The sequence below is a fragment of the Algisphaera agarilytica genome, assembly GCF_014207595.1.
In the GTDB taxonomy this organism is placed as follows: Bacteria; Planctomycetota; Phycisphaerae; order Phycisphaerales; family Phycisphaeraceae; genus Algisphaera; species Algisphaera agarilytica.
On record NZ_JACHGY010000001.1, the window covers coordinates 1,440,688 to 1,671,373 of the forward strand.

The window sequence follows — 230,686 nt, forward strand, 5'->3', positions numbered from 1 at the left end:
AGGGTGTTGAACACACCCGCGGACGCGGCGGTTTCGACGATGTCGCCGCTGGGCCCGGCAGGCTTTTCCTTCTTGGCCGAGCAGCCGCAGCCGCCGCACGCCATGGCGGCGGGTGCCGTCATCACCGCTGCGACCACTGCGAGTGCGGCGATAGAAAACAAACGAGTAAAGGGTTGGAGTTTCATATCAGAGTCTTTCGCTTGGGTTTCAGAATCAGTTACGTGTTGTGCGTTGCAATCGGACGATAGGTGGCGAATTGGGGTTTGACTCGCCGCTTCAGAAAAAAACGGCGATGAAGTCAACCCGGCAACTACTCAACCGCCGCCACAACCAGCAGGGCGTTGTTGGATTTAACAACGCCGCCGGGCTGTTCGAGGGTGATCGCAAACGCGGCGGGCTGATCGACGCGGAGCTTGGCGTCGATGGGCACGTAGGCCTTGCCGTCTTGCGCAACGTGGTCCGCCACGCTGAAGACGCCGCCGTCGACGGGGAATGCGTCGCGGGTGGGGTCGACGATCCAGAGCTGGTACTGCGCGGTGGCGGGGTCGTTGGCGGGGAGTTGGTCGAGCACCATGTAACCGCCCTGGGTGGTTCCGCTCCAAGCGACCTGGCCGGTGACCTGTTCGTAGCCGGGCTCGGTGATCGTCCAGGGATACTCGGCGACGTCGGCGGTTGCTTGCATGAATTCCAAGTACTGCTCGTCGGCGGCGAGCGGCGTGACCTCGACCGGTGCCTCGGGGGCCGTCGTGAGGATCAACGCCACCAGGATCGACGCCGCCACGGCTCCGATCACCGCCCCGCCGATGAACGCCAACACGCCGCGGTTGTTCTGCGTGTTCAACGTGTCGGGGAGAGTGGGTTCGGGTTGGGCGGCAGGAGCGGGTTGAATAAATCGCTCGGCATCCGCGGCGAGTTTGTCGGACAAGCCCGCAGGCAACTCCGCTTGGCCCGACGAAGGCACCGCCTCGGCAACCAACAGCAACGCCGCGGCTTCTTCGAGCGCGTCGTCCTGCAGTTCGGGATGGTCTTCGAGCAAACGGGTCATCTCGTGATTCACGTCGGGCGTCAGCAGCCCCAGCGTATGGTCGGCCAACAGGTCGAGCAGACGCTCCGATTCTGGGTTCGCAGGCGGGGTGGGGTTGGATTCGCTCACGGCGTCACCCCCTCGTGTTCTCGCTCGGCCAGAGCCTCACGCAGCCGGATCAAACCCCGGCGGACGTGCGATTTTACCGTGCCCAGCGGCATTTCGAGCCGTTCCGCCACCTCCTGGTGGGTCAGCCCGTCACACACGGCCAAACGAAGCACCTCGGGCTGAGGCGGCTTGAGCTCGGCCATCGCGGCGTGGATGCAGCGAACCTCGTCGGAGAGCTCCAACGCCGCGGTCGGCCCTTGGTCGTACGACGCGGCGGTAGACGCCTCGGAGAGTTCGGCGGGCTGGCCGTCGGGCCGGGCTTGGGTCCGCCGCAGCCGGTCGATCAGACGCCGACGGGTGAGCACCGCGATGAAGGTGGCTTCTTTGCCTTTGCTCGGGTCGAACCGGTCGGCCTTCTGCCACAACTCGATGAACACCTCTTGGACCGCGTCTTCGGCCTCGGGCCGATTGCCCAACACCCGTCGGGCCAGGCTCCACACCAGGCCACGATACTTTTCGAGGCAGGCGTTGATCGCTTCACGATCACCCCGGGCGACCTGCGGGAGCAGGGGTGGCTCGGCGGTGATCGGGTTGGGGGCGGTCTGATCCATGGTCTGGAGCGGTCGGCCCGGTTGCGGCACGACTTCCAAGTCTAGGCCGTCGGGGCGGGATGGGCTCAGCGTTAGATTCATGGCCGTCGTCTGGCCCGCGTTTGGAAAAGCAGGCAACTTCTGCGAAGCAAAAACAGCCTGCCGCCTGGAGGGACGGACAGGCTGTGGATGGGGTCGATACTCAATTACTCAGCGCTTTCGGGCAGCAGCACCTGGTCAATGACGTGGATGATGCCGTTGCTGGTCTTGATGTCGGTGGCGACGATGTTGATGCCGTTGACCTGGGCTTGGCCATCAACCACGGCGAAGCCGAGGGTTCCGCCCTGGACGGTGGGCGCTTCACCCATCTTCAGTGCGTCCTCGGCCTTGGCCTTGGCAGGGATCACGTGGTAGGTCAGGATCGCAACGAGTTGGTCCTTGTTTTCCGGCTTGAGTAGGGTCTCGACGGTGCCTTCGGGCAGCTTGGCGAAGGCTTCATCGGTCGGAGCCATGACGGTGAACGGGCCTTCGCTCTTGAGCGTGTCCACGAGGTCGGCGGCCTGCACCGCGGCGACGAGCGTGTTGAACGTGCCCGCCGAGACGGCGGTGTCGACGATGTCGGCCTTGGCGGCCTTGTTGCCGTATTCACATCCGCTGTCGCCGGCGAGGACGGTGTTGGCGGTCAGGCCGAAGGTGGCGGCGAGGGCGAGAGCGATTCCGGAGAGGCTAAGAGCTTTCATGGGTCGGGTTCCTTGGGATCAGGGGAGGGTTTCGGTTCATTCCACAGCGGGTTGCAACGCCGAGGGTGGTTTCGCGGGCCGAGGGCGTGCGGATGCACGAACCGGAAAAAATTTTCCGGCTTTGTCCGACGACGCCAACGCGACAAGCGATGCCCTAAAATGCCCCGATGAGTACGGCTCAAGTCCCTGTGTCTTCCCCCCCGATGTCCAGCCCCACGCCCGCCGACACCCCCGGCGACGCGGGGCGCGACGTGACCTGGCCCGCGGTGGCCGCGCTGTGGAAACGCGAAGTCAAGCGGTTCTTCCGGCAGCGCAACCGCGTCATCGGCGCGGTCGCCACCCCCGTGGTCTTCTGGCTGCTGCTGGGCCTGGGGCTCAACGAGACCTTCCGCGTCTCCCCCGGAAGCACCCCCGGCGAAACGGGCACCGAAGCAGCGGACGGCATCGGCTACCTCGAATTCTTCTTCCCCGGCATGGTCGTGATGATGGTGCTGTTCACCGCGATCTTCTCGACGATCTCCGTCATCGAAGACCGCAAGGAAGGTTTTCTGCAGGGCGTGCTCGCGTCGCCCGCCAAGCGGTGGGCGATCGTGCTGGGCAAGGTGCTGGGCGGGGCGAGCATCGCGACAGTGCAGGGCGTGGTGCTGCTGGCGATCTGGTGCGTGTTCTTCGCCTGGCCGGGCGTGGTGAACCTCGTCGCCGCCGTCGGCGTGATGTTTGTCATCGCGGTCGGGCTGACGGGTCTGGGATTGCTGATCGCCTGGCCGATGGACTCGACCGCCGGGTTCCACGCGATCATGAACCTGCTGCTGATGCCGATGTGGTTTTTATGCGGTGCGGTATTCCCCGTCGAGACCGCGGGGCCGATGAAGTGGGTGATGTACGCCAACCCGCTGACCTATGGCAACACGACGTTTGCCTGGGCGCTGCAGGGTGACGACGCGGTGGGCATCGGCATGTCCAACTGGATCGCGGCCGTGCTCATGGTGATCGCGACGATCGCCGCCGTGGCGGGGGCGACGAAGCTGGCGTCGAAAGCGGGGAAGGCGTGAACCGAGCAATACGAAAACTACTACTTTCCACAGGGATTTCTCTACTTCTTGCAGCGTTACTTCTGGCGTTCATACTCCCGCCGATTATGGACCGGGCATATGAAAAACACCGAGCCCAAATGATTTCGCTGGAAGCGGAGGCCCTCCCCGAACTCTGGCCCGCCCCCGACTTCACCCTCACCAACCAAGCGGGCGAAACCGTCACCCGCGACGACCTGCTCGGCCAGGTCTGGGCGGCCGACTTCTTCTTCACCAGCTGCCCCGGCATCTGCCCGATGTTGTCCGCCAACATGCAGGGCCTCAATGCCGATCTCGCCGACCACCCCAAGCGTAGTGACCTGCGGCTGGTGAGTTTCAGCCTCGACCCCGAGCACGACACCGTCGAAGTGCTCGCCGAGTATTCCGAGGCGATCGAAGCCCCGCCGTCCGACTGGCTGTTCCTCACCGGGCAGCGCCAGGCGATCTGGGACCTGTCGATCAATGGCTTCAAGCTCGAAGTCCAGGACACGCCCGACGACCCGGCCAACCCGATCCTGCACTCGGGCAAAGTCGTCCTGGTCGATCGCCAGGGCATGGTCCGCGGCTACTACGACGGCCTGCTCCCCGAGGGCATCAAACAACTGCAAGCCGACCTCGAACTCCTGCTGGCCGAATGAACCCCGCAACTCCCCCCGCACCCGATGCCGCGCCGCCGGCCTGGCGTGCCCCCACGCCCGAAGCGCTCGAAGCGCACCTGCAACGCCACGCCGCGATCGCCCCCTCGCCCTGGGCCCGGCGGGCGCCACTGTTTGTGTTGGGCGGCGTGGTCCTGCTGGCCGTGGTGCTGCAAGGCCCCGCCGCGTGGCTGCTGCCGTGGCTCGCGCTCGTGGGGATACTGCTCTTCGGCCGACAAAAACTCTTGGCACGGCGCAGCTTCGAACGACGCCTGTCCCGCGCCCAGGAACTCGCCACCCTCCGCCACCACCGCCCCGCGCTGCGCAGCGCCTGGCGGCTTATCCCCGAGCTGGTGCACCTGCCCGCCCAGCAGCACCGGGCCGTGGCGGTGTTAGCCCATGCGCTCGACAACGTCGGGGCCTACGAAACCGCGATCGTCGCCTACGACCGCCTGCTCAACGACCTGCCCAAGGATCACCCCGGCGCGATCCACCTAAAGGTGCAGCGGGCCATCGCGTCGCTGTTCACCCACCAGCTCAGCGACGCGGACGACGCGCTGCGTCGGCTGCGCGGGCCGGTCGAGCCCTTGGCCAAGACGCCCATCGGCGCGTCCTACCGCTTCGCGTTGCTCTTCCAGTCGGTGCAGACCGCCCACTACGCCGAGGCGATCGACGAATCGGACGGCCTGGTTGAAGCGCTGCGCCCCCTGGGCGTCGAAGCGGGCTATGGCCACGCGCTGCTCGCGTGGTGCCACGCCCAACGCAACGACCCCGAACGAAACGACGCCAGCCTCGCCCAGACCTGGTGGCAACGCGCCACCACGCTGCTGCCCGCGTCCGCCTTGCGGGCACGCTTCCCCGAAATCCGGGACGAGATCGTGGGGGTGCCCCGTGATTGACGCCGACCCCACGCCCACCGAACAAGCGCCGACGCCCAGCGGTTCGCCGTCTGCCCCGGCGCGTCGGCTGCCGCCCTTCTCGCCGTCACGCCTGCAGCGCGAGCTGGCGATTGATGCGGCGCTGCGTACCGCGGCGCTGGCCGGGCTGTTCTTCGCGTTCTTCTTGCTGCTCTCGTTCGGCCCGGGCAGCTCGGCCATGAAGGCGGTGCTGATCGTCTTCATGATCTTGGCCTGGCTCGCGCTGAACGTCACCGGGGCGAAGGTCGCCCAAACCCTGCCGAGCCTGTCGGCCGTGCTGGAGAGCAACCCCCCGGCGGGCGAGACCGCGCTGGCGAACCTCATGAACAAGCGGGCGCTGCCGCGCTGGGTCCGGCTGATGCTCACCCACCGCCAGGCGGTGCTGCGCCACCGCCAGCAGAACTTCACCGAGTCGTCCGCGATCGCCCAGACCCTGCTCACCACCCCCCGCCCCGGCCCCGCCGCGGCCCACCGGGGACAACTCCTGCTGCTGCTCACCGAAGCCCGCCTCGAACTCCGCGACGCGACCGGTGCCTGGCTCGCTCTGGTCGAACTCGCCCACACCCCGCTGGGCCTGACCGAAGCGCTCCAACGCATGGCCCTGCGCACCCGCTACGAACTGCTGGTCGGCCAGAACGAGGAAACCCTCAAAGGCCTGGAGCACAAGACCCAGCTCGCCGAGTTGATGCCCGCCCCGCAGTGCGGCGCGCTCCACGCCATGCTCGCCACCGCCGCCAAGCACGCCGGCCGCGACGACCTGCACACCCAACTCCGCTCACGCGTCGAGCTGATGTGCAGCGAAGACGAGATCGTGCAGATGCTCGAAGGCGGGCTGCTCGTTTAGTGATTTGGTGATTTGGTGATTTGGTGATTTTCTTCGATCGTTTAGTGGGCGATCCAAGATCGCCGTGTCGGTTGACCGAAACCCACAACCCCGCCGCGGCCACCCCGAACGCGGATCTGCGATCCGCCGCTAAACCTTGCGCACCTCCACGAACCCCCGTCCCAACTTCGCGGTTTTTCAATCGCCAAATCGCCAAATCACGCAATCGCAAAATCCCCAAATGATCTATCATCCGGCCCATGCCTAACACGCTCACCCCCATCGCCGCCTCGCTGATGCCCGCCGGGATTGAACACTGGCTGCAGGAGCAGTCAGTGGTGGTGCTGCTGGTCCTCGCCGCGTTCGCGATGGCGGTCGTGATCAAGGGGGCCGACTGGCTGGTCGAAGGGGCCGCGGGCATCGCCAAGAAGCTGGGCATGCCCGAGGTGGTCGTCGGCGCAACGATCGTTTCGCTGGGCACCACCTCCCCCGAAGCCGCAGTCAGCGTGCTCGCGGCGTTCAACGGCGACGCGGGTTTGGCGATCGGCAACGGCGTGGGCTCGATCATCGCCGACACCGGCCTGATCTTCGGCCTGGGCTGCCTCATGACCCGCCTCCCCGCCGACAAGTTCGTCCTCTCCCGCCAAGGCTGGGTGCAGGTCGGCAGTGCTGTCATCCTCGCCGGGCTCTGCTACTTCCTCTGGGCCATCCAGGGCAACGACGCCACCATCCCCCGCATCGCGGGTATCGGCTTCGTCGTGCTGCTCGTCGGGTACCTGGCCATCTCCATCAAATGGGCCCGCGCCCACCCCAGCGGCGAGCCGCACGTCGTCGAAGAAACCGACGGCACCGTCCACACCGACCACGAGATCCACGCCGAGCGCGGCCTGGGCCTGCTCTTCGGCATGGGGCTGGCCGGCCTCGCCCTGGTCATCGCCTCGGGCGACCTGCTCGTCGGTTCGGTCACGATCGTCGCTGAACGCTGGAACGTCCCCGACGCCGTGATCGCCTCGACCATCGTCGCCCTGGGCACCAGCCTCCCCGAACTCGTCACGGGCCTGACCGCCATCCGCAAGGGCCACCCCGAATTGCTCGTGGGCAACGTCATCGGGGCCGACATCCTCAACGTCCTGTTCGTCATCGGCGTCTCGGCCTGTGCCGCCCCGCTCCCGCTGATCGACCTGAGCGCGGAGATGCCCGCGATCATCCTGCTGGTCATGTTGCCGACCATGCTCATCATGCTCTTCTACTTCCGCGGCTGCATCGCGCTCGCCTCGTCCAAGGGTTCGTTCTCCAAGTGGATGGGCGTCCCACTCGTGGCGATGTACTTCGCATATCTAATCGTGTCGTACGCGGTCTCCGTGTGACGGAGACCGAGTGATGAGTGAACAGTGACGAGTGATGAGTAAAGGCACTCATCACTGTTCACTCGTCACTCATCACTCACGTTCGACGCGCGGAACGCGCCAAAACGGCTTGCCCACACCCTCGGCGGTGAGATAGATCGACTCGCCCTTGGCGTCGAACGCGATAGCTTCGCTCTGGCCGCGGGGACCCAGGGCGATCTGCTCGGGGGCTTGTTGGAAGGCGTCGACCCAGGATTGGTTTTCGTTGCGGGTGTACAGCCAGGCGTCGCCGTAGGTGGCGACGATGGCGCGTCGGCTGTCGGGGGCGATGTCCATGCCCACGGTGATGCGTAGCGAGAGGTTCGCGGCGCGTTCCACCACGATGGGTTCGTCCAGGCCACTCGAACTCTCGGCAGGCAGCGGCAGGAAGTACACCCCCGCATAGCCCACCGGCAGGCGACGCGGGTCGACCTTGGTGACGATGACGATGTTGTTGCTCGCCGGGTCGAACGCGATCGACTCGCAGTCCTTCGGGCCGTCGGCGTAGGTGAAATCGATACGGCGCAGCGGCTCCATCTTCAGCGGAAACGCGGACTGCCGATCGGGATCGAACGACGGCTCGGGGATGAGCCAAAGCGTGACGCGTTGGCGTTTGTGGGCGTTGTCCCCCACATCGCCCACCAAGAGGTACGGCTCGCCGTTGAGCTCGAACGAGGCGATGTCTTCCCAGTCGGTCGCGAACGGGGCATCGACCTGGTACTCGGCCTGGAGTTCGCCGGTGCCGTCGATGAGGAACAGCCGAGGCTTGTCGCCCGAGTCGTTGTGGGTCCAGAAGAGCCCTTCATTGCCGGGAGCGCGGGCCGCGGCGAGGCCGCTGCTCTCGTTGATGGCGGGGGCTTCGATCTGGCCGACGACTTGCATCGGGCCGAAGGCCGTGGACTGGGCGCACACCGAGCCTGCGACGCCGAGCATTGCGGCAAACGCCAGGCACGCCGAGGCGTGTGACGGGTTGGGGCTCTTTCGCCACTTCACAAGATTCATACGTCGGCCCCGGCTCAGGGTTCGGCGATCGGCTGTGGCTCGACGACCGTGCCGTCGACAAGCGTGGCCTTCACGTCGGTGAAGAACAGGCGGAACTCGCGGTTGCCGCTGTAGTGGTCCAGCGACACGATGATGGGGCCGAGCTGCTTGTGCTCTTCCCACGTGGTCGCAAAGCCGCCGTCGGTCTTGCCGCCCTTGCGGAAGACCCACTGCTGGATGAGGCCGTCCTCGCCGAGGTACAGGTCGTACGCGTCGCCGGGGGTGTAGCCGCCCACCTCGGGCCACTGGGTGATCAACTTGGTGGCTTGCCCTTCACCGATCCGTAGCGCGGCAGTTCCCTCATCGGTCACCGTCGGATCCGACCACACGAGTTGGAAGGGGAAGAGGAACCAGTAGGAATCGTTGATGAACTGGCGATGGGCCTGCTTGGTGGCTTGAACTTCAAGGTCTTGAGTGTCTTGCAAGTTGAATGTGAAAACCTCGATATCCCCTTCGCCCTTCTCAATGACGCGCTCGACCTCACCTAGATGAGGTCTCCAAACCCAGCCACGCGCGGTGGTGTCGCCGTTGGGGCGTTTGACGTTGAAGGTGAACTCGATCGAAGCGATCTGATCCCATTGGTCGATCCCGTAGCGCTGCGCGACCTTTTCACCGGGGTCGGCCCATGCGGGGGTGATCAGGCCGAGGGCAAGCACGAGGGTGGCGAGGGATCGGAGCGTGGTGTTCATATTGAGATTCCAGGGCTGAACGTTAGCCCCCGGCGAGTCGCCGGGGGTGCCGCGGGTCACGGCGTTACACAAGACGTGGGGTTACAAAGATCGACCTATCGTAGGCAGCGGCTACCCGGCATCACGGACTTCGGAACAATTTTCAGAACAGCCCGTCGCCGCCATCCGCCGACGCATCCTCCGCCGGGCGGAACTTCACGCCCACGTGCTCGGCCCCGGCCTTTGTCAACATCCGGCCCTTGCGCGTCCGCGCCAAAAACCCGATCTGCAGTAGGTACGGCTCGACCATCGATTCCAGCGTCCCCGAATCCTCGCCCAGTGTTGCCGCCACCGCTTCGAGCCCGACGGGGCCGCCCTCGTAGGTCGTGCCGATGACGGTGAGGTACTTGCGGTCGATCTCGTCGAGGCCGAGGTGATCGACACCTTCGAGTTTGAGCGCATCGTTCACGAGTTCGGGCGTGAGGTTGCCATCGGCCTTCACCTGCGCAAAGTCGCGCACCCGGCGGAGCAAACGGTTGGCGATCCGCGGCGTGCCGCGCGAGCGGTCGGCGATCGTCGCCAAAGCTTCGATCACTTCCCCCTTAGCCCCCGGCTCTGCCGGGGGGTTCGCTTCAACACCCCGAGGCCCCCCGGCAGAGCCGGGGGCTAAGGGGGTCAGGCCCAATAGATTCGCGCTGCGTTGCAAAATGCTCAGCAGGTCGTCGTGGTTGTAGAACTCGAGGTTGTGCGTGATCCCGAAGCGCGACCGCATCGGCCCGGACAGCAGGCCCGCCCGCGTCGTCGCGCCGATCAACGTGAACGGCTTGAGCGTGATCGGGATGGTCTTGGCGTGCATGCCGGTGTCGATGGTGAAGTCGATCTTGAAGTCTTCCATCGCCGGGTAGATGAACTCTTCGACCGCCGCGGGCAAGCGGTGGATCTCGTCGATGAACAGGACGTCGCCACGCTGGAGCTTGGTCAGCGTGCCGACCAGGTCGCCACCCTTGGTGAGCGCCGGCCCGGCCGTCACCGTGACGTGGGTGCCCATCTCGTTGGCGATGATGTGGGAGAGCGTGGTCTTGCCCAGGCCGGGCGGTCCGTGGAGGAGGACATGCTCCATCGGCTCGCTGCGCTGCTTGACCGCTTCGAGGGTGATCTTGAGCTTCTCGACGAGGGCGGGCTGGCCGACGTAGTCGTCGAGGGTCTGCGGGCGCAGCGACAGGTTGAACGTCTCTTCGTTCAGGTCGGTCGAGGCGGCAGTAACGATGCGTTCGGTGGCCATAGAGGTAATTTAGCGATTTGACGATTGCGTGATTGTGCGATTGATAATCCAAGCCCCACGACGCCAACGCTTGCGTCCGGCAATCACCCAATCGCGAAATCGCCAAATCGCTAAATTACTTGCGTGACAAACGATCAATCACCCGAATCTTCCACGCCCCACCACCCCGGGCCCACCGAACTCTACATCCTGGCGGCCGGCCTCCTGCTGGGCATCCTGCTCGGGCCCGCGGTGCTCGGGCGTGTCGCCCCCAAAGCACAAGCGTCGCTCTTCGGCGGCGGGCCGGCCACCCAGCAGATCATCGAATTCGAAGAAGAGACCGCCTCGATGCTCGCGGCGCTGCAAGCCACGGGCGTCACCCCCGACGCGGTGGACGAACAACTGGAGATGCGCGACCTGCAAGGCCAAGCGCTCTACCAGGCCCGCGCCGCGCTGATGGACCGCACCGCGTTGATGCGCGTACTCTGCGTGTTCGTATTGCTGGGCGGGTTGATGGCGTTGGAAGCGGCGCTGGGCCGAGGCGGACGCGGTTGGCGGTTGGCGCGTTACGCCGTGGCGGGCTTGGGGCTGGCGTTGATCATCGCCCGGCCGAGCCTGATCGCGTCTATCCCCAGCGCCTTCGGCGTCTGATTCAGTCCAACGCCGCCAACACCGGATCCAGCGCCTCACAGATCGTGTGGTACAGCATCAGGTGCATCTCCTGCACGCGGGCGGTCACGTCGCTCGGCACGAGTAGTTCGACATCCGCCAAGCCCTTGCACACCCCGCCGCCCTTGCCGAGGAAAGCGATCGTTTTCAAACCCTCCGCTTTTGCCGCGTCGAGGGCGAGTTTGACGTTCTGCGAGTTGCCCGAGGTGGTGAAGCCGACGAAGACGTCGCCCGCGGTGCCCTGGGCGATGACCTGCTTGGCGAACACCTGCTCGGGGGGGTAGTCGTTGATGAGCGCGGTGAGGATCGAGTGGTCGGCCGTGAGGTCGATCGCGGGGAAGCCTTTGCGCTCGATCTTGTAGCGCCCCGCGATCTCGGCGGTGAAGTGGGCCGAGTCGCAGGCGCTGCCGCCGTTGCCGCAGCACAGCAGCTTGCCGCCGGTTGTGAGCGAGGCCTCGAGCAACGCGGTCGCATCGAGCAGCGCCGGGCCGAGCGCGGGCATCGCCTGGGTCAGCTCGGCCAAGGCACCGAGGTTGTCGCTCAAGAGTTTTTCTACGTCCATCACGGTCCTTTCGTCGGCTCGGCATCACCCGAACGCTGCGCCGCGCTCGCGGCCTTGGCGGTCTTCTTCTCGTAGCCCCGGCGCAGCGCCCACGCGGTGAACCCCGGGAACGCGGTCGCGACCGCCGCGGCAAAACGCGCAGTCCGCATCGGCCAGACCTCGGCCTTGGGCCGCTTCAGCGATCCAACGATCCGCTTCGCCACGTGCTCGGGCGTCTGCATCAGGAAGCTCGGCGTCTCGATTCGGTCGGCGTGCTCGTCCGGCGTCTGCCGTTTGGCCTGCTCGAAGAACTCGGTCTTCGTGCCCACGGGGTGGACCGACGTCACGCTGAACCCCTCGCCCGCCAGCTCGGCCCGCATCGACTGGGCGAGCATGTCCTGCGCCGCCTTGGTCGCGGCGTACACCCCCGACCCCGGCGGGCCGACCTCGCTCAGGCACGAAGAGCACACGAGCATGTGCTTCAGCCCGTCCTCGGTGTTCGCTAGGTAGGGCATCGCTTGCCGCAAGAGGTGCACGGTGCCGAAGTAGTTGACCTCGAACATCGCGCGGTGTTCGGTGAGGGTCATGTCCATGACCGGGGTGATGAAGCCGTAGCCCGCGTTGGCGTAGACCGCGTCGACCCGGCCGAAGGTGTCATACGCCTCGCTGACCCAGGCCTTGACGTCCTCGGGGTTGGCGATGTTGCCGGTGAAGAAGTGGGCCCGCTGGTTGAGGTCCGAGACCTGCTTGGCGACGCCCTGGAGCTTGCTGGCCCGGCGGGCGAAGATCGAAACATTCATCCCCTCCCACGCGCAGGCGAGGGCCGTGGCCTTGCCAATGCCAGCACTGGCACCGGAGATGAGGATGACTTTGTCGCGGAGGTTGCGGGGCATGGCCCCTTAATTTAGCGACTTGGCGATTGAATGATCGAATATTTCACGTTTAGCCGCGGATCGTAGATCCGCGCTCGAGGGATCCTATTGCCGCCACGCCCCACGGCGATCTGCGATCGCCCGCTAAACGGTTCACGTCCCATCACGAAATCACCAAATCGCTAAATTACCCCCATGACCCACGACCAACTCATCGAACGCATCCGCGACACCGCCCTGCTGCACGGCGACTTCACCCTCCGCTCGGGCCGGAAGAGCAAGTACTACCTCGACAAGTACCTCTTCGAGACCCAGCCGGACATCCTCGCGGCCCTGGGCGAGAAGTTCGCCGAGGTGATCAAGGCCGACGACAAAGGCATCGACCGCCTCGCGGGCCCCGAGCTCGGCGGCATCCCGCTGGTCACCGCCGCCGCCATGGCCACCGGCCTGCCCATGGTGCTCATCCGCAACGCCAAGAAAGACTACGGCACCGCCAAGCAGTTCGAAGGCAAACTCAACGAAGGCGACCGCGTCCTCATCACCGAAGACATCGCCACCTCCGGCGGCCAGTCCATCGAAGCCGCCAAGCTCCTCCGCGACGAGATGAAAGTCGACGTCGCCAAGATCGTCGTCGTCATCGACCGGCAGGAGGGTGCCCGCGAGAACATCGAGGCCGAAGGGTTTGCGTTTGAGGCGTTGTTTACGAAGAGTGATTTGGGGATTGACGAGTAATCTCGCCGGGGGGCTCGATGACAAACCCGAGACGCACGGAAACCCTGAGACTACCCCACACGATTGAGGCCAGTCGCCCCGTTTTCGTCTACGAAAATGAAGCCGGGCCGACGATCACCGACCGTTCCATTAAACGGCGATGCATTAGTGGGCTGATCTTTGGTTTGATTGGCGTCCCGGGTCTTGCCGTTTGCGCGCACGGCGTGTGGGCAGTCATCCGAGCGTTTTTGGATCATGCTCCCGGAAGCTACGCCCGAGCTGACGAGACCACCTTGGGCATCTCGATCGTTGCCGGAGGCCTTTTCCTCGTTACGGTTTCCCTGGCACTTCTCGTCGCACTACGCATGCACCGAAGCTTCAGTGTGCAGGTTGATCGTTTTGATCAGCGGTGTGTATGCCGTTCTCGCTTGCTTGGGATTACCCTCAGGCGGATCCAATTCGATCTCAAACACCTGACCTGCGAACCTTTGTCCGCCCACCGCATGGCTGAATACAAGGAAAAGGTTACGTTCCTCGGGGCGTTGGTAACTCTAATCGCGGTATTCGCGGGCCCACTCGGTTGGATCATTTTGCTGGTCAGCCAAAGCGTGCGCAGTCGGGGGCAGGCGGCGCGTTCAAGGCCACTGACACAGGAATGGATCAAGCTTCGCTTCGGTGATCCAGATCGAAGTGAATCTGTAGAGGTCTATCTGCTGGAGGAGGATTTGGCCGAGCAATTCGTGCTGGCTTTGGACCGAACCGGCGACGGCTATATCCGATCAACAACGTAACTTAGCCCGGGATCATTGACCCTGGGCTAACGTTGAATCCTCGTGCGGGATCCCGGCGTGTTCGCGGAGGATGCGTTTGATCTCGGCAATCGCATCCGGGTGGTCGTGGGCGTTGTGACCGGCGGGAACGAGTTTTTCGCTGGCGGTGCCGTCGAGGTGGGACGACCAGTATTCGACGATGCCGTCGGAGGTGTCGTCGAGCTCGGCGTAGTCGTCGACGCGGGTGCCGATGATGCTGTGGAAGATCACGCCGTCGCGGATCGGGCTTTCGTCGACCGCGCGGGAGCCGGGGTAGCTCGGCTCGAGGGTACGGATGGACGACGGCGGGCCGTTGACCAGCAGCGGGCCGTAGCCGGGGGTGAGCTTGTCGAGGTTGAGCCGGGCGACGGTGCGGGTGTTGTCGACGCACTCCTGGGGCAGCCGGACCAACGATTCGCCGAACCGGCCGATGAGGTTGGTGGCGAACTCCGAGCCGCGGTGCGGCGTCGCAACGAACACGACCCGGTTCACATAGGGCAGGTGGTCGTAGACGTAGATGTCGCGGATGAACTGGATGACCTCGGGGTCGCCCTCGAGTTCTTCGGGCGGCGCGGTGAAGGCGAAGGACCAGTTTTTCTCGGTGCCGTCGGACACGAGGGTGCGGGTGAGGATGCCGCCCATGGAGTGGCCGATGACGACGATGTCCTGCGTGGCGAAGTCGTCGAGTTCGGGGTCGAGCTCAAGGCGGATCTCGTCGAGCTTGGTGCGGAGCATGAAGGCCGAGTAGTACGGGCAGGGCGCGGTCGGGTAGAGGAAGTGCCAGACCTGGTAGCGTTCGCGGAGCTCGGGGTCGCTGTAGAAATCGTTGGTCGCCTGGATCCAGGTGAGGGGCGTGGACATCAGGCCGTGGACCATCAGGAGCGGGGTCTTGTCGGGGTCGTAGGGTTCGAGCAGGTAGATGCCCAGGCGGTCCTCGCTGGCCGAGGGATCGAGCATCCCGGCGAACCCGAGGGAGGCGAGCTCCTGCGTGCGCGAGAGCAGCTCGGCGTACGGCGCGGAATAGTCCGCGGCCAACGTCAAACGCATGGCCTCGGCGGAGTCGCTCTCGCCGACCGGGAGGGCGACCTCGGCAACCCGGCGCGGGTCGTAGATCGCCAGGCGGGGTTGGCCGGGCTTGTCAAAGTGCAGCACCGCGGTGAGCGGACGGACGATGCCCTCGGGCGGGTAGTGCGCTTCGATCGGTTGATCGCGTTCGTTGGGGCGTGAGGCGATCAGCGCGGCGCCGAAACCGTGGTGCACGTGGTGTTCGCGCAGGCCTTCTATGCGCACATCCGCGGCGGGCGTGTACGACGCGAAGTAGTCCGGGGCGGTCCAGTCCTGCGGGTCGGTGCCCGCGAAGGCCTGGGCATCAAACTCGACGCGGCTGTCTGCCTTGTTCGGCGGGGCGTTGCGGATGTAGCCCGCCACCGCGCGGTTATAGAACTCGGCGATGATGAGTTCCCGGTCGTCTTCGGGCGTCTGGGGATCGGTGATCAGGCCGTAGGCCATCTCCGCGGCATCGAGGTAGCGCTGCGAAGCCAACGAGGGCAGCAGCCCATCGACACGTTTGGCCCGACGCAGCGTGTCGATCAGCTCGGGCGCGTCGATCTCGTCGGCGAGGTCGGCGGGGACGTGGTTGTAGTGCGGGGTGAGCCCCGGCTGGCCGTAGGAATCCAGGGCCGAGACCTGGACCGGCGCGGTACACCCCGCGGCCAGCAGGAGCGGGGCGAGGACCAACAGCACAGCAAGACATTTGGCGGGGGGCAGCGGTTGCATGTTGCAACAATGATAGACGCGGTTGCGGTGAAATCGACGTTTGGGTTTGACGAAATTGGTGGCGGTCGTCGAACGTTGCCAGCCGGGGTGCGCTCGCTGACGCTTCACGCTCTGATTCAATCCACCGATCCGAGCCCGAAGCGTGAGCGAGGGACTCTGCCCACCCTCCGTCACAGCAGGGCCTCGGGTGGCAGGGTCTGACGCTCGGGGAAGCCCCGGAAACGTACTCAACACGCTAGGGTTTTAGAGGATGGTTCCGGGGCATCGCGGACTCTGCCCCGGCCACCCGGTCAAGCAAGAGGGGCGGATCGCCGCTCGCCTCAGCCGATCAGCTGGGTGCCGGGGATCGCGCCGCCGGACTCGTTTTCCTCGCCCTGGATCACGACGGGGTCGGTGATGGCCTCGATCAGCACGCGGCCGTCGCCCTGCACGACGCAGACCGGGATCTTGCCCGCCTGCCAGTCGGCCAGCGGCAGGAGCGGCCAGCGCTGCGGGGTGTGGCGGTCGGGGTCAACGGTGATGTAGGTGCCCACCGCGCCGGGGGCGAGGCGGTCGATCATCAGGCGGGGCGTGGCGAGGTAGTAGCCCATGGTGACCACGCCGCGGGGGTAGTTGTGCAGGCGGTTGTGGATGTAGGTGTCGGTGTAGCCCAGGCTCTGGGAGTGGGTGTTGCTCATGACCTGCAGGTCCCAGTACTGCTGGGCGGAAGACTCGCCGCCGAGGCGCAGGTAGCGGGCCAGGAGGTCGCGCCAGATGTTCTGGGAGATGCGGGGGTTGTTGGGCTCGAGCGAGGAGTGACCGTCGCCGTAGCGGCCGTTGCACTCGCGGTTGCTGCGGTAGACATCGCGGGTGAGGCGGTCGCGGTCGAGCAGCGGGGGCTGGCCGATGAGTTCGGGCAGCAGCAAGCCGTTGGCGGTGTAGATGGAGTAGGCGTCCCAGCCGGGCAGCTCGTCGATCTCCAACGGCTCTCCGGTGACGGGGTCGGTGAGTTCAACGGCGCTCTTGTCCACGGCCACGGCGTAGTGATCGCCCAGCCAGGCGGCTTCTTCGATCTTGCGGGTGTCACGCTCGACCAGCTGCTCGCACTCCCGGGCCTTGTCGAGCTCGAGGCTGCGGCGGAACATGCCCGCGGCGGCCCGCAGCGCCGCGACCCGCTTCACCGCGAGGTAGGTCTGCTTGCGGGCGTATTGCATCGCCGCGGCGGCGTCGACCATAGCGTTGGCCACGCCCTCGGTCGGGAAGCCCGAGGCGTCGCGGTCGGTCCAGATCAGATAGCGGGCGAGTTCCCAGGCCACGTCGAGGTAGGCCGAGGCGGTCTGCTTGTCGCCGGTCCAGCGGACGAGCGTCTCCAACAGCAGCAGGAAGTTGGCGTTCTCCTCCACGGGCATGCGGTGGTCGTAGGCGCTGTCGGTCGCGGTCATCCCCACGCCCAGGTCGTGGCGCATCACCCGGCCGCCCGACGGTTCGTGGGGCTCGGACCGCTCGACCCATTGACGCAATTGCACCTTCAGCAGCCGCGGCCATACCGCGAGGTAGAACAGCGAGTTGTTGTATTCCACATCCAACGCCGAGTGATACGTCGGCGAGCCGTCCCACACGCTGAACCATTCCAGCGGCTCGGACAACAACCCCTCGGTCGCCTCGGGCGACGGGATCGTGTCGCACCAGAAGGTGTTGCACAGGAAGTTCTGAAACGACTGGTTATTCAGGTGCCGCTGCGAAGCGTCGAGCGGGGCCTGCTCGAGCAGCTTTTCAAACCGGCGGGACAACGCCAAACGCTCGTCGCGGGTCTTGATCGCTTCCTGGGCGACCGCGTCCACGTCCGGCCAGTGCTGGTTGTAGCGCAGCTTGGCTTGGTGGATCTCACCCTCTCGCTTCACCGTCAGCACGGGCTCGGCCACGTGCGACGCCCACACCAGCCGCCACTTGGTCCCCGAACCCGAACGCGTCACCGGCAGGTCCAGCGTCAAGCCCTGGCCACACGGCGTCACCTCGCAGCCCGGGTTCAACGACACGATCCGGTCCTCGGCGTGAACCGTCGGCACCTCCTTGGCGAGCTCGCTCACCGGGCGCGGCCGCTCCCACGGGTCGGCGGGCTTCAGCGGGATGTCGTACGCCATACGGATCGTGTTGTCCGAAGCGCTCAGCTCCGTCTCGGGGCGGCGCAGCCGGATGAACAACTTCACCTTGCCCGGCGCCTCGCCGACCCGCTTGACCAACCGGAACCGGCGGAGCGGGTTGACGCGCATCTCCAGGTAGAACGCGGGCATGACGCAGAGCCGCTCGTTCTGCGGGTAAAAGACGCTGTGGATGTTCATCTCGAACCGCAGGCCGTAGCGTTCGCTGTAGCCGCGGAAGGTGGTGGAATTGATGCGGTCGAACTGCTCGCAGTTGGCGAACTGGTCGACGCCGTCGTTGTCGTTGTCTTTGGTGAACGGCAGGACGCGCTGACGCCCGTCCGGCTCGATCAGGCCGACCGCCAAGTCCAACGGCTGATCCAGAAACCGACCCAACGCCGAGTGCATCACCCGTCGCTCGTACGGCTCAAACATCAGGCCGAAGCGGCTCCCCAGCCGACCAATCATCCAAGACATCAACTGCATCGAACAAGACCCTCACCGAAGAGTATCCCCTTGCATTGTGCGCCCCCAAACACGCCGATACAAGCCAAGCGTCCGAAATTGGTTTTCATACGCGTTAATTCCTGATTTCGTCGCCAAGGGTTTACCCAAACTCGCCGCACGATCATCCACCACCCATCGGCATCACGCGCGACAACCGCCCCACCACCTCGACCACCACCGACACCGCGCTTTCGATTTCTTCTTCGCTGGTGAATCGGCTCAACGAAAAACGCACCGACCCGTGCGCCACCGCTTCGTCCACCCCCATCGCCCGTAACACCGGCGAAGGCTCCAGGCTGCCGCTGGAGCACGCCGCGCCAGCCGACGCGCACACACCCCGCTCGCTCAAACCCAGCAGGATCGCCTCGGCCTCGAGACCGCGGAACCCCAGATTCGTCGTGTTCCAAAGCCGCAGACTCCCTCCACTGTTCACAACCACCCCCGGCGTGCCGGCTTCAGCCCGCATGCCCCCCAACCCGTCGATGACCTGCGATTCAAACCGATCGCGCAGCGCTCGCACCCGGCCCACCGCGTCGGCGTCCGGCACAAACGCCGCCGCCGCCTCGGCCGCCACGCCCAAACCCAATAAGCCCGGCACGTTCTCCGTGCCGCCCCGCCGTTCGGTTTCCTGCGGCCCGCCCAACTGCTGCGGACGGACCCGCACCCCGCGACGCATCCACAACGCCCCCGCGCCTTTGGGCCCGTGAAACTTGTGCCCCGCCAGCGTCAACAGATCCACGCCCGCCTCGGCCACATCCACCGGCAGCTTCCCGACCGCTTGCGTCGCGTCGGTGTGAAACACCACCCGCACCGGGTTGCCCGCCTGCCGCGCCGCGTCGCGCACCCGGGCCACCGCCTCGGCGATCTCCCGGATCGGCTGAATCACCCCCGTCTCGTTGTTCGCCCACATCACGCTGAGCAACACAACCCCAACCCCCGATCCCCCTTCCGGCGTGCGGGCTTCAGCCCGCATGCCCACCGCTTCCTCCAACAACTCCCCCAACGCCCGCACATCCACCACCCCGCCCTCGAGCATGGGCAACCAGCGCACCTCGCCCCCACGCTTCTCCACCGCCTCGGCCACCTCGCGCACCGCCGCGTGCTCCGCCTTGTCGGTGATCAACACCGCCCCGCCGAGGTCTTCGCCCAGCGTGCCCCCGATCGCCAGGTTGTTCGCCTCGGTCCCCCCGGACGTGAACACCAGCTCGCGCGGCCGTCCGCCGATCAGCTTCGCCACCGAGGCCCGCGCCAGCTCCATCCGCTGCCGCACCGTCTGCCCGAAGCGGTGCACGCTCGACGGGTTGGCCCACAGCGATTCGTGCGCCTCCGCAACCGCCGCCGCGACCTCGGGCAGGGGTTTGGTCGTAGCATTGTTGTCCAGGTAGATAGCGTCCACGCTGATAGTCTAGACACTGTGGGCCGAGTGTCTCGGCAGGCAATACGCAATCGGCCCATGCGTTGAATCTGAATCAGCCCTTCCCCCGGAGCCGAACCATGTCCGATGCACCCTCCCGCCGGATGTTCCTGAAAAACGCCGCCCTCGGCCTCGGTGTCGCCACCGCCGCGGGCCTCCGCCTCCGCGCCGACGCCCAGCCCACCGAAGCCTCCGGCGACGCGGGCGACTTCGGCACCTTCCTCACCAAGCAAGGCGAGTCCCTCGACGACCCACCCGCCAACCCCGCCGCGATCAAACCCGTCACCGAGCCCAACGTCCTGGGCCCCTACCACCGAGAGAACGCGCCCTACCGCGCGAAGATCACCCCCCCACTCGAGCCCGGCCCGACCCTGCTCATCACCGGCACCGCCTGGGGGCACGACACCCAGAAGCCCCTGCCCGGCGTCACGATCGATATCTGGCAGGCCAACGCCGCCGGGCGATACGACAACGACGACCCCCGCAACCCGCCTCAGCCCGACGTCTTCGTCAACCGCGCCCGCGTCCTCACCGACGAGCTCGGCCGATACGAATACGAAACCATCCACCCCGGCGCCTACCGCGTCGGCCGAGGCTTCCGCCCGCCCCACATCCACTACCTCGTCCGTGCCGCGGGCTACCAAACCCTCATCACCCAGCTCTACTTCCGTGGCGACGCCCACCAGGACACCGACGGCCTGATCCGCGATTCGCTGATCATCGACCTCGACACCCACGAAACCGAACACGGCCGCTACCGCAGCGGCGTCTTCGACGTCGTCCTCGCCGCGAAGTGAATCCAAGCTGTAGGGTGGGCAATGCCCACCGCGTGTTTTCATAGCCGATCGTTGGGCCATGCCCACCCTACCTTTCTCTCGCCAACATGTAGGTCAGGCATGCCTGCCTGACACCGAGTGGGAGAAACCCTGCGTCAGGCAGGCATGCCTGACCTACGACTACGACCAAGCCACGGTGGCGAATCAAGGTGATGCTTCCAATTCGTTCACCGCGCGATCGATGCGCTCCTGCGCCTCGGACTCCAGCGCCGCGATGCCTTCGAGCCACCCGATCTCCGCCGCGCGGACCTCGGCCGTCCAGCTCGTCACGGGCTTCTGCTTAACGAAGCCGAATTGGTCGTCGGTCGGGTCCCACTTGCCCAAGTATTGGGCCAAGCGCTCGTACACCCCGGCCGCATCCGACGCGTGCGCTTGCGCCGCCTCGGGCAGGTGGCGCGATTGTTCGCGGATGTATTGTGCCGCGTGGTCACGCCGGGTCATGTGCAGCGAGCTGTAGTTCCAGCCGTTGAGGAAGTATAGGTTGCCGCGCTGCTCGTCCGTCAGCGTGTCGGCCCGGTGGAGGTCGGCCAGCCACTCCGCGTAAGCCTGCGGGCCGTAGTAGTAACGCATGGGGGGAGCGTACGGCGTATCTTCCGTGCCTTGGGCCCAACGCCGACTCGTCAGCCTAACCCCCTCGGCCACCGCCTCGCCGCGCGGCAGCGGCTCGACCACGTTCGTCAGCCACGCGGTCACGCCCTTGATCTCGGCGGTGGGCATCACCACCGGTTTACCCTCCGACCAATAGTCGCTGAGCACGACGGTTTGGCCAGCGTCTTCGTAGCCGTAGATCACGCCGAGGTCGTGCTTCTTGCCGTAGGCAAGGATCGGCCGACCCGCGTCGACCTCGGCGACGATGCGCTCGATCGGCTTGTCCGCGTTCTCACCGGGAAACGACCAATCGAATGCGTAGCCCGTTGCTCGGCCCAGCGTCTCACGCTCGTCCGGCCACTCGCCCACCGGGCACGACCCGCACCACGTGTCGGCGTCCACGCCGCGCGCCCAGCGGATACGGTAAGCCAACCCCGAGTCGCCCATCATCGTGTTGAGGTCCAGCGGCCGGTCGCTGCCGCAGAACGCCGCCTCCATCGCGCCCAGGTACGTCGGCTCGGGGCTCGGGCCCCACTGCAGCGACGACACGCCGTCGATCCACACCCGCCCCGCCTCCCGGCGGACCCGGCCTGTGGGGGCATTGTCCCGGAAATGGGCCACGAGCCTGGGCCAACTCGCAAAGCCCACGCCGCGTGCGATCTCGTGCTGGGCCGCGCTGAGCGTGAACCGAGGCGGGAGCAGTTGGCCCTCCACCGCTTGGCGCTGGCGCTTCAACAGCGACTTCGCTTGTTTGCGAAGGTTCTCCAGCGAGGCGTTGGCGGGCAGAGACGGGGACTGAGACAGAGACGACGACGATTCGGATGCGGTCATAGCGCACCTTCCTTCCGGCAGGGCCCGTCGTCCGCTTCGATCGGGCAGGAATGAAGGTGAAAATTGGTAATCAACCGATTGGTGGGCTTGGCCCTTCCCGCGGACGTGGAGGCGTCCCTGACACCTGACCACAACCTACCCCGCCCGGCGGGGCCACGCAATGAAAATTCTTCCCGCCCGCCCGGTGGCGGGCCCGGCGGATGGCCGATAGATTGCTTACGTCTATGCCCGTACTCGAACTCATTTCTCCGCACCGCACCCACCGCGTTTCCTTCAACGGCGCCAGGTTTGTCTTTGGCCGGGACGACGCGTGCGACGCTACGCTCGACGGCGACAAGCTCATCAGCCGCAAGCACTGCGAGGTCGTGCTGTACAAGGGCCACTACCTCGTCCACGACCTGCAGTCGCGCAACGGCACGCTGGTCAACGGCAAGCCGATCGAGGCGGTGAAGCTAGCCGACAAGGGCGTGTTCCAGGTCGGGCAGACCTACGTGCGATTCTTCCTCACCCCCGAGTCGGCCAAGGCCACCCCGCTGGCGGCCTACCCCGAGAACACCACGTCTTCGTCCCAGGCACCGCCCAAAGCCGCGCCCAAGCCGCGCGACCCCGACGACCTGCAGCTCGCCGATGACGACGACGAACCCGTCTACGACGTCGCGGTGCTGGTCGAAGACGACTCGGCCGTCGTAGAAACCACACCCACCCACAACCCCCCGCCGCCGTCGATCCCCGGCGAAGCGCCCGACTCCGCGACGCCCCAGCCCGGCGACGTGCTCAAGACCATCGTCGACATGGCCCGCATGGGACGCGACCCCGGCTTCGGCATCGAGTCGCTCTCGCTGCTCAACGCCCGCGGTCAGGTCGTCCACGAAGCGGGCGCCGCCCTCTCCGACGCCACCGAATCCCTCGCCCACCTGCAGCTGCTCACCCTCGGCGCTCTGCGCTCGGGCGCCAGCGATATCCACCTCGAGCCCAAGCAGTACGACGCGCTGATCCGCGTCCGGGTGGACGGCGCGATGCTCGACGTCTGCCGCCTGACCGCCGAGCAAACCAAGCGTCTGATGTCGCTGATCAAGATCCTCTGCGACATCGACATCAGCCGTAAGTCGATCATCCAGGAAGGCCACTTCTCGTTGGCCGTGCCCGGCCGAACGATCGACTACCGCGTCAGCTTCGCCCCGGCGATGTACGGGCAGAAGATGGTCATCCGAGTCCTCGACCCCACCCAGGCGCCGCAGCAGCTCGCCGACCTGGACATGCCCCAGTTCATCCAGGACAAGCTCGCGTCCACCAGCCAGCAGTCCACCGGCACCGTGCTCGTCTGCGGCCCCACCGGCAGCGGTAAAACGACCACGCTCTACGCGGTGCTGCGTCAGATCGACGCCCACGTCCGCAACGTCCTGACGATCGAAGACCCGATCGAGTACGAGATCGAGCACGTCACGCAGATCCCCGTTGACACCCAGGAAGGCCACACCTTCGGCAATTTGCTTCGGACCTGCCTCCGCCAGGACCCGGATGTGATCGTTCTCGGCGAGATCCGTGACCAGGACACCGCCGTCACCTCGATGCAGGCCGCGACCACGGGGCACCTGGTGCTGTCGACCGTCCACTCCAACGACACGGTCAGCACCGTGCTGCGTCTGCTGGACCTGGGCGTCGAGCCGTACCTGATCGCCTCGACGCTCAACATCGTGCTCGCCCAACGTCTGGTGCGTCGGCTGTGTGAGTCCTGCAAGAAACCAGTAACGCCGACCGAACAGGACCGCCTGCGTTTGGGCCTGGCCGAGTCGGAAGACGTGACGATCTACTCCCCGGTCGGCTGCGACGCCTGCTTCGGCACGGGCTACGCGGGCCGTGTGGGCGTGTTCGAACTGCTCGACGCCACCGACGCCATCCGCGACGTGATCCTGAGCAACCCCAACCTCGTCGATCTGCGTCAGGCCCTGGCCGGCACCGGCTTCCGCAGCCTCAAAGACCACGCCATCGAACGCGTGCTCTCGGGCGTCACCTCCATCGACGACGCCCACCGCACCGTCGGGCTGGGTTGATCCATGTCTAAAGACGAGTGGGAATTCGTCGGCACATCTCTGCAGCCCGAAACATTCGGCTGGATAGGCGTAGTCGATTTCAGCCAATCTCGCTGGAACCGCATCGAAGGCGGTATCGCGCATGTGACCGAACCCCTCTATGGACAATCATACAAGGCGCCGATTTACGAACTTCTTGTGTCAAATTCCTTAAGGCACACCGTTATTCGATTTGCCAGCATCGAGATGAGCCCTGGAGTGCATGGGTTCTGGGTGCCAGCCATAATCTCAGACAAGTAAGACTCACCCACACATCAACGGCGGGACCGGGACGTTGTGCCAGTCCGAGTGAGACACCGCACGGCGATGCACCGCGCGGTGCACCCGCATCGACATCTCAAACAACTCCCGGGTCTCCTCGCGGACCTCGGCATCAAACACCGGGTCGCCCGCGTCCTCCACGAAGGTGTGTTCATCGATAAACCGGCGCAGCGACACCGCGAACTCCTGCGGCGAACTGTCGTGGGCGCTGGCGATAAGCGTGGCCAACTCGGGCAGCATCCACTCCATGCGCCCGGTATACGGGCTGGTAGCGCCTTGGGGCGAAAGTTTCATCGACTCCCGGAGCGCACGATGACGCAGGGTCTGCTGGCAGAGCCTTAGAACGGTGAAACGTAGCGGGAGAAGCGGGTCCATGTGACACCTCCGTGTGCAAGGACGGCAGAAACGTTTCCCTCCGATGATCGGTGACCCTCAAGGCAAGAACGGCCGAGGGTGATGAATTCGAGTGATGCGGAACCTTTTATTAAGGTACCAAAGCATCCCGCAATCGATGTCACAAATCCCGGAAAGTAATGGAAAACCCCTGAGTCAGGGCACCAGGAAGCTGTCGCGGTGGGCGTCTTGGGGGGCTTCGGTACCGGTGTAGCCGCCGTCGTGGCCGCTGATCTGCCAGACGTTGTCGCCGCCGATGTGGGGGGTGGTCGACCAGCTCACACGTCCGTCGAGCATAAGGATGTTCTGGCCCTTGCCGCCGTGGAGGAGGCTGGCGGCGTCACGCTTGGCCTCGCGGTCGTAGACGACCTTGCCGTCCTTCACGATGAACAGCGGGTTCTTGTCCGCCAGCACGGCCAGACGGGGCGAGCTGCGGTCGACGCGGATCGGGGCCACGCCGTGCTGGTTCTGGTAGCTGTAGGAGATCGCTTGGTGCGAGGCCCAGTCGAGCTGACCGCTGCCGGGCATCGAGACGGTGGCCCGGTCGTTGGAGGCACACGCCAGGCGGGACGGCGCCACGTAGGCGTCGCGGATGAGGATGTACAGGTGGGCGGAGTTGGATTGGTAACGGCCGGCGTCGTCGATGGCGTCGGGCTGGCCGGTCTTGATCCACGAGTCGCCAACGGGCCCACGCGGGAGCATGCCGGCGTGATCCATCGAATACTGCCCGATCTGCTGACCCGCCACGCCGAGGTTGTAGCTGCACGCCGCGATCTGCTGGGCCTGACGCTGGTGGTCGAGGGCGGGCATCAGCAACGAAATGCCCAGAAGCAGCACCGCGGCGGCCGTGAAGACCTGCCGCAGGCTCACACCAAATGTCCGGCGGGGCTCGGCAAACATCTCGATCTGCTGGGCAAACCGCTCGCGCTGGCGTGCGTCGGCCGCGGCGGCGAGGGTGCGTTGAATCAAGTCTTCATCGCCGCCGGCCGCGTCTTCGCGGGGCATCTGATCCAGGAGCGACAAGACCCCCGCGACCCGCTGGGTGCGATCACCCAGCCCCGCAGGGACCGGGCCGGGCTGGCCGGCGTTGGCGACGACCGCGTCGAGCGCCCGGCCGTCGTCTTCACACAACGGCGTCACTTCGATCGGTTTCTCGGCTTCACGTTGAGCCGCGACCCGCGCCAGGGTGGACTGGATGACCGATTCACCCGCGTGGGCTTGCGGCGCATCCGCGGCGGCCACCTGATCCAGCAAGGCGAGCACACCACGCACCTTCTCGACCCGCTCTTTCGAGCCTGCGGGCATCGGCCCGGCTTCGCTGCCCATCGCCCGGGCACCCATCACCGCATCCAACGCCGCGGCATCCTCGGGCGAGAGCTCGACAAAGGCTTCGGGTTGTTCGGGGATGTTCGAGTCAGGCATGGTCTAAAGGTGGTGGTCTGGTCTGGTGGTCTGTTCGTAGACCAGTGGAACTGGTCTGGTTACGGTCTAGTTTTGGTCTGCCCTCGGTTCCAAGAGGTCCGGGGCGGGGGTTATCGGGTCACTCCGACGGGTTCGGGCTGGGGTAGCGGGCCTTCCAGAGCTGGGCGAAGGTGCCCACCGCCGCGTGCAGGCGGCTCTTGACGGTGCCCAGCGGGATGCTGAGCATCTCGGCGATTTCCTTGTAGGCAAACTGGTTGAAGTAAGCCAGCAGCAAAACCTCTCTCAAGTGGTCGGGCAACGACTCGACCACCTCCTTGACCAGATCCGCGGTCTCCCCGTCCTGCACCAGGTCATCGGGCAGGGGCAGGTCGGCCTCCATCAGGTCGATAAACGACGGGCCGTCTTCCTGCTTCTTGTCGACCAGGGCCGACAGCGGAACCGTCTTCTGTCGTTTGTTCTTACGCAAGTAGTCCCGGGCTTTGTTCGCGCCAATCGTAAAAAGCCAGGGTTTAAATCGCTTGGACACATCAAAAGTGTCGGCCGAGATGTGAACCTGGAGAAAGGTCTCTTGGAACAGGTCCTCGCCCGCCGCCCGGTTGCTGGCAAAACGGATCAGAAAATGCAGCAGTTCCGGCCGATACCGCCGCACCAGGGCCTCAAACGCCTCCAAACGACCGTTGCGATACTCGCCGAGCAACTGCTCGTCGGTCAGGTCTTTCAGGGCGGTGGGGGTGGGTGTTTCGCCGGACATCACGGGCGATTGTACCGCTTCGCGGGTCGCTAACGTGGCAAGCTGGGGGAAGTTAAGTGTGGTCATGGGGATAGATGCCCCACTGGTACGCCACGGGTGCGGGGCAGGATCGCGCGGATCCGACAATTTTCGACCCCGTTGGGTTGATTCCGAGCACGAAGCGTCAGCGAGTGACGTTTGCACCGATCGTTCGGCCACTCGCTGACGCTTCGTGCTCGGAATCGGGCTTGTTGTAGGTCAGGTCTTCGACCTGACACGAGTTGAGGTGAATTGCGTCAGGTCGAAGACCTGACCTACGAATCCCACCCGCGCTCAATCCAACGGATTAATCACCAGCCCCGTCGCGAGCTTGGGGTAGAAGTACGTGCTCTTGGGCGGCATCACCTCGTTGGCCCGCGAGACGGCCATCACACTTTCGAGCGGCGTGCCCCGCATCACCACGCCGAGGCGGGCGCCCGCGGGATCCTCTTCCGCCGCGAGTTGTTTCATCTCGTCGAGGTCTGCGGTGTATTTGAACGTCACCCCCCCGGCCTCGCCCTCCCCGCCGAAACTCGGCCGCAACACACGCTGGATCAGCCACTCGTGCAGCACCGCCACGTCCAGCGTCCGCCACACCTCGGGCTTGTCGGGGAACGCCTCGGCCAACACGTCGCCGTGCGTCTCCAAACCCACCGTGTCGCCGCTGACCGGGTCGAACAACGCGAACCGCGTCTGCGCGGGGTCGCCGCCGAGCGTGCAGCGGTCGTCCGCCCCGAGGATCGCTTCGAGCTCCGACCACATGAACTCCTGCAGCCCGCACACCACCCGGTGCGTCGGCAGCACGATCATGCCCGGGTCCTCCGCCGCGACGAGCACGAATAAGCAGCTGCCCGCCCCCGGAAGATCGGGATGGTCTTTCGCAAACTGCAGCGCGGTCGTGTAGCGGTGGTGGCCGTCGGCGATGAAGACATCGGTTTCGCGGAAAAACGCGGACAGCGTGTCGAGCGTGGCGGGGTCGTGGACCAGCCAGCAGCGGTGGGCGACGCCGTCGTTGGCGGTGGTGCCGTGGTAGTCGGGGTCGCTTGACTCGCAGATGTCGTTGAGCAGTTGGACCGCCACCTTCTTCGGGTCGGGGAAGATGCCGAAGATCGGCGAGAGCTGGGCGGAGGTCGCTTCCATCAGCTTCGTGCGGTCGCCGATGCCGCCCGCGATAGTCATCTCGTGGCGGAAGATGCCGTGGGGCTGGTTGAATTCCTCGACGCCCACCCCCGCGAACAAACCCCGACGCCGGACGGTTTGGCCATTGAGTTCGTAGGCCTGTTCGTACACCACCACGCCCGGCTGATCGTCGCGCGTCAGCACCCCGTCGCTGAGCAACTGCCGATACAGCGCGCCCGCCTCGGCGTACGCGGCGTCCGGCCCCACGGTCTTGGGCGGCGTCACCGGCAGGTCCACCGCGACGATGTTGTGCGCATCCTTCGCCAACAACTCCGCCTTCGGCCCGGCGTCCAGCACGTCGTACGGCGGAGCGATCTTCGAAGAAAGATCGGCCGACCCCGCATCCGCGTTGCCGTCGGCTGCGTATCGAACCACATGAAGCGGACTGAGTTTGGGCATGGAAGAAACTCCTCAGGCAAAAGCAAGAAAGGACGCCTGAGCGTAACCCCCTGCAGGTTCCGGAGCGAATCGGTGATAAGCCGCGACCCGTAGGTCAGGCATGCTTGCCTGACGCAGGTTCTCAGTCACTCGACGTCAGGCAGGCATGCCTGACCTACAAAGCCCCCTCTCCCGAGGGGAGAGAAGACCAAGGCACACCACCCCGCTTCGTGACGAAAAACCCGCGTGTTTTGCACCACGCCTGCGAGACCCGTGTTCATTAATCCCAAGACGGAGGATTTGCTGAAATTTCATAATCCCGGCGGCGTCCACCGGCATAGTATCGAGCAAGAGAGACCATCCGTAACCATCACCCCGTGGGGGAACCAAGCCTTGAACACGACCGAACTACCCAAGCAAACCACGCCGCAACGACTCCGCGCCCTGATCGGCCGACTCCGTGCCAAGCAGCTCGATCTCGCCCAACGCGGCAAGACCCGGACGTCCGCCCTCTACGCCCAGCGTGCCCAACGTGCTCGCCAAGCGTTGGCGTTGGCGGCCTGAATCCAAGACGCCAAACCCGTGACCAAAGTGCAAGCGTTGGCGATGCCTTGAACTCCTCCCCCTTGAGGGGGAGGCCGGGTGGGGGTGCCGAGCATTCTCAAACGCCCCAGCCCTTTGAACACACGGCACCCTCCCCTCACCCCTCCCTCAAGGGAGGGGAATCCATCCATCAAACATGTTGAGGAGATGGCCACCGCGGCCACCCGCTATCCTGTGTCGCGATGACCCGCCTCACCGTCCCGATCACTGTCCACGACCGCCCTTCCGCCCTGGCCGACGCCGCCCGCGCCGCCGAGATGGGGGCCGACCTGGTGGAATACCGCGTCGATACGTTCTGCCCGCCGGAGGTGGACGTGGTGGAGGTGCAGAAACTGGTCGCCGAGTCGCCGCTGCCCTGCATCGTGACCTGTCGGCCGACCTGGGAAGGCGGGGCCTACGACGGCGACGATATGCATCGGCTGGACCTCATCGAGGCCGTCGGGAACGGGTTGGACGGCGTCACGCCCGCTTACCTCGACGTCGAACTCAAAGCCTACGAGTCCTCGGCCGAGCTCCGCGAGAAACTCGGGCTCGTGGTCGACCACAACAATCAGTCTCGGCCGGACGTGTCGACGGGGTTGATCCTGTCCTCGCACGACTTTGTCACCCAGCCCGCGGACCTGGACCGCAAGCTCATGGCCATGGCCGAGGCCGAGGCGTGCCGGGTGATCAAGCTCGCCTGGCGGGCGCGCTCGCTGCGTGACAACCTCGAAGCGTTTGAGATCGTCCGCCGAAAGCTCAAGCCGACGATCGCGCTGTGCATGGGCGACGAAGGCTTGGCGTCCCGCGTGCTGGCGAAGAAGTTCGGGGCATTGCTGACGTTCGCGGCGCTCGATCCCGCGCAAGGCACCGCGCCGGGGCAGCCGACGGTGCGCGATCTCAAGGAACTCTACCGCTGGGACGCGATCCGCGAGGACACCGCGGTCTACGGCGTGATCGGCTACCCCGTGGGGCACTCAATGTCGCCCGCCTTCCACAACGCCGGGTTCGACGAGACGGGGTACAACGGCGTGTACCTGCCCATGCCCATCCCGCCGGAGTACGATCACTTCAAGGCGACCGTTTTGTCGTGGCTCGAGTACGAACCGCTGCACTTCCGCGGCGCTTCGGTGACGATCCCGCACAAAGCGAACCTCTTGCGCTTCGTCGAAGAGCAAGGCGGCGAGATCGAGCCGCTCGCCGCAACAATCGGCGCGGCCAACACGCTGACCAAGCGCGACGACGGCAGCTTGTACGCCAGCAACACCGACTACGCCGCCCTGCTCGACGCGGTGTGCGACGCGTTGTCGATCGGGCGGGACCAGCTTGCGGGTAAGACGCTTGGCGTCCTCGGCGCGGGTGGCGCCGCGCGGGCCGCGGTCGCGGCGTTTGCGCAGTACGGCTGCAAAGTCACGGTCTACAACCGCACCCTCGACAAAGCCCAAGCGCTGGCCGAGCAGTTCGACGCGACCGCCAAGCCGATGGACGAGCTTGGCGAAACGTCCTACGACATCCTGATCAACTGCACGCCGCTGGGCATGTTCCCCCAGACCGACGCCACCCCCCTGCCCCCGGAGAAACAAAGCATCCTCGGCCCGGGCGTCGTCGTGTTCGACACGATCTACAACCCACTCGAAACCATCCTGCTGCGCGACGCCAAAGCCACGGGCTGCCTGACAATCAATGGCGCGGAGATGTTCGTGCGACAAGGCGCAGCCCAGTTCGAACTGTGGACAAAGCAGACCCCGCCGCTGGAGGTGTTCCGACAAGTTCTGCTGGAAAAACTTTCTGCCGGCGAGGAATAGAGCCAAGGCAGCGCTTCGCTTATCACGGAGCGCGCGGAGGCGCAAAGGCGCGGAGAAGAAAACCGGAAATTAGTTTTCAATCCTACCCCTAGATCGCAATCATTTTTATTTTTTCGTTTCATGGTATTCATGCCTTCCTCCACGTCTCCGTGCCTCCGCGCTCTCCGTGATAAGCGAAGCGCTGCATTAAACATCCCCAGAAACCAACCATGAAAACCACCACCCTCGGCCGAACGGGCCTTGAAGTTTCGATCGCCGGGCTGGGATGCGGCGGGCACTCGCGCCTCGGCATCTCCTACGGCAAAGACTTTGACCACGCGGTCGGCGTCCTCCGCCGCGCGATCGAGCTGGGCGTCAACTTCATCGACACCGCGACCAACTACCAGACCGAGCCCCACGTCGCCCGCGCTATCGCCGAGGTGCCGCGCGACTCGGTCGTGATCTCTTCCAAGTGCGGCGTCGCCGACGAGCAGGGCCTACTCACCGGCGACGCCTACGTCGCCAAACTCGAAGCCAGCCTCCAACGACTCGAAACCGACTACGTCGACATCTACCACCTCCACGGCCTGCAGCCCACGCACTGCGACCACGCGCTGCAAGAGATCGTCCCCGCCCTGCAACGCGCGAAGGAACAGGGCAAGCTGCGCCACCTCGCCGTGAGCGAAGCGTTCGAGACCGACCGCGGGCACAAGACCCTGAAGCGCGTGCTGGACGCCGACGTGTTCGACGTGATGATGGTGGGGTTCAACCCGCTCAACCCCTCGGCCCGCCGCGACGTGTTTCCCGCCACCCTAAAGCAAGGCGTGGGCACGCTCGGCATGTTTGCCGTCCGCCAAGCACTCACGCGACCTGAACGCCTGCGCGAAGTGGTCGCCGAGCTGATCGAAGCGGGGAAGATCGACCCGCAGACCGTCGACCACGACGACCCGCTGGGCTTCCTCGGCGATGTCACCGACGCGGGCTACCGCTTCTCCGCCCACGAACCCGGGCTCGACGTCGTGCTCTTCGGCACAGGCAACCCCGAGCACCTCGAAACCAATCTCCAGTCCATCAACGCCGACCCGCTTCCGGCCGAGCAGCACGCGAAATTGACCGAGTTGTTTGGGCAGCTCGACACGCACTCGGGGAATTGAACCTGCCGAGCACACGGCGATCTGCGATCGCCCGCTAAACGACGCGGGGTTACGGCCGGGCGATAACGCGCTGCCGCAGCAGCGAACACGTCGCGGCTTCGCGCAGCGGCAGGTCGTTTTTCATCAGCGCCGCTTCGATCCCCGCGGTGTTGTGCAGGCGCTGGTCGTAAGCGACGACGATCGAGTCGTCGCCGGGCTGGAGGAAGGTGGTTTCGCCGAGCTCGGTGTAGCGGGTGGCGCCGATGCTGATGACCGCGCGGTGGGGGTGGCCCGCCACGGCGAGCCATTGCGCGAGGTCTTCGAGCGGGCCTTCGTCTTGCTGGGTGTTGAAGCGTTCGATGAGCCAGTCGAGCAGCTGCTGATACATGTAGCCGTAGCCGTCGGGCCCGGCGACGGGTGAGTCTTCGCCGTAGGTGTGCAGCTCGCCGTCGCGGAGCAGGTAACACGCCACGCGGAAGTGCTGGAGGATGCCGGCCTCGTCGAAGGAATCGAGAAGCAGCCATTGGTCGGACGCGAGGCCCTTGGTGTTGGGGCCCCAGTTCTTCTTCTGGCTGATCTTGGTCGCATCCGGGCGGCGGGTGGAGCAGTCGTTGTAGGCGGCGCAGTGGGTTGGGCGGATGGCGGTGACTTGCTGGGCGTCGTCGTAGCTCAGTTCGCAGAGCAACGCGAGCTCGGGTTCGATCTGGAGGTTGGCGGCCTGGCCCTGGATATCGCCGGGGTGTTCGATGGTGTCGGGGGAGAGGGGGAAGGTGTGGAGGAAGTGGGATCCGGGGCTTTGTCGCTGCGCTCCGCAGCCCTCGGCTTGGGGGGTAGGGTTGTCCTGGGCTTGGGGGACGTAGAAGGGGAAGACGCCTTTGGGGGCGCCGGCGGCGGCTTGGATGTTGACGAAGTCCGAGGCTTCGCCGGCCTGTTCGAGGTGGCCGGTGAAGTTGCCCGCGACGCCGAAGCCGATGAGGGTCTGCAGATCGATCATTCAGGGAAGATAGCGGGTTTGATTGCGCGGTGTGGACATGGCGATCTGCGATCGCCCGCAAAACGAAACACAAAACGTCATGGCCGCGCTTCTGCGTCTCTGCGCCCTCCGCGATCAATGAAGCGCCGCCTTGGTCACACCCGCGACGCAAACGCGCCGACGTGGTGACGGATCACCGGGTCGCCCTGCTCGGGGAACTCCACGGCGATGACATCGAAACGGAACGGCCGATCGGTCAATCGATAGCGACGCGCGAGCTGCGCGGTCAGCGCCACGATCTTGCGTTGCTTGGCGGGCGTGACGTGCAGCTCGGGCGGGAAGCGTTCGTTGGCGGAGCCGGCTTTCACTTCAACCACCACTACCGTTCGGCCGTCGGGCGCGAGCGCCAGCAGGTCGATCTCGCCAAATCGGTTTCGCAGGTTGCGCGCAAGCACGCGGTAGCCGTGTTTCTTGAGGTGTTGGGCCGCGAGATGTTCGCCGGCTCGGCCACGTCGGCGGTGGGCACCGCGCATCGGGGCGACGAACAGGTGCGCGAATCTTTGAAACATGGAGTACCCCAGAAGATGTGCCGACGCGGGAAACGTGTTGTCACTGAGAGGCGTAGCGTGCCACCGCGATTTCCAATACCGCTTCGGTCATGCGCTGCTCGTCGGTGAAGCTGGCACCGCGGCGCAGCTTTTCGCCGAGCTCGAGTTGGAGTTGGCGTTCTTGCTGGGTGCGCAGGGCACGTTCGATGTCGACCTGTGCTTCAAAGAGCGTGCGGGTCTCGGGCCGATCGAGCGAGGCGATGTAGATGAACCAGTCCTGGCCGCGGTTGGGCAGCGGGCCGACCCACTCCCCCGCTTCAAGGGGTTGGATCGCCTCGTTGATATTGGCCTCGAACATGTCGTCGCCTTCGAGCGCGAGTTTCATGTCGCCGCCGCGGAAGGCGTTGCGGTCGTCGAGGGCGAGTTCGCTGAACGGCACGCCCGCTTCGAGTTGTTCGGTGAACCACTCGCTGTCGGGCGGGCTGGCGGAGTAGATCAAGTTGACTTCGCGTTTGGGCGGCGGGTTGAACGTTTCGTAGTTGTCGCGGTAGAAGCGTTCGATGTCGCGGCGGGTGACGTTAATCAACGGCCGGAGGTTGCGCTCGAGGTAGGTGCTGATGGTGATCTGGGTACGGATGTCGCGGAGGTTTTCCTGGAGCGTCTTGCCGGTCTGCTCGAGGATCTGCCGTTCGGCCAGTGCGAGCGAGCCCTGGCCGTAGCGGCGCATCAGTTCTTCGCGTCGGCTGGCGACGAAGAGTTCCAGGCCCCCGCGCTGGGCGGGGCTGAGGCTGCGGTTGGCTTCGTCTTGGATCAGTGCGTCCTGAACCAGACCCCGCACCTGCTCGAAGATCAGTGCCGTCGCTTGATCGCGGAACGACCGCGCGGGCAGGCGACGGCCGAGGCTGGCGAGTTGTTCTTCCATGCCCGAGAGCACGTGGTGGGCGTAGATGGGTTGGCCGGCGATCTGGCCGACCATCGCCTCGACCGGCGGGATGGGTTCTTCGTCGGCTTGCGGTTCATCCACCTCGGTGAGCGATTCACGAGCCGCCGGGGCCGGCTCGGTGCGCACGATGTCGGGGACGCGCGGAGTCTCGGGGTTCTTGCTCTGGCAGCCGAGCACGATGCTGCAAACGCCCGCCAGGACCGCCCAGCGCCAAGCTCTAGGATTTAAAGCGATGCTCAACATGGGGATAGCATACCGGGCTGAGGGGCGGGAGGCGGCCCGGGCCGAGGCTGGCCCGAGACTAGGGTGAACACCCGAGGTGGGGGCACAAAAAAAGCGACGAGTGGGCCGAAGCCCAACTCGCCGCCTTCCGGGGGCAATGTTGATATGCGGAGTATAGCTCAGGCATAGGAGCCCTGTAGATCGGGAATACCCGCATTTCTCCTTTTCGTCTGACGGGCGCTCACATCTTTAATATTAACGTGAGGGGCCCGCCCCACCCGCATTTTGGCTAAAAGCGGCCCCTAGCGGGAATCCCGAGGGCCGATACACTATGCATCACCCCTAAACGCTGGCCCTTTCGCCCTTTGGATCGCGTTCAAAACACCAACCAGGCAGGACATTATGAACGAATCAACCACAAGCTCTCCACATTGTGCGATTTCCCGTCGGGCCTGGATGCGTTGGGGGCTGTTGACCGGGATCAGCGCGGTGAGCATGGCGGTGCTGCTTCCGCTCGCTGAATCGACACAAATGAATGACACAACTTGGTTTATTGCACCAGTACTCTGGCTGCTGCTCGCCGTTCCCGCCACGGTTGGGGTGTACGGGCACAGCTTCCGCAACCCCTCGGGCCTGGGCGAGGACGCGGACCGCCACGCGGCGGAAGAGTATCTGCGGGGCTCGACCTCGGTTTGGTCGGTGCTGACCGCGGGCGTGATGCTGTCGCTGGTCGCTTGCCTGCTGGCCGGTGCCGCGTCGCCGGGGGTTTGGCCGGGGGCGTTGATGTTGATGCTTCTGATGTTGGCCCGGCCGACCTCATCAGCCAGCGCTTCCTGATTACGGAGTGTTCTGCCGACACCGCGATCAGCTCATTTCACCGACTCACCACCCGCTGCAAGAGACGATCGAACGCCTCGTCTTTCTGCGACTTGGTATCAAAAAGACTCTACATATTCGGACTCATTTTTCGGCTTTGTCATGGCCGATGAATGTCGTTAACCTGACGCGTGTTGCAGGGGGTCAGCACAGCTCGAGGGAGGACCGGTCGTCGGTAAAGACGTCGACGTTCATGGTTCCATCATCCTTGTGCCCGCCTGATTCCCTTACCCGACCGACCTATTGGCCAGGCAATCTCACGTGACTGATCAAGAACAATCCAACGCTAAATTCGTTTTCCCTCGCTGGGCAAACTACCTGCTCCCGCTCATTCTGCTGGGGGCCATGGGTGGTGCGGTGTATGTCCCGGCGGTTGTCGGGCTGGGGCTCAACCCCAACACCCTCAACCAGAACTACCAGCCCAAGCAGCCGATCCCGTACAGCCACGAGCTGCACGTCGGTCAGCTCGGCCTGGACTGTACGTACTGCCACACCTCGGTGAACCAGGCCGGCTTCGCGGCGATCCCGCCGGTCGAAACCTGCATCACCTGCCACAACCCCGGCGCGGGCTCGGGCGTGAAGAAGCTCAGCCCCAAACTCGAACCCCTCCACCGCGCTTACCTGCCCTACCTCGACCGCGACACCGGCTACCCCACCACCGAAGCCGGCCCCGAAGACCGCCCCAACCTCACCAACCCCGACCAGGGCAAGCCGATCGAATGGATCAAGGTCCACGACATCGCCGACTACGCCTACTTCAACCACTCGGCCCACGTGACCAAGGGTGTGTCCTGCGTGTCCTGTCACGGCCGGGTCGACCGCATGGGTGAAGAAGGCGTGTACCAAGTCGAAAACCTCTCGATGGGCTGGTGCCTCGAATGCCACCGCGCTCCCGAGAAACACCTGCGTCCGCCCAGCGAAGTGACCAACCTGTCGTGGACCCCGCTCGACGACCCCGAAGTCATCGAAGCGATCAAGGCGGGCGAGATCAAAGAAGGCGACGTCGACGCCGCCCAATTGCTCGTCGGCCTCCGCGTCAAAGAACAGTACAACGTCCACAACGCTGCTTACATGCAGTCCTGCTCCACGTGCCACCGATGATTGAACCCAACCTCACCGCAAGCGAAGACCTGCAGGGCCAGCGTTACTGGCGCAGCCTCGACGAGTACTCCAACAGCCCCGAGCTCCTGGAGAAGATCGCGCAGGAGTTCCCCGAGTACGACCCCGACGAACTGTTGGGGATGTCGCGCCGCAAGTTCATGAAGCTCGCCGGCGCCTCGATGGCCCTGGCCGGCCTGACCCTCACCGGTTGCCGCCGTTGGCCCAAGGAAAAAGTCGTTGCCCACAACGCGCGTCCCGAGGGCACCCTGCCCGGCGTGCCCGAGACCTACGCCTCGATGCTGCAACGCGGCGGCGTGGCGAACGGCCTGTTTGTCACCAGCTTCGACGGCCGGCCGATCAACGTCGCCGGCAGCCCGCTGCACCCGATCGTGGGCGACGCCGAGCGTTACGCCGCGGGCGACCTGCAGTACGGCTCGGCGGATGTGTTCACCCTCGCCAGCCTCCTGGATATGTACGATCCCGACCGCAGCCGGTCGGTGAAGAAGTACAGCGAAGGCGAAGGCAAGGGCAAGCGTTCGTCGTGGGAAGAGTTTGCCGGCGCGGTTTCGGGGCTCAAGGCCGACAGCAAGATCGCCGTGCTCAGCGAAGCCCAATCGGGCCCCGCGTTCGCCGACGTCAAGAAGCGTTTCCTCAAGCACTTCCCGCAGGCGACCTGGACCACCTGGGAGCCGCTGCACCGCGACAGCGAAATCGAGGGCTCGGGTCTGGCTTTCGGCCAAGCGCTACGTGCTCAGTACGACGCCTCCAAGGCGATGGTGCTCGCCACGTTCGACAGCGACTTCCTCAGCGACCACCCCGCCTCGGCGAAGCACGCCCGCGGCTGGGCGAAGCTGCGTAAGAGCTGCGACGAAGGCAAGATGAGCCGGGTGTATGCCGTGGCGCCGGCGCTGAGCGTCACCTCGTCAAACGCCGACGTGCACCTGCAGGTCAAGCCCTCGACGATCGCCGCGATGCTCGAAGCGCTGGCGGTTGAGATCGGCGTCAGCGGCCTGAACTCGACCATCAGCCTCGGCGAAGCCGAGTCGCTCTTCGTCAAGAAGCTCGCCAAGGACCTCAAGGAACACAAGGGCGAATCGCTGGTCGTCGTCGGCCCCAGCCAACCCGCCGCGGTCCACGCCCTGGCGTGGTCGATCAACGAAACGCTGGGCAACCTGCACAAGACCGTGATGCTCACCCAAGAGCCCGCGGGCGACAAGCTCTGCGTAGACGAGATTGCCGAGCTCACCGACAAGCTCAACGCCGGTGAAGTCGACACGCTGCTCATCCTCGGCGGCAACCCGGTCTTCGACGCCCCGGCCGACCTCGGCTTCGCCGAAGCCCTGGCCAAGGCCGAAACCTCGATCCACCTGGGTCTCTACGAAAACGAAACCTCGGTCTCCTGCGGTTGGCACCTGCCCGAAGCGCACTATCTCGAGTGCTGGGGCGACGGCCGGGCGTGGGACGGCACGATCTGCCTGCAGCAACCGATCATCGAGCCGTTGTTCGGAGGCAAGTCGCCGATCGAAGTCCTGGCCATGATCGGCCACGACGACGCGACCGAAGGCTACGACCTGGTGCGTCGCGCCTGGTCGGCCGCGATCAAGGCGGGTCAATACGACGTGGCGACCTCGGCCTGGCCGGGCGGCCCCGTCGACAACTCGGCGGAAAACGCCTGGCGTGTCGCGGTCCACGACGGCCTGCTGGCCGGCACCGCGTTCCCGCTGGTCAACGCCAAGACCGTCGGCGCGAGCGGCACCAGCGTCGTCGCCACGACCGAAGCCATGCAGATCGCTTTCCGTCAGGACCCCAAGGTCTACGACGGCCGCTACGCCAACAACGGCTGGCTGCAAGAGCTGCCCGAAACCATCACCAAGATCACCTGGGACAACCCCGCCTGGGTCAGCGTGCAAGACGCGCTGGACCACGACCTCAAGAACGGCGACGTGATCAACATCAAGATCGACGACCGCGAGCTCGACTGTGCGGTCATGATCACCCCCGGCCAAGCGCCCGGCGTGGTCGTGCTGACCGTCGGCCAAGGCCGTAGCTGGGGCGGACGCATCGCCACCGGCGTAGGCTTCAACACCTACACCCTCCGCGGCACCACCACCCAGGGCTGTGCCTACTCGGCCCAGATCAAGAAGACCGGCCAGACCCACCCGCTGGCCACCACCGAGATCCACCACCTCATCGACACCGGCAAGCTCGGCCCCGACGCCCTGAGCGGCGGCAAGGACCGCGATGGCAGCGGCGCGATGGCCGCATGGGCCCTCGACAAACGGGTCGGCAAAAAGCCCGGCGACGAAGGCTACATCGTCAAGCAAACCAGCTTCGCCGACTACAAGAAATACCTCCAGAAGCTCGACAAGGACCCCAAGGCCCTGTCGTTCGCCAACGACGACGCCCACGGCGACCTGTCGCTGCAGCTCTACGACGCTCCGCTGGCTGAAGAGTTTGCCGAGCGTGCCAAGGAGCTGATGGAGAAGTACCCCGAGGAAGTCGCCGACGGCTGGACCCCCAAGCAGCAGTTCAACGACAAGCACGCCTGGGGCATGACCATCGACATGACCGCGTGCACGGGCTGCAACGCCTGCGTGATCGCGTGTCAGTCGGAGAACAACGTGCCGATCGTCGGCAAAGACCAGGTAATGATGTCGCGCGAGATGCAGTGGATCCGCATCGACAGCTACTACCGCGGCAAGCCGCAGGCGACCAAGAACTTCAAGGTCAGCAAGGACGACAAAGAAGTCGTCGACGCGGTGCACATGCCCGTGACCTGCGTGCACTGCGAGAACGCCCCGTGCGAACAGGTCTGCCCCGTGGCGGCGACGGTGCACGACACCGAGGGCCTGAACACCATGGTGTACAACCGCTGCATCGGCACGCGGTACTGCTCCAACAACTGCCCGTACAAGGTCCGCCGGTTCAACTACTTCGACTACCACTCGAAGCTCGACTCGGCCAGCTTCCGCAACACCGGCAAGGACGGCGGCCTGAGCAACAGCCCCTGGCTGAAGATGCCCGACCAGCAGCCCGGCGACGTGATCGACCAGATCCGCCGCATGGTGTTCAACCCCGACGTGACCGTGCGGATGCGCGGCGTGATGGAGAAGTGCACCTACTGCACCCAACGCATCCAACGCGCCAAGATCGAAGCCAAGGCCCGCTGGGCGGAGGCCAAGACCGCCGGCCAAGAGGTCGACGACTACCCCTACGTCGACGACGGCAAGCTCACGACCGCCTGCCAGGGCGCCTGCCCGACCGAGGCGATCACCTTCGGCAACCTCAACGACCCCAAGGCGAAGGTCGCGCAGATTCAAAGCAAGAACAAGCGTGCCTACAAGCTGCTCTCCGAACTGAACTCACGACCCCGGACCCAGCACATGGGCTTGGTCCGCAACCCGGTGAAGGCCTGATCCGACTATGGCAACCCTGACCCCCGGCTCCATCATTACCCAGCGCGTGGACAACACCCACGACGACCCGACGCACCGCGCCCCGCTGGTGCTCGGCGGCAAAGACTTCATGGGCGTCACCGACGCCGTGGCCGTCAACGCCGAACGCAAAGCCCACCTGATCTGGCTGATCTGCTTCCTGATCTCCGCATCGGGGGCCGGCCTGTTCTTCGGGCTCATCGGCTACCTCTTCGCCACCGGCGTCGGGGTCTGGGGCAACAACCAGCCCATCGCCTGGGGCTTCCCCATCATCAACTTCGTGTTCTGGGTCGGCATCGGCCACGCCGGTACGCTGATCTCCGCGGTCCTGTTCCTCTTCCGCCAGAACTGGCGGACCTCCATCAACCGCTTCGCCGAGGCGATGACCATCTTCGCGGTCATCTGCGCCGGCATCTTCCCCGGCATCCACGTTGGCCGACCCTGGCTCGCCTACTGGCTGTTCCCCATCCCCAACCAGATGGCGATGTGGCCGCAGTTCCGATCGCCCCTGCTGTGGGACGTCTTCGCGGTGTCGACCTACGCCTCGGTGTCGCTGCTGTTCTGGTACACCGGCATGGTGCCCGACCTCGCCACCCTGCGTGACCGGGCCAAGGGCAAGATCAGCCAGATCGCCTACGGCATCGCGTCGCTGGGCTGGAACGGCTCGTCCCGCCACTGGCACCGCTTCGAGCGGGCCTACATCCTGCTCGCCGCCCTCTGTACGCCGCTGGTGCTCTCGGTGCACTCGGTCGTTTCGTTCGACTTCGCCGTGGCTCAGCTCCCCGGCTGGCACACCACCGTGTTCCCGCCCTACTTCGTCGCGGGTGCGATCTACGGCGGCTTCGCCATGGTGCTCACCCTCGCGGTGCCCTGCCGCGTGTGGTTCGGCCTTAAGGACATCATCACCGAGCGCCACATCGACAACTGCTGCAAGGTCATGCTCGGCGTCGGGATGATCTGTACCTACGCCTACGTCCTGGAATTCTTTGTCGCGTGGTACTCGGGCCACCACTACGAGCAGTTCATCTTCGCCAACCGCGCCGCGGGCAGCTCCGCCCCGGGCTTCTGGTCGCTGATCATCCTCAACTGTGTGATCCCGCAGATCCTGTGGTACCGGCCGTTCCGCCGCCACTGGCTGCCGATCATGATCGCCGCGATGGCGGTGAACATCGGCATGTGGTTCGAACGCTACGTCATCGTGGTGTCCTCGCTCTCGCGTGACTTCATGCCCGGCAGCTGGGCCGACTTCAAGCCCACCTGGGTCGATATCTGGATGTTCGTCGGCAGCTTCGGCTTGTTCCTGACCAACTTCCTCTTGTTCCTGAAGTTCCTGCCAATCGTCGCCATCGCTGAAGTCAAGACCGTGATGCCCGAGGCCCACCACCACCCGCACCACGACGACGATCACGGCGACCACGCCGAAGAAGAAACCCACTCGAATGGAGAGGCTCACTAATGTCAGTCATTGACGCCCCCATCACCGAATCCCTGCCCCAGGAAGCCGCCGTCGGCGACGACGTGAAGGTCTACGGCATCATCGCCGAGTACGACAACGTCGGCGACGTGATCGAAGCGACCCAGGCCGCCTACGACGCGGGCTACCGCAAGATGGACGTGCACTCGCCGTTCCCGATCCACGGCATCGACGAGGCGCTGGGCGTGAAGCCCACCATCCTGCCCTGGCTCGTGCTGGGCATGGGCCTGACGGGCATGACCACCGGCATCCTGCTGACCACGTTCACGATGACCGACTTCATGCCGGTGCCCGACGCGGTGCCGACGAACTTCGAGGGCTACCGCTACCTGATCTCGGGCAAGCCGTTCAACAGCTTCGCGGCGTTCATCCCGGTGATCTTCGAGCTGACGATCATGTTCAGCGCCTACACAGCGGTGTTCGCGATGTTCCTGCTCAACAAGCTGCCGCTGCTGTACCACCCGCTGTTCAACAGCAAGCACTTCCGCCGGGCGACGCAAGACCGCTTCTTCCTGGCGATCGAGAGCCAGGACCGCAACTTCGACGCCGACCAGACCGCGGCGTTCCTGAAAGAACACAAGGCACTGTCTACCGAACTGATCAACGAATGAAAAAGGGTTGAGGCATGAGAGGTGAGGCTTGAGCGAGCCGATCCCCACGACCACGACTCAAGCCTCGGACCTCAAACCTCAAGAACCGACACCATGTTTGACCCCCGCCTCTTTTTGCCCAAGCCCCCCATGTGGATGATCGCCATCGCGATCCTCTTCGTGGTCGGTTCGTGGATCCCGCTGACCGCGATCTTCAAGTACACGCAGTCGAAGCACGAGAAGCCCCGCATCCACCTGTTCCAGGACATGGACAACCAGCCCAAGCTCAAGGCCCAGGCCGCCTCGCCGATCTTCGCCGACGGCCGGGCGATGCGTCCCGAGGTGCCCGGCACCATCCGCCGCGGCGAGCTCCGCGACGATACCGAGTTCGAGCTGGGCTACACCGTCAAGAAAGACGGCGACAGCTACGCCCCGGTGTTCATCTCCGGCATGCCCGACGCGGCCGAAGTCGACCAGTTCTTCCTGGCCCGCGGCCAAAAGAAGTTCGACACCTTCTGCTACCCCTGCCACGGCAAAGCCGGCTACGGCGACGGCCCGGTCAACCAACGCGCCACCGAACTGGTCAGCGGCGACCAAACCCTGTCCTACGGCACCCAGTGGGTCCCCTCGGCCAACCTCAACAACGTGCAAGACGGCAAGCTCCAATTCGGCGCTGATGTCTACCCCAACGGCCAGCTGTTCAACGTGATCACTCACGGCAAGGCCAACATGGCCGGCTACGGCCACGCGATCCCGGTCGAAGACCGCTGGGCGATCGTCGCCTACGTCCGGGCGTTGCAACTGTCCCAGAACGCCGGCGCCGCCAAGGTCGCGATGGACCTCGCCGCCAACTCGAACACGCAAACCGCTGAAGCTAACGAGCTCGGCGTCACCTCGGAGTAAGCCCCTAGTGTCCGCTCATCCGCCTAAACAACTCTCTGAACAAGACAAGGCTGTGCTCGGCGACAAGGCCTGGCCGCTGCGTCGCAACCTCCTGCTGCTCGGCGGCATCGCGCTGCTGGTCGCGGTCATCGGCGCCGCCCTGCCCAAGACCGTGCTCACCGGCGGCTGGGAACGCCTGGGCTTCGCCTACCTGATCGGCTACGCCTTCGCGCTGGCCATCACCCTCGGCAGCCTCTTCTTTGTCCTGGTCACCACGGTGTTCCGCGCCGGTTGGTGCGTGGCCTTCCGCCGTGTGCCGGAGAACATCGCCGCGAACATGCCCACGATGGGCCTGCTGGCGATTCCGATCCTGATCACCGTGCTGATCAACAACGGCGCCCTGTATCCCTGGGCCAAATCCGGCGTCCACGAGGCGGGTAAAAAGATCGCGTACCCCGCGGCCTACGCCGAAGACGGCAAGCACGCCGACGAAGCCCACAGCCTGGACAACAACATCTTCCTCCGCCGCGCCGCCGCCGGTGCCCCCGCCGAGGAAGACGGCCACGCCGGCGACGATCACGGCAAGCACGACGGCGAAAAAGCCCACGATGACCACGGCCACGATGCGCACCACGGCGACCACAAAACCTTTGCCCACACCGCGGCCACCCACCCCGATCACGACCACGCGCTTCCCTACTTCGTCTACAAGAAGGGCGCCTGGTACACCCCGCCGTTCTGGGTGGTCCGCTGGGTGTTCTACATCGCGGTGTGGTCGTTCCTCGGCTGGTTCTACTGGAAGCGCAGTGTGATGCAGGACGCCGACGGCGACGTGCAGCACACCCATAAGCGTGAATGGTGGGCCCCGCTGTCGTTGGTGGCTTTCGCGGTCACGCTGACGCTGGGTGCGTTCGACCTGCTGATGTCGCTCGACCCGGTGTGGTACTCGACGATGTTCGGCGTGTACTTCTTCGCCGGCTGCTTCACCGCCGCGCTGTGCACCATGATCATCACGCTGATGCTCGGCCAGAAGGCCGGCTACTTCTCGGCGGTCACCACCGACCACTTCCACGACCTGGGCAAACTGCTGTTCGCCTTCGTGTTCTTCTGGGGCTACGTCGGCTTCAGCCAGTTCATGCTGATCTGGTACGCCTCGCTGCCGGAAACCACCTACTGGTGGGAGATCCGCGGCGTGACTTCGGTGTCGGGCACTTCGCTGGAACCCGGCCCGGAGACCTTCGGCAGCACGTGGACGGTCGTCGCCTGGACGCTGCTGTTCGCCCACCTGCTCTTCCCATTTGCCATCCTGCTTTCTAAGCACGTGAAGCGTAACCGCGTGGCCCTGTTCAGCATGGCCTGCTGGATGCTGACGCTCTGCTACATCGACATCTTCTGGGTCGCCATGCCCGCCCTGGTCAGCCCGGACTTCGTGTTCGGCCTGCCGGAGATCGGCTGCGTGGTGTTCTGCGTGTCGATCATGCTCGCCGAGGCCCTGCGTCGTGCGTCGGGCGTGAGCCTGACCGCTCACCGCGACCCGCGGATGCACGAGTCGCTGCAGCTCGACACCACCGCCTGGGCCCCGATCTACTCGCCGCCCGGCAAGCACTGAACCCCCGACGGGCGCGAACCCGCCCGCTGTACCGAACTTTGAACCGACCGATTTTGACCCTGGACCCCGACCATGCCCGCAACGACCCGTGAACTCAACGTCAAAGTGATCTTCGTCGTGACGATCGTCTCGACGCTGCTGCTGATCGCGATCGTCCTGGCGGCACAGGCGGGCTTCTTCTTCTTCAAGAACCAGCAGGAAGCCACGCAGTACAGCCGCGGGGCCGAACGCACCTACGAAGAGACCGGCCTGCGGATGGACAACATCGACCTCGCCCGGTCGACCCAGGAACAGGCCGCCGAGCTCCAGCGTGAAGGCTCTGTTGAGCTGACCGACGCCGACGGCGAGCCGATCGGCACCGTCGAGATGATGCCGATCGAAAAAGCGATGAACGAGGTCGCCGAGCGGTATTGAATTTCGCCCGGCGTGAGCCGTGGCCGAGTGATTTGAGGGGGCGTAGAGTCCCATTGGCTCCGAGCTGAAGGCTCCGGGCCCCGAACGAACCCGAACCATGCAAGTCAAACGACTGCACAACCCGACACCACGGCACGGCCGACCCCGCTGGGGATCGGCCCGCGGTGTCGCGTGCGGCCTCGCCTTGCTGGCCGGGGCCTTCGCGTCGCCGGCGCTGGGCCAGTCACGGGTCGGGCCCAACCCCCTGGGCAACACCAAAGCCCCGATGCCCCCCGCCGCGGCCGAGTTCGCCGAAAGCATCAACGACGGCGCCGTCGAGCAGAAGATCGGCAACCTGCTGCCGATGGACCTGCCCTTCATCGATGAGAACGGCAAGCCCGTGAAGCTCGGGGACTACTTCAACAACGACAAGCCGGTCATCATCGACTTCGCCTACTTCGAGTGCCCGCTGACCTGCCCGATGGTCATCAGCGGCATCATCGATGCGACCCAGACGGTCGGCGAAGACTGGGTGCCCGGCAAAAACTTCGAGATCCTGACCATCAGCATCAACCCGAACGACAGCCCCGTGGCCGCCCTCGGGCAGCAAAACGCGGTGGTCGAACGCTTCGGCGGGATGGAGAGCGAGCTCGGGGCCGGGGCCCGCGAAGGCTGGCACTTCCTGACGGGCCGCGAAGTCGATATCCAACGGCTGACCCACGAGGCGGGCTTCGGTTTCACGCCCGTGCCCGAGACGAACGACTTCGCCCACGCGGCGGTGCTCATCTTCGTCTCGCCCGAGGGTGAGGTGACCCGCTACCTGCCGAACCACGTCTACGCCGAGCGCGACTTCCGCATGGCGCTCACCGAGGCGTCCCAGGGCAAGCAGGGCTCGTTCTTCGACATGGTCCTGCAGCTCTGCTACAGCTACGACCACACGCTCGGCACGTACACCGCCGACGCGCTGGCCCTGATGAAACTCGCCGGGGGGGTCACGCTGATCACCCTGGCTTCGGTCATCGGCGGCCTGTTCTACTTCGAACACCGCCGACGCGATCGGCTCGACGACGGCCCGCCGGACTCGACGCCCACCCCCGCATAACCCTGTAGGGCCCCGGCCCGGAAACCCGCGGCACCGCCGCAGAACACTGAACACCCAGACCAACCCGAGGGGAAACGCCGAACGCCGGCGTGAACAACACCAAGGTTCAACACCATGACACTCGCTTTCATCGCTGACTTCTTCCGCTGGATCAACGGCCCGTGGATGCCCGACGACGCCGGGGGCTTCTCCGACAACGTCGACGCGCTCAACGGCTTCGTGATGTTCGTCTCGTACTTCTTCACGGTGCTGATCGGCGGGCTGATGATCTTCTTCGCGATCAAGTTCCGTCAGAAGGATAAAAACGAGGTCGCCAAGGGCATCACCCACTCCACGCCGCTGGAGATCGCCTGGACCCTGCCGCCGATGCTGATCGTGCTGGTGATTTTCGCCGTGGGTTTCCGCGGCTACATGGACATGTCCACGCCGCCGCGGGCGGGCAACGCGTATGAAATCCGTGCGGTGGCCAACAAGTGGGACTGGAACTTCCACTACCCCAACGGCGCGGTCACCAAGAAGCTGTTCGTGCCCTCGGACCGCCCGACCAAGCTGACGCTCGAGTCGGTGGACGTGCTGCACAGCCTGTTCGTCCCGGCGATGCGGGCGAAGAAGGACGTCGTGCCCGGCCGGTTCAACGTGATGTGGTTCGAGCCCGATCCATCGGTCGTCAGCTCGGACGACCCCGAAAAATACGAAGCGGCGTATCCCCTGCACTGCACCGAGTACTGCGGCCAGGGCCACTCACAGATGAACACCGAGCTCGTCGTCGTGGACGGCAGCCAATGGGAAGCTAAGCTCGAAGAGATCAACATCTGGAACCCCGATCGCCTGCCCCCGGCCGAGCTGGGCGCCATCGTCTACGCCAACAACTGTGCCTCCTGCCACTCCGTGGACGGCGCCGCCAACACCGGCCCGACCTGGAAGGACCTCTACGGCAAGCAGAACTACGCCATGGCCGTCGGTGAAACCGTCGCGGTGGTCGACGACAACTACATCCTGAACTCCATCCGCCAGCCCAACCTGCAGAAGGCGGTGGGCTTCGAAGGCGCCAACATGAGCGCCTACGGCGAAGGCGTCATCAAGTCTGGTGATGTACGTGCTCTGATCGAGTACATGAAGACCCTCTCGGTCCACCACCCCAACGGTGCGGACCTCGATGCCTTCCCGGATGACTACGAAGGCGATACCGCGATCGACGCCACCGGAGCGACGAGCGAGTAAACCCGCTTCCACAACCGGGCCTATTCGGCCCCTGACCCCGAACCCCCCGCCGACGGCATGATTCGATCGGCTTAGTTGAGACCAAGGACACACGTATGTCTGTCATCCCGAACCCCGCACCCGGCGACGTCGCCGCTGAAAAGACTCCCACCGAGCCGCCCCACGGCGATAACTACATCACCCACGGCAAGGGCTTCCTTTCGTGGGCGCTGACCATCGACCACAAACGCATCGGCATCATGTACATGGTCGGTGTGCTCGCGGCGTTCTTCATCGGCGGGATCATGGCCATCGCGCTGCGGACCGAGCTCATCGCCCCCGGCGCCACGCTCATGTTCTGGGCCAACGACGACGCGGCGCTCAACTCCAACTGGCGGCTCTACAACCAGCTGTTCACCGTCCACGGCGCGGTGATGGTGTTCATGTTCATCATCCCCGCGATCCCGGCGATCCTGGGCAACATGGTCCTGCCCATCATGCTCGGGGCCAAGGACGTGGCCTTCCCCAAACTCAACCTGCTGAGCCTCTACTGCTGGATCGGCGGATCGATCTTCTTCACCTGGATCCTCTTCGGCGGCGTCATCGGCACGCTCTTCGGCATCCAGGACATGCCCTGGTACTTCCCCAAGGGCCTGGACACCGGCTGGACGTTCTACACCCCCTACTCCACCGAGACCAACACCGGCGTGCTCCTGGGCACCATCGGCGTGTTCATCCTCGGCTTCTCGTCGATCCTCACCGGCGTGAACTTCATCGCCACCATCCACATGCTCCGCCCCAAGGGCATGGGCTGGGGCAAGCTCCCGCTGTTCCTCTGGGCCCTCTACGCCACCGCGATCATCCAGATCCTGGCCACCCCCGTCCTGGCGATCACCGTCCTGCTGCTCATGGCGGAAAAGGTCCTGGGTATCGGCATCTTCGACCCGGCCCTCGGCGGCGACCCGGTGCTGTACCAGCACTTCTTCTGGTTCTACAGCCACCCGGCGGTGTACATCATGATCCTCCCGGGTCTGGGCGTGATCTCCGAGATCATCTCGATCCACAGCCGGAAGCACATCTTCGGCTACAAGTTCATCGCCGCCTCGTCGCTGGCGATCGCCCTGTTTGGCTTCATCGTCTGGGGCCACCACATGTTCACCTCGGGTCAGTCGGCCCTCTTGAACTCGGTGTTCTCGCTGCTGACCATGTCCGTGGCGATCCCCTCGGCGGTCAAGGTATTCAACTACCTGGCCACGCTGTACAACGGCCGGATCCGCCTGGACTCGCCCATGCTCTACGCCCTGGGCTTCATCTGGCTGTTCACCATCGGCGGCCTGACCGGCCTGCCCCTGGCGGCCCTGTCCACAGACATCCACTACCACGACACCTACTTCGTCGTCGCCCACTTCCACTACGTGATGGTCGGCTCGACGCTGTTCGCCTTCCTCGCGGGCATGAACCACTGGTGGCCGAAGATGTTCGGCAAGATGCTCGACGAGAAGTGGGCCCGCATCGGCGCGATCATGACCTTCGTCGGCTTCAACGCCACGTTCTTCATCCAGTTCATCGCCGGCTCGCAGGGCATGCCCCGCCGTTACGCCGACTACGACCAGCAGTACTTCTGGTACCACCTGTTCTCGACGCTCGGCTCGTACGTGCTGACGATCGGGCTGTTCATCGTCCTGTTCAACTGGATCCACTCGCTGCGTAAAGGCAAGCCCGCCCCGGCCAACCCCTGGGGCGCGAACAGCCTCGAGTGGCACACCCCCTCGCCGCCGCCGCACGCCAACTTCGAAGACGGCGTCGAGCCCGAGGGCGTGGACCCCTACGACTACCACGGCTGGGACTACGACGAATCCATTGACGGCTACGTCAAGAAGGAAGGCTACGTCCCCAAGGAACACCACTAAACGCAAGCAAACCGTCGGACGCCCGACACCCGGAACCCGTTCCGACTTGCCAGATTGTTTCACTTTCGTATTGCAAACCTCGAACTGAACACCATGAGCGATCACGCCCACGACCACGACCACCCGCCACACCTGGCGCACCACTTCGAGACCTCCGAGCAGCAGATGGAATCGGGCAAGCTCGGCATGTGGGTCTTCCTCGCCACCGAGATCCTGATGTTCGGCGGCCTGTTCTGCGCCTACTCGGTCTACCGGGCCAACCACCCCGAGGTCTTCCTCTTCGCCCACCAGTACCTCGACACCATGTGGGGCGCGATCAACACCGCCGTCCTGCTCGCCTCGTCGTTCACCATGGCCTGGGGCGTCCGGGCGGCGCAGCTCGGGCAGAAGAGCATCCTCATCATCATGCTCAGCCTCACCCTGCTCGGCGGGTTCGGCTTCATGGTCATTAAGACCATCGAATACTCGGGCAAATACTCCCACGACATCTGGGTCGGCGGCCTCAACGGCTTCTACCAAAAGGACGGCCTGCTGCTGAACCCCGAGGGCAACTACGAAGCCCTGCACTACCTCGACGAAAAGAAGGCCAAGAAGTACGGCAAAGACGCTCACGGCGATGACCACGGCGACCACGCACACGGCGACAGCCACGCGGCCCACCACGGCGAAGACACCCACGCCGAGGCCACGCCCGTCGTCGAAGTCTCCGGCATCGGCCGTCCCGCCGCCGCCGAGGCCGGCCTGATCCCCAGCCTTACCGAGTACAAGGCCGCCATCCCCACCGGCGGCGAAGCCTTCGTCACCGGCGTCGGGGCCGAGCAGATCGCCTACCACGGCAGCCACTACCCCGAGTTCGACGAACTCGCGCCGATGGACCACAACTCGACCCACATCTTCTTCCAGATCTACTTCATGATGACCGGCCTGCACGGCATCCACGTGCTCATCGGCATGGGCCTGATCACCTGGATCCTCGTCAAGTCCATCGCCGGAGCCTTCAGCCCGGCCTACTACACCCCCGTCGACCTCGTCGGGCTGTACTGGCACTTGGTCGACCTCATCTGGATCTTCCTCTTCCCCCTGCTGTACCTGATCCACTGATTTTGGAAATTAGGGGCTTGGGAGTTGGGGGCTTAGAAAAAGCCTCCCCCGCTCTGCCTAAGCCCCCAACATCTAAGCCCCCAACTCCTAACACCAAACACCCAACCCCCAACCCCCCAAACACCATGTCCGACACCACTGCCCACGACGCTGAACACCACGACGATCACGGCGACCACGGCCACCACGTCGTGCCGCTGAGCCTGCTCTTCGGCGTGTTCCTGATCCTGATGTTCCTGACCGTCATCACCGTTGCCGTGACGAAGTTCGACTTCGGCTACGAGCTCAACCTCGTCGTCGCGATGGCCATCGCCCTGGTCAAGGCCGTGTTCGTCGGGCTGTACTTCATGCACCTGCGGTGGGACGCCCCGCTCAACGGGTTCATCCTCGTGACCTCGCTGCTGTTCGTGACTCTGTTCATCGCGTTCACGCTGATCGACACCGGCCAGTACGCCACCTTCCAGGAAGCCGCCGCCATCCGCGGCTCGGCCCCGTAAATCGGGCCAACCCCCAACCCCATTTTCTCGACTTCTCCACCCGCTCCGGCGGGTTTTTTCTTGGCCCGAGCCGCTTCGAATGGCCTTGGCGTTTCGATCCTCCTAAAGTGAAGGCTGTGAACGAAACCGCCCCCCCTGCCCCCGCCAGCCCGCCTCCGCCCACGATCTTTTCCGGCCACGGGCAACGCACGCCCCGCGGCACCGGCGAACTGGGCATGTACCTGTTCCTCGCGGCGCTGGTGATGCTGTTCGTCTCGTCGATGATCGGCTACGTCCTGGTCCGGTTCACCAAGGCACGTACGATCTACGAGCCCGGCTCCACCACCGAGATCGCGTACCATCCCACCGCGCCGCCTTTCGGCACGATGGACTTTCCCATTCTGGGCCTGCTTCTTTCGACCGTCGTGATCCTCGCCTCGAGCGTCACGATGCACCTGGCGATCAAGAACGTCCGGCTGGAGCGTCAAGGCAAGTTCCGCGCTTCGCTGATCGCGACGCTGGTGCTCTCGATCCTGTTCTGCGTGGTCCAAACCCCCTGCATGTGGAGCCTGCTGTCCGCCCACGACGCGGAGAACATCAGCAACACGATGTACGGCATTGTGTTCTTCCTGGTCCTCGTCCACGCCCTGCACGTCGTCGGCGGCATCATCCCCCTAGCCGTGACCACCTACCGCGCCGGGCAAGGCCGATACGACCACGAGCACTACACCCCGGTGAAACTCGTCGGGATGTACTGGCACTTCCTCGACGGCGTCTGGCTGTTCATGTTTGCGGTGCTGCTCATCGCGCGGTGAGCACGGGACGCTGCGCGTCACCCGCTAAACATCCTCCCCATTAGCTGCTTTGTCTCGATAACACCAAAGCGATCGATCCCCGTGAAACGGATTGGCTCACCACGGCTCATCTCGGATGAGCACGGGCTCGATCAGCGGGCCCCAGTACTGGGGGTAAGTCAGGTAGAAATCCTGAAGCCTTTCCGCGAGCGGGTTGCCGTTGCTCAGCGGGTCGAGACGGCGGTCGTAGTCGCTGTAGAAGATTTCACGTACCGCGGTGGACGGCGACTGGCTGGGGATCGTCACGAAGCTGCCGCCGGACGTGTTGCGGGAGCTGTCCCGGATCGGGCGGTACTCCCCGCTGCGGTCGTCGTACCACTCTTCATCCTCGATGACGAAGTTCATGAACCGCCAGTCGGTGTCCATCACGGTGTGCCGGTGCCGGATCGACCCGGGGAACAGGCGTTCCCACATCGCGGGCCCGTCCGGCGAGCTCACAAAGAAACGCATCGATCGGCCGCGCGGATACTCCTGGAAAAACTGGTTCGCCAACTCGCCCGCTCCCGTGGACCGCCCCGACGCGGCGATCTGCAGGTCATCGCTCGGCTCGATCGGGAAGTAGTCCGAAGGCTCAAACCGCAGCGATGGATTGTCGCCGGGGAAGAACGTGTCGCGCAATTGCTCGGTGCTGGCGCTGGCGGTCAGCCCCGTGGCGGGCCCGGGCGCTTTGGCCGACCCGCGCCAGGCCTCGTAGCGGTCGATCATCATGCCCCGCTGCATCCGCTCCATCGCGAAGCCGAAGTAGATCACCAGGCTCAACACGAACAGGATCAACGGCAACACCAGGACCGCTTCCATCATCGCGGCGCCGCGAGCGCGGCGGGGATTTAGGATTTGGGGATTGGGGGTTCGCGTAGCCGCTTGCGGCTTAGCGGTCGACGACTTATGCATTGCGCTAAGCCGCAAGCGGCTGCGCCACGTCCGATCCGAAATCCGAAATCTGAAATCCGAAATCACTACTCGTCCTCCAGCATGAGGTCCATGAGCGGCTTGGTCGCCTGGAGATACGCGGTGATGGCGTTGAGATCGGTTTCTTCGATCCACGGCATCTGCTCGAGCGCTTGAGGTTCTTCGAGCGCTTCCATCCAGCCATCGATATCGTCGATGGGGGTGAGCTGGGCGTGCCACATCGCGGTCCACAGGTCCCACGAGTGGTTGTTGAACACCTGGGCCTGGGCCAGCGCCACCATCTTCGAATCGGGTCGTTCGCCGTCGAATTTTTCCGGCCAGAACCGTGCCGCTTTGGGTTGGTGGGCGATGCCGAAGATTTTCAAGGCGTCGTACGAGTCCGAGGATTCGGGGCTAAATTCATCGACGGTGAAGTTCAACGGGCCGGGCATGCCGCCGCGCTCTTCCGCATCGAAGTTGTAGGGGTTGCGGATCTCGACCTCTTCGCCGACGTTGATGCCCAACCAGACCAGGTAGTTCAGGAACTGGGTGTCGCCTTCGCCGAGCTCGGGGTCGTCGGATTGGGGAAGCTCTTCTCGCCAGACCTGGTCCTCGATCTCCAGCAGCGAGGACGTGCCTTGCGTAGGCGGGGATAGCGCACGGCTCCCGGAACGACGGGCCAGGCCCCAGCGGGTAAGGATGGGTTCGCTGAAGGTGAAGCCGGTGGAGGTTTTGGTCCGCTCGAATTCGAGCGCGAGGTAGAGGCCATACACGATCGAGTCGGGGTCCGATTCGAAGATCGCCTCGGCGGCGTTGCGGTCGGTGATCCATTCGGGGTCGTAGACGAGTTGGTTGTTGCTGGCGGTCCCGGGGAACGCGCGGTTGATCTTCTGGTTGGCGGCGAAGCTGACGCGTTCGCTCCATTGGCTGGGCGACAGGGGCGTGGCGTCCGAGGTGATTGTGGGCGGGGTCGGGGCCTCGGAGAAGTTCCGGCCCGATGGTCCACCCAGCGACGTCAGCAGGGCGAGCTGCTGCTGGTAGGTTCCGGTGGTATAGTAGGTCTCGATATCCGCCCGCTCGAACTGCCGGGTACTGGGCGGGGAAATCCATCCAAGCGCGTTGGCGCCGTGCCGTGCGTCGCGGGGGAGTTGGCTGTAGATCGCGTTGCTGACACGCCCGGGCCGACGCTGTCCGAACAACACGTCGAACGGCCCGCGGTTGTAGAGCGGGTCGTTCTGACCGTCGGGTAGCTGTCCTTCCTGCACCGCCGACTCGAAGTCGTCGAACGCCCCTTCGGTCCACGGCACCTCCGGCACCCAGGGCAGCAGCAACCCCCCGGCATCCTTGCCGCCTTCACGCTGCGCGATCTGGGCGCCGCGGAATCCGCTCTGCTGTGTGAGCACGGCCAGGTTGTCCATCGTCGCGCGGTTCACATCCGCCAACGCTTCGATCGCCTGCCAGATTTCTCCGCGTTGACCGGAACTGGATTTGTAAAACGTGGTGCGGGCGATGTCGTAGTCACCGCCGTTAAACAGTTCGTCGAGCGGCTCGAGGTAGTTGATCTGCGTGACCAGGTTGGGCTGAACGATGTCGCGGACGACCTGATCGACCCAGTAGTCGTCCGCGTAGCCGATGCGGTTTTGCCGGTCGATCGCGGTGAGTATCGCGTTCTGGTCTTCGAGCGTGTGGGCCACCGCGAGGGGGACCGCGTCGAGCACGCCGGACAGCGCGATGAGCCGAGACATCTCGACGTTGTTCATGGCGACGGTGTTGAACGACCGCGCCATCCACCGCCCGCCGGAGATCGCGGCGTTGTCGGCGGCGTTCTGCGTTTCGACCCGCTTGGAGACGTGGTTGCCGACGTTGAAGATGTAGAACACCATCGCCGCGAGCAGGATCAACGAGAGCAACGCCACGACCATGATCGCGCCGCGCGGCTCGCGGCGGATACCGAGGCGGGGGCGAGTTGATCGGGGGTGGAAGTACTGGCGCGTCGTCATTGCTCACGCTCCACTTCGGGCAGCTCGGGCAGGTTCACGTCGTAGCCTTCGAGCGACATCGTGCTGGTGGCGGTGACGACCGAGTAGGCCGTCTCGCCGCCGACGGTCTGGTGCGTGCCGTCGGCGAACAGGGCCGAGGCGTAAGGGATCGACAGGTGCAGGCGGTGGCTGACGCCGACGGTGACCGGGTCTTTGGGGCCGAAGTCCACGCGGTTGTCGCCGAAGGGCTGGGTCTGTTTGTCGAGGATGACCTCGCCGTTTTCACCCACGCGGGTTTCGTAGAGGTCGAGTGTCGTGTGAGTCAGGGCGTAGGACAAGCGTTCTGCGGCGAGGCGATCGACCCAAGCCGGGGCGTCTTCGCCGTAGGCAGTGAAGTAGGCCTGGAGCCCGGCCTCGAAGGCGACCGCGTCCCCGCCGCCGCCCGAGTTCTCCCTGCCGGAGACGGGGGCCAGCGCGAACGCCGCGGCACGCCGGGCCCGGTTGTAGGCCGGGTCGTTGTCGTCGGCGAGGTAGCCGCCCCCACCGAGTGCGCCGCGTGGAGCCTCGACGATCGCCGAGCGTGTCGCGACAAACGCCCCGTAGTGCACGAACAGGTTGCCCGAGAACATCAGCACGGTCTGCAGCAGGATCAGGCTGATCCCCAGCGCCGGCACGAAGACCAATACAAACTCCACCGTCGCCGTCCCGCTCTCGCCCGCCAGGCGTTGTCGGAGGGTCGAACGCCTCACCGCCACCGGCCGGGTCCGCCAAAGCATCCACCCCGCCCGCAACGCTACCGCCAGCAGCAGCGCCCCCACGCCCGCGATCACCGCGCACCGCACCCCCAGGTCGCTGCTCAACGCAGACGACCACCACGGGGCCAGGCCCAAAACGCTGGATTCGATTGGTGGGAAACACATCATCGGCGGGACGGCCATTTTACCCCGCCAACCCGCATTCACCCAGCCTCATTCGGGCTGTTTTCCGCCCCCGGCCGACCCCGGCGCAGGCATTTTGAGCCAATCGCGTAACCCCCCTGCAACCACCCCGCGCCCCCGGCAGGATCACCCGGCATGAAGCTGCTCATCCCCCCACGCCAGTTCACCGCCCCGCTCGCCGCCACCGTGGCCGTGCTCGCGGGCCTGCTGATGCTGACGCTGTATGCGGGGTGAGCCTCTCCCACAACGGTGCTGGGGACGCTGGGCTTCAACTCATTCACCCCTCTCCCGCCGGGGGAGGTGGCCCGCGAAGCGGGTCGGAGGGGGCACTCCCGAGGGCCTCGTGGCAAAGTACTCACATTCGCCCTCAGTCGCCTTTGGCGACAGCTCCCCCGCAGGGAGAGCAGTTAACCGAACATCAGGAAGTCAGCGTTCCGAGTTCAACCACCTCGGCCTCGATCAACCGCCCCCCCGACGGGACCATGACCTTCGTGCCCGGCTGGTGACGACCCCAGCGCACCACCGCCATGCCGATGCCCGCCTGACCCCGCAAAGGCGAGGCGGTCGAACTGGTGACGCCACCGATGATCTTTTCCTTCTCGCCGGGCTCGAGCACCTGGGCCCCCGCGATGCCCGGCAGCTCGAGCGCCGCTTCGGGATCGCGGTCGGTCACCTTCAGCCCCACGAGCATCTTCTTGGGGTGGCCCAGACTTTTCATCCGCGCGACGACTTCCTGCCCGAGGTAGCAGCCCTTGGTGAAGCTCACCGCCCCGTCGATGCCCCAGTCGCCGGGCACCTCGGCGGGCAGCGAGTTGCGCCCGAAATCGATGTGGTACCGCGGCACACCCTCTTCGATCCGCACCGTGTTGAACGCCGACCAACCCACCGGCCGGCCCCGCATCGAGTCCCGCCGACGCTGCGCGAACGATTCGTCCACCTCCACGCCGATCTCGTAGCCCGCCTTCACCAGCAGCGCCCCGTAGGCTTCGAGCGCGTGTTCGCTCGGCACCGCGACGCGCACACCCAGCACCCCGCCCAGGTCCCAGCGATACGCCGTGCATCGCGCAACCGCCCCGCCGTTCATCGGCAAGTCGATCACGTGGTGCGTGCCGGGGGCTGCGCCCATGCGGGTGACGTTTTCTTCGTGGTCGTCCGCCGCGACCGCCGCCAGCAGACGGACGGCCGACGGCCCGAGCAGCCAGAGCACGGTGCGCTGGGCGGTCCAGTCTTCGATGGTCACGTCCTCGGCAAACAGCCGGGCCTCAAGCAGGTCACTCACCCAGGGCAGGTCGAAGACGTCAATCTCCAGCCAGGTGGATTCGTCGCCGTGATGCACGACGAGGTCCGCCGCGATCTGGCCCTTCTCGTCGAGTTGAAATGCCCGCGTGGTCTGTCCGCCCTCGAGCTTGTTGATCTCCTGGGTGCACAGCCGGTGCAGATAGTCTTTTACGTCCGCGCCGGTGAGCTGAAGGATCGCCCGCTGGGGCAGGTGCAGCACACCGACCCGCTGGCGGATCGCCGCGTATTCCGCCTCGAACCCGCCGCCCGCCGCAATCGATTGCCCGTTGTCATCCACCCCCGCAAAAGACTCCGCCACCTCGATCACGCTCCCGTCCGGCAGCGGCGGCCCCCAGGGCATCATCTCCGCGCCGAGGCGGGTGTACAGGTCGTTCATAGTGGGCGAGGGCGTGTCGGACATGCCACCAGTGTAGGCCCGTTCCTCGCCGGGGATTCCCAGCGGTCCCGATCAGGCTTGGCCGTGGGCACGGGGGAAATGACTCGATCGGCTGCGGCCCGTGGCGAGCGACCGCCGTTGGCGCACCGCTGCACGGCGTTGACCGCGAGCCCGCTGGATCAACCGCATGGCGACCAACGACGCAGCGACCACACCCAACCAGTTCATCGCCAGGTCGAGCCAGCTGAACGTACGGCTCTCCAGCCAGATCTGCGTCACCTCTTCGCAGGAAAACAACACGCCGACCACCAACGAACCCGCCATGAACGACACGGCCCCGACCGACACCGTGTGGCGGTGCCAGGCCAGGTTGGCGAGCAACGCCAGCCCGCCCATCAGCAGGAAGTGCATCAGCTTGTCGCCCGCGGGGATGTAGTCCTGGATCGGCGGGATCAGCGCAAAGTTCGCCGCGGCGATCAACGCGATCAGTAACACCCCGGCCAGCAACGTGGCTAAGCCAAAACGCAAACTCACAATTCATCTCCTCGCCCCCGCGTGCCGGATAATCAAGCACAGGCAGCCAAACAACATATCGGATAACGCCGAATTGTCTAGGTCATTGCCGCCAATATCGCCGAATTTACGGGTTTTTCATGACAATCGGCATCCGCTCTGCCGAGCGCCGATCAGCCGAACGATTTGGGTTTATAGTTTGGGTATGAGTGATTCCCCTATCCGCCTGGCCGTGATCATCGGCGATCACCCGTTCGATGTCCCCGCGTTCTACGACATGTTGCGGTCGATGCCGGACGTGGATCCGTATGTGCAGAACCTCGAAGACTTCACCGCCGACTTCGGCAAGGTCGCCGAGACCTACGACGTGGTGCTGTTCTACAACTTCCACCAGAACGACCCGGCTAAGGAATTGCCTTGGTTCAAGCGCGACATCTTCGAAGGGCTCGAAAAACTCGGCCGACCCGGGCAAGGGGTTTTCCTGTTGCACCACGGCTGCGTCGCCTTCAAACAATGGCAAGTCTGGACCGAGCTCTCGGGTTGGCCCCAGCGTGGCTTGATTCCGCACCACGACGAGACGGTCAACACCTTCGTCGCCGACCGCGACCACCCCGTGACGGCGGGCGTGGACGACTGGACCATGACCGACGAGACCTACGAGATGCCGGACGTGAAGGAAGCCGACGGCAACCACATCCTGCTCACCACCGACCACCCCAAGAGCTGCAAGCCGTTGGCGTGGACGCGGACGTTCGGCGAGTCGGACGTGCTGTGCTACCTCGCCGGCCACGACGGCGAAGCCCTGGGGCATACGAATGTGCGGCGGATCATCCACCAGGGCATCAAATGGTTGGCCGGGCGGAGCGGATAAAGGCGCCAAGACCCTAGGGATTCAGCAACTTCAGCCGGTTCACGCAACGCCAAACGGTGGTGGAAGTGACCCCGCCGACGGGCGTCCACCGCAAGATTTACACGTCTTGAGATTGACGAAAATATTTTCGTTCAATCCGAAATAGAACCCATCGCCACGCGGTTGGTCAGGGGCGTGCACGCCATCACCACAACCCTTACCTCCCGACTCAACCCTCAAACCAACCGGAAAACCCGATGTCCCGACCCCTCCCTGCTTCGTTGATGCTGGCTGCCCTCGCCTTGCTGGTGGCCCCCTTGTCCCTCGCGGGTGACAACCCGCAAGCCCCGCAGCACACCACCGCCCTCGGCCTCGCGGGCTACTCGCCCGTGTCGTACTTCCACCAAGACGGCCCGCACTTCGGCTCGCCCGAATTCGCCGCCGAGCACGCGGGCGTGACCTACTTCTTCGCCAACGCGCAAGAACTCAGCACCTTCTCGGCCGACCCCGAACGCTACGCCCCCGCCTACGGCGGCTGGTGCGCGACCGGGATGTCCAAGGGCAAGTACTTCGACGTCGATCCGACCGTCTTCAAGCTCGTCGATGGCCAACTCTTCCTCTACAAGAAGAACGCCCAGGTCAATGCCCTGGACGTGTGGAACGCCGGCAACGAAGCCCAGCTGACCAAGAAAGCCAACGAGTTCTGGAAGAGCGAAAACAGCATGTAATTTCGCCTCGACTTACCTAACCACTCACCCCGACCCGGTACGCATAACGCTTACCGGGTTTTTCGTGCGTGCTGCATTCAAAGACGTCCGTCAGTTCCCCCGAGACAATCGTTCGCAACCAACCTGCATCAACGAAGAATGCAGGTTCAGCGACACCGCTGTGAAAACGCATAGACCGTAAACGTGATTACGCCTTCGCCTGATCCAACATCGCCAACGCTGCGGCGATGGCGTGCTCGATCATCGAGCCGGGCATCCCGCCTCGGCCGACCACCGCGACACCAAAAGCAGACGTCAACAACGAATCGGCCAGCACGGCCGGGTCGGTGTCGGGTTTGAGTTGACCCGCCTCAATCGCTCGTCGCAGGGTGGTGGTTAGCGTCCGGCGGAGTCGGCCGGTGTAGGCACGGGCCACGGCGTCGGGGGCCTCGGGCTCGGACCGGTCCGAGCGGGACAGCGCCTGGGTGAACAGGCAGCCATCCTCACGCGACGCGCCGATGTGCCGTTTCCATTGCCGAACGAAGGCCTCAACGCCCGCCAACGCGTCGTCGCTTTCTTCCAAGGCCTGGATCTGCGGGTCGTTGGCGGTCTTGCCGAAACGTTCGAGCGCCTCGCGGTACAGCCCCGCCTTGTCGCCGAAGCGGTGGTAGAGGCTCTGCATCGCCATGCCGGTCTCTTTGCAGAGCTCGGCCACGCCAACCCCGTCGTAGCCGTCACGCTTGAACAGCGCCGCGGCGGTGTCCAGCACCTGTTCTTCGTCGAATTTGGGGGGGCGTCCACGTGGCATACCACAATTTTAGATTATTTACTCAAAAAATCAAACCCCGGCCTTGATTTATTGAGTGATCATTCTATTATTCCCCCGACAGGCCCGAGACGCCTGCACGCAAGCGACTTTTCACCCCCTACTTCAGAGGAGCATCGATATGAACATTCAAGGAACCACCGCTTTCGTCACCGGCGCCAACCGCGGCATCGGCCGCGCCCTGGTCGAGGCCCTGCTGCAACGCGGGGCGAGCAAGGTCTACGCCGCCGCCCGGCAACTCGGCTCGCTCGACGGCGTGGTCGCCCTCGACCCGCAACGGGTCGTCGCGGTCGAGCTGGACGTCACCAACGCCGATCAGGTCGCCGCCGCGGCCCAGCAGGCGGGTGATGTCGACCTGCTGATCAACAACGCCGGCAAGCTCGACTTCGGCGGCGTGCTCGAGGCGGACCTCGACAGCCTCGCCGGCCAACTCGACGTGAACCTCTACGGCCTGCTCCGCGTGACCCGGGCCTTCCAGCCCGCGCTCACCCAGGCCACGGGCGGCGTGGTGAACCTGCTGTCGGTCGTGTCGCTCGCCCCGATGCCGGGCATCGGGCACTACTCGGCGTCGAAGGCGATCGCCCACTCGGTCACCGAGTCGATGCGGGCCGACTTCACCGAGAGCGGCGTCTCGGTCTTCGGCGTGTTCCCCGGCCCGGTCGATACCGATATGGCCAAGGACGTGCCGATGGACAAAACCGCCCCGGAGGACGTGGCCCGCGACATCCTCAGCGGCATCGAGGCCGACCAGCACGACATCTTCCCCGACCCGTTTGCCGAGCAGGTCCAGGCCGGCTGGGCGGCCGACCCCAAGGCCGTCGCCGCCCAGTTCGCGGGGGCATGATCCACACCCGAGCCGTGGCGGGGGTCTCCAGCCGGAGGCCCCCGCTGTTTCATGCGCGGCGGACGCCGAACCGTTAGAATCCCCGCTCGGAACCCCCCGCAACACACCCCCATCCCCCACGAAACGGAGCCCACCCGTGGCCAAGAAAACGATCGCTGACCTCGACCTCGCCGGCAAAAAAGTCCTCATGCGCTGCGACTTCAACGTGCCGCTGGACGACGCCAAGAACGTCACCGACGACCGCCGCGTCCGCATGGCCCTGCCCACGATCCAGCACGTCCTGGACAACGGCGGCAGCGTGATCGTGATGTCCCACCTGGGTCGGCCCAAGGGTGCCCCCAACCCCGAGTTCAGCCTCAAGCCCGCCGCCGACAAACTCGGCGAGCTGCTGGGCAAGCCCGTCGAGCTCGCCGCCGACACCGCCGGTGACGACGCGGCCGCCAAAGCCGGTGCTCTTCAGCTCGGCGGCGTGCTGGTCCTGGAAAACGTCCGCTTCAACGCCGGCGAGAGCAAGGGCGACGACCCCGCCTACAACTCGGCCCTCGCGGCGCTCGGCGACGTGTACTGCAACAACGCCTTCGGCACCTGCCACCGCACCCAGGCGTCGATGTACGCCGTGCCCAAGGCCATGAAGGAAGCCGGCAAGCCCGCGGTCGTGGGTTTCCTCGTCGAGAAGGAAATCAAGTACCTCGCCGACACCCTCGAAAGCCCCGAGCGCCCCTTCGTCGCGATCCTCGGCGGCGCGAAGGTCTCGGACAAGATCAATGTCATCGACAACCTCCTGGGCATCTGCGACAAGGTGCTCATCGGCGGCGCGATGGCCTACACCTTCAGCCTCGCCGAGGGCGGCAAGGTCGGCGGCTCGCTCGTCGAGCCCGACAAGGTCGAACTCGCGAAGTCGCTGATCGAGAAAGGCGGCGACAAGCTGGTCCTGCCGATCGACACCCATTGCGGCGACGACTTCTCGGGCGACTGCAACAAGCAGATCGTCAAGGCCGGCGAGATCGCCGACGGCTTCGAGGGCCTGGACATCGGCCCCGAGACCGCCAAGCTCTACGCCGACATCGTCACCAACGCCAAGACCGTCGTCTGGAACGGCCCGATGGGCGTGTTCGAGATGCCCCCCTTCGACGCGGGCACCAAGGCCGTCGCCCAGGCCATCGCCGACGGCGACGCCACCTCGATCATCGGCGGCGGCGACTCGGCCGCGGCCATCGAGCAGCTCGGCTTCGCCGACCAGGTCAGCCACGTCTCCACCGGCGGCGGCGCCTCGCTGGAGATGCTCGAAGGCAAAAACTTCGAGAGCGTCGCCCTGCTCGACGAAAAATAAATGGCCAAACCCCGCCCCGGGCGTTTACCATCAACGCAAACTCACAACCGCGATTCGTCGCGGTTTTCTTTTGGCCACAGGAGAGCAGCGATGGGTGGTTTCGCAAAGATCGGGATCGGTGGTTTGTTGGTCGCCGGGTGTTGCCTGGCGCTGGGATTGATGGGGCCGGCCCTCGTCACCGCGCAGCCCGCCGGCGAAGAAGAGGCCCCCCAAGAGGCGGCGTCCATGGGCGTGCTCGCGCCGTTCCTGCTCTACGGCGAAGAACCCGACGGCCCGTGGATCGGCCAGACCGACGGCAACGGCTACCGGCTGATCAACCCCGACGACCCGGACGCGATCACCTACTTCTTCGTGGGCACCAAGCCCGAGGCCGACGGCAAACGCACGTTCTCCGCCAAGGTCGCGGTGCTGCAGGGCGACGGCAAGATCGGGCTGTTCTACGGCTACCAGGAAAATCCGAAGGAGTACTACCTGCTTGTGCTCGACTCGAGCGGCCTGCTCCAGATGTACCACCGCCTGCCGGAGGGCGGCATCGTTGAAGCCTTCAACGTCACCCTCGAAGGCAACACCGACGAAAACGGCAACCCCGCCGGGCTCATGGTCGTCACCCTCAAGATCGTGGAAGACGGCAACTCCGCCAAGGCCTACGTTGACGACGTCGAAGTCGGCACCCTGCAAGGCCCCGCCATCGGAACCGGCGGCATCGGCATCGCGGGCTTCGGCCGAGTGGACGGGTTGTTCCTGGACTTCGACCTGAAGATCGCGGACTAATCGCCGACCAGGCTCAGCGTAATCAGCGATCGTATAAACCGGCGATCTCGTCCCAGGCGTCGTGCAGCAATTGCTTGAACCGCCGCTCATCTTGCTGACGTTTCTGCTGACGCAGCTCGGCGTCGATCGGACGCGCCCCGATCTCCATATGCCGCACCGGCCACTGGCCGTGGGTGTGACGCATCATCAGGCGAAGGTTTTGTTCTGCCCAAGGGCCTTGTTCTGCCCATGAATCCAAAACGTCTTGCATCGCATCGTCGTTGAGAAGCGCCGAGTCACCGAGCTCCGCGGGGCCTTCCTTCGACTGCATCGCCATGATGCTCCAATTGCCACGTTCGGCCACGCCCGAAGCATTGATCTGATCCACGCGGAAGACCACCAACACGAAGTGCGCCAGCTCAGGGACCTCGTTGCGCGTGTAGGTGAAGCTCGCGTGATGGGCCTGCACGCGTGCCCGAAACTCTTCGCCGAGGTTGTTGGGCATCGAGGCGTTGAGCTGGCGATAGGATTCGAGCCAGGGGTGATAGAGTTTGCTCAGCGCGGCCTGCGTCTCGGGGAGTTCGGTTTCGCGGATCAGCCGAGGACCCGCCACCCCGGGCGCGGGGTTCTCTTCGATCAAAGTCAGCAACCAATTCCCGTAAGTTTCCGGCGGGGGCATCGCGATCCAACCCCCCGCGGTCGCGGACCACGGCGCAATCCCCGCCGGCCACGCCCGGTCGTACGCAAAGCCCATGCTCGGATAGAACCGCACCGCCCTCCCATCCGGCGCCGCAACCCGCAGATCGATCATCAACGATTGCTTGGAGTACTCATACCCCAAGCGTTGCGAGATAGGTTCAGGCACCCAGTCTTCGGGCGCGTTCACCGTCACCGCGGGCATGTTGTTCAGCCACGGATCGTGGAGCGTGATGGTTTGCCAAGCCGGGTCAGGGGATGTGAGATCGGCCGTGGTCTGGCACCCGCTGGTACTCAGGCACACCGCTCCAAGCACCAGCCCCCACGCAAACCACCACACGTCACCAACGCGTTGTTGGTTCGAGATACTCATCGCTGCGGGTCGACTTTCGTCCAGTTGCCGGACAAATTCAGGTCGCGGTTGGGGTTGTAGTTGAAGTCGTTGCTGAGGATGTATCGGCCGGTGCCGTCGGTGTGGACGTTGTCGTAGTAGTCGGGGATCTTCACGGTCTGACCGCCGATCTCGTACGGCGTGACCTCGCGGATCGAATCGATCGTCTTGGCATCACCCGCGTCACGGATGGCAGAGCGGGTGGCGTAGCCGCCGGCGATGATGGCGTTGGTGTCTTCGCGGTACTGCTGCATCTTGGCGTTGTGGGCCTGCCAGTCGCGGTTGCGTTGGGCTTGGCCGTCGGCCCGGATCTTGGCCAGTTGCTGCCAGTAGCGGTTCATCTCGGCCTGCCACTGCGGGTTGATGCGCATCGATTGCATCACGGTCATCAGCTCGGGGTCCTTCATGTAGTCCGTGCCGACCGGGCCACGCATACTGATCATCAAGGGCACCGCCCAGGTCCCGCTGGTGAGCTGGCCCTGCGAGAAGTTGACGAAGTACTGCCAGGCGATCAGCACCGATTCTTCCAGCTCGATGCCGTTTTCGACGTACTGGATCTTCACGACCGTGGCCTGGGTATCGAAGGCCGCGCCCATGCCCAATTGAGCCCCCGTCTCCGAGAGCTGTTGCGCCGACTGGTACATCAGCGCCGACTGCTGCTGCAGAAGCTTGGCGAACTCGGGCTCGGGCTCCTCGGAGATGAGCCGGAGGTTACTGACGTCGGGGTCGGGGTTGTTCTTGGCCAACTCCATCAGCCACGAACCCGGGGTTTCGGGCAGCGGATAGAAGAGGTTGCCGTTGATCGGCTGGAAGAGCTGGGCGCCCTGCTGCATCGCCTGAGCGCTGAACTCAAACGCCAGGCTCGGGAAGAAGTGCAGCTGTCGGCCGTCGGGCGCGCTGTACATGACGTCGTGGAAGAACGGGTTGTTCCACATCATGTTCGAGCCGCGGGTGATGCCGCCCTCGATCTTCCAGTCTTCGGGGACGAGGATGGTCTTGGCGACCATGCCGTTGAGCCCCGGGTCGGTGACCTGGTGCTTGCGGAAGACGGTGGGCGTGTTGGCGTTGGACGCGGGGGCGGAAGCGGCTGGAGAACCGGACGTGGGCTTGGCTTGAGCCTGGGGTTTCTGGCCGATCTCGGGGAACGGCGCGTTGGTGTCGATCTCGACCTTGTCCGACTTGGCTTGAGCCTTTGCATCGGGCTTCGGCTTGCTCTGAGATTCGGCCGTCTTATCCGACGGGTCTTGCTCGCCCGCCTGCTCAGCGCGGAACTTCGCCAGCGCCTCGGCTTCCTCGGGGGTCAGCGTCTCGACCACCGCGTCGTTAGCCTCAGCCGTTGGCTCGGCCTCGCCCCCGTCGCCGCAGCCGACCAGCTGCAACCCCAAAACCGCCACGCACATCGTCCCCCAACTCAGCCCCATCTTTCGCATGATCGACACCCCAATCGTAAACCCAAGACCTTACGGATATACCCAAAACACGACCCTCAACATTAACCCAACGCCACCGTATTTCCTAGCCCAACCCTGCGAAAAACTCCGGCAAAACCACCCCGGGCGGATACCATGCGTGGTATGAATCTCCCCCCCCTCGCCGTTCGCTATGGGTTGTGTCTCGTCTTCGCGAGCCTGCTGCCCGCCGCCGCTTTCGCTCAGGTCGGTAGTGCCCTGATCGCCGTGCCGTGGCAGCCGGGCAAGTCGGTCAGCGCAACCAACTACTTCATCGGCTTCGAGTCGGAGTCCGACGGCGCGGGGTTCGACACCGACCTCGCCCGCGGCGTGTCGCTCGGCCGGGTCCGCATCGACTCCAAAGACCCCAACTCCGTCACCTTCGGCTGGCTGTACGACCACACCGTCATCGACTCCAGCGACCCGCTGCTGCCCGAGCGACTGGTCAACGCCGCGTTCGCCGCCGGGTTCGGGCTGGGCGAGATCGGCGACTGGAACCTCAAGCTCTCCGCCGGCGGCGGCACCGCCAGCAACCACATCATCACCGACGAGAACAGCTGGTACGGCGTGGGCAGCCTCGTCGCCACCAAACCCCTGGACCGACGCAGCAGCCTCTCACTCATCCTCGACTACGACGGCAGCCGAAGCATCTGGCCCGACATCCCCCTGCCCGGTTTCCAATACAACGTGTTCGAATCGCAGACCCTGCGTTACAGCGTCGGCGTGCCGTTCTCCACGCTGTACTACCAACCCGACGACCGCTGGACCTTCGACCTGCGCTACATCGTGCCCATCGGCGGCTCGGCCAACATCTCCTTCCGTATCAGCGACCAGTGGTCGGCCTACACCAGCTACACCTCGACCACCCGCGGCTTCCACCTCGAAGGCGAGTCCAACGACGAACGCTTCTTCTTCTCCCAGGACCGCGGCGAGCTGGGCCTGCGTTACTCCCCCGCGCCGGGATGGACATGGGTCTTCGCCGGCGGCTGGGCGTTCGATCAGGAATTCACCCGCGGCTTCGACACCCGCCGCGACGACCTGGTCCGCGAGCTCGACGACACCGCGTTCCTCCGGCTCGGGTTAAACTTCTCGTTCTGATCCCCTCTTTCTGCTTTCTTTTTCTTTGTTCGGAAAGGTTTTCGATGCCGCGCATCTGTTCTTTGGTTTCGGCCCTGCTGCTTACTTATTTCATTACCGGTTGCACCGCGACACCGGCGGACACCAGCGCCGCGGTGATCCCCCCGCCGCCGGTCGATCCGCCCGCGGGTTATCAGTGGGTGCTCAACGAGCCGCTGAGCGACGAGTTCAACGGCACCGAACTGGACCGCGACAAATGGCTGGACCACTACCCCGGCTGGGAAGGCCGTGTGCCCGGCCTGTTCGTGCCCGAGTCGATCAGTGTGAAAGACGGCACGCTCAAGATCCGCAGCCACATCCTCGACGAGCCGCGCGGCGACGAGGGGCAGTGGACCATCGGCTGCGGCGCGATCCAATCGAAAGCCATGACCGCCCACTACGGCTACTTCGAAGCCCGCATCAAGACGTCCAACGTCCGCACGTCCACCACCTTCTGGATGAAAAACGACCGAGGGCCCAAGCCCGAGCGGCCGTTCAAGATCACCGAGCTGGACGTCATGGAAGCCGTGGGCAACGCCGGACGCTGGCCGGGCTTCGCCACGCAGATCAAGTCCAACACCCACATCGAGTACTTCGCCGAAGACCCCGACAGCGAGCCGGTCAACCTGAAGAAAGGCGGCGGGGCCAACCTGCCCGACGGCGGCCGGTCGCACGACCGCTTCCGCACCTACGCCTGCTGGTGGGTCGACGCGAACACGATCCACTTCTACGTGGACGGCCAACTCATGTACACCGTCGAGCCGTCGACCGAGCTCGACCCCTCGCCGATGGACCTACCGATGTTCATCAACGCGGTCTGTGAGATCTACACCTGGGAGCTGCCGCCGGAAGAAGCCAACCTCCGCGACGATTCGCGCAACACGTCCTACTACGACTTCATCCGGTCGTGGACGTTGGAGAAGATCGAAGACTAAATTCCCCTCCCTTGAGGGAGGGGTTAGGGGTGGGTGCCGTGGTACCGAAACCCTACGAGCACTCGGCACCCCCACCCGGCCTCCCCCTCAAGGGGGAGGAGTCGCAAACCGCCTCGATGCTTGAGCAGGATAAGTTCGTCACTGTGTGTTGGCCCTCATGGATTGCGTTACGATTGCCCGCATGATCGACCTCTCGCAAAAGCCCGCCCAGCCGCTCGTCCTGCCCTCGATCCTCGCGGCCGACTTCACCACGCTCGGCGAAGACGTCGCGGACGTGCTGGACAAAGGCGCCGACGGCATCCACGTCGACATCATGGACGGGCACTTCGTGCCGAACCTGTCCATCGGCGTGCCGATCATGGCGTCGCTGCGCAAGCGGTTCCCCGATGCGTACTTCGATGTGCACCTGATGGTGACCAACCCCGAGCTGTTCGTGCAACCGTTCGCCGATGCCGGGGCCGACCACATCACCTTCCACATCGAGGCCACCGCGGGGCGTAAGGAAAACCACGAGTTCGACCTCATCAAACAGATCAAAGCGACCGGCTGCACCGCGGGCATCAGCTTCAACCCGCCGACGACCGCCGCGTCGGTCCAGCACCTGGTCGGCCACGTCGAGATGTTCCTGGCCATGAGCGTCCACCCCGGATTCGGCGGGCAGAAGTTCATCCCCGAAGTGCTCGACAAGATCCGCGAGCTGTCGCCCAAGCTGCCCGACACCGCCCGCTTCGAGATCGACGGCGGCGTGGGCCCGGTCAACGCCGGGGACGTCGCCGCGGCGGGCGTCGACATGATCGTCGCAGGCTCGGCCGTGTTCGGCGCACCGGACCGCGCCGCAGCCATCGCCGCGATCAAGGCCGGATGATCCGCCAGTCAAGCCACCCCGGGGACGTGGTCGATAGAATTGAACGACGCGTTTCCCGCTTCTCCCCTGCGTCACCCTTCCCCTCCGAGGTAAACTCTATCTAACGATGGAAAGCCCAATCGCCAACATCCAGCAAGACGGCCCCCGCGTCACGGTCGAGATCACCGAACGCGAAGTCGACACCGACGAGCTCCGCAGCCTCGTACACGAGCTCAAACAAACCCTCGAAGGCGAAGCCCGGGTGTTTGTGTTCCGCCTGGAGACCGTGGAGTTTCTCCCGTCCGCCTGCCTGGCGTTGCTGCTGATGTTCTATCAAGAGGTGAAGAAGCACGACGGCCGGATCATCCTGCTCAACTGCCAGGAAAACGTCGCCTTCCTCCTGCGGCTGGCCCGGCTGGACAAGATCTTCGAGCTCGCCGAGGGCGAGGCCGACCAGGCCTGAACCCGCCCCGCCCACGCGGACCCCGCCCCTCCAAACCCACCCCCTTCCTAAGCCGCCGCCGTGCGGGTTGTTATCGGCTGTAACGTCTGGATAAGTTCCCGCCCCTCCAGCTTTACCCCCAACACCCAAAGTGACTCGCCCGCCGCTCCGATGAATCGTTAGCTGGAGGTACCCCTTCCTCTAACCGCAGCGAGGCAAGCCCATGGCGACCTACGAATCCGACATCGAACAAACCGGCCCCAACGTCACCATCAAGGTCGCCGGCCCCGACGCGTCTCACGCCGAGATGAACGAGGTCGTCACCGAATGCTGTGACCGTATGCGTTACGAGTCGGCCACCAACTTCGTCTTCGACCTCGAAAACGTCGAGTTCCTCGCCTCGGCCTGCATCGGGTCGATGGTCGAGCTGCTCCGCGAGGTCGAGCCGATGCGCGGCAAGATCGCCCTGGCCAACTGCGACGACAATGTCGCCTTCCTCTTCAAGGTCACCAAGCTCGACGACATCTTCGGCATCTTCGACGACATCGAAGAAGCACTCGAGTCGTTCAAAAAGCAAGACGCGCGGTTCTAAACCACCCGCACACCTCTGTTTCAATAGCTGCGACGCCACGCGTCGCTGCAACCGAAGCACCGAAAACAGCGACGCGTGGCGTCGCAGCTAGGTGAGTCTAAAAAACACTCCACTTTGATTGCATCGAGGCTCACACAGGGTTCCTGCCGTGTGTGGGCTTTTGTCGTTAGCGCCCTTCGAGCAAGCGCTGCCCCAAGAAGTCGGACAGGTCGTCGATCGCGGCGATCTTGTCGACGACGGTCTGGATGTCGTAGTCCAGACGGACAAACTCGACGCGGTCGTCGTGGAGGATGGCGTAGCTGGCGCGGGGGTCGCGGTCGCGGGGTTGGCCGACGCTGCCGGGGTTGACGATGCACTTCTCATCATCCCGGAAGGTGTAGGCCTCGCCCAGGTCGCCGGGCGGGTAGAAGTCGGGCTCGTCGGTGAACACGCCGGTGACGTGGGTGTGGCCGCAGAAGGCGCGGGTCTCGATGCGGTCGAAGATGGCCGACATCTTGTTGGGCGCCGCCACGACGTCGTCGGGGAAGATGTACTCGTTGATCGGGCGACGCGGCGAGGCGTGGACCCACAGCGCCCCGTCGTACCACCGGCGGATCAAGAGGTTGCCCAGGTACTCGAACCGCTTGCGACGCTTCTCGGCGTCGGGCTCGTCCTCGAACTGTTTGCGGGTCCAGAACGACGCCTGCTCGGCCGACGAGTTGAAGCTCGTGGGCTCGTAGAGCACCGCGAAGTCGTGGTTGCCCATCATCGCGAACTCGCAGCGCTCCATCACCAGGTCCAGGCAGTCGGTCGGGTTCGGCCCGTAGCCGATGATATCGCCCAGGCAGACGATCCGGTCGATGCCGCGTTGATCGATGTCAGCCATGACGACCTGCAGGGCGTCGACGTTGCCGTGGATGTCGGAGATGATGGCGGTGGGCATGGATACAGGGAGCCGGGGGTGGGGAGTAGGGAGCAGGGCATACTGCCCGAGAGAACACCGTATTCCGTAACCGATACGATAACGCAAAGTTCACATTCACGCGGCCCGCGGACCACCCCGGCGGCCTCAGAATCCGGAATCTGATATTCACCCTGTGCAGCGCATCCTGATCATTCGGCCATCGGCGCTGGGCGACGTCGCCCGCACCGTGCCCTGTCTGGCGTCGCTCCGGCGGGCGTATCCCGAGGCCCGGATCGACTGGCTGGTGGGGTCGGCGTTTGTCGATGCCGTGCGGGCCCACCCGGGGCTGACGGGCGTGATCCCATTCGACCGCAAGAAGCGCTCGGCGGTCTGGCCGATGCTGCGGACGCTGCGACAGACGCGATACGACATGGCCATCGACCTGCAGGGCCTGGCCCGCTCGGGGTTCTTCGCCTGGGCCAGCCGTGCCAAGCAACGCGTCGGCTACGCCAATGCGCGGGAGCTGGGGTGGCTGGGGTATACCGACAAACACCTGATCGACGAAAAGCTCCACGCCGCCGACCGCATGCTCCGGCTGATCGACGCGTTGGACGTGCCGCGGGTCAACGATCTGTCGCTGCACGTGCCCGACGAGGATCAGCAGTGGCTGGATCAGCACCTGGCCGAGCTCGGAGTTTCGCCGGGGCGATACGCGTGTGTCGCGCCAACGGCGCAGTGGGGCTGCAAGTGCTGGCCGATGCAGCGCTACGCTGAGGTGACCCAGCGGTTGCTTGAGCAGCCGGACATCGACCACGTGTTCGTTCTCGCCGCGCCGCACGAGCAGGCGCGGGTGCAGGCGGGCTTCACCGCCCTGTCGCCCGAGGAACTCGAGCGCACCGCCACCCCGCCCACCACGGTCGGAAAACTCATGGCCGTGCTCGCCGGAGCGAAACTGCTGGTGTGCAACGACTCGGCCCCCCTGCACCTGGCCGTCGGCCTCGCCACACCCACCGTCAGCCTCTTCGGGCCGACCGACCCCGCGCTCGTCGGCCCGCCGCCGCCGGGCTTCTTCACGCCCCCGCTCGGCGACGCGTCTGCCGTGCCGTTGCCCGAAGGCTCTTCCGGCCAGCGCGTGGCCGATCTGATCACTACCGGCCGGCACCGCGTGTTGCGTGCCCCCTCGGCCGTCGGTCGGACGTTTAACTACCGCGCCCACCGCGACGACGATACGTTGATTTCCGAGTTGACGGTCGATGAAGCTTGGTCTGCCATCGATCAAGCGTTACAACCTTAGGGGTGGACACCTTCCGGCAACTCGAAGTGCTCAGCGACGAACAGCTCGTCGAACACGCCAACCGCGGCGACGCTCAGAGCCCCGCGGCCTTCGAGACGCTCTACCGCCGACACCGCGACACCGTGCTGCGCCTTGCCCGGCGGTACACCCGGGGCGACGAGGCCCTCGCGCTCGACGCCGCGCAGGAAACCTTCATCTATCTGCTGGGCAAGTTCCCCCCGCCGCCCGAAAACCAGCTGACGCTCACCGCGAAGCTCACCACCTTTTTGTTTCCCGTGGCCAGGCATGCCGCACTCTCGGCCACCAAGAAGAAGGCCCGCCTCCGGCTGACCACGGGCGACGCCCTGCCCGAGCCGATCGCCGAATCCCCCATTCCCCTCGACGACGGCCTCGACGCCCTGCTGGGCCGGCTCAGCGACGAACACTGCGAGGTGGTGCTGCTGCGTTTTGTGGACGACATGACGGTCCCCGAGATCGCCCGAGCCCTCGACATCCCGCAGGGCACGGTGAAATCGCGTCTGCACCACGCCGTGGCCCAGCTCCGCCGTGACCCGGCCACGAAAAAATATTTCGAATTGCCTTGAACGGTTCGCCCCGCTTGCGCCCTTCACCTTCCGAACCCCTCACCGCGCCCGTGCGCCGAGGACTCACATGACCCACCCCGACGACCCCCAACTTCCCGACGACCTGATCGCCGAGCTCAAACGCCGGGACGCTCAGCCGTTTGCCGACACCGACCGGCTCGACGAGCGCATCCGCCTCGCGATCGATGCGCACTATGCGCCCACGGACCTGGTGGCGACTGCTTCGGCCCCCGCGTCGTGGCGTTTCCGTCGCCGGCTGATCGGAGCTGGCCTGGCGGCGGCCGCCGCGGTGGGCTTCGTGGTTTGGCTCAACCCGAACACCTTTTCGCCGCCCGCCGATCCGGTCGCGCAGGTCGCCCCATCGCCCGAACTCCCTCACGACTTCAACCGCGACGGCGCGCTCGACATCCTCGACGTCATGCGGCTGGCAAAACACGTCCAGGACACGCCGCCTTCCGGCCCCCTCGCGGACTCGGCCGCCGTGTTCGATGTGAACCATGACCAGCGCATCGATGCGCAAGACGTCCAGACGCTCGGCCGATCCATCGTCCGCCTCGCTTCCGAGAAGGACGGTGAGGTATGAGAACGCTGGCCGCGATGAGTTTCGTGCTGCTTTGCTTGAGCCTCGCTGTGTCGTTAGCGCCGCCGACGGCATCCGGGGATGTGCAAACCCTGCCCGACACGCGGCCCGCCGCCGCGGCCTCGCCCTACTTCGAAGCGGTCCCCGTGGTGATCGATCCGCAGGGGCAACCGTTGGCAGCGTATCAGTTCGAGCTGTCCTCGCCCAACGCCGAGCTCACCATCGTGGGCTTGGAGAACGGCGAGCATCCCGCGTTTGCCGACGCGCCCTTCTACGACACCGACGCGGTCAACCAGGGCCGGGCCGACCGCATCATCGTTGCCGCCTACTCGCTTCTGCCCGGCGAAGAACTGCCGAATCAGCCAACGCGCGTCGCCACCGTCATGGTGCAGGTGCAGCTCTCGCCGGATGCCGAGCCGGGCACCGTTGCCGAATATCAACTCGACCTCATCACCGCGGGCAACCCCGCCGGCGAGCCGATCCCCGCCGCCCTTTTCCGTGGAGCGCAGCCTTGAAACACGTCATTCAACTTTCGATTCTGAGCATCGTAGCCGTACTACTTCTGGTGGGATGCACCACCGAGGAATCGGCGTATCTCGACCCGACGGTGACGGGACGGTGGCAACAGACCCACGCGAATATGCCGATGACCGACTCCGACAGAGACGGTATTGCGGATTCACGGTGGAACTGGGCACCCTTGCGAAACGAATCTCTGACGCATGTCATGGGCGTCAAAATCGTCGATGGCAAGCCCCAGCCCGCTGCTGCCCCCGTCTTCACCACCGTCGCCCCCGACGAAGAGGTCTGGATCATCGCCACCCCCGGCAATCAAGCGAATCCCGCGGCCCAAGACGACGACACCCCCGGCAGCGGCGCGCTGCTCGCACTGATGCCGCCCCCAACCGGAGGCGGCGAAGCCGAGAAAGTTCCTGTTCCGCTTGAGCACACCGACGTGCAGGCCCGCGTGGATGCCTACCTCGCCACCGTCGATGTCACCCAGCAGTTCCGCAACCCCTACGACACCAAGATCGAAGCGGTCTACGTCTTCCCGCTCCCGCAGAACGCCGCCGTGAGCGAGTTCATCATGATCATCGGCGAACGCAAGATCCGCGGCATCCTCCGCGAGAAAGAAGAAGCCAAGCGTCTCTACGAACAGGCCAAGCACCAGGGCTACAACGCCTCGCTGCTCACCCAGCAGCGCCCCAACCTCTTCACGCAGAAGGTCGCCAACCTCGAGCCCGGCCAACGCATCGACGTGAAGCTCAGCTACTTCCAGACCCTTGCCTACGCCGACGGCGTGTACAGCTTCGTGTTCCCCATGGTCGTCGGGCCCCGGTTTAACCCGCCCGCCACGACCGCCACCGGCCAAGGGGTCGGGGCCGTGGGCTACGGCCGCACCGGCGCCTCCGGCCAATCCACCGAGGTGTCCTATCTCCGCCCCAACCAGCGCACCGCCCACGACATCGACCTTTCGCTCACCCTCGAGGCGGGCCTGCCCGTTGAAGAATTCCGCAGCCACCACCACGACGTCACCACCACCCGCCACGACGACGGCTCGATCACCTACGCGTTGGCCGACCACTCCGACAACCGGATCCCCAACCGCGACTTCGTGCTGTCCTACCGCGTGGCGGGCGATGACATCCGCACCAACGTGCTCACCCACACCGACGAAGCCACCAGCGAGAACTATTTCACCATGATGCTGATCCCCCCGGCCGAGCTCGGCTCGCTCGAACGTCAGCCGATGGAGATGGTGTTTGTCATCGACTGCTCGGGCTCGATGGGCGGCGAGCCGATCGCCCAGGCCAAAGCTGCGATCGTGGCGGCGCTCGATCAACTCGGGCCAGACGACACGTTCCAGATCATCCGCTTCTCGTCGGACGCCTCGCAGCTCGGGCCCCAGCCAATCGCGGCGACTGACAAGAACAGGCGACACGCCAAACGCTACGTCCGCAACCTCCACAGCGGCGGCGGCACCATGATGATCGAGGGCATCAAGGCGGCGCTCGACTTCCCGCACGACCCCGAACGCTTCCGCGTGGTCACCTTCCTTACCGACGGCTTCATCGGTAACGACCGAGACATCATCGGTGAAGTGTCCAAACGCGTCGGCCCGGCCCGCATCTTCTCCTTCGGCGTCGGCTCCTCGCCCAACCGCTACCTCATGCAGCGCATGGCCAAGCAGGGACGAGGCGCCGCGGCCTACCTCGGGCTCAACGACGACGCCGCCGCGGTGATGGACACCTACTTCGACCGCGTCAGCCGACCCGCGCTCACCGACGTGGCCATCCACTTCGGCAACGCCGAGGTCAGCGACGTCTACCCCGCGACGCTGCCCGACCTGTTCGTCGGCCGACCTGTCGTAGTCACCGGCAAGTACACCGGCACGCTCGACCACGTCCGCGTCGGCGGGTTTGCCGGGGGCGAGAAACGCGTGGCCACCATCGCGCCGCCCGACGACAACGCGACCCACCCCGCGCTCGCCCAGGTCTGGGCCCGCCAACGCATCGCCGACCTCTCGGATCAGATGACCTTTGCGGGTGTACGTTTGCAGAAAGAACTCGCGACCGAGATCCTCGACACCGCGCTGAGCCACTCGCTCATGAGCGACTACACCGCGTTCGTCGCCATCGACGCCGCCCACGTCACGGCCGGGAGCAGCGGCGTGACTGTCCACCACCCCGTACCCGTACCCGACGGCGTGCGTTACGACACCACAGTCGCCAAGTAAAAGCCGCCTGCGGCTTAGCGGGAATCGACAGGTTCCTGCGCTAAGCCGCAAGCGGCGGTTGAACATACTTCGAGGTTTGCGTTACTCCGCCGTGAGCACGGCCGTCCGCACCGCGTCGAGGATGGCTTGCAGCTTCGCCTGCATCTCCGGCTGGTCGGCGTAGAGGTACTCGCGCATCTGGTCCAGACGCTTGATCGTCGCGGGGCGGAACACCACGCCTTCGGGGAGCTCGGGGGTGTCGGGCATCAGCGCCGCGCCGCCGGCCAGGTCGCCCGAGAGCACCGCCGCGAGCGCGTGGCCCGTGCGGGTGGGCGTGTCGTCGACGGTGCCGAGCAGCGCGAACTGCTGACGGGCTTCGCGGTAGTAGCCGTGGTTGAGCAGCGCCCACGCATCGTCGCGGTGCGCTTCGGGGACGACGACGGTTTCGACCGCGGTGACCTCGATGTCCTGGGCCAACACCGGCTGGAGGTCGATCGATGGGGCGCGTCGGGCCGAAGACTCGTCCCGGGCGTTGGGGTTGGTGAAGGTCTGGGGCGGGTTGTAGACCGGCGGGTCGTAGGTGACGTACGGCCGAACGACGCCGATGGCTTTTTCGTAGCGCGGGGTGTAGCGGTCGTAGCCGTACCGGTACCCGTCGCGGTAGGAGAAGCTCGGCACGGGCCGTAGCGGACGCACGACGCCGATGGCCTTCTCGCTCTCGGCATACCGCCCGACGCGCACCGCTTCGCCGCGGAATGTGCGCAGCGGGCGCTCGGTGATCACCACGGTCTGCGACCGCCCGGTGTCGAGCGCCTCGGCGTCCGCCTCGACCTGCAGCTGGGCCGACGACATCGTCGCGGGCCACGCCAACAAACCGGCCACGGCGAGCCGGGCCATCCATCCGAATTCACAACGGGTTTTCATCTCAATATCTCCAGGCAACGGCAAAACTCCATGCCCCTTGACCCACCCGGGCGATTGAACGCGCTTCACGGGCTACATTATACGGACGTTTCCGCCGGGTTTTGAGAAACCCGGCGGCCAAAACTTTCGTTAACTGCTTTCCGAAAGCGATTTATGTTTATTTACGCGGGCATCGACGAGGCGGGATACGGGCCGTTTTTCGGCCCGATGACCGTCGGCCGATGCGTGCTGCGGATCCCGAAGCTCGACCACGACGCCGATCCGCCGGACCTGTGGGCCCGGCTGAACAAGGCGGTGTGTCGCCGATTGTCGGGCCGCAAGGGCCGGCTGGTAGTGAACGACTCGAAGAAGCTGACCACCAAGGCCGCGGGGATCAAGCACCTGGAAATGGGCTGCCTGGCGTTCGCCTCGCTCATGCACGACGACCCCGCCGAGGTGCCGGGCGACCTCGCGGCGTGGCTGGACGCGATGGGTGAACAGTCGCACCGCTCGCTGCACGAGTTGCCGTGGTACACGATGGACGAGGTCGGGCCGTGGGCGGAGCTGCCGGTGTCGGCCGACGAGGGGGAACTGGCAATCGCGCGGAACATGCTGCGCCAGACCTGCGGGCGCATCGGCGTGGAGGTCGCGGACCTGGGCTGCGCGGTCATTTTGGAGGACCGCTTCAACCGCATGGTCGACGCGACGCGGTCCAAAGCCGCGGTGAGTTTTACCTTTGTCGCCGGGCATTTACAGCACATCTGGCAGCACTACGGCGAGCACCACCCCACCGTCGTGGTCGACCGCCAGTCCGGCCGGATGCGCTACCGCGATACGCTGGCAATGAACTTCCCCGAAGTCGAAGTCGATGTACTAGCCGAGTCGCCGGCGCGATCGAGCTACCGTATCGAGTGCGGAGGCGGACGCGAGATGACCGTCGTGTTTCAGACCTCCGCCGAGGAGAACCACATGCCCGTGGCCCTCGCGTCGATGATCGCCAAGTACAACCGCGAGCTGATGATGGAGCGGTTCAAGGCCTATTTCACGAAACACCTGCCCGAAGTCGCCCCTACCGCGGGCTACGGCAGCGACGCCAAGCGGTTCTGGCAAGAGGTCCAGCCCCACCTCCAACGCCTGAAGATCGCGCCCCGCGCCCTGCGGCGGCACGCTTGACAGCCCGATCGGCTTCGATATGATTCGCCTGCTTGAGATAGAAAAGCAGCCCCAAAGGCTCTAAACCCGCTTTTTTCCTCAACACCCCTCATCAAAACACACTAAGTGGATTTCCATAGAAATTGTGTTAAGATTTGATGAGCAAAACATTGCCCCCGGAAGGGTTCGGCTTGGGACTTCGGTTCCAGCCGAGCCTTTTTTTATGGGCCGGGTCAATCCAGCTCGGGATTACGCGGGGTTCGGGGCGCCGGTGTCGCCCGAAGGCTGCGGCGGAGAGGCGTCCGCGGCTTTCTTTGGCGGCTTCACCTTCTCGGCCATGGTCTGGATGATGTAGAAGAACACCGGGACAAAGATCACCCCGACGATCGTCGCCAACAACATCCCGAAGAACACCGCGGTACCCAGCGAGCGCCGACTCGACGCACCCGCGCCGGTGGCGATGACCAGCGGCGCCGTGCCGAAGACAAACGAGAACGCCGTCATGAGGATCGGCCGGAAGCGGAGCTTGGCGGCTTCGATCGCCGCGTCCGCGATCGATCGGGCCTGGTTCATCCGCAGGTCGCGCGCAAACTCCACGATCAGGATCGCGTTCTTCGCCACCAGGGAGATCAACAACACGAAACCCACCTGCGTGTAGATGTTGTTGTCCAGGCCCAGCGCGTTGACGCCGACCAGCGCACCGAAGACGCCCAGCGGCACGGTGAACAGGATCGAGATCGGCGTGGTCCAACTCTCGTACTGCGCGGCAAGCACAAGGAACACGATGATGAACGCCATGGCGAACGCGACCGACGCCTGGCTGCCCGCCTCGAGCTCCTGATACGTCTGGCCCGACCACGCGTAGCTGAAACCCGGGGGCAGGACCTCGTCCGACAACCGGCGCATCGACTCGATCGCCTGGCCCGACGACACGCCCGACGTCGCCGAGCCGGTGATGGTTGCGGCGGGGTATTGGTTGAACCGGACGATCGCCGCGGCGCCGAGCGAGTCTTCCACCCGCGCGACCGAGTCCAGCGGCAGTGTGTCGCCGTTCTGGTTGCGGACCTTCAGCAGCGTGATGTCCTCGGCCGACCGGCGGAAGTCCGCCTCGGCCTGGGCGTAGACCCGGAAGACCCGGCCGAAGTAGTTGAAGTCGTTCACGTACGCCCCGCCGAGGTTGGTCGCCATGGTGTCGAACACCACGCCGAGCGGCACGCCGAGCTTCTGCGCTTTCACCCGGTCGATGTCCACGAACAGCTGCGGGACACGGGCCCGGAAGCTGCTGAACATCTGCGTGAGCGTGGGGTCCTGCGTGCCCGCGGCGACCATCGCGTCGGCCACGTCCTGCAACGCCCCGACCCCCGCGTCGCTGCGATCCTGGAGCTGGTACTCAAAACCGCCCGAAGCGCCCAGGCCCTGGATGGGCGGCGGGGTGAACGGGAAGACCACGCCCTCGGGGATCTGCGCCAGTCGGGGGGCAACCTGCGCGAGGATCTCGTCCACGTGCGGGCGGTCGTCCCAGCCCTCGAGGATCGCGATCGAGAAGCCGTTGTTGCTGGCCTGGGTTCCGCTGAGGATCGAGTAGCCGTTGACGCTGATGATGTCGACCACACCCTCGGTGCTGAACAGGATCTCGTCGACCTGATTCACCACCTCGCGGGTCCGGGCGAGTTTCGCGGCGTCGGGAAGCTGCACGTTGACGAAGAAGTAGCCTAGGTCGTCGGACGGCACGAAGCCGGTGGGCGTCTTCTTGTAAAGCCCGCCGGTCAGCGCGACGAACCCGCCAAAGACGATCAGCACGATGAGCGCGAGGCGGACACCCTTCTGCACCAGCCAGAGGTAGCCGGTCCGCGTGCCGTTGAGCGTCTTGTTGAACAGCACGAACAGCGGGAAACGGACCTGCTTTTGCGGGCGGAGCAGCAAGCCGCAGAGCGCCGGGCTGAGGGTCAGGGCGTTGATGGTCGAGAAGCTGGTGGCCACGGCGATGGTGATCGCAAACTGGCGGTACAACACGCCCGTGAGCCCGCCGAGGAGTGCCGTGGGGATGAACACCGCGAGGACGACGAGCGTGGTGGCGATCAGCGCGCCGCTGACCTCGTCCATTGCTTGGCGCGCGGCTTCCTTGGGGTCCAGGCCTTTCTCGTCGATGTTTCGAGAGGTGTTCTCGACCACAACGATGGCGTCGTCGACCACGATACCCACCGCGAGGATCAGGCCGAACAGCGTGAGCATGTTCAGCGAGAAGCCGAAGATCAGCAGTACGCCGAAGGTCGCCAGCAGCGACACGGGAATGGTGACCGCGGGCACGAGCGTCGCCCGCAGGTTCTGCATGAACAGGTAGGTGATCAGGAACACGAGGAAGATCGTGATGAATAGCGTCGTGACGACTTCTTCGATCGAGGCGGTGACGAAAGTGGTGAAGTCGAAGGTGACCTTCTGCTTCAGGCCGGGCGGGAAGTCGCGCTCGAGCTCGGCCATCGCGGCGTTGATGCCTTCGGCCACGGCGACCGCGTTGGAACCGGGCAGCTGGTACACGCCCAGCGTCGCGGCGGGACGGCCGTTGACCTCGGCCGACCAGGCGTAGTCCTGCGAGGACAACTCGACGCGGGCGACGTCTTTCACGCGGACGGTGCGTTGGTCCTCGCCGACCTTGACGATGATCTCTTCGAACTGCTCGACGCTCTGCAGACGGCCGAGCGTGGTGACGGTGTACTGGAAGCCGTCCTGCGTGGACGCGGGCTCTTGGCCGATCTTGCCGCCGGAGACCTGCACGTTCTGCGAGCGCAGCGCGTCGAGCAGGTCGACGGTAGTCAGGTCGCGGGCGGCGAGCTTCTCGGGGTCGAGCCAAATCCGCATCGCGAACGGCTTGCCGCCGAACACAAACACCTCGCCGACGCCCGGCACCCGGGCGAGGCGGTCCTTGACGTAGATCTCGACGTAGTTCGACAGGAACAGCTCGTCGTACGACGGGTTGATCGGGTTGCCGTTCTCGTCCGTCTCGGCGTAAACCGAAACGACCTGCAGCAAGCTGGTCGAACGCTTCTTGGTCTGCACGCCCTGCCGGGTGACTTCCTCGGGCAGGCGCGGCTCGGCGATCGCGACGCGGTTCTGCGTGTAGACCGACGCGAGGTCGGGGTCGGTCCCCAGCTCGAACGTGACGTTGATCGTGCACGTGCCCTCGGAGGTCGAGGTCGAGCTCATATAGATCATGCCCTCGACGCCGTTGATCTGCTGTTCGAGCGGCGCGGTGACCGTGTCGACCACGGTCTGGGCGTCGGCCCCGGGGTAGCTCGCGGTGACCTGCACGACCGGCGGCGCGATCTCGGGGTACTGCTCGATCGGCAGCACCAACACGCTCACCCCGCCGACGATCATCATGATGATCGCGACGACGGCCGCGAAGACCGGGCGGTCAATAAAGAAGCGAGAAATCATCTACTGGGCCTCCCCCTCGGCGGGCGCGGCGGGCTTCTCGCTGGACGACTGGGGCCTGAGCCGTGGAGCCCCGTCGTCCTGCGACTTCTCGCGGATCGTCACCGGCGAACCGGGACGGGCCTTCTGGATGCCGACGGTCACGTAGGTCTCGCTGCCATCCAGGCCCTCGGTGACCACGATGTAGCCGTCGTCGGTCTTCTCGCCGAGCGTCACGGGGCGCTGCTGCACGATGTTTTTCTCATCCACCACCAGCACGTACTTGCCGGTGAGGCTCGCACCCAGCGCGTCCTCGCGGACGAGCACCGCGTTTTCGATCGTGTCGTAGGGCACCCGCGCCCGGACGAACAGCCCGGGGAACAGCCGGCCGTCAGCGTTCGGGATGCTGCCGCGGACACGGAGCGTGCCGGTGCTTTCGTCCACGACGTTATCCACGTAGTCGATCATGCCGTGGAACGGGTAGGACCCCGGATCGTCACTGGAGCGGGCGATCTCGATCGGCGGCGGCGGCGGCGCGTCGTCGGCGTTAATGCTTCCGTTGCGCTCCCGGTTGAGGTATTCCTGCACGATGCGTTCGCTGACATCCACGTAAACGTGGATCGGGTCCATCTGCACCACTGTGGTGAGCAGCGTCGGCTCGCCCATACCCACGAGGTTGCCCACATCCACCAGCTCTCGGCTGACCCGGCCGGAGATCGGCGCGACCACGTCCGCGTAGTTACGTTGCAGCCTCGCGTCGTCCAGCGACGCCTCGGCCGAGAGCTTCTCGGCCTCGGCGGTCTTCAGCGCGGTGATGTACTTCTGGAGCTCTCGCTCGTTCGCGGCGTTGCGGTCAAACGCTTCCTGAACCTGGTCACGCTCGATCGTCGCCAGCTCGACCGCGGCCTCGGCCGACTGCACCGCGGCCTCGGCGGCCTGGATCGCCACGTCGTACGGCGCCGTCTCGATCGTAAACAGCTTCGCGCCCTGATCGACCGGAGAACTGACCTCGAAGTGTTTCTCTTCGAGAACCCCCGACACGCGGGCCCGCACCTCGACACTCGCGATCGACTCGAGGTTGCCGGTGTAGTGGTAGTACGACGTGACATCACGCCGTTCGGGCGTCGCCACCTCGACCGCGGGCGGCGGGGGCGTAGGCTGCTCCGAAGGTCCGCCACAACCGGTGACGGTCAACGCCGCCGCGGCCATGGCCCAGAAAGTCATCCCTACTCGCATCGTCAACTCCGAAGGAAGCTCGTTCAACCAACCACAATGATAGGGCAAACCCGCGGCCCCGACCCACCACAAACCCATGCTCACGGCCGATATCGGGCCGTGCACCCCACCGCCTCGCCCACCGACACTTCCTTCAGCCACACCTGATCCGGGATCTGGCCCGAGATGGTCCACGCGATCTGCTCCGCGACCCGCTCGGCACTGGGGTTCACCGTCAGCTCGCCGTTCTTGTTCGCAAACGGCGCGACCGCGTTGAGGTTCTGGTTCCGCCACGGCGCGATGCGCTGCTCGACCAGGTCCTGCAGCTTGTGGAAGTCCATGACCGTGTCGATCTCGTCGAGCCCCTCGCTCGCCACGGTGACCTTGATCAACCAGTCGTGGCCGTGCAAAGGCTCGAGCGTGCCGTCGGGCAAACGCAAAGCATGGGCGGCGCTGAAGGTCTTCTCGATGGTGGCTTCGTACATGGTGCCTACACTGTGCCGCTACGGGCAGCGAATCGCAAGCCCGAATCCGAAAATTCCGCGCAGCATTTGCGACGCCATCTCGATCCGCCGCCCAAAGCCCCCATTCGATCCTCAAAGGCCGATGGTTCAACGGACAGCGCCGTTAGTCACCAAAGCTCGCCAACCCACAGGCCGACTACTTAAGCCTCCAAACTCACGGCACACAGATCACCTTCGGCTCGCCGTTCTCACAGAGCCCGACGATGCTCATGCTCAGGCCGTTCGAGTTCCCGTACGGCAGCCAATCGCCCGCAACCGCCTGCTCCGTGGTGGCGATCAGCTGATAGTCGGGGCGCATCAAGGGCCCAACCTCTTCACTCGGAACACTTCCCCGCTTGGGATACTTCTCAAGCAGCTTCTTCGCGGCGTCCGACCGTTTCTCCAGGTACCCAACCTTGAGCTCCGAAACAGCCTCCGGGCAACTGCCACACCCGTACATATGCGCGAGCACTCCCTGCTCTCCGTTGCCCAGATCGATCGGCGGAACAAACTTGCTCGACTTGACCACGATTTCCTGGGTCGCCAAGTTGTAGTAGTAGGCTTTGGACGGGCCCGCGTAGGGGTCCTTCATCAATCGGTTGACTAAGAAATAAACCGCCAGCGCAGCAACCGCTCCAATCACGATATAACTGGTCAGCTGATTGTTATCGAGATATACGCGTAGTTTTGTCATGTCACGATCTGTAAAAAAGGGAAGACTTCCAGAAACAAACGTTATGGCGTACAGGACGCAAACAAACCCGCCGGGTGCTGCCACCAGTGATGGTAGCACCCGGTCCATCTAACGTTTCTCGGCATTCATAAGCCCTTCGCCATCGCTAAAGACCGTATTGGGGGCCTCGTTGGGATTGAGTAGAGAAGCCGCCTGTTCTGAAGACGCGTGCCCATCAGCAAAGGCAAAATTGACGTTGAGGCTGCGCGGGTCCTGCCCGGGTTCAGACGCCGGCCCGCCGTAGCCATAGAACCGACTCGGATTGGCCGCCCAGGGGCCCTGGATAATAAAGCTCCGGGCGTTACCAAACAGCTCGAAGCTATTCATCTCTGCGCCGTTGGCCCAACCACAGAAATTCAATTCCGTGAAGTTTGGCGTGTAGTCGATCGACGTCGAACTCGCCTGAACATCATCGACGCGACGCGAGAACCCCTCATCGCCCGCCACCGGGGTGAGGCTGTCGTCCTGAACAAATATCGTCACCGAGACGCCATTACGCGTACGCTTCTGGAACGGGTTGTCGGAAGGCCTTTCCGCTTGATTGATCGAGTAGCTGCGGTTGTAGGTGTTGGGCTCAAAACGGTTCGCAAGCGTATCCACCGGCGATTCCCAGATCGACATGTCCGGGATATTGTCTGCTCCCCGCCGCATGTACTGCGTGTTCCACGCCTGATCGCTGGTGTACGTGAAGCCCGACGTGTAGGAAGCCAGCTGCTCCTCAATACTGATGTTGAACTCGTTGCCGGGCTGCCCGGGGAGCCGGTAAACCACGGGGTAATAGCCGTCGTAATCATTCGTGTATGTGGCGTTTCCCACCTTGATCTGCTGGAGCTGAGTCAAATCCTGAACCAGGCGGGCCGCTTGGCGCGATGCCGACAGTGCGGGTAAGAGAATGGCAATCAGTAAAGCAATGACACTTATAACAACTAACAACTCAATCAAGGTAAAAGCGTGAGAATGTATGCGGCGGAGCGTTTTATTCATAACAAATCCTTCGAGTAATACGAGAAATGAAGCCGATAGAAGCCCCCGCGCGCGACACGGATGAATACAAAAGTTTTTTGTTTTTTGCGTACAGTCTTTAAGTCTGTTTTATGCCAGTCGAGAATCAGGGAGAATTACTTTAGATACAACACAAACCCCGTGACATGTATTCCGGACATTATGGTTCGTTAAAAACAAAGTCAACCAGATGAACTAAATAATCGCAAACCCCCTTCCGCATGACGCTATACCGCCAACTTCACGTCCTCCGGTTCATAAGTAATGCGAACCCCCCTGCTTGTAGATCGACTCCAGATCGATGGATCCGCTCATCTAGCACCCCCGGTCGGGTCTGGCTTAAACTGGATCGATGTCTCTGCCTTCCGATCTTCCGGCTCCTTCCCCTTCCATCGATCCCCAACCGAACGCCCCACCCCTGGACTTTTCTCGCATCCCGCGCGGCGCCCTCGACAATCAGGGCCGGGTCGACTGCGAGCTGCTCTGCCGCCAGTGCGGCTACAACCTGCGCACGATGGACGCCCGCGGCGACTGCCCGGAGTGTGGCACCGCGGTCCACTGGTCGCTCATCGGCGACCTGCTGCGCTTCGGCGACGCCAACTGGCTAAGAACCCTGGCCCGCGGCATGGCGTGGGTGCTGGCCGTGCTGCTCGTCAGTATCGTGACCGGTATTTTCATCGAGTTATTTGGCGTGGCCTACGACTTCTACATGTTTCTCGAAGTCTTCGTCTTGGTCTTCACCTTCCTGGCCACCCTCGCCACCGCCTACGGCTACTGGCGGCTGACCACCCCCGAACCCCAGCCCGACCCGAGCATCGTCATCCCCGGAGGCACCCGTGCCTGGGCGCGCGGCCTGCTGATGATCTACTCCGGATTCTCGCTGGTCACCGCGGGGCTCAGCTCGCTCACCCTCGGTACCTCATACGATCGATCCACCCTGGAGATCGACAACACCATCGAAGCCCTCGACAGCGTGGCGGGACTGATCGGCCTGGCCGGGCTGTTCTGCCTCGCGGTCGTCCTCCGCCGGCTGGCGCGACGCGCCCCTCACCCGGGGATCGCCCGCCAAACGACCATCCTCATCTGGGCCTGGGCGGTCACCCTGGGGCTTTTCGTGTTCTCGCTCATCGCCTTGAGCCTGGCGTCGGCCTACTCGGGCGGCAACCCCACAGCCCCAACCCCGTTGAGCAACAGATATCTGCTTTCGGCCCTCGGCTGCGGCGGAGGCCTGACGGCCGTGGTCCTGGGGATTTGGTCCATGATCCTGATGCTGCGCTACCACAACCTCTTCCGACGCCACGCCCGCTACGCCAGCTTCCGCATCCCGGACAACCGCCCGATCCCCCGGGCCGACTGGGAACACTGACCGAGGGCGAGAGTCAGATTCGTGCGCACAGTTGCTCGCATCCGAACGCAAAAAATCATCACCCCAGAAAATTTCTTACTCCTTGTCAGTACTCATCTCCGTGAATTCAGCGACCTTTCCGTGCGCACACCCGACGCGTCTCATCCCCTAATGTCGGACCACGGTGGCACTCCAGGCGTGAAGGTCGCACAGGCAAGGCACCAAGCACGCCCATACCCGTGGAACCGGGCTGACGCACACGTCGGGTGCGTGGCGACACTTGAGCTCACCACCTTGCCGGGATCGCTCAAGGTCGGAACCCGTCGTCGTTGGTCGAGGGTCCGTGTTCAAGGGGACTCGTTTCGATCCACCACGGAGAGCGCGGAGGCACGGAGAAGAACCAAGGCATTGATTATTGAAATCAAATGCTTCCTGCCTTCCTCCGTGTCTCCGTGCCTCCCAAGCTCCGTGGTGGATCGAAACGACAACCCAACCGCCCACCCCAAGCCGGCCACGGCAGCGGGTGTTGCGGGGAACACGGGTTCGCTCTTTGGCATCTCAGGGTTACACTTTCGCCGATGTTTGAACTGGTCCAACTCGGCTCGGGGCAGCGTGTCTGGAAGTCGTCACTCTTCGACGGCCTGGGCGTGCGGCACCTGTTCACCACCAACGACTGGGACGTGAAGTCGCCCGACGAGGTCGCGGACGTGATCGGGGCGGCGTGTTGGCTAGGGGACGCCCCACCGCGCATCATCATGGCCAAGCAGGTGCACGGCAACACGGTCAGTTCGCCGAACGCGCGGGCGGCCGAGGCCGACGCACACTTCACCCAAGACCCCAGCGAAGTCGTCGTCGTCCGCACCGCCGACTGTGTGCCGGTGTTGATCAGCTCGGCCGACGGCAAGCTCGTCGCGGCGGTGCACGCGGGTTGGCGAGGCTTGGACCCGACCGTGAACGTCATCGGCCGAACCCTCGCCGCGCTCGCCGAAGCGGCGCCGGGTTTGTTTGAGGCGACGAGTTGTGTCGCGGCGATCGGGCCGTGCATCTCGGCCGAACGCTACGAGGTCGGCGAAGAGGTCGCGGCGCTCTTCCGTGACGCCACGCCCCACGCGGTCCGCGACGATCTGGGCGTCAAGCCCCACCTCGATACCCGGGCGGTCGCGGTGGCCCAACTGCGCGAGTCGGGGCTGGCCGCGGAACACATCGATGTCTTCCCCGGCTGCACGTTCGACGACCCCGCCCTGCACAGCTACCGCCGGCACGGCAAGGGCGTCGGGCACCTCGCGGCCATGATTTCCCCGCGGCCTTCGGCCTGAAACGGGTGCCGCAACACGCAACCCCCGTGTTAGCGCACGATTAATCACAGCCATAAACGTAGACCCACCCGCCAATAGCCTTTACCCTATCCGGGTTATGACCCCAATCATTATCCGCCAGTTACGCAAAGAGTTCGGCAAGACCGTCGCGGTCGACAACATCAACCTCGACATCGGATCGGGCGAGCTGTTCTTCTTGTTGGGGCCCTCGGGCTGCGGCAAGACGACGCTGCTGCGGATGATCGCGGGCTTCACCGACCCGACCTCCGGCGAGATCCGCTTCGGCGACGACAACGTCACCCACCTGCCCCCCAACAAACGCAACACCGGCATGGTCTTCCAGGGCTATGCGCTCTGGCCGCACATGACCGTTCGCCAGAACGTGGCGTTCGGCCTGGAGGTCCGCAAGGTGTCCAAAGCCGAGATGGACAAGCGTGTCGACGAGGCACTCGAATCGGTGCAGCTCACCGTGCAGGCCGAACGCAAAATCAATCAGCTCTCGGGCGGACAGCAGCAACGCGTCGCGCTGGCGCGGGCGCTGGTGATCAAGCCGACGGTGCTGCTGCTCGACGAGCCGTTGTCCAACCTCGATGCGAAGCTGCGTCTGGAGATGCGTCAGTCGATCCGCAACATCTGCAAGGCCTCGGGCATCACCGGGGTGTACGTGACGCACGACCAGAAGGAAGCGTTGTCCATGGCCGATGGCGTCGCGGTGCTCAACGCGGGCAACGTGATGCAGGTCGGCCCGCCGCGTCAGCTCTACGAGCGTCCCGCCAACCGCTTCGTCGCCGACTTCCTGGGCGAGACCAACTTCGTCACCGCCGAGGTCAAGGGCCGGGAGCCCAACCCCGCGGGCGGCGAGTTCGTGGTGCTGGACACGCCGATGGGCCTGCTGCGTTCGGGCGTCTTCCCCGAGGAGCTGCCCAACGCGGGCAACGTGACCGTGTCGATCCGCCCCGAGACCGTCTCGCTCAGCTCGGACGCCGCCGACGGCTCGAACGGCCAGAACTTCAACGGCACCAACCACTTCTCCGCCGCCCGGGCCGACTCGGTCTACCTCGGCGAGATGGCCCAGTATCAGCTACAGATCAGCGACGAGCTGAGCCTCAAGGCGTTTGAGCTCAACCCCCGCCTGGTCGAGGCCGCGGGCGCGACCCTCTCCGCCACGCTGGACCCCGAGGACGTGGTGATCCTGAAGGATTGAGTAAGCTTTTTAAAACAATCGACTTACGCCCGGAACGCTGGCGGGCGGGGCCCCAAAACCACGCCCCCCGCCCCGGCGGTCAGACGCGTCGATCGAGTTTGCAACAAGCGCCTTGAACCTTGGGCGCAGATCGCTAACCTATGTGACTCGCCCTGCGTTTCCCGCGTAGCTCAACGGTAGAGTAGGTGACTGTTAATCACTTGGTTGCTGGTTCGAATCCAGCCGCGGGAGCTTCAAAACCCGATCGCACCCCACGCGACGGAACAGCGAAATAAGGACGCCACCAGCCTTGTCTGGTGGCGTTTTTCATTGCCGTCTTTTCGTGAAAGATCGAGCACTCACCTCCGGGGCCAGGGCCCGATCGGTCACTCGACGTACTCGGCGGACTCGCCCTCGGCGGGCGCCTCCCCCTCGGCAACGGGTGTCTCGGGCCCGGCGGGTTGGGGGACGAGGATCTCGCAGTCTTTCAACGCGCCGCGGAGCAGTTCGATGCCCTCGGCCGAGATGCCGGTGTCGAAGAGGAAAAGCCGACGCAGCGACTTCATCTGCGACAGGGTTTCGACGGCCGAGTCGTCGATCGCGGTGCCGTGCAGGTTGAGCGAGCGGAGCTTGTTCAGCCCGACGAGGTGCTGGAGGTCTTCGGGGGTGATGTTCGTTTGGCCGAGCTGCAGCGTTGAGAGCGCGGGGAAGGATACGATCTGTTGGACCGCCCCGGGTTCGAGTTGGCGACGCCAGAGGTTGATCGACACCAGGTGAGTCGCCACCGGCTCGAGTTCAGCCAAGACCTCCGCGCTCAACGGGGCCGAGGCGTTCTGGGTTTCGAGGAACAGCCCGTCTTCGAGGTTCTGCGAGTAGGCGAAGAGGTCGATGCCGTAGTGAGACTTGATCTGGCCCGCGACCGCAGCGAACGCCTCGGGGCTCAGCGGCTCGGGTACCTCTTCTTCGACGCCCAGCAGTTCCATCACCGCAGCTTCGATCGCTTCGGGGAATGATTGCTCGGCGAGTTGTTGGATCGTGACTGTCTCGGACGCACCGCCCTCGATCCACCAGCCGATGAGCGCGGCTTCCTGTGCGGAGAGCCGGTCCTTCTCGATGGGCGGCATGACTTTGTCGTCGTTGAGGGGCAAGGAGATGCGCGTGAAGACTTCGCTGCCCGACAGGTCGCCGTGGACCACGCCGGGGATTCCGCTCTTGCCGCCGGCGAGCAGCAGCTCGAACTCGTCCATGCGGAATCGACCCTTCTCCTTGGCTTCGCTGTGACACGAGTAGCAGTGCTGGTTGAAAATCGGCTCGATGATGCCCGCGAACACCGGCGAGGCTTCGCTCAAGGGCGGCGGCGGCGCTTCGTACACCCCCAGCGTCTGCTGGAACGACACGGGCAGCTTGGCGTAGAGGTAGTCTTCGCCGTGCACCAGCGATGCCCCGTGGTGGCTGCCCCAGGTCAGCGACGCCAGGCTCAAACCCAGCGTCGCGAGGTAGGGCACGTAAACCCCGGCACGTTTGGTCGTGGTGTACGCCAGCCGAATGACGAGCGCCGCGATCATCACCACTGTCGTGATGATCCCGCCCCAGAGGTGGTCGTCGAGCAGCTCGCCCGCATCGCCGTCGCCCCAGGCAAGCATGTAGCCCAGCACGCAGGTCGCCACCGCAAAGCAGATCGCCAAGCCCATGAGCACCGACGGCACGGGGCGCAACGCCTTGCCGAACTTCGGCAGCCCGAGCATCTCGAACACGGGCACGATCAGCAGCAAACCGATCGGGAAGTGCAGCGCCAGGATATGGAACCTCCCCGCCGCCACGACCCAGTCGGGCCCGGGCTCGCCTTCCAGCGGAAACACGAACGGCATCGCCACGAGCGCGGCCGCCACTAGCGCCCCGAGGATTCCCAAAACAATGGTGAGTGTCTTCATAAAAAACAGATCGATGCGTCGCGCTTACGACTTCAGGAGGTCCTTGATCACGTGCGCCTCTTCCACACCGGTCAGGCGCTGGTCCAGGCCCTGGTGCTTGACGCTGAACCGGCTGTGGTCGATGCCCAGCTGATGAAGGATGGTGGCGTTGAGGTCGCGGATGTGGACGGGGTTTTCGGTGATGTTGTAGCCGAAGTCGTCGGTCTCGCCGTAGACGATCCCGGGCTTCACGCCCGCGCCGGCCATCCACATGGTAAAGCAGCGCGGGTGGTGGTCACGGCCGTAGGTCTTGCTGGTCAGCGGGCCCTGGCAGTAGATCGTTCGGCCGAACTCGCCGCCCCAGACCACGAGCGTGTCTTCGAGCAGGCCGCGCTGCTTCAGGTCGGTGATCAGGGCGTAGCTGGCCTGGTCGATGTCGCGGCACTGGTTGGGCAGGTCCTGCGGGATCGCGCCGTGCTGGTCCCAGCCGCGGTGGAAGATCTGGGTGAAGCGCACGCCGCGCTCGGCCATGCGCCGTGCGAGCAGGCAGTTGTAGGCGAAGGTGCCGGGCTTCTCGACGTCGGGTCCGTAGAGCTCGAGCGTCTTCTTGGACTCGCCGGACATGTCGGTGAGTTCGGGCACGGAGGCCTGCATGCGGAAGGCCATCTCGTATTGGGCGATACGTGCGTGGACCTCGGGGTCGCCGATCTCTTCGTAGGTTTCCTGGTTGAGGTGCTCCAGGCCGTCGAGCATGATCCGGCGGGAGTGCGTGCCCACGCCGTCGGGGTTGCTGAGGTAGAGCACGGGGTCGCCCATGGACTGGAAGGCCACGCCCTGGTGCTCCGATGGCAGGAAGCCGCTGCCCCATAGGCGTGAGAACAACGCCTGGGCGCTCTGGCGTCCGGTCCAGCTGGAGTTGAGCACGACGAACGTGGGGAGGTTTTCGTTGCTCGCGCCCAGGCCGTAGCTCACCCACGCGCCGAGGCTCGGCAGGCCGGGGATCTGCCGGCCGGTCTGGATGTAGGTGATGGCCGGGTCGTGGTTGATCGCCTCGGTCCACATCGACTTGATGATCGCGATGTCGTCAACCATCTGCGAGGTGTAGGGAAGAAGTTCACTCACGAACGCGCCGGACTGGCCGTGTTGTTTGAAGTCGTAGATGGAGTGGGCGATGGGGAAGCGTGCCTGCCCGGAGGTCATGCCAGTGAGGCGTTGACCGCCGCGGATTTCTTCGGGCAGGTCCTTGTCGTGCCAGAGCTTCATGTACGGCTTGTAGTCGAACATGTCGTGCTGCGACGGCGCGCCGGACATGAACAGGTAGATCACCCGCTTGGCCTTGGGCGCGAAGTGCGGAGAGCCGAGGGCGCCGCGCCCCTCGGGCAGGATCAGCGACGCGGGGTTGGTCTCGCCCGCCGAGGCGAGCGGGTTCTTGCCGAGCATGGAGGCGAGCGCGATGCCGCCCAGGCCTTTACCCATGCGGGTAAAAAACTGTCGGCGGGTTTCGAGCTGGAGGTATTCTTCGACGGGGTAACTCATGGTTGATGCCTTTGCGGGTGCAGGATCAGGGGCGAGTCGTTGGGGCGGGTCAGTTCTTGTTGATGAACGCGTCCATGTTCATCACCTGGTTGGCGATCATGGTCCACGTGGCCAAGTCGACCGGGTCGAGTGTTTCGTCCACCGGCGAGTCGCCCACGGCCAGCAGCTTCTTCGCGCTCTCGGGGTCTTCTTGGTAGATCGCGTGGAGCTGGTTGAACGTGTCTTCGAGGACGCCGCGTGCTTTGTCCGACGGGGCCTTGCCCATCGCCTTGGTGTAGATCAGGGCGAAGCGGTCGTCGCTTTCGGTATGCATCACGACCTGCGCGAGGTGGCGGGCCGCCTCGACGAACTGCGGGTCGTTCATCAGCACCAGCGCCTGCAGCGGCGTGTTGGTGCGCTCGCGGCGGACCCGGCAGTGCTCGCGGTCGGGCGCGTCGAAGATCATCATCGCCGGCGGCGGCGAGGTGCGCTTCCACATCGTGTACAGCGAACGGCGGTAGAGCTTGTCGCCCGTGTCGGCCTTGAAGACCCCGGTGTTGCTGTTGGGGTACGCCACCGTCTTCCACAGGCCCGCTGGCTGGTACGGCTTCACCGGGGGGCCGCCCATATCCTCGACGAGCAACGTGCTCAGCCACAACGCCTGGTCGCGGATCACCTCCGCATCGAAGCGGAAGCGGGCACCACGCGCCAGGAGCCGGTTCTCCGGGTCGACCTTGAGCACTTCGGGGCGGACCTTCGACGACTGTCGATAGGTCGAGGACATCAGCATCAGCTTGTAAATGTGCTTCACGTCCCAGCCGCTGGCGACGAACTCGTGCGCCAGCCAGTCGAGCAACTCGGGGTGCGTGGGCGGGCTGCCCTGGCTGCCGAAGTCCTCGGTGGTTTCGACGAGGCCTGCGCCGAATATCTCTTGCCAGAAGCGGTTGATCGTGACGCGTGCGGTCAGCGGGTTGTCCTCGTCGACGATCCACCGGGCGAGGCCGAGGCGGTTGGCCGACTCGCCTTCGGGCAGCGGCGGCAGCGCCTCGGGGACGCCGGCCGTGACCCGCTCGCCGAGCTTGTCGTAGAGGCCGCGCTCCAGCACGTGGGCGAACGGCTCGGAGTCGGCCTTCTCTTCCATCACCATCGTGACCGGAGCGTAGGCACGCATCACCGCCAGCTCCGACTCGAGTGCACTAGCCTCGGCAAGCAACCCCGCAACGGCTTCGTGCTTAAACTCGGGTTCAGAGCCCTCGGCGTTTTCCGCCGCCACTTCAGCCGCCTCGCCCGATACCTCGGTCGGCTTGGCGGCTTCGCCCCTACGCTCTTCAGGGGTCAGCGCATTCGCCAACAACTTCAGCTCAGTCGTCGAGAGTGCCCGGTTGAACACTCGCACCTCACGCAGCCCCGCTTTCGGTCCTTCGTAGGGCTTGGCTTCTTTAGCCTCACTCTCTCCTTCAGCTTCGACTGTCGCGCTCCGATCGCCGATGACCAACGGCTTGTCGACCGCGAAATCGCCTTTGAGCATGTGTGAGCTGCCACGGTTGGGGCCGTTCGGGATATTGCCGTGGATATAGATCTGCAGGCCCGGGCTGCTGTCGTGGTTGATCACGACACGGGACTGATCGAGCGGGTGGTAGTTCAGCGCGACGTGGTTCCATTCGCCCTGCCGAATCACCCCACCCCAAGACTTGAGTTTTGCGGTCACGACGTCGTGTTGATTGTCGCCGGACGCCAGGCGGACCTCGATCCACTTGTTCCTCAAGAGGCGGACCTGCCAGCCCTGCCCGTGGTTGTCCTGGTCGTAGCGTCCGAAGAGTACCTTGTCCGCGGGGAGGCCGCCTTCCTTGGGGACGTAGGCCCAGAAGCTGATCGTGAACGCCTCATCCCGGCTGAGGTTGCCGAAGTCTCCAAGTTCGAGGTACGTGTCGGGGCCGATCTCGATCGCGTCTTGGCCCAGCACCTCGGTCGTGGCGAGGCGCGGGAGTTGCGCTTCGGGCGCAGTCGGCTCGGCCAACTCGGTGGCTTCCGACGATTCGACAGGCTCCGCAGCCGTTTCGGAGGCAACCGCTTCGGCTGGCTCGCTGCTGTCGAACAAGTCTTCCAACCGCACGCTCAAGGCATCGGCCCCGAGCCAATCGACGCCCTGCTCGAAGCGCCAGGCATCGCCAACGGTCTGCGCGACTTCCTGCCGGATATCCCCGAGCCGGGCCTCGATCTCTTTCACCCGCGGCTGATCTTCTGCTTCGAAGACGCTGATCACCGGCTTGCTGTTCGCGCGGTTGCCATCGAGCGCCGGCTGCGTGGTGTTCCGGAAAAACGCGGCGAACTGGTAGAACTCCTTCTGCGAGACCGGGTCAAACTTGTGGTCGTGGCACGATGCACAACTCGCGGTCAGCCCGAGCCAGGTCGTCGTGGTCGCCTCGACCCGGTCGAGGGCGTAGATCGCCAGGTACTCGTCGGGGATCACGCCGCCTTCGTTGGTCGTGGGGTTGTTGCGGTTGAAGCCGGTGGCGACGCGCTGCGACTGCGTGGGGTTGGGCAGCATGTCGCCGGCGATCTGCTCGACGGTGAACTGATCGAACGGCATGTTGTCGTTGTACGCCTTCACCACCCAGTCGCGGTACGGCCAGATGTTGCGGAAGTTGTCGTAGTGGAATCCGTGCGTGTCGGCGTAGCGGGCCGCGTCCAACCAGTACCGCGCCCGGTGCTCGCCGTACTTCGGCGAGGCGAGGAAGCGATCGACCATCTTCTCGTAGGCGTCTTCCGATTCGTCACCGACAAACGCGGCGATCTCTTCGGGCGTCGGCGGCAGGCCACGCAGGTCGAAGCTCACCCGCCGAACGAGCGTGTACCGGTCCACGTGGTCGTTGGGCGAGAGGCCTTCGCTGTCGAGGCGACTCAGAATGAACGCGTCGATCGGGTTCTCCACCCACTCGGGGCGCGAGACGTCCGGCAACAGCGGCTGCTCGACCGGCTCGAACGACCAGTGGTCTTCCCACTGCGCCCCTTCTTCAATCCAACGGCGGAACAGATCGATCTGCTCGGCGTTGAGATGCTTGTGAGACTTGGGCGGCGGCATGATCTCGTCCGCGTCGGTCGCGATGATGCGTTTGTACAGCTCGCTCTGCTCGGGCTTGCCGGGGACCACGGCAAAACGCCCGCCGAGGTCACGCAGGAGGTCTTCGTGTGTGTCGAGGCGCAGCCCCGCTTCGCGGGTCCCCGAGTCGGGGCCGTGGCAGTGGAAGCAGTTGTCGGAGATGAGCGGCCGGATGTCGCGGTTGAAGCGGACCTGCCCCTTCTGAGCGGGCGGCTGGTTGTTCGCCGCGGGCGTGATGGCGATGCCTTCACGGCTCGCTTCGGTTGCAGGCGATCCGCCCTTCCAACCCACCGCCGTGCGCACCTGGCTTCGTTCGCGTTGCGTGCCCCACATCACCAGCGGGACCGCCGCCACCGCCAGCAGCAAGCACAACAAACCCGCGACCTGCGCAAGACGGGCACCCCCCCGCCGCTTGTCTGACTCCCCGGATTGACCTGTTTCAGAACGGGAGCTGGACGTTTTACAAGACTTCATATCAAACTCGTTTATTCGTGCCCTTGGCGATCGCCGGGCTAATGCACCGATCCGGTTTCACATGAATCCGATTCAAACCCCAAGAAGCCCGCTTCTTCAATTAAAAAAGACCATTCATCTTAAATCAAGCCCAATCAAAATCCATGAACTTATCCGTCAAGCTCATGCCTTATTCCGCGAACGCGAAACAGTCCTCTATGTTAAATCGCAAGGCGCAATTCAGGCCAAAACTCTCATGCACGGGGTATGGAAAAAGCTATCTGAAACAAACCTCAAGACTGAAAACGCTTGAGGTGCTTAAGCCGATCGATGCCGACGGCGATGATGACGATCGAGCCGATGGTCATTTCCTGCACGTAGGTTTCTGCGCCGAGCATGGTGCAGGTGCTGCCGAGGATCGACATGATCAGCGCCCCGATGAACGTGCCCATCGCCGAGCCGGACCCGCCGTTGAGCGAGCCACCGCCGATGACGACCGCGGCGATGATGTTGAGCTCCAACCCCACGGCGATCGTAGGGTTGCCGCTGCCCAGGAACGAGTACTGCATCACGCCCGCCAGGCCGGTGAACACGCCGCAGAGCACGTAGATGAACACCTTCTGGTTTTCGACGCCGATGCCGCAGAGGCGGGCCGTGTTTTCGCTCGACCCGATCGCGTAGATGTACCGCCCCAACACCGTGCGTTTGAGCAGCACGGCCGTGACGATAATGGAGGCAATCAGCAGGTAGAACCCGATGCCGATGCCCAGCGCCCCGTCGTAGTCCATGAAGCCCTGAGCCGCGTTCTTCGGGGTGCGCACCGCCTCGCCGCCGGCGATCCACTTCGCCACCCCGCGGAAGATCAGCATGGTTCCCAACGTGACGATGAACGGCACGATGCGGAACTTCGAAGAGATCCACCCGTTGAACAGCCCGCATAACCCGCACGCCCCGATGGTAGCCAGGATCGCCAACGTCACCGCCAGGCCCGACGCGCTGTCCACCTCCGGCGGCGTGACACTCCCGCCGTTGACCACAAACGCAAACACCACTGTCGCCAGCGCGATCTGCGACCCCACGCTCAGGTCGATGCCCGCGCTGATGATCACCAGCGTCATGCCCAGCGCCGCGATCCCCACCACCACGGTCTGGATCAGCACCGTGCGGATGTTGTCGAAGCTCATGAAGTTGGCCAGGTCTTCCCCGCTGGGGTCTTTGATCTGGATCGCGATCATGCTGACCACGATCACGAAGACCAGGCCGACGAAAGGGAGCATGTTGTAGAGGAACGGCTTGAGTTTCATAACACGGTGTCACCGCTCAGGCGGTCTGGGCGTGGGCCTCGCCGGTGGTCGCAAACCCCATGATGTCTTGCAGCGTCCAATCCTCGATCGCGCGGACCGGGCTGAGCCGACCGCGGTACATCACAGCCAACGAGTCGCAGACGCCCTGGAGCTCGGGCAGATACGAACTGACGATGATGATCGACTTCCCCGCCGCGGCGAGCTCCTGGATGATCAGGTAGATCTCCGATTTGCTGCCGACGTCGATGCCGCGGGTGGGTTCATCCAAAAAGAAAATATCCGAGTCGTGGTTCATCAGCCGTCCGATGGCGACCTTCTGCTGGTTGCCGCCCGACAAGGTGCTGATCGGGTCCGTGGTGGTGTGGCACTTCACGCCCAGGCGGTCGGCCCAGCGGTCGGCGATCACTTTCTCTTGTTTGAGATCAATGAATCCGTAGCGCGACGATTTGTAGAGCGACGACAGCGTCGTGTTCGCCACGATCGTCATGCTCTGGGCCAGACCCTCCTGCTTGCGGTCTTCGCTGAGCAGGTCCAGGCCCGCGGCCAAGGACCGCCCGGGCGTGACACGACGCCGCGTGAGCTCACGCCCCTGTTCCAACGCCACCTCGCCATCGATCATCGGGTCGAGGCCGAACAGGCAGCGCAGCATTTCCGACCGCCCCGCGCCCACCAGGCCGAACACGCCGAGGATTTCGCCCCGCCGCAGCTGTAGCGAGGCGCTGGTCGGGAACTCCTGGCCGGACACGTGACCGCAGCGCAGCGCCACCTCGCCGATCTCGTGCTCAAGCCGGGGGTACATCTCGTCGAGTGATCGGCCAACCATCATCTCAATGATCTGCGGGACAGTTACGCCGTCCATCATCCCGGTGCCGACGGTCTCGCCGTCGCGTAGCACGGTGTAGCGGTCGGCGATCTCCTGCACCTCTTCGAGGAAGTGGCTGATGTAGATCACGGCGATGCCCTGGTCGCGCAGCTTGCGGATCACCTCGAACAGCCGACGCGTGTCTTCGCTGGACAGCGAGCTGGTCGGCTCGTCCATGATGATGATCTTCGCTTCGCTGACGATCGCCCGGGCGATCTCGATCAGCTGCTGGGTGCCGATCTTCAGCGAGCCCACGCGCGTCTGCGGCGACAGGTCGGGGTGCCCGAGCAGGGCCAGCGCGTCGCGGATCTTCGGGGTGTTGTTCTTGGCGAAGCCCCAGCGGTGCTGCTCCATGCCGAGCATGATGTTCTGCTCGATGCTCAGGTCGGGGGCGAGGGTGAGCTCCTGGTAGATCATCGCGACCCCCGCGCGTCGGCCGTCGTTGGGGCGGGCCGGGGTGTACGGCCGATCGTTCAGTGTGATGCGGCCTTCGGTCGCGGGGTGGGCGCCGCTGAGGATTTTCATCAGCGTGCTCTTGCCCGCGCCGTTTTCGCCGATGAGCGCGTGGACCTCGCCCTCGTAGACGTCCAGCTCCACGCCGCGCAGGGCGTGGACCGGGCCGAAGCGTTTGTGAACGCCTTCGAGGTGGAGGATGCGACGAGCCATGCGGTTACTGCCCGGCGATCCACTTCTGGTAATCCGGGAACAACACCTGCTGCATCTCCGGGGCGTCGATGTTGTCCTTGGTGACGATAGAAACGCCCGTGTCGACGAGCTTCTCGACGGGCTTGTCTTCGAGCAGGTTGATCGATGTCTTCACCGCGAGGTAGCCCATGTTGAACGGGTCCTGCGACGCGGTGGCCGCGAGCAGGCCGTTGCGCAACGATTCTTCGATGTACGGATTGAAGTCGAACCCGACGACCTTGATCTTGTCCTTGAACGGGGACTTGTCGAGCGCCAGGAGCATACCCTCGGTGGTGGTTTGGTTGCTGCAGAAGATGCCGTCGAGTTTGTCGCCCTCGGTCTGGAGCAGCCGGGCGCCGACTTCCTGGGACTTCACTTCATCGCCGCCGCGCTGCGAGTCGGAGATGACTTGGATATTGGGGTATTTCTTGATCTCGCTGAGGAAGCCCGCCTCGCGTTGCTCGGTGCTCTGCGAACCCTCGACAAAGCGGAGCAGGCCGATGCTGCCCGATTCGTTGATCGCCTCGGCCATCGCCCGGGCACAGAGCACGCCGCCCTGGAAGTTGTCGGTGGCGACGAAGGATTCGTAGGCCGACTCGTCGTCGAGGCCCGAGTCCCAGACCACGGTTTTGATGCCCTTCTTCTTGGCGTTGGACACCGACTTGACCAGGTCCACCGCGTCGATGGGCGCAACCGCAACGGCGTCGACTTTCTTGACGATCAGGTTCTGGATGGTCTTGATCTGTTCCGAGCGGTCGTTGCCGATGGCCGGGGGCTGCCAGACGACTTCGTAGCCGGTTTCTTCGCTGGCGGCCTTCAACACGCCGCCCTGGACCATCTTCCAAAACTCCACATCGCCCGCCTTGGGCACGACCGCGATGCGCGGCAGTTTTTCGGACGAGCCCTCCGACGACGAGCCGTCGCCGCCTCCGCACGCAACGAGAGACGAGGCGACAAACACCAGGGCCAGGACGAAGATGGATTGCTTCATAAGATCACGGGTTCCGGAGGGGGAGGCAGAGAGAAGGGATACGCAGAATCAGGCGAAGACCGAGGGCAGCGGCCCGTTGCTGTCGGCGAACGACACCGTCGGGATGCCCACCGCGTTGAGCATGCTCACGTACAGATTAGACATCGGCACGTGCTTCTCATCAAACACGGTGTACTCGCCGTGCTGCAGGCCCAGGTTCTCGCCGCCCGCGAGCACCAACGGGTAGTTGCGGGCGTTATGCGTGTTGCTGCAGGCGCTGCCGTAGAGCGTGAGCGTGTTGTCCAGCAGCGGGCCGTATTCGTCGTGGGTGTTTTTCATCCGGTCGATGAAGTAGGCGAACTGCTTGGTGAGCCATTGGTCGTAACGGCCCCACTCGATCCAGTGGTCTTTGGTCTTGTCGTGGGAGATCTTGTGGTGGCCCTTCTTGATGCCCAGCGCGAGCATCGGGAAGTTTTCACCGAAGCCCATGCCGTCTTCGCGGGCCATCATGAACGTCATCACGCGGGTGAGATCGATCTGGAAGCCCAGCACCATCAGGTCGAACGTCGAACGCAGGTACGCCTCAGGATCGACGGTCGCGTCCACGTTGAGATTCAGGTTGCTGGCGTCGAAGTCGGCCAGCGGGATGTCGAGCCACTGCTCGTTGCGCTGCAGCTGCGCCTCGACGCTGCTGAGCGAGCTGAGGTACTCGTCCATCTTCGCTTTATCCTGGCTGCCGAGGTGGCGCGACAGGCGTTTGCTGTCTTCGAGCACCAGGTCGACGATCTTTTGGCCCTGCTGCAGGCTCTTGCGTCGGTCTTCGGTGGTCCCGCCGCCGTTGGGCGAGAAGTATCGCTCGAAGATGTCGCGTTGCCGGTGTTCGGAGGGGATCGGGTTGCCCGACAGGTCGAACGACAATGTGCTGATGCGCGACTTGTAGCCCACACCGCCGTCGGTCGACAGCGCGAGGAAGGGGTAGCGCGTGTGCGGCGCGAGCGCCTGCGCCGCGACCTGGTCGACCGAGACCTGGTTCATGTATCGGCTGCCGCGGAGGTCGCCGCCGGTAAGCCAGGTGTCACCCGCGATGTGCCCGAGCACGCTGCGGCTGTTGGGGTGGCTGAGCCCACCGAGGATCGAGAGTTTGTCGCGGTGCGGCTCAAGCGGTTCGAGTGTTTTGGTGAAGGTGTAGTCCTTGCCCGAGCCGCGGGGGAACCAACTCCAGTCCGCGCGGTGCGGGCTGTCTTCGGGGGGCAGGCCCACGCCGTTGGGGAAGTACACAAAGCACATCCGCTTGGGCGCCCCCGCCGCGGAGGCCGACGCCACCGCCGGTGCCCCCATGCACTCGAGGTACGGCAGCATGCAGGACACGCCCACCCCCTTGAGGAACGTCCGTCGATTCAGTTGCCAGGGCTTGCGGGACATGACGCGGTCTCCTTAATGCTGGGTAAACGAATCGCTTAGCACGATGTGCTCGAACACACTGCGGAAGGTGTAATCGTCGCCCTTGACCGCGGCAACGATGTCGTTGATCTCTTCTTCGTCGGCAAACGTGACGTTTCGGCCCAGGGCGTAGGCGTAGAGATGCTCCACCAGAGCCTTGGTGAAGTGGTCGCGCTTGGCCATGAGCACGTAGTTCTTGATGCCGGTGACGCCGCGGACCTCGATGCCGTCGGGCAGGGTCGACGTGGAATCGACGCGCTCGCCCTGCACCTGCTCGCGGAATCGGCCGACGGCGTCATAGTTCTCAAACGCCACGCCGTAGGGGTCGATCTTCAGGTGGCAATCGACGCAGGACGCCTTGTCGCGGTGCAGCGCGAGCTGCTCCTTGAGCGTGAGGTTCTCGAAGCCGGGCGTGTCGGGGTCCAGCTCGGGGACGTTCGGCGGCGGCGGCGGCGGCGGGTCGCCCAGGATCTTTTCCTTCAGCCAGACCGCCCGCTTGATCGGGTGGCCGTCGGTGCCGTCGGAGTGGCCGGTGAGGAAGGCACCCTGGGACAGCAGGCCGCCGCGGTGCATCGACGGCAAAATCTCGACACGGCGGAAGTCGTGGCCTTTCACGCCCTCGATGCCGTAGAACTCCGCGAGGTTCTGGTTGAGCATCGCGAAGTCCGAGTCGATGAAGTTCATGATGCTCAGGTCGTTGACCAGCACCTCGTGCATGAAGTGGTAGGTTTCCTCGGCCATGTCCGCCTTCACGAATCGCGTGAAGTCCGGGTAGCGCCGGACATTGGTGTTCATCTCGCGCAGCCGGTCCACGCGCAGCCACTCCTCGGAGAACCGCCGGACCATCCGCCAGGCCTTAGGGTCCTGCACCATGCGTTCGATCTGAGCGGGCAGCTCGTCACGCAGCCGGCCTTCCTGAGCCAACCGACTCAACTCGGCGTCCGGCGGAGAGTCCCACAAGAAGTACGCGAGCTTCGACGCCATGTAGTGCGGGTCGATCCACGGGCCCCGATCCTCGTCAACCTCTTCGTCGGCCTCGAACACGTACAGGAAGTTCGGCGAACACAGGATCGCGACCAGGACTTCCTTCACGCCGTCTTCGTAACGGTCGTAGTTGCCCTCGATGTTGCGCCAGAAGTCGAGGTACACCTCGACCTCCTCGGCGGCGAGTTCACGACGGAACGCACGCTCGGCGAAGGCCCCTACCACTTCACGGGTGTACGCCTCCTCGTCGCTGCGATTCGGCGAATCGAAGAAGATCTGCGTGTGGCTCGCGGGGGGCCACTGCGCGTAGGCCGGGGTTTTGAGTTCGAGCGAATGGACCATCAGCGGCGGGCCGGACTGGCTGCTGTGTTTGACCAGGAAGTCGTTCCACAAGCCGATGACCATCATGTTCGAGAACGAGTCCGAGCTCGCGTTGGGGTCGAACACGGGGGTGGGCAGGTTCTCGAAATAGCCTTGGAATTCATACGTTTCGGGCTCGCCGGGCGGCGCGGTGACTGTGCGGACGGCGTCGAACGTGGCGTAGTCCATGCCGTCGTCGGTGCGCGTGCCGGCGTAGGCCCGCAGCGACGGAGTGGAGTCGCCGTAGGCCTTGCGGTTCTTCTCCGCTTCCTTCATCAACGACTTGTAGGCCTGGTGGTTTTCGGGCAACGGCGTCAGGCGGACTTCCTTGAACCCGACAAAGAACGGCCCGCCGACCATCAGCAGATACTCCTTCTGCTTCAGGTAGACGAGGCTCACCGCCTCGGTGATCTCGCCCGCCTCGCGCAATTCGTCGGGCAGGTCCAGGCGTTCCTGTTTGCGGAAACGCCAGTCGAAAACAAACCGATACGACGGCATCGCGTCCTGCCCGGCGTAGGGGTGGACAAAGTCGAGCTGATAGAAGCCCGCCTTGGGCACCTCAAACCGGTAGTCCGCCCGGGAGTCGGCCGCCACATCGATCGGGCGGAGCCAACCCTCGGCGTCGATCTCGAGGTTGTCCAGCTCGAGGTAGTCCTCGGCCCGGACGATCAACGAATCCTCACGCACCGCCGCGGGCTCGGGGTTGCGCAGGGTGACAAAGCCCTCCTTCGCCGCGGGCGTGATCTCACCACGCGACGCCTTCACCCGGAAGACGAACGGGCCTTCCTCCGGAAAGATGTCTTTGATCAGGATCTTGAGGTTGGGCGACGGGCCCTGCCACGACTTGGGGCGTCTTTCACGGTGCGGGAGGGCGCCGTAGAGGTTGATGCCTTTTTCCGTGACGCTGAAACGGTCCGAGCCCGAGCCCCGCATCCCCAGCCCGATCTTGTTTTGGATGCGCTCGACACCCTCGCCGGCCATGGGCTGGCCGTTGACGTCGAGTACCTCGACGGTGATGTCGTCCGACGAAACCGGGACGGATTGATACCCGCCGAACTGAGCGCCGGGCAACTCTTTCCCCGAGTTTTTCGCGATGTTCACCCGCCAGCGCTGTGCCTCGGGCTGGTCCCCGAACACGATGGCCTTGTCCAACGCCTCGCGCGCGATCTGCTGGTAGTACTCGATGTGCAGCGGCGAGGCCTGCAACGTCTCGGCGTTGTTGGTGAAGCCCATCTCCGACTTGGCGTCGGGCGGCAGCGTCTGCCCGAAGTCGATCGGCAGGCCCAGGAGCTCGTTCAACGAGTGGGTGTACTGCGCCCGGGTCAGGCGACGGAACGCCGGCTTGTCTTCACTCCGCCGAGCCTTCGCGGCGATCGCCAAAGACTCGGTCATCCAATCCACCAGGCGACGGCGTTCGTCTTCGTTTGGCTGCGACTTGCCCTTGGGCGGCATCTCGCCGGAGTTGATCATGTCCAAGACCGACCGCCAGCTCTCAGCATCGGGGCCGTGGACCATGTCCCAGTCCAACCCATCCAGACGCACATCGCCCTTCTGCTTGTCCTCGCCGTGGCAGCCGTAGCAGTACTTGGCCATCGTCGGCTGAATGTGATCGACAAACATCTGCGCATCGATCAACGAGTTCTGCGTCGCGGCCAGCTCGAGCACGTCCTCCTGCTCGCCTTCCTCGTCTTGTCCGATTCCGAGGTAGCGTTGCAGCGTCTCGGGCATGTACGCGGTGAGGTAGTCCGAGCCGTGCGTTAGCGAGCCGCCGAAGTGGCCGGCCAAAGACAACAGCGCGACATTGACCAGCAGCAACGGCCGATACAACCAGATCCAGCCGTGACGATCCAGACTGACACGCCGCAGATACAACAGCCACACCGCCAGGATCGCAGTGCCCCACCCCAGCCATTGGTGCTGCGACAGCAGGCTCTCCCGATACCCGCCACTCGAGGCCAGCAGAAACCCCGCCAGCACCGCCGGCACCGCACTCAACACCGACACCCACAACACGATCCGGCAGGCGATGTCGAGGTTCCACTTGGATCGAACCAGATTCAACAGCTCCAACAACGCCAACACGAACATCGCGCCGATCGGCATGTGCAGGACCAGCGGGTGGAACCGTCCGAGAAAATGTACCCAGCCGATCTCGTGAGACTCGGCCGGACGTAATAGCAGCGGCACGCATAGGGCGCACGTCAATGCGATCGAGAATATCAGGTGAGACTTCATAGAATCTCTGGCGAGGGGCGGGGCTGCAAACGGCTAAAAACGCAGTAGAAAACGAGTGCAGAACCAAAAAGCACGGCTCAACGCCGCGCTCGAAAACAAAATCCCATCTTAATCGGTACTAATTCATTTACTATGAAGAGAACCGTCAAATTTATGTCTTATTCCGCGAACTATTTGCCCAACAATATTCGGCATTCTGCCAGGAATCTGCCGTCACCCCCGTGAAGATGACCGCACGGGCCGCGGCTCAGCCTTCCAACGTCCAGCCGTCGCGGTAGGGCTTGGTCAACAGCGCGTTCGCGTCGGGGAAGTTGGTCACGACACCGCTCTTGCCGTCGTATTGCAGCTCTTCGCCCGCCCGGAAGGCGGCGAGGCCCAGGCACATGCTCTCGATCATGTTGGCGCTGTACTCAAAGTTGCACGCGGTGTTCTTCGGATCGCCCTCTTTGCAGGCCCGGGTCCACTGCTTCTGGAAGTTGCCCAAGGGCTCGATCAGCTCGGGTTCGGGACGCGGGGCGAAGTGGGTCATGTCGGTGACCTTCCCGTTGGGGATCAGCAGCCGGCGGGAGAAGTCGGCGACCACAAAACCCTTGTCGCCTTTGAACATCGCCCCGTGGTCGATCTTGTTCAGGTCGATCCACGGCGAAGGCGAGCTGGGCATCGCGCCGCCCTGGAACCACGTGCAACGGATGGGGCCACGCCAATCGTTGGCGGGGAAGTTCATCGAGGTGCGTAGCTGCACCGGCGTGACCTCGGGGTTGAACGCCTCGTCCGAGCTGGACTTGATGCTCGTGGGCAGGTCGGCGTCGATGACGTTCCAGACCAGGTCCATGGTGTGGCTGCCCATGTCGCCCATCTGTCCGATACCGAAGTCCCAGTACATGTTCCAGTTCAGGCAGTTCGCGCCGGGTCGGCCTGAGAAATACTCGGGGTGGTATGGGTGCTCGGGTGACGGGCCGAGCCAGAGGTCCCAGTCGATGTGGCTGGGGATGTCGTGTCCGCCGGGCAGGTAGCCGGGCTTGGGGATCTGGCGGTTGCCCCAGGCGTAGACCTCTTTGAGTTCGCCGACGCCGCCGTCGTGGATGAGCTCGCGGAGGCGGTTGAAGTTGGGCATGGCGTGTCGCTGCATGCCGACCTGGGTGGCGAGTTTGTCCTGCTTGCCGAGGTAGGTCTCGCGGACCGTACGGGCCTCGTGGACGGTGATCGCCAGGGGCTTTTCCATGTAGACGTGCAGGTCGCGGTTGAGCGCCCAGTTGGCGATGAAGGCGTGGGTGTGGTCGGTGGTGCAGCAGAGCACCGCGTCGAGGCCGGGGTGGTCCAGGGCCTTGCGCCAATCCTTGTACACGGCGGCGTTGGGGAACTGCTCCAGCGCAAAGGCGATCGACTTCTCGTTGACATCGCAGACCGCGACGACGTTTTCATCTTTGAGCGTGGCGTAGTGCGCGCCCGCTCGGCCGTGGGCGCCGATCAGCGCGACGTTGAGCCGATTGTTGGCACCGACCGCGCCGTGTGCCGAACGCCCCGTACCCAGACCGGGCATCACCGCAAGCCCGGCCCCGGCAGCCAGACCTGCACGCAGTAAATCACGACGACCGATGGCGGGAGTTTCAGAGGGTTTCATGGATGCACTCTTCCGGGAAAATGAAAAAAACAGAAGCGGTGGTGGATACACAAATCAAACGCAGCAGTCTCGAGACGCGAAACGAATCAACCTAAAAACGCGTCGCACTGCCGATACGCGTTAATCACCCGGAGTTCGCCTTCTTTGCCGTCGACGCTGTTGCCGTGCTCCATGCCGACGATTCCCTTGAAGCCCCGGCGGTGCAGGTCGGCAAAGACGTTGAGGTAATTGATCTCCCCGGTGCCGGGCTCTTTTCGCCCCGGGTTGTCGCCGACCTGGATATACGCGATGTGCTTCCACGCCTTCTCCATGTTGGGGATCAGGTTCCCCTCGGTGATCTGCTGGTGGTACAGGTCGTCGAGGATCTTGCAGCTCGGCGAGTTCACCGCTTCGCAGATCGCATAGGCCTGGGGGATCTTCGTGAGGAAGAGGCCCGGGTGGTTGGTCCAGGGGTTGAGCGGCTCGAGCACCATCACCAGCCCCTCGGGCTCGCAGACCTCGGCCATGGCGCGGAGGCAGTCCACCACGTTGGCGGTCTGGTAGTCCCACTCCAGGTTGTTCACGAACTTGCCGGGCACGATCGTGCACCACTTGGCGTTCACCCGCTTGGCCACCTCGACCGCTTCGCGCATCTGCTGCTGCAAAAACGCCCGCGCCTCGCTGCCCCCATTCACATAGAGACCGTCTTTGAAACCGGCGTGGGCGACAAACACCCCCATGGTCATGCCCAGCTCGCTCATAGTCGCGGCGATCTTCTCCTGGGTCGCCACGTCCCGCTTCATCATGCCGTTGTCTTCCCAGGCACGGAAGCCGAGGCTGTGGGCAAACTTGAGCTGGTCGATCAGGTCGTCGCCGGCGTGGTGCTTGAACATGCCGAAGTGCGGGGCGTAGAGCAGATTGAACGGCTCGGTCGGCAGCGCATCCACGCTGCTGGGAACTTCACCCGTCGCGGAAACCGCAAGCCCTGCGGTGGAAGCGAGACCCGCCGCAAGAAAACCGCGTCGATCAATCATGTTCGTGAACTCCAAACGAAAAGAAAAGCGAAACAGAAAATCAGAATTGAGCACAACCACGATGTAAACGCGGCCGAGGCCGAGTGCGCGTTGTGGCTATACATTTTAGTTTTCGTCCGGACCGTGTCTATGACTTCAAACCGCTATCCCATGTCTCATTCCGTGATGGCCGATTCTCGGGATTTGATGGCCGATCGTGGTGGTCGAAAAAGGCGGGCGTACCTCGACCAAGCCATGCGATGGGGATGCCTCACGGGGTAACCGATGATTGGGAATTGTGCCCTGGGACAAAAGACGTTTTACGACCGATGTGAGACCGGATCAGTCGAGCCGATCGATCTGCTGCCGGGCCCACTCCACCCAGACTTCGCGCTCGTCGTTGTCGGCGATCTGCCAGAGCTGCTGCCGGAGACGTGCGTCGTCGTCGCCGCGCTTCACCCGGGCCCGCACCAGGTTGGTCAGGTAGTCGGGGTCGTCGGGGTTGAGCGCGATGGCGGCTTCGTACTGCTTGACCGCGTCGTCCAGCCGGAGCCCGATCTCCATCACCAGGCCGAGGTTGTTCGCCGGCTCGGGGCGGAAGGGCATGAACTCGATCGCCCGCTGAAACGAGATCGCCGCGTCTTGCAGCCAGTCTTGCTGGTAGTAGATCTTGCCGAGGTTGTTGTGGGCCGGGCCGTGACGCGGGTCGGACTCGATCGCAAGGAGGAAAAACTTCTCGGCTTCTTCCAGGTCCTGCAGGTGCACCGCCTGAACGCCGCGCTCAAACGACGACTGCGCCGCCTGCGGATCGCCCGAGAGCTCGACCACTACCTGACGCGACGAGGCGTTCGACGACGAGCTGCACCCGATCGACACGAGCAGCCCCCCCGCCACCAGAAGAAGCAGACCCGACCGGACAACCGTGTTCGTGGAGATTTGTTTCAAGGCTGGCTTCCTGATGAATCGAGGACCTCGGCTTCGATGCGCCACGACTCGACGCCGGGCGAACCGGGGACGGGCGAGTCGCTGGACCGAAGCACAAGCGTGGTGACACGGTTGGCCTGGCCCGAGCCCTCCGACAACGCGTGCAGCGCTTCGACGGCCGGCCGCAAGGCGACTGGGCTCAAGACCATACGGTACGAGACCGCCCCCGAGCGGTCGAGCCGAGGCGTGACCGACCGCAACGACGACAGGGACAACTCGCTTTGGTTCAGCGCCGCTTCGATGCGCGGGATGAAGCCGGTCTGGGCCAACCCCTCCACCGCGCCGCCCGACTCGACGCCCGTGCGCACCAGCCGCAGACGCTCCACGAGCTGCATGCCTTCATCCAGATCGCGTTCGGCGCGCCCGGCCTGGTCACGGGCGTTCTGGTGAAAACCATAGGCCACCACCAACACCACGACCCCGAGCAGTGCGATCGTCAGCGGGATGAACGGTTTGAATCGGCTCATCGCGTCCCTCCCGCGTTGGCGTTTCGGGGCTGGGTATTCACCTGGATTTCAAAGCGGGTTTGGCCGGACGGCATCACCTGCGTGGTCGGCGGCAGCACGCCACCCGCGGCGACCACCGCCGGGTGATCCGCCACGCTTTGGGCGATCGTGTCGATCATGCCGAACGACTTGGTCTCGCCCACCAGACGGATCGAGCTGACATCCGCGGAGATTTCGTCGAGTTCGTAGCCGCCTTCATCCGGTAGCCGTTGCACGAGACCCAGCACGTCTTCCAAAGCGTCGCGTCCGCCCTGCGCTCCGTCCGATGTCGCCAGCACAGCAGCCTCGCTGCGCAGACGGGGAAGCACGACACTCGGGGCGCGTTGGTCGGGGAAGAGCTGCTTGAATTCATCGCGGAGCTGATCGTTTGCGTTGTCCGCCCGCTGCTGTTGTTGCCCGCCCATGACAAAGAACAGCGCCGCCAATCCCCACGCCACCAGGCCCGCCGCTGCGATCGCCGGTGTCCAGACGCGCAGCGCCCGGGCCTCATCCGCCGCGCTCGGCAAGAGGTTCAACGGCAAACCCGCATCACCCGCCAAGACCTCGGTCGCGTGACGCATCGCCGCGTGATACCCCGCTTCGGGCGCGGTGGATTCCGAGCCGTCGGCCAACCCCGAGCCCGTCGGCATCAGCGCATCGTCCACGCCAAACGCTTCGCCCGCCGAGCCCTCGGCCTGCCCCAACACGCGGGCAACCTCTTCCGCTTCCGCCGGCACAAAACGCCAGTGTTCAAGCTGCCCCTCGGCATCAAACACCAGATGGTCCACGCCCGCCGGGTGATTCTGCACCACCACGCCCCCGCTCCGCTCCGATCGAGCCGCCGCGGTCAGCATCGCCGTGGGCGTCACTCCCTTCACCTCAAACCCCAAACCTTCCAACGCCTCAGCCCACGGTTGCCAAGTATCATTGCGTGCCGCCACCGCCAGCGCCGTCGGGCGGTGCGCCCCCACAAACGTCACGCTTAGCGTCTCCAAGTCGTCCGGGAGTTTGCCTTCGAGGCGGTAACGAAGCGCTTCTTCACGACGCCAGCGCGGCAGGTCCTCGGTCGGCAACTCCGCGGCGTAGCACAGCGTGCTGCCCAGGCCCAACACGATCGGCGATGGCGCGAGGCCGTTGTCCATCAGCCATGATTCGATGGCGGCGCGATCCGGTTCCTCATCCACCCACGACAGCCGTTCGAGCCGGGTCATGCCTTCCAGACGGATGCCGAAAACCAGTTCCCGGTCTTCGACAAACACCGCGATGATCTGCTCGGGATTGCTCATCATCGCCCCCCCGACTGCGCTTCGATGCGCTTGCGTTCGGTCTGGAGCTTGATCGAGCGGCCGTTCACGGAGAGGGTGGCTTGGCCGTCGCTCACGGATTCGACCCGTGCACCGCCGGGCAACTCTTCGCCGGGCTTGGCCACGACCAAGCGGTCACGGCCATCGATAAACAGCCCTTCCGGCTCGCCCTGCGACGGGATCAAGGTGCCCAGCAATTTGATCGAGCGGACTTCGATCGGCGGCAACGACACCGGGGTCGGCGGCGGCGCGGGGGCCTGCCCGCCTTGAAGACGCAGCGTGTCGAGACGCTCGAGCTGCTCCGCGGACAACGCCGTGGAGGTTGGCGTCACCACCACCGGCGACGTGCTTCCGCCCGTTACGGACCCGGGTTGTGCGGCCTCGCTCTGCGCACCACGCCACACCGTCCAGCCCCCGAAGCCCCCGGCGACGAGAATCACCAGCGCCAGGCCGCGGGCGAGAAGTTGTTGCAGGGATGGGGTCATGAATGAATCGTTCCGTGGATATCCAACCTATCGGCCGAGCGGGCCGAAAAAACTTACCAACGCAGTTCGTAGTCGCCGCCCCGCCGGTTGCCCTGCGGGTTCTGCACACGCAGCACCACGTCCGTCCGCCGGCCGTCGTCGATCACGATGCGCAGGCTGGTGGTTTGCGCCGCACTCGTGAGGAGTGTTTCAAGACCTTCGATCATCTGCGGATTGTCCCAGCCTTCGAGCAGCTCGGCCAGCGCTTCTTGCAACGATTCGCGGCTCGACACCGCCTGACCCGACAACACCAGAGCCACTTCGTCGGCCTCGCGCGGCGGCAGGTGCGCTCGGAATGCCAAACCCAACGCCAACGGGTCGGCGTGACGCGGGTTGATCTTGCCCGAACCCCAGAGCGTCAGCCGATCAAACGGCCCCAGCGTCGGCGGGCTCTCGCGCATCACACGCTGCACCTCCTCGCGTTCCGACAATTGATCAAACGAGGCAAACGCCGGCCACCGGGCCTGCGCCCCCGAAGCGGTCAGCCCAAAGTCCTTGTACGCCCCGTCCGCGTCGAGGCTCAGCCCCTCGGCACCACCCGCCTCGGCGAAGCGATCCAGCTCGCGTGCAAATACCTCTTCACTCAACACCTTCTGCAGGCTGTTGAGGTTCGCTTTGGCGTCTTCGTTGGCCCAGCGCAGCTGCACCAGCTGATCCCCAAGCAACGCACGCCCCGCCACCACACCCGCGGGTCCCGCCGCCAAGCGGTCGCGCTGGGCAAGGATCGCTTCGTCGGCACTGCGCACCGCCAAGTCACGCTGCAGGCGATGCAGATCCAACGCCGCGGCCTGCTGCTGCGTGTGCACACGCAACGCCAAGCTCGCCAACGCCGTGCCGAGCACCGCCAAGACGGCCAGCACCAACAACAACACAAAGCCTTGGTCCCGCGTCTGTCTCATCAGCCCGCCCCCCCGCGTTGCCGGTCGGCCAGATTGAATCGCAGCGGCCGCACCCCGGGGTCCGCAAAACGCAGCACCACCCAACCCTGTCGATCCATCTCAAAGTCTGCAACACACGCCGCGACGAGTTCGCGCTGAGTCGGGGCGAGTTGGACTTGGCCGAGGCGCTGCTGTTCGCGGAACAACAACTGTGTGTCGGCGTCGATGCGATAGGTGACGCGCACCGCGTTGTGATCCGTGGTGCCGAGTTCGACATCTCGACCGCTCCAGCCCTCGATGCTCAGCTCCTGGTCGTCGTACACCGCCCAGAGCGCCTGGTCGAGGTCCGCCTTGATCTGTCCTTGAACGATATCGCGCCACGGCGTCGCTTCTTCGATCGGCGCATCATCCGCCAACCGACGCTCGCTGCGCACCACGCCGCCGAGCGCTTGGAACAACGCCGCCAGCAGCATGCCGGTTAATGCCAGCACGGCGAGCATCTCAATCAACGTGATCCCGTGTTCTCGCTTATTCACGGCCGCCCCCTTCCAACGCCAACGGCGTCGGCCGAACCACAAAACGCTCGACGGCCGCCAATTCCGGAGCCTGCTCGTCCGCCGCGGGATACACGCTCACCCGCCGCACCATCAGGCCCAGCGCATCCAGCGACGGCGGCTGCCGATCCTGCACCACCACGAAGAACTCGTCGGAGTAAAACGATCCCGGGCCGAGGACTTGCTCAGCCGCGTCATCACTCAACACCTCGAGCAACGCCACCGCTTCCTGGCGAAGTTCCGCACGCTGCGCCTGCTCGACCAGCCGCGACCGCGCCACCAGCGCCGCGGTCAACACGCCCGCCATCAACGCCAGCGCCGCGACCACTTCGATCAGCGTCAGTCCTCGTTGGCGAGAGCGATCAACCATCGCCCACCACCCTCAGCGCATCGAGCACCGCTTCACCCCGTCGGCCGTCGGTATCCAACGGCGTCCACTGCCCGCTCACCCCCGCGATCAGCCACCGCTCATCTCCGCTGGCCGCGGAGAGTTCCAACGCATACGTCGGCATCACCGCGTCGCCCGAGCATCGCCAAGTCACCTCGCCGCGGCGCACCCAACCCGTTGACGGCGTCCACACCGCGACGACCCGCGCGTGCTGCTCGCTGGTGGACCAACGCAGCGGACTCGTTTTCGCCTCGCCCTCCGCTTGTTCGCGCAAAGTGCCGCCGCCCAGGTCCAGCGTGACTTCACGGATGTCTCCGGCGAGTCGGGCGCGTTGGCGCACGCGCTGGTCGAAGTCCACCAGCTGTTGCTTGAGCAGCGCGTTGTCGAACACGCTCTTCGTACCCCGCAGCGACGCCGCCGCGAGGGCCGAGGTCAGTCCGAGCAACAGCAACACCACGATCAACTCGATCATGCTGAACCCGCCGGGCCGGGCCCGGGGTGCGCATTGGACCGGGCTTGGTTTCACTGGCCGACCTCGGCGTCGTTGTCGTCGCTGCTGATGTCGGCGTCCGCGTTCTCGCCGCCCTGCATGCCGTCTGCACCGAGGCTGATCACTTCGTACGGACCGTTGGGCCCTGGCTGGTTGTAGAGGTACTCGCGGTTCCAGGCGTCGAGCAGATCCCCGTTGGCGATGATCGGCTCGGGCAGCTTGTCCGTGGCGCGGAACAAGATCTCCAGCCCTTCCTGGTTGGTGGGGTATCGGCCGTAGACGGTGTAGAAATCCGTCAGCGCATCTTCAAGCGTCTTGATCTCGACCTGCGTCGCGGTGACTTTGGCGCGGACGAGGTGGCCGCGCACGTTCAACCCGACCAGACCCGCCAGCAGGCCGATGATGACCAGCACGACCATGATCTCGATAAGCGAAAAGCCGCCCGGTTGGCGATGTCTGTTTTTCCGATCAAATCCCATTGCCGATCTCCAAAATGGGCAGCAGCGTGGCGAACGCGATCAGGCCCACCAACAACGCCAACAACACAATCAACACCGGCTCGACCAACGCGGTCAGCCGGGTGGTCAACGACACGACCTGGCGGTCGTAGCTCGCCGCCAGGCGCTCGAGCAGTTCCGCCAATCGCCCGCTCTCCTGGCCCAGGCCAAACACCTTGACCATGGCGGGGGGAAACGCCCGTGTTTGTTCGAGCGCAGGCCCCAGGTCTCGGCCTTCGTGGACCGCTTCCTCGCAACGCTCCAACGCATCGCCGAGTTCTCGGTTACGCACCGCCCGCCGCGCGATGCCCAGACCTCGCTCAAAACTCACGCCGCTGCGCAGCAAGGTCGACAACACAAACGCCAACCGCACCACCGACTGTTTTCGTTCGATTTCGCCCAGGATCGGAAGCGCCAGCAAGCTGCGATCAAACCACCGCCGCCCTTTGGGCTGCCGCAAAACCGCCGCGACAACAATCACCACGAGCAACGCGACGAGGCCAATCCACAGGCCATGATTGATCAGCGCATCGCTGAATCCCTTCACAATCCGCGTCGGCCCAGGCAGCGGTCGGCCGGTATCGGATAACGCCTCCAATATGTCCGGCACCACATACGTCATCAGGAACAAGCACACGCCCAGCCCGAACACTCCCACGACCACCGGATACGTCAACGCGCCCAGTAGGCGGTTCTTCATCGTGGACCGCCGTTCCTGATAGTCGGCGACGCGTTCGAGCACGACGTTGAGCCGGCCGGTCTCCTGCCCGACGCGGACCATCGCCACGGTCGCGTCGTCGAACACCTTGCGACCGGTCGACAGGCGGGCCGATTCCATCGCGTCGGCCAACGATCCGCCGGACGCGACACGGTCGCGCACGCCCTGCAGCACCGCTTTGAACCGCGACGCCCGCGCGGGCTGCTGCTGGATCAGCACATCCAGCGCCTCCAACACCGACACGCCGACCTCGATCAGCGTCGCCAGCTCTTGCAAGAACCCCGCGATGTCCGGCTTGCGCAGCGTGGGCAAGCGCCACGACGACAACCGCGACTCTTTCGCCTCGGCGTCGTCCCGCTGCTTCTTCTGATACGCCTCGAGCGAACGCAGGTCCAACCCGCGGTCACGCAGCTGATCCCGTGCATCCCGCGCGGTGTCGGCCACGAGGGTTCCCGTCTCCCGCGCCCTGCCCTTGAACGCGATGTAGGAATACACCGGCATGTCAGAACCCTTCCGCTTCGAGCGGCGGCAGGTCACCCGTATCGTCTTGACCCGTGTCGCCAGACATCGATGAGCGTCGTGTGACACGCAGCACTTCCTCGGCGGTGGTCAATCCACGTGCGATCTTCTCGGCCCCGTCTTCGCGCAGCGTGGTCATACCCGCCGCGATCGCGTGGCGTTTCAACTCGCTGGCTGGCCTTCGGTCGCCGATCAATTCGGAAAACTCGGGCGTCACCGCGAGCAACTCGAACAAGCCCAGCCGACCGCGATAGCCCGTGCCGCGGCATTTCTCGCAGCCCGTGCCGTGGCGCGGCTGCATCGGCGTAACCCAAGGCGTCTCGCCGACCCGGCCAAGCTCCTGCGCGATCTGTTCTTCGCTCAGCGGCTCGCCGCAGTCGTCACACACCCGCCGGACCAGGCGCTGCGCCATCACGCCCAGCAACGAACTCGCCACGAGGTACGGCTCGACCCCCAAATCGATTAAACGCGTCACCGCGCTGGCCGCGTCGTTGGTGTGCAGCGTCGAGAACACGAGGTGGCCGGTGAGCGCGGCCTGGATCGCAAGCTCGGCGGTTTCGCGGTCGCGGATCTCGCCGACCATGATGATGTCGGGGTCTTGCCGCAACACGCTGCGCAGCCCCTTGGCGAACGTCATCCCGCGCTGCGAGGCGACCTGCATCTGGCTGATGTTTTCGAGTTGGTATTCGATCGGGTCTTCGAGCGTGAGCACGTTGAGCTGGGTCGCATCCACTTGGCGGAGTGCACCGTAGAGCGTGGTGGACTTGCCGCTGCCGGTTGGGCCGGTGACGAGAATCAGGCCGTGCTCTGCTTCGATGAGCGGCATGAATTGCTCGCGGATGCGCGTGGGCATGCCGAGTTCGTCGAGGCTGAATCGGCGGGTGCTCTGGTCGAGCAGACGCAGCACCACGCGTTCGCCGTGCTGCGTGGGCACGCTAGACAAACGCAGATCGACCTCGCGGTCGCCCAGTCGTACGCTCGCCCGGCCGTCCTGCGGCAGGCGTTTCTCGGCGATGTCCATGCCGCCCATGATCTTCACCCGGCTCACCAGCTCTTCGTGAACCGCGGCGGGAAATTCAAACGCGTCGTACAGCAACCCGTCGCTGCGCAGACGCACCAGCGTCTTGCCGTTGCGCGGCTGCACGTGGACGTCCGACGCCTCAGCGACCACCGCTTCGTAGATGAGCGCGTTGACCAGCTTCACCACCGGCGCCCGGCCTTCGTCATCCAGCAGGTCGGCGACGCGCTGCGGCGCATCGGCGCCCGCGGATTGCGTCGCGGCTTTCACGTCGATGTCGGCGATGGCGCCCTGGGTATCGATGCCGGACTCGGCGTAGGCCGACTCGATCGCCGAGGCCAGACGGTCGCTCTCCCAACGCTCTAACTTTGCCGGGCACACACGACGACGCAGCGCATCGATCACATCGGGGTCGGTGTCATCGGTCGACAGAAACAGCGGCCGGCCCTCGGCGTCGGCCACACCCAAGATGCTGTGACGCCGGGCAAAACCGATCGGAACCCGCGCGACAAAGTCCGGCCACGGCCGGGGCGGGTCCGCGGGTTCGGCGTTCGGATTGACGGGCTGAGGGTTCATGGCGGAAGTCGGCAGGGACAGACAAGGCGGGCCGAATCAGGGGGCGAAGTTTTCGGGGTCCGTTCAGCGGAGACTCACCAGACCCAACGCGGCTCGCTGACCGGGTGGCCGCTGGCGTCCAGCGGTTCGTCGAGCGCCAGGCCCGCGAGTTCTCGGCTTTCACGCGAATAGAACCGCAGGTCGGAGAAGTCGTCCTGCCGCAGGATCACCGGCCGCATGAACACAAACAGCGTGTTCTGCGATTCCATGATCGTTCGGCTGCTGAAGAGGTATTCGAGCACCGGGATCTCGCCGAGCAGCGGCACGCGCTGGATGGTTTCGGAGTAGCTGTCGAAGTTGATGCCGCCGACGACGATGGTCGAGCCGTCGGGCAGGGTGACGTGGCTCTCGACGGTGTTGCTCTGCCGCGGCGGGGGCAGGTTGGTCGAGGCGGCGTCGCCGGAGAAGCTTTCGAGCGCGACACTGAACTCCAGCCGGAGGTGGTCGCCCTCAGCGATGTGCGGGGTCATCTCGATGCTGGTGCCCGCTTCGACAAAGCCTTCGAAGGTGACGGTGTCGGAGTTCTGGCCCTGGTTGATGCTGGCGACGGGCTGGCCGAGCACGCTGGCGATCGAGCCGGTCTCGTTGTCGTTGACCAGGATGCGCGGTGCCGAGGCGACGCGGGTGTTGCCGTCGGACTTGAGCGCCTGCACGATGACGTCGGCGATGTCGGCCGAGAGCACCACGCCGTTGAAGCCGAGCGCCGGAGCCAGATCGAGTCGGCCGTCGGCGCCGATCTCGTTGAGCCCGAAGCGGTTGAACACGAACGATTGGTTCTCGCCGTTCTGATCCCCCGCGAGGATGTCGACGCCCAGCGAGAAGTTGTCGGTGGTGTCGAGGGTGATCATGGTCACCTCGATCATGACCTGGGCGCGACGGCGGTCGAGCTCTTCGATGAGCTTGGCGTAGATCGCCTGGGTCGCGGGCGCGGCGACGACGATGATGCTGTTGGTGTTCTCGTCGGCGGTGAGCGTGGCGTTGGGGGTACGCACAGCCTTGGGGCGTTGGCTGCCCTCGCCGTCTGCGCCTTCGCCACGCAGGCCAACAACCTCGCGGTTGATCTCTGAGTTTCCTGGAGGAACGTCGCCCAGCTCTCGGCCCAGCGGCAGGATCGCTCCCACCGCGCCCTCGGCCCCCTCGATCAGGAGGCGGTCCGCGGCGGAGCCGTCGTCTTCCAGACCGCGGATGGTCTCGAGGATGTCGGCCGCGTTGGCGTTTTTCACCTTGTAAAAACGAACGGGGCTGGCCTGGTCGTCGGTGGCCACGTCGAGCTGTTCGCGGAGCGATTCCACCCGACGGTGTACCGAATCGGGGGCGGTGAGGATCATGACGCCCGAGGCTGTGTCGACGCTGGACTCGTAGCTCGGGCTCGACACCGACGCGTCGAGCATGCGGCGCATCTGCGTCTCGAAACGGTCGGCCGACGTATAGCGGAAACGATACACCCGGGGCATCAGGCCCGAATCGACATCGATGCTTTCAGCAAGCGCCAGCGCGGCCCGCACCTGCGCCTCGCCGCCGAGCAGCAACACGCGGTTGGCCGGCTCGTCGACGACCACGCCGACGGTGGGTGCGGCCTCGATATCGTCGCCCGCGCCGAGCGCTTGCAAGAGCATGAGCGACAGGTCTTCCGCCGCCAAATGCTGAACGTTGTAGTACTCGCGCACCTGCGGGCCCGCGGCACCGCGGATCGCTTCGAGCAGGGACTCGATCCGGCGGACGTTCGCGGCGTAGTCGGTGACGAGCAGGAGCCCGGTCGACGCGTTGGCCGAGACTTTCCCGGCCGAGGGCGTGAGGAACGGCGTCACCAACTCGCTGGCGGCCTGGGCCGAGAGCCCGTCGAGCAGGAACACCTGCGTGAGCACCCCGCCGCGCTGTTCGTTATCGCCGTCGGCGATGCGCGCTGCCTGCGCGAGCTCATCGATGCTCACCACACGGTACCAGCCCGCGCGGTCGTCCTCGGCCAGTACCAGGCCCCGGCTACGCAGCACCTCGTCGATCAGGTCACGCAGCGTATCGGCGGGCACCTGAGCGGGCGACTTGATCGACACCTGCTGGCCACGCACCTTCTCGGGGTCGTAGATGATGTTGAGGTCCAGCCGTTGGCTGGCGAAATCGAGCAACCGTTCCAGCGGCACCGGGTCGGGCAGATCGAGCTGGATGGTGGTGTCGGGATTGGGCTGGGCCGTGATCGGCGAGACCACGCCCACGGCGACCAAAACCAACGCCCCAACACATAGCCAGGCACCGCGCACAGTGCCCCGCCAGGAGGTTGGATTGAAACTGGAAATACTCAACAAATAGACGGCTCGGGCCAAGCGGGAAATACTCCGTTCGGGAACCCAATAAGTATATCTCACATTTGCTTTAACCCAAACGTAACTGCAATTTAAATTTGGATTTGCAGCCGAAAACCGCGTTTTCATTCTGGCGACTCAGATTTCCCTGAGCGGCCTCACCCAGGAGGCCCGCCAAGGCTCGTCAGCCCGCCAGAATCCGCCGAAGAAACTCGCCCGGGATACGGGGCGCAAGCCAACGAACCGGGGCCCAGATTGGCCCCGTCTCTCCCCCCCAAGGAGAGAGACGGGCCATCCGGTAAGGAAACATCGTGAGCTTGCGGTGGCTCAGTTGTTCATGAACCCGAGGTGGGTGCTGGGGGTGTTCACGTCCAGGAACCGGCCGAGGTTCGGGAACATCGTGCCCATCTCCGAGTTCGGCACGCCCATCCAGCGGGCGAACTCAAACGCGTACTCGTCCACCGAGGTCGTCGGGATGAATCGGCCGCGGGCGGTGTCGTCCGGGCCGTCGATCTCGATGTTGTTGAACTCGCCGTACATCTTGCCGCCATCGACCTGATTGCCGCCCATCACGAAGTGGTGGCCGCCCCAGCCGTGGTCCGAGCCCTGGCCATTGGAGTGGTAGGTCCGGCCGAAGTCGGACGCCGTGAACGTCGTCACCGCGTCGCGCTTGTTGATCTCGCCCAGCGCATCCCAGAAGAACTTCAACGCTTCGTTGACTTCCTGGAGCCGGTTGTCGTGGGGGCCGATCAGCCCGCCGTGGTTGTCGAACCCACCGCGAGAGACGAAGAAGACCTGACGGTTCTGGCCCAGGTGGGACTGGCCGAACTCGATCATCCGGGCCACGGCGGCGAGCTGCTCGGAAAGGCTGCCGTTGGGCACCGGGGTGGTGATCGCGGAGGGCTGGCCGAAGATATTGTTGATGATTTCCCCGTTGTTCAGCGACCGCTCCGCGATGTCGGCGTACACCTTGCCCAGCGCGTTTCGAGCTGAATAGTTGGGGTTGTCTTTCAGGGCGATGAGGTCGGCGTGGGCCGTGGCGATATCGGCGCGCTGGGTCCCATTCGAGCCCAGCTTGTTGGAGATCGTCAGCCCGGTCGCCCCGGTCCGCCCGATCGTGTACGGCGTGACGTCTTTGCCGCTCAAGAAGTAGTTGATGCCGGCGATCGAGATGTTCATCGACACGCCCGAATCGTTCTGCGCCCCGAGCGCTTGCAGCGAATCAGCGATGCGCCCGCCCCACCCGATGTTCTCCGTCGCGTCGGCGGTCGAGATCTGCCACAGGTCTTGCTGGCTGCTGTGGGAAAACAGCTGGGGCGGGCGTTCACCGGTTTTATTCTTGAACTGATCTTTCGTGAGCGGCTCGACCAGAGGGCCCATGTTTGCGACGACCGCCAGGTTGCCCTGGTTGAACAGATCGGTCATGTCTGTCATCTCCGGGTGGAACGCGAACCGCCGCGTGCCCCCCGCGGGGGTGATGATCGTGTCGTTTAACGAAGACAACGGGATCGCCAGGTTCGTGCGGTTCGTCACGTAGTCGGCGTGGTACTGATTGCCGCCGTCGATCGGGATCACCGTGTTGCCCGAGTCATTGCCCCCGAACAGGAACATACAGACCAAGGCTTTGTAGTCGTTGAAGCCCGAGCCGGTCTGGGCCAACGCCGCACTGGTCGTGCGGAGCGTGAAGAGTTGAGACATCAGGCCGCCCATGCCAAGCGCTGCACATGAACCACGGCGCAGAAACGAACGGCGGGAGATCAGTCGGTCGAGATTGTCATCCATTATGAAACTCCTGAGACACCAGTCTCTATTGGTTGGTTATTCGATCATTTGAGTGATGTGAAAAACAGCCGATTAATTGATCACCTGGAATTCAGGCGTGGTAATCGTGAGCCAGATCGCGGTCCGGACCCGGTTGAGGTTGTTGGATTCGGTGCTGATCGTGTTGACGATGATGGCCTTTGCTTCCGGGCTCAACGTGCCGTACATCAGCAGATCGCTGACCTCATCGACCAAGGCGGACGGGTCGTCCGCGACGGCCTGAAGCGGGGCGTACACGCTGGCTTCCTTATCGCCGGTTTCATCGATGTGGCTGGAAAGCAGGTTGTTGATTACCGAGAAAATCGAGATGTCTTCGATAATCTGCGCTTCGGGGATGTCGAGCCCGCGCTTATCGAGTCCGGAGTTCACGACCGTGAAGTCCGGCAGGTAGAAGTTAAAAACCGTGGGCGAGGTCAGATAAGACTGCTTGTAGTCGTTAAAGACACTGTTCTGGTTTTGATCGACGCGCAGGCCGATCTGCTCGCTCGGCTTGTCCCTCCGGTCCAACACGCGGTAGAGCGCCCACTTGACCAGATAGGGCTCGACGATCTTTCCGAAATAGGGGTTGCTGCTGTACGTGCGGTCTCGAGCTTCGGGGTCCAGCAGGATCGCCTTTACCACCGCGCCCAAGTCGCCCCGCACCCCGCTGCCGTTGTCCGCAAAGACGTTCGACACACGCTCCACATAAGCCGGCGTCGGGTTGCTCGTCACCATCCGCTGGATCAGCTGACGGCTGATGAACGGGGGGACGTTCGGGTGGTTGAAAACGTTGTCGATCGCGAAGTTCACGTCGGCCAAGCCGTTTGCTTCGGTTTCTTCTTCCACCGGACGTGCCGGGATGAAACCGTTGTTCGCCGCGCCGGGGTAGTCCAGCAGCTGCTTGGAGCCGAACTCGTGACGCCCCACGTCCATGCGCATCGGGTTCGATTCGCGGATCAGGTTTGTTTCACCGATGCTGGATCGGCGTAGCCCGGTGAACACCCGCGCGAACTGCTGGATCTCGTCGTTGGTGTAGGTCGGGATCGGATCGCCGTTGCTGTCGAGCTTCTGCGTGCCGTCCATGTTCAGTTCAAACAGGCCGATCGAGAACAGCTGCATGATCTCGCGCGCGTAGTTCTCGTCCGGGCTGGTACCCGCCACCTCGTCTGCCTTGCGGTTGTCGATGTAGGTCAGGTACTTGCCCATCGGGTGGGAGAAGGTGACATCCGCCAGCAGGTCGCGGTAGTTGCCGAACGCGCGGTCGATCATGAAGTTGTAGTAGCCGCGGCTGGCGGTGATCCCGCTGCCGTCTTCCGAGTCGTTAATCACCAGGGTCTGGATCAGCGCCCAAGCCATGCGCTGGCGCAGCTGGTCGTTGGCGTCCACCGCGATGTTCGCCCAGGCGTAGCGGTGCAGTTGCACGGCGCCGTTCTCGGCCGTGTCTGCCAGGTCGATGCGCTCCTGGGTAATCGTCGTGGGCGACCGCGTGATCTGCCAATCGATCCAGCCCTCGTACCCGCGGTTGCGGACCTGGTTGATGTCCGCTTGCGAAGGCCCGAACGCGGCCTGTCAAAGGAACCGGCTCGCGTCGCTCTCCGACGGCGTGGCGTTGATGTCGAAGCTGCCGTCCGACACCGTGATCGTCAGCGGGATGCTATGGGTTGCCCCGCCCCCGTCCGTTACCTCGAGCGTCGCCTCGTACGTCCCCGCCGACGCGTACGTGTGGCTCACTTCCGGCCCCGCCGTCGACGTGCTCCCGTCCCCGAAATTCCACGAATACGACGCGATATCCCCTTCATCATCCGACGATCGCGAACCATCGAACCCCACCGTCAGCGGCGCGGCGCCCACAAAATTGTCTGCTTCCGCCAACGCCTCCGGCAGCGTGTTCGTCCCCACCGTCAACACGAACGTCTGCGTCGACGACAACGAGCCGTCCGACACCGTCACGCTCACCGTGGCCGAGCCCGTCTGGCCCGACACCGGCGTCGCCGTGATGTCACGGCTCGACCCAACACCCGAGAAGCCGATGTTCGCCTGCGGGAGTAATGTTGTGTTGTTGCTGGTCGCGCTCACCGTCAACCCGCTCGCTGGCGTGGTGAAGTCGTCGACCACAAACGCCTGCGTCGCGGCCACGCCTTCCGTCGTGCTCTGGTCCGCCAGGCCCGTCAGCGTCGGAGCGGTGTTGGGCAGGCTTTGGCCGTTACGCGTGGCCGTGAAGCGGATGTCCGACACGTTGATTGCTTGATTGATGATCAGGTCCTGAACGAAGTTGTTACCCGTGCCCACGTCCTGACCCGAGAACGTCGCCACTTTACGGATGTCCGACACGTTCACCACGCGGTTGAGCGTCACGTCGCCCATCAAGAAGCCCAGGGTCCCCTCGACACTCGCCTGCGTCTCGCCTCCGGGCGACACCACATCCGTCAGCGAAATCGTCACCCACTCGCCGTCGGGGATGCCTTCAAGGTGGATCTCAACCGTATCCGCAGACGCGCCGCTCACCCCCGATGCGGCGCCGATGGTGCCGTGCGTGCTTGACATCCCCCCCACCGACGCCACCGCCTGGTCGAACACAAACAACACCACGCTCTTGCCGTCGCGCGGCCTGCGTGGCTCCACCCCCCGCGGGCCAGCCAACGGCATGTCGATCGAGTAGACAGCGGTGCTGCCCGAAGCCTGGTGCTCCATCGACGATTGCATCGACGTCGCAACCGGGGGCGATCCGTGAGCGGTAGAAAACGAAACACAAACCAGCGATGCGCTTAGCCAAACAGTGACGGAACGTGACAAAGCCATGGCATAGATTCCTTATGTAGAAACAGAGAATTCGGAAGAATCAAGACGGCAGGGGGTGCCGGGGCAGGAGTCCGGTTTCACATAAACTCAACACGGACTTGGATTGCAAAGGGATACGCGCGGCGCATAAGACCGCCCGACAGCCTCCCCACACCGGAGAGGCCGACTGCGGATTCATTCAATCGAGACGTTTTCGCCGGAGGATTGCCGCCATCGCCGGAAGCGCCAGCAAAGCTGCGGTGGTCGGCTCGGGCACTTCGACGACCTGGAAGCGGTAGGACGAGTCGCCCAAGGCGACATCGTCAAAGGATTCATCGGCGACGATGCCGGGCGTGTTCCCGCCCACCGCGATTTCATACTCACCCGGCTCCAGCAAGCCCACCTCGAAGGTGTAAGCCGAGAGGAAGATCCGCCCCGCCGAGGCGTTGCTCAACCCCAAAGTCGCTTGCCCCAGATCGGTTCCCGTATCGCTAAAAAACGAAACGGGGCCAAAGGCATTGTCGAAATTATTAAATGTCTCGAGAACACTGGCACCTTTGTCACGACCAACCAGCGTCAGCTGAGCCGCCGCGGAAGGCGCAAGCCCCGCCCGGCGGAACTCCAGATCAAAGCCGACACCGCCGGTATCGAACGGGGCATCCAAGACAAAAGAGCTGTTCTGCTCATACACCCCCGGCACCGCGTTGCCTGAATCGTCGAAGACCAGGACCGGCTGAGCAAAGGCGGGGCAGGCCGCAAAACCGGCAATAATCAACAGAGACTTACAACCCGAACGCCAAGTGAATGTGGTGTGTTTATTACGAAAAAGGGCTGAATGGTGATACAAACCTTACTCTCCTGATACGACGTCAACCCCGACGTAAAACTAGAAACCTTGACCAAACTGCATGACCGAACAACACAAGCACGCATGTACTGAAGTCAAATTAATTGAATGACCCGATCGCTTAATCCCTTAGTGAAATGCATTGAATCAAGTTTTAATGCAAACACAATTAGGAGATACCATAGAAGCAGGGAATGCTCTAATTTAAAGCCCAACCTCAAGGCCACTGCCAACATAATTGCTGCGATGGCAAAGCGATAAACCGTAAGCGAAACAAATCGTTACGGTCTAGATTAAAAGTAAAAACCAGAGCTCACTGACGCAAGATAATTACCTTTAAAACTTACTGTACTCATTGCAATAACAAAAGGCTCACCCAAAATCAGGTGTAGCCTTAGGTGTTATCGTTAATGTGTAAGCTTTGCTCCTTAGCGGGGCACCAAATGGCTTGCGACGATGATCAGATGTTCATGAAGCCGAGGTGGGTGCTCGGGTTGTTCACGTCCAGGAACCGGCCAAGGTTCGGGAACATCGTGCCCATCTCCGAGGTCGGGACACCGATCCAACGGGCAAACTCAAAGGCGTATTCATCGACCGAAGTGGTCGGGATGAATCGGCCATTGCCGGTGTCTTCTGGTCCGCCGATGGCGATGTTGCCGTAGTCGCCGTACATCTTGCCGCCGTCGACCTGGGTTCCGCCCATGACAAAGTGGTGGCCGCCCCAGCCGTGGTCCGAGCCGTTGCCGTTGGAGCGGTAGGTCCGGCCGAAGTCGGAGGCGGTGAAGGTGGTCACGTCGTCACGGCGGTTGAGCAAGCCCAGAGCGTCCCAGAAATACTTCAGGGCGTCGTTCACCCGGGCGAGGTTGTCGTCGTGCGGGCCGATGAGGCCGTTGTGGTTATCGAAGCCGCCAAGAGACACGAAGAAGACCTGGCGGTTTTGGCCGAGGATGCTGGGGCCCGATTCGATCAGGCGGGCGACGGCACCGAGCTGGGCGGCAAGCGAGTTGCCGTCGGGCACGGCAAGGTTACGCAGCACCGAGTCGCCGGTGTTGGGGTCTTGGCGGGCGTCGATGCTCGAGATGATGTCTTCGTTCCGGAGAGCCCGTCCGGCGACGTCGGCATAAGCCTTGCTCAGTTCGTTACGGGCGGAATAATTCGGGTTACCTTGAAGGGCGATCAGGTCGGCGTAGGCATTGGCGATGATCTCCCGGTCCGAGGTGGAACCCAACGCGGTGGTGTCCAGTCCGATCGCGCCGTTGGGCGAGACGGCATAAGGCGTGACCTGGTTTCCGGTAAGGAAATAGTTCGAACCGGCGATCGAGATGTTCATCGACACACCCGAGTCGTTCTGCGCCCCCAGCGCCTGCAGCGAGTCGGCGATGCGCCCACCCCAACCGATCCGCCCGATGGCGTCGGCGGTCGAGATCTGCCACAGCTCCTGCTGAGTGTTGTGGGCGAAGAGCTGCGGAGGCAGGGCCACGCTCCGGTTCTGGTACTGAGTCAGCGTGGTCGGTTCGACGAGAGAACCGGCGTTGGCCACGACCGCCATGTTGCCCTGGTTGAACAGGTTGTGCACGTCGGTGAGTTGCGGGTGGAAAGCGAACTGGCGTGTGCTGCCTGCGGGGGTGAACGTGGTCGCGTTCAGGCTGTTTAGCGGGATCGCCAAACCGGTCCGCCCCGCGGCGTAGTCGGAGTAGTTCTGATTGCCGCCGCTGATCGGGATAATCGTGTTGCCGGCATCGTTACCGCCGAACAGAAAGACGCAGACCAACGCCTTGTAATCGCTGAACCCGCCGCCGCTCTGGGCCAAGGCCGCGCTGGTCATCCGCAGGTTAAACAGCTGCGACATCAAACCACCAATACCCAAAGCCGCACAAGAGCCACGACGCAACAGTGAGCGGCGCGAGATCAGGTTGTCGAGATTGTCATCCATCGCTTCGAAACTCCTTTAGAGCTTTGCACAAATACGGTTTGGGATAGGGTCCACCAGATCGGTCGGTGGATCTGCTGCGGCTGAAGAATCAGATCAATTCACCAACTGGAATTCCGGAGAAGAAACGACCATGTAAACCATCGCCCGGACCCGTTCGGTCTGGTTGGCCACCCGTGGGGCGACGGTCAAAAGGATCTGCTTCATCTCAGGACTCATCGTGCCGTACATCAACAGATCATCGATCGCCTCGATCAGGGCGGTGTTGTTGGTCACATTGTTCGAGGGGATCAGCGCCCGAAGATCGTCGTAAACGTTGGCCTCGTCATCCCCACTCTCCGCAATGCTGTTGCGGCGGTGGTCGTTGAGGCTGGAGAACACGGTGATCTCGTTGGTGATCTGGAGCTCGGGAATATCAAGCGTTCTGCGGTCCAACTCGCTGTTGGCCACGGTGTAATCCGGGAGGTAGAAGTTGAAAACCGAGGGCGAGGTCATGTAGGCCTGGCCGAATTTGTCTGTTTCGCCAAACTGCAATTCATCCACACGGAGGCCAAACGGCTGGCCGGGCCGGTCGTAGCGGTCCAACACGCGGTACAACGACCACTTCAACAGGAAGGGCTCGATGATCTTGCCGAAATACGGGCTGCTGCTGTAGGTGCGGTCGCGGGCCTCGGGGTCGAGGAGGATCGCTTTGACCACTGCACCCAGGTTGCCCCGCGTGCCGGTGCCGTCATCGACAAAGACCGAAGCGACACGCTCGACGTAGGCGGGCGTCGGGTTGCTGGTCACCAACCGCTGGATCAGCAGGTGGCTGATGAACGGCGGCGTATTGGGGTGATTGAAAACATTGTCGATCGCAAAGTTGACGTCGGCGATGCCGTTGGCGTCGGTCTGCTGGCCGCTGCCGCGAGCGGGGATGTACCCGCCGTTAACCGCACCCGGGTAGTTCAACAACTGCTTATCGCCGAACTCGTGCCAGCTGGACTGCATCCGCATGGGATTGGCGGTCCGTTGTTCAAAGTTTGAGCCGATGTTCGATGTTCGAAGACCCGTAAACACCCGGGCAAATTGAACGATGTCTTCATTGGTGTAGGTGGGGATCGGGTTGCCTTGAGCGTCTTTCTTCTGGGTGCCGTCGAGGTTCAGCTCAAAAAGTCCGATCGAAAACAGCTGCTTGATCTCACGCGCGTAGTTTTCGTCCGGGACGGTCCCCGCAGCAGGGTCCGCTTTCCGGTTGTCACGGTAGGTGAGGTAGTTCCCCATGGGGTAGGAAAAGGTCACATCGCTGAGCAGGTCGCGGTAGTTCCCAAACGCATTCTCGAGCATGAAGTTGTAGTACCCACGACTGGCGCTGGGCCCAGCGCTGTCCTGGTCGTTGTTCATGACAAAGATCTGGATCAGCGCCCACGCCACGCGTTGACGCAGTTGATCCTGCGCATCGACCGCGAGGTTCGCAAAGGCAAACCGCTGCTGGAAGACCTGGCCCGCCCCGTTGCGCGTGGCCGCCTGGTCAAACATCTGCTGCGTGAGCAGCGTCGGCGAAAGCGCCATCTGTTGATCGATCCAGCCCTCATAGCCAAGGGCCTGAACATCGGCGACATCGCCTTCGCTCGGGCCGAAGGCCGCCTGCCACAGGAACCGGCTGGCGTCGTTGGCCGAGGGCGTTGCGTTGACGTTGAATGTGCCGTCGGAGACGGTGATGACGTACTCGATTTCATCTGTATCCCCGGTGAAATCATCGACGGTGAGCTTCGCGGTGTAGGTCCCGGGCTGGGTATAGGTGTGGGTTAGTTTTGAGCCGGGGAAACCAGCTCCGTCGCCGAAATCCCATGCATACGACAAGATCCCATCGTCTGGATCGAACGACCGCGTTCCGTCCAACTCTACCGTCAACGGCGCAGGGCCCAGGAAATTCTTGACATACGCAAGGGCTTGAGGAGGCTGGTTGCTTGCTTCCTCGGTAACCGAAACGATATAGGACGCGGTGGAGCTCATCGAGCCATCCGACACCGTCAGCGTGATGATTGCCGATCCGACCTCGCCGGGCTCGGGGGTCACGACCACACTACGGTTCGACCCGGAACCTGTCACCACGATGTTCGCATCGGTCACGACGCCAGGGTTATCCGACACCGCGGTGACCGCCAGCGAATCTGCGGGCGTGGCGAAGTCATCCACAACAAACGACAACGCCGCGGTGGGGGTATTGATAACAGTGGATTGATTGGTGAGCCCAACGATGGTCGGCGCGGTGTTGGGAAGGCTCCGGCCGTTCCGTGACGCGGCGAAACGGATATCCGAAACATTGATGGCGTTGTTGATGGTCAGGTCTTGAACAAAGTTGCCGCCCACGCTGGGGTCCTGGCCGGAGAAGGTGGCCACCTTGCGGATGTCCGAAACGTTCACCACACGGTTGAACGTGACATCGCCCAGCAGGTAGCCGACGGTGCCCGCGGCACTCGGCAGGGTCTCGCCGCCCTGGGAGACGATGTCGGTCAACGAAACCGTGACCCATTCCGCATCCGGGACGCCATTGAGGTGAACCGCGATGGTGTCGGGGAACTGGGTGCGGACACCGGAAATGGCCGAGTTGATCGTGCCGTGGGATGTCGCGATGTTCCCGACCGACTGGAGGGCTTGATCGAATACAAAGATCACAACGGTCTCGCCGTCGCGGTGCATTCGGGGCTCGATCGCTCGTGGCCCGGAGAGGGGCATGTCGATCGCGCGGTAGATGCTCGAACCATTGGAAGCCAGGTGCCTCAACTCCGAACGGGTCGAGGTGTTAACCGGCGGGGCAGCGATCGCGGGGAGCGAAACGCAGATCAGCAATACGCTTAGCCAAGCAAAATACCGACGAGACAGGGGCATGGCACAGGTCCTTATGTTGTCAAGAAACCGAAAGCACGTGTCACAAAAAAGTGGCGGAGGGCACCGAGGCGGGAGTCCGAGGTCGCGGTCGAACCAAAACGGACTTGGGGAGCAGAAATAAAGCGTGGAAACGACGTCTGCATCTAAACGCTGGCCGCGGGCGGTCACCCGCGGCCAGCAGCATTTCAATTTCAACCGATCCGCTTACGGCGGAGCAAGACCGCACCGGCGGAAACCATCAGCAGGCCCGCGGTGGTCGGCTCGGGCACCAACACCGTGAAGGTGTAGGACGAATCACCGAGGTTCACATCCTCGAAGAATTCATCCGTCACGATCCCGGGGGTGTTGCCGCCGATGGCGATTTCGTATTCGCCCGGGGCCAGGGCACCCACTTCGAAGACATAAGTCGCCAAGAAGCTGTTGCCTGCTGGGGCAAGCGCTGCGAAGCTGAATTGCCCGAGGTCCGTTCCCGTCGTACCCGAGAAGGCACCCATCCCCAGATTGGCGTCAAAGTTGTTGTAGCTACTCAGAACGCTTCCCGCGTTGTTGCGGCTGACCAGGGTGATCTGATCCGCCCCGGGGGCCGAGCCCGCCTTGCTGAACTCGAGATCGAAACCAACACCCCCGGCATCGAAGGCGGCGTTCAAGAGCAGGTCGAGGGAGAACGAGCTGCCCTGGGCGTAAGCACCCGGGCTCGCGTTCGCCGAGTCGTCAAACGCGATGACCGGCTGAGCCACCGCCGGGCTCACCAGCAGGCCCGCCACAGCGAGCAACGCACCGCCAGCCACACGACGGGCAAGCGCAGATTCCTTGCGGAAAGGGTTAACAAATTGAATCACGTCTTCTTCTCCTGAAATGATGCCGAGGCATCGGAACGAACGGGGTAAATCTTGAATCACTGACTGAAGCGGCACAAAGACTTAAGCCGCGGGGTTATCAAAGGGAACGTCGGAAGGATCGGGACGTCGGAGTTAACAAACCTCCAAGATGAAGTTGACTCAAACGACGTGAAGCCGGGTGCCGGCGTTAAATCCGAAGGGGCCAAAACCCTGTACTCACCAGATGACGATCAAAAAAGAGGAAAAAGGCACAAACAAGGAGGGAAGCCGCAGGAGATGAATAATATTTATATCTGCATGCTTATGTAGTTTAATTTAATCACACCACCAATAAGAAGCAAGAAAAATCTCCAAAACGGTGCGATTTAGCGTCAACGGCCTCGGGTGGAGGATCGCACCAAGCCGAAGGCAGCCCCTAAAGCAAGGATCAACATCGTGTTAGGCTCGGGCACCGCCGAAGTAAAAAACGCTACTTCGTAGGTAATGAGGAACGGGCCGGTGTCTTGGAACACAAAGGCGTACGACCCGGCTCCCAAGGGCTGGTTAGGGTCGAAACGGCGGTTCATCGCCAGCTGCAGGTCCGGCGGATCGTTGACGCGATCGATGGTCACATCGCCGTCCGCCAGGTTTCTCATCAAGTTGCTACCCAGCAATTCCTCGCCCACCAGGGCGTAACCGAGGGTATCCGTCGCAAACTGCAGCTGGCTTGCGGTACCCGCAGACGGGTCGGCGGTAAGCGTAGCGCCCGCACCAAATCCAATAAGCGATACCGCCGGGCCTTCGTATCGGGTGAGTTCGATCCGGTCGATCTGCAGCCCCGGGTTGACCACAACCGTGAAAAAGTCCACGTCGGCACCGGGATCATTCGATCCGCTGGATTGGACCGTGTTCTCGTATGCCTGGATCCCCTCACCCAAAACAAACTGAGTCGGATTCAGATAGTCATCCGAAAAATCAACCTGTGCGTGAGCACCCAACGGTGCTGCAAACACCAACAACGCACACCAACCGGAACGCGAAAAACGCTTCGCAGGCCAAATACTCATCAAAACTCCTACCCTTCAATTTGATTCAAGAAACGTTGCGCAGCGCCAACGAAACGCGACACGGGGAGTCACTCGGCTGCGAGGGGACCTTTAAGATTAATGCCTTAACTCGAAAATTCAAAGAAAATTGTCAACCGTTCATAAACCGCCCCACCGGAAAGGGAGATCCGTCTTTATATAAGAACCGAACGCAAAAGCAGCCCGATGTTGTGAATTGTTAACAAGTTAACTCAGCCCGGTGCCGCACCATTGGTTTCAACCGAAGCTTTGCCCGCCTTCTTCTCCACCAGCAGCAGGTGGTCGCAGACCATGACCGTTTCGCCGCGCTGGTTCGTGACTTCCAGGTGTTCGGTGACGATGCCGAACTGCGGCCGCTTGTGGTCCTTCTTGTCGGTGATGGTGACGGTGGTCCGCAGCGTGTCGCCGATGTGGACGGGCTTGATGAAGCGCAAACGCTCGTAGCCGTAGGTCATCGCGACGGGGTTGATGACGCTGGCGGTCAGGCCCACGCCGACAGAGAAAGTGAGCGTGCCGTGGACCAGCCGTTTCTTGAAGTCCTGGGTCTTGCACCACTCTTCATCCATGTGGTGGGGGAAGAAGTCGCCGGTCTGGCCCGCGTGGACGATGATGTCGCCCTCGGTCATGGTTCGGCCAAACGTCTTGCGTTCGTGGTTCAGCTCGTAGTCTTCGTAGTACGTGGTTTCGAACATGTTCAGATTCCTTTGGATTGGTTAAAGACCGCTGCGATGCGTTCCGCCGCGTCTTGCACCGCGGGCAACAGCACGTCCTGCTGCTCACGCTTGCTCCACTTCTGCAGGCAGGGCACCATCAGCGCCACACGCCCGCCCAGCAGATCGCAAGCCAGCAGCACCCCCACATCCAGAACGCCCGGCGTGATCGGGCTGGGCGCGATGGAGTAACGCTTTTTCCCCAGCCGTTGGACGTCGGCCAGGAACTCACTTCGTTGTTTCTTCGAGAAATCTTTCGCCAGCACACGGCTGTCAAGAATGGCCTCGGCCCGCTGCCGGGGCATGTCGGCCAACATCAACCGCCCCGCCGAGGTGCGGTGCAGGGGATAGACCGAGCCGGGCGCCACCGCCAACGAGTGGGCGTGCGGGCTGGGCTGGTGGCTCATGACCCGGACCTGCCCGTCGTCGAGGACCGAGAGGTGGCACGACTCGCCGATGGTTTCGCTGAGCGCCCGCATCGGTGCCTGCGCGATGTCGTGGAACCGGCGGTAGGCGGGGTGGGGCTGGGCCAACCCGTAGAGCCGCAGGGTTGGGCGATAGGTCGACAGCTCGGCGTCGCGCTGCACGTAGCCCCGCTCTTCCAGGCAGTTAAGCATGCGGAAGACCGTACTCACCGGCTTGCCCGTCGCCGCGGCGACCTGCTTCTGGGTGAGGTCTTCGCCCGAGGCGATCAGCAGTTCCAGCACATCCAGGCCGTGCTCGAGGGCGGGGACGCTGTAGGCGGGTTTATCGTTGGAATTCGCAGACATCGGGATTAGGGCTTGCAGACATGGGGGGCGTCGGATACTTTACTATACCAAATTTTATTTCCACATGTGAAATTATCTCATGCCTGCCGCAAAAAACCCTATCGTCCTTAACGGGATCACCTGGGACCACACCCGTGGCCTGATTCCCATCGCCGCCGCCGCCCAACGGTACCACGAGCTCAACCCGCACGTGACCATCCACTGGCACCTGCGCACGCTCCAGGAGTTTGCCGACCAGTCGCTCGATGAACTGACCGCGAAGTACGACCTCCTGGTCATCGACCACCCCTGGGCGGGCCACGCGGCGAAGACCGGCGTGCTCGTCGGGCTCGACACCATCCTCCCGCTCGAGTTCCTCGCCGACCAGGCCGAGCACACCGTCGGCCCGTCGCACGAGAGCTACCGCTACAACGACCAGCAGTGGGGCCTGGCCCTCGACGCCGCGACGCCCGTCGCGAGTTGGCGGCCCGACCTGCTCGAAGCCCACGACACCGAAGCGCCCAAGACCTGGGACGACCTGCTCGCGCTGGCCAAGAAGAAGCTCGTGGTGATGCCCGGCATCGCGCAAGACACGCTGATGAACTTCTACATGCTCTGCACCCTGCCGGGCAACGACCTGTTCGCCAGCAAAGAGATCGTCGTCAACGAAGAGATGGGCCTGTGGGCGCTCGAGACGCTACGCGAACTCGCCAGCTACCAGGACCCCGCCATCTTCGAGATGAACCCGATCCACGTATACGAGAAGCTGGTCAACACCGACGACGTGGCCTACTGCCCGTTCGCCTACGGCTACTCCAACTACTCCCGCCGGGGCTACTCGCGCAAGCCGCTGAAGTTCGGCGACATCGTGACCTGCAAGGGTTCGCCGATGAGCACCACGCTCGGCGGCACGGGCCTCGCGGTCTCCAGCAAGTGCCAACACCTCGACGTGGCTGCGGAATACGCACAACTCGCCGTGGGCTCCGAGTACCAGCGCACGCAGTACGTCGAGAACGGCGGACAGCCCGGCCACCGCAAGGCGTGGCTGGACGAAGAAAACAACCGCCGGACCATGGACTACTTCAAGGACACGCTGCCCTGCCTCGACCGGGCCTACCTGCGTCCGCGTTACCCCGGCAGCCTGGCGTTCCAGGACCGTGACGGCGGCGGCGTGCCGATCCGCGAGTTCATGATGAACGGCGGCGACGCCAAGGCCACGCTCGACAAGCTCAACCAGATGTACCGCGACTCGCAAGAAGGCGGTGAAGCATGAAACGACCGCTCGACGGCCTGATCGTTTTGGAGTTTTGTCAGTACATGGCCGGCCCCTGGGCGGGGCTCCGCCTGTCGGACCTAGGCGCGCGTGTCATTAAGGTCGAGCGCCCGGTCAAGGGCGAGGCCTGCCGGCAACTCGCGACCAAGAACATGATCGTCGACGGCGACAGCCTCGTGTTCCACACCGCCAACCGCGGCAAGGAGTCCTACGCCGCCAACCTCAAAGACCCCGGCGACCTGGCCGAGGTCAAGCAGCTCATCGCCAAGGCCGATGTGCTCACCCACAACTTCCGCCCCGGCGTCATGGAGAAGCTCGGCCTCGACTACGACGCCGCCAAGGCGCTCAACCCCAAACTCATCTACGCCTCGGTCACCGGCTACGGCACCGAGGGCCCTTGGCGGGCCAAGCCCGGCCAGGACCTGCTCGCCCAGTCGATGAGCGGCGTGCTTTACGTCAGCGGCAAGAACGACGCGCCGCCCACGCCCCTGGGCCTCGCGGTGGCCGACGGCATCTGCGGCGTGCACCTCACGCAAGGCATCCTCGCGGCGCTGGTCCGCCGTGGACGCACCGGCCAAGGCGCACTGGTCGAAGTCAGCTTGCTGCAGTCGCTGATCGACCTGCAGTTCGAAGCACTCACGACCTACCTCAACGACGGCGGCCGTGCCCCGCAGCGCAGCGCCGTCTCGGCGGGCCACCCCTACCAGGGCGCACCCTACGGCATCTACGCCACAAGCGACGGCTTTCTCGCGCTGGCGATGGGCAGCCTCGAAAAACTCGGCGAGGTGCTGCAGCTCGACGCGCTCCAGAACTACGACGGCTCGACCGACGCCTTCACCAAGGCCGACGAGATCCGCCGTGTGCTCGCCGACCACCTGCAATCCCAACCGACCGCCGACGTGCTCGAACAGCTCGAAGCCGCCGACGTGTGGTGCGGCCGGGTGATGGGCTACGACGAGCTGCGTGCCCACCCGGGCTACCAGGCGCTCGACGTCGAACAGACCGTCACCCGCGACGGCGCTCCGCCCGTGAAGACCCTGCGCAGCCCGATCCGTTTCAACGGCGAGCGCCTGTTCGACCCCAAGGCGGCGCCGCGCGTTGGCGCCCACAACGACGCGGTCCGCAAGGAGATCCTCGATGCCTGAGAGCACCCCCCCGTCGACCCACGCCGATATCCCCGCGTACAACGTCGAAGACTGGCTGTACGAAGACTTCGAGATCGGCCTGAAGCACCGCTCCATCCGGCGGACCATCGCCGAGGGCGAGGCGATGCTCTTCAACTCGCTCGTCCTGGACATGCACCCCTACGTCGGCGACCAACACTTCGCCACCACCCAAGGCGCGTTCAACCGACGCCTCGTCGCAGGGGCCCAGGTGTTCAGCTACGGGCTGGGGCTGATGGCCAACAACAACGTCAACACCTTCAGCTACGGCTACGACAAGCTCCGCTTTATCAAGCCCGTCTTCATCGGCGACACGATCTACACCGTCCGCACCCACCTCGCCAAGCGGCCCAAGTACGCGGAGATGGGGCTTATCACCGTGAGCTACGAGATCTTCAAGCTCGATGAAAACGGCGAGGGCGAACTCGCGCTGTATGCCGAGCACCTCCAGACCGTGCGCTACCGCAACCCCGAAGCCTTCGCCGACCAAGTGGAGAAGAAATGAACGCTCACGACAAACCCCTCGACGGCGTCCTCGTGGTGGACCTCAGCCAGTTCCTCTCGGGCCCCTCGGCGTCGCTGCGCCTCGCGGACCTGGGCGCGACCGTCATCAAGATCGAACGCCCCGACACCGGCGACATCTGCCGGCAGCTCTACGTCTCGGACATCGACATCGACGGCGACTCGACGATCTTCCACGCGATCAACCGCAACAAGCTCGGCTACGCCGCCGACCTGAAGAACCCCGATGATCTGGCCAAGGTCAAGAGCCTGGTCGCCCAGGCCGACATCGTCATGCACAACTTCCGCCCCGGCGTGATCGACCGCCTGGGCCTGGACTACGACGCCGTGCGCAAGCTCAACCCCGGCGTGGTGTACGGCGAGATCAGCGGTTACGGCAAAGACGGTCCTTGGGCCGGCAAGCCCGGCCAAGACCTCTTGCTGCAAGCCATGTCGGGCATCACCGGCCTCAGCGGCAACGCCGACGACGGGCCCGTGCCCATGGGTTTGGCGGTCGTCGATCTCTGGGCCGGCGGACTGCTCGTGCAGGGCCTGCTCGCCGGGCTCGTGCAGCGCGGCGTCACCGGCGAAGGCGTGCTGGTCGAAGTCAACATGATGGAAGCCGCGCTCGACTTCCAGTTCGAGCCCGTCACCATCCACCTGCAGGACGGCTCGCTGCCCGAACGCACCGCATCCAACAACGCCCACTCGCTCGTCGGTGCGCCCTACGGCGTGTACGAAACCGCCTCGGGCTACCTCGCCCTGGCGATGGGCAGCATCCTGCAGCTCGGCGAGCTCCTCGAATGCATGCCGCTGATGCGCTTCACCGACCCCGCCTCGTGGTTCAGCGAGCGGGACGAGATCAAGGCGATCCTCGCCGATCACCTGCGCACCAAGCCGACGCAGGACTGGTTGGACGTGCTCGAGCCGGCCGACATCTGGTGCGCCGGCGTCATGGACTGGGACACCCTGCTCGCCCACGAGGGCTTCGAGGTGCTCGACATGCTGCAGACCGTTCAGCGCGGCACCGGCACGAGCTACCGCACCACCGCCTGCCCGATCCGCATCGACGGCGAGGCGTTCAAGTCGCCCGCCGGCTCCTGCGGCCTGGGCGAACACAACGAGCAGGTCGATCAGACCTATTCCACGATCTGAAACGCTCCCTCACTCGAGGCTTGAATCATGCGCGAAGACACGCTCCGTTTTGCGATCCGCCAGTTCGAACCCTTCGAGCGCAGCATGCAGGAAATCTGGGACGCGTTCTGCGCTCAGACCGGCTGCACGCTGAAGTTCGATCCCGTGCCGATGGACCTGCACCCGCTCTACGACGCGCTCATCGGTGACAGCGGCATGAAGAACGGCGACTGGGACGTCGCCCACCTCAACACCGACTTTATCGCCGAGGCCCACCACCAAGGGGCGCTGCTGAACCTCAAGCCGTTCATCGAACAGAACCCGCCGCACGATTTCCCCTCGGGTTGGACCGACTCGATGCTCGGGTTCCAGGACTTCGGCGATGCGATCGTCGGCCTGCCCTTCCACGACGGGCCCGAGTGCCTGATCTACCGCACCGATCTGTTCAACGACCCGAAAGAACAGGCCGACTTCAAAGCCAAGACCAGCAAAGACCTCGCCCCGCCCAAGACCTGGGACGATTTCGTCGAGGTCGCCCGCTTCTTCCAACGCCCAGAGCAAGGCCTCTACGGCACCGCGTTCGCCGCCTATCCAGATGGGCACAACACCGTCTTCGACCTGGCAATTCAGATCTGGACCCGCGGCGGTGAACTCGTGAACGAGCAGGGCCGAGTGGTCGTCGATTCCCCCGAAGCACTCGAAGGCCTGACGTTCTACCGCGAGATCCTGCGCGACACGACCGTGGTCCACCCCAAGTGCGCCGAGATGGACTCGGTGCAGTCGGGCCTGGCGTTTGCCCAGGGCGAGATCGCCATGATGGTCAACTGGTTCGGCTTCGCGGGCATGGGCGAGGTCGCCCCCGACTCCAAGGTCAAGGGCAAGCTCGACATCACCGACATCCCCGCCGCGCCCGGGCACACCAGCGCGTCGCTCAACTGCTACTGGATGTACGTCGTCGGTGCCGGCTCGCCCCACGCCCAGGTCGCTTACGACTTCATCCGCTTCGCCACCTCGGCCGAGAACGACAAACGCCTCACGCTCAACGGCGGCACCGGTTGCCGCATCAGCAGTTGGCACGACACCGAGATCAACCAAGAGGTGCCGTTCTACCACCGCCTCGAGCCGCTGCACGCCACCGCCCGCACGCTGCCCCGCCTGGCCGACTGGGCCTCGCTCGCCGGCGCGATCGATGAGCTGGTCGTCGAAACCATCAACACCGACAAGCCGATCAAGGCGCTGCTCGAAGCGGCGCAGGCCAAGATCGACGCGAGCTGATTGGCCGTGATTCAACACGCCTCGCATTAACCCACTGTCTCCCCACGCTCTCCGCGGAGCCCCGCCATGGACATCACCTACAAACCCACCCTGCCCAACAACCCCGTGCCCATCGTCATCTTCGGTGCCGGCGGCATCGTTAAAGACGCGCACCTGCCCGCTTACAAACAAGCTGGTTTCCAGGTCCACGGCATCTACAACCGCACCGTCGCCAAGGCCGAGAAACTCGCCGAGCAGTACAGCATCCCCAACGCCTACGCCACCGTCGAAGAGGCCATCGCCGACGCGCCGGAGAACGCCGTGTTCGACCTCGCCGTGATGCCACCGCAGTTCGTCGGCATCCTCGACAAGCTGCCCAAGAACTCGCACGTGCTCCTGCAAAAACCCATGGGCGACGACTGGGACACCACGCTCGCCATCCGCGACGCCTGCTGGCGCAACGGCCACCAGGCCGCCATCAACTGCCAGCTCCGCTTCGCCCCGTTCACCATGGCCGCCCGCGACCTGATCGAACGCGGCCTCATCGGCGACCTGCACCACATGGAGGTCCACGTCGAGGTCTACACGCCCTGGCACCTGTTCCCGCACATCCACGGCCTGCCCCGCGTCGAGATCCAGCAACACTCCATCCACCACCTCGACATCGTCCGTTCGTTCCTCGGCGACCCCGGCTCGATGTACGCCCGCACCCTCAAGCACCCCAAGCAGGCCGAGCTCGCCTCGACCCGCACCACGATGATCCTCGACTACGGCGACGACATCCAGGCCACCATCCTCGTCAACCACGGCCACGAGTTCGGGGCCAAACACCAGCAGTCCTACATCAAGTGGGAAGGCACCGAGGGCGCGATCAAAGCCACGATGGGCCTGCTCAAAAACTACCCCGACGGCGTGCCCGACGAGTTCGAGTACTGCCTGCTCCCCCCGGAAGGTTCCGACCAAGCCCCGGAATGGCACCGCGTCGACCTCGAAGGCTCGTGGTTCCCCGAAGCGTTCGTCGGCAGCATGGCCCAGGTCATGCGTCACAAAGAAGGCAGCCTCGACGCGATGCCCACCCGCCTCGAAGACGTCATGCGCACCATGGCCTGCGTCGAAGCGGCCTACGCCTCCGACGCCGCCGGCGGTACCCCCGTCGATTACTCGTTCGCCGTCGAAGGCTAAACGCCTACGTACCGCCCGCGCACCAAACGCGGAATCAATCCATCTCGACCGGCGTGTACGACCAGCCCTCGGGCAGCTCGACCTCGTGGGTCTGTCCGTCTTCGGTATAGACGTGGGCTTGCATGGCCTGCGTGGTCCACGCCACGAGGGTGCGCTTGCCGCTCTTGGCCCGGTATACACGCGACATCGGCGCATCCGACCAGACCGAGTCGTCCTCACGGCCTAGCGAAAGACGCGCGATCGCGTCGGCCTCGACGAGCTTGATGCCGTTGTGGTTGGCCATCGCGTGATCGGACCGGCGGAGCTTGTCGATCTGCCTGATCACCGACTTGGGGTCCGCCAACGCTTCGTAGCCCAACACCAGTTTGCCCAGGTCGGTGCCCATCGCTTCAAGGGTCGCTGAGCCTTCCTTGGCCTTGCGGTCGATGCGCAGGGTCCTGAGTTGTTGCTTGATGAAGTCGGGGTCGGTGGCGAGGTAAGACATGCCCGGCATCATGGGGATCCACTGGATCGCATGGACCCAGGCCGGGTCGGCGGTGAAGTAGGTGGCGTACTGCTGGCCGCCGCTCCAGAGGATGCCGACGACTTCGTGGGGGTAGTCCTTGGACCAGTTGGTGCCGTATTGGTCGAACCAGTATTCGATCGTCGCGCGGGTCTCCATCGCGTAGCCCAGCGCACCGGTGGCGGCGAGGTGTTCGTCTTCGAGCGCGACGCCCAGGAGGTACAACCCGATCCAGCTCATGACCGCTTCGGACGTCGATTCCTGGTTGCTCCCGCCGGGGCTGCTGGTGCCGCTGGCCCAGGAGTGGCCGGCCCACGGGTCGAGGTTGCGCAGCTTCGGCAGCGTGGGGTCGCCGTGCTGGGCGCCGGGGTTCGCGTAGTCGTGGGCGACGAGCTTGGCCATCGGGCCGAAGTCTTCGAGGAACTCGGGGTCGAGCATGCCCAGCACCGCCGCGGCGTAGGCGTAATAGCCGTAGTGGAAGTGGTGGTCGTTGAACATATCCGAGCCGTAGCTGGGCGCGATGCCGACGATGCCGCCCGTGTCGGGGTAGCGCACGAAGTAGTGCTTGGGCTCGCCGGGCGTGTAGGTGAACCAGTCGGTCAGTTCGTAGCGCAGCCGCTTACCCAGCGCCTCGGCCTCGGGGTGTTCGAGGTTCTTGGCCAGCCACAAGAACCGCGTGAGGTCGAGCAGCGCCTTGCCCGCCCAGTAGGTGTCGGGCGGGAGCTCACCGTCGGGCATCGCGGTGTCGAGCAGACGCTCGGCGGTGTCCGGGGTGATCCGCTTCGGCATCGGATACGCCGGGAGCAGCCCGCGGAACGGCCAATCGATCTGAAACGTTTCGCCGACCGCCACCTTCATCGTGCCGCGCGGCGTGAGGTACTCCATCGGCTGGGTCTCGAAGTCCACCGTGGTGTCGCGCAGGTGGTGTGGCAGCCAGCCCTGCAACACCTCGGTCGCCGCGAGCGGTTTCAGCTTGCGGGTGGTGACCGACCAGGTGCTGCGGACCACCCCCGCGGCGCGGTCCAGCGACCAGGTCAGTTCGCTATCGGTGGGCAACGCGTAGGCGTGCTCGGCAACGAGATCAAAGTCGCGCAGCCGGCTCATCGCGCCGAACACGAGGTATCCGCTATCGCCTTCGAACTTCACCGCCAGGTGTTCGCCGATGCCCGTGGGCTCGAAGCGGGTGCCCTTCGGCGCGACAACCGCGATCATCCGGTCGCCGTCCTTGAGCATGAACGACTCGGCGGTAAAGCCTTCGACAATCTTGCCCTGACCCTGGATGCGGACCTGGGTGAGGCCGGGGAGCTTCAGCTCGGGGCTGACGTTTTCGAACTCCATCCAGACGTAGGGCATGCCCCGGCCGATCGTGGTGCGGATACGGCCCTCCGCGCCGTCTGCCGACGGACCCGCCTGCACGAAAGTCACCGTCCAGTCGCCCCACGCCTCGGCCCGGGTGTCGACGGGCGTGAACCCCTCGCCCACGATGTCGATCGGCCGATCGCTGACCAGCTGCCCCCCATCCTCAGCCCACTGCGTGGGTAGGAAGACCGACAGCCCCCGCTCGCTGGTGTCCACCCGGAACGGGTAGGCCCAGAGCATCTGGCCGTACTGCGAAAATAGAACATCACTCCACCAATCGTTCGTGGGGAGGATTTTGCCCTCTTTCACGTTCCAATAAATCGGCTTATTCTGGAACATCGTTCCATCGGGCGCGACGCCCTCGGGCAGGGTTGCCGCGATCGATCCCGCCCCGATCGGCTCGACCGCCTGGCCGATCGCCCCGATCTGAATCTGAAAAATAGCGAAAAAAACAAGGACAAAAAATGAAACCCGCCTCATCGAAGACTCTTTTCCGTAAAAGTGACGAAAACCGTTGACATGAAGCCCGATCAGTGGCATTATACCTGAACACTTTTGAAACAATGAATCAATTCTTGTTTATCTGAGTCACTTTTATGCCAAGCGTCCGCGAGATTGCCAAATCAGCCGGAGTTTCGATCGGCACCGTTTCCCGTGTTCTGAACAACAAGCCCCACGTCAGTGCCGCGGCACGGGCGAAGGTCTTGCAGGCCGCTAACCGGATGCCGGCGTCTCGGCCCGTGGGAGGGCGGGCCGGGACCACTTCGATCGCTCTCGTCTACGGGGGGCGGTCCACGCTCAACACCACCTTCGACTCCGCGATCCTCCACGGCATCGCCGAAGCCCTGGCCACCACCACCCACGACCTGATGATCGTCAGCGCCTCCCGCGGCCGCGGGCCCGACGAATCGCTCGGCCAGATGCTCATGCGACGCGGCGTGGTCGGCGCCCTGCTCCGTACCACCACCGAGACCCACGGCATCTGTGACGAGCTCGCCGAGGACGGCTTCGCCGCCGTCGCCCTGGCCGACCGCATCGATCACGACCGCATCGGCAGCGTCTGGGCCGACGCCACCCCCTCCATCGAACGGGGCCTCGAGCACCTGCTGCACCTGGGCCACCGCAAGATCGCCATCGCCCTGAACGTCATCGACGACTTCGACCACGCCCACCGCCTGGACACCTACCGCCGGTTCGTCCAGACGCACGGCCTGGAGTTCGACGAACGCTGGGTCGTCCGCAGCCCCGCCAACCACGACGGCGGCGGCGCCTCGCTCCGCCAACTGATGGCATTGCCCGAACGCCCCACCGCCGTCTTCGCCGCCGACCCCGCGCTGGGTGCCGGCATCTGCAACGAGGCCCTGCGCTTGGGCATCAAGCTCCCCGACGAGCTCTCGCTCATCGGCTTCGACGACACCAACGAACGCTTCGGCACCTTCCCCCGCATGTCCAGCATCTGCCAGGACGCCGTGGCCCTGGGTGTCGAGGGTTTGCAACAACTTCTCACCCTGGTCGAGCGACGCGAGCCCGCCGAGCGGCACGTGACCGTGCCCAGCTGGTTCGAGCCGCTGGATTCCACCGCCCCGCCGTCCGCCTAAAGTCATCCAACAACGGATCACGCCTCGAAGCATCACCGCGAATCACGAACTGACATCCCATCCCCCGCCCTTGCCAGCATCGCTGCTGCAACAGCCCACCGACAAGGACCCCCATGAAACGCTTCGCCCCACTCCTCGCGCTAACGTTCCTCTTCGCTTTCACCGCCACCACCACCCGGGCCGCCACCGTCACCGTTGAAAAAGACGGCGAGGGCTATCAGCTGTTCGTCGATGGTCAGCCCTACGACATCAAGGGCGGCGGCGGCGACTCGTCCAAGCCCGCGCTCGTCACGGCCGGCGGCAACACCACCCGCACCTGGGGGGCCGGCGACGACCTCATGGGCAAGCTCGACGAAGCCGAGAAGCTCGGCCTCAAGGTCCTGGTCGGCATCTGGCTCGGCCACGAACGCCACGGCTTCGACTACAACGACCCCGCTCAGGTCCAGGAGCAGTTCGACATGGCCAAGGCGGCCGTGCTCAAACACAAGGACCACCCGGCCGTGCTCGCCTGGGGCGTGGGCAACGAGATGGAAGGCTACAAAGACGGCGGCAACCCCAAGATCTGGAAGGCCGTCGACGACATCGCCAAGATGATCAAGGAAATCGATCCGAACCACCCGACCTACACCGTCACCGCAGAGATCGGCGGCGAGCGCGTCCGGGCCATGCACGAACTCACCCCGCACATCGACATGGTGGGTATCAACACCTACGGCGGCGTGCACTCCATCCCCGAGCGCTACAAAGCCGCGGGCGGCACCAAGCCCTACCTCGTCGCGGAGTTCGGCCCGCCCGGCACGTGGGAACAGCCCAACAACGACTGGGGCGTGCCCATGGAGAAGACCAGCACCGAGAAGGCCGGCATCTACAAGACCGCTTACGAAGCGCTCGACGCCGACCCGCTCTGCGTCGGCTCGGTTGCCTTCACCTGGGGCTTCAAGCAGGAAGCCACCGCGACCTGGTTCGGCATGTTCCTGCCCGACGGCAGCAAGCTCGGCGCGGTTGACGCCATGACCGAAGCCTGGACCGGCCAAGCGCCCGACGACCTCTGCCCGGTCATCGACTCGCTCACCATCACCAGCGACAACATCGTCATCCCCGAAGGCAAAGTCGTCGCCAAGCTCGCGGCCTACGACCCCGAAGGCAAGGACATCGAAGTCGAGTGGATCCTCAAGAAGGAAGACAAGGACTACTTCACCGGCGGCGACTACCGCCCCGACATGCCGACCTATCCCAAAGCCATCGTGTCGGCGAGCAGCGACCGCGTCGAGCTGAAGATGCCCAAGAAGCCCGGCGAATACCGCCTGTTCGCCTTCGTGCGTGACGGCAGCGGCGGCGCCGCCACCGCCAACGTGCCGCTCAAGGTCGCCGGCGACATGAAGTCCGACTACGTGGGTATGGACGCCGAGCTGCCCCTCGCGGTGCACACCGACGACATGCCCAACGGCCAGCCGTGGATCCCCTCGGGCTACATGGGCGAAGCCGGCTCGATCAGCATGGATGAAAAATCCAACGACAACCCCAAGGCCGGCAACACCTGCATCAAGGTGACCTACAGCAACCCCGGCGGCTGGGGCGGCGTGGTCTGGCAGAACCCCGTCAACGACTGGGGCGACAAGCCCGGCGGCTTCGAACTCACCGGCGCCACCCGCCTGAGCTTCTGGGCCCGCGGTGCCAAGGGCGGCGAAAAGGTCAAGGTCGGCTTCGGCATCCTCGACCGCACCAAGAAGTTCTACGACACCGCCAAGGGTGAACAGGAAATCACCCTCACCCAGGAATGGAACCAGTACCACTTCGACCTGGCCGACAAGAACCTGTCCTGCATCAAGACCGGGTTCTACTGGGTCGTCGCCGGCCAAGGCTCGCCGTTGACCTTCTACTTCGACGATATCATTTACGAAGCCGAAGCCGCCACCGCCGAGCCCGATTGATTACCCCAACCCCACGGCGGGTAAGGAGGTGGGGAGGCCCGCCGTGGGGCCTTTTCGTTTGTTGTCACCGACCGGTTTCACGCTCACGTCTACAACCCGAAGTCCGTCACCTTTCAGAAGGGATCAGGGGAGGGTGTCGGCCGTGATGGACGCGTGTACCTGTGTACCGCGGTGGTCCGACACCCTCCCCCGGCCCCCGCTGAACCCTAAACGTTATCCGCACAACCCGCGTCTTTCCCCCTCTCCCCCCGGGAGAGGGTTGGGTGAGGGCACCTAGAGTGCACCCGATTCTTTCTATAGCGGTCCTGAATCTGAATGGGAGCAAAGCTTCGACAACACCCAGCTCGGCAGGAGCCTCGCCCTCCCATTCAACCGCTGAACTTTAAAGGTGTCAGACCCCTTTTTCTTTCTAAGGCATTTGTCGCTTTGCAAAAGCATTCAGTGTTTCCTTGCGGAAGTCCCATTGCACAGGGTGCTGGCCAGAACCCTCTATTTCATAATGATCGTCTTTGATTGATTTGTCAGCGTTTCGCTTCTTGAACGATTCGTCTAGTTTCGCCAAAGCCTCCGTCGTCGATTCAGACTTCGACATCTTTTCGATTAAGTCCAAGTAAATCGCCCAATAGCTCTCAAGATCCTTGCACTGCATCGGGCCCGATTTCGAGTAAGGCGACGACTTCGCCAATTTATTCATCGCAGCGGAATACTCACACCAAAATGGCGTGCTTATTTCCCTAACCCCGGCGCGATTTGCGACCTGTATTAGCTTGTCTGCAGCGTCAAACCGATCTATTGCCCAGGCAAGGTGCGCAAAAACCAAATGGTGGTAGTTGCCTCCAAGCACTGACTCAGGCGTCCCGCCATTTTCAACGCCGGACAAAACACTTGTTAACGCAACCAGGTAACGAGACAGAACGCCATCTACATTTTGCTCCAACAGCCATTGTCGACCCGCTTCAAAATCCGAACATTCATCCACAGCAACCGAAAGATAGTTCATCAGTGCAGATGAAAGACATTTACAAACCCAACCCGGTTGCCCTTTTCGCTCCCAACTGTCCGCGTTAGCGATGCTCGATTCAATTACTTTAAACTTCGACATAAGTATCTCGAGAGGGATAGGGGTCAGACCCCTTTAAATCAAACGGGCGTAGCGAGAGCCGGCCACGCCGATGCTTGGCGTCGCAGGCGGCGCTTCGCTTGACCAGGCACCCAACGTTAACCTCTACCGTTCATCCCGCATTGCTCGAACCCCATTCAGCGGTTGCTATACTAATCGTTTACACCCGCCGAAACCCGGCGGCCCCACCCCGACCCGCTCTGAGGATGACCCCCGATGGCGACCAGCTTCGGTGCCCTGTGCACTGACTTCTACATCAACCACAAACTCGCCCTGAAAATGGACTTACCGTCCGAACGCGAGACGATCCTGCACTTCTTCGACCGCATGCGCAAGAGCCTGCCGTCGATGAATCGGTTCAAGCGTTACGAAGGCGAGCTGGCCCTGGAGTCGGCCCGCAAGGACGCCCGCTACACCTGGCTGGCCCTGCGCCGCAATTCCATCCGCACCGGCACGGTCAACCCCGAATCCATGGACGCCGCGGTCGACTACCACAAGCTCGTCCTCGAGCTCGCCCCCTACCACCTGACCATCAGCCCGCTCGACGTCGACTACGTCGAGCTCATGTACGGCTTCGACCTCGAGTGCAAGCAAAACCACGACGCGGTCGTCTACGAAGCGCTGTATGCCGACACCCCGCTCGGCGGCCTGCTCAACGCCTCGATCCCCAGCGAAGACGGCCCCGCTGAAGACGAAGACGGCGATGGCGAAGAAGGCTCCGAAGAACGCAGCGCGTCGATGGCCGGCAGCATCCTCGACGTCCAGCCGATCTTCGGCCAATCGCTCAACGCCTCGGGCGACCTCCAGGCGTACTACGAAGTCAAGACCCGCCCCAAGTCCCGCCGCGGCTCGTCCAAGCGCTACTCGGGCGAACCCATCAGCCTCTTCCTGACCATCCGCAAGTACGGCCCCGTCGACGATCTGGGCGATATGGCCAAGACCGTGCAGCTCCTCAACGCCTACGCCGAGGAACTCGCCACCGCCAAACTCATCCCCGACCTGCTAACACCCATCACCCAGCAGATCGGCAGCAGCGCGTAAAACGCGCTGCTGCATTAGCCCCGGGTCAATGACCCGGGGTGCCGCGGCTCAACCAGCAGATCCAAACGCTTCGGCGCGGATCAAACGCGGGACGCGTCGCGTCGCCTGCTAAACAAAAATCACTTATCAAACGGGTTTTCGTACCCGCCGCGTTTCTGCCAGACGCGGAGGTATTTGATGCGGAACTCGCCGTCGAGGCGGTTGTCATCCGGCAACGCGCCGAACCATTTGTTCGACTCGTTGTTGATGTTGATCTCCAGCGGCTGGTGCCAGTGGGTGTTTTCGACTTCACGGAAGAGCACGCCGTCGATGTAGAAGCGGATGTGTTCGGGGTCCCACTCCAGGCCCCAGACGTGGTAGTCGTCCTGCAGGCGGAACGGCACCTTGTAACGCTTGCTGCTGTCGAAGTGTTCGGTGACGTCGCCCTTGTCCGGCGGGGCGCGGAAGACGTGCATGTTTGAGTTCAGGTCGTTCTCGCGCCCTTCCGAGCCAGGACAGTTCTCGCAGATGTCGATCTCGGTCCACCAGTCCGACTGCACGTTGGTGACCCAGAAGCCCGAGACCCAGGGGGCGTCCATGAGTTTCATCTCGGCCTCGAGGTAGCCGTAGGTCAGGCGATCACGGCTCTTGATGAAGCCGGCGGTGTGGGTGAAGCCCTTGGGCAGCTCGGCGTCGCCGTGCTTGTTGACGCGGAGGACGAGCTCGCCGTTTTCGAGGCTGACGTTCGAGCCGTGGAAGAACGTCGGGGGTCGGCCCTTCCACTTGGGGTTGTTGGGGTACCAGCGGGTGGTGTTGAGCTGTTTGCCGCCGAACTCATCGGAGAGTTCGCGGATGGGTTTCCACTTGCCTTCGTTGTTCTGGTCGGAGAGGGGGAACTTGCGGTTGGTGCGTTCGGGGGCGTCTTCGAAGGAGACTTCGTTGGTGACTTTCGCGCCGGGCCGGGTCTGGGCGGAGGCGAAGGGTGCAGCGATGAACAGCAAGCCGACGATAACCAGAAGCGGTCGAATCATGGAGAGGCACTCGGGAGTATGGTGGGAAGCGAGCCCGGCGGTCGCGGGCTGATACAGAGGTACTACGACCGCGATTATATAGTTTAAGTAAGGCAAAGCGAAGGAAAATCGGATGAAAGTCATGGTGCTCGCCGGCGGGCCGGACCGGGAACGGGAAGTCTCGCTGATGTCGGGAGAGCAGGTGTCCGCCGCGTTGCGGGAGGCGGGGCACGAGGTGATCCAGCGCGATCTTTCGCCGGATGACACGGCAGCGCTGGAGGAGTTTGCGATGTGGTGCACCGAGTCGCCGGGGCCGGGCGTGGTGTTTCCGATCTTCCACGGCAAGTGGGGCGAAGGCGGCGGCGCCCAACAACTGCTCGACCAACGCGGTCTGCCCTACGTCGGCTGCCGAGAAGCCGCGGCCCGTCTGTGCACCGACAAGACCAAGACGAAACAGACCCTGCTCGACGCCGGGCTACCCACGCCGGCGTTTGAACTCGTCAACGCGGACGACCAGCCGACGCTCGACCCGCCGGTGGTGGTCAAGCCCAACGACGACGGCTCGAGCATCGACCTGGCGATCTGCCACGACGCCGAGTCGCTCGATGCGGCGTGGGCGGACCTGTCGTCACGTAACGACGTGCTGCTCGTCGAGCGATTCGTGCGCGGCAAGGAGATCACCGTCGGCGTGATCGAAGACGAAACGGGCTCGCCCGTCGCGCTGCCGTCGATCCACATCGTCCCCGCGACCGAGTTCTACGACTACGAAGCCAAGTACATCCGTGACGACACGCAGTACCACTTCGACACGTTCGCCCCCGAGCTCGAGGCCAAGCTCGGCGAGATCGCGGTCGCGGCTTTTAAGACCTTGGGCTGCCGCCACCTCTCGCGCATCGACATGTTTGTCGACGAAGACGATCAGCCGTGGGTGATCGAGGTCAACACCCTGCCGGGCTTCACGACGCACTCGCTGTTGCCGATGGGCGCGGCGAAACAAGGCACCGACATGCCGGGGCTGGTCGATCGCTTGGTGAATCTGGCGGTGAACGGTTGAGAAATACATCACCTCAACGTTAAGCGGACGGCACGAAGTGCCCCGCTTTGTTTGCGTTTGTATTTGTCGTAGAAATCAAAGCCAAAAGCCGGACGATGCGCGTCGCCCGCTAAACCGGCAGCTGAAATCCGTACGTTTATTCCGCGTCGTCGCGACGCCGACGGGTGGCGATGCCGATCATGAGCAGCGCCCCGGCCGCGGCGGCGGTGGGGGTCGGGATCGCTTGGGGTCCCTGTCCCTCATCACGCCCCGAACCGCCCTGCGGCTGATCCGGCACGGACACGACAGCCAGTTGCGCCTCGAGCACGAACAAGTCCCGCCCCGTCGATTCATCGAACGCGATGCCGCCCAGCGATTCCATGTCGCCCGGAAGGTCCTGCAGTCGGTTGGTGAAGAACGCCTCGACCAGGTCGGGGGTCACAAACGTCGTATCGATCAGCGTGCCGATGGGTGACTCACCCGCGGGCAACGGCCCCTCGTCCACACCCGCAAACAAGAACGTCTCGCTGCTGTCGAAGCCCGTGAGCTCGCCGGTCAGTTCCGCGAAGCCCACCGCGTCCGGGTGCGTGCCGGGGTTGTACTCGGCCACGATCGTGCTGCCGCGGAAGTACGCCAGCGACCAGGTGTCCGCGAGGTACGTCAGCGTCGGCGTCGAGAGGCTCGATCGATCCGGGTCAAACCGGGTCGGCTCGTCGAACGCCAGCCAGAGCTCGAACGTGCTGTTGTCCAGCCCGTTGGCCAGGCCGTTGGTGGACGCGCTGCTGAGCTGGCCTGTCACCAGCAGATTCGTCGTGCCCGCCACGGCGGACGACCAGCCCATCGCCAACACCAGCAAAACCATCGTCAGGCAACGCATCGGGGAGTTCGCAAACATGTCGGGCCTCGCGGGGGTGACTCGAAGGAAACAGAATCCACCGTCGAAAACGGTTCACCCGGAATTATCGACCAACCCCGCGGCTCCCAAACACCTGCGCAACGCCCGTCCGCCGGGGTTATCCGCACGCCACGGCGTAAGTGTTTGAGGGCCAAGCGATTCGGTGTCCGCCCCCACCCCCGGGAATCCGCCTGGCCCCGAGTCGGTTATCGCCCCTGAATCGGTTTCATTCACCCGATTCTGCTCCCCCGGCCGATGGTTAACGGACACGACAGGAGGCTCGGTTTCATGGGTTGGTTTTTGAGCAGTAACAACAAGGGGAAGAAGAAACGCAAGACCTCGCGGGGCGCGAAATCCCAGGGATGGGACCCGCAGCGCACGCTGATGGGGCTGAAGCTCCTGGGTGTCGCGGCGCTGGGTGTCGCGGCGGTCGTGGGCTGGACGTCCACCGAAAAGATCCTGGGCAACTACGCCGCCAACGCGCGGGCCGTGGAAGTCACGCCCGAGACGGTGGTGCTGGTCGATGCGCCGTCGTGGATGGACGATGCCCTGCACGAAGAGCTGCGCACCAAGGTCGCCCACAGCGTCACCGACAACCCGCTCGACCCGCGTGGCCTGCGCGACGCGGCCGACATGCTCAACCACGACAACGATTGCCCGTTCGTCGCCCAGGTCGACCAGGTGCGTCGCGGGCCCAACGGCATCGTTAAAGTCACCGCGACGTATCGCCAACCCGCGGCACTGGTTGAAGACCAGGACCGCCGGCACGCTCACGTGGTCGATGCCGAGGGTGTTTGGCTGGAAGGGCCGATCAACCGCGCGACCTCGCGTTGGAGTCACCTGCCGTTGATCACCGGCGTCACCGCCGCCCCGCCCAACGACGGCTACGGCAAGAAGTGGCCCGGCTCGGACATCACCGCGGCGCTCGCGCTCGAAGACGTGCTGCACGACGAAGTCTTTGCCGACCAGATCACCGCATACGACGTGTCGCACCGCGACCTCAAGGGCCGGCTCTGGCTGGTGCTCTACACCGACGGCCCGGCGATCGTCTGGGGCCTGCCGCCGGGCGAAGAACGCAGCGTCGAACCCGAGTCGCCGATCAAGCTCGCGGCGCTTCGGGACTGGGCCTACAAGCACCGCGGCCGGATCAACGTGAAGGGCCAGGCCGACACGGTTTGGGTTTACACCGGCACCGCCCAGATCGACGCCCGCCCCAGCACCTCCGGCGACCCGGACTTCCAGACGGGCACCGCGTCACGGCGCTAAGCCGAACCCCACCACGATTACTCCTTGAGGCCCACGGATGTTGTCCGTGGGCTTTTTTTGCGGGTTAAGTTTTCAAAGAGCGAACCCGTGTCCCCCGCCACACCCGCTGCCGTGGCTGGCGTGGGGTGGGCGAGTGGGATTCGGTTGAACCGCGAAGGCGCGAAGAGCGCGAAGGCAAACCATTGGTTTGAATTCAATCTCATCTGCCTTGCTTCGCGCTCTTCGCGCCTTCGCGGTTCAACCTTTCCCCGAACACGGACCCTCGACCAACGACGACGGGTTCCGACCTTGAGCGATCCCGGCAAGGTGGTGAGCTCAAGCGTCGCCACGCACCCGTCGTGTGCGTCAGCCCGGTTCCACGGGTATGGGCGTGCTTGGTGCCTTGCCTGTGCGACCTTCACGCCTGGAATGCCACCGTGGTCCGACATTAGGGGGTGAGACGGATCAGACGTGCGCACGGAAACGTCGGCCGTTTCACGGAAGCGAGTACTAACAAGAAGTAAGCAATTTTCTGCGTTGTTGATTTTCTGCATTCGGGCGCGCCCCATTGTGCGCACGGATCCGACTTTAGCCCGGGGTCAATGACCCCGGGCCGCCGCGGCATGGACAATGGCATGATCGTGGCATCCGCTCAAACCGATCGACACGGATTCATTGGCTCGGACCACGCAACCCCATGGCGTTCCCCGCGGCCGCCCCGGGTCATTGACCCGGGGCTAAAGGAGTGGTTTACTCTGTGGGCGATGGACGAAGTGGTTGTGAAAGCATCGAAGAAGCCGCGCGGGGTGGGGCTGCGCGGGTTGGTGTTGGGGTGGAGCTTATGGCTGCTGGGGTCCTGGGTGGTGTTGTGGGCGGTCGGCGGTTGGACGGTTCCGGCACTGCGGGTGATGGTGCTGTCGGGCTTGGTGGGGATGATGGGGGTTTGGCCGGCGGTGCGGCTGAGCCAGCCGACGCGGACGCGGAGGGTGGCGTCGGCGGGGCACGAGGTCTTGGGGGGCGACTGGGCGCGGGCGTGCGGATGGATCGCGGCGGATTGGTTGGCGTTGAACCTGGTGTTTCAGGCGGTGATCTGGCCGTTGCAGTTGGCGGCGCGCTGGTCGACGCCGCAGGCGGTGTGGCTGGTCGTGGCGGTGGCGGGCTGGTCGCTGCTGACGGGTCTGGTGATCGCGTGGGGGCGGGGGACGAATCACCCGGCGGCGCGGACGTGGGCGATGGTGGTGTGCGTGGCGGTGGTGGTGCTCGAGCCGATCCTGTGGTGGATGGGGCTGATGGCCGCGGGCCCGGAGGTCGGCGTGCCGGAGATGCGGTTCAGCCCGTTGCAGGCGGTGTGGGGCGTGTCGGCGGCGGGGACCGAGGCGCAGGCCCAGGCGGCGGTCGCGGTGCACGGGTTTCAGATCGTGACGGTGGCGGCGTCGGCGATGGTGGGCTGGGTCGTGCTGTGGGGGTTGTTGGCGCTGGTGATGCTGCGGGAACGCGCGACGTCGCGGGGAGCCGCCGCTTCGTAAATAGCGGTGGTGTGCTAGGATGTAACGTTCGATTAACGCCCCGCTCATACGAAGGAGCCGAACCGTGGAATTTATCACGCAGGAAGAAAAAGAACGGATCGAAGCCAAGCTGCAAGAGCTGATCGACCGTCGGCCCGAAGTCACCGCCCGGATCGCCGAAGCCCGCTCCCACGGCGACCTCAAGGAAAACGCCGAGTACCACGCGGCCCGTGACGACCAGGGCATGGACGAAGCGGAGATCCGCCGGCTGACCGAGCGCCTGCAAAACGCCCAGGTTGCTGACGACATGGAGCTCCCCGAGAACATGGTCTTCCTCGGCTCGATCGTCAAACTCAAAGACCTCGACGACGGCGACGAGGACCTGTACAAGCTCGTCGGCGAGGCGTCGGGCAACTTCGACGCGGACGAGATCGAAGTCACCGTGAGCAGCCCGCTGGGCGAGGCGTTGATGAAGGCCAGCGTGGGCGACACGATCAAGGCCGAGCTGCCCCGCGGGACCAAGCGGTTCGAGATCCTGGAACTGGTGTAACCGCCGCCCCGCCCGGAGATCGCCGGGGCAAGCGTATTCGCGTTTCTGCAACCTCGTTATGGGAATCAACGCCCGCCGCGGCGGGTTGGTTCTTGGATGGGTGTGGGGTGTCCCGATAGAATAGAAAGCGTTCGCGCGGCGCGGCTGCGCGAGAAGACCTTGGCTGTTAGCTGGAGAACCGCGATGTTGCCGATGCCCCGATGGAACCGCAGTGTGTGGAGCGCGATGGCTGTTGCGGGTTTGATGGCGGTGCCCGCCACGGCCCAGACCCGGGCGAACCAGGGCGGCGGCCGGGCGCTCGACGCCAACAACCAGGTCGGCTCGGGCGGGACCAACCGCCTCGAGAACCAGGTCGACTACTCGGCCCGCAACGACCTGATCACCGGCAACGTCGCCGGCGGCTTCGGCTTCCAGGACGACGTGGGCTACTCGGCCCCCGGCGCGTTCCTCGACGACCTGGGCAGCGAAGAGCTGTTCAGCTTCCGCGCGGCCAGCCTCGGCAGCTCCCCGGTCATCGCCAACCTGCCCAACGCCGGGACGATCCGCGGCGGCAACATCGTCGTCTACAACAACTTCACCACCATCCCGACCAGTCGGCAGATCAACACGCCCACGCGCTTCGCGCCGACCGGCGGCGCGTTCCGCGTGAACCGTGAGTTCAGCGGAACCAACCTGCTCGAGCTCACCCTCGACCGCAGCTCAACGCAGACGTACAACCGTCGGTTCGACACCACGCCCGGCACGAACACGCTAGGCGTGCTGCAGGTCCAGGACGGCACGGCTTTGGCGATCACCGCCGACCCCCTCGCGGGTGTGCGCCAACGTGCGTTGCCCAACCTCCCCGAGCAGCCGACGATCCAGCCGCTGCCCCTGGGCACGCCGGGCCTGGATGAAGAGACGCAGCTGCCGGGCATCGGCGACGAGGCGCAGAACAACCTGATCTCCATCAGCCCGGTCAACAGCAACAACATCTTCACCCAGGGCTCGGCGGACAACCCCGGGGCCGGGCTCCGGGCCGACGGCGGTTTCGCCGACTCGACCGGGCTGGTCAAACCCAGCCTGCAACTCGGCCAGCTCTCGGTGAACCTGGCCAACGCCAGCCCCGCGCAGCTCGAGCTACGCGTCAAGCAGTTGCAGGAATCGATCTTCGGCCCGGAAACCTCGAGCACGCCCGTGCCCGACGAGAACGCCGAGCCCGAAAACGCCTACACCCAGCTGCTCGAAGAGATCCGCGAGCAGGCCGCGCAGTCGGCCGAGGAACGCGCCGCCTCGCTGAGCAGCGACGGCTACGACCCGCGTCCGGAATGGATGAAGGCCCTGGACGAACCCACGCAGGAAGAAGTCGAGGCCGCCGAGGGCACGCTCCAGGCAACCATGGACCGCATCCGCAGCCAGACCGCAGCGCGTCGCGGCGACGACACCGAGTCGGCCGCCGGCGAAAGCGATGCGGGCACCGAAGCGCTCAACGAATTGATGGACGACCTGTCGTACAACGTCCGCCTCGAAACGCTCGTCGCGGCCCGCGAGGGCCGGGTGAACGACCTGTTCGCCGAGGCCGAGCAGCAGATGGCGGCCGGCCAGTTCCTGAATGCCGAACGCACCTACCGCCAGATCCGCATCGAGGCGGCGAACAACCCGCTCGGCCTGGCGGGGCTGATCCACGCCCAACTCGGCGCGGGCATGGTCCGCTCCGCGGCGTTCAACCTCCGCACGCTTTTCGAAGACCACCCCGAGCTCATCGCCACCCGCTACGGCCAAAACCTCCTGCCCCCGCAGGAGCGCCTCGAGTGGCTCCAGAAAGAGCTCCAGCGCATGATCAACACCCAGAGCGGCGCGATCGACCCCGGCCTGATGATGGCCTACCTGGGCTACCAAATCGAGTCGCGGCCGTTGGTCCGTCAGGGTTTGGCGATCGCGCAAAACGCCGCGCCCATCGACCCGCTGCTGCCGGTGCTGCGCACCATTTGGCTCGACCAGAACCCCGGCGAAGCCGCCGAGGCGCCCGCGAAATAAACCTTCGATTCGCTCCACACGCTCGGACTCAAGGCCACCCCATACGTTGTCCACAGGTTGCCCTGCACACGCGCAACCGGGGTCGTCCGTGACTATCCTGTGAAACACCCCAGGCACGGACCGCCGCCCCATGGATCACTCCACCCCCCCACCCCCGAAACGTGACACCGCCGCGCCGCCGCCCTCGGCCCCGCGGCTGTCGCTGACCGACTTCGTGGACCTGGGCACCCTGCAAGAGATCCAGGACGCCTTCGCCTCGGTCACCCGGCTGTCGACCACCATCCTCGACGCCGACGGCCAGCCCGCGACCCTGCCCACCGACGCCGCCAAACGCCACCAGTCCGACCTGGTCTTCGAGCAGCTCATCGACATCGACGACCCCGCGACCGAAGGCACCGTTTCGGAGACCGGAGCCAAGCAGTTCCAGGCGCCCATCACCGTCGAGGGCCAGACGCTGGGCTCGATCATCATCGAGCCGGCCGGCCCGTCGACCGATGAGCTCGCGCCCGACCTGCACGAACTCGAAGGCCTCGCCGATGCGCTGAACCTGGACGAGGTGCAGCGGCAGGAGCTGATCGACTCGGCCGAGCTCGCCTTCGGCACCAACCGCGGCGCGGCGATCCAGTTCCTCTACCTCATGGCCAACGCCATCGCCCGGCTGTGCTTCGAGCAGTACCACGCCCAGCAGCGCCTCGAAGAACTCAGCGTGCTGTACCGCGTGTCTACTGTGCTCGCCGGACGCGAAGACCTGCAGCAGACCCTCGACACCGCCGCCCGCGCCGTGGCCGACCTGGTCAAGGTCCGGGCCGTGGTCATCCGCATCCTCAAGGACACCGAAGACGGGCCGATCCTCGAACGCCGGGCCAACACCGGCTTGTCGGACGACTACATCAACAAGGGTAAGCTCCTGGTCAACCGCAGCGAGATGCTCGCCGCGGCGCTGCGGGGCGAGACGATCTATATCCGCGACATGGCCACCGACCCCCGGGTCTATTTCCCCGAGCAGGCCCGCGAGGAAAACCTTGCGTCGATGCTCTGCGTGGGCATCATCTACCAGGGCCAGGCCATCGGCACGCTGCAGCTCTTCACCGACGAGGTCCGTCAGTTCACGCAGTTCGACATCGACCTGGTCCGCGCAATCGCCCAGCTCCTCGCCGCGGCGATCGAGAACACCCGCCTCGACGAGGCACGTTCTGAAAACCAGAAGATGCTGCGCCAGCTCCACCTCGCCGCGGACGTGCAGCGCCGGATGCTGCCACGCAAGATGCCCGACGTGCCCGGCTACGACATCGCGGCGCGGTACGTGCCGTCGTTCGAGCTGTCGGGCGACTTCTACGACTTCATCAACCTCGACCACTCGCTGGGCATCGGCGTGGGCGACGTGGTCGGCAAAGGCGTCGCGGCATCACTCCTCATGGCCAGCGTCCGCTCGTCGCTGCGCGCCTACGCGCAGGACCTCTACGACCTGGACGAGGTGATCTCGCGGGTGAACAAGCACATGTGCCGCGACACGCTCGAGTCCGAGTTCGTCACGCTGTGGTACGGCACGCTCGACCGCGACTCGGGCCGACTCACCTACTGCAACGCCGGGCACGAAGCGCCGCTTATCGTCCGCAACGGCGAACTGATCCCGCTCGACATCGGCGGCATGATCGTCGGGGTCGACCGCGACCAGGCCTACGACAAGGGCGTCTGGGACTTCCAGCCCGGCGACATGCTGCTGCTCTACACCGACGGCCTGCCTGACGCGATGAACGCCCAGGGCGAACGCTTCGGACGACAACGCACCGAAGAGCTCCTGCTCAGCGTGGCCGACAAGCCCGCCAACGATGCGCTCAACGACATCCTCTGGACCGTCCGCCAGTTCACCGGCCCCCGCCGCGCCACCGACGATACGACGCTGATCGTCATCAAGGCCGAGTGACGCCGCGATTGCGGTATCGCTCAAGCAACATCGGATTCAACGAGAAGACTCGACTTCGGTGGTCAGGACCAGCGTGCTGACCCGGCCGCCGGTATCGGGAAAGACGATCCGCACGGTCGTGTTGGGTTCGAGGTGTTCCATCGGCACGGGGATCGGGATGGCCCCGAAATAATCTTCCCGGTTGGCCTGGTCGTAACCCGGCCAATCGTTAGGGACCGTGACTTCCTGGCCGTTGACCTGAACCCTGGGGGCTTTGCTGCGGTCGTGCTTGCGGCTGATCGACATCCGCAGCGTGGCCCGGCCCTCGCCAACGTTGACGTCTCGGAAGCGGAACACGATGGGCTTGTTGGCTTCGATCTTCTCGAGGTGGGTGTTGCTGTAGTGCGGCGTCGAGCGGACCGTCTTGGTGGGTTCCATCTTCTCGGGGGTTTGATAGATCAGAATGACCGCCTCGTGGGCCTCGAGCCGAAGCTCAGTCGCCAGATCAACGAGGGTTTCATCAGTGTATTTCGCCGCCTGTTTCTCGGGCACATGCAACCGTCGGATGCGGGCGGTGGTGCCTTCGGGCAGCGGCGTGAGATGATCCAGGCGGACCTCGCGGGGCTGGGTTTCCAGGTTATTCAGGCAGACATAGACCCGATCGCCATCCACGAAGACATGCGAGTAGATGTCCGGGTCGTCGGCGTAGCTGACGGCGCGGTCGCCGCGGACGTCTTTCCACAGCTCGTAGAAAAAGATCTTCGGAGTCTTCAGAAAGCCCTGGACCTTGCCGTTGCTGATCTTGCTGGGGTCGGGCCGGAAGATGTCGACGCCGTAGGGCTGGAAGTTGTTGCTGGGATTGTTGTAGAACCAGGGGCTGCGGGTGGTGATGAACGGGATCGAGGTGAGGATGCGGTCCTGGCGGTCGATGAAGCCAAACATCAGGTGGTTGATGCTGTTGAGGTGGGCCGAGGCCGAGGCGTCGCTGTACTCGGGGCCGAAGCCTTTGGGGATATCGCCGTACTCGGTGAGAGCGTGGGGCTTGACCTCGCCGAACTTGATCATGCTGTAGGTTTCGATGAGGTCGAGGATGGCATCAGCGTTGCTGCCCGAACGGCGGTTGTCCTGGCCGGTGACGTTGGTGCCGTCGTAGAGGTGAACCGAAAAGCCGTCCATGTACCGCCCGGCGGTGTCCATGAACATCTTCATCCGGCTCTCCCAATGCCCGAAGTCCCACAACTCCATCGACGGCCAAGCGCTCGAGTAACCGACAACCTTCACCGGGAGCTTGCGCCGATCGAATTCCTTGCCGATCGCGCCGTAGACCTGGGCCATGCGTTTGCGCACGCGCTCCTGGTCCTTGTGGAAATCACCCGCGTGAACGAACGGCTCGTTCATCGGCTCATAAAACATCGGCATGGTCTGCTCGTCGAAGAACAACTCGAAGTAGTCGGCGGCGTACTTCGCAGCACGAGTGGGACTCAAATCCTTGACCATGACCTCCCGGGGGTGCTCGGTCATGACCTGCCGGCGGGTCCGGAACCGGTAGGCTTCGTCCCGCTTGGTGTTATCGATGGCTTGACGCCCCGGGCCCGCCAGTTGTTTGCGGTTGGCGTAAGGCGGCTTGCCATGATCGGAGGCGAAGGGGCTGTAGAAGAACCGGCCGAACCCCACGTCGTATTGCTCAACCAGAATCCGCGTGTCTTCCGCGGCGGCGCTGTAGCGCGAGTGCACGTTGATGAACTTGCTGCGGTCGAAAGCGCTCTCCTCGCCGAGGTAGCGCTGCGCGGCGAGGTCGATCGTCACCGTGGCGGGCGCCTGCGCCGCCGATCGCTCCGTCTCGAGGGCGAACCAGCCAAGGCTAAGCAAGAGGCAGATGCTGAATCGACACATGGCTTAGTTCTCCGGCCGAAAGTCTGCGGGGGCTCTCTCTGGGATCGCGGGGCGATCGGGGCGGCTGGCCACGAACCGCCGCCAGACAAGACGCCTCACTCCCTCGTGGGCGAGCTTATTTTAGCTAAGTAAAGTACTTTAACACAGCTATTCAACGATGTTTATTCCAGACACACCCGCATGCTCACCGAACCACTTGGCGGCGGTGAAAGAGCTCGGGCTCCCGGAATCACTTGCGGATGCTTTAGAGGATCACCCGGAACGCGCGGGGGTCGCCGGGCGTGCCGAACTCGCCGGTGCCCAACGATCGGTTGGACTCGACGTCGGTGATGTTACCGCTCATCGCTTCCTGCACCGCATCGATCAGCCCCGCCACCTGCTGGGCGTCGCCCTCGGCGACAAGCTTCACCCGGCCATCGGGCAGGTTCTTCACCGTCCCGGCCACCTCGAAATCTTTGGCCAGGCTCGCGGTGGTGTAGCGGAACCCCACGCCCTGGACGCGGCCGGTGTAGTGCACGGTTTCGCGGATCATCGCCATGCCCGATCATAGCGGCCGCGCACCGAAAAACCCGCGCCTCGTGGCGCGGGTTGATCGTGGGTCGGCCAGAACCCGACGGGGATTACTCCGCCAACTGGTCGATCGTCGCGTCGGCGGGGACACGATATATGTTGGCGTTGGGTCGTTGCGTGCGGAAGTCGAGCTCGCTGACTTCGGTCACCGCGCCTTGGCCCGGGTCGTCGGGGTTCCAGCCGGCGTAGAACGTTAGCCGGGCGGGGGCGAACAGGCCGTCCTGTTCCTGCCAATCGTTGAACACCCAGGTCACTCGTTCGACGCCGGTCTCGGTCACCGAGTGGTGGATGGCAAACAGACGGTCGGACTCGGGGTCGATCAGGAGTACGTAGTCGTCCTCGGCGGTCGAGCCGATGCCCTGCTCGTAGCCGACACCCACACTCCGGTAGGTTTGGCCTTCAAACTCGACGTCGACGCGCTCGGTGATGACGGTGCCCGGGTCGGCGAAGACGAAGGGCATGCCCAGGAAGTAGAACGAGCCGAGCGTCACGAATCGGCTGGGTAGGCCGGAGCTGTTGGGCTCGCCGGTCGACCACGCTTGTTCGCCGTTCCAGCCGACGGTAAAGCCTTGGCCGTCGATCCGGTTGGCTCGGCTGCGGAGATCGATGGTGGAGGTGTTGGGCTGGCTCATGGGTCCGGACAACGGGAAGCCGGTGAGGACGTAAGTCAGGGTGCCCTGCTGTTGCCAGGTGTCGAGCCCGCCGTGGGCGTCGAGGGTCGCTCGGATCGGTGCGAGTCGGTCGGGCTCTTCTGCCATAACGGGTGAGCCGGGGAAGCTCGCAACGGCCGCCATGGCGAGGCCGGCGGCGAAACGGGAGGTAACGGACGAAAGTGTGTGGGAAAGGTTCAAGACGGGTCTCCTCATATAAGGGGGTTTAGTTTTGCCGAGACGTACCCGGCGACGAGAGGAGAACAAATAGACTGTTTAGTCTATTTCAATTATATTGAAAAAGTCCCAATTTACATTTAAAAGTGGGGTTTGTTTGAATTAATAGACTTATTTGTCTATTCTATTTACATGTCTTCTGCCCGCCAACGCATCCTCGATACCGCCTGGGAGCTGTTCACCGCCCGCGGGGTGCACGCCACGTCCATGGACGATGTCATCGCCGAGGCGGGCGTGGCCAAGCAGACGCTCTACAACCACTTCCCGACCAAGCCCGAGCTGGTCCAGGCCGCCTTGGCTCAGGGCGATCTGGAACTGCGGCGGGCGGTGGTTGAGCAGACCCACGCCGGGGCCGACGCACCCGCCGAGCGATTGATCGAGGTGTTCGCGGTGGTGTCGCGCCTGCTTGCGCCACTGAAATTCTCCGGGTGTACTTTCCTGGGCGCCGCGGCCGAGGACCGCGGGCACCGCAGCGGGGTCACGGCCGTGTCGGTCATGCACAAGCGGGCGTTCGAGGCCACGCTGGAAGCGTGGGCGGCCGAGGCGGGTGTTGAGGATCCTGCGCGGCTGGCCAGTCAGTTGATGGTGCTGCTCAACGGGGCGCTCATGTCTTCGCTGCTCGAGGCCAACGGGCAGGCTTTTGATCGCGCCCGGGAGGTTGCGGCGGTGATGGTTGATGCTTCCACGACCTAATCAACTATCATGGTTGGGCTTCTCGACCCGTATTGACATCTGTACCATCTCCCGGAGTTCCCCTCATGACATTCGAGTCCCTTGTCCGGATCGCAACCTGTGCTGTTTCGCTCGTCCTGTTGGCGTGCTTGATCATCGCTCCGAGTGTGGCGGATGACCACGAGAACAATGAAGCCGAGAGTGACGGCTTGAGCTACGTCGGGATCAAAGACTTCACCGATCTCAAGGCCGGCGAGGCGCCGTACTACATCGACAAGTGGCGTGATGTCCTGGCGATCAACGCCGGCAACGTGAAGTTCCGCGACAAATGGGCCCGCGCCACGGCCGAATTCACCGGGGCAGATGGCACCTACGACGTGGTCATCACCACCATCGGCGAGTACGACGGCGAGTGCACCTACCGCCTGTACGTGGACGGTGAGCTGATCGGCGAACTCCAGAACGACGCCGTCGACAAGTCCGGCGACATGAAGCCGCAGACCCACGTCTGGGAAGGCGTCTCGGTCAAGCAGGGCCAAACCATCGGCGTCGAGTCCAACCTGCACACCAACGGCAAGATCCCCGAAGGCGACGGCACCGCATGGGCCCGCGGCCGCTGGGAGAAGGTGGATTTCAAAGCGGCGGAGTGATTACACATCCGCGCACCGTTTAGCGGGCGACGCGCAGCGTCCCGCGTGTTGGGGGGTGTATGCCGAACATCCACGCACTGACACGGGGCACTTCGTGCCGCCCGCTAAACGGTAGTTTGAATGGGGGATAAACTAACTCAGGCCGAGCCGTTGCGGTTGACCTTGAGCACGACGCCCGACGAGGTCTTGTACTTGCCGCCGCGGTAGGCGCAGAACAGGTAGTCGGGCACGCCGTTTTTCATCAGCATCTGCGGGCGTTCGAAGCGGCCCTCGCGGTCGAGGCCGGGCATGGCTTCGTCGAAGTAGGACGGCGCATCGAGGAACGCGACTTCCGGGTCGCCCCAGCTCACGCCGTCGACGGAGGTGAACTTCAGGCCGTACTCGTGGTTGTAGAAGCCCATGTCACGCAGCACCGCGTGGTACCGGCCCTCTTCGTGCCAGATGTAGGCGTCCTCGCACTGCATGTCTTCGTGGATGTGACTGAAGTCGATGACGGGGTTGTTCTCGTGCTTGATGTACGGGCCGGTGAGGTTCTCGGCCTCGGCGTAGCCGTACTTGCGGTTGGAGTGGCCGCGTCGTTCGTCGCCGCCGTTCCACCCCTTGTAGTACAGGCGGAACTTGCCGTCGGGGGTGACGCAGAAGGCGGGGTTCGACACGACGTAGTCGTCCCAGGCGCCGTCTTCGCCGACGTGGAGGATCTGGCCATCGGTGCCGACGCGTTCCCAGGGCCCGTCGAGGCTGTCGGCCATCGCCATGCCGACGCGTTTGGTGCCGACGGTGCGGTGGAAGTAGGGCTTCACTTCTTCCCGGCTCATGCCCACGAGCATGTCGCGGTCGCAGCCGGCGGGCTTGCAGGTCGCGCCCATGTAGAACAGCACGAACTTGTCGCCGACACGGTAGACCGTGGGGTTGTGGATCGAGTCGGCGTCCCAAGCGTCTTCGTTGCCCAGCCCGCCTTCGGACACGGGGTTGCCCGCGGGGACCAGCGCCGGCTCAAGAATCTCGTATGGCCCGCCGGGCTGGTTGGGCTCTTTCGACACCGCGTGGCCGACCTCGCAGGCGGTGACCCAGCCTTCGTGGTGGTAGACGTTTTTCCAACGGGCGTAGAAGACGTGTACCCGGCCGTCGTCGCCGTAGATCGGCGAGCAGCCCCAGACGTTGTAATCGGGGTCCTCCAGGATCCGGCCGACGGGCGACAGGCTCTGGGCGAACTGGGACATCGGGGCTTCGGTTTCGGGCATAACGGTCGGGGCCTTCGGGAAACTAGGTGGCCGGATACCTACTGCTACTCGAACAGGCCGAGGTATCGACAAGCGCACACTATGGCCGGAAACCGCTTGCGTGTCGACTCCGAACCGCCTTAGTGAAGTACTTATTGTGGTGAAAACAACCCTTACTGAGCGTTCGGAGCGTTGCGTTCGGTGGCGTGCAGATCGAACCGCGGCAGGATCGCCAGCAACTCGTCACGCTCGGCCCGGTGGGCTTCGGACACCTTGCTCCAGTCGGTGATCTTGGGGAAGTCGTCCAGGTCGTCTGGGGTTTGCGAGACGTCGTACCAGTCGCCCGCGCCGTCAATCAGCACCAGCTCGCCGCGGAGGATCTGGCCCTCGCGCTGCCAGGCGTAGACCCAGTCGCGGTGGGCTTCCTGATCGGTGAAGAGGAACGGCACGAGGCTGGTGCCGTCGATCTCGTAGCCCTCGGGAAACTCGAACCCGCCGAGCTCGGCGATCGTGGGCAGGATGTCGGAGATGTTCACCAGCACATCCTGCTCGCCCTGCTTGGTCATGCCCGGGGCGTAGATGATGAACGGCACGTGCGGGCCGACCTGGCGGAACCAGCGCGACTTGCCGTAGCCGTGCGTGCCGTTGTCGGCGGTGAAAATCACGATGGTGTTGTCGGCGATGCCCAACTCCTCGAGCTTCTCACGGTACAGCCACATCTGGTAATCGAGGTATTCGACGTGGGAGTGCATGCCCGGCTCGGTGACGGTGCCGTGGGTGTCGTACACGCCGTTGTCGCCGGTGATTTTCGGTTCGGTGCGGGTGTACCGGCTGCCGTCCCATTCGATGATCGGGGTGCCGGGGTATTTGATGTTGCTCTCGGGGTGGAACCAGTCGAACTGGGCGTGGCCGAGGTGCGAGGTGTGGTACACGAAAAACGGCTTGTTCTCAGCGGTTTTGCGTTCCATGAAATCGAAGATGTAGTCGAGCTCGACATCCGGGGCGTAGGTCGTCAGGCCGTACTCGGCTTTCTGCTGCTCGGTGTAGGGCCACCACACGATCTCGCCGGGCGCATCGGGGTGGTTCATCATGGTCGCGCCGGGCTGCCAGAAGTAGCCGCTGACCTGGTAGAGCCCGCCGGGCTTGCCGGTGTCCTGGTTGATGAGGATGCGCTCGCCGTCGACTTTCTTGGTGAGGATGCTGAAGTCGGTGTACGGGCTGTAGCCGTCGAGGCCGGCGCCGGGGGTGAACAGCCCCTCGTCGAAGCCGAACTCACGGATGTCGCCGGCCATCTGGGTCTTGCCCGCCCACATGGTGGCGTAGCCGGATTGCTGCGCGACCGTACCCATCTCCAGCGGCGAGCTGGCGTAGAGCGGCCAAATCTCTTTCTTGCCCTTGGCGTTGACGTACTTTCCCTTGTCTTTGTTGTGCCACCACTTGTGCTGGTGGGCATATCGGCCGGTCATCATCATCGCCCGGCTGGGGCCGCAGACCGTCGCCGCCCACGCGTTCTTGATCCACACACCCTCGGTGGCCATCTGATCCATCACCGGCGTCTTGGCGAGGAAGGCGGGGTCGCTGGTCTCGTGGTCGTCCACCACACGCCCGGGCCGGGTCCAGACCGAAGAGCCGTAGATCGGCAGCTCGCGGGCACTGATGTCGTCGGCATACACCACGATGATGTTGGGCTTGGTCCCCGGGCCGATCGGCTCGCCGGCCACCACGTTCGGCGCGAAATAAACACCCAAGCCCAGCCCCAGCAGGGCGACCGACAGAACCGCAAGCAGGTGACGCATGAGAGAATCCTGGGGAAAAGAGACGATAGATCAAGTACTTAAGCGGCTAATCTTAACCTTGAATATCCAAAAACACAAGTATTATTTCGTATTTTAGACAAATCATTCATCAATTTAGATCGGTTGCAGGAGGTCAAAGGCGGCTTTGGACGGCGTGATTCCCAGGCCGGGGCCCGTGGGCAAGCGGTAGAGGCCGCGGTCGCAGGCCATGTCGCTGTCGATCATCTCGCGGTTGGACCGGAAGACCGCGTGCTGAAACTCGTGGCCGGCCACGGCATCGAGCGCCGCGCTCGCATGCAGGCTCGCCGCGAGGAAGACGCCCGCGCCGATCGTCGCGTGCGGCAGCATCTTCAGGTCGTGTTCTGCCGCGAGCTGGCCGATGCGGAGGAAGTTCGTGATGCCGGTGTGGCCCATCTCCGGCTGCACGATCGCGATGGGGCATCGGCCGAGGCGCAAACGCAGGTCGTGGTCGGTCCGCCACTCCTCCCCCACCGCGACGGGGGCGTCCACCGTCTCCGCGACCGCGGCGAGGCCGTCGATGTCTTCGGTCAGCACCGGGGCCTCGGCGAACCACAGGCCGTGGGGCTCCATCGCGCGGATCAACTCGATCGCATGCTCGGCGGTGTGGTTCCACTGCAGGTCACACGCGATCTGCGCATCGGGCCCCAACAGTTCCCGCAGATATTCGAGCTCGGTCGCCACGCCTTGGTCCGACGCGGGCGATGCAAACTTAAACGCATCGAACCCCTTGCCCTGCCATTCGACCGCCAGCTCGCCGCGCTCCTGCAGCGTTCGCCGAGGCAAACCCGATACGTAGGCGGGGATTGTGTTGCGGTGCGTTTCACTGATGAGCGCCGCCACCGTGCAGCCCGCCTGCTTGGCCGCGATGTCCCACAGCGCGATGTCGATCGCCGCCAGCGCATCCACGTAGAACCCGCCGCTGTAGCCGCGCACACGCATGAGGTCGTAGAGGTCGTCGTAGACCGCTGCGGGATCGGACGGGTCGCGCCCGATGGTGAAGCCGGCCAGGAGGTCGTTGATGATCGCGCCCACCGCGCCGGGGGCGACGATGCCGTAGGTCTCGCCCCAGCCCACGAGGCCTTGCTGCGTGGTGCAGCGGACCAGCACCGAGCGTTGAAACGTCGGGTAAACCGTGCGATTCGCGGTGCGCACGACGTAGCCCTGGGCGTTGGGCGGCGCGTCGAACTCGTCGCTGCCGAGATACGGGCGGTCCGGCTGGCGGGTCAGCGTGAAGACTTCGACGGACGCGACGGGGTCGACCATGGGGACTCTCAACAGCGTGAAGGGCCGGGTGGGTTAAGCGGGCGCGGCGGGGACGAGGCCGAGCTCGGCAAGATTCGCATCGACGTCGGCCACGGCCGCGGCGTCCATCTCCGGCGTGGGGGCGCGGACGGTCGTGTGCTCCAACACACCGCGGCGCACCAGCGTGTGCTTGGTCAGTCGCATCCGGTACACGGCCTGCAGCACGAGCAGGGGCAGCGTACGCACATAGATACTCCGGGCCGTCGCCCGATCCCCCGAGCGCCACGCCCGGTCGAGCGCGACGTGTTCGTCGGCCAACTCCAGCGCTGGCATCACGGCGCAGGCCCCGCGCTGGTATTCGTCGAGGATGTACCGCGCCCCGCCTCCGCCAATCACCCCGCGCAGCGATACGGGCGGCTCATCGAGCAGCGCCGAGATCGACGGGCCCGAGGGCAGCGTTTCTTCCTTGATATAGGCGATCTGCGGTACAGCGGCGGCGAGTTCGCGCAGCGTCGCAGCGGACAGGTCCGAGCCGCGCGGGGCCGGAGCGTTCTGCAACACGAAACGCGAATCGGTCAAGCCGTCGGCGACTTCCGTCATGAAGCGGACGACTTCTGCCGCTTCCGAACCGATTGATTTCGGCGGCTGGATCATCAACCACGGGATGCCCAGCTCGGCGGCCGCTCGACCATGCTCCACCACCGACTCAACGTCCGGCCCGCTCGCCCCTGCCACGATCGGCACCGCCCCGCCGACCGCATCGACCACGCTCTTCAGCAGCGCCAGCCGTTCGTCTGCCGTGAGGTGTTCGACCTCGCTGGCGAACCCGGGGAACACCACGCCGTGCACGCCCGCGTCCAACGCAAACCGCACCAGCCTCGGCATCGCCGGCAGGTCGATCCCGCCGTCCGCATCGAACGGCGTCGGCAGCACCGGCAAGATGCCCTGGAGGGTCTCAGCCATCGAGCGCCGCCATCGCCTCGTCATCGATCTCGGCGTTGTGGTGCAGCTTCTGCACGTCGTCGTGGTCTTCGATCATCTCGATGAAGGTCAGCACCTTCTGCACGTCGTTGCCCTCGACCGCGACGTGGTTGTCGGGCACCATCGCCAGCGTGGCCGAGTCGATCTCCAGGTCCGCGGCCTCGAGCGCATCACGCACGGCGGTGTAGTCGCTGGGCGCGGTGGTGATGTGCCAGGCCTCGCCCTCGTCGGCGATGTCCTCGGCCCCGGCTTCCAAGGCCAAGTCCATCAACGCTTCTTCGTCGATCTTGGATTTCTCCAGGAAGATCTCGCCCTTCTGCTCGAACATGTACGACACGCAGCCGGTCGCGCCGAGGTTGCCGTTGTACTTCTCGAAGAGGTAGCGGACTTCGCTGGCGGTGCGGTTGCGGTTGTCGGTCAGCAGGTCGAGCATGACCGCGACACCCGCGGGGCCGTAGCCCTCGTAGCGGATCTCTTCGTAGCTCGCGCCTTCGCCGTCGCCGCTGCCCTTGTCGATCGCCTTCTGGATCGTGTCCTTGGGCATGTTGGCGGCTTTGGCTTCGTCGATGGCGTAGCGGAGCGTGAGGTTCATGGCCGGGTCGCCGCCGCCGTTCTTCGCCGCGACGATGATCGCCCGGCTGCACTTGGACCAGATCTTCGAACGCTTGGCGTCCTGACGGCCCTTGCGGTGACGGATGTTGGCCCATTTGCTGTGTCCGGCCATGTCGTTGGCTCCGATGCTGCGGGAAAGACAAACCTTATCCGAGTGCGACGCCTGGTTCGCGTGAACCATTTGCCGTCTCGGGTCGTCTATTTTAGGAAATGCGGCCCACTAATGCCCGGACGCGGGAAACCAAGGAATACGCCGCTTCCCGCCGAGGGTTGGCGGGGGTATAAACCAAGGGTGTTTGGCCCTGCGAGACGGCCGGGGCTAGTTGTTATCGATGTCTGACACGGGTCCCACGTTTGCAACCTGATTCCCAAGAAAACCCGACCGAACCACCGGCCAAGCGCTCGGGCGCGTGGTGGGCCGCGGTCGTTTTGACGCTCGCCGCGCTCGGCCTCACCGGGTTCATCACGCTCCAGACCGTGACCGGGGACGGCGCGTTGCCGGGCTGCGGCGTCGCGACCGAGATCCTCGCCGAGGAACTGGCCGCCGCCTCCGATGCGGAATCTCACAGCATGGAGGCCTCGGACCTGCCGGGCTGTGGCGCGGTACTGGTGACCAAGTGGTCGGACTTCCTGGGCCTGCCGGTCAGCGCGTTGGCCGCAGGGCTGTACCTCGTGATGCTGGTCACCCTGCTCAAACAAAAAAGCCTGGGCGGCCTGGTGCTCGGCACCGGTGCGGTGTTGGTCATCGGCGCGGGGCTGTGGTTTACCTACGTGCAGGTGTTTGAGCTCCGGGCGATGTGTCCGTACTGCATCGCCTCCCACGCGGTGGGTCTGGTGCTGGCGATCGTGTTGCTGACCCACACCGCCAAGCGGCTGCTGCCGCCCTGCCTCGCCATAGGCATGGTGGGCACCGCGGTGTTGGCGGCGGTCCAGCTCAACAGCACCGACCCGGTGATCATCATCGAAAGCGGCGGCGGCACCCGCGACGGCCACACGCTGTCGCTGCTCGAAGACCGCCTCACCCTCGACCTCCGCGAAGAGATGGTCGTCGGCGACGTGTCCCAGCTCGACCGCCCCGACGGCTGGCTGGTCGTGAAGATGTTCGACTACAACTGCCCCCACTGCCGACACGCCCACGAGGTCGTCTCACAGATGAACAACCTCGCGGTGGTGCTCGTGCCCGTGCCGCTGGACCCGCGCTACAACCCCTACCAGCGCGAGTTCCCCAACGACAACTTCAAACACAGCCACGAACTCGCCCGGATCGCGCTGGCGATCCACCGCATCGACCCGGAAAAACTCCAGGCCTACGAAGACTGGGTCTACGGCGAAGGCTGGCCCCAGACCACCGAAGCCGCCCAGGCCTTCGCCGGGTCCCTGGTCGGCCGGCTCCCGCTCGACATGCACCTCAACAACCCGGAGATCAACGCGATCCTCGAGCGCAACGTCGACGCGTGGGGCAAGGCGGGCGTCGCGGGTCTGGTCGGCGGGCTGCCCATCCACCTGGTGCCCGACGGCGGGCTGACCTACGGCGGCGTCGGCGACGGCACCGGCATCGTCCAGCTGCTCAACGGCACCCACCGCTCTCAGCAAACAGAAGAAGTCGACGAATGAACAATGTTGACTCACATTTCGTTGATGGTGCCTGGTTTGCCCCCTCCCCCACCGGGGGAGGGCTGGGGTGGGGGAAGCAGAAAGCCCCTGTGCATGATCTGAACGCAAGCCACTTCGGACTCACCCGCCCCCTCCGACCCGCTACGCGGGCCACCTCCCCCGGTGGGGGAGGGGTCGAAGCGCGCAATCATTGATCTGTTACCCATTGGACTTCGACCATGAACCAGCCCTACCCCCCGCTCCCCGCCGACGACCTCCAGCTCCTCCAGCAAGCCGGCGACACCTACGCCCGGCTCAAGGACGAGATCGGCAAGGTCATCGTGGGCCAAGACGACATCGTCACCGCCCTGCTCGCCGCGATCTTCGCCGAGGGCCACGCCCTGCTCGTCGGCGTGCCGGGCCTGGCCAAGACGCTGCTGGTCAAAACCCTCGCCGAGGTCTTGGCCTGGGACTTCAACCGCATCCAGTTCACCCCCGACATGATGCCCGCCGACATCATCGGGATGGAGTTGCTCCAGGAACAAGCCGACGGCAAGCGCGGGATGAACTTCGTCCCCGGGCCGATCTTCGCCAACATCATCCTCGCCGACGAAATCAACCGCACCCCGCCCAAGACCCAGTCCGCCCTGCTCGAAGCGATGCAGGAGCGCCAGGTCACCTCGATGGGCCACCGCCACGTGCTCGAGCCGCCCTTCGTTGTCGTCGCCACGCAGAACCCCATCGAGCAGGAAGGCACCTACCCGCTGCCCGAGGCGCAGCTCGACCGGTTCATGCTCAGCCTCTACCTCGACTACCCCGACGTCGAGCAGGAAGAACAGATCGTGATGGAGACCACCGCCGGGCCGCGCACCGCCGCCAGCCCGATGCCCACCGGCGGGTTCATCACCAAAGACCAGTTCATCGCGATGCAGGCCCTGGTCCGCCGGCTGCCCGCCAGCCAACACATCGTCAGCTACGCCGTCGCCCTGGCCCGCGCCACCCGGCCCAACAGCGCCGCGGCCAGCGAAGTCGCTCAGCAATACGTCGAGTGGGGCGCCGGGCCCCGGGCCGGTCAACATATGGTGCTGATCGGCAAAGCGCTCGCCCTCATGCACGGCCAACCCGCCGTCACCGCCGAACACATCCGCCAAGCCGCCCCCCACGTCCTGCGCCACCGCATCCTCCCCAACTTCCAGGCCGCCGGGGAAGGCATCACCGCGGGGGACATCGTCGAGCGCATCGTGAGCGAGATCTCTGAGCCGAGCTATGCGTGAATTGATTTCGGATTGGGGATTTCGGATTTCGGAAGCCCTGAACCCGCACCGCTGATCGCCGTCGCTTGCGTCCGCTCCGAAATCCGAAATCAAAATTCCGAAATCGTTGAATGCCATCGACCGCCACTCCATCCCGCTACCTCAACCCCGCCGAGCTCGCGCCGCTGCGTCACCTGGTGTTTGCCTCCCGCCGCGCGGTCGTTGGGCACTACGCGGGTAAGCACGCCTCGCCGCAGCGCGGGCACTCGGTGGAGTTCCAGGACTACCGCGACTACTCCCCCGGCGACCCGCTCGGCGAAATCGACTGGAAGGTCTACGGCCGATCCGACAAGCTGTTCATCAAGCTCTTCGAGCACCAGTCGGACATGACGGTGAACCTGCTGGTCGATGGTTCTGCGTCGATGGGGTATCGGGGACTTGGGGGCTTGGGCGCTGAGGGCTTAGGCCAAGACAAGCGCAAGCGACGGCGGTTCTTCCCAAGCCCCCAAACCCCTAAGCCCCCAACCTCCAAATACGACCACGCCTGCGCAACGGCCTCCGCCATCGCCTACCTCGTCACGCAGCAGCAGGACAAAGTCGGGCTCGGCATTGCCCAGCAGGGCCTGCAGCATTCGGTCCGTGCCGCGGGCACCTACCCGCACCTGCACCGGCTGGTCGGCATCATGGAATCGGTCGCCCCCCAAGGCCCCGCCAACCTCGCCGCCGCGATCCACGCCGCGGCGCGGCAGGCCAAGCGCAAAGGGATGCTGCTGATCTTCAGCGACCTCCAAGAAAACCAGGGCGCCGTGCTCAAGGCGCTCTCCCATTTCCTGCACCGCGGGCACGAGGTGATCGTGTTCCACACGCTCCACGCTGATGAATTGAAACTCCCCGATCTGTCGGAGGCCGTGTTCGTCGACAGCGAGTCGGGCCGGGAGGTGCGGGTGAATGTCGAAGACATCCGTGCGGATTACGAGGCCAAAATGCACGCCCGCGTGGACCAGTGGCGGCGCGTGCTCATGGCCCGCGGCGTGGATTACAACCTCGTGTCCACCGCGACGCCGTACCACGAGACGTTGCGGCAGTACCTGTTTAGTCGAGCGAGTTTGATGTGAATACCCAGTCATGAACACCCTCGCCATCATCTCGCTGACCACGCCCGCGATGCTCCTCGGAGCGGCGCTGGTCGCGCTGCCGATCGTGGCGCACCTACTCAATCGGCGGACACGCCGAAGGATCGTGTTCCCCTCGGTGGCCCTGCTTTCGGCCGCGGCGGCGAGCCAGTCTTCCGTGTTCAAGATTCGGCGGCTGTTGTTGCTGCTCCTGCGTTGTGCGGCGGTGGTGCTGGCGGTGTTGGCCTTTGCCCGGCCAGTGTGGCTCGGTGGGGCGAACGCGTCGTCCACGGACCGCGGCGCGATCGGTGACAGCGCCGCGGTGGTCGTGGTCTTGGACACCAGCGCCTCAACCCGCCAACTGGTAAGCAATGGGCAGACCGCCGCATCGCTGCTGCGAGGCCAGGCCAACCGTGCGATCGGCGGGCTGCGGTCGGGAGTTGACGCGGGCAACGTGATCTTCGCCGACGCTGCGCCGACGCCGGTGTTCGACACGATGACCCGCAACCTCGCGGCGCTGAAGCAAGCGGTGGATGGATCCCAGCCCACCGACCACCACGCCGACTTCGCCGGGGCGTTGACGCTCGCCGCCGAGCTGCTGCGCAACCACGAAAGCGACGCCTCGGCCAAGCGCGTGCTCGTCCTCACCGATGGGCAGCGCAGCAACTGGCAAGAACTCGGCGACATCGACCTGCCCGAGGATATCGAGCTGATCGTGCAGACCCTCAGAGACGACCCCGCCGCCGAATCGCAGCACAACAACGGCCTGGCCACGCCCGAAGTACGGCCCGCCCGGCCCGGTGTCGGCGCGCCGACCGAGCTCAGCGTCGAGGTCGCCCGGTTCGCACCCGGGCAAGAACGGCTGCGCGTCGACCTGCTGGTCAACGGCCAGGAAGTCCAGTCGCAGTGGGTCCGCCTCGGGGCCAACCAGCGGCAACGCGTCGGCTTCACCCACCGCTTCGACACGCCCGGCCAACACCGCATCGCGTACCGGCTCGACGCCGATGACGCGCTGGCCCTCGACAACACCGTGTGGCAAATCGTGACCTGCGCCGGTCGGCTCCCGGTGGTCGTCGTCGGCGACGCCAACCCCGACGAGCCCGGCACCGCGGGGTACTACACCACCCGCGCCCTGGCCCCGCACAACAACGCGCGCGACCGGTTCATCGTGACCCACCTCGCCCCGACCGCGGTGCGCGGCACCGCGCTGCGTCGCGCAGCATTGGTCATCGTCGGCGATGTCGAGGGCCTGGACCGTGTCGCCGAGGCGACCCTGCTGGACTACATCCAGAACGGCGGAGCGTGCTTCGTCTTCGCCGGATCGAAACCCGTGCTCAACGCGTCGCTGCTGCCGTGGCAGCTCGTCAGCCGATTCGGCGGGGCACGCATCGCGGAGGGTGAGTGGCAGACCCCCGAGCTGCGCGGGTTCGACCTCGAAACGCAGGACGCGCTCGCCCGCGCTGCGGTCGGACGCGGCTGGCGCACCATGGCTGTGCGGGACGATGCGCGGGTATTGCTGCGCTACCGCAACGGTCAACCAGCGCTCGCGTCGCGCCCCGTCGGCGAAGGGCGACTCCTCGCCGCGACGTTCTCGCCCGCAAGCGACAGCGGCGACCTGGGCAAATACGCGGTGTTCGTCGTGCTCATGCAGAGCCTGGCCGAGCAGCTCACCGCGGCGACCGACAGCGCGGGGCAAGCGCTGGCCGGCCGGCCGGTCACACTCGTCGCCGATGCCGAGGTTGATCCGCAAGGTCCCGCGCCGCGCATCGAGACGCCCACCGGCGCAACCGACAACAACGCGGTCTTCACCCTCGCCACCGACACGCCGATCGCCACACTCCCGCTTGCCGACCACGCCGGCTTCTACGCCTGGCGTCAGGGCCCGGCAACCCTCGGCCGGGCCGCGGTCAACCTCGACCCGCGCGAAAGCGATCTGCGGACTATGCCGGGTGACGCGCTGGCTTCGGTGCTCAGCGAACGCGGGGCGGGGAACACGGCGTTGGTTTCGGGCGGTGATTCATCCGCGGCGTTGAACACCGGCGGGACCGGGATCTGGGGCTGGATGCTCTTGGCTGCACTTGGGATGCTCTGCCTGGAGATGGGCCTGCTCGGGGGGTGGCGGCGATGAACGGATGCGCGAGCGTGCTGGCGATGATGTTCAGGCCGTACTTCCCCGTCGTGGTGATCGCGCTAGCGGTCGCGGGGGCGATGGGGTTGGCTGTGTGGGCGTGGCGGCGGAGCGAAACCGACAACACGCGCACCGCGGCGGTGGGTATGGTCATGCGTCTCGTCGGCATCGCAATCCTCGGCGTCCTGCTACTCGGGCCGAGCAACCTGCCCGAAAGCCAGCAAGACGAAACACGCTCACCCGTGAACCTGCTCATCGACGCGTCGGGCTCGATGCAAACGCAAGACCTGCACCTCGAACCCGGGCAGGACGCGGTGTCGCGCTACCGCTTCGCGCTCGAGCGCTGGCTCGACCCACAATTCCTCGCCACGCTCGAAGCAAAGCACGACGTCCGCGTCTACAGCTTCGGCGACCGCGTCCGCGCAACGCTGCCCGATGCCCAGGACGCAACGCATCGCAAGTCGAACCTGGTTGAGAGCACTTACGACTTGCTCTCGACCATGAACGCGATGGGCTCGGGCACCGCCGACTCGACCGGCGGCGCGGTGGTTGTGCTCAGCGATGGACGTGACAACCGTGGTGCCGATACCACCGCCACGGCCCAGCTCGCCCAGGCCCGGCGGGTGAAGCTGCACACGGTCACGCTCGGCGGGCCAACGCTTAGCCGCGACGTGTCGCTGACCGCGATGCCGCGCCAGCCCTACCTCATGGTCAACGAGCCGGGCCTGATCGATGTCCGGCTCGACCACATCAACGCTTCGGGCGCCAGCGCGACCCTGCGTATCCGCCAAGGCGAAGAGGAAACGACCCGCCCGGTCACGCTCCCCGAGCAATCCGAGCTGCGGGTTGAGTTGCCCGTCGAGTACACCGAGCCCGGGTTGCACATGATCGAGCTGTCGGTCGACCAACTGCCCGGCGAGCCCGAGCCAAGCAACAACACGCAGGTGGTGTTCGTCGAAGTCACCGGCGAACGGATGCGTGTGCTGCTGCTGGAGGGCCAGCCGTTCTGGGACACGAAGTTCCTCGCGCAGTCGCTGCGTAAGGACGACCGCATCGAGCTGACGCAGATCACCCAGATCAACCGCGACCGGCAGGAGCGCATCGTCACGCGGGTCGACCGCCCCGCCGTTCCCCCGACGGACCTCGACGGTTTTTCCGAGTACGACGTGGTGATCCTCGGGCGCGGGATGGAGAACGTGCTGAGCGTGGAGGCGGCCGAGGCGCTGCCGCGCTACGTCAGCGAGCGCGGGGGGCGTGTAGTGTTGGCCCGGGGCCGGGCGTACGACCCGTCGACTCGTGTGGGTCGGGAGATCGGCCGGGCGCTCGCGCCGCTGGAGCCGGTGGGTTGGGGGGAGGGAAGGCGCAGCGACGTCGCGCTCACGCCGACGGAGTCGGGCCGGTCGCACCCGATGTTTGCCGGGCTGATGCGGGCGACGAAAGGCTCGCCGAGTGCGCGTGAGCTGCCGACGCTGAGCTCGGCGGCCAACATCCGGTTACTCAAGCCCGCGACGCGGGTGTTGGCCGAGTCGTCGAACGGTTCGGGTGACGCCGGGGCTCTGCTGGTAAGCATGCCGTATGGCCGGGGCATGGTGTTGGGGGTGCTGGGCGAGGGGCTGTGGCGGTGGAGCCTGGCGGCGTCGGAGTACGAGGCGTTGGCCGGCGTGTTCGACGGGTTCTGGTCCAACGGGGTGCGGTGGCTGGTGCTCGGGGCTGACGCCGGACCCGGGCGTGATTTTTCCCTGCGGTTAAGCGGACGCAGCATCGCGCTCGACGGCGAACTCACCGCCACGGTTGTGCAGCGCGGCAACGCCATGGGGCTGGAGGTCCAGGCCACGATCACCGACCCCAAGGGCGAGACGACCACGCTGTCACTGCAGGACCAGACCGGCGCGGACCTGCGTCGCGTCGGTGGCTTCCGCCCGCAGACCCCGGGTGTGCACACGCTCACCGTCACGCCGATCGGCGGCGACGATTCGCTCCAGCCGTTGGAAACAAAATTCATCGCCTACGACAGCAACACCGAGCTGCTCCGCACCGCGGCCAACCCCGCGCTGATGCGCAGCCTGGCGGCCGATTCGGGCGGGCTGGCGTTGGCCCCCGACGAACCGGGCGCGTTGCTGCAAGTGTTGGAAGCGGAGCGTGCGGCGCGGGTCGTTCCGCCGGTGCCCGCGTATGTGTGGGACCGGGGGTGGGTGATGGCCACGATCCTGATCTGGGTGGGGTTGGAGTGGCTGTTGCGCAAGAAAGGCGGGCTGCTGTAGATGAGCCAGGCCTCACCCAAACCGACGTTGACCGACGCCCTTTCGACCGACGTGGAGCCGGATCGCGTCGCGGCGCCGACGCTCACGGCGCTGCTGCGCCGAGCCGCCGGGCGGTGGCGCGGGGCGCAACGGCGAAGGCTTGTGCTTTGGGCGGTGGCGTTGATGATCACGGCCGGGCTTGCGGCATTGTTGTTCGACGCGTCGCTGGGTCTGCCCGCCTGGGGATTGATCGCGCTCGACCTCGGCTTGATTGGCTTGGCGGTGGCGTTGCTGTTCACAGGGCTGCGCAGCGCCCGCGCGAGTCAGATGAATCTCCGCCGGACGGCCGTGGCGATGGAGCGGCGCGGCGGAGTCGGTTCGAGCCAATTGATCAACGCGTTGGATTTGATGGATGCCGAAGCCCTCGACCCCGCGACGAGCGAGCCGCTGCGTGAGCTCGCGGTCACGCAAGGCGACAGCGCAGCACAGTCGTTGACGCCCGGGGCGCTCGTGGATCGGCAAGCGCTCGGCCGGGCGTGGGGGGTGGCGGCGATCGCTGTGGTCGTCGGCGTTGTGGCGTGGCTGACGATGCCGCGGGTGTTCGACGCGGTGGTCCCCCGGCTGCTCTCGCCCACTGCGGGCCTGCCGGCGTACACCACGCTCCAGTTCGAGGTCGCGGTGGTCTCCGGCGGCGACGACGGCGTGATCCACGTCGGCAAGCCGGGCGTAATCGAGGTCACCCTGTCCCGCGCATGGGGCGGTCGCGCCTTGCCCGAGGAAGCGGACGTGGTCATCGTCGATCACGACGGGCAGAGCCAGGCGTTGCCGATGCACCGCTCGTACCGCGACGGCGAGTCGCCGGTGTCCGCAATCGCGAGCGAAGCCGCGAACGCTTCCGTCCCCCCCGCCCCGCCGACGCGTTTCAGTCTGCGTTTCGAGCGGATCGACGAGCCGTTCGAGTTCTACATCGACACGCCCGACGGCCGGAGCCAGACGTACACCCTCCCGCTCGACACCACCCCGCTGTTCGAGTCGCTGCACGTCACCGTGACCCCGCCGGATTACACGGGCTGGGGCGCAACGACGCTGCGGCTGCACGTCGACGAGGCCGGCTCGGATGAAAACCACGTGAAGGCCCTGCCCGGCTCGGCGGTGATGCTTGCGGTGTCGAGCAACGTGCCGCTGGCCGAGGCCCATCTCGAACTCGGCTCGTCGGCTCGGCCGCAGGTGTTCCCTGTGCGCGATCCGGCGACCAGCGCGGAAACGCTTTTCATCGTCGACCACACCACCACCGCGCAGCTCCAACTCGTCGGCGTCGACGGCAAGGCCTCGGCCTACCTGCCCGTCGGCATCGAAGCCCTCGAAGACGCTCCGCCCACGGTCAGCATCCACAGCCCCGAACCCATCGCCTTTGCGGTCGAGGGCTACCCCGTGCCGGTGCGTGTCATGGCGAAAGACGATGTGGGCGTGGCATCCTTGAAGCTGCATCTCAGCGTTGAGGATGGTTCGGTTGATGCCGTCGAGCTGTCCGGAAAAGCGGAAACGCGCAGCGCCACGCCGCCCTACGAAAAACGTATCGGGACCACGCACGAGTTGGACCTCGCCGCGCTCGGGGCCAAGCCTGGTGACACGGTGCGCTACTTCGCCTCGGCCCGCGACGCGCTGCCGTTTGCGTTGGGCGGGCCGCCGAACGATCTCGGACAACGGACCGAGACGCTGGTGCAGGAGATCCAGGTCATCAGCCAGGAAGAGTGGCAGGAGATGGCCCGCCTGCAATACGGCCTCGACCAACTCCGCGCCGAGGCCCAGGCGTTCATGGATCAGATGGATCAACTCGAACAAGCCCGGGCCGAGATCGTCGAGCAGTTGGCGGAGTTGAAAGACAAACTCGAATCCGGCGCGCCGATGTCCGAGACCGAGCAGCAGCAGATGCAGGAGCTGCAACAACAACTCGAAGACTACGCCGAGGACGCCCGGGCTCTGGCTCAGGAGATGCGGGAGCGGGCGGAGCAGCCGTCGGTGTACGAATTTGAAGAGCCGTTCAAAGAGCAGCTCAAGGAACTGGCCGAGCAGTTGGAGCAGCAAGCCGAGATGGCCGACGCGATGCAGGAGGCCGTCGAACCGTTGGCCGAAGCGGGTGAATCGAGAGGCGAGAACGGCTCGCCCTCGCCTTTGGGTGGCGTGACGCCCACGCAAGTTGAAGAGTTCCTCGAGCAGGCCCAGCAGATGATGCAGGAAGAGGGGCCGTTCGACGAAGAGACGCAAGCGCAGATCGAAGAGCTGGAGGAAGACCTGCTGCGTCTGGAGTTGGCCGAGGAGATGCTGTTCCACGCCGAGCGGATCCGCGAGGTTATCGTGCAGCAGCGCGAGCTCGAGAAGAAGCTCGGGGAGCTGCGACACTTTGAACGTGATGCGCTGACGCCAGAGCAGGTTGAACGCCTGATGGCGTATGGCGAGCTGGAGTTCGAGCTGCGCGAGGAGTTGGAGGACGCGGCGTTGATGCTGCGGGAGAGCGCCGAGTTGGCCGGGCCGATGTTGCCGAACATGTCGGGGACGTCGGTCTTGCTGGTTGAAAAGCTGGATGAGCTGGAGGTGTACCCGGACATGGAGCGGGCGGGCGAGCGGGCCGAGGCGAGCGACGCCCCGATGGCGCACGCCGCGGCGCAGATCGCGGCGGACAAGCTGGAGTCGCTGCTCTCGGATGCGGGGAGCATGCCCGGCCAAGCGCAGCAGGACTTCGGCTACGACCCGCCGATGAGTCTGCCCAAGGCCAACCGCAACCGAGGGCTGGAGCAGATGTCGAGTGCTCAGTCCCGTGCCGCTCAGATGCGTATGCAGCAGGGCCGTGGGGTCGGGGGTTCCTCGGGCGGGATGGCCCAAGGCGCCAACGCCTCGATCATCGGCCCCCGTCCGCCCATGGACGGCAGCCCCGCCAACGCCCGCAGCGGACGCGACGCCACCGGCGAGATGGACCCCACCCGCGCCAGCGGCGGCTACCTCCCCGAAGCCGGCGAGGCCGAGACACTCAACCCCGAATCCACCTCGTCCCGCGGCCGCGCCGCGATCGCCCTGCCGGGTGTGCCCGCCCGCTACCAGGACGACGCCGCCGCCTACTTCCAACGCCTCGCCGACGAGGCCGCCCGCCAAGAGGAGAGCCCGTGATGTTCGGAAATCTCTCGTCGATATCCAGACCCGCACCTATACTGAAAGTCATGCCCATGACCTCGGCTCCAACCCGCTTGCTCACGCTCTTCACGCTCCTCACGGCGATGGTGTGCCTGCCCGCAGCGATCCACGCCCAGGACGACCCGGGCATGGTCCGCGCCGCCAAGCTCATCTACGCCAACAACAAGTCCTCCGTCTGCTTCGCCGACCAGTTCCTGACGGTCCTGGCCGATGAAACCCACGTCCAAACCCACCCCGAGCTCATCCCGGTCAAGTCCGACTCCGGCGAGTTGTTCGACTACCCCTTCGCGGTGATGACCGGCGAGGGCGCGTTCAACCTCACCGAGCCCCAGCTGGACAACCTCCGCACCTACCTGACCTACGGCGGGTTCGTCATCGCTTCGGCGGGCTGCTCCTCGTCCGACTGGAACCACTCCTTCGGCCAAGCCGTCGAACAGCTCTTCCCCGACGCCGAGCTCACCACGCTGGATGCCGAGCACCCGATCTTCCACACCGTCTACGACATCACCACCAGCAAGTACAAGTCCGGCGGCGCGAAGCTTCCCGAGCTCCGCGTGCTGGAAATCGACGGCCGGGTCGTCATGGTCTGGTCCCCCGACGGCCTGAACGACACCGCGAACGCCGGGCCCAACTGCTGCTGCTGCGGCGGCAACGAGATCAAGTCCGCCAAGCAGCTCAACGTCAACATCCTGGCCTACGCGCTGACGCACTGAGCGTTACTCAAGCTCGATCTCTTCTTTGCGGTTCCCCAGCCGCCAGGCGATCCAACACCCCGCGCCCAGCCAGAGGCACGCCGCCAACCCCGCCCCCCAACCACGCCCACGCTCAACACCCGCCCGGCCCCCCGCCTGGTCGTAATACCACGACAACACCTCACGCTGCTCGCCCGGCGAGAGCGCCTCGGCTTCGGCGATCACCAACTGCTCGATGTCGAACGCGGTCACGACCTCGTCCCCCAGATCGCCGACCGCTTCGTCGCCCAACCGCCCCACGCCGCGGAGCTCGGGCAGCTCGTTGTTCTCCTGCATCCACAGGTGGACCGCCGCCTGCAGCACCGCCGGGTTCTGCTGGATGATCCGTTCGGACGGGAAGTGCCGGCTCATCGTGAACCCCGCTACCGCCGAGACCAGGTACAGCCCCGCGGTCAATCCCACCGCCCAGCCGGCCGAGCCCTGCCCCACCCGGCTCCACGCGTACCCAAAGAACACACCCACAAGAACAATCGGCCAACTCCAACGCACCTCGAAGTGCTCCGCCGCCACGCCCCACAACACACCCAGCAGCAGCGCCGAGAGAAACAGCAGGCCCCGCTTACGGCTCATCGATTCCGCCCGGCCGTGCATCGCGTCCAGGTCCACCGTCTCTTCGCGGTTGGTGACCTCCGGCAGCGGCGGTAGACCCGGCGCTGGCGTCTCTTTTCCTGGGCTCGGCGGTCGGAGCAGACTCACCGGGCAACCATCGGGTGCACCTTGTTGGTCACCCACTCAAAATCGTTGAACGGAAGGGTCAGCGGCTCGGCCTCGTCCACCGCCCCGGGCAGCGAGATCACGTAGGGCCGGGCCAGGCTTGCGACGTGCCCATCCAGGAACAGCCAGTTGGGCGATTCGTTTTCGTGCGTGCTCGCCCCAACATACGACCGAAACGCCTGCTGCAGCCCCTGCTCTTTGGGGTCGTCGTCGTGGATCGCCGCGGCGACCAACTGCGGGGTGTCGATGTAGTCGGCGATGGCGTAACGCGGCGACTTCTGCGGCAACTCCCCCAGACCGACGAAGGTGCTGGGCTTGGCGATCTCGTACATGTTGGTTTGGAAGGCGTGCTGCGGCTCGTTCACCACCCCGCCGTTGAGCGACGCGTACGGGTTCACGCCGTAGCTCACAAGACGGAACATGCCCTCAAAGCCCGGCGTGGGCTGGGTCCAGAACGGGCTCTCGTCCGACGGGCATTTCGCAAGCTCTTGAACCGGGGCCGTGAAGTACGGCTGGGTGGTCTTGATCCAGCTCCCTAAGAAACCCGCGGCCGCCAACTCGGCGTCGTAGCTGCCGCAGTTGATCTGCCGGGCCGGGTACAGGTGCCCGAGGCTGTCTTCGGTGAAGCCCGAGAAGCCGATGCCCAGCTGCCGCATGTTGTTGGCACACGCGACCGCCCTCGCATTGCTCTTGGCCTTCGATAAGGCCGGCAGCAGGAAGCCGACCATGATCGCGATGATCGACATCACCACCAACAGCTCGACCAGCGAAAAGCCGCCTCGGAGGCAAGACCGGTCTGACACGTGGCGCCCCATGCGGAAAGTCCTCGGATACAAAAACAATTAGATCTGACAACCAACTCGAAGCCTCACCCTAGGCCAAGCCATTTCTCGTCGCAAGCAAAATCTACCGCCCGGCCACCCCGCGACACCTTTCGCGATCCGGGCGGTTGGAAGCGGCTTTGCCTCAATTCTGGGGCGGTGGGTTGACTATCATGTTGCCGTTCCCGTGGGACCGAACTTATGGCCGCCAAGCTCAAAACCCTCGTCGAATCCCGCGCCTTCGCCAACGTCATCCTCGGGCTGATCGTGTTCGCCGCGGTGATCGTCGGCATCGAGACCTACCCCGGCGTGATGGATCGCCACGGCAAGCTGCTCCACACGATCGACAAGATCATCATCTGGCTGTTCGCTCTCGAAGCGGCGCTCAAGATGTCCGCCGGGGGCAAGAAGTGGTACCGCTACTTCACCGACCCGTGGAACATCTTCGACTTCACGATCGTGGTGGTGTGCTTCCTGCCGGTGAACGCGCAGTACGCCCAGGTGCTGCGATTGGCCCGGGTGCTGCGGGCGCTGCGGCTGATCTCGGCGATCCCGAAGCTACAGCTGCTGGTCGGCTCGCTGCTCAAGTCGCTGCCGTCGATGTGTTACGTCGGGCTGCTGCTCATGGTGATGTTCTACGTCTACGCGGTGCTGGGCGTGTTCCTCTTCCGCGAGAACGACCCGGTGCACTTCCGCAACCTCGAGCTGTCGATGCTCAGCCTGTTCCGCGTGGTCACCCTCGAAGACTGGACCGACGTGATGTACATCCAGATGTACGGCTCGGCGAACTACCCGTTCAGCGAGCAGGACCTGGCCCGGTACGAGTTCAACAGCAACGCCCAGCCGTTCATCGGCGCGTTCTACTTCGTGTCGTTTGTGGCGCTGGGCACCATGATCATGCTCAACTTGTTCATCGGCGTGATCATCCAGTCCATGGACGAAGCCCAGGCCGAGGCCGAGCAAGCTAAACGCCGAAAACATATCGAAGACACCGGCCACATCAGCGTCGGTGACGAGATGGCATTGATCCAGAAACAACTCAAAGCGCTGGCGGATGATTTGGAGCGGCTGCAGAAGCGAGCCGACAAAGAATGACCACATTGGCCCCGGGTCAATGACCCGGGGTGCCGCGGCTGCCGTGCAAATGTGTTGCGCCCCCAGAAGTCCCAACCCGCGGCACCCCCGGCGACTCACCGGGGGCTGAGGTTGCAGCCGGATCAATCCAACTCCATCGCCGCGGCCTTCGCCGACTGTTCCTTGCGGAAGTCGTGCAGCTTTGCCCGCAGCGACGCGTCGCTGTTCGCCAGGATCGACACCGCCAGCAGCGCCGCGTTCTTCGCGCCGCTGTCGCCGATGGCCAGCGTCCCCACCGGCACGCCGCCAGGCATCTGCACGATCGACAGCAGGCTGTCCATCCCGCTGAGCGCCTTCGACTTGATCGGCACCCCCAAGACCGGCAGCACCGTCTTGCTCGCGACCATGCCCGGCAGGTGGGCCGCGCCGCCCGCCCCGGCGATGATGACCTGCAGGCCACGCTCCTCGGCCGAGGCGGCGTAGTCGAACATCAACTCCGGCGTGCGGTGGGCCGAGGTCACCTTCGCCTCGTACGCCACGCCAAAACCCTCGAGCATCTCCGCGGCCAACTTCATCGTCGGCCAATCCGAGTTGCTGCCCATCACGATCCCAACCAGCGGCGATGATTCACTCATCTGAACATTTTGCCACAGATCGCGCCGATTCGCGCATAGGAAAGTCGCCCTGTGATTTTCTGTAATGAATCCGTGCCTATGCGCGGAATCTGTGGCAAAATGCCCTGTCCAAAATTTTTAAGAAAGTCAAAGCATGCTCAACATCCCCCCCCGCGTTCTCCACGGCCCCGGCCCCTCGCCGGTCGCGCCGTCCGTCCTCGAAGCCCTCGCCAAGCCGTGCATCGGCCACATGGACCCCGTCTTCATGCAGGTCATGAACGAGGTGCGGGAGATGCTGCAGCAGGTCTTCCAGACCGAGAACGAGATGACCCTCGCCTGCTCGGGTACGGGCAGTGCCGGGGCGCAGATGCTCATGGACAACCTCGTCGAGCCGGGCGACACCTGCCTCATCGGGATCAACGGCGTGTTCGGCGGGCGGCTCACCGAGAAAGCCAAACGTGCCGGAGGCGTCGTCACCAACATGACCGCCGAGTGGGGTCAGGTCTTCGACCAGGGCGCCATCATCGAGAAGGTCAATGAGCTCAAGCCCAAGCTCGTCGCGTTCGTCCACGCCGAGACCTCGACCGGTGCACTGCAACCTTTCGATAAGCTCGCCGACGCGGTCCACGCCAATGGCGGCCTGCTCGCGATGGACTGCGTTACCTCGTTCTCCGGCCTGCCGGTGAAGATCGACGAGTGGGGCATCGACGCGGCCTACACCGGCACGCAGAAGTGCCTGTCCTGCCCGCCCGGCCTCGGCCCGGTGACGCTGTCCGAACGCGCGATGCACAAGGTGCAAAACCGCCAGTCGCCGGTGAACTCGTGGTACCTCGATCTCAACCTCGTGGGCAACTACTGGTCCGGCAGCCGGGCGTACCACCACACCGCCCCCGTGAACATGAACTACGCGCTGCACGAAGCGCTGCGCCTCGTGCTGGAAGAAGGCCTGGAGGCCCGCTTCGCCCGGCACCAAGCGGTGCACGAGAAGCTCAAGGCCGGCCTGCTCGAGCGCGGCTTTACGTATGCATCCGACCCCGAGAACTCGCTGCCGATGCTCAACCTCGTGAACATCCCCGAGGGCGTGGCCGACGAAGCCGCGATCCGCAAACGCCTGCTCGACGAGTTCAACCTCGAGATCGGCGGCGGGCTGGGCGCGCTGGCGGGCAAGTGCTGGCGCATCGGCATCATGGGCCACGGGGCCCGCGATGAAAACGTCGAGATGATCCTGGATTCGCTCGACAAGGTGCTTGGGTAACGCATGATCATCGCCGGCCACCTGCTGCTGCCCGACGACGACCGGCCCGGCCACGTCCGGCTGAGCCCGGGGCACCTCCGCCTCGACGGCGAGCAGATCGCCGAGGTCGTCGAGGGCGAAATGCCCAACACCTGCGACGCCGGCGGGCCCGATGCCCTTATCACCCCCGGCTTCATCGACACCCACCTGCACCTCCCGCAGTTCGACACCATCGGCGCCCACGGCCTGCCGCTGCTCGAATGGCTCGACGGCGTCACCTTCCCCGCCGAACGCAGATGGGAAGACACCGGCTACGCCCGGGCCATGACCCAGCGCGTCGTCGGCCAGCTCCTGGCCCACGGCACGACCGGCATCTGCGCCTACGCCACCGTGCACCACGACGCGACCCACGCGGCGCTGCAAGTCGCCAGAGACGCGGGCCTGCGCGGCGTGATCGGGCAGACGCTCATCGAACGCAACGCCCCGGATTTCCTGTCGCGCCCCGCGTCGCAGCTGCTCGATGAAACCGCCCGGCTGCTCGAGGCGTTCCCCTCCAGCGGACGCGTGGCCGCAGCGGTGACGCCGCGGTTTGCCGTGACGTGTACCGCCGGATTCATGGCGGAGATGGGCAAGCTTGCCGCCGAGCACCACGCGTTCATCCAGTCGCACCTCGCCGAGACCGTGCCGGAGTGTGAGCTCATCGCCGAGCTGTTCGACGGCACGTCCTACGTCGACGTCTATGGCAACGCCGGCCTGCTCACACCCCGATCGGTCTACGGCCACGGCATCTACCTGGACGAAGCCGACCAACGCACGCTCGCCGAAACCGGCACGATCATCGCCCACTGCCCCACCGCCAACTCGTTCCTGCGCTCGGGAACGATGGACCGCCGGTCTCACCTGGACCACGACGTCCGCACCACGCTCGGCAGCGACATCGGCGGCGGGTACGAACGCTCCATGGTCCGCGTCGGCCGCGCCATGATCGAAGCCGCAGCATCGTTCCACGAACGAGAGGTGGACACACTGCCCAACGCCAGCCAAGTGTGGTGGCAGATCACCACGGGCAACGCCGAGGCGCTGGGCTGGCCAGGCGGCGGGCGATTGGCTGCGGGTGCGTCTGCAGATGTGGTGGTCGTGCAGCCCAACATCCCGTGGCACAACTCGGCGGTCGATCCGCTCGAACGGCTCATGTGGTCGTGGGACGACCGGTGGGTGCAACGCACGATCGCGCGCGGCCAGACCGCTTATCCCTCGACGGGCTGACGCGAAGCGTCACGCTCTTTCAACAACTGTGCCGCAATGCTCACCGCGATCTCCGCGGGGTGGTTGCTGCCGATCGGCAGGCCCACCGGGCAATGGAACTGCAAGCGATCCGCGTCGATGCCCACGTCCTGCAACTCCCGACGGAGCACCGCCGCTTTCGCGTTGCTGCCGATCACGCCGAGGAACGGGAACGCCCAGCCCTGCTCGAAGATCGCCTGCAACACCGGGAAGTCGCTGCGGTGGCCCTTGGTCATGCACAACACGTACGCGCCGTCCGGCAGACCCGCGACCTCCTCGGCCGGCGCTTCGGTACACACCGTCACCACCGACTCGGGCAAGCGAGACAGCCAATCCGCCCGCGGGTCGATGCACGTCAACGCACACGGCAACTCCGAAAGTAACTTCGCCAAGGCCTGGGTTACATGCCCCGCGCCAAAGACCACGATCGGCCAGACGTTCACGTTGACCGACTCGAAGTACAGCCGAACCCGCCCGCCGCAGGTCATGCCGACGTCGGCTTTGAGGCTCCAATCGACAAACTTGGTCCGGCCTGCATCACGCATCAGTTGAAGCGCCTCGTCGATCGCTTTGGCTTCGACACGACCGCCGCCGACCGTGCCGTGATCAAGGCCACTGGGCGTGACGATCATCTTGCTGCCCGCGTCCTGCGGGGTCGAGCCGTGCGCATCGACCAGCGTCACCGCGACGAACGGCTGCTTGGCGAGGGCGAGCTCGGTGTAGCGCTGGATGTGGGAGGAAGAAGACATGTTTCGCTCGGATACATCGGATGGTTCGGATCAAACCATTGGCCTACATCCGATCCTATCCGATTGATCCGAGCGATTCCGCCTTGGGTTCGCTGAGCCGGGTCATGCACATCAGGATCTGCTCGTTGGTGGCGGGCAGTTCGAGCGGGGCGATGGTGCCCGGCGCGACAAACGACATGGCGTGTTTCACCGCCAGCCACGGCGCGACGCCGAGCATGAGCGGGGGTTCGCCCACGGCCTTGCTCAGCCGGACGTTCCGCTTGTGCTTGGGGTTCGGGATCGTCTCGACGTTGAACACCGCGGGGGTGTCGGTGATGTTGGGGATCTTGTACGTCGTCGGGCTGGCCGAGAGCAGTTCTCCCTGATCGGAGTATTTGAGTTCTTCGGTGGTGCACCAGCCCATGCCCTGGATGAACCCGCCGTAGAGCTGGCCGCGGTCGATGCCGGGGTTGATCATTTGGCCGACGTCCATGAGCAGGTCGACACGGTCCACGACCAGGTCGCCGGTGAATCGATCGATCGTGACCTCGGCCGCGGCGGCCCCGGTGGTGAAGTAGAAGAACGGCGTGCCCTTCCCGGTCTCGCGGTCGAAGTCCACGCCGGGCGTGGCGTAAAACCCACGTGCTCCGAGGTCGACACGTTCCCGGCGGGCCGCATCGCAGAACTGGCCGAACGGCAGCTTGTGCTCGGGGTGGCGATCGTCGAACACCGCGCTATTCTCAAAACGGATGTGCTCCGGCGAGGGCGTTGTGCCTTGCTTCTCGCTGGTCAACAGCTCGGCGCCAAACTCGGCCATGCGCGTTCTGATATCGCGGCAGGCGTTCACCGCGGCGGTGCCGTTGAGGTCGGTGCCCGCGCTCGCGGCAGTGGGCGAGGTGTTGTGGTTCTTCTCGGTCGAGGTGGTCATCAGCATCACGTCGTCGGGTGTGATGCCGAACTCATCGGCGACGAGTTGACGGATCTTGGTGTTGAGTCCCTGGCCCATCTCGGTGCCGCCGGTGGAGACCTGCACGGTCCCGTCGGTAAAGACGTGGACGAGCGCGTTGCCCTGGTTGAGGAACTTGGTGGTGAAGGAGATGCCGAACTTGATCGCGCTCACCGCCAGGCCTTTGACGTGCGTCTTGGACTTGGCATTGAACGCCTCGACCTCGGCCATGCGCTGGCGGTAGTCGCTGGTCTGTTCGAGCTGGTCGAAGGTTTCGTGGATGACGTGGTCGCTGACGAGTTGGCCGTAGGGCGTGTGCGACTTGTCGGGATTGCCGTCGACGTAGGCATTGCGTCGGCGGACGTCGAGCGCGTCGAGGCCGAGGGTTTGGGCGATTTCTTGCAGGATGTTCTCGATGACCAGCACGCCCTGCGGCCCGCCGAAGCCGCGGAAGGCGGTGTTGGGCGGGAGGTTGGTCTTGCAGATCCGGCCGGTGATCTTGACCACGGGCAGGTGGTAGGCGTTGTCGGCGTGGAGCATGGTGCGCTCCATGATCGACGTGGACAGGTCCGCAAACGCCCCGCCGTTGCTGAAGAACTCGAACTCAGCGGCGCGGAGGCGGCCGTCGTCGTCGAAGGCGACCCGGTAGCGCGATTCGTAGGGGTGGCGCTTGCCGGTGAGTTTCATGTCCTGTGTCTTGCCGTAGACGATGCGCGCGGGTCGGCCGGTGAGCTGGGCCGCGAGCGCCGCGGCGAACGCGGGGATGGCCGACTGCGTTTCCTTGCCGCCGAAGCCGCCGCCCATGCGTTTGCATTCGCACACGACCTGGTGCATCGACAAGCCCAAACCCTCGGCCACGACCGCCTGGGTCTCGGTGGGGTTCTGCGTCGAGCAGATCAGCTTGACCTGGCCCTGTTCGCCGGGGATGGCCTGGCAGGCCTGGGACTCGAGGTAGAACTGCTCCTGACCGTTGTTGTGGAACACGCCTTCGAGGGTGTGCGGCGCTTCGGCGAAGGCGGCGTCGAGGTCGCCGCGCTGAATGTGACGGATCGGCCCGAGGTACGAATCCGCGGCGATGGCGTCGGGGATCGTCAGGATCGGCGAGGCTTCTTCGACATTGACCGCAACCAGCGCCGCAGCGCGGCGCGCGGCCTCACGGCTGTCCGCCGCGATGACCGCCACGGGCTGGCCGACGTAGCTCACCTCTTCGTAAGCGAGGAACGGTTCGTCATGAAAGATCGGCCCGAACTGCCGCGCCGCGCCCCGCGGCATGTCTTCGTGCGTGTACACCCCCACCACGCCGGGCAACTCCAAGGCCTGCTCGGCATCGACCGACATCAACCGCCCCGCCGCGACCGGGCTGCCGACGACCTCAACCCACAGCTCGCCCTGGAGCGGGGTGATGTCTTCGACGTAGGGCGCTTCGCCGGTGACGTGCCCGGGTGCCGAGTCGTGCGGGATGGAGGTTCCGATGGAGGGCATGGGGGAGGGTTAAAAAACAGGAAAACGGGAACGCAGAAAACCAATGGGCATCAAGCCGGCTGCGGTGTTGGGGGCGAGAGCTCGTGGTAACACTTCACGAGGATGTTCTCGGCCAGTTGCAGGCGGAAGTCGGCGCTGCCGCGCACATCCGACAACGGTGTGATTTCGGTGCGGGCGAGTTGGCCGGCCTGACGCATGGTGTCTTCCGTGAACGGCTGCCCGGCGAGATACGCCTCGGTCTCGGGCAGGCGTAACACGGTCGGCCCGACACCGCCGTAGGCCAGGCGTGCAGCGACGAGCGTGTCGCCGGTCTCATCGAACGTCAGCAGCACCGCGGCGGTGAACGTGCTGATATCCATGTCGCGGCGCTTGGACACTTTGAACAGCTTCAACCGCTGCCCGGGCGTCGGGAGCGGGGTGCGGACCGCGGCGATCAGTTCATCATCCGCGAGGTCGAGCTGTTTGTATCCCAGGTAGAAGTCGTTGAGCTTCACGCTGCGTTTGCCTCGCGAGGAAACCAGGTCCAGCTCCGCGTCCATCACCATGTGGAACGGGATCGAGTCCGCGATCGGCGAGGCGTTGGCGAGGTTGCCCGCGATGGTGCCGGCGTTGCGCACCTGCGGGCTGCCGAAGAGCGTGAGGATGCGGTGGTACTCGGGCACCGCGTCCTGCACCGCGTGTTCGATCGCTCCCCACGTCGCGCTGGCGCCGCAGGTAAGCACCCCGTGGTCGAGGGTGACCGCGTCCAGACCATCGATTTGCGTCATACTCAAGATCGCCGCGGGGTACTGGCCCGGCCCCGGCGAGGCGTGGTTGTGCTGCACCCCGAGGTCGGTCGTGCCCGACGCGACTTTGCAGCCGGGGTTCGCCGCTCGGAACGTGGCGGCTTCTTCGAGCGTGCGCGGCAGGAAGACCCGCCGTGTCTCGCCGTACTGCCGGGCTTCGATCAAGACAGACTCGTCGCCGAGGCGGGCAAAGTCTTCGATCATCGGCGAAGAGTCGTAGCGCCGATTCATCGTGTCGACCCCCGCCGGGTCGATGGCCTTGCCCGCGTCCAGGATCTGCTGGTAGCCGGTGCATCGACACAGGTTGCCCGACAGACCCAGGCGGAGCTGCTCTTCGCTCAAAGCCGAGCACCCCTCGTGGCCATTGGAACCCTCGCAGGGTTTGGGCGCGGGTTCGTCTTCGAACAACCCCTGCATCGTGACGACGAAGCCGGGCGTGCAGAAACCACATTGGCTGCCGTGGCCCTGCACCATCACGTCCTGCACCGGCGAGAGCGTGCCGTCCTGGTTCTTCAAGCCCTCGATGGTTACGAGGTGGGCGCGGTCGAACTGGTACATGAACCCGATGCAGGCGTCGATGGTCCGGTAGACCAATTGTGATCCATCGCACGACGGCCGACCGACCAACACCGAGCACGCCCCGCAGTCGCCCTCGGCACAGACCACTTTGGTGCCGGTGTGTCCGAGGGTTTCGCGCAAGAAATCGGTGAGCGTGGAGAACGCCGCCGCGCCATCGGCGGTGTGTCGCTTTCCATTGAGATAGAAGGCCAAATGGTCACGCATCGGGTTCTGCCGCGGAGGTGGGCGGGTGTTGTTGGACGGCCGATGAAGCGCAGCAGGGCATGGTTCAGACCGATCGAAAACGGTTGCGATAAGACGCGAGCAGCGATACACTCGCGTGGTTGTGGCCAACCCTGAACCTTACGCTTGGGGGCGTGGAGTGTCAACGGTTTTTCGTCCTAAGGTTGGTCTGCGACTGGGGCAGCGCACCGGAGTGCGTGATTCAACGTTGATTGTTTTTGTCAGGCCAACTCGGCCGTTTGGATGGATTTTCTCATGGCCAACCCGGCGACATCGATCCGTGTGGATGCGCTGGCCAAGCGTGTGATGCAGCGCTGCGACCACCTCTCGAACCATACCCAGGAACCCGGGCGGATCACCCGCTTGTTTTTGTCACCGGCGATCCGGGCGATCCACGTCGACCTTTCCGCCTGGATGCGTGAAATCGGCATGGACGTCCGCACCGACGCCGCCGGCAACCTCGTCGGTCGGCTCGCCGCTTCGTCGCAGCCTCACGTCGAGCCGACGCTCTACGACAAGAGCTCAGACGAGACGCAGGTGCTCGACGCCATCCAGCCCGATGCGCCGCGCCCGGTCTTGCTGCTGGGTTCGCACATCGACACCGTGCCGAATGCCGGCAAGTACGACGGGCTGCTGGGCGTGATCGTCGCGCTGGCGGTGGCCGAAAGGCTTCAGGAATTGCAGCAGCAGTTGCCCTTCGATTTGGACGTCGTGGCGTTCAGCGAGGAAGAGGGCGTGCGTTTCTCTAAGCCGTACCTCGGCAGCGCCGCGATCGCCGGCCGGTTCGACCCGGCGTGGCTGGATCGTCGAGACGACCGCGGCCAAACCATGCACAGCGTGATCACCGAGTTCGGCCTCGACCCGGCTCAGATCTGCAACGCCGCGTACAACCCGCAGCAGGTCCTGGGCTTCATCGAGATGCACGTCGAGCAGGGCCCGGTGCTCGAACGCCTGAACAAACCCGTGGGCGTGGTCAACGCCATCGCCGGGCAGAGCCGACTCATCCTCCGCTTCAGCGGGCAGGCAGGGCACGCCGGCACGACACCGATGTACCCCCGGCAAGACGCGCTGGTCAGCGCCGCACACCTCATCGCCGAGGTGCAGGACTACGGCCGATCGATCGACGGCCTCCGCGCGACCGTCGGCTACGTGAACTGCCACCCCAACGTCCGCAACGTCATCCCCGGCGATGTCGAGGTCTCACTCGATGTCCGCCACGCCATGGACGACGTCCGCGAGATCGCGGTCGAAGCGCTGCTCGAGACCGCGACACGTATCGCCAACGACGACGGCGTCGCGGTTGAGGTGCTGGAGAACCAGCCCCAACCCGCCACCGAGATGGACGCGGTGCTCAACGGCGTGCTCGCCCAAGCGATGGAAGACGCGGGGCACGAGCCGTTCGACCTGCTCAGCGGTGCGGGCCACGACGCGGTGGCGATGGCCGACGCGTTTCCCGTGGCGATGCTGTTCGTGCGCCACCCCGACGGCGTCAGCCACAACCCAAGCGAGCGCGTGAACGAGGCCGACGTCGCGGTGTCGATCGAGGTTCTGACGCGTGCGGTGCAGCGGCTGGCCTCGCAGGTACGGGAGTCGGCCCTCACATGAGTGACACGCTTCCCCGGCCCGAAGACGTTGCTGCAGCGAAGCAGCACCCCGCCGCGCAGACGCGCACCCTCGTAAGCACCGACTACGCGGTGATCGCGCCCGACGGCCACGTCGTCGCCCCCCTCGTGGGCTGGAACCACACCTCTGGCGTCGTGCTCATCAGCCCGAGCATGGGCAGCGCACCACGCCAGCCGCGGTTCACCCAAACCCTCGTGCAGCTGACCGACAAGTCGACAACAACCAGCGCTGCGCCGGGCGTGCAACGCTTTGTCTACGTCTTGTCGGGCAAGGTGCGTATCAACGGCCAGGATCTCACAACCGACGGCTACGCCTGGCTCCCGCCGGATGTGCCTCACGACCTGCAAGGCGTTGAACCCGGAAGCCTGCTCGTCTTCGAACAGCCCTACTCCCCCCTGCCCGGCACGCCCGCGCCCGATGCGGTATTCGGCCAAGCGCTCGCGCAACCCGCCGAGCCGTTCATGGGTGACCAGCACGCCCGCCTGGCGCACCTCCTGCCCGATGAGACGGACGCGCGTTTCGACTTCGCTGTGAACCGCTTCACGTTCGACCCCGGCACGCCGTTGCCCTTCGTGGAGACCCACCACAACGAGCACGGCCTCTACCTCCAGCACGGACAGGGCGTCTACCGCCTCGGCTCCGGCCCCACCGAAACCTGGTCGCCCATTACCGCGGGCGACAGCATCTGGATGGCCGCGTACTGCCCGCAGTGGTTCGTCGCCACCGGCGACACGCCCGCCACCTACCTCTACTCCAAGAACGTCAACCGCGATCCGCGATAGCCGTGCGGTCATTCATTATGTCTCTTGAACCCACCATCGAAACCGATCGCCTGCTCGACGAGCTGCAACAGCTCGCCGCCATCAGCGACTGCCCCGAGCCACCGCCCGCGGTGACGCGCGTCGTCTTCACCGAGACCGACCTCAAGGCCCGTGCCTACCTGCAAGGCCTCTACGAAGACGCCGGGCTGACCGTCCGCGTCGATCCCATCGGAAACACGTTCGCCCGCTGGTGCCCGCCCTCGGCCGACGCCGACGCCCCCGCGGTGGGCACGGGGTCGCACTGCGACGCGATCCCCCACGCCGGGATGTACGACGGCACCGTCGGCGTGCTCGGCGGACTCGAAGCCATCCGCGCCCTGCAACGCGAAGGCTTCGAGCCCAAACGCCCCATCGAAGTCGTCATGTTCACCAGCGAAGAGCCCACCCGCTTCGGCATCGGGTGCAGCGGCAGCCGGGCGATAGCAGGCGTGCTCTCGCCCGAGGACCTGGTCAAGCTCACCGACGACGACGGCGACGACTTCGACACCGTCCGCCAACGCGCGGGCTTCACCGGCGATCTCGCGGATGTGAAACTCGCCGAGGACCACTACCACGCCTGGACCGAGCTGCATATCGAACAAGGCCCCAAGCTCGAAAAGCAGAACATGCCCATCGGCATCGTCATGGGCATCGCCGCACCCGCGACCTTCGTCTTCCACGTCACCGGCGAGGGCGGACACGCCGGGGGCGTGCTCATGCCCGAGCGTAAAGATGCGCTGTGCGCCGCCGCCGAGGCGATCCACAGCATCGAGCAGTTCGCCCGCTCCAGCCCGAGCCCCGACCTGGTCGCGACCGTGGGTGAGCTCGACGTGTTTCCCGGCGCGGTCAACTCGATCCCGTCAAAGGTCCGTTTCACGCTCGACCTCCGCGATACCGACGCCGACAACCGCGACCAGATCGCCCAGGCGATCCACGAAGACTGCAACGAGATGGGCCTGCGGCGGGGCGTGACGATCACCAGCGAAACCCTGAACGCCGACCCCCCCGCCGCGTGCGACAAGGCGGTCATCGACGCAATCGAAAAAGCCTGCAACGACGCCGACCTGCGTTGGTGGAAGATGGTCAGCCGGGCGTACCACGACTCCCTGTTCATGGCCCGCCTCGCCCCCACCGGCATGATCTTCATCCCCTGCCGCGACGGCGTCTCCCACCGCCCGGACGAGTTCTCCTCGCCCAACGAAATCAGCGCGGGCGTCGAGGTGCTCGCACTCACTTTGGCAGAACTCGCTTCGAGTTGATTCTTTGAACGCCAAGTTGCCAAGAAGCCAAGAGAGACAGAGAGAACCTGTCAATTTGCTTTCTTAACCCACCACTACATTCAGGTGTAGATGGTGATTGATCATTGTTGCCTTGCTTGGCAACTTGGCCCCTTGGCGTTCAATCACTGTCGAGTCACGGTCCCGGTGATGTACCCATACGGCTCATCCGTCACGTGGAACACCTCGTTGTCGTTGGTCCGCCCCAACGGCTCAAGATTGAATCTCAGATGGTGCTTGTTGGGCATGGTCAGCGTAATGCTTGTCGCATCGGCACACGTATCGAGCCCGGCATTGGCCATGAGGTAGAGCGTTTCCTGAACCGACTTGCTGTAGTGGTCGGTGAACTTAGCGAGCATCGCGTCGCGGATCGCAGCGCGGGCGGCGGCGAAGTCGGTGTCGGCCGAGGCGTAGTCCCAGCTCGCGGTGAGCACGGTGGCGAAGATGCGGTCGTCGGTGTCGGGCAGGGTGCGGTATTCGTCGCGGTGGAAGTTCTCGAAACCGGTCTGCGTGGTCTTGGCGATCATCAAGTCGTCCAGCCCGGCCGAGACGGTCGTGGCTTGGCCCCGCTCGGCCACCACGGTCGCGGTGGGTGTTTCGCCGTCGCTTCCGGTAAAGCAGTGCCCGTGTCCGTCGAGGCGGTGCCAGCGGTGCTCGCGCAGCTCGACGGTGGCTTTGGTCAGGTGGTCGTACTGCGAAAGGAAATGTTCAGCCAGCGTGACGCCGAAGGATTCGATCGTGTCGAACGGGTCGTCTTTCGCCTTGGCGTACACGGTGTTGCGGCAGGTGTCGGTGGCGACGACGTTGGTGTTGTCGCCAAGGGTGTACGACTCGGCGAGGTCACCTTCGAGTGTGACCGCGACGGTCGCTTCGATGAACTCGTGGTGCTGCGGATCGTTAGCGCTGCGTTTGATCTTGCTGACGCGCACGCGGTGCTTGCCGTAGGCGTTGTGCGATAGAGGATGAGGCATGGGTAGAAACTCTCTTGGTTGGGATACGCAAAGAACAGGCGACCCCGTAGCATAGTGGAACATGACCACGCCACAAGACCTTTCAATTCGCAGTAAAAGAGTGCTGTTGCCCGACGGTGAATCGCCCGCCACGGTGCGCATCCGGGACGGGCGCATCGCTTCGATCGAGGCTTATGAATCCGAGGCCCCCAACGTTGAAGACCTCGGCGACGCGGTGCTGATGCCCGGCCTGGTCGACACGCATGTTCACCTCAACGAGCCCGGACGTACGGAATGGGAAGGCTTCGCCACCGGCACCGCCGCGGCAAGGGCCGGCGGGTTCACGACACTGATCGACATGCCTTTGAACTCTTCGCCGGTGACGACGAGCGCCGAAGCGCTAAGCAGCAAGCGGCTTGCGAGTGAAGGACAACTCTCGGTGGACGTCGGCTTCTACGGCGGACTTGTTCCCGGCAACGCCGACCGCATGGGCGAGTTAATCGACGCGGGTGTCCGTGGCATCAAGGCGTTCCTCTGCCACAGCGGGATCGGTGAGTTTCCTAATGCGACCGAAAACGACCTGCGCCAGGCGATGCCCGTGCTCGCCGAGCGCGGGGTGCCGTTGCTGGCCCACGCCGAACTCGCCTCGGAGGACGTGCCCGCGATGGCCGACCCGAGGAAGTACGCCGACTACCTCGCCACGCGTCCGCCGTCGTTCGAGCGTGACGCGATTGCGTTGTTGATCCGGCTATGTCGCGAGACCGGCTGCCGCACGCACATCGTGCACCTCGCGGATGCCGGCTGTCTGCCGATGTTGGCCGAGGCGAAGAACCAAGGCCTGCCGATCACCGTCGAGACCTGCCCGCACTACCTCGCGTTCGCCGCGGAGAACATCCCCGACGGTTTCACGCTGGCCAAGTGTGCCCCGCCGGTGCGTGACGAGGGCAACCGCCGGGCGCTGTGGGACGCGTTGCAGTCGGGGCTGATCGACATGGTTGTGTCCGACCACTCGCCCTGCCCGCCCGACATGAAGTCGCTGGAAGAAGGCAGCTTCGAGAAAGCCTGGGGCGGGATCAGTTCGTTGCAACTCGGGCTGTCGATCATCTGGAAGATGGCCCAGGAAGCGGGGCTTGGTCTGCGTGACGTCGCGGCGTGGATGGGCGCATGCCCCGCGCAGCTCGTCGGTGTCCCCTTCGGCATCGAACCCGGCCACCCGGCCCACCTGTTCGCGTTCGACCCTGATGCGGTGTGGGCGCCGTTCCCCGATGACCTGCTGCACCGCCACAAGCTCACGCCGTACCTGGGCATGGAGATGCGCGGCCGGGTGCTCCGCACCTACGTGCACGGCAACCCCGAGCTCCTGGCTGGACAACTCGTATGAACCTGCAAACCCTCAACACCCTGTCCGAACTCGACGCCCAGGAGCGCTTTCTCGGCTGCTGCGGCACCGCGTGGTGGGCCCAGCAGATGGCCGCCTGCCGACCCTTCCAGAACACGCCCCAGCTCCACGACACCGCGGACGCGATCTTCGATCAGATGGCCGAGGGGCACTGGCTCGAAGCGTTCGCCGCGCACCCGAAGATCGGCGATGTCGATTCGCTGCGGATGAAGTTCGCCGGCAACAAGCAGTGGTCGGCCGGGGAACAAGCGGGCGTGGACAACGCGGACGAAGGCGTCTTGGCCGAGCTCGCCGACGCGAACGACGCCTACGAGAAGCGCTTCGGCTACATCTTCATCATCTGCGCTTCCGGGCTCACTGCCGACCAGATGCTCGGGTCGCTGAACCAACGCCTGCGCCACGACCCCATGGCCGAGGCCCCCATCGCGGCGGGCGAGCAACGCAAAATCACCCACCTCCGGCTCGACAAACTCATGGTCGACGAAGACTAAGTAAAGACCAACAGTCGGGTTTCTCCCCTTCAGCGGGTACAATCACCCCATGAGCGATTCACCCCTGACCACGCACGTTCTCGACACCGCCCTGGGCAAACCCGCCGCGGGGATGCGCATCGTTCTCGAACGCGCCGGCGACGAGGGCTACGAGCAGATCGCCGCGGGGACCACCAACCAAGACGGCCGCATCACCGACCTGATCCCCGCCGACGAATTCACGCCGGGGCAATACCTCATCCACTTCGACACGTCCGACTACTTCGCCACCTCGAAACGTGAAACGTTCTACCCCGAAGTTGCGGTGCTGTTCACCGTGAAGGATGCCGGGCAGCACCACCACGTGCCGCTGCTGGTGTCGCCGTTTGGCTATTCGACCTATCGCGGCAGTTAAACACTCTACGTTTAGCACGCGGAATGGCGATCTTCGACCGCCCGCTAAACGTCGTGACCTCACCGTCAAACCCAGAGATCGGCAAAGCCGAACGATTCGCCGTCGAACAGCCCGCGGTCGCTGAGCTTGAGGCTCGGGATGACCAGCAGGGCCATGAAACTCAGTGTCATGTACGGAGCACGCAAATCAGACCCCATCGCCTTGGCGAGGTGGTCGAGTGATTCGTAAGCGTTGGCCACCACGTCACACGGATCAAGCGAAATCAACCCCGCCACGGGCAGCGGCAGTGTTTCGACGCGATCTCCATCCACTGCCGAGAGACCGCCGCGCATCTCGACCACCGCGTTCACCGCCGTGGCGAGTTCCGCATCACTCGCGCCGACGGCGACGATGTTGTGCGAGTCGTGCCCCACCGACCCGGCGATCGCGCCACGCTGCAAGCCAAAGCCCGTCACAAATCCCACCGCCGGCGGAGCATCCGCATACCGGTTCACCACCGCGATCTTCAACAGGTCGCGCGGCGGGTCGGCCAAGGCGGCGCCATCCTCCACCGCGGGCTCAAGCTCCAACGCATGCGTCACCAGCTGCCCATCGATCGCCTCGATCACCCGCAACGACTTACCGGGCTCGGCGGGGACCGCGAAGTCTTCCGTGGACTTGGGCGAGCAATCGAAACGGTTGATCGCCTCGGCGGGCTTGACCTCGAGCTTCGACTCGCGTCCCTGGGCCACGCAGACCCCGTCGATAAACGTGCGCAGCACGTGGAAACCGGTGAGCGAATCGACCTCGATGAAGTCGGCCGGATCGCCGACGCGGAGCTGCCCCACGGGCAGGCCGTAGTGCTCAACGGGCGTGATGCACGCGGCCTGCAACACGTTGAACACGTCCGCGCCATCGGCCACAGCACGACGGACCAGGGCGTCGAGGTGCCCGTGGACCAGCTCGTCGGGGTGCTTGTCGTCGCTGCAGAGCATGACCCGGCCGGGGAACTCATCGATGAGCGGGAAAAGTGCTTCGAAGTTGCGGGCCGCCGAGCCTTCGCGGATCTGGATCGTTGCCCCGGCGGCGAGTTTGTCGAGCGCCTCGGCCTTGGTGAAGCACTCGTGGTCGGTGCTGATGCCCGCGGCGTGGTAGCGCTTGGCGTCGTCGCCACGCAGGCCCGGGGCGTGGCCGTCGACGGGCTTACCCCGCCGCTGCGCCGCGGCGATCATCGCCAACAGGTCCGCGTCGCCCGCCAACACGCCGGGGAAATTCATGACCTCGCTGAGGTAGAAGATGCGCGGATCGTCGAGCAACGCGGTCACGTCTTCCACGCCCAAGGCCGCGCCTGCGGTTTCGAACGTGGTGGCGGGGACGCACGACGGGGCCCCGAACGCAAACTTGAACGGCACGGTCGCGGCGTTGTCGAGCATGTACCGCACGCCGGGCACGCCGAGCACGTTGGCGATCTCGTGCGGGTCGCTCACCGTGGCGACCGTGCCGTGCACCACCGCCGCCGCCGCGAAGTGGGCCGGGGTGAGCATCGAGCTTTCGATGTGGACGTGGGCGTCGACGAAGCCCGGCAGGACAAAGCCCTTGGGTTCGAGGCCGACGGATGCGGGCGCGATGGAAGCGATGCGGCCGTTTTCAACGGTGATCGTCGCCGGTCGCACCGCGCGGGCGGGGATATCAACCAGATGGGTATCGAGCGTAAATGAATGATCGGGCACAACGCAGAATAGCACGGCCCGGGCGGCAAGTCTCGGATCAGTCGTCTTTGGTGTGCCAGGTGATCCGGCAGACATCGCCGACGTAGTGGATGCGGATCATGTTGGTCACACCGGGCGTGCCCAGCGGTTCGCCCTTGACGATGACCACCGCGTCGCCGGGGTTGGCCCAGTGGTTTTCGGTGAGCAGTGTGTCCACACTCTCCAAAAACTCCGCGGTGTCGGCCGGCCGTTTCATGTGGACCGGGTGCACGCCGAAGAGCAGCGCCATCTGACGCAGCGACGATTCGTTGGAGCTGATCGTGATGACCGGCTTGCGGAGGCGGTTCTGCGAGAGGTAGCGCGCCCCGCCGCCGAGTTCGGACCACATCACCACGAAGGCGGGCTCGAGGTCGTTGACGATCGTAGACACGCCGTGGGCCAGCGCCGCGGTGCGGTACTTGGATTCACGCAACTTGGCCGGGGGCTTGGTGGTGCCGGCCCGGCGGTGGGCGTCGTACTCTTCGGTGATCTGCGCGGTGCGGGCCATGGTGTGGATGGCCTGAACCGGGTGGGCACCCACTGCGGTCTCGCCCGAAAGCATGATCGCGTCGGTGCCGTCGAGGATCGCGTTGGCGACGTCGGAGACCTCGGCCCGGGTGGGCGTGAAACTCTGGATCATGCTCTCGAGCATCTGCGTCGCGACGATCACGGGTTTTCCGTGGGCGTGGGCCTGGTCGATGATCTGTTTCTGGATCACCGGCACCTGCGCGAGGTCCATCTCGACCCCCAGGTCGCCGCGGGCGACCATCACCGCATCCGTCTCGTCAAGGATGGCGTCGAGCTCATCAATCGCCTGCGGCTTTTCGATCTTGGACACGATCGGCAGGCGCGAGTGGCTGCGCAGGCCGCGGTTGTCGCGTCCGAGTTTGAGCAGCAGGTCGTTGAGCTGGATGACGTCCTCGGCCTTACGCACAAAGGACAACGCCAGGAAGTCGATGTCGTTTTCGACCGCCCACGCGGCGCATTCCTCGTCCCAGTCGGTCAGCGCGGGGGCGCTGACGTGGGTGTCGGGGAGGTTGACGCCCTTCTTGTTCGAGAGCGTGCCGCCCTCGGTGACGCGGCAGATCAGGCGGGGGTCGTCCGGCCGACGGTTGGCCAGGGGCGGATCGTCGGCGGTGACTTTGTCGGTCACGAGCATGCGGATGGCCCCGTCGTTGACCAAGAGGCGTTGGCCGGGGTCGACATCGTCGACCATCTCGGGGTAGGTCGTGCCGACGGTGACGACGCCGGTGTCGGGGTGGCGGGTGGCCATGACGTCGCGCTGGGTGAACTCGACGTGGTCGCCGACCGCGAGTTCGAGCTTGCCGTTTTCAACGGTGGTCACGCGGATCTTGGGCCCCGACAGGTCGCCGAGGATGCCGACCGGGACGCCGGATTCGGCGGAGGCCTGACGGATCAACTGGACCGATTTTTCGAAGTCGGGAAAGTCGCCGTGGGAGAAGTTGACGCGGAACGCCCGGGCCCCCTCCTGGATCATGCGGACGAGCGTCCCCACGTCTTGGCTGGCGGGGCCGACGGTGGCCAGGATCTTGGTGAGCAACAGCGGGGAGTGAGCATCTGCCATCGGCCCCCACTGTATCGCGGCGGCCGCCCGAGTGCGCCGCGCTCACAAGAAACTGGTCAATAAAAAACAAAGCCCGCGCTCGAACAAAACGCGGGCTTTGCAGGGGGGTATCGATCGGAGTGAAGAGTGTTGGTTTCGCCGCCGCCTCACCAATGCGTGGGGGGGTCAGCCACATCAAGCGAGGCGTCACGCCAAACTGCCGTGAAAAAACGTCGAAACCAACACTGCCCACTCGGAACGAAAGCCTTGGGGCCAAGGCTTGAGGCCGGAACAGTAGTATCGGTATCCACCGCCCCCCTCGCCATGGGGTAGGCACCCCGGTTTTCGATGGCAGATCGGTTTACGCCTCGACCAGGCCCTCGCGGATCGCGTAACGCGTCAGCTCCACCCGGTCGTGGATATCGAGTTTGTTCATCAGCTTTTCGACATGTTTATCAACCGTGCCGTAGCTACGGTGGATCGTCGCGGCGATCTCTTTCTTAGAGAGGCCCCGAGCGAGGTAACGCAGCATCTCCAGCTCCCGGCGGGTGAGCATGTCGGCCTTGGTCGCGGGCACGCCGTCGTCCTCGAGCCGGAGCTGGTTGTCCGGGCCGATGACCAGCCGATCCCGCACGCTGGGCGAGAAGTACGAAAGCCCCTGGGCCGCCTGCCGCACCGCATCCACGACCACCTGCGGCGATTCGTCTTTCGTCAGGTACGACACCGCGTGTGCCGCGAGCGCATCGCGGATGTAGCGGTCGCTGAAAAACGCGCTGAGGAACACCAGCCGCACGTCCGGCGACACCGCGACGATGTCACACGCCGCATCGAACGACAGCCGACCGGGCATGTCCACATCCATGATCACCACGTCCGGCGACAGCTCGCCCACCATCGCCACCGCCTCGTCCGCCGACGCCACGCTGCCCACCACCTCGAGGTCCATCTCGCGGTCCAGGCGTTCGCGCAGCGTCTCACGCATCAGCGTGTGATCGTCCGCGATCAGGATTTTTTTGGGGGCCGGTGCCTGCATGACTGTTCCCCGTGCAACACTGCTCGATCACCCGGGACCAACTGTATTTTACGCCGGACCCGCCCCACCGTCGATTTGTTTCTGCACCACGTTGCAGAAATCTGCAATGCCGAACGGCTTATTCACCAACACCGTGTTGCCATCGATCTGCGGATCGAGCCGTAGATCCACGCTGCCGGTGATCACCACCGCCGGAGTCTCGCAGCCTTCGCTTCGGAGCTCACGCAGCACCTCAAGCCCCGAGCGCCCGGGCATGTCGACATCCGACACCAGCGCGGCGAGCTCTTCGCCATCACGGGTGTAGGCGTCGTAGGCCTGCCGAAGCGCGTGGCCGTCGCCCGCCTGGATCACGCGGTGGCCACGAGACGTGAGGGCCGTGGCGATCACCGCACGGATCTGCGGGTCGTCTTCGCCCAGCAGGATCGGCTTGTCCAGTGTCGGCGGTGGCTTGGGGCCTGCCGCCGCGGGGCGTGCATACCTCGGGGTTTTATTCGACTTCGGCTTGGGCTGCCCGGCGCAGGGCAACTCCAGCGTAAACGTGGTGCCCTTCTGGTGACGGCTGAACACCGCGATCGACCCGCCGTGCTCCTCGATGATGCCCCGCACCACCGACAGCCCCAGACCCGTGCCCGCGTCGGCGCCCTTGGTCGAGAAAAACGGCTCGAAGATGCGCTGCCGCACCGCTTCGGTCATCCCCAGCCCGTCGTCCTGCACGATGATCCGCACCCACTTGCCCTCCGACTCGCCGTCGGTGGTGCGCCGCTCGAAGTCCTCGGCCGCGATCCGGATCGTGCCCCCGCCCGCGGACATCGCGTCGCGTGCATTGATCGCCAGGTTCAGCAGCACCTGCTGCAACTGAACGCTGTCGCCCATCACCGGGCTCAGCCCTTCGGAGGGCAGCTCGATCGCCAGCTCCACCGTGCTGGGCAGCGTGCGATCGATCAGGCGCTGGGTCTGCACGATCACCTGCCGGATATCGGTCGGGCGTTTTTCCGTCGGCAGGTTCTTGCTGAACGCCAGGAGCGAGCGCGACACCCCCGCGGCGTGGTCGATCGCCTCGCGAACCACCGCCAGGGATTGAGCCACGCCTTCCACCCCGCTGACCTTGTCTTGCACCAGCTCCGCGTGCGCCGAGATCACCGCCAACAGGTTGTTGAAGTCGTGCGCCACCCCGCCGGCCAGTTGGCCCACCGCTTCCATCTTTTGCGACTCACGCAACTGCTCGTTCAGGCGGTGCAGTTCGGTGATGTTGGTCAGCGTGCCCCAGATGCGCAGAAGCTTTCCGTCTTCCACCACCCCGGCAAAACTAACCAGGAACCAGCCGGTCTCTCCGTCCGGCCCATGACCGGGGCGGCGCGACTCGGTCATCATCGACTGGCATCCGCTGGCGTGGAACCGCCGCAGGTATTCGAGGTTGAACTCGTCTTCGAGCCGGAAGTTGTCGATGAGGCGCGTGCCCGCGGCGCTCTGCGCCTCGTCGTAGCCGTACATCTGCGCAAACGCCTCGTTGCACTCAGCGATCCTTCCGCCGGCAATCCCCTGCTTCAAGAATTCCTCAAAAGGCAGGTCGATCGGGATCGGCTCGTCGAACTCGCCCCGCCAGACCCCTTCCTGGCTGATGCGCATGAAATCCTGGTAGCGGTCGTTGCTCTCACGCAGGTCCTGCACCAGCATCTGGTGTTGCACCGCGGCCTGCCGGCGGTGGGTGATGTCTTCGACACTGCCCACCAGCTGCTGGATCTTGCCGTCGGCGTCACGGACCGCCGAGGACAACTCGCGGACCCAGCGCACCACACCATCGGGCCGGACGATGCGGTACTCGGTGTCGTCCCACCCGCGCTCGCGCATCACCTTGAGCGATGCTTCGGTGATCTCGCGATCTTCGGGGTGAACGATCTCGCTCCACACGCCGGGGCGATGGAGCATCGACTCCACCGAACGCTCGGCAAGCGTCTCGATGGAAGCATTGATGTAGGTGATCTCGTTCGACTCGGCTTCCATCACCCAGAGCGTGGGCTTCAGGGTCCGCATCATGGTGTCGAAGCGGGCCGCCTGGAGGCGTTGCCGAGCCATCGCGGCGCGGTCCCGAACCGAGAGCGACACCAGCATCAGCACCGCCAAACATGTCACCAAGAGATAAACCTGCACCGCCAGAGTCGAGATGTGATACGCCGCGAGTCGGTCACCGTTGCCGTTGGGCGCAAACGGGCCGACGCCCTGCTTCATCTGGAGCACAAAGAGCACGGCCAACAGAATCAGCATGGTCGTGGTCAACCGGACCCCGAAACGCAGCGCCCCCCAGATCAACAGCGGGTACACCAGGTAAGGCAGCTCCAACACCGATTGGGCTTGATTCGGCAGCGACACCAGCACCAGGCACATCAGCACGAGCAGCCCGAGCAACACCCCGCCTTCGATCCATTGCCGAGGGCTCGGCCAATCGAGCTTCCGCCCCGCCCCGAAGAAGGCCAACATCCAGGGCACCGCCAACACGCAACCCAGCGAGTCAGAGAACCACCACAGCTGGACCTCGTGCCAGTAGTCCAGGTCGGGCTGAACCGCGCGCCAGATCGACACCGACGCAAACGCGCCCACCGCGGTGACACCCAAAACCACCGTGAAAAGCCAACCAAAATCGCCCGGCGTTTCCAGCCGCACCGCCCGGCCACGCCCCAGCCAGAATACCTCCGCGCCCAACCACATCACCAGGTCGCCCACCAACGCGAAAACGATGTACTGCCAAAGCGGAACGTCCAACTTATCGGTCGAGCCGGCGTAAGCCACAAAAACCACCGCCGAGCCCAGCAGCAACGCGGGCCACCAGACCCGGCGCGTCAGCAACAGCGCCCCAAACGTCACGCCTGTCGACAGCCAAACCACCGTCAACTCAGATTCACCCAAGCGGACCGCGTACCCCAGCCAGATCCCCAGCCACAACGCCAGCAGATACAGCACCCCCCAAACCACGACCCGCCCGATCGGGGCACGCGGTGATTCGGTCGGTTTCGACGGGTTGGCTTCGGGCTCCGGCATCTGTCCCCACGCGGTTCAAAAAAGACTCGCGGCAAACGCCTCTCCGATTCTATCGGAGGGTCCACACAACATACACTAGGGATTATGTCGATCCCAAACCTTCCCGGCTCGGCCTCGATCCACGCCGCCAAACGCGGCGGTGAGCTCGCCGCCCAACTCTTCAAGTTCGGCTTCGGCGAAATCGTCTCGCAGACCGGGCTGGCCAAACTCCTCCCCGCCGGACTCTCCCCCGACCCGGCCCACCACAACCGCCCCGCCCCCGAGCGGTTGCGCCTCCTCATCGAGGAGCTCGGCCCCACGTTCATCAAGGCCGGCCAGGTCCTCTCCACCCGCCCCGACCTCATCCCCGCCGAGTTCGCCAACGAGTTCAAAAAACTCCAGGCCAACGTCCCCCCCGCCCCGTGGGAAGGCGACAACCCCGACAAACACGTCCACGCCGCGCTCCGCCAGGAGCTGGGCGACCGCTTCGACACCGCGTTTCAGAAGATCGACCCCGAGCCCCTCGCCGCCGCGTCGATGGCCCAGGTCCACCGCGCCACCCTGGCCGACGGGACCCACATCGTGCTCAAAGTCTTGCGGCCCGGCATCGACGAGGTGATCGCCGCCGACCTCCAGCTCATGGGCTGGCTCGCGGGGTTGGCCGACGGCTACCTGCAGAACCTGGGCTTCGATGCGCCCGATGTCGTCGAAGAGTTCACCAAGCAGCTCGAGCGCGAAACCGATCTCCGCATCGAAGCCGACTCGACCCAGCGCATGAGCGACGACTTCGCCGACGAGCCCGGCGTGAATTTCCCCAAGGTCTACCGCGAGGTCTCGACGCGCGGCGTGCTCGCACTCGAGCATGTCCAGGGCACACTCCTGAGCAGCCTCGACACCGAGTCGATCTCCAAAGAGCAACGGCTTGCTTTGGTCGGCCGCGCTGCGGACGCGGTGTTCCGCCAGTGTCTATCCGTTGGTTTTTTCCACGCGGACCCGCACCCGGGCAACATCTTTGTGGATGTCGACACCGCGTCGATCACGTTCATCGACTGCGGCATGGTCGGCAGCATCGACCCGCGCTCGGCCGAGCAGCTCGCGCAGATCACCCACGGCACGATCGAGGGCGAGCTCGACCGCGTGGTCCGCACCGCGATCCGAATCGCCGACGCCGACCCCACCGTTGCCGACGACCGTAGGTTCCGCGCCGACGTTTGGCGGTTCATCGACAACTTCAAGGGCGGCAGCCTCGAGTCCCTGCGCATGGGCCAGCTGCTCGACGAGTTCTTCGAGGTGATGCGCAAGCACCAGCTGCGCTGCCCCGCGGACATCGTGTACCTCATCAAATCCCTCACCACGATCGAGGGCGTCGCGCAGGAGCTCGCGCCCGAGTTTGATCTGGTTGGCCACGTCCGCCCGTACGTCACCAAGCTCGTGAAGCAGCGCTTCGGTTTCCGGGCCCTGAAGCGTCGGGTGCGCAACAACGCGGTCGCATACGCCGACCTGCTCGATCATCTACCCTACCGCCTCGACGACCTGATGCGGATGGTCCGGCAAAACCGCACGACGATCCGCCTCGAACACCAGAACCTCGACAAGCTCACCAACGAAGTCGAACGCGCCAGCAAACACATCGCCTGGGCGGTGATCCTGGGGGCGGTGATTCTGGGCGCATCGATCCTGGTGCTGGCCGACCAGCGCGGCGGACGAACTTACCTCAGTGTGGTCGCGCTGGTCGCGTTCGTGGGCGCCTCCAGCATCGGGCTGTTCCGGTTGTTACGCCCGCGGATTTAGACGTGTCACGTCTGGCAGACATTGAACTGAACCCACGCCGAAGAAAAAACGTGTGGCACTTTATGCCGCACGTTTGATGATTTGATGGGTTGAAACGAATCAACCGCGTGGTCTGCGCAAAAAGCGGCCCGCGGCGTTCTTGGCTCACTCGCGCTCCATGTTGGGCGAGGATCACGTCGCGGGTCGTTTGGCTCGGACCGCGTTTCTTTTCCCGGTTTGGGTGCGCCTCGTTTAGGTTGGCGCCGCGGGTCATCCGAGTGCTGATTTAAATATAACGCGCGGCGTCGAAAATCCAATGCGTATTTTTCCTGCGAGCAAAATGCGAACAAGTTTTTCGGGTTGGTCACCGGGGCAAACGCTCGCCCCCCCGGCCGGGGCTCGGTTTCAATCCCGTCGACGCCCCAGCAACAGACCGCCCGCCGCGAGCAGCATCGTCAGGGACGCGGGCTCGGGGATCGGGAACGCGCCCGAGCTCAGGGCCGACGTGTTGCCGAAGTTGTCGGCCCAGATCGTGTAGTCCGCCGCGTTAACCACGCCGTCGCCGTTGCCATCGGCCGCGAGATCGGTGGTCGAGTTGAAGCTGTCGGCCCAGACGGTGTAGTCCGCCGCGTCCACGACGCCGTTGCCGTTGTAATCGCCCAGCACGCTGGCCAAGAGGCTGAGGCGGATGTATTCGATGCGGTCCAGGTTGCCGTCGCCGTTGCCCGGACCCGACACGAGGCTGTCGGCGAGGAGTTCGCCGCCGTCGGCCGTATCGAAGAGCGCCACGGCGACCCAAATCTCTTCGGGGATCTCGTCGAGGCCCAACTCGGCGGCGAGGTCGAGGACGCCTTCGAGATAGCCGCCGCCGTTGCCGGTAGCCGATTCGCCCTGGTCGCCTTCAGTGTCGAACCATCCCGACCACCCGTTGTCGTTTTCGTTGGCCAGGAAGGCGTCCCAGCCCGCGACCTGTCCGGACTTGGCCCACTGCGCCGGGCCGAGCTCGCCGGGCCCGTCGGCGAGGAAGATAAAGACATCCGCCCCTTCGCCCCCGTCTTCGGTGGCGAGATAGAGCTGGTCGCCCTCGACCGCGTAGTAGAGGTTTTGGCCGCCGTGGCTGGCGGCGAGTTCGGCCTCGCTGTCGAGCTGGCCGTCCATCGCAAAGCCCGGCCCGTCGGGTCCGGTGCCGCCGATGGTGGACTGACCGACGTAGACCGATTGGATCTCGCTGCGTTCGATGTTGCCGTTGTTGTCCACCGCTTCGACGTAGTAGTCCAGCAGGACTTCCGAGTAGCCGGTGATCATCGCGCTGAAACGCTCGGCCCGGACGAGTGGGTCCAGGATGCCGTCGGGCGGCTCGATGTCGCTGGACGACATCGACAGGCTCATCCAGTCGCCCACCTCGTCGCCCCCGGCGTACGTCTCGTTGTCCGTCGAGTCGAGCGGGTTGAACCCATCGTTGTCCAAGCGGTACTTCAGCGTCACGCTGTCCAGACCCGACACGTCGTAGGCAAACGTCCAGACTTCGAAGTCGCTGGGCTCGGGAGTGTCGCTCCACTCAAACCCGCCGGGGTTGTACGACTCGCGTTGCGGCAGGAAGACCGACGGCGCGGTGGTTTCGTCGTTCAGCGAGGCGAGCACCTGGTTCGCTTGTTCGACCGCCAGGTTGCTCCCGAGGGTGACGTTGCTGTCCCAGCTCTCGGTGCCGTCCCAGTACCAGTGGTCGGATGCCTCGGCCTGGAGCAGGTAGTGCCAAGCGCGTTCGGTCGCGTTGCCGGTGTTGTCGATGATGTTCTGCAGGTCCTGCACCGCGACGTTGTCGTCGGCGGTGAAGACGTGGTTCTTCGCGGCCGTGAGCACCGCCCAGGAGTTGCGGTCGGGCGACCAGCCGGTGTTGGGGTCGGGGTCGCCGAGCCATTTCTTGAACTCGGGGTCGCCGTTGTCGGCCCCGGCCCAGGAACCCGGTGCGATGTGGACCACGTCGTTTTCGTCGACGGGGAAGCGGTCCAGGTAGTCCTGCACGGTGGTGGCGTTGTAGTCGGGGGTGTTGGAGACCCAGTTGACCATGTTGTTGAAGTTGCCGTGGTAGTAGGCCTCGCTGCCGCCGCCGAAGTTGTCGCCGTCGTGGTGGAGGACGACAAACATCGGGTGGTCCGGGTCGGTGTTGAGCTGGCGGTACTGGCTGAAAACCTGTTCGTACTGCAGCGCGCCAAAACCGCCGCGCCCATCTTCGTTGCCCTCGTAACGCGCCGCGGGCACGGCGACGATCTTCTCGATCTCGCCGGTATTGGGGTCGACGTACTGAGCCATGTGCGGGCGATACGCAAACGGCGCCGCGACACGGCTCGGGGCCCAGAGGTTGTTGAGCTGCACCCACTGCTCGTCGGGGAGCGCGGGGTTGATCTGGTCGGCCCGGTTGGGGGCGTAGAGGTTGCTGCCGTTGGTGTGCGGGTAGCCCTGGGTGGCGCGTTCGAGGTGGATGCTGTCGAAGAGCGTCCACTCGATGCCCTCGGCCTTGAGCGCCGGGATCATGCGGGCCGAGAACGCGGTCTCGGCGGGGAAGTAGCCGCGCGACTGGTCTTCAGGTGGGCCGCCGAACTGCTGGTCGACCATGTGCTTGTGCAGCTTGATCTGCATGCGGAGGTCACGCGTGTCCAGAAGCGGGGAGAGCGCGTGGTGGTAGTTGAAGTTCACCAGGTCCAGGCGGGCGTTGCCCTCGGCGGTGTTGAAGCCGCGGGCCTGCTGGTAAGCGCCGTCCCAGTTCTGGAAGTTGCCGTTGCCGTTGGCGGCGAGGGTGTTGAGGTTCTCGACCAGTGAGCCGGAGAACGAGACCTGGGCGCCGAGGTTGGGCTGTCCCGAGCCGGACTGGATCGCGTTGCGGGGCCAAGTGGTGTATGGCCCGGTGCGCTGGTTGTGCACGTCCTGCACGCTGAACGAGAAGCGGCCCGAAGCGTCGGTCTCGAGGATGTTGCTGCCGGGGGTGTAGATCGGCTGGTGCATGTGCCAGAGGAAGCCGAACTCGATCGGGGCGGGCGTCTGCGCCGAGGCCGAGGTGACCAAACCAAGCGCGACGACACCCGGGGCGACGAAACCTCGCCAACCGCCCTCACGGCGGAGCACATCACGGAGACACCTCTTCAAGCCAAACTCCTCAATCCCCGGAGTGTCGAGCGCACAGAAAACAGAGAGAAAAGAACTTTACGTGACACCCGGGCGAAGATCGCCGGGCAGATCGGCCTAATTTAACCGGTTAACCTGCGAAAAACAAGCGTATTTCTTGATTTATCCCCCGCACAGGCCCATTCCACGAAAAAGCCCCCGCCCGTAGAATCGGGTGGGGGCTTTCGAGATCGGGGATCGGCCGAGGTTACAGGTTCCCGTAAAGGGTCGCGGATTACTCAGCGGCCTTGCGCCACGCTTCGAGCGGCTTGAACCAGACCTGCCGGTACTCGCCGTTGTTGTCCGCGCCTTCGATGAAGCCCTGCAGCTCGGGAGAAAGCTCGCCCATCTGCACGATGTGGAGCTTGACCTTTCGGCCGTCGGGGTTGAGCTTGCCCTTCAGGGTGTCGAGGTAACCGCCCCACCCGGTCGCGCGACCGGTCACGAAGATGACCTCTTTGGCTCCGCTGCCGACCGCGGCGTCGAGGCTCGCGCCCAGGCCGCCCTTGCCCACGGGCTCGATCGGCTCGAGGAAACTCGTGAGCGCGTTGCGGCGAGCCGGCGCCGGAGTAAACGGGTTACGTCCGTAGGGGATGACTTTCCCGTCGCTAACCACAAACAGGCTGACCGTCTGGCCGCTGCCGGGGTGGGTGAGGCCGGCGACCAAAGCGGCGCGGGCGTTTTCAGACCAGTACCTGGACTTGGCGATCGAGTCGAGGAGTACCGCGGTGTGCCCGGGCTGGAGCTCGATGTTCATCACATTGGGGGTGGGGTTGAGGAACGGGTTGCTCTTGTCCACGACCGCCGGGGCGACGGGCGCGGGCGGCGGGGTGACCGCGGGCTTGGTCGGCGTGTTGTTCGTGGGCGTTTGAGGCTTGGGAGTAGGCGTTTGGACCGCGGGCTTATTCGCGGTGGTCGGCGTTTTGGCGGGGGCCGGGTCGGTGGCGGCGGCGCGCTGGGGCGACTGGGCCTGGGCGACGGTCACATTGCTCGTTGCGCCGCCACGGCCGAGGATGATCACCAGCACCACGATCCACTGCACGACGAACGTCGCCCAACCCGCGATCGCCAGGCCGACCAGGCCGGGCCGGGGTTTGCGTTGGGCGATCGAGGCGATGGCGCCGCCGGCGGGCTCGGCCACGCCGACGTCAGTGGTGAACCCGACGCGTGTCCCCATCGCGGTGCCCGCGCGGGTTCCCGCCCGGGTGCCCGCGCGGGTGCCGGACTTCGAACCCGCCGAAGACGCTCCCGGGCCGGACTTGCTCGGCGACGCGGGGCGTGAGGAACCACTGGAACCGGGGCTGGGTTTACGGATCATTTTGGGCTGACCTTTCGCGGGATCGCGTGGAACCGAGACGACGGCGCCACAACTTGAGCAACGGCAGATGCCGCCGGCGAAGCCGGGATCGACTTCAAGAGAACGGGAACAGCTTGGGCAGACAAGTTTCAGCACAACGCAGAGACTCTCGCAAACCTGGCCCTAGCGCCAACACTTCAACCGGGGCAACGGCGTATGTTGATTCATCGGGCCAAACGTGCGTCTGCCCGGGTTATCGACACGATAGGAAACCCGATCCAGCCCGATGTCGGCCGATTGGCCCACAACGTCCAAACCGGCACGGTAACTCCCGTCTATTTTAACCCAACCCCCGATCCGGCAAAGCAACAACCGGCCGAATCTAGGGGTTTGCGCTACTTTCGATCGCCGGGATTACTGCAGCGAGGTGATGTCGCTGAGCACCGTCAGGCCCTCGGGCAGCTTCGGTGTCACCACCGCACAGTACGGGAAGGTGATGGCCTGGGTGGCGGCATCGCCCGATGCCGGGGCCTCGGCGGTGCCTTGAACGTAGAGCGTGTCGCCCTTGAGTTGCAGCCCGGTGATGTCCGCGGCGAAGCCGCCTGTGGCTTGCTGGCCGAGGCTGAAGAGCACGACCGACTGAACGCCCAGGTCCACCGGCACACCCGCGTCGGCAAACGCCGCGTCCAGGCCAAGCCCGGCAACCGCGGCTTGGTCCAGGATGCCGACGCCGTGAGACTCGATGGGCATCTGGTCGCCGCTGACCTTGGCGATGATCTGTACCGGCGAGGCGAAGACCTTAGCGGGCGGGGCCGTTTCTTCCGCCGTGCTCGAGGATGCCGACGAGCCTCCGCCGGCGCATCCGAGCATCAACATGGGGGTGCAGGTCAGGGTGGCGGCCAGGGCAACGGTGAGCAAGCGCATGGGACTTCTCCAAGAATAAGGACGTGTGGATCAATATAAACAAAACCCAGTCGGTTCGGCGGCGAATGGGGCTGATCGGGGATTAACGGTGTTTATCGGCCCGGGTCACGCTTGACCAAAATCATCGCCTGAAACTCACGGCCTTCGCGGATGTACTTGCGTTCGAAGTTCGTTCCCACCAACTCGCCCTCGCCCGCCGACGCGGGACGCTCGAACGGCCGACGCTCAAACAGGTCTTCGACCTGAGCCGCGTGTTCCTGCATCCATTGGAAGTAATCGGCGTGGTCCGTCGCCAACCGGATCTCGCCGCCCGGCTGGAGCACGCGGTGCAACTCCCGCAGGAACGGGGCCTGCACCGAACGGCGTTTGTTGTGGCGGGCCTTGGGCCAGGGATCGGGGAAGTAGATGTGCACGCGGCGCAACGCCTCATCCGCCACGTAGTTGCGGACAAACACCGTCGCATCCGCCCAGAGCAGGCGGACGTTGCCTAGGCCATGTCGGCGGGCGCGGTCGGCCGCCAGACGCCAGAACTTCTTGGACCATTCCACCCCCAGGAAGTCGACCTCCGGTTCCAGCCCGGCCTGCTGAACCAGAAAGGTGCCCTTCCCCGAGCCGATCTCCAGATCAAAGCCCGCCCCGGGGCCCTCGGCCTGGGCGGTCCGTTCGAACTTGAACCAGGTCCGCAGGTCCAGCGGCCCGTGGTCGAGCTCGGGAAGGTCATCCTGGGAAAAGCCGTAGCCGGTAACGTCCAGGGATTCGGTTTTCGAGGGGGGATTGGCCATCGGCCCAGCATATCGCGCCAGCAGAAGTTGCTGGAAATCTGCCTTATCGGCACCTACGCTCATAGAACCGGACGTTTTGGACGATGTTGTATTGTCTATTGCAGCGCAGAACGCTACGCTTCGGGCCCGAAGGACCCCAGAAACTCGTGAAACAGAGCCTTTCTCCAAAAGAACTGGCCCAAGTGATTGGGGTCAGCGAATCCTCGCTCAAGCGTTGGGCGGATGACGGCCGGGTGCGCGTGACCCGTACCGCCGGGGGCCACCGCCGGATCACGCTGCAGGAAGCCGTGCGCTTTGCCCGCGAGGCGCACATGCCGATTGTGCGGCCCGAGCTGCTGGGTATCCACCAGGCCGGCAAACTCTCCTCCCAGGCTCGCCCCGTGACCGCTGAAAAAGCCGCGGTCATGCTCGAGAAGATGCTGGTCAACGGCCACACCGACGAAGCGCGGGGCCTGCTGCTGGACCTGTTCCTCAAAGGTAAATCTCTCGCCTGGATCTGTGACGGGCCGATCAATCTGGCGATGGCCCGTATCGGTGAGATCTGGGCCCACAACTCCAAGGGCATCTACATCGAGCACAACGCGATCGACGTGTGCATCCACGCGCTCACGCAGATGCGTCTGCTGATCACCCCGCCCGCGCTCAGCGACGCGGTGCCCGAGGACGAGCCCGCCCGGCCGTACGCCTTGGGCGGCGGCCCACCGAACGACCCCTACCTGTTGGGATCACTCATGGCGGCGTGCATCTGCGCCGAAGCCGGTTACAACGACATCAACCTCGGCGCCAACCTGCCACTGGAATCGCTGGCGGAAGCGACCGAGGAATACCACCCCAAGCTGGTCTGGCTGTCGTGCTCCTACACCGAAGCCGCCCCGTCTCCCAAAGCCATCGATCAACTGGCCGAGCAACTCGGCACCCTGGGTGCCAAGCTGGTGGTGGGCGGTCAGGCCGGGCCGCGCGGCGATGGCGGGTCCGAGAACCTTTGCGTCTGCGACAGCATGGGTGAACTCAGCGCGTTCGCCAAGGGGCTCTTGGCCACCTAAGGGGCAACCCCTCCAGTAAACACATGAATTGCGGGGCCAAAACCGTCGATATCAACAGAGATACGCGGCCACCGGTTTTCCGTTGGCGGTATCAGGGGTTTCGAATCTATCTCTGTCTGTCAAGGCGTTCTGCGGTATGTCCCAATCGACCGAGTCCATCCAGCTCGATAGCAAGGCCAGCGATACGCTCAAGCGCTTGGGTCAGAAACTGCCCGTGCGCCCCGGCCCGCTGCTGGACCTGCTTTCGTGTAGCGGCGAGGACGCGGGAGAGGTCACTGACATTGTCGAGCGCGACCCGGCCATGTCGGCACGGGTTCTGGGTGTCGTCAACTCTGCGGGCAACCGCCGGCTCAACGAGATCACCAGTATCGAACGGGCGGTGCTCCAGCTCGGCCCCGCGCAGGTGCGCACGCTCGGGTTGGCGATGGGCCTGCAGGTCCTCGCCGAGCAGATGAAGCTCAGCCCCGAGATGATCCAGAGCTTCTGGAACGCCTCGCTGCGCAAAGCCGAAGCCGCCCACCTCGCCGCCCAGGTCATCGACCCCGAACGCAAGACCTCTGCCTACGCCGCGGGCCTGATCGCCGACATCGGGCTGCCGCTGCTGATGGGCCTTGACCCCGACTTCTACGAAAACCGCATGCCGCTGCGCCCCGCCAACCAGAGCTGGAGCGACGCCGAGCGGCAACACTTCGGCATCGACCACGCGGTCGCGGGGGCCCACGTCCTGAACGACTGGCACGTCTCGGCCGAGAGCTGCCGACGTGTGCGCAACCACCATCAACTCCCCAGCGACGACGACGACGCGGGCCTGGTGCTGGCCCTGTTCATCGCCGGGCTGCTGCCCCACGACCAGGGCGAGATCGACCCGGTCGACCTGGACCGCCTCATGGCCGTCCACGCCAAGGTCCTCAGCCACGTCTACACCACGCCCGACGCCTTCCTTGGCCACGTGTACACCGAGTCGCAGCGCCGACTCAACCGCGATGTGGATCAGGACTCCGGCGAAGCCCTCAAGCTCCAGCCGTTCCTCGACGCCATCTCGGCCAACACGATCCACCTCGTCACGCAGCTGGCGACCGTGAAGCACTCGCAGTCCAAGCAGAAGGAAGACCTCAGCAACCTGCGCTTCGAGGCCTTCACCGATCCGCTGACCAAAGTCTTCAACCGCCGGGGCTTCTTCAACCTCGCCGAGCAACGCTTCTCCAAAGCGGCCAACGGCCTGAGCGCCTGCTGCATGATGCTCGACCTCAACGGGCTCAAACCCATCAACGACGTTCACGGCCACGACGCGGGCGACCTCATGCTCCGCGGCATCGCCAAGCTCCTGCGTCGTTCGGTCAGCCGCAGCGACATCATCGGCCGGCTCGGGGGCGACGAGTTTGCCGTGCTCATCACCGACATCGACGAACACGGCGCACGCGTCGCCGCCACCCGCCTGCGCGACACCTGCCTCTACAAAAAAGTACGCGTCACCCCCGACCTGACCTGCGACATCAGCTTCAGCCTCGGCGCGGTGTTCCACGAGTGCGTCGGCCCCGTGGTCCAACTCGACCAGCTCCTGGCGGGCGCTGACGAACTCATGTATCAACGCAAACGCTCCGGGCAGGCCGGCCTCATCTTCGCCCATTACGGCCAGGGCAACGGCGACTCCACCATGGCCCCCGCCCCCCACTAAGCCCCTGCCTATCATCCAATATGCAATGGGTGATCTCGACAAGCCTGACGACCACACTCATCGCCGCGGTGCTGTGTCTGTCGGCCACCTTCCTCATGCCCGCCCGGCACGCCCGGGCTCAGGACGCTGAACCCGACGTCGCGCCGCCCGCCCAAGCCCCCGCTCCGGAACTCCTGCCGCTCGAAGTCATCCTCGCGCAGCTCACCGGGCTCCAAAACGCCGGCGACCCCGAAGCCCCGGAAGAAACCGGCATGCGTGTCGTCTGGAACTTCGCCGCCCCCGCCAACCGAGAAGTCACCGGGCCCTTCGAGCGCTTCGACGCCATGGTCCGCGCCCATCCCTTCGCCCCGCTCGTCGGCCACCACAGCCACGAGGTCGCGCACCTCACCCAAGACCCCGAACTGGGCGTCGCCCAGGCTCTGATCGCGGTGACCCATGGCCCGGACCGCGAAACCGCGTGGTTCGTTTGGCGTCTGTCGCGGCCCGTCGAAGGCGAGTCCGCCAACTGCTGGGTCACCGACGCGGTCTACCCCGTCGAACTCGATGACGAGCCCAGCGATCCTGGCCAGATCGCCTGACCCACCCCCAACCCTCACACCCGCACCCGGGCCTCCTCCGCCAACACCGCAGCCGCGGCCCGGTGGACCGTGCTGTGTCGTCGGGCGAGTACCTCGTGGTCGGCGTGGTACCCGCCGCCGATCACGCACGCCACCGGGATGCCGTGGCCGCGACAGCTTTCCAAGACGTAGCGGTCCCGCGCAAGCAACCCTGCATCGGAAAGCTCAAGTTTGCCGAGCTTGTCGTCTACGTGCACATCCACCCCCGCGTCGTACATCACCAGGTCCGGCTCGACACGCTCCAACACCTCCGGCAGCGTGGCCGACAAGACCTCGAGATACGCCCCATCCCCCACGCCCACCGCTAACGGCGTGTCCAAATCCGACGGCACCTTCCGCGCGGGAAAGTTTTTCTCGCAGTGCACCGACCACGTGAACACCCTGGCGTCATTCGCGAACACCGCCGCGGTCCCGTCGCCCTGATGCACATCCAGATCAATGATGAGCACCTGCTGCACCAAACCGCGTCGCAGCATCTCGCGCGCCGCGACCGCCAGGTCGTTTAAGATGCAGAACCCCGAACCGAAGTCGTGGTGGGCGTGGTGCGTCCCCCCCGCCGTGTTGCAGGCCAGGCCGTGTTCGAGCGCCAACTCGGCTGTGCGGATCGTCCCGCCCACCGCCGTGATCGTGCGGTTCACTAGCCCTTCCGACCATGGCAACCCGATCCGCCGCACCGCATCACGGTCCAACGAACCCGACACAAACGCATCCACATACTCGGACGCATGCACCAGCTCCAACTGCTCACGCGTCGCCTTCACCGGCTCGTGAAACTGCTCGGCCGTCGCCACCCCATCGTCAATCAACAGATCGCGCAGAATCCCGAACTTCGGCATCGGAAACCGATGCCCCTCGGGCAACGGCGTCACGTAATCGGGGTGGTAAACGAAGGGAATCACGATTAGAGCATAGCGCTCCAGCGCCGAAAGGGCTGTAAATCAAGTCCTTCCGCTCCAATCACCGTCGGGGTCGATGTCGCGCGCCTTGGCGAAGGCGGCTTTGAGCTTGTTGACGACTTCTTCGCGCAGCGGATTCTTGTTGACTGCTTCGACGTTGTGCTCGGCGTTGACGGTGCTGGTCGTGCCGGGGATGGCGGTGTGGACGCCTTCGTGGGCGAGGGTGAACTTCAGCGCGATCTCGGGCCACTCGACTTCGGGGTGGCCGTGGTAGCCCAGGTCGTTGGGCGTGACCGACATGAGGTTGAACCGGCGGTGGTATTCCGAGGCGTAGTTCTGGTACATGCCCGGCTGGCTGTCGAGGCTCTTCCACGCAGCGTTGGCGATCGGCCGCTTGGCGATCACGCCCACGTCACGCTTCCGGCAGGCGGGGAGGACCGTGTCGAGGTTCACCTGGTCGCAGATGTTGATCGAGGTCTCGATCACCGCGACGTCGGGCAGCCCGGCGGCGTAGGCCGCGGCGGCGTTGTCCCCGGAGTACCCGGCGAAGCGCACCTTGCCCGCCTCGCGGGCCTCGACCAGCGCGCCCATCGCCTCGCCTTTTTCCAGCACGTCCTGGCCACAGGAGTGGAGCAGGCAGATGTCCAGGTGGTCGGTCTTCATACGCTCCAACGAGCGATCGATGTTGGCGGTGATGACCTCGGGGGTGAAGTCTTCGCCCTCGAAGCCCGAGGCGTGGCCGCACTTGCTCAGCAGCACGTAGTCGTCGCGGCGGTGGCCGACGGTCTGGCCGATGGCCTCTTCCGAGCCGCGGTAGCACGAACCGGTGTCGATGAAATTGACGCCGTGGTCCAGCAGGTAGTTGATGACGCGGCCGACCTGTTCGATCTCGGTGTCGAGCATGCCGATGGGCGCTGCGCCGAAGCCGAGTTCGCTTACGGAGAGTTCGGTTTGACCCAGTGTGGTCTGTTGCATGCGGGCATTCTACGCGATGCCCTGCGCGGTGTTGGGCGGGAACGAGGCCCAAGCGTCGCGCTAAAAAACGGTGAGGGTCAGGCCGACCGCTGCTGCATCCGCTCGATCAGGTCGTCGTCGGGCACGAAACCGTCCAGATCGATCGGACGGCCCGCGAGCGCGCTGGTGTACAGGGCCAACACCACCTTCCACTCGTGCAGCGTCTCGGGCAGGCCAGTGGGAGATTCGCCGCGCAGCATGTCGGCGTAGAGGTTCTGCTGCCCGGCACGGTTGATCACCTTGGCGTGTTCGAAACCGCCGAAGTCGCCTTCGGCGCGGCGCGATTCGGTCTGGATGTGCCAGCGGGCGAACTCCTGGTACTCCGCGTGGCCCCGGCTTCCGCGGATGCCGATGCGCATGTGCTGCCAGACCACGTCGGGGTCGCCGCAGCGCGGCGCGTCCGGCCCGCTGACCCACGTGGCGGTGATCCCGTTGTCGAACTCCAGCTCGGCTCGGGTGCCCAGCGGCGCGGGGTGGTACCCGTCGGAGGTGTCCCAGCCCTGCGCGGTGGCCGAGATGCGCTTCACCAGCGGATCGCCGACGAGCGAACGGGCGTAGTGCAGCAGGTGCGTGCCCTGCCCCGCCAGGGTCATCCCGGCCGAGAAGTCGACCGATTGGAGCTCCCCGAATTCGCCCGCCTGTGCCGCGTCGCGGATCCGGCAGAGCGTGTCGTACCAGCGCAGCTGGTGGCAGGTCGCAAACACCGTCGAGGTTTTCTCAGACAGCTCGCACAACGCCCGCCAACCCGCGACGCCGATGGCGATCGGTTTTTCGACGACACAGAACGGCACGCCGAGGTCCGACACCAGCGTCATCAACGCGATACGCGACTCCGGCCCGGTGATGAGGTGGACCACGTCCAGCGACTCGGCCCGGATCATCTCGGCGGGGTCGGCGTAGGCCTTGAGCCCGTGTTCCGCGGCAAACGGGTCACGCCGTCGGGGCGACGGCGCACAACACGCCACCACCTGGGTCCCCGCCAAACCGCGGTACGACGCGAGGTGGTCCAACGCCCGAGCGCCGCAACCCACCAACCCCACACGCTTCATCGCCTGATCGCTCATCCCCGAACGATAGCAAAACGGCCGATGGGCCGAGGCTCAATCTGATCTGTGCGGTGGGTTCAGTCGGAAGCCTGCGCAACCTCTTGCAGGGCACCCGAGGTGTCCGCCGTGTCTTCGCAGTCGTGCCAATCGCTGTCTTCTTCCACCTCTTCGACTTCGTCATCGCCCATGTAGTTGTGGGTGATTTCTTCGCCGGGCTGGATGTCGCACAACGACATGACCGTCAGGTCGTCGAAGTACGCCGCGTTCGGCTCGTTGTCGTGGTTGATGAACCGCAACTCGTTCTCGACGCGGAAGCCCTGCTCTTCGGTGATCCAGAGCACGTACGCGCCGTCCTGCGTGGTGTAGGAACCTTCGAGTTGTCCGATGACGGTGTCGGCAGGGATAAAGCGGTCGGCAAACAGGCCTTGGCCATGGATGCCGCTGGGTTGAACTTTGAACATCTTGGATGAGTACTCCGTCCGTGGGCAAGTGCGTACAGACCTTCGAGCGGTAATCTAGCAAGTCGTCATCGGTGACGCGAGGGTGGTGACTTGAAAACAATAATGCTCACACATCTGACTCAATCAAAGTGAGGAATAGGATGAACATGGATTCTCATATTCAAAGTTTTGGATCCAACATTTATCGCGATAAGCACGGGTTCTCGATTAAGATCAAAACATGAAAACGATGATTGGAATCGTGCTGATGTGCGCCAGTCTCACGGGGATCGTTAGAGCCCAACCGCTCGAACCGCCCCCGGCTGAAGAGATCGCGTACCACTGGAAGCAGGTCAAGGACTACCGGGCGCTCGTCGATAATCCTGAGAACTAAGAAAAAGACCCCACTACGGGGTATAGCGTTCTCGACGACCCTCCCGATATCCAGCCCAGCCTGGCGTTCCTCGTTGCGGCCGGGGAGATGGAATACGTCAATCTCGTATTGCCCGAAGTACCACGGAACTCTGCCACCACTCGGCACTGGCTGAAATGGGGAGCGGGCGGCAAGGACCACGGTGTACGTGAGGGCCTATGGGAGATGACCGGCAAGGCCTACAACGATGAGTTCTTCGGCGTCAAAGGCGAAACCCCGGTCTGTCTGAACATCTGGTACGACCCCGCGATCACCGATGAGATCAAGCAGTTGGTTCAGGAGCTACAAAACCTCGAAGCCGGGGCCGAAATCATCGACAACCTCGAGCGGCTGAAAAACCATCCGCCCGAACGTCAGATCGCCGACCTAACGATACCCCCGCATCCCAAGCGCGAAGCCCTCATCGGCGAATGGGCTTCCGAAGGAGAAACCGTTTACACCATTGAAGAGCAGGATGGAAAGGTTCTCATCAAACCCACCCAAAGCCCACCCTGGGAATCCATGATCAACAACCTGCGCTGGGAAGAAGATGTGCTTCGTTTCGACGAGTATTACTACCTTGATGACCCGGAGAATCCTGGTTACGTCCATCCATTCAGCGGGGTCCGCAACGACAGCTCGCTGACTCCACAAACCGATCCTGATCGCCTGATTTATCTTCTAAATAACGAGCATTTAGAGGAACCGATTGGGGACGAATTCACGAGAGTGGTCAACTAGTCTCACGGCTTCCGTTCACCGCGTTCTTTCAAGACGCTCTGCCAGCGGCATTGCGCCACGGTCACCGCCTTCGATAGCAAAAACAACACCTGCCAACTCAACAGCGTCTCCGCTCTGATGGACTGAACAGCCAGCCGCTGGCGCGACACGCCTGGGTCAGTTATCACCCAACCGGCGTCGCATCTCATACTCGATCAGGTCGGCGACACGCGGGTGGGGCATCGAGTCGCCGGTGGCCACGAAACCATGTTTCTCGTAGAGCCTCTGGGCGGGCGGGTTGTTCGAGGTAACGTGGAGCCGCAGCTCCGTGAGGTTCATGCGCTGGGCCCACGCCACCGCGTGATCGAGCAGCCGGCCCGCGATACCGACGCGGCGTGTTTCCGGGTCGACCCACACCGAAACCAGCCAGCCGCGGTCGGCCTGCTGGTCATCAATCACACACGCGGTAAGACCACAGGTCGAGCCGCCCCGCCGTACGACCCAGGTCGCGCACCGCTGTGGGTATGTCCAGGCTTGGGCCTTTTCTCGCCAAGCCGATTCATCGAGCGCCGATTCAACTTCGTAGCTCGAGCCGAAGGCCGTCGGGCTTTCGCGTAACGCGCGCAGACGCACATCGCGGAGCTCCTCGGCGTCTTGGGCCGTGAGTTGAACGATCTCGATCGGGTCAGGCTCAGAGGCTGCGCTCATCGCGTTCTTTCACGATGCTCTGCAAGAACTCTTCCAGCGGCACGGCCCCCTGGTCGCCTTCGCTGCGGTGGCGAACACTGACGGTGTTGGCCTCTTCGTCCTTGCCGCCGACCACGAGCATGTACGGCACCTTGGCTTCCTGGGCGGACTTCACCTTGCCTTTGACGCGGTTCTTGGACGTGTCGATGTCGGCACGGAAGCCGGCATCCTTGAGCGCGGCCAGGACCTTCTCGCCGTAATCGTTGAACTTGTCGCTGATCGGCAGCACGCGGACCTGCTCGGGGCTGAGCCAGAGGGGGAACGCGCCGTTGAAGTGTTCGATCAGGCAGCCGATGAACCGCTCCATCGAACCGAACGGGGCGCGGTGGATCATGATCGGGCGGTGCTCGGCATTGTCCGCACCGATGTATGAGAGCTCGAACCGCTGCGGGAGCTGGTAGTCGACCTGCACGGTGCCGAGCTGCCACTCCCGGCCGATGACGTCCTTCACAACGAAGTCGATCTTCGGGCCGTAGAACGCCGCTTCGCCGGGCTCTTGGCTGAACGACACGCCGAGGGATTCTGCCGCGTTGATGCACGCCGCCTCGGCCGCGTCCCAGTCGCTTTCCTTGCCGACGAACTTCGACGAGTCGGGGTCACGCAGGCCGACACGGACGCGGTAGTCGTCCATGCCCAGCGTACTGAAGACGATCTTCACGAGTTCGATGCAGCCGAGCACCTCGTCGGCCAACTGGTCGGGCGTGACGAACAGGTGGGCATCGTCCTGGGTGAAGCCGCGGACGCGGGTCATGCCGCCGAGCTCGCCGGACTGCTCCCAGCGGTAGACGGTGCCGAACTCCGCGAGGCGGATGGGCAGGTCGCGGTAGCTGTGTTTGTCCGAAGCAAAGATGCGGATGTGGTGCGGGCAGTTCATCGGCTTGAGCATGTAGCCCCCGCCGGAAACTTCCGCAGCGATATCGGCCGCGTTCTCACCGTCGAAGGTCAGCTTGTCGGCCAACTCGGCGCAACACGAGCAGCCGTCCGCCAATTGACGGATGGTCTCGCGTTCCAGGATCGGCGGGTACTGCGAATCCGCGTAGTACGGGAAGTGGCCCGAGGTGCGGTACAGGTCGAGCTTGCCGATGTGCGGCGTGAAAACCTGCGAGTAGCCCTGGCGTTCTAGGTGCTCGCTGATGAACTTCTGCAGTTGATCGCGGACGACCGCGCCCTTGGGCTTCCAGAGCACCAGGCCTTGGCCGACCATCTCGTCGATCTCGAATAGGCCGAGCTGCCGGCCGATGACGCGGTGGTCGCGGGCCTTGGCTTGTTCGAGGGCTTCCATACGATCAGCGAGGTCGGCCTCGCCGAAGAAGGCGGTGCCGTAGACGCGCTGGAAGCGGTCGAGGGTGACGTCGCCCTTCCAGTTACTCGCGGCGACGGACATGACCTTGAACGCGCCGATGCGTGAGGTCGTGTCGACATGGGGCCCCATGCACAGGTCTTCCCAGTTGCCCGACTCGCCGGTGATGTACCACGACAGGGTCGCGCTGCCTTTTTCGATAGCCTTCTCAGCGTTGTCGAGCTTGTACTTGTTGTTTTCTTCGCCAAGCTTGGCCATGCCTTCGTCGGTGGAGAGTTCGTAGCGTGAGAACGCGCGGTTCTCTTCCACGATCTTCTTCATCTCGTCCTCGATCCGGGCGAAGTCGGCCTCGCGGATCGGGGTGTCGAGTTTCATGTCGTAGTAGAAGCCGGTGTCGAGCGGCGGGCCGTAGGCGAGCTCGACGTCGGGGTAGAGGCGCTCGATGGCCTCGGCCATGACGTGGGCGGTGGAGTGGCGGAGCAGGTAGAGGGCGTCTTTCTCATGCTGCTCGTCGCGCCACTTGCTGCGGCCCTTCTTGTCGATGCGGGGGGCGGTGACCAACGCCAGCTCGCAGTCGCCGGGCAGCGGGCGGTGGACGTCATACAGCTCGCCGTTGACGCGGGCGCCGATGGCGGCCTCGGCGAGCTTTTCGCCGATGGACTTGGCGACGTCGTACGGCGTGCTGCCGTCGTCGTAGGATTTTTGCGTGCCGTCGGGCAGGGTGACTTGGATCGACATGGTGGGTCTCGTTTCGCGGCGGAGCGTGGATGATGCGGGGGAGGCAGGATACGAAAAAAGCCGCCAGGGTTGGCGGCCGGTGGAGTCTCGTGGGTAAACGATGAGCTTCAACCGATCGCCGGGGGGCGGGTGGTCGTGGTCGTGGTGGTAGTGGTGGTAGTCGTGACCAGCATCATGTGTAGGCAGTATATCGGCCGATCGGGGCGTCGGGGTGACCGGGCGTGGGACTCGGCCCCATAAAACCAACCCCCGCCCTGTGGCGTTCACAGGAATTCCCCGGAACTGCCAAATCCTCAAAAATAACTTCCGACGCGAAATAGAAGCCTGTTTCGTGCGTCTTACCCCCAGGCGGGCCTGCCCGGGTGGGTGATTTGTGCCCTTGGATTAACGAAAGAGTGATGACATGGCCTACAGCATTGAACTCCGCCAGCGTGTGCTTTCCTCAATCGAAAAAGGACTAAGCAAGCAGGAAATCGCCCGCCGGTTCGACCTGTCCTACGGCACGGTCTGCTTGTGGCACAAGCTCGCCCAACACGGCATCACCTCCCCCGGCATCCCCGGACCCAAAAAATTCCAACCCGTCGCGGCTCACCACTAACCCAGCGACTCCCGCCGGGGCTCGGCCAGCCACTGCAAGGCATCACTCACCCACGTTAAGCCCGGCGTCCACTCGGGCACGTGGCGATAGCCGTGCACCGTATTGAGGTACAGCACCCGGCCACGGCCGCAGTGCCCCCCCACCAGGTACGGCGTCTTGCACGCCATGTCGCCAAACTGCGTCTGTTCACGCTGCGCGATCAACGTCGCGTCGGCGACGGGCGTGAACCGCGGACCACACTCGCCGCACCTGAACGTCTTGCCCGCAAACCAACTCGGCGTCGCGGGGTGATCGACCAGGACGGTGATCTGGCCGTTGTGGTTGTTCTCCTGCCCACCCGGACAGGGTTGGCCGCGGATCTCGACGTAGGGGCAGTAGCTCATCGTCGGCGTCGCGCACAGACTCAACGCCATGACATCGGGGTGCCCCGGGCCGAGGTGGTTGGTCCCCAAAAAACCATCATTGAAAAAACCCACACCCGCTTCGACCGCGAGGCGGATGTTGTGCAGCACGTCTTCGCGCTGGCTGAAACTAAGGCCCACAACGATGACGTCCAGGGTCTTAAGGCATTCCAGATCGGTCCCGTCGATGAGGCCGTCGCAGAAGGCGTAGTCGCGGATGACGCGTTCGACCATGCCGACGTTGTCGGTGCCGGGGTCGATGATGGAGATGAGTTCGAAGCGTGGGTCGGCGACGAAGCGCATGAAGAACGCGGCCTCGTCTTCCTTGGGGACGAACGGGCCGTTGGTGCACTCGGTGATCTGGGCGTGATGGCTGATCAGCGTGCCCACCCGGATCGGCCGCGACCACCCCGGAAAGGTGAGCGGGGCCGACTCGTCGCCACGGGTCGGAGCCTGGGGCCACTGCGGGGCGTGACGCATCGGGTCGTTCACGATCTGATCGACCAGGGCCTGGCGGGTGAGGTCCTCGATTTCCTCGATGCCCATGTCCTTGAGCACGTCCGCTGTCTGGTCGAGGCCGCGCTGGAGCTGCCGGTGGACGGTCGACAGGCTCGTGCGCGACTTGCCCGCCAGGACGCGGAGCGGGGTGTAGCGGTGGTAGCGTTCGAGGAGCAGCTCGCGCAACGGCTCGTCGATGTTTTGCAGCGCTTCGTCGAGCTTGGACTGCACGCGGTGCCGGCTGGCGGGCGACGGGTCGGGCGGGTCCAGCAGGCCGGGGTGCTTCTGCAGGAGTTCGCGGTGACGCACCGCCTTGCGGATGTGATCGACGCAGACCGAGCGGGCGGTGGTTTTCAGCCAGGCCCCGAGGTGGCTGCGGATCTTCGGGGCGTGGCGGAGCAGGCGCAGGAAGGTTTCCTGCGCGGCGTCCTCGGCTTCGTGCGGGTCGGCGTGGTACCGCCGACAGACCGACATCACCGTGGGCCAATACGCCTCGATGATGCGATCGATCGCTTGCGGGTCTTTCTCCTGCAGGTAGCGGATCAGACGTTCGTCCAGCGGCGGGGTGGAATGGGGGGTATTGGCCATGGGTCCGAAACCTGCGCACACAGTGTGACAACTTCAAGACGTTCGGCCCAGTGTTTTTTCCGTTTGGATGTGCAGATCAGCCCGCGCTCGGGGGCGGCGCGTGCCACTCGCCCACCATGACGGTCACGGCCCGGCCGGTGAGTCCGACCCGATCGCCCCGGACGCGGACCCCCAGCACCCCGCCGCGCGGCGAGGCCTGATGAGCCAGCAGTTCGTCCTTGCCGAGACGCTGCGCCCAATACGGCCCGAGCAGGCAGTGGGCCGAGCCGGTGACGGGGTCTTCGTCGATGCCCGAGGCCGGGGCGAAGAAGCGGGAGGTGAAGTCGGCGGGTCGGCTGTCGGGCGTGGTGCCGCTGGGCGCGGTCACCAATACGCCGCGCACCGCGATCCGACCCAGCGCCACGAAATCCGGGCTCACCACCTTGACCGCTTCGGCGTTGTCGAGACGGACCAACACATCGAACCGGCCACGCGCGGTCGCGGTATCGTCGATGTGGTCCGCATCTAACCTCAGCGCTTCGAGCAAGCCCACGGGCGGCTCGGTGTCCGAAGGCGGGTCGGCGGGGAAATCCATGCGGATCGCGCCGTCGACGGTGCGCTCGCAGGTCAGCGACTTGCCCTCGTGGGTCTGGAAGATGATCGGCTCGTCGACCAAGGCGTGGCCCTGGTCCCACAGCGCATGGGCGCTGCCGAGGGTGGCGTGGCCGCATAACGCGACCTCAACCGCGGGCGTGAAGTATCGGATGCGCCAAGCACCGTCGCCGACCGGACGCAACAGGAACGCGGTCTCGGAGTGTTTCATCTCCGCCGCCACATTCTGCATCCACGCTTCGCCCGGCCAGCCGGCCCCGTCCAGCACACAAACCCCCGCCGGGTTGCCCGCGAAGGGTTGATCGGTAAACGCATCGACGACGTACATCGGTAGGGGCATCACTTCATCTCGTCGGGTGGCCAAGGGTCACCGTGTCGGGTCCGGGAGGCCGTGGTGTTGGCAATAGGTTGAAAGCAAACGTGCGGGGTCGCAACGGAAATTGGTTTCGAGCGCTTCTTTCCAGGTAACCCCGTCTTTGATGTCGTGGATCAGGTTTTTATACGCCTTCTTGTCCCCCTCGATCATCAGATCGGTGAGGCCGTACGAAAGCCCGTAGGCCCACGATCCGCCGGACCAGTTGTCGAAAATCCCGGTGAGCTGGCCGAGGTCGCCCTTGTGGATCTCGACGTGTGCTTTGCGTCGGCGGCTCTCCACCACGGTGGACTGGGGAACCAGGCGGTGGGCGATGTACTCGGCCAAGCCTTCGTTGAGCCAGGTGGGGACGCGGGCCGAGCTGCGGTAGCGGTGGAGGAAGCCGTGCACGTTTTCGTGGACCAGCATCTTGCGGTAGAACCACTCATCGTCAGATCGGCGGGCCACGATCTGGACCGCGCCCTGGGCGCGGTAGTGGCAGACCCCCGCCGCCGAGGAGGCGTCGTAGTTGTAAGCCCGTTGCTCGTAGGCCCTGAAGTCTTCACGGCGATGGATGATGACCACCGTGCACTTCCCGGCGTAGACCTGGTCGTCCGACTCGAGGTTGAACATCCCCAGCAACTCGCCGTACATCTTCTCCAACAACTGCAACGACGACTTGGCGTCGCTTTTCCCCAGGTTGCGGTCGGCCAGAACCACGAAGTGCTCGGATTCCATCACACGGTAGTCCAGCCCCAAGGCGTCGAGGTGCTCTCGGGTCCAGCGCACTTCCGACTCGGTTAGGCGTTGGTGCTCTTCTTCGGTGAGCTGTGGCCATTCGTTGTCGCCGTGGTCGGTCTCGACATGATGCGGCTCGTGAGGTTCGGCCGTCTCCGGTTCGGCTTGTTCTTTTTCCGTCGCGGGCTGGGCCGGTTCGGCCCGCAGCTCGGCGACCCGTTCGGCCAGAGAGGGGTCGAGTTCGACCGCGCGGTCGAACGCGTACATGGCCCCCCGAGAACGGTTCCTTCTGTACGGCGGCTCAAGGTTTTGCAGGATGAGGCCCGCGCCGAGCCAATCTTCGCCGTCACCGTCACGCAGCACGAGGCGGAAGATCTCGTAGGACGCTTTCGGCCCCAGGTCGCTCCACGCCACGGGCTTGAACTTGCGCCCGCCCATCTGCACAAACTCCAGGTCATAGCCCTCGATGGCCCGCCGTTGAGTCACGCCGTCGGCATCGCGGTAGATGATCCGCTTGGGCGGATCGAAGACGACCGAGACCTCCTCGCCGATTGCCGGGAAGGCGATCAGCGCGATCACCAACCCAATCAGGCGGCCGGAATAGGGATTGATTTTGACCATGGAATCTACAGTTTAACCGCCCCCTCACATAGGCTTACGGCGGTTGGAATCTCCCGCGATATCGGCACCGAAAATGTGCGATTTCCGCTTATTTTATAGGCATTTAACAGACCCCGCATCGGGCCTTGGTTCGCTATACTGTCGCTGACCGTGACGAGGTGGAAAGTCTCGGGGCCAACCGGCCCGTTCGTCGCGGAAACGCCTAGATTGCCTACCCAGGCAGGAGTCATGACGCATGTCCATCGCGCAGATGCCCAACATCACCCTCTCCCACTCGGCCATGTCGGTGCTCGAAGAGGCCAAGTCGGTCACCTTCTTCAGCAGCGTCGAAGAAATCGTGGAAGCCGCCGTGCCCGAGGATCAGGTCGACCCGGCGGGCTACTTCACCGTCGGCTACGACGTCGACGGCGAGTTTGTCCCCGAAGTGAAGGTCTGCCGCGTCAAGAACGGCATCGCCGGCAACTACCTCGAGCCATACATGCGTCGCCGCGACGCGCAGTGCATGTGCATCGCCGACGACCGCGCCACCGACAAGCCCACCTTCAAGGGCCGCTTCGGCAAAGACTTTGAAGAGACCCGCCAAGACACCTTCGCCTGGCTCAAGACCCAGGACCTCGCCTGCTTCTTCTTCAACGCCGGCCGCACCGGCAAGGGCCTGCCCGCCCTTGTGATCGCCCCCGCCAATGCCGGCTTCTTCGCCATGGGCCTGGCCATGCTCCAGGGCATCATCCCCATCGAAGAGATCGAGAAGCAGGGCGACCAGTACAACCACACCGCGATCATCTACATCGCCCCGCCCTTCCGCCACACCCACTTCGACGGCAAGCAGGTCGTCGTCCACAACCGCCGCGACGGTCTGCACGAGCTGTACTCCTACAACCTCTACCCCGGGCCTTCGGCCAAGAAGGGTGTCTACGGCATGCTCCTGACGCTCGGCGAAAAGGCCGACTGGACCACCGCCCACTGCTCGACCGTCCAGGTCGTCACCCCCTACGACAACACCATCACCATCATGCACGAGGGTGCATCCGGCGGCGGCAAGTCCGAGATGCTCGAACAGATGCACCGCGAGGCCGACGGCCGACTGCGTCTGGGCACCAACACCGTCAACGGCGAAAACCGCTACGTCGCCCTGCCCCGCGGCTGCGAGCTCAACCCCGTCACCGACGACATGGCTCTCTGCCACCCCGACCTGCAGAGCGCCACCTCCGGCAACGAGAAGAAGCTCACCCTTACCGACGCCGAGGCCGCCTGGTTCCTCCGCGTGAACCACATCACGCACTACGGCACCGACCCGCACCTCGAAAAGATCACCATCCACCCCAAGGACCCGCTGCTGTTCCTGAACATCAACGCCACCCCCGGCAGCACCGCGATGATCTGGGACCACATCGAAGACGAGCCCGGCGTGCCCTGCCCCAACCCCCGCGTGGTCTTCCCCCGCGACAACTACCCCGGCATCGTCAGCGAACCCGTCACCGTGGACATCCGCAGCTTCGGCGTGCGTTGCCCCCCTTGCACCAGCGATCATCCGACCTACGGCATCATGGGCATCTTCCACTTGCTGCCCCCGTCGCTGGCGTGGCTGTGGCGCCTGGTCGCCCCCCGCGGCCACGGCAACCCGTCCATCGTCGACGAAGGCGGTATGACCTCCGAAGGCGTCGGCAGCTACTGGCCGTTCGCCACCGGCCGAAAGGTCGACCAGGCCAACATCCTGCTCCACCAGGTGCTGAACACGTCCGACACCATGTTCATCCTCTGCCCCAACCAGCACATCGGCTGCTGGGAGACCGGCTTCGCGCCGCAGTGGATCGCCCGTGAGTACCTCTCGCGTCGCGGAGCCAACCCATTCGCCCCCGAGAAGGTCCTCGACGCCCGCTGCCCCCTGCTCGGCAAGACGCCCCGTACCATCCAGGTCGAAGGCCAAACCATCGGCCACTGGTTCCTCCAGGTCGAAACCCAGCCCGAGGTCGGCGAAGAGGGCTACGACAAGGGCGCGGAGATCCTCACCGAGTTCTTCCACGAACAGATCAAGCAGTTCCTCAGCGACGACCTCGACGCCAAGGGCCGCGAGATCATCGAGGCCTGCCTCGACGGCGCCACCGTCGCCGACTACGAGAAGCTCTCGATCGTCTGAGCCGATTCACACCCCAACACCTCCAAGGCCCACGGACTTGTTCCGTGGGTTTTTTCTTGCGCGTGTTTCTCTCCGCCCCCTCTCACCCCAACCACGCCGACGCTGAGCCGCGAACGCGGCGAAGCGTCTGGTACCCAACTCACAAACAACTCCCCTACCCCTGCGACTGCACCGGATCCCCCGCACTCACCATCGCCGGCCCCAGGTGAATCCCAAGCGGCGGGTGATCCCCGGGCTCCGCCAACCCCAGCAGGTCCGCACACAACCACGCGATACTCAGCCACATCTCCGTGCCCATCAGGCTCGAGATCGCATCGTCCCGCGTCTCAAACGCAAAGCCCTCGCCCGCGCGCCAACGCGCGACCGTGTCTTCTAACCAATACGCCGCCACCGCCTTCGCCTCGCTCCGCCGGTAGTCCACCTGTCGCAGCGCCAGCCACAGCGGGTGGATGATGTCCAGCACGTAACACGCCGTCGACTTGCCGGGCGCGAAGAAGCGCTCGTCGTGCGTGTGCGCCAGCACCGTGTCGATCGCGCGCTCGGGGTGCGGCAGCGGCACGCCCCACTGCGCATACGTCCCACGCGTCAAGCGGTAGAACCCGTTCACCGGCATCAGCCAGCCGTCCTGCTCCCGGCGGTTGCCCCACATCCCCGAGGCCGCGTCCGCCCGGAGGTTCAGCCAGCCGAACAGGTCGTAGAGGTCGCGCCCTTTGCCGTGGTCGATCTGGTCGAGCGCGATCAGGCTGGCGAAGTGGTCCACCCACGCCCCGGCCGACCACGCGTTGAGCTCGCGGTACACATCTTCCAGCGTCTCAACCAACGTCGCGGTGTCCATCCGCTGGGCCACCTGCACCCGGTGCGGCAGATGACTGCCCAGGCAACGCAGCGCGTAACCCGCCGCCATCGTGAGATACGCCGAGTGCCCACAGCGCAGCCGCTGCAACATCGCGGGAGACTCACCCAACTGGCCCTCGTTGTACGGGCTATGAATCAGCCCCGTCTCGGCGTCCTGCGCTGCCCGCAGTTTTTCGATGAGCTGCTCATTCGTAAAGCCCGGCACGTCCTGCCCGAAACGCGCCGCCAACTCCACCGCGTCGCACCACGGCCGGAACTGCGGCTCCGCTCCGGGATGGTTGCGCGGCTCGCCGTCCACCATGCAGCGCGACAGCACCGCGGGCAACTCGCTGCGCACCCGCTCCAGCAAACCCTGCCACAACTCGGCCAACGGCGAACCCGCGTGTTCCGCTCCGGGCTGACGCGAACGGATCAGCCTCGCCGGGTTGCCGCCCACGATCGCCCACTCGGGCACGTCCTTGGTCACCACCGCGCCCGCCGCGACGATAGCGTGGCTGCCGATGTTCACCCCATCGAGCACGACCGCGTTCGCGCCGATCCACACGTCGTCGCCGATCGTGATCCCCTTGGTGGTGATCCCCTGCTGATGGATGGGTTTGCTGAGGTCGTCGATGCCGTGGTTGAACGCCACGATCTGTGCGTAGCTGGCGATCCGCACCCCGTCGCCGATGGTCACCTCGCCCCGCACCGTCGCCCCGGCGTTGATCGTGCAATTCGACCCCATCTCCACTTTCGGCCCGACCTGCGTCTCGCTGCCGACGTACGTCTGGTCCCCGAACCGAAGCCGTTCGATCGCCAGCGACGCGTCCGGCGAGATGTACACCCCCTCGCCAAACGCACAGTCGCCCCGCGACCGCAGCTCGTCCTGCCACGCCGCCTGCGCCGCCCGATCCTCCGCCGTGGCATGTTTCAGATACAGCCAAGGCTGCCTGCCAAATCGATCGTTCGGAAACCGGCTGAAGTCTTGCATGGATACATCTCGGGAAAGGCCCCAACATGGTAATGCATGCACTTAGCGCATCCGGGCCCCTACTCCACCCCCACTCCGCGCCTCATACCCCCACACCACAAGACATCCGCCCACCCCCGCTCTATCATCCACCCATGGCCGCCCCCCCTTCTCCCGCACCCCGCACCGCGATCGTCGTCGGCTTCGGCCCGGTCGGTCGGCTCGTCGCCGAAGGGCTCGCAGACGCCGGCTTCGAAGTCACCATCCTCGAGACCAACCCCAAAACCGTCGAACAGCAACGCAGCCTCGGCCGGCGCGTACTCCTCGGCGACGCCCGCCTCGCCGACGACCTGATCGCCGCGGGCATCGAGACCGCCGACACCATGGTGCTCACCATGCCCAACGAGGAAGACGCGCTCACCGCCTGCCGCGTCGCCCACGGCATCCGCCCCGAGGTCTTTATCAGCGCCCGCACCAACTTCGTCAGCAAGGGCATGCTCGCCATGCAGAACGGCGCCGACCACGTCGTCGTCGAAGAACT

Annotated in this window: 192 protein-coding genes, 1 tRNA gene and 3 pseudogenes (2 of these 196 running past the window's edge); 91 read left to right on the forward strand and 105 right to left on the reverse strand. The window is 64.6% G+C overall.

The features are described from left to right. From HNQ40_RS06085 to HNQ40_RS06100, 4 genes are all read right to left on the reverse strand, one after another. Positions 1–104, reverse strand: the 5' portion of a protein-coding gene (locus HNQ40_RS06085) for a fasciclin domain-containing protein (RefSeq protein WP_184679188.1). 376 nt of this gene lie to the left of the window's left edge; the window shows 104 of its 480 coding nt (coding positions 1–104); the start codon lies at positions 102–104; the stop codon falls past the left edge of the window. 206 nt (positions 105–310) lie between these two features. Then, complete coding sequence (locus HNQ40_RS06090; RefSeq protein WP_184676990.1) at positions 311–1,153, reverse strand: anti-sigma factor; 843 nt, start codon at positions 1,151–1,153, stop codon at positions 311–313. Continuing rightward, on the reverse strand, positions 1,150–1,824 hold the full coding sequence (locus HNQ40_RS06095; protein ID WP_221435401.1) for an RNA polymerase sigma factor: 675 nt from the start codon (positions 1,822–1,824) through the stop codon (positions 1,150–1,152). Before HNQ40_RS06095 ends, HNQ40_RS06090 begins: the two co-directional genes overlap by 4 nt. 104 nt (positions 1,825–1,928) lie before the next feature. Then, a complete protein-coding gene (locus tag HNQ40_RS06100; RefSeq protein ID WP_184676991.1) occupies positions 1,929–2,462 on the reverse strand; it encodes a fasciclin domain-containing protein in 534 nt (177 codons plus the stop codon). A gap of 167 nt (positions 2,463–2,629) precedes the next feature. On the opposite strand from HNQ40_RS06100, the gene HNQ40_RS06105 reads away from it, so the two are divergent. From HNQ40_RS06105 to HNQ40_RS06125, 5 genes are all read left to right on the forward strand, one after another. Beyond that, positions 2,630–3,514: an ABC transporter permease gene (locus HNQ40_RS06105; protein WP_184676992.1), complete on the forward strand. Its 885-nt coding sequence runs from the start codon at positions 2,630–2,632 to the stop codon at positions 3,512–3,514. A gap of 119 nt (positions 3,515–3,633) precedes the next feature. Further along, the gene (locus HNQ40_RS06110; protein WP_184676993.1) at positions 3,634–4,170 is read left to right on the forward strand and encodes an SCO family protein; all 537 of its coding nucleotides are present in this window, start codon (positions 3,634–3,636) and stop codon (positions 4,168–4,170) included. Beyond that, on the forward strand, positions 4,167–5,066 hold the full coding sequence (locus tag HNQ40_RS06115; protein WP_184676994.1) for a hypothetical protein: 900 nt from the start codon (positions 4,167–4,169) through the stop codon (positions 5,064–5,066). Before HNQ40_RS06110 ends, HNQ40_RS06115 begins: the two co-directional genes overlap by 4 nt. Beyond that, positions 5,059–5,928 carry a hypothetical protein gene (locus HNQ40_RS06120; protein ID WP_184676995.1) on the forward strand — a complete coding sequence of 290 codons (870 nt, stop codon included), beginning with the start codon at positions 5,059–5,061 and terminating at the stop codon, positions 5,926–5,928. Before HNQ40_RS06115 ends, HNQ40_RS06120 begins: the two co-directional genes overlap by 8 nt. Before the next feature lie 239 nt (positions 5,929–6,167). Then, positions 6,168–7,274, forward strand: a complete 1,107-nt coding sequence (locus HNQ40_RS06125; protein ID WP_184676996.1) for a sodium:calcium antiporter — start codon at positions 6,168–6,170, stop codon at positions 7,272–7,274. A 72-nt stretch (positions 7,275–7,346) separates the two neighbouring features. On the opposite strand, the gene HNQ40_RS06130 is transcribed toward HNQ40_RS06125, so the two are convergent. The 3 genes from HNQ40_RS06130 to ruvB all read right to left on the reverse strand — a co-directional run bounded on the left by HNQ40_RS06130 (position 7,347) and on the right by ruvB (position 10,283). Then, positions 7,347–8,294, reverse strand: coding sequence for a hypothetical protein (locus HNQ40_RS06130; protein WP_184676997.1), 948 nt, complete (start codon positions 8,292–8,294; stop codon positions 7,347–7,349). A gap of 14 nt (positions 8,295–8,308) precedes the next feature. Beyond that, positions 8,309–9,022, reverse strand: coding sequence for a hypothetical protein (locus HNQ40_RS06135; RefSeq protein WP_184676998.1), 714 nt, complete (start codon positions 9,020–9,022; stop codon positions 8,309–8,311). A 142-nt stretch (positions 9,023–9,164) separates the two neighbouring features. Then, positions 9,165–10,283, reverse strand: coding sequence for a Holliday junction branch migration DNA helicase RuvB (gene ruvB / locus HNQ40_RS06140; protein ID WP_184676999.1), 1,119 nt, complete (start codon positions 10,281–10,283; stop codon positions 9,165–9,167). Positions 10,284–10,406: 123 nt separating this feature from the next. Here ruvB and HNQ40_RS06145 point away from each other — a divergent pair, with 123 nt between their 5' ends. Further along, positions 10,407–10,913: a hypothetical protein gene (locus HNQ40_RS06145; RefSeq protein ID WP_184677000.1), complete on the forward strand. Its 507-nt coding sequence runs from the start codon at positions 10,407–10,409 to the stop codon at positions 10,911–10,913. A gap of 1 nt (position 10,914) precedes the next feature. Here HNQ40_RS06145 and HNQ40_RS06150 read toward each other — a convergent pair whose 3' ends face one another. Together HNQ40_RS06150 and HNQ40_RS06155 are read right to left on the reverse strand one after the other, a co-directional pair. Continuing rightward, positions 10,915–11,493, reverse strand: a complete 579-nt coding sequence (locus HNQ40_RS06150; protein WP_184677001.1) for a D-sedoheptulose-7-phosphate isomerase — start codon at positions 11,491–11,493, stop codon at positions 10,915–10,917. After that, complete coding sequence (locus HNQ40_RS06155) at positions 11,493–12,365, reverse strand: SDR family NAD(P)-dependent oxidoreductase (RefSeq protein ID WP_184677002.1); 873 nt, start codon at positions 12,363–12,365, stop codon at positions 11,493–11,495. Before HNQ40_RS06155 ends, HNQ40_RS06150 begins: the two co-directional genes overlap by 1 nt. Positions 12,366–12,539: 174 nt before the next feature. On the opposite strand from HNQ40_RS06155, the gene pyrE reads away from it, so the two are divergent. After that, positions 12,540–13,076 carry an orotate phosphoribosyltransferase gene (gene pyrE, locus HNQ40_RS06160; RefSeq protein WP_184677003.1) on the forward strand — a complete coding sequence of 179 codons (537 nt, stop codon included), beginning with the start codon at positions 12,540–12,542 and terminating at the stop codon, positions 13,074–13,076. 17 nt (positions 13,077–13,093) lie between these two features. Next, a complete protein-coding gene (locus HNQ40_RS06165) occupies positions 13,094–13,846 on the forward strand; it encodes a hypothetical protein (RefSeq protein ID WP_184677004.1) in 753 nt (250 codons plus the stop codon). A gap of 12 nt (positions 13,847–13,858) precedes the next feature. Here HNQ40_RS06165 and HNQ40_RS06170 read toward each other — a convergent pair whose 3' ends face one another. The 3 genes from HNQ40_RS06170 to HNQ40_RS06180 form a co-directional block, all read right to left on the reverse strand. Beyond that, positions 13,859–15,640, reverse strand: a complete 1,782-nt coding sequence (locus HNQ40_RS06170) for an esterase/lipase family protein (protein WP_184677005.1) — start codon at positions 15,638–15,640, stop codon at positions 13,859–13,861. A gap of 320 nt (positions 15,641–15,960) precedes the next feature. After that, positions 15,961–18,243, reverse strand: a complete 2,283-nt coding sequence (locus HNQ40_RS06175; RefSeq protein ID WP_184677006.1) for a glutaminase domain-containing protein — start codon at positions 18,241–18,243, stop codon at positions 15,961–15,963. 142 nt (positions 18,244–18,385) lie between these two features. Further along, a complete protein-coding gene (locus HNQ40_RS06180; protein WP_184677007.1) occupies positions 18,386–19,660 on the reverse strand; it encodes a cysteine desulfurase family protein in 1,275 nt (424 codons plus the stop codon). Positions 19,661–19,758: 98 nt separating this feature from the next. On the opposite strand from HNQ40_RS06180, the gene HNQ40_RS06185 reads away from it, so the two are divergent. Next, entirely contained in the window at positions 19,759–20,475 is a 717-nt protein-coding gene (locus HNQ40_RS06185) for a dioxygenase family protein (protein ID WP_184677008.1), read from the forward strand. Positions 20,476–20,658: 183 nt separating this feature from the next. On the opposite strand, the gene HNQ40_RS06190 is transcribed toward HNQ40_RS06185, so the two are convergent. Next, positions 20,659–21,933, reverse strand: coding sequence for a hypothetical protein (locus HNQ40_RS06190; protein WP_184677009.1), 1,275 nt, complete (start codon positions 21,931–21,933; stop codon positions 20,659–20,661). 224 nt (positions 21,934–22,157) lie between these two features. On the opposite strand from HNQ40_RS06190, the gene HNQ40_RS06195 reads away from it, so the two are divergent. After that, positions 22,158–23,984 carry an ATPase, T2SS/T4P/T4SS family gene (locus HNQ40_RS06195; RefSeq protein WP_184677010.1) on the forward strand — a complete coding sequence of 609 codons (1,827 nt, stop codon included), beginning with the start codon at positions 22,158–22,160 and terminating at the stop codon, positions 23,982–23,984. A gap of 3 nt (positions 23,985–23,987) precedes the next feature. After that, positions 23,988–24,263 carry a hypothetical protein gene (locus HNQ40_RS06200; RefSeq protein ID WP_184677011.1) on the forward strand — a complete coding sequence of 92 codons (276 nt, stop codon included), beginning with the start codon at positions 23,988–23,990 and terminating at the stop codon, positions 24,261–24,263. 3 nt (positions 24,264–24,266) lie between these two features. On the opposite strand, the gene HNQ40_RS06205 is transcribed toward HNQ40_RS06200, so the two are convergent. The 4 genes from HNQ40_RS06205 to HNQ40_RS06220 form a co-directional block, all read right to left on the reverse strand. Further along, complete coding sequence (locus HNQ40_RS06205; protein WP_221435402.1) at positions 24,267–24,578, reverse strand: hypothetical protein; 312 nt, start codon at positions 24,576–24,578, stop codon at positions 24,267–24,269. A 255-nt stretch (positions 24,579–24,833) separates the two neighbouring features. After that, the gene (locus tag HNQ40_RS06210; RefSeq protein ID WP_184677013.1) at positions 24,834–26,099 is read right to left on the reverse strand and encodes a hypothetical protein; all 1,266 of its coding nucleotides are present in this window, start codon (positions 26,097–26,099) and stop codon (positions 24,834–24,836) included. Positions 26,100–26,217: 118 nt separating this feature from the next. Next, positions 26,218–26,916, reverse strand: a complete 699-nt coding sequence (locus HNQ40_RS06215) for an RNA polymerase sigma factor (RefSeq protein WP_184677014.1) — start codon at positions 26,914–26,916, stop codon at positions 26,218–26,220. 246 nt (positions 26,917–27,162) lie between these two features. Then, a complete protein-coding gene (locus HNQ40_RS06220; protein ID WP_184677015.1) occupies positions 27,163–28,446 on the reverse strand; it encodes a DUF1015 family protein in 1,284 nt (427 codons plus the stop codon). A gap of 372 nt (positions 28,447–28,818) precedes the next feature. Between HNQ40_RS06220 and HNQ40_RS06225 the strand changes: the two genes are divergently transcribed. From HNQ40_RS06225 to HNQ40_RS06235, 3 genes are all read left to right on the forward strand, one after another. Then, positions 28,819–28,989 carry a hypothetical protein gene (locus HNQ40_RS06225; protein ID WP_184677016.1) on the forward strand — a complete coding sequence of 57 codons (171 nt, stop codon included), beginning with the start codon at positions 28,819–28,821 and terminating at the stop codon, positions 28,987–28,989. Between the two features lie 221 nt (positions 28,990–29,210). Beyond that, positions 29,211–30,812, forward strand: a complete 1,602-nt coding sequence (gene aroE / locus HNQ40_RS06230; RefSeq protein WP_184677017.1) for a shikimate dehydrogenase — start codon at positions 29,211–29,213, stop codon at positions 30,810–30,812. 209 nt (positions 30,813–31,021) lie between these two features. After that, a complete protein-coding gene (locus HNQ40_RS06235; RefSeq protein ID WP_184677018.1) occupies positions 31,022–31,945 on the forward strand; it encodes an aldo/keto reductase in 924 nt (307 codons plus the stop codon). A gap of 49 nt (positions 31,946–31,994) precedes the next feature. Here HNQ40_RS06235 and HNQ40_RS06240 read toward each other — a convergent pair whose 3' ends face one another. The 3 genes from HNQ40_RS06240 to HNQ40_RS06250 all read right to left on the reverse strand — a co-directional run bounded on the left by HNQ40_RS06240 (position 31,995) and on the right by HNQ40_RS06250 (position 34,631). Then, positions 31,995–32,915 carry a DUF5718 family protein gene (locus HNQ40_RS06240; protein WP_390675682.1) on the reverse strand — a complete coding sequence of 307 codons (921 nt, stop codon included), beginning with the start codon at positions 32,913–32,915 and terminating at the stop codon, positions 31,995–31,997. A 137-nt stretch (positions 32,916–33,052) separates the two neighbouring features. Next, the gene (locus tag HNQ40_RS06245) at positions 33,053–33,466 is read right to left on the reverse strand and encodes a YraN family protein (RefSeq protein ID WP_184677020.1); all 414 of its coding nucleotides are present in this window, start codon (positions 33,464–33,466) and stop codon (positions 33,053–33,055) included. A 40-nt stretch (positions 33,467–33,506) separates the two neighbouring features. Continuing rightward, positions 33,507–34,631: a peptidyl-prolyl cis-trans isomerase gene (locus HNQ40_RS06250; protein ID WP_184677021.1), complete on the reverse strand. Its 1,125-nt coding sequence runs from the start codon at positions 34,629–34,631 to the stop codon at positions 33,507–33,509. A 510-nt stretch (positions 34,632–35,141) separates the two neighbouring features. Here HNQ40_RS06250 and HNQ40_RS06255 point away from each other — a divergent pair. The 14 genes from HNQ40_RS06255 to HNQ40_RS06320 all read left to right on the forward strand — a co-directional run bounded on the left by HNQ40_RS06255 (position 35,142) and on the right by HNQ40_RS06320 (position 51,573). Continuing rightward, positions 35,142–35,447: a hypothetical protein gene (locus HNQ40_RS06255; RefSeq protein WP_184677022.1), complete on the forward strand. Its 306-nt coding sequence runs from the start codon at positions 35,142–35,144 to the stop codon at positions 35,445–35,447. 300 nt (positions 35,448–35,747) lie between these two features. Next, positions 35,748–36,587: a cytochrome c3 family protein gene (locus HNQ40_RS06260; RefSeq protein WP_315852763.1), complete on the forward strand. Its 840-nt coding sequence runs from the start codon at positions 35,748–35,750 to the stop codon at positions 36,585–36,587. Next, on the forward strand, positions 36,584–40,003 hold the full coding sequence (locus HNQ40_RS06265) for a TAT-variant-translocated molybdopterin oxidoreductase (protein WP_184677023.1): 3,420 nt from the start codon (positions 36,584–36,586) through the stop codon (positions 40,001–40,003). Before HNQ40_RS06260 ends, HNQ40_RS06265 begins: the two co-directional genes overlap by 4 nt. Positions 40,004–40,010: 7 nt before the next feature. Next, complete coding sequence (gene nrfD / locus HNQ40_RS06270) at positions 40,011–41,477, forward strand: NrfD/PsrC family molybdoenzyme membrane anchor subunit (protein ID WP_184677024.1); 1,467 nt, start codon at positions 40,011–40,013, stop codon at positions 41,475–41,477. Continuing rightward, complete coding sequence (locus HNQ40_RS06275; RefSeq protein WP_184677025.1) at positions 41,477–42,106, forward strand: DUF3341 domain-containing protein; 630 nt, start codon at positions 41,477–41,479, stop codon at positions 42,104–42,106. The genes nrfD and HNQ40_RS06275 overlap by 1 nt, the downstream gene beginning before the upstream one ends. A 93-nt stretch (positions 42,107–42,199) precedes the next feature. Then, complete coding sequence (locus HNQ40_RS06280) at positions 42,200–42,988, forward strand: c-type cytochrome (RefSeq protein ID WP_184677026.1); 789 nt, start codon at positions 42,200–42,202, stop codon at positions 42,986–42,988. 7 nt (positions 42,989–42,995) lie between these two features. Further along, a complete protein-coding gene (locus tag HNQ40_RS06285) occupies positions 42,996–44,576 on the forward strand; it encodes a hypothetical protein (RefSeq protein WP_184677027.1) in 1,581 nt (526 codons plus the stop codon). A 72-nt stretch (positions 44,577–44,648) separates the two neighbouring features. Further along, positions 44,649–44,990, forward strand: a complete 342-nt coding sequence (locus tag HNQ40_RS06290; RefSeq protein ID WP_184677028.1) for a hypothetical protein — start codon at positions 44,649–44,651, stop codon at positions 44,988–44,990. Positions 44,991–45,087: 97 nt separating this feature from the next. Beyond that, entirely contained in the window at positions 45,088–46,071 is a 984-nt protein-coding gene (locus HNQ40_RS06295; RefSeq protein WP_184677029.1) for an SCO family protein, read from the forward strand. A 114-nt stretch (positions 46,072–46,185) separates the two neighbouring features. Next, a complete protein-coding gene (gene coxB / locus HNQ40_RS06300; protein WP_184677030.1) occupies positions 46,186–47,292 on the forward strand; it encodes a cytochrome c oxidase subunit II in 1,107 nt (368 codons plus the stop codon). 95 nt (positions 47,293–47,387) lie between these two features. After that, entirely contained in the window at positions 47,388–49,181 is a 1,794-nt protein-coding gene (locus HNQ40_RS06305; RefSeq protein WP_184677031.1) for a cytochrome c oxidase subunit I, read from the forward strand. A 93-nt stretch (positions 49,182–49,274) separates the two neighbouring features. Continuing rightward, positions 49,275–50,282: a cytochrome c oxidase subunit 3 gene (locus HNQ40_RS18065; RefSeq protein ID WP_221435403.1), complete on the forward strand. Its 1,008-nt coding sequence runs from the start codon at positions 49,275–49,277 to the stop codon at positions 50,280–50,282. A 125-nt stretch (positions 50,283–50,407) separates the two neighbouring features. Further along, the gene (locus HNQ40_RS06315) at positions 50,408–50,779 is read left to right on the forward strand and encodes a cytochrome C oxidase subunit IV family protein (protein ID WP_184677032.1); all 372 of its coding nucleotides are present in this window, start codon (positions 50,408–50,410) and stop codon (positions 50,777–50,779) included. A gap of 116 nt (positions 50,780–50,895) precedes the next feature. Continuing rightward, on the forward strand, positions 50,896–51,573 hold the full coding sequence (locus HNQ40_RS06320; RefSeq protein ID WP_184677033.1) for a cytochrome c oxidase subunit 3: 678 nt from the start codon (positions 50,896–50,898) through the stop codon (positions 51,571–51,573). A 96-nt stretch (positions 51,574–51,669) separates the two neighbouring features. Here the strand turns inward: HNQ40_RS06320 and HNQ40_RS06325 are convergent, their stop codons facing one another. The 5 genes from HNQ40_RS06325 to HNQ40_RS06345 form a co-directional block, all read right to left on the reverse strand. Further along, positions 51,670–52,413, reverse strand: coding sequence for a hypothetical protein (locus HNQ40_RS06325; RefSeq protein WP_184677034.1), 744 nt, complete (start codon positions 52,411–52,413; stop codon positions 51,670–51,672). 155 nt (positions 52,414–52,568) lie between these two features. Next, complete coding sequence (locus tag HNQ40_RS06330) at positions 52,569–54,500, reverse strand: pilus assembly protein TadG-related protein (RefSeq protein WP_184677035.1); 1,932 nt, start codon at positions 54,498–54,500, stop codon at positions 52,569–52,571. Then, entirely contained in the window at positions 54,497–55,417 is a 921-nt protein-coding gene (locus tag HNQ40_RS06335; protein WP_221435404.1) for a TadE/TadG family type IV pilus assembly protein, read from the reverse strand. Before HNQ40_RS06335 ends, HNQ40_RS06330 begins: the two co-directional genes overlap by 4 nt. A 418-nt stretch (positions 55,418–55,835) precedes the next feature. After that, a complete protein-coding gene (gene ygfZ / locus HNQ40_RS06340; protein ID WP_184677037.1) occupies positions 55,836–57,116 on the reverse strand; it encodes a CAF17-like 4Fe-4S cluster assembly/insertion protein YgfZ in 1,281 nt (426 codons plus the stop codon). 48 nt (positions 57,117–57,164) lie between these two features. Further along, complete coding sequence (locus HNQ40_RS06345) at positions 57,165–57,626, reverse strand: hypothetical protein (RefSeq protein ID WP_184677038.1); 462 nt, start codon at positions 57,624–57,626, stop codon at positions 57,165–57,167. Positions 57,627–57,810: 184 nt separating this feature from the next. On the opposite strand from HNQ40_RS06345, the gene HNQ40_RS06350 reads away from it, so the two are divergent. After that, positions 57,811–58,476, forward strand: coding sequence for a ThuA domain-containing protein (locus HNQ40_RS06350; protein WP_184677039.1), 666 nt, complete (start codon positions 57,811–57,813; stop codon positions 58,474–58,476). A gap of 236 nt (positions 58,477–58,712) precedes the next feature. Beyond that, entirely contained in the window at positions 58,713–59,183 is a 471-nt protein-coding gene (locus tag HNQ40_RS06355; protein WP_184677040.1) for a YHS domain-containing (seleno)protein, read from the forward strand. A 187-nt stretch (positions 59,184–59,370) separates the two neighbouring features. On the opposite strand, the gene HNQ40_RS06360 is transcribed toward HNQ40_RS06355, so the two are convergent. Beyond that, a complete protein-coding gene (locus HNQ40_RS06360; RefSeq protein ID WP_184677041.1) occupies positions 59,371–59,970 on the reverse strand; it encodes a TetR/AcrR family transcriptional regulator in 600 nt (199 codons plus the stop codon). Between the two features lie 139 nt (positions 59,971–60,109). Here HNQ40_RS06360 and HNQ40_RS06365 point away from each other — a divergent pair, with 139 nt between their 5' ends. The 3 genes from HNQ40_RS06365 (at position 60,110) to HNQ40_RS06375 (ending at position 62,933) form a co-directional block, all read left to right on the forward strand. Next, a complete protein-coding gene (locus HNQ40_RS06365; RefSeq protein WP_184677042.1) occupies positions 60,110–60,832 on the forward strand; it encodes an SDR family oxidoreductase in 723 nt (240 codons plus the stop codon). A gap of 136 nt (positions 60,833–60,968) precedes the next feature. Beyond that, positions 60,969–62,162 (forward strand): phosphoglycerate kinase, encoded by a 1,194-nt coding sequence (locus HNQ40_RS06370; RefSeq protein WP_184677043.1) that lies wholly within the window; start codon positions 60,969–60,971, stop codon positions 62,160–62,162. Positions 62,163–62,252: 90 nt separating this feature from the next. Next, on the forward strand, positions 62,253–62,933 hold the full coding sequence (locus tag HNQ40_RS06375) for a hypothetical protein (RefSeq protein WP_184677044.1): 681 nt from the start codon (positions 62,253–62,255) through the stop codon (positions 62,931–62,933). Positions 62,934–62,955: 22 nt separating this feature from the next. Here HNQ40_RS06375 and HNQ40_RS06380 read toward each other — a convergent pair whose 3' ends face one another. Both HNQ40_RS06380 and HNQ40_RS06385 read right to left on the reverse strand, forming a co-directional pair. Next, positions 62,956–63,981 carry a hypothetical protein gene (locus tag HNQ40_RS06380; RefSeq protein ID WP_184677045.1) on the reverse strand — a complete coding sequence of 342 codons (1,026 nt, stop codon included), beginning with the start codon at positions 63,979–63,981 and terminating at the stop codon, positions 62,956–62,958. Further along, a complete protein-coding gene (locus HNQ40_RS06385; protein ID WP_184677046.1) occupies positions 63,978–65,429 on the reverse strand; it encodes a hypothetical protein in 1,452 nt (483 codons plus the stop codon). Before HNQ40_RS06385 ends, HNQ40_RS06380 begins: the two co-directional genes overlap by 4 nt. Before the next feature lie 144 nt (positions 65,430–65,573). Between HNQ40_RS06385 and HNQ40_RS06390 the strand changes: the two genes are divergently transcribed. The 5 genes from HNQ40_RS06390 (at position 65,574) to HNQ40_RS06410 (ending at position 69,376) form a co-directional block, all read left to right on the forward strand. Next, on the forward strand, positions 65,574–66,545 hold the full coding sequence (locus tag HNQ40_RS06390; RefSeq protein ID WP_184677047.1) for a hypothetical protein: 972 nt from the start codon (positions 65,574–65,576) through the stop codon (positions 66,543–66,545). Positions 66,546–66,589: 44 nt separating this feature from the next. Next, positions 66,590–67,498: a family 16 glycosylhydrolase gene (locus HNQ40_RS06395; protein WP_184677048.1), complete on the forward strand. Its 909-nt coding sequence runs from the start codon at positions 66,590–66,592 to the stop codon at positions 67,496–67,498. Between the two features lie 181 nt (positions 67,499–67,679). Beyond that, on the forward strand, positions 67,680–68,363 hold the full coding sequence (gene rpe, locus HNQ40_RS06400; protein WP_184677049.1) for a ribulose-phosphate 3-epimerase: 684 nt from the start codon (positions 67,680–67,682) through the stop codon (positions 68,361–68,363). 106 nt (positions 68,364–68,469) lie between these two features. After that, positions 68,470–68,805 carry an STAS domain-containing protein gene (locus tag HNQ40_RS06405; RefSeq protein ID WP_184677050.1) on the forward strand — a complete coding sequence of 112 codons (336 nt, stop codon included), beginning with the start codon at positions 68,470–68,472 and terminating at the stop codon, positions 68,803–68,805. A 202-nt stretch (positions 68,806–69,007) separates the two neighbouring features. Continuing rightward, the gene (locus HNQ40_RS06410; RefSeq protein ID WP_184677051.1) at positions 69,008–69,376 is read left to right on the forward strand and encodes an STAS domain-containing protein; all 369 of its coding nucleotides are present in this window, start codon (positions 69,008–69,010) and stop codon (positions 69,374–69,376) included. 166 nt (positions 69,377–69,542) lie between these two features. Here HNQ40_RS06410 and HNQ40_RS06415 read toward each other — a convergent pair whose 3' ends face one another. Then, positions 69,543–70,298, reverse strand: coding sequence for a metallophosphoesterase family protein (locus HNQ40_RS06415; RefSeq protein WP_184677052.1), 756 nt, complete (start codon positions 70,296–70,298; stop codon positions 69,543–69,545). A 154-nt stretch (positions 70,299–70,452) separates the two neighbouring features. On the opposite strand from HNQ40_RS06415, the gene HNQ40_RS06420 reads away from it, so the two are divergent. The 5 genes from HNQ40_RS06420 to HNQ40_RS06440 all read left to right on the forward strand — a co-directional run bounded on the left by HNQ40_RS06420 (position 70,453) and on the right by HNQ40_RS06440 (position 75,454). Then, on the forward strand, positions 70,453–71,553 hold the full coding sequence (locus HNQ40_RS06420) for a glycosyltransferase family 9 protein (RefSeq protein WP_184677053.1): 1,101 nt from the start codon (positions 70,453–70,455) through the stop codon (positions 71,551–71,553). 2 nt (positions 71,554–71,555) lie between these two features. Beyond that, positions 71,556–72,137 carry an RNA polymerase sigma factor gene (locus HNQ40_RS06425; RefSeq protein WP_184677054.1) on the forward strand — a complete coding sequence of 194 codons (582 nt, stop codon included), beginning with the start codon at positions 71,556–71,558 and terminating at the stop codon, positions 72,135–72,137. Positions 72,138–72,204: 67 nt separating this feature from the next. Further along, a complete protein-coding gene (locus HNQ40_RS06430; protein ID WP_184677055.1) occupies positions 72,205–72,720 on the forward strand; it encodes a dockerin type I domain-containing protein in 516 nt (171 codons plus the stop codon). Next, complete coding sequence (locus tag HNQ40_RS06435) at positions 72,717–73,232, forward strand: hypothetical protein (protein WP_184677056.1); 516 nt, start codon at positions 72,717–72,719, stop codon at positions 73,230–73,232. Before HNQ40_RS06430 ends, HNQ40_RS06435 begins: the two co-directional genes overlap by 4 nt. A gap of 185 nt (positions 73,233–73,417) precedes the next feature. Next, the gene (locus HNQ40_RS06440; RefSeq protein ID WP_184677057.1) at positions 73,418–75,454 is read left to right on the forward strand and encodes a VIT domain-containing protein; all 2,037 of its coding nucleotides are present in this window, start codon (positions 73,418–73,420) and stop codon (positions 75,452–75,454) included. Between the two features lie 81 nt (positions 75,455–75,535). Here the strand turns inward: HNQ40_RS06440 and HNQ40_RS06445 are convergent, their stop codons facing one another. Continuing rightward, positions 75,536–76,357: a hypothetical protein gene (locus HNQ40_RS06445; RefSeq protein ID WP_184677058.1), complete on the reverse strand. Its 822-nt coding sequence runs from the start codon at positions 76,355–76,357 to the stop codon at positions 75,536–75,538. A 153-nt stretch (positions 76,358–76,510) separates the two neighbouring features. Between HNQ40_RS06445 and HNQ40_RS06450 the strand changes: the two genes are divergently transcribed. Next, entirely contained in the window at positions 76,511–77,509 is a 999-nt protein-coding gene (locus HNQ40_RS06450) for a hypothetical protein (protein ID WP_184677059.1), read from the forward strand. Between the two features lie 228 nt (positions 77,510–77,737). Here the strand turns inward: HNQ40_RS06450 and HNQ40_RS06455 are convergent, their stop codons facing one another. The 5 genes from HNQ40_RS06455 to HNQ40_RS06475 all read right to left on the reverse strand — a co-directional run bounded on the left by HNQ40_RS06455 (position 77,738) and on the right by HNQ40_RS06475 (position 84,334). After that, the gene (locus HNQ40_RS06455) at positions 77,738–80,923 is read right to left on the reverse strand and encodes an efflux RND transporter permease subunit (protein ID WP_184677060.1); all 3,186 of its coding nucleotides are present in this window, start codon (positions 80,921–80,923) and stop codon (positions 77,738–77,740) included. Continuing rightward, a complete protein-coding gene (locus HNQ40_RS06460; protein WP_184677061.1) occupies positions 80,924–82,123 on the reverse strand; it encodes an efflux RND transporter periplasmic adaptor subunit in 1,200 nt (399 codons plus the stop codon). A 92-nt stretch (positions 82,124–82,215) separates the two neighbouring features. Then, on the reverse strand, positions 82,216–82,599 hold the full coding sequence (locus tag HNQ40_RS06465; RefSeq protein WP_184677062.1) for a 6-pyruvoyl trahydropterin synthase family protein: 384 nt from the start codon (positions 82,597–82,599) through the stop codon (positions 82,216–82,218). Between the two features lie 193 nt (positions 82,600–82,792). Next, positions 82,793–83,419 (reverse strand): hypothetical protein, encoded by a 627-nt coding sequence (locus HNQ40_RS06470; RefSeq protein ID WP_184677063.1) that lies wholly within the window; start codon positions 83,417–83,419, stop codon positions 82,793–82,795. Then, on the reverse strand, positions 83,420–84,334 hold the full coding sequence (locus tag HNQ40_RS06475; RefSeq protein WP_184677064.1) for a type II secretion system protein: 915 nt from the start codon (positions 84,332–84,334) through the stop codon (positions 83,420–83,422). It lies immediately after the preceding gene. Positions 84,335–84,704: 370 nt separating this feature from the next. Here HNQ40_RS06475 and HNQ40_RS06480 point away from each other — a divergent pair, with 370 nt between their 5' ends. The 4 genes from HNQ40_RS06480 to HNQ40_RS06495 all read left to right on the forward strand — a co-directional run bounded on the left by HNQ40_RS06480 (position 84,705) and on the right by HNQ40_RS06495 (position 88,448). Next, on the forward strand, positions 84,705–85,718 hold the full coding sequence (locus HNQ40_RS06480) for a hypothetical protein (protein ID WP_184677065.1): 1,014 nt from the start codon (positions 84,705–84,707) through the stop codon (positions 85,716–85,718). Between the two features lie 557 nt (positions 85,719–86,275). Next, the gene (locus HNQ40_RS06485; protein ID WP_184677066.1) at positions 86,276–87,013 is read left to right on the forward strand and encodes a polyphenol oxidase family protein; all 738 of its coding nucleotides are present in this window, start codon (positions 86,276–86,278) and stop codon (positions 87,011–87,013) included. A 97-nt stretch (positions 87,014–87,110) separates the two neighbouring features. Beyond that, positions 87,111–88,217: an ABC transporter ATP-binding protein gene (locus HNQ40_RS06490; RefSeq protein ID WP_184677067.1), complete on the forward strand. Its 1,107-nt coding sequence runs from the start codon at positions 87,111–87,113 to the stop codon at positions 88,215–88,217. A 159-nt stretch (positions 88,218–88,376) separates the two neighbouring features. After that, positions 88,377–88,448 (forward strand) — tRNA-Asn (locus HNQ40_RS06495). Positions 88,449–88,582: 134 nt separating this feature from the next. Here HNQ40_RS06495 and HNQ40_RS06500 read toward each other — a convergent pair. The 3 genes from HNQ40_RS06500 to HNQ40_RS06510 are packed head-to-tail and all read right to left on the reverse strand — an operon-like array spanning position 88,583 to position 95,096. After that, entirely contained in the window at positions 88,583–90,127 is a 1,545-nt protein-coding gene (locus tag HNQ40_RS06500) for a c-type cytochrome domain-containing protein (RefSeq protein WP_184677068.1), read from the reverse strand. 24 nt (positions 90,128–90,151) lie between these two features. Next, positions 90,152–91,642, reverse strand: a complete 1,491-nt coding sequence (locus HNQ40_RS06505; protein ID WP_184677069.1) for a DUF1501 domain-containing protein — start codon at positions 91,640–91,642, stop codon at positions 90,152–90,154. Positions 91,643–91,691: 49 nt separating this feature from the next. Next, positions 91,692–95,096, reverse strand: a complete 3,405-nt coding sequence (locus tag HNQ40_RS06510) for a DUF1553 domain-containing protein (RefSeq protein ID WP_184677070.1) — start codon at positions 95,094–95,096, stop codon at positions 91,692–91,694. A 160-nt stretch (positions 95,097–95,256) separates the two neighbouring features. Between HNQ40_RS06510 and HNQ40_RS06515 the strand changes: the two genes are divergently transcribed. Beyond that, positions 95,257–95,487 carry a hypothetical protein gene (locus tag HNQ40_RS06515; RefSeq protein ID WP_184677071.1) on the forward strand — a complete coding sequence of 77 codons (231 nt, stop codon included), beginning with the start codon at positions 95,257–95,259 and terminating at the stop codon, positions 95,485–95,487. Here the strand turns inward: HNQ40_RS06515 and HNQ40_RS06520 are convergent. The 29 genes and pseudogenes from HNQ40_RS06520 to HNQ40_RS06660 form a co-directional block, all read right to left on the reverse strand. Beyond that, complete coding sequence (locus HNQ40_RS06520) at positions 95,468–96,478, reverse strand: ABC transporter permease (RefSeq protein WP_184677072.1); 1,011 nt, start codon at positions 96,476–96,478, stop codon at positions 95,468–95,470. The two genes, HNQ40_RS06515 and HNQ40_RS06520, sit on opposite strands and share 20 nt — an antisense overlap. A 16-nt stretch (positions 96,479–96,494) precedes the next feature. Next, positions 96,495–98,006 (reverse strand): sugar ABC transporter ATP-binding protein, encoded by a 1,512-nt coding sequence (locus tag HNQ40_RS06525; protein ID WP_184677073.1) that lies wholly within the window; start codon positions 98,004–98,006, stop codon positions 96,495–96,497. Between the two features lie 4 nt (positions 98,007–98,010). Further along, positions 98,011–99,015: a substrate-binding domain-containing protein gene (locus HNQ40_RS06530; RefSeq protein ID WP_184677074.1), complete on the reverse strand. Its 1,005-nt coding sequence runs from the start codon at positions 99,013–99,015 to the stop codon at positions 98,011–98,013. Positions 99,016–99,063: 48 nt separating this feature from the next. Continuing rightward, positions 99,064–100,416, reverse strand: coding sequence for a DUF1552 domain-containing protein (locus HNQ40_RS06535; protein WP_184677075.1), 1,353 nt, complete (start codon positions 100,414–100,416; stop codon positions 99,064–99,066). Positions 100,417–100,428: 12 nt separating this feature from the next. After that, positions 100,429–103,965: a DUF1592 domain-containing protein gene (locus HNQ40_RS06540; protein ID WP_221435405.1), complete on the reverse strand. Its 3,537-nt coding sequence runs from the start codon at positions 103,963–103,965 to the stop codon at positions 100,429–100,431. A 295-nt stretch (positions 103,966–104,260) separates the two neighbouring features. Continuing rightward, positions 104,261–105,634 carry a Gfo/Idh/MocA family protein gene (locus HNQ40_RS06545; RefSeq protein ID WP_184677076.1) on the reverse strand — a complete coding sequence of 458 codons (1,374 nt, stop codon included), beginning with the start codon at positions 105,632–105,634 and terminating at the stop codon, positions 104,261–104,263. Between the two features lie 86 nt (positions 105,635–105,720). Next, on the reverse strand, positions 105,721–106,647 hold the full coding sequence (locus tag HNQ40_RS06550) for a hydroxypyruvate isomerase family protein (RefSeq protein WP_184677077.1): 927 nt from the start codon (positions 106,645–106,647) through the stop codon (positions 105,721–105,723). A 321-nt stretch (positions 106,648–106,968) separates the two neighbouring features. Further along, on the reverse strand, positions 106,969–107,571 hold the full coding sequence (locus HNQ40_RS06555; RefSeq protein WP_184677078.1) for a tetratricopeptide repeat protein: 603 nt from the start codon (positions 107,569–107,571) through the stop codon (positions 106,969–106,971). Next, positions 107,568–108,077, reverse strand: a complete 510-nt coding sequence (locus HNQ40_RS06560; protein ID WP_184677079.1) for a hypothetical protein — start codon at positions 108,075–108,077, stop codon at positions 107,568–107,570. The genes HNQ40_RS06555 and HNQ40_RS06560 overlap by 4 nt, the downstream gene beginning before the upstream one ends. Continuing rightward, entirely contained in the window at positions 108,074–109,384 is a 1,311-nt protein-coding gene (locus HNQ40_RS06565) for a hypothetical protein (protein ID WP_184677080.1), read from the reverse strand. Before HNQ40_RS06565 ends, HNQ40_RS06560 begins: the two co-directional genes overlap by 4 nt. Further along, positions 109,381–109,884, reverse strand: coding sequence for a hypothetical protein (locus tag HNQ40_RS06570; RefSeq protein ID WP_184677081.1), 504 nt, complete (start codon positions 109,882–109,884; stop codon positions 109,381–109,383). Before HNQ40_RS06570 ends, HNQ40_RS06565 begins: the two co-directional genes overlap by 4 nt. A gap of 53 nt (positions 109,885–109,937) precedes the next feature. Then, positions 109,938–110,822, reverse strand: coding sequence for a hypothetical protein (locus HNQ40_RS06575; RefSeq protein WP_184677082.1), 885 nt, complete (start codon positions 110,820–110,822; stop codon positions 109,938–109,940). Continuing rightward, positions 110,822–111,337 carry a prepilin-type N-terminal cleavage/methylation domain-containing protein gene (locus HNQ40_RS06580; protein WP_184677083.1) on the reverse strand — a complete coding sequence of 172 codons (516 nt, stop codon included), beginning with the start codon at positions 111,335–111,337 and terminating at the stop codon, positions 110,822–110,824. Before HNQ40_RS06580 ends, HNQ40_RS06575 begins: the two co-directional genes overlap by 1 nt. Then, a complete protein-coding gene (locus tag HNQ40_RS06585; RefSeq protein WP_184677084.1) occupies positions 111,330–111,725 on the reverse strand; it encodes a type II secretion system protein in 396 nt (131 codons plus the stop codon). Before HNQ40_RS06585 ends, HNQ40_RS06580 begins: the two co-directional genes overlap by 8 nt. Further along, on the reverse strand, positions 111,718–112,269 hold the full coding sequence (locus tag HNQ40_RS06590) for a prepilin-type N-terminal cleavage/methylation domain-containing protein (protein ID WP_315852764.1): 552 nt from the start codon (positions 112,267–112,269) through the stop codon (positions 111,718–111,720). Before HNQ40_RS06590 ends, HNQ40_RS06585 begins: the two co-directional genes overlap by 8 nt. Continuing rightward, positions 112,266–112,712 (reverse strand): type II secretion system major pseudopilin GspG, encoded by a 447-nt coding sequence (gene gspG, locus HNQ40_RS06595; RefSeq protein ID WP_315852765.1) that lies wholly within the window; start codon positions 112,710–112,712, stop codon positions 112,266–112,268. Before gspG ends, HNQ40_RS06590 begins: the two co-directional genes overlap by 4 nt. After that, a complete protein-coding gene (locus tag HNQ40_RS06600) occupies positions 112,702–113,949 on the reverse strand; it encodes a type II secretion system F family protein (RefSeq protein ID WP_184677087.1) in 1,248 nt (415 codons plus the stop codon). Before HNQ40_RS06600 ends, gspG begins: the two co-directional genes overlap by 11 nt. Before the next feature lies 1 nt (position 113,950). Further along, positions 113,951–115,561: a GspE/PulE family protein gene (locus HNQ40_RS06605; protein WP_184677088.1), complete on the reverse strand. Its 1,611-nt coding sequence runs from the start codon at positions 115,559–115,561 to the stop codon at positions 113,951–113,953. Between the two features lie 74 nt (positions 115,562–115,635). Beyond that, on the reverse strand, positions 115,636–117,825 hold the full coding sequence (locus HNQ40_RS06610) for a secretin N-terminal domain-containing protein (RefSeq protein ID WP_184677089.1): 2,190 nt from the start codon (positions 117,823–117,825) through the stop codon (positions 115,636–115,638). A 399-nt stretch (positions 117,826–118,224) separates the two neighbouring features. Then, positions 118,225–119,679: a DUF1501 domain-containing protein gene (locus HNQ40_RS06615; protein ID WP_184677090.1), complete on the reverse strand. Its 1,455-nt coding sequence runs from the start codon at positions 119,677–119,679 to the stop codon at positions 118,225–118,227. Between the two features lie 72 nt (positions 119,680–119,751). Further along, a pseudogene (locus HNQ40_RS06620) lies at positions 119,752–121,254 on the reverse strand (DUF1800 domain-containing protein); the annotation flags it as partial. Positions 121,255–121,266: 12 nt separating this feature from the next. After that, positions 121,267–122,400: a PKD domain-containing protein gene (locus HNQ40_RS06625; RefSeq protein WP_221435406.1), complete on the reverse strand. Its 1,134-nt coding sequence runs from the start codon at positions 122,398–122,400 to the stop codon at positions 121,267–121,269. A gap of 274 nt (positions 122,401–122,674) precedes the next feature. Then, positions 122,675–123,322 (reverse strand): PEP-CTERM sorting domain-containing protein, encoded by a 648-nt coding sequence (locus HNQ40_RS06630; RefSeq protein WP_184677092.1) that lies wholly within the window; start codon positions 123,320–123,322, stop codon positions 122,675–122,677. 460 nt (positions 123,323–123,782) lie between these two features. Then, positions 123,783–125,255 (reverse strand): DUF1501 domain-containing protein, encoded by a 1,473-nt coding sequence (locus tag HNQ40_RS06635; protein WP_184677093.1) that lies wholly within the window; start codon positions 125,253–125,255, stop codon positions 123,783–123,785. Between the two features lie 93 nt (positions 125,256–125,348). Next, positions 125,349–128,123, reverse strand: a complete 2,775-nt coding sequence (locus HNQ40_RS06640; protein ID WP_184677094.1) for a DUF1800 family protein — start codon at positions 128,121–128,123, stop codon at positions 125,349–125,351. 191 nt (positions 128,124–128,314) lie between these two features. Further along, on the reverse strand, positions 128,315–128,962 hold the full coding sequence (locus HNQ40_RS06645; RefSeq protein WP_184677095.1) for a PEP-CTERM sorting domain-containing protein: 648 nt from the start codon (positions 128,960–128,962) through the stop codon (positions 128,315–128,317). Positions 128,963–129,333: 371 nt separating this feature from the next. Then, positions 129,334–130,008, reverse strand: coding sequence for a PEP-CTERM sorting domain-containing protein (locus tag HNQ40_RS06650; protein ID WP_184677096.1), 675 nt, complete (start codon positions 130,006–130,008; stop codon positions 129,334–129,336). 230 nt (positions 130,009–130,238) lie between these two features. Beyond that, positions 130,239–130,718, reverse strand: a complete 480-nt coding sequence (locus HNQ40_RS06655; RefSeq protein WP_184677097.1) for a MaoC family dehydratase — start codon at positions 130,716–130,718, stop codon at positions 130,239–130,241. Between the two features lie 2 nt (positions 130,719–130,720). Further along, the gene (locus HNQ40_RS06660; RefSeq protein WP_184677098.1) at positions 130,721–131,506 is read right to left on the reverse strand and encodes an IclR family transcriptional regulator; all 786 of its coding nucleotides are present in this window, start codon (positions 131,504–131,506) and stop codon (positions 130,721–130,723) included. Positions 131,507–131,585: 79 nt separating this feature from the next. Here HNQ40_RS06660 and HNQ40_RS06665 point away from each other — a divergent pair, with 79 nt between their 5' ends. The 6 genes from HNQ40_RS06665 to HNQ40_RS06690 all read left to right on the forward strand — a co-directional run bounded on the left by HNQ40_RS06665 (position 131,586) and on the right by HNQ40_RS06690 (position 137,992). Further along, positions 131,586–132,758, forward strand: coding sequence for an extracellular solute-binding protein (locus HNQ40_RS06665; protein WP_184677099.1), 1,173 nt, complete (start codon positions 131,586–131,588; stop codon positions 132,756–132,758). Further along, positions 132,755–133,903 (forward strand): CaiB/BaiF CoA transferase family protein, encoded by a 1,149-nt coding sequence (locus tag HNQ40_RS06670; protein WP_184677100.1) that lies wholly within the window; start codon positions 132,755–132,757, stop codon positions 133,901–133,903. The genes HNQ40_RS06665 and HNQ40_RS06670 overlap by 4 nt, the downstream gene beginning before the upstream one ends. Next, entirely contained in the window at positions 133,896–134,426 is a 531-nt protein-coding gene (locus tag HNQ40_RS06675; RefSeq protein ID WP_184677101.1) for a MaoC family dehydratase, read from the forward strand. Before HNQ40_RS06670 ends, HNQ40_RS06675 begins: the two co-directional genes overlap by 8 nt. Then, positions 134,423–135,577, forward strand: coding sequence for a CaiB/BaiF CoA transferase family protein (locus HNQ40_RS06680; RefSeq protein ID WP_184677102.1), 1,155 nt, complete (start codon positions 134,423–134,425; stop codon positions 135,575–135,577). The genes HNQ40_RS06675 and HNQ40_RS06680 overlap by 4 nt, the downstream gene beginning before the upstream one ends. A gap of 27 nt (positions 135,578–135,604) precedes the next feature. Then, positions 135,605–136,831, forward strand: a complete 1,227-nt coding sequence (locus tag HNQ40_RS06685) for an extracellular solute-binding protein (RefSeq protein ID WP_184677103.1) — start codon at positions 135,605–135,607, stop codon at positions 136,829–136,831. Positions 136,832–136,897: 66 nt separating this feature from the next. Then, positions 136,898–137,992, forward strand: coding sequence for a Gfo/Idh/MocA family protein (locus HNQ40_RS06690; RefSeq protein ID WP_184677104.1), 1,095 nt, complete (start codon positions 136,898–136,900; stop codon positions 137,990–137,992). A gap of 34 nt (positions 137,993–138,026) precedes the next feature. On the opposite strand, the gene HNQ40_RS06695 is transcribed toward HNQ40_RS06690, so the two are convergent. Further along, entirely contained in the window at positions 138,027–140,333 is a 2,307-nt protein-coding gene (locus tag HNQ40_RS06695; protein WP_184677105.1) for a glycosyl hydrolase, read from the reverse strand. 116 nt (positions 140,334–140,449) lie between these two features. Between HNQ40_RS06695 and HNQ40_RS06700 the strand changes: the two genes are divergently transcribed. Both HNQ40_RS06700 and HNQ40_RS06705 read left to right on the forward strand, forming a co-directional pair. Beyond that, positions 140,450–141,451 (forward strand): LacI family DNA-binding transcriptional regulator, encoded by a 1,002-nt coding sequence (locus HNQ40_RS06700; RefSeq protein ID WP_184677106.1) that lies wholly within the window; start codon positions 140,450–140,452, stop codon positions 141,449–141,451. Positions 141,452–141,564: 113 nt separating this feature from the next. Continuing rightward, entirely contained in the window at positions 141,565–143,382 is a 1,818-nt protein-coding gene (locus HNQ40_RS06705) for a glycoside hydrolase family 2 TIM barrel-domain containing protein (RefSeq protein ID WP_184677107.1), read from the forward strand. Between the two features lie 409 nt (positions 143,383–143,791). On the opposite strand, the gene HNQ40_RS06710 is transcribed toward HNQ40_RS06705, so the two are convergent. Continuing rightward, the gene (locus tag HNQ40_RS06710; RefSeq protein ID WP_184677108.1) at positions 143,792–144,484 is read right to left on the reverse strand and encodes a hypothetical protein; all 693 of its coding nucleotides are present in this window, start codon (positions 144,482–144,484) and stop codon (positions 143,792–143,794) included. A gap of 234 nt (positions 144,485–144,718) precedes the next feature. Between HNQ40_RS06710 and HNQ40_RS06715 the strand changes: the two genes are divergently transcribed. Then, positions 144,719–145,543, forward strand: a complete 825-nt coding sequence (locus HNQ40_RS06715) for a hypothetical protein (protein ID WP_184677109.1) — start codon at positions 144,719–144,721, stop codon at positions 145,541–145,543. Positions 145,544–145,662: 119 nt separating this feature from the next. On the opposite strand, the gene HNQ40_RS06720 is transcribed toward HNQ40_RS06715, so the two are convergent. Continuing rightward, positions 145,663–146,553 (reverse strand): family 16 glycosylhydrolase, encoded by an 891-nt coding sequence (locus tag HNQ40_RS06720; protein WP_184677110.1) that lies wholly within the window; start codon positions 146,551–146,553, stop codon positions 145,663–145,665. A 112-nt stretch (positions 146,554–146,665) separates the two neighbouring features. On the opposite strand from HNQ40_RS06720, the gene HNQ40_RS06725 reads away from it, so the two are divergent. Further along, positions 146,666–147,586 carry a D-alanine--D-alanine ligase family protein gene (locus tag HNQ40_RS06725; RefSeq protein ID WP_184677111.1) on the forward strand — a complete coding sequence of 307 codons (921 nt, stop codon included), beginning with the start codon at positions 146,666–146,668 and terminating at the stop codon, positions 147,584–147,586. 136 nt (positions 147,587–147,722) lie between these two features. Here HNQ40_RS06725 and HNQ40_RS06730 read toward each other — a convergent pair whose 3' ends face one another. Beyond that, entirely contained in the window at positions 147,723–148,460 is a 738-nt protein-coding gene (locus HNQ40_RS06730) for a hypothetical protein (RefSeq protein ID WP_184677112.1), read from the reverse strand. A gap of 288 nt (positions 148,461–148,748) precedes the next feature. On the opposite strand from HNQ40_RS06730, the gene HNQ40_RS06735 reads away from it, so the two are divergent. From HNQ40_RS06735 to HNQ40_RS06755, 5 genes are all read left to right on the forward strand, one after another. Then, positions 148,749–149,726: a cell division protein FtsQ/DivIB gene (locus tag HNQ40_RS06735; protein WP_184677113.1), complete on the forward strand. Its 978-nt coding sequence runs from the start codon at positions 148,749–148,751 to the stop codon at positions 149,724–149,726. A gap of 743 nt (positions 149,727–150,469) precedes the next feature. Continuing rightward, positions 150,470–151,231 carry a hypothetical protein gene (locus HNQ40_RS06740; RefSeq protein WP_184677114.1) on the forward strand — a complete coding sequence of 254 codons (762 nt, stop codon included), beginning with the start codon at positions 150,470–150,472 and terminating at the stop codon, positions 151,229–151,231. A gap of 64 nt (positions 151,232–151,295) precedes the next feature. Beyond that, positions 151,296–151,760 (forward strand): transcription elongation factor GreA, encoded by a 465-nt coding sequence (gene greA, locus HNQ40_RS06745; protein ID WP_184677115.1) that lies wholly within the window; start codon positions 151,296–151,298, stop codon positions 151,758–151,760. Positions 151,761–151,943: 183 nt separating this feature from the next. Then, positions 151,944–153,773, forward strand: a complete 1,830-nt coding sequence (locus HNQ40_RS06750; protein WP_184677116.1) for a hypothetical protein — start codon at positions 151,944–151,946, stop codon at positions 153,771–153,773. Between the two features lie 130 nt (positions 153,774–153,903). Next, positions 153,904–155,697 carry a SpoIIE family protein phosphatase gene (locus tag HNQ40_RS06755; protein WP_184677117.1) on the forward strand — a complete coding sequence of 598 codons (1,794 nt, stop codon included), beginning with the start codon at positions 153,904–153,906 and terminating at the stop codon, positions 155,695–155,697. A gap of 36 nt (positions 155,698–155,733) precedes the next feature. On the opposite strand, the gene HNQ40_RS06760 is transcribed toward HNQ40_RS06755, so the two are convergent. The 3 genes from HNQ40_RS06760 to HNQ40_RS06770 all read right to left on the reverse strand — a co-directional run bounded on the left by HNQ40_RS06760 (position 155,734) and on the right by HNQ40_RS06770 (position 158,990). Then, entirely contained in the window at positions 155,734–157,569 is a 1,836-nt protein-coding gene (locus tag HNQ40_RS06760; protein WP_184677118.1) for a T9SS C-terminal target domain-containing protein, read from the reverse strand. A 244-nt stretch (positions 157,570–157,813) separates the two neighbouring features. Then, positions 157,814–158,107: an acylphosphatase gene (locus HNQ40_RS06765; protein WP_221435407.1), complete on the reverse strand. Its 294-nt coding sequence runs from the start codon at positions 158,105–158,107 to the stop codon at positions 157,814–157,816. An 82-nt stretch (positions 158,108–158,189) separates the two neighbouring features. Beyond that, positions 158,190–158,990, reverse strand: coding sequence for a hypothetical protein (locus HNQ40_RS06770; RefSeq protein ID WP_184677119.1), 801 nt, complete (start codon positions 158,988–158,990; stop codon positions 158,190–158,192). A 168-nt stretch (positions 158,991–159,158) separates the two neighbouring features. On the opposite strand from HNQ40_RS06770, the gene HNQ40_RS06775 reads away from it, so the two are divergent. Continuing rightward, complete coding sequence (locus HNQ40_RS06775; RefSeq protein ID WP_184677120.1) at positions 159,159–159,719, forward strand: TetR/AcrR family transcriptional regulator; 561 nt, start codon at positions 159,159–159,161, stop codon at positions 159,717–159,719. Between the two features lie 65 nt (positions 159,720–159,784). Next, complete coding sequence (locus tag HNQ40_RS06780) at positions 159,785–160,348, forward strand: hypothetical protein (protein ID WP_184677121.1); 564 nt, start codon at positions 159,785–159,787, stop codon at positions 160,346–160,348. Positions 160,349–160,485: 137 nt separating this feature from the next. Here the strand turns inward: HNQ40_RS06780 and HNQ40_RS06785 are convergent, their stop codons facing one another. The 5 genes from HNQ40_RS06785 to HNQ40_RS06805 all read right to left on the reverse strand — a co-directional run bounded on the left by HNQ40_RS06785 (position 160,486) and on the right by HNQ40_RS06805 (position 166,332). Beyond that, complete coding sequence (locus tag HNQ40_RS06785; protein WP_184677122.1) at positions 160,486–161,589, reverse strand: glycoside hydrolase family protein; 1,104 nt, start codon at positions 161,587–161,589, stop codon at positions 160,486–160,488. Between the two features lie 152 nt (positions 161,590–161,741). Continuing rightward, on the reverse strand, positions 161,742–163,364 hold the full coding sequence (locus HNQ40_RS06790) for a sulfatase-like hydrolase/transferase (protein ID WP_184677123.1): 1,623 nt from the start codon (positions 163,362–163,364) through the stop codon (positions 161,742–161,744). 114 nt (positions 163,365–163,478) lie between these two features. Further along, the gene (locus tag HNQ40_RS06795; RefSeq protein WP_184677124.1) at positions 163,479–164,648 is read right to left on the reverse strand and encodes a mandelate racemase/muconate lactonizing enzyme family protein; all 1,170 of its coding nucleotides are present in this window, start codon (positions 164,646–164,648) and stop codon (positions 163,479–163,481) included. 33 nt (positions 164,649–164,681) lie between these two features. Beyond that, positions 164,682–165,590, reverse strand: coding sequence for a dihydrodipicolinate synthase family protein (locus HNQ40_RS06800; RefSeq protein WP_184677125.1), 909 nt, complete (start codon positions 165,588–165,590; stop codon positions 164,682–164,684). Then, entirely contained in the window at positions 165,583–166,332 is a 750-nt protein-coding gene (locus HNQ40_RS06805; RefSeq protein ID WP_184677126.1) for a YebC/PmpR family DNA-binding transcriptional regulator, read from the reverse strand. The genes HNQ40_RS06800 and HNQ40_RS06805 overlap by 8 nt, the downstream gene beginning before the upstream one ends. A 242-nt stretch (positions 166,333–166,574) precedes the next feature. Between HNQ40_RS06805 and HNQ40_RS06810 the strand changes: the two genes are divergently transcribed. The 7 genes from HNQ40_RS06810 to HNQ40_RS06840 all read left to right on the forward strand — a co-directional run bounded on the left by HNQ40_RS06810 (position 166,575) and on the right by HNQ40_RS06840 (position 178,445). After that, positions 166,575–167,834, forward strand: a complete 1,260-nt coding sequence (locus tag HNQ40_RS06810) for a vitamin K epoxide reductase family protein (RefSeq protein WP_184677127.1) — start codon at positions 166,575–166,577, stop codon at positions 167,832–167,834. Between the two features lie 218 nt (positions 167,835–168,052). After that, complete coding sequence (locus HNQ40_RS06815) at positions 168,053–169,087, forward strand: AAA family ATPase (RefSeq protein ID WP_184677128.1); 1,035 nt, start codon at positions 168,053–168,055, stop codon at positions 169,085–169,087. A gap of 110 nt (positions 169,088–169,197) precedes the next feature. Continuing rightward, positions 169,198–170,181 (forward strand): DUF58 domain-containing protein, encoded by a 984-nt coding sequence (locus HNQ40_RS06820; RefSeq protein WP_184677129.1) that lies wholly within the window; start codon positions 169,198–169,200, stop codon positions 170,179–170,181. Positions 170,182–170,191: 10 nt separating this feature from the next. After that, entirely contained in the window at positions 170,192–172,306 is a 2,115-nt protein-coding gene (locus HNQ40_RS06825) for a BatA domain-containing protein (protein ID WP_184677130.1), read from the forward strand. Then, on the forward strand, positions 172,303–174,567 hold the full coding sequence (locus HNQ40_RS06830; RefSeq protein ID WP_184677131.1) for a hypothetical protein: 2,265 nt from the start codon (positions 172,303–172,305) through the stop codon (positions 174,565–174,567). The genes HNQ40_RS06825 and HNQ40_RS06830 overlap by 4 nt, the downstream gene beginning before the upstream one ends. Then, positions 174,568–177,708, forward strand: a complete 3,141-nt coding sequence (locus tag HNQ40_RS06835; protein WP_184677132.1) for a hypothetical protein — start codon at positions 174,568–174,570, stop codon at positions 177,706–177,708. A 56-nt stretch (positions 177,709–177,764) separates the two neighbouring features. Further along, positions 177,765–178,445, forward strand: coding sequence for a DUF4159 domain-containing protein (locus tag HNQ40_RS06840; RefSeq protein ID WP_184677133.1), 681 nt, complete (start codon positions 177,765–177,767; stop codon positions 178,443–178,445). A gap of 3 nt (positions 178,446–178,448) precedes the next feature. On the opposite strand, the gene HNQ40_RS06845 is transcribed toward HNQ40_RS06840, so the two are convergent. Together HNQ40_RS06845 and HNQ40_RS06850 are read right to left on the reverse strand one after the other, a co-directional pair. Beyond that, complete coding sequence (locus HNQ40_RS06845) at positions 178,449–179,180, reverse strand: hypothetical protein (protein ID WP_184677134.1); 732 nt, start codon at positions 179,178–179,180, stop codon at positions 178,449–178,451. Beyond that, complete coding sequence (locus tag HNQ40_RS06850; protein WP_184677135.1) at positions 179,177–180,001, reverse strand: type II secretion system protein; 825 nt, start codon at positions 179,999–180,001, stop codon at positions 179,177–179,179. The genes HNQ40_RS06845 and HNQ40_RS06850 overlap by 4 nt, the downstream gene beginning before the upstream one ends. 219 nt (positions 180,002–180,220) lie before the next feature. Between HNQ40_RS06850 and HNQ40_RS06855 the strand changes: the two genes are divergently transcribed. Continuing rightward, complete coding sequence (locus HNQ40_RS06855; protein WP_184677136.1) at positions 180,221–181,114, forward strand: ion transporter; 894 nt, start codon at positions 180,221–180,223, stop codon at positions 181,112–181,114. 122 nt (positions 181,115–181,236) lie between these two features. Here the strand turns inward: HNQ40_RS06855 and purE are convergent, their stop codons facing one another. Next, entirely contained in the window at positions 181,237–181,728 is a 492-nt protein-coding gene (gene purE / locus HNQ40_RS06860) for a 5-(carboxyamino)imidazole ribonucleotide mutase (protein WP_184677137.1), read from the reverse strand. Between the two features lie 133 nt (positions 181,729–181,861). On the opposite strand from purE, the gene HNQ40_RS06865 reads away from it, so the two are divergent. Then, positions 181,862–182,962 carry a pyridoxal-phosphate-dependent aminotransferase family protein gene (locus HNQ40_RS06865; RefSeq protein WP_184677138.1) on the forward strand — a complete coding sequence of 367 codons (1,101 nt, stop codon included), beginning with the start codon at positions 181,862–181,864 and terminating at the stop codon, positions 182,960–182,962. A gap of 3 nt (positions 182,963–182,965) precedes the next feature. Continuing rightward, positions 182,966–184,207 (forward strand): amidohydrolase family protein, encoded by a 1,242-nt coding sequence (locus HNQ40_RS06870; RefSeq protein ID WP_184677139.1) that lies wholly within the window; start codon positions 182,966–182,968, stop codon positions 184,205–184,207. Here HNQ40_RS06870 and xdhC read toward each other — a convergent pair. The 3 genes from xdhC to HNQ40_RS06885 are packed head-to-tail and all read right to left on the reverse strand — an operon-like array spanning position 184,189 to position 188,949. Then, a complete protein-coding gene (xdhC, locus tag HNQ40_RS06875) occupies positions 184,189–184,974 on the reverse strand; it encodes a xanthine dehydrogenase accessory protein XdhC (RefSeq protein WP_184677140.1) in 786 nt (261 codons plus the stop codon). The genes HNQ40_RS06870 and xdhC overlap by 19 nt on opposite strands. 55 nt (positions 184,975–185,029) lie before the next feature. Next, a complete protein-coding gene (gene xdhB / locus HNQ40_RS06880; protein WP_184677141.1) occupies positions 185,030–187,381 on the reverse strand; it encodes a xanthine dehydrogenase molybdopterin binding subunit in 2,352 nt (783 codons plus the stop codon). A gap of 50 nt (positions 187,382–187,431) precedes the next feature. Next, on the reverse strand, positions 187,432–188,949 hold the full coding sequence (locus tag HNQ40_RS06885) for a xanthine dehydrogenase small subunit (RefSeq protein WP_184677142.1): 1,518 nt from the start codon (positions 188,947–188,949) through the stop codon (positions 187,432–187,434). 261 nt (positions 188,950–189,210) lie between these two features. On the opposite strand from HNQ40_RS06885, the gene HNQ40_RS06890 reads away from it, so the two are divergent. From HNQ40_RS06890 to HNQ40_RS06900, 3 genes are read left to right on the forward strand one after another with little or no spacing between them, the layout of a single operon-like run. After that, positions 189,211–190,572 (forward strand): Zn-dependent hydrolase, encoded by a 1,362-nt coding sequence (locus tag HNQ40_RS06890; RefSeq protein WP_221435409.1) that lies wholly within the window; start codon positions 189,211–189,213, stop codon positions 190,570–190,572. After that, on the forward strand, positions 190,569–191,372 hold the full coding sequence (gene allE, locus HNQ40_RS06895; protein WP_184677144.1) for a (S)-ureidoglycine aminohydrolase: 804 nt from the start codon (positions 190,569–190,571) through the stop codon (positions 191,370–191,372). Before HNQ40_RS06890 ends, allE begins: the two co-directional genes overlap by 4 nt. Before the next feature lie 17 nt (positions 191,373–191,389). Continuing rightward, on the forward strand, positions 191,390–192,649 hold the full coding sequence (locus tag HNQ40_RS06900) for a M20 family metallo-hydrolase (RefSeq protein WP_184677145.1): 1,260 nt from the start codon (positions 191,390–191,392) through the stop codon (positions 192,647–192,649). A gap of 143 nt (positions 192,650–192,792) precedes the next feature. On the opposite strand, the gene pucL is transcribed toward HNQ40_RS06900, so the two are convergent. Further along, a complete protein-coding gene (gene pucL, locus HNQ40_RS06905) occupies positions 192,793–193,638 on the reverse strand; it encodes a factor-independent urate hydroxylase (RefSeq protein WP_184677146.1) in 846 nt (281 codons plus the stop codon). Positions 193,639–193,699: 61 nt separating this feature from the next. On the opposite strand from pucL, the gene allB reads away from it, so the two are divergent. From allB to uraH, 3 genes are read left to right on the forward strand one after another with little or no spacing between them, the layout of a single operon-like run. Then, complete coding sequence (gene allB / locus HNQ40_RS06910; protein WP_184677147.1) at positions 193,700–194,998, forward strand: allantoinase AllB; 1,299 nt, start codon at positions 193,700–193,702, stop codon at positions 194,996–194,998. After that, positions 194,995–195,507 (forward strand): 2-oxo-4-hydroxy-4-carboxy-5-ureidoimidazoline decarboxylase, encoded by a 513-nt coding sequence (uraD, locus tag HNQ40_RS06915; RefSeq protein WP_184677148.1) that lies wholly within the window; start codon positions 194,995–194,997, stop codon positions 195,505–195,507. Before allB ends, uraD begins: the two co-directional genes overlap by 4 nt. Positions 195,508–195,556: 49 nt before the next feature. Next, entirely contained in the window at positions 195,557–195,901 is a 345-nt protein-coding gene (uraH, locus tag HNQ40_RS06920) for a hydroxyisourate hydrolase (RefSeq protein WP_184677149.1), read from the forward strand. A gap of 65 nt (positions 195,902–195,966) precedes the next feature. Here uraH and ade read toward each other — a convergent pair whose 3' ends face one another. The 4 genes from ade to HNQ40_RS06940 all read right to left on the reverse strand — a co-directional run bounded on the left by ade (position 195,967) and on the right by HNQ40_RS06940 (position 203,258). After that, on the reverse strand, positions 195,967–197,610 hold the full coding sequence (gene ade, locus HNQ40_RS06925; RefSeq protein WP_315852766.1) for an adenine deaminase: 1,644 nt from the start codon (positions 197,608–197,610) through the stop codon (positions 195,967–195,969). A 37-nt stretch (positions 197,611–197,647) separates the two neighbouring features. Continuing rightward, positions 197,648–199,213, reverse strand: a complete 1,566-nt coding sequence (gene pyk / locus HNQ40_RS06930) for a pyruvate kinase (protein WP_184677151.1) — start codon at positions 199,211–199,213, stop codon at positions 197,648–197,650. 340 nt (positions 199,214–199,553) lie between these two features. Then, positions 199,554–200,225: a response regulator transcription factor gene (locus tag HNQ40_RS06935; RefSeq protein ID WP_184677152.1), complete on the reverse strand. Its 672-nt coding sequence runs from the start codon at positions 200,223–200,225 to the stop codon at positions 199,554–199,556. A gap of 48 nt (positions 200,226–200,273) precedes the next feature. Further along, positions 200,274–203,258 (reverse strand): hybrid sensor histidine kinase/response regulator, encoded by a 2,985-nt coding sequence (locus HNQ40_RS06940; RefSeq protein ID WP_184677153.1) that lies wholly within the window; start codon positions 203,256–203,258, stop codon positions 200,274–200,276. 84 nt (positions 203,259–203,342) lie between these two features. Between HNQ40_RS06940 and HNQ40_RS06945 the strand changes: the two genes are divergently transcribed. Then, positions 203,343–205,028, forward strand: coding sequence for an ABC1 kinase family protein (locus HNQ40_RS06945; RefSeq protein WP_184677154.1), 1,686 nt, complete (start codon positions 203,343–203,345; stop codon positions 205,026–205,028). Between the two features lie 384 nt (positions 205,029–205,412). On the opposite strand, the gene HNQ40_RS06950 is transcribed toward HNQ40_RS06945, so the two are convergent. From HNQ40_RS06950 to trmB, 4 genes are all read right to left on the reverse strand, one after another. Further along, a complete protein-coding gene (locus HNQ40_RS06950; RefSeq protein ID WP_184677155.1) occupies positions 205,413–208,148 on the reverse strand; it encodes a dockerin type I domain-containing protein in 2,736 nt (911 codons plus the stop codon). A 253-nt stretch (positions 208,149–208,401) separates the two neighbouring features. After that, a complete protein-coding gene (locus HNQ40_RS06955; RefSeq protein ID WP_184677156.1) occupies positions 208,402–209,484 on the reverse strand; it encodes a hypothetical protein in 1,083 nt (360 codons plus the stop codon). A 393-nt stretch (positions 209,485–209,877) separates the two neighbouring features. Further along, positions 209,878–210,387, reverse strand: coding sequence for a protease complex subunit PrcB family protein (locus HNQ40_RS06960; protein ID WP_184677157.1), 510 nt, complete (start codon positions 210,385–210,387; stop codon positions 209,878–209,880). A 92-nt stretch (positions 210,388–210,479) separates the two neighbouring features. Beyond that, on the reverse strand, positions 210,480–211,169 hold the full coding sequence (gene trmB / locus HNQ40_RS06965; protein WP_184677158.1) for a tRNA (guanosine(46)-N7)-methyltransferase TrmB: 690 nt from the start codon (positions 211,167–211,169) through the stop codon (positions 210,480–210,482). Between the two features lie 146 nt (positions 211,170–211,315). On the opposite strand from trmB, the gene HNQ40_RS06970 reads away from it, so the two are divergent. The 3 genes from HNQ40_RS06970 (at position 211,316) to HNQ40_RS06980 (ending at position 214,465) form a co-directional block, all read left to right on the forward strand. Further along, positions 211,316–212,212 carry a hypothetical protein gene (locus HNQ40_RS06970; RefSeq protein WP_184677159.1) on the forward strand — a complete coding sequence of 299 codons (897 nt, stop codon included), beginning with the start codon at positions 211,316–211,318 and terminating at the stop codon, positions 212,210–212,212. Positions 212,213–212,348: 136 nt separating this feature from the next. Continuing rightward, positions 212,349–213,887 carry a sensor domain-containing diguanylate cyclase gene (locus HNQ40_RS06975; RefSeq protein WP_184677160.1) on the forward strand — a complete coding sequence of 513 codons (1,539 nt, stop codon included), beginning with the start codon at positions 212,349–212,351 and terminating at the stop codon, positions 213,885–213,887. Between the two features lie 20 nt (positions 213,888–213,907). After that, on the forward strand, positions 213,908–214,465 hold the full coding sequence (locus HNQ40_RS06980; RefSeq protein WP_184677161.1) for a hypothetical protein: 558 nt from the start codon (positions 213,908–213,910) through the stop codon (positions 214,463–214,465). Between the two features lie 14 nt (positions 214,466–214,479). Here the strand turns inward: HNQ40_RS06980 and HNQ40_RS06985 are convergent, their stop codons facing one another. The 4 genes from HNQ40_RS06985 to HNQ40_RS07000 form a co-directional block, all read right to left on the reverse strand. Then, positions 214,480–215,406, reverse strand: a complete 927-nt coding sequence (locus HNQ40_RS06985) for a histone deacetylase family protein (protein ID WP_184679195.1) — start codon at positions 215,404–215,406, stop codon at positions 214,480–214,482. A gap of 36 nt (positions 215,407–215,442) precedes the next feature. After that, entirely contained in the window at positions 215,443–216,375 is a 933-nt protein-coding gene (locus tag HNQ40_RS06990) for an aldo/keto reductase (protein ID WP_184677162.1), read from the reverse strand. A 77-nt stretch (positions 216,376–216,452) separates the two neighbouring features. Further along, positions 216,453–217,478, reverse strand: coding sequence for a Gfo/Idh/MocA family protein (locus HNQ40_RS06995; RefSeq protein WP_184677163.1), 1,026 nt, complete (start codon positions 217,476–217,478; stop codon positions 216,453–216,455). 59 nt (positions 217,479–217,537) lie between these two features. Continuing rightward, entirely contained in the window at positions 217,538–217,921 is a 384-nt protein-coding gene (locus tag HNQ40_RS07000; RefSeq protein WP_184677164.1) for an SET domain-containing protein, read from the reverse strand. A 220-nt stretch (positions 217,922–218,141) separates the two neighbouring features. Between HNQ40_RS07000 and HNQ40_RS07005 the strand changes: the two genes are divergently transcribed. Both HNQ40_RS07005 and HNQ40_RS07010 read left to right on the forward strand, forming a co-directional pair. Further along, entirely contained in the window at positions 218,142–218,294 is a 153-nt protein-coding gene (locus HNQ40_RS07005; protein ID WP_184677165.1) for a hypothetical protein, read from the forward strand. Positions 218,295–218,381: 87 nt separating this feature from the next. Then, on the forward strand, positions 218,382–219,053 hold the full coding sequence (locus tag HNQ40_RS07010; RefSeq protein ID WP_184677166.1) for a hypothetical protein: 672 nt from the start codon (positions 218,382–218,384) through the stop codon (positions 219,051–219,053). 156 nt (positions 219,054–219,209) lie between these two features. On the opposite strand, the gene HNQ40_RS07015 is transcribed toward HNQ40_RS07010, so the two are convergent. Together HNQ40_RS07015 and thrS are read right to left on the reverse strand one after the other, a co-directional pair. Further along, positions 219,210–219,740, reverse strand: coding sequence for a GNAT family N-acetyltransferase (locus HNQ40_RS07015; RefSeq protein WP_184677167.1), 531 nt, complete (start codon positions 219,738–219,740; stop codon positions 219,210–219,212). Continuing rightward, a complete protein-coding gene (gene thrS / locus HNQ40_RS07020) occupies positions 219,724–221,817 on the reverse strand; it encodes a threonine--tRNA ligase (protein ID WP_184677168.1) in 2,094 nt (697 codons plus the stop codon). Before thrS ends, HNQ40_RS07015 begins: the two co-directional genes overlap by 17 nt. 403 nt (positions 221,818–222,220) lie before the next feature. Between thrS and HNQ40_RS07025 the strand changes: the two genes are divergently transcribed. Then, positions 222,221–222,415, forward strand: a complete 195-nt coding sequence (locus HNQ40_RS07025) for a helix-turn-helix domain-containing protein (protein ID WP_184677169.1) — start codon at positions 222,221–222,223, stop codon at positions 222,413–222,415. Here the strand turns inward: HNQ40_RS07025 and HNQ40_RS07030 are convergent. The 3 genes from HNQ40_RS07030 to HNQ40_RS07040 form a co-directional block, all read right to left on the reverse strand. Then, positions 222,412–223,902 (reverse strand): RNA polymerase sigma factor, encoded by a 1,491-nt coding sequence (locus HNQ40_RS07030; protein WP_184677170.1) that lies wholly within the window; start codon positions 223,900–223,902, stop codon positions 222,412–222,414. The genes HNQ40_RS07025 and HNQ40_RS07030 overlap by 4 nt on opposite strands. A 76-nt stretch (positions 223,903–223,978) precedes the next feature. Continuing rightward, a complete protein-coding gene (locus HNQ40_RS07035; RefSeq protein ID WP_184677171.1) occupies positions 223,979–224,833 on the reverse strand; it encodes a PhzF family phenazine biosynthesis protein in 855 nt (284 codons plus the stop codon). 27 nt (positions 224,834–224,860) lie between these two features. Continuing rightward, positions 224,861–226,204: a hypothetical protein gene (locus HNQ40_RS07040; protein WP_184677172.1), complete on the reverse strand. Its 1,344-nt coding sequence runs from the start codon at positions 226,202–226,204 to the stop codon at positions 224,861–224,863. 235 nt (positions 226,205–226,439) lie between these two features. On the opposite strand from HNQ40_RS07040, the gene HNQ40_RS07045 reads away from it, so the two are divergent. Continuing rightward, positions 226,440–228,341: a DUF4914 family protein gene (locus tag HNQ40_RS07045; protein ID WP_184677173.1), complete on the forward strand. Its 1,902-nt coding sequence runs from the start codon at positions 226,440–226,442 to the stop codon at positions 228,339–228,341. Between the two features lie 1,255 nt (positions 228,342–229,596). Here HNQ40_RS07045 and HNQ40_RS18705 read toward each other — a convergent pair. Both HNQ40_RS18705 and HNQ40_RS18710 read right to left on the reverse strand, forming a co-directional pair. Beyond that, positions 229,597–229,764, reverse strand: a pseudogene (locus tag HNQ40_RS18705) (DapH/DapD/GlmU-related protein); the annotation flags it as partial. 75 nt (positions 229,765–229,839) lie between these two features. Beyond that, positions 229,840–230,166 (reverse strand): annotated as a pseudogene (locus HNQ40_RS18710) (acyltransferase); the annotation flags it as partial. Between the two features lie 134 nt (positions 230,167–230,300). Here HNQ40_RS18710 and HNQ40_RS07055 point away from each other — a divergent pair. Then, positions 230,301–230,686, forward strand: partial view of an NAD-binding protein gene (locus HNQ40_RS07055; RefSeq protein ID WP_184677175.1) — the 5' portion only. 55 nt of this gene lie beyond the right edge of the window; the window shows 386 of its 441 coding nt (coding positions 1–386); it begins with the start codon at positions 230,301–230,303; the stop codon falls past the right edge of the window.

Coding starts and splice junctions, on each gene's coding strand:
- HNQ40_RS06095 (WP_221435401.1), bottom strand. CDS start 1,824: ATGAATCTAACGCTGAGCCCATCCCGCCCCGACGGCCTAGACTTGGAA.
- HNQ40_RS06100 (WP_184676991.1), bottom strand. CDS start 2,462: ATGAAAGCTCTTAGCCTCTCCGGAATCGCTCTCGCCCTCGCCGCCACC.
- HNQ40_RS06105 (WP_184676992.1), top strand. CDS start 2,630: ATGAGTACGGCTCAAGTCCCTGTGTCTTCCCCCCCGATGTCCAGCCCC.
- HNQ40_RS06110 (WP_184676993.1), top strand. CDS start 3,634: ATGATTTCGCTGGAAGCGGAGGCCCTCCCCGAACTCTGGCCCGCCCCC.
- HNQ40_RS06115 (WP_184676994.1), top strand. CDS start 4,167: ATGAACCCCGCAACTCCCCCCGCACCCGATGCCGCGCCGCCGGCCTGG.
- HNQ40_RS06125 (WP_184676996.1), top strand. CDS start 6,168: ATGCCTAACACGCTCACCCCCATCGCCGCCTCGCTGATGCCCGCCGGG.
- HNQ40_RS06130 (WP_184676997.1), bottom strand. CDS start 8,294: ATGAATCTTGTGAAGTGGCGAAAGAGCCCCAACCCGTCACACGCCTCG.
- HNQ40_RS06135 (WP_184676998.1), bottom strand. CDS start 9,022: ATGAACACCACGCTCCGATCCCTCGCCACCCTCGTGCTTGCCCTCGGC.
- ruvB (WP_184676999.1), bottom strand. CDS start 10,283: ATGGCCACCGAACGCATCGTTACTGCCGCCTCGACCGACCTGAACGAA.
- HNQ40_RS06150 (WP_184677001.1), bottom strand. CDS start 11,493: ATGGACGTAGAAAAACTCTTGAGCGACAACCTCGGTGCCTTGGCCGAG.
- HNQ40_RS06155 (WP_184677002.1), bottom strand. CDS start 12,365: ATGCCCCGCAACCTCCGCGACAAAGTCATCCTCATCTCCGGTGCCAGT.
- pyrE (WP_184677003.1), top strand. CDS start 12,540: ATGACCCACGACCAACTCATCGAACGCATCCGCGACACCGCCCTGCTG.
- HNQ40_RS06165 (WP_184677004.1), top strand. CDS start 13,094: ATGACAAACCCGAGACGCACGGAAACCCTGAGACTACCCCACACGATT.
- HNQ40_RS06170 (WP_184677005.1), bottom strand. CDS start 15,640: ATGCAACCGCTGCCCCCCGCCAAATGTCTTGCTGTGCTGTTGGTCCTC.
- HNQ40_RS06175 (WP_184677006.1), bottom strand. CDS start 18,243: ATGCAGTTGATGTCTTGGATGATTGGTCGGCTGGGGAGCCGCTTCGGC.
- HNQ40_RS06185 (WP_184677008.1), top strand. CDS start 19,759: ATGTCCGATGCACCCTCCCGCCGGATGTTCCTGAAAAACGCCGCCCTC.
- HNQ40_RS06190 (WP_184677009.1), bottom strand. CDS start 21,933: ATGACCGCATCCGAATCGTCGTCGTCTCTGTCTCAGTCCCCGTCTCTG.
- HNQ40_RS06195 (WP_184677010.1), top strand. CDS start 22,158: ATGCCCGTACTCGAACTCATTTCTCCGCACCGCACCCACCGCGTTTCC.
- HNQ40_RS06200 (WP_184677011.1), top strand. CDS start 23,988: ATGTCTAAAGACGAGTGGGAATTCGTCGGCACATCTCTGCAGCCCGAA.
- HNQ40_RS06205 (WP_221435402.1), bottom strand. CDS start 24,578: ATGAAACTTTCGCCCCAAGGCGCTACCAGCCCGTATACCGGGCGCATG.
- HNQ40_RS06210 (WP_184677013.1), bottom strand. CDS start 26,099: ATGCCTGACTCGAACATCCCCGAACAACCCGAAGCCTTTGTCGAGCTC.
- HNQ40_RS06215 (WP_184677014.1), bottom strand. CDS start 26,916: ATGACCACACTTAACTTCCCCCAGCTTGCCACGTTAGCGACCCGCGAA.
- HNQ40_RS06220 (WP_184677015.1), bottom strand. CDS start 28,446: ATGCCCAAACTCAGTCCGCTTCATGTGGTTCGATACGCAGCCGACGGC.
- aroE (WP_184677017.1), top strand. CDS start 29,211: ATGACCCGCCTCACCGTCCCGATCACTGTCCACGACCGCCCTTCCGCC.
- HNQ40_RS06235 (WP_184677018.1), top strand. CDS start 31,022: ATGAAAACCACCACCCTCGGCCGAACGGGCCTTGAAGTTTCGATCGCC.
- HNQ40_RS06245 (WP_184677020.1), bottom strand. CDS start 33,466: ATGTTTCAAAGATTCGCGCACCTGTTCGTCGCCCCGATGCGCGGTGCC.
- HNQ40_RS06250 (WP_184677021.1), bottom strand. CDS start 34,631: ATGTTGAGCATCGCTTTAAATCCTAGAGCTTGGCGCTGGGCGGTCCTG.
- HNQ40_RS06255 (WP_184677022.1), top strand. CDS start 35,142: ATGAATGACACAACTTGGTTTATTGCACCAGTACTCTGGCTGCTGCTC.
- HNQ40_RS06265 (WP_184677023.1), top strand. CDS start 36,584: ATGATTGAACCCAACCTCACCGCAAGCGAAGACCTGCAGGGCCAGCGT.
- nrfD (WP_184677024.1), top strand. CDS start 40,011: ATGGCAACCCTGACCCCCGGCTCCATCATTACCCAGCGCGTGGACAAC.
- HNQ40_RS06275 (WP_184677025.1), top strand. CDS start 41,477: ATGTCAGTCATTGACGCCCCCATCACCGAATCCCTGCCCCAGGAAGCC.
- HNQ40_RS06280 (WP_184677026.1), top strand. CDS start 42,200: ATGTTTGACCCCCGCCTCTTTTTGCCCAAGCCCCCCATGTGGATGATC.
- HNQ40_RS06290 (WP_184677028.1), top strand. CDS start 44,649: ATGCCCGCAACGACCCGTGAACTCAACGTCAAAGTGATCTTCGTCGTG.
- HNQ40_RS06295 (WP_184677029.1), top strand. CDS start 45,088: ATGCAAGTCAAACGACTGCACAACCCGACACCACGGCACGGCCGACCC.
- coxB (WP_184677030.1), top strand. CDS start 46,186: ATGACACTCGCTTTCATCGCTGACTTCTTCCGCTGGATCAACGGCCCG.
- HNQ40_RS06305 (WP_184677031.1), top strand. CDS start 47,388: ATGTCTGTCATCCCGAACCCCGCACCCGGCGACGTCGCCGCTGAAAAG.
- HNQ40_RS18065 (WP_221435403.1), top strand. CDS start 49,275: ATGAGCGATCACGCCCACGACCACGACCACCCGCCACACCTGGCGCAC.
- HNQ40_RS06315 (WP_184677032.1), top strand. CDS start 50,408: ATGTCCGACACCACTGCCCACGACGCTGAACACCACGACGATCACGGC.
- HNQ40_RS06325 (WP_184677034.1), bottom strand. CDS start 52,413: ATGATGGAAGCGGTCCTGGTGTTGCCGTTGATCCTGTTCGTGTTGAGC.
- HNQ40_RS06330 (WP_184677035.1), bottom strand. CDS start 54,500: ATGACGACGCGCCAGTACTTCCACCCCCGATCAACTCGCCCCCGCCTC.
- HNQ40_RS06335 (WP_221435404.1), bottom strand. CDS start 55,417: ATGGCCGTCCCGCCGATGATGTGTTTCCCACCAATCGAATCCAGCGTT.
- ygfZ (WP_184677037.1), bottom strand. CDS start 57,116: ATGTCCGACACGCCCTCGCCCACTATGAACGACCTGTACACCCGCCTC.
- HNQ40_RS06350 (WP_184677039.1), top strand. CDS start 57,811: ATGAGTGATTCCCCTATCCGCCTGGCCGTGATCATCGGCGATCACCCG.
- HNQ40_RS06355 (WP_184677040.1), top strand. CDS start 58,713: ATGTCCCGACCCCTCCCTGCTTCGTTGATGCTGGCTGCCCTCGCCTTG.
- HNQ40_RS06360 (WP_184677041.1), bottom strand. CDS start 59,970: ATGCCACGTGGACGCCCCCCCAAATTCGACGAAGAACAGGTGCTGGAC.
- HNQ40_RS06365 (WP_184677042.1), top strand. CDS start 60,110: ATGAACATTCAAGGAACCACCGCTTTCGTCACCGGCGCCAACCGCGGC.
- HNQ40_RS06375 (WP_184677044.1), top strand. CDS start 62,253: ATGGGTGGTTTCGCAAAGATCGGGATCGGTGGTTTGTTGGTCGCCGGG.
- HNQ40_RS06380 (WP_184677045.1), bottom strand. CDS start 63,981: ATGAGTATCTCGAACCAACAACGCGTTGGTGACGTGTGGTGGTTTGCG.
- HNQ40_RS06385 (WP_184677046.1), bottom strand. CDS start 65,429: ATGCGAAAGATGGGGCTGAGTTGGGGGACGATGTGCGTGGCGGTTTTG.
- HNQ40_RS06390 (WP_184677047.1), top strand. CDS start 65,574: ATGAATCTCCCCCCCCTCGCCGTTCGCTATGGGTTGTGTCTCGTCTTC.
- HNQ40_RS06395 (WP_184677048.1), top strand. CDS start 66,590: ATGCCGCGCATCTGTTCTTTGGTTTCGGCCCTGCTGCTTACTTATTTC.
- rpe (WP_184677049.1), top strand. CDS start 67,680: ATGATCGACCTCTCGCAAAAGCCCGCCCAGCCGCTCGTCCTGCCCTCG.
- HNQ40_RS06405 (WP_184677050.1), top strand. CDS start 68,470: ATGGAAAGCCCAATCGCCAACATCCAGCAAGACGGCCCCCGCGTCACG.
- HNQ40_RS06410 (WP_184677051.1), top strand. CDS start 69,008: ATGGCGACCTACGAATCCGACATCGAACAAACCGGCCCCAACGTCACC.
- HNQ40_RS06415 (WP_184677052.1), bottom strand. CDS start 70,298: ATGCCCACCGCCATCATCTCCGACATCCACGGCAACGTCGACGCCCTG.
- HNQ40_RS06430 (WP_184677055.1), top strand. CDS start 72,205: ATGACCCACCCCGACGACCCCCAACTTCCCGACGACCTGATCGCCGAG.
- HNQ40_RS06435 (WP_184677056.1), top strand. CDS start 72,717: ATGAGAACGCTGGCCGCGATGAGTTTCGTGCTGCTTTGCTTGAGCCTC.
- HNQ40_RS06445 (WP_184677058.1), bottom strand. CDS start 76,357: ATGAAAACCCGTTGTGAATTCGGATGGATGGCCCGGCTCGCCGTGGCC.
- HNQ40_RS06450 (WP_184677059.1), top strand. CDS start 76,511: ATGTTTATTTACGCGGGCATCGACGAGGCGGGATACGGGCCGTTTTTC.
- HNQ40_RS06455 (WP_184677060.1), bottom strand. CDS start 80,923: ATGATTTCTCGCTTCTTTATTGACCGCCCGGTCTTCGCGGCCGTCGTC.
- HNQ40_RS06460 (WP_184677061.1), bottom strand. CDS start 82,123: ATGACTTTCTGGGCCATGGCCGCGGCGGCGTTGACCGTCACCGGTTGT.
- HNQ40_RS06465 (WP_184677062.1), bottom strand. CDS start 82,599: ATGTACGAAGCCACCATCGAGAAGACCTTCAGCGCCGCCCATGCTTTG.
- HNQ40_RS06470 (WP_184677063.1), bottom strand. CDS start 83,419: ATGGACCGGGTGCTACCATCACTGGTGGCAGCACCCGGCGGGTTTGTT.
- HNQ40_RS06475 (WP_184677064.1), bottom strand. CDS start 84,334: ATGAATAAAACGCTCCGCCGCATACATTCTCACGCTTTTACCTTGATT.
- HNQ40_RS06480 (WP_184677065.1), top strand. CDS start 84,705: ATGTCTCTGCCTTCCGATCTTCCGGCTCCTTCCCCTTCCATCGATCCC.
- HNQ40_RS06485 (WP_184677066.1), top strand. CDS start 86,276: ATGTTTGAACTGGTCCAACTCGGCTCGGGGCAGCGTGTCTGGAAGTCG.
- HNQ40_RS06490 (WP_184677067.1), top strand. CDS start 87,111: ATGACCCCAATCATTATCCGCCAGTTACGCAAAGAGTTCGGCAAGACC.
- HNQ40_RS06500 (WP_184677068.1), bottom strand. CDS start 90,127: ATGAAGACACTCACCATTGTTTTGGGAATCCTCGGGGCGCTAGTGGCG.
- HNQ40_RS06505 (WP_184677069.1), bottom strand. CDS start 91,642: ATGAGTTACCCCGTCGAAGAATACCTCCAGCTCGAAACCCGCCGACAG.
- HNQ40_RS06515 (WP_184677071.1), top strand. CDS start 95,257: ATGAATCCGATTCAAACCCCAAGAAGCCCGCTTCTTCAATTAAAAAAG.
- HNQ40_RS06520 (WP_184677072.1), bottom strand. CDS start 96,478: ATGAAACTCAAGCCGTTCCTCTACAACATGCTCCCTTTCGTCGGCCTG.
- HNQ40_RS06525 (WP_184677073.1), bottom strand. CDS start 98,006: ATGGCTCGTCGCATCCTCCACCTCGAAGGCGTTCACAAACGCTTCGGC.
- HNQ40_RS06530 (WP_184677074.1), bottom strand. CDS start 99,015: ATGAAGCAATCCATCTTCGTCCTGGCCCTGGTGTTTGTCGCCTCGTCT.
- HNQ40_RS06535 (WP_184677075.1), bottom strand. CDS start 100,416: ATGTCCCGCAAGCCCTGGCAACTGAATCGACGGACGTTCCTCAAGGGG.
- HNQ40_RS06545 (WP_184677076.1), bottom strand. CDS start 105,634: ATGAAACCCTCTGAAACTCCCGCCATCGGTCGTCGTGATTTACTGCGT.
- HNQ40_RS06550 (WP_184677077.1), bottom strand. CDS start 106,647: ATGATTGATCGACGCGGTTTTCTTGCGGCGGGTCTCGCTTCCACCGCA.
- HNQ40_RS06560 (WP_184677079.1), bottom strand. CDS start 108,077: ATGAGCCGATTCAAACCGTTCATCCCGCTGACGATCGCACTGCTCGGG.
- HNQ40_RS06565 (WP_184677080.1), bottom strand. CDS start 109,384: ATGATGAGCAATCCCGAGCAGATCATCGCGGTGTTTGTCGAAGACCGG.
- HNQ40_RS06570 (WP_184677081.1), bottom strand. CDS start 109,884: ATGACCCCATCCCTGCAACAACTTCTCGCCCGCGGCCTGGCGCTGGTG.
- HNQ40_RS06575 (WP_184677082.1), bottom strand. CDS start 110,822: ATGAGACAGACGCGGGACCAAGGCTTTGTGTTGTTGTTGGTGCTGGCC.
- HNQ40_RS06585 (WP_184677084.1), bottom strand. CDS start 111,725: ATGGTTGATCGCTCTCGCCAACGAGGACTGACGCTGATCGAAGTGGTC.
- gspG (WP_315852765.1), bottom strand. CDS start 112,712: ATGGGATTTGATCGGAAAAACAGACATCGCCAACCGGGCGGCTTTTCG.
- HNQ40_RS06600 (WP_184677087.1), bottom strand. CDS start 113,949: ATGCCGGTGTATTCCTACATCGCGTTCAAGGGCAGGGCGCGGGAGACG.
- HNQ40_RS06605 (WP_184677088.1), bottom strand. CDS start 115,561: ATGAACCCTCAGCCCGTCAATCCGAACGCCGAACCCGCGGACCCGCCC.
- HNQ40_RS06615 (WP_184677090.1), bottom strand. CDS start 119,679: ATGGATGACAATCTCGACCGACTGATCTCCCGCCGTTCGTTTCTGCGC.
- HNQ40_RS06625 (WP_221435406.1), bottom strand. CDS start 122,400: ATGCAATCGTCGATGGAGCACCAGGCTTCGGGCAGCACCGCTGTCTAC.
- HNQ40_RS06635 (WP_184677093.1), bottom strand. CDS start 125,255: ATGGATGACAATCTCGACAACCTGATCTCGCGCCGCTCACTGTTGCGT.
- HNQ40_RS06640 (WP_184677094.1), bottom strand. CDS start 128,123: ATGCCCCTGTCTCGTCGGTATTTTGCTTGGCTAAGCGTATTGCTGATC.
- HNQ40_RS06650 (WP_184677096.1), bottom strand. CDS start 130,008: ATGAGTATTTGGCCTGCGAAGCGTTTTTCGCGTTCCGGTTGGTGTGCG.
- HNQ40_RS06655 (WP_184677097.1), bottom strand. CDS start 130,718: ATGTTCGAAACCACGTACTACGAAGACTACGAGCTGAACCACGAACGC.
- HNQ40_RS06660 (WP_184677098.1), bottom strand. CDS start 131,506: ATGTCTGCGAATTCCAACGATAAACCCGCCTACAGCGTCCCCGCCCTC.
- HNQ40_RS06665 (WP_184677099.1), top strand. CDS start 131,586: ATGCCTGCCGCAAAAAACCCTATCGTCCTTAACGGGATCACCTGGGAC.
- HNQ40_RS06670 (WP_184677100.1), top strand. CDS start 132,755: ATGAAACGACCGCTCGACGGCCTGATCGTTTTGGAGTTTTGTCAGTAC.
- HNQ40_RS06675 (WP_184677101.1), top strand. CDS start 133,896: ATGCCTGAGAGCACCCCCCCGTCGACCCACGCCGATATCCCCGCGTAC.
- HNQ40_RS06680 (WP_184677102.1), top strand. CDS start 134,423: ATGAACGCTCACGACAAACCCCTCGACGGCGTCCTCGTGGTGGACCTC.
- HNQ40_RS06685 (WP_184677103.1), top strand. CDS start 135,605: ATGCGCGAAGACACGCTCCGTTTTGCGATCCGCCAGTTCGAACCCTTC.
- HNQ40_RS06690 (WP_184677104.1), top strand. CDS start 136,898: ATGGACATCACCTACAAACCCACCCTGCCCAACAACCCCGTGCCCATC.
- HNQ40_RS06695 (WP_184677105.1), bottom strand. CDS start 140,333: ATGAGGCGGGTTTCATTTTTTGTCCTTGTTTTTTTCGCTATTTTTCAG.
- HNQ40_RS06700 (WP_184677106.1), top strand. CDS start 140,450: ATGCCAAGCGTCCGCGAGATTGCCAAATCAGCCGGAGTTTCGATCGGC.
- HNQ40_RS06705 (WP_184677107.1), top strand. CDS start 141,565: ATGAAACGCTTCGCCCCACTCCTCGCGCTAACGTTCCTCTTCGCTTTC.
- HNQ40_RS06710 (WP_184677108.1), bottom strand. CDS start 144,484: ATGTCGAAGTTTAAAGTAATTGAATCGAGCATCGCTAACGCGGACAGT.
- HNQ40_RS06715 (WP_184677109.1), top strand. CDS start 144,719: ATGGCGACCAGCTTCGGTGCCCTGTGCACTGACTTCTACATCAACCAC.
- HNQ40_RS06720 (WP_184677110.1), bottom strand. CDS start 146,553: ATGATTCGACCGCTTCTGGTTATCGTCGGCTTGCTGTTCATCGCTGCA.
- HNQ40_RS06725 (WP_184677111.1), top strand. CDS start 146,666: ATGAAAGTCATGGTGCTCGCCGGCGGGCCGGACCGGGAACGGGAAGTC.
- HNQ40_RS06730 (WP_184677112.1), bottom strand. CDS start 148,460: ATGTTTGCGAACTCCCCGATGCGTTGCCTGACGATGGTTTTGCTGGTG.
- HNQ40_RS06735 (WP_184677113.1), top strand. CDS start 148,749: ATGGGTTGGTTTTTGAGCAGTAACAACAAGGGGAAGAAGAAACGCAAG.
- HNQ40_RS06740 (WP_184677114.1), top strand. CDS start 150,470: ATGGACGAAGTGGTTGTGAAAGCATCGAAGAAGCCGCGCGGGGTGGGG.
- HNQ40_RS06750 (WP_184677116.1), top strand. CDS start 151,944: ATGTTGCCGATGCCCCGATGGAACCGCAGTGTGTGGAGCGCGATGGCT.
- HNQ40_RS06755 (WP_184677117.1), top strand. CDS start 153,904: ATGGATCACTCCACCCCCCCACCCCCGAAACGTGACACCGCCGCGCCG.
- HNQ40_RS06760 (WP_184677118.1), bottom strand. CDS start 157,569: ATGTGTCGATTCAGCATCTGCCTCTTGCTTAGCCTTGGCTGGTTCGCC.
- HNQ40_RS06765 (WP_221435407.1), bottom strand. CDS start 158,107: ATGGCGATGATCCGCGAAACCGTGCACTACACCGGCCGCGTCCAGGGC.
- HNQ40_RS06775 (WP_184677120.1), top strand. CDS start 159,159: ATGTCTTCTGCCCGCCAACGCATCCTCGATACCGCCTGGGAGCTGTTC.
- HNQ40_RS06780 (WP_184677121.1), top strand. CDS start 159,785: ATGACATTCGAGTCCCTTGTCCGGATCGCAACCTGTGCTGTTTCGCTC.
- HNQ40_RS06785 (WP_184677122.1), bottom strand. CDS start 161,589: ATGCCCGAAACCGAAGCCCCGATGTCCCAGTTCGCCCAGAGCCTGTCG.
- HNQ40_RS06790 (WP_184677123.1), bottom strand. CDS start 163,364: ATGCGTCACCTGCTTGCGGTTCTGTCGGTCGCCCTGCTGGGGCTGGGC.
- HNQ40_RS06795 (WP_184677124.1), bottom strand. CDS start 164,648: ATGGTCGACCCCGTCGCGTCCGTCGAAGTCTTCACGCTGACCCGCCAG.
- HNQ40_RS06800 (WP_184677125.1), bottom strand. CDS start 165,590: ATGGCTGAGACCCTCCAGGGCATCTTGCCGGTGCTGCCGACGCCGTTC.
- HNQ40_RS06805 (WP_184677126.1), bottom strand. CDS start 166,332: ATGGCCGGACACAGCAAATGGGCCAACATCCGTCACCGCAAGGGCCGT.
- HNQ40_RS06815 (WP_184677128.1), top strand. CDS start 168,053: ATGAACCAGCCCTACCCCCCGCTCCCCGCCGACGACCTCCAGCTCCTC.
- HNQ40_RS06820 (WP_184677129.1), top strand. CDS start 169,198: ATGCCATCGACCGCCACTCCATCCCGCTACCTCAACCCCGCCGAGCTC.
- HNQ40_RS06825 (WP_184677130.1), top strand. CDS start 170,192: ATGAACACCCTCGCCATCATCTCGCTGACCACGCCCGCGATGCTCCTC.
- HNQ40_RS06830 (WP_184677131.1), top strand. CDS start 172,303: ATGAACGGATGCGCGAGCGTGCTGGCGATGATGTTCAGGCCGTACTTC.
- HNQ40_RS06835 (WP_184677132.1), top strand. CDS start 174,568: ATGAGCCAGGCCTCACCCAAACCGACGTTGACCGACGCCCTTTCGACC.
- HNQ40_RS06840 (WP_184677133.1), top strand. CDS start 177,765: ATGACCTCGGCTCCAACCCGCTTGCTCACGCTCTTCACGCTCCTCACG.
- HNQ40_RS06855 (WP_184677136.1), top strand. CDS start 180,221: ATGGCCGCCAAGCTCAAAACCCTCGTCGAATCCCGCGCCTTCGCCAAC.
- purE (WP_184677137.1), bottom strand. CDS start 181,728: ATGAGTGAATCATCGCCGCTGGTTGGGATCGTGATGGGCAGCAACTCG.
- HNQ40_RS06865 (WP_184677138.1), top strand. CDS start 181,862: ATGCTCAACATCCCCCCCCGCGTTCTCCACGGCCCCGGCCCCTCGCCG.
- HNQ40_RS06870 (WP_184677139.1), top strand. CDS start 182,966: ATGATCATCGCCGGCCACCTGCTGCTGCCCGACGACGACCGGCCCGGC.
- xdhC (WP_184677140.1), bottom strand. CDS start 184,974: ATGTCTTCTTCCTCCCACATCCAGCGCTACACCGAGCTCGCCCTCGCC.
- xdhB (WP_184677141.1), bottom strand. CDS start 187,381: ATGCCCTCCATCGGAACCTCCATCCCGCACGACTCGGCACCCGGGCAC.
- HNQ40_RS06885 (WP_184677142.1), bottom strand. CDS start 188,949: ATGCGTGACCATTTGGCCTTCTATCTCAATGGAAAGCGACACACCGCC.
- HNQ40_RS06890 (WP_221435409.1), top strand. CDS start 189,211: ATGGATTTTCTCATGGCCAACCCGGCGACATCGATCCGTGTGGATGCG.
- allE (WP_184677144.1), top strand. CDS start 190,569: ATGAGTGACACGCTTCCCCGGCCCGAAGACGTTGCTGCAGCGAAGCAG.
- HNQ40_RS06900 (WP_184677145.1), top strand. CDS start 191,390: ATGTCTCTTGAACCCACCATCGAAACCGATCGCCTGCTCGACGAGCTG.
- pucL (WP_184677146.1), bottom strand. CDS start 193,638: ATGCCTCATCCTCTATCGCACAACGCCTACGGCAAGCACCGCGTGCGC.
- allB (WP_184677147.1), top strand. CDS start 193,700: ATGACCACGCCACAAGACCTTTCAATTCGCAGTAAAAGAGTGCTGTTG.
- uraD (WP_184677148.1), top strand. CDS start 194,995: ATGAACCTGCAAACCCTCAACACCCTGTCCGAACTCGACGCCCAGGAG.
- uraH (WP_184677149.1), top strand. CDS start 195,557: ATGAGCGATTCACCCCTGACCACGCACGTTCTCGACACCGCCCTGGGC.
- pyk (WP_184677151.1), bottom strand. CDS start 199,213: ATGGCAGATGCTCACTCCCCGCTGTTGCTCACCAAGATCCTGGCCACC.
- HNQ40_RS06935 (WP_184677152.1), bottom strand. CDS start 200,225: ATGCAGGCACCGGCCCCCAAAAAAATCCTGATCGCGGACGATCACACG.
- HNQ40_RS06940 (WP_184677153.1), bottom strand. CDS start 203,258: ATGCCGGAGCCCGAAGCCAACCCGTCGAAACCGACCGAATCACCGCGT.
- HNQ40_RS06945 (WP_184677154.1), top strand. CDS start 203,343: ATGTCGATCCCAAACCTTCCCGGCTCGGCCTCGATCCACGCCGCCAAA.
- HNQ40_RS06955 (WP_184677156.1), bottom strand. CDS start 209,484: ATGATCCGTAAACCCAGCCCCGGTTCCAGTGGTTCCTCACGCCCCGCG.
- HNQ40_RS06960 (WP_184677157.1), bottom strand. CDS start 210,387: ATGCGCTTGCTCACCGTTGCCCTGGCCGCCACCCTGACCTGCACCCCC.
- trmB (WP_184677158.1), bottom strand. CDS start 211,169: ATGGCCAATCCCCCCTCGAAAACCGAATCCCTGGACGTTACCGGCTAC.
- HNQ40_RS06975 (WP_184677160.1), top strand. CDS start 212,349: ATGTCCCAATCGACCGAGTCCATCCAGCTCGATAGCAAGGCCAGCGAT.
- HNQ40_RS06980 (WP_184677161.1), top strand. CDS start 213,908: ATGCAATGGGTGATCTCGACAAGCCTGACGACCACACTCATCGCCGCG.
- HNQ40_RS06990 (WP_184677162.1), bottom strand. CDS start 216,375: ATGCAACAGACCACACTGGGTCAAACCGAACTCTCCGTAAGCGAACTC.
- HNQ40_RS06995 (WP_184677163.1), bottom strand. CDS start 217,478: ATGAGCGATCAGGCGATGAAGCGTGTGGGGTTGGTGGGTTGCGGCGCT.
- HNQ40_RS07000 (WP_184677164.1), bottom strand. CDS start 217,921: ATGTTCAAAGTTCAACCCAGCGGCATCCATGGCCAAGGCCTGTTTGCC.
- HNQ40_RS07005 (WP_184677165.1), top strand. CDS start 218,142: ATGAAAACGATGATTGGAATCGTGCTGATGTGCGCCAGTCTCACGGGG.
- HNQ40_RS07010 (WP_184677166.1), top strand. CDS start 218,382: ATGGAATACGTCAATCTCGTATTGCCCGAAGTACCACGGAACTCTGCC.
- HNQ40_RS07015 (WP_184677167.1), bottom strand. CDS start 219,740: ATGAGCGCAGCCTCTGAGCCTGACCCGATCGAGATCGTTCAACTCACG.
- thrS (WP_184677168.1), bottom strand. CDS start 221,817: ATGTCGATCCAAGTCACCCTGCCCGACGGCACGCAAAAATCCTACGAC.
- HNQ40_RS07025 (WP_184677169.1), top strand. CDS start 222,221: ATGGCCTACAGCATTGAACTCCGCCAGCGTGTGCTTTCCTCAATCGAA.
- HNQ40_RS07030 (WP_184677170.1), bottom strand. CDS start 223,902: ATGGCCAATACCCCCCATTCCACCCCGCCGCTGGACGAACGTCTGATC.
- HNQ40_RS07035 (WP_184677171.1), bottom strand. CDS start 224,833: ATGCCCCTACCGATGTACGTCGTCGATGCGTTTACCGATCAACCCTTC.
- HNQ40_RS07040 (WP_184677172.1), bottom strand. CDS start 226,204: ATGGTCAAAATCAATCCCTATTCCGGCCGCCTGATTGGGTTGGTGATC.
- HNQ40_RS07045 (WP_184677173.1), top strand. CDS start 226,440: ATGTCCATCGCGCAGATGCCCAACATCACCCTCTCCCACTCGGCCATG.